Origin of the sequence: Dermabacter sp. HFH0086, assembly GCF_000413375.1 — a bacterium.
GTDB lineage: Bacteria > Actinomycetota > Actinomycetes > Actinomycetales > Dermabacteraceae > Dermabacter > Dermabacter hominis.
The window spans coordinates 174,281-399,338 of record NZ_KE340308.1 but is presented as its reverse complement, the minus strand read 5'-3'; the positions used below and the strand labels follow the sequence as shown (position 1 = coordinate 399,338).

Genomic DNA, 225,058 nt, shown 5'->3' with positions numbered 1-225,058 from the left:
GTAGAAGCCGAGCACCTCGACGTCTGCACCGGCGAGTGAGGCGACGGTACGCTCGAGATCCTCGAGCACCTGTTCGGGGCTCACGATGCCCTCATCGTTCAGCCCGCCGATCTTGCGGTAGACGGAATAGGCGGTGAAACGGATTTCTTCTGTGACGTCCTCGCTCATGAGTGAGTCCTTTCTTAGTTTTGTGCGTTGGTTGTTAGCGCGAGGCGAGCTCGCGTGTGAAACGGGTGATGGCCTCAAGTCCGTTGCCGGCGCGCCACGCGCCGGTCAGCTCGAGGTGGGGGAGGGCGGCGCCCGCTCCCGTATCGCGCTCGAGAGCGTTTGCGAGTGTCTCGAGGGCGGCTGTGTGGCCCGGGCCGGATTGGCGCATCGTGCCGGTCCAGTCGGTGAGGGCCCAGTCAGCAACGGTGAGGTCCGACGCCTGCAGGCCAAAAATCGCGGCCGCATCGTGAATGGCGAGCTCGGGGAACCGTTCGGCCCCTGGCAGGGTGCCGTCGGGGCCCGGGCTGTAGGAGAGCCGCACGACGTTTCGCCCTGGTTTCGAGGCCTCCGAGGCCCGGTGGATGTGCTCCCACTTGGCGCTCGCGTGAGTCAGGGCCTTAGCGCGGATCGAGGTGGCGGCGGGAGCGACGAGGACGCCGTTGCCGCGCGGCTTCGCATTCAATTCTGGGTTATCGAGCACGAGCGTGGCGAGGCGAACCGGGGTTGCAGACGCGAGAGGGATGAGGCTCGCAATGGTGGGTGCGGGTGCACTCAACAGGTGTCGCGCGATTTCGGGTCCCGTGGCGATTACGAGGCTGCGTGCCTTGAACTCGCGCGTGAAAGCTGCCGCTCGGGTCCCGGCAGTCACGGTCCAGGTGCCGTCGGTGCTCGACGCACGCAGTCCAAGCGCGGGGGTCTGGGTGAAGATCTGGCCCCCGTGCTCTTCGATGTCGCGCGCGAGTGCTTTCGGCAGCTCCGCCATCGACGGCGCGAGCGAATGCACCGCAGAACCGGAGCTTGAGCGCACCCCTCGCTTCTCGAGGATCTCCTCGATCGCTTTGCGCGCGCTCCCGAGCGCCTGCACCCTTTCGGGAAGTTTCGGCATGACGGCGCGCAGCTCGAGTTTCTCCGGGTCCGCGGAGTGCACGCCACGAATGATGGGAGCGACGAGGCGCTCGAGGACTTTTCTGCCGTAGCGCGCGGTGACGAATTCTGCGACTGTCACGGACTCTTCCGAGGCGCGAGAGGCGGGAACGAAACGCTCACACCACGCGCGCAGCGCTCCCCAGAACCCGAGGGCCTCACGCACATCCGCGGCGAGTGGGCGGGCGGGCATCCCTAGAACGGCATTGCGCGGGGAGGCGTACGCGTGCGTGTCTCCAACGATGAAGCTCGACCCCGTCGCCGGGGACACGACCTGCTTTTCGAGCCCGAGGTCTTTCACGAGCGAAAGCATGTTCCCGCCGCCGACAGCGAAGGCCTCCGCCCCCGTGTTCGCCTCGATTCCCTCGAGTGTGTGCGACCACACGGCTCCACCAACGTGGTCGCTGGCCTCGAGAAGAACAACAGTGTCGCCGCGCATCGCGCGTTCACGCGCGTAGATAAGCCCAGAAACTCCACCACCGACGACAACGGTGTCAAGCGTGCGCATTGCAGGTACTCCTACTGCTCGTGGATGAAGGCCACGAGATCGGTGAGGACATGCGGGTCCGTTTGAGGGGGTACCCCGTGGCCGAGGTTGACGACGTGCCCGGCAGCGGCGCGGCCCTCGCGCACGATGCGCTCGGCCTCGGTGAAGCGGGCTTTTTCCGAGGAGAACAGGAGGGCCGGGTCGAGGTTTCCCTGCAGGCCCGTGCCCGCCGGGAGGGTTTCAACGGCGGTGGGAATGGGGGTGCGGTGGTCGAGTCCGACGGTTGTCGCACCTGCCTCGAGGATGGCGGTGAGCATGTGCCCCGTGCCAACGCCAAAGTGGGTCCGGGGAACATCGAGGTCCTGGACGTAGGTGAAGGTACGCGTGGAAAAAGGCAGGACGTGGGTGCGGTAGGTGGCTTCGGAGAGAGACCCCGCCCACGAGTCGAAAAGCTGGACAGCGCTCGCACCAGCTTCGATCTGGGCGCGTAGAAACTCGCCCGAGATATCAGCGACCCACTGGGCGAGGCGGCCCCACAATTCGGGCTCGGCGCTCATCAGTGCGCGGGTGCGCAGGTGGTCGCGGCTCGGGCGCCCCTCAACCATGTAGCTCGCGACCGTAAATGGGGCACCGCAGAAACCGATCAGAGGGGTGGAACCGAGTTCCGCGACGGTAAGGCGCACGGCCTCACGAATCGGCTCGAGAGCGGTGCGGTAGACGTCGTCGACCGAGGGGAGCTTGTCAATATCCGCTTTTGAACGCACGGGGTGGGCGAGCACGGGCCCAACACCGGGTTCGATGCTCACGTCGATGCCCGCAAGCTTGAGCGGAACCATGATGTCGGAAAAGAAAATCCCGGCATCGACACCGTGCCTGCGCACCGGTTGAAGTGTGATTTCCGCGGCAAGCTCGGGCATGAGGCAGCTCTCGAGCATGCCGATGCCTTCGCGAACCTTGCGGTATTCGGGTAGGGAGCGCCCCGCCTGGCGCATGAACCACACACTTGGCGGCGCATCAGCAACGGCTGCCCCTCGCCCGGCTAGGCGTTGCACAAGAGCGCTCTCGCGCGGCGAAATCGAAGCTGTCATGGCATCACGTGAACGGTGAGAGAGAAGCAAAGTAGCGTGGTCATCGCCTCTATTGTGCCCGATGTCGATGAGAAAGACGTCCCAGCTGACTTAGGCTAGGTGCATGCTGATTGCCCTGAGAGCGACCCACGACAATCTCGGGCTCGATGGACTCGAGCGCGTCACCCGCGGATCGGTGCAGCTCGATGAACAGCTTGCCGCCCTTAACGAGGGCCACCCCGAACAGCCCCTCACCGGCTGGGTGTGCCTCGCGACGTGCAACAGGCTTGAAATCTACGCGGATGTTGACCTCTTCCACGACGCCATCGATCTCGTCACCCGCGCCGTTCACCACACGAGCGGCCTGCCGCGCGAGGAGGTCGCTCGCATGCTCGTTGTCGATGCCGGCATCATCTCGGCTCGGCACATGTACGAGGTTGCCGCAGGCATGAACTCCCAGGTGCTCGGTGAGGCCGAGATCACCGGCCAAGTACGGGCGAGCTTCACGAACGCCCTCGCTGCCGGGCACACCACCACGCTCCTCAACGACCTGTTTCAGGGGGCGCTGCGCACCGCAAAGCAAGTCACCTCGAAAACCAAGGTTGGAGCCGCCGGGCGAAGCTCCGTCGCGGTCGCCCTCGACTCCGCGCACCTCTTTCGGACCGAGCTCGAGGGGCGCGACGCTCTCCTGATCGGCACCGGTGCCATGGCCCGCGTGGCAAGCGCCGAGCTCCACCTCAGGGGAGTCGGCAGCCTTCACGTGTTTTCCCCCAGCGGCCGCGCCGAACAGTTTGCCGATTCGCACGGTGCCCTGCCGGTAGCGCCCGAGAATCTCGAAGCGACACTCGCAAAGGCCACCGTCGTCATTGCCGCCTCCGGCGGCGGCACGCATTCGATCGACGCTCCCATGCTCGCCCGCGCCCTTGAACAGCGGGCGACGAGCGAAGACCTCGTAATGCTGGACCTCGCGCTTCACAGCGACATCGAGCCCGCAGCGGCAACACTCCCGGGCGTGCGCGTCATCCCGCTCGAATCGATCAGAGCCGGCGAAAGCGGCCACGGCGAGATCACGCGCGCACGCGAACTGATCGACACCGGCGTCGTACGATTCGAAGAACGCCAGCAGATCCGCGCCGTCGACCCCGCCGTGAGCGCCCTGCGCCGAAGCGTCAAGGAGATGATCGTTCTCGAAGTGGACGAGGTGCGCCGAACCTCCGGCGAAGCCGCAGCCGAACAGGTGCAACGCTCGCTGGGGCGCGTCTACAACAAGTTCCTTCATTCCCCGATGGTGCGCGCGCAAGAGCTCGCCAAGACCGGCCAGGCTCATCAGTTCCTCGAAGCCGTCCACACAATTTTCGGGGTGGACGTCTCGGGAACACTAAGCGTCGATGGGACCGGGGCGCCGTCGGAACCGACCGCGCCCACAACAGACGGCCTCGAACGTCCGCCGATGACCGTTGCCACGATGGAGAACATGCGCCGCGAACTGGACGCGACGCAAGCCGCCGAGGCGCGGCAGGCCGCTCAGTCCACGACGCAGGGAGACCAGTATGTTTGACGACCGCGTTGAGATGAGCGAGGGTGCGAGCGAGCGCCTGCGCGCACTCCTGAGCGAGACGGCCGCCGCTTCAAGCGCGAGCGCCTTCGCGTCGCTTCCCGCGCTCCTCGTCCATGGGGACGACACCCCCGAGGTGATCCATGCGCGCATCGACCTGGCGCTCCTGTGTGCCGCCGAGGGGCTGCTCGATAGCGCCCTCTACCAGATCGACGAGCTCACCAAGGACGCCCGCCGCGTGCGGGACCTCTCCGGTGATGAGTCGATAGTCGAGCGCGCGGATGCGGCGCGCGACGCGATCGAAAACGCGGCGTAGCTACCAGGCGAACCCTTCGTTCGACAGCTGGTCATCCACGATGCCGGCCATTGTCGCTGCGTAGGTGGCGGTCACGTGGCGCTCGTCAAGGAACACGTATGTGTTCCCGATGATCGGTTTGCACTGTGCGTCGGGGCAGATGCTCTGGTTCAGGTCGAGAGCGAAAAACCCACCGTTTGCGATAGCTTCTCCGTCAGGCCGGTCCGAGATTATCGAGGGATCGATCTCCTCAACGCAGTTTTCGCTCGGGGCTTCCGCGTGCTCGATTGCGCACGACGAGAGATTGGTCTTGAGTCGCGGAATGTCTCGCGTGGCGATAACCGCGATCCCCGCGTCCCGCAATTTCGCCGCGATGTCGAGAGCGCCCTGATTGACGACTTCATCGCCGTTTTCATCAACGTAAGTCGTTTGAAGGGCAACCGCCGAAGGGTGAAGTGAGAGCAGGTAAGCCGTTGCCTGCGTCGTGAACGGCTCACACCGGTCGTGGTTATTCATTCCAACTGCGCAGCCAGGCGCGGTAAGTTCCATGACGTCCCAGCCGTGTTTGTGTGCAGTGGGGAGAATTGCGGCGGAAGTTTGCTCCATGCGCGAATTTCCCATGACTACGAGCATGTTGTTGCCCGTGATTCGACCTTGACGCGAAGTGTTGCACGAGGCGCCCTTCCATTCTTTGGTATCGGGTGCCCCCTCTTTTTGACAGGGCGGTCCCGCATCAAACCAGTCATTGGGAAGGTCCGCTTCGGTTGGCAAAATCGTGACATTAGGGTCGTTTGTAGGGTCGTAGAGATTTTCGTCGTTGAGTACCTCTGCACCGGGGTTGTTGATCTCGGCGGCAAGTTCAAGCTTCTTTGCCTTTGCGTCGAGAACACTTTGCGCGATGACTACGGGGGTCAGACCAATAGCTACAGTCACCAGCGCGACCGCGACCGACCTGTGGGTCTTGGCGCCAGCCCACTTCCACCGTCGGAATGGGGTGTCCACGAATTTCGTGATGAGCCACGCGAGCGCGAGGCTCGCGATCACGAGGACTACACCTAGCCAGAACGGCGCCTTGGGAATCTCGAGAACTTGTAGCGTCAGCACGAGCAGCGGCCAGTGGGCGAGGTAGAGCCCGTACGAAATGCCCCCAAGCTTCTGGAGGGGCTTTGAGCTGAGGATGGGGTTGTAGCCCATCACCATGATGAATGCTGCTGCCGAGAGTGGCCAGATCGCAAGCCACCCGGGAAATTTCCCGGCGACGTCCACGAGCATTCCCATCGAGACGAGCGCGAGAACGCCCAGCATTGACAAGGCGAACCGCCACGGCCGCCCTTTCGGGCTGTTGGGGTGGAGCGTGTCGGTGCGTTCGGCGATCAGGGGGAGAGCGATTGCCACGAGCCCGCCGAGGCCGAATTCCCAGAAGCGGGCGAACGTGTCAAAGTAGGCGGTTTGCTGGTCCGCGGAAGTTTCAATCACCGACCAAATGAAACTTGCGAGAGTAATGGCGCCGATCGCGATGCCACTTGTGCCCCACACGCGGATGTTGTGCTGGTGCTGGCTCTTTGGCGGGAAACGCCTCTCCCATGCCTTGAGGACAAGTGCCAAAAGAGCGAACAGCAGCGGCCAGGCAAGGAACACCTGCCCCTGGATGGAGAGCGACCAGAAGTGTTGGAACGGGCTAGCGGCAGTGCGGTCGGCAGCGTAATAATCGGTTGCCTGATTGATCAGCCACCAGTTCTCACCCTGAATGAGAGTGAAGAACGCATCCTTGAGCATCGGTACGTACGAACTTGGCGGCAAGAAGATGTAGGTTGCTGCCAAGATTGCGAAGGTCACGACGACCGTTGGTGGAAGTAGCCGCTTAAACGTCCTGCCCCAATACCCAACGGCAGCGATGGGCTTTCCGGTCTCCATACGGCGCACGAATGTTCCGGTGAGGAAGTAAGCGGAGATGAAGAGGAAAACGTCAACTCCGCCGGAAACGCGCCCCACGAAAACGTGGTAGATCACAACGAGGAAGACCGCGAGCCCTCTGAGCCCGTGGACGTCAGTTCGAAAGACTCGCTGTTCCTTCGGGAGGTCAGCTCGATGCGTGGGAGATGACGTTGCGGTATTAGACATGAACACGTTTCGGTAGGGAGTGGGGCTGCCCGCTTGAGATCACGGGGTGAAGAGGACCTCGGGGGAGAGGACCGCCTTTGCGGCCAGGTACAGATCATACGGGTCTGAGACCGCTGTGAGTTCGCGGCACGAGTGCATTGAGAGGATCGGAACACCGACATCGACCGTCGTCATGCCGAGACGTGTCGCGGTGATGGGGCCGATCGTCGAGCCGCACGGCATGGAATTGTTGGATACAAATTCCTGGTATTGGATGCCGGCATGGGCGCATGCACGAGCCCAAAATGCGGCGCCGTGAGCGTCGGTAGCATAGCGCTGGTCGGCGTTGATTTTCAGGATGGGGCCCCGTCCAGCAACGGGCTGGTTGGCCGGGTCGTGACGTTCGGGGTAATTCGGGTGGATCGAATGTCCGACATCTGACGAGACCACGATCGAGCGGTTGAATGCGCGCCTGCGTTCTTCATCATTTGCGCCGAGTGCGGCGTAAAGCCGGGCGAGAACGTCCTCGAGGAACGGGCCGGCAGCTCCGGATCGACTCGCTGAGCCGACCTCCTCGTGATCGTTGGCAACGAAAAGCGCAATCGGCGCGTCGTCGCGGCTTTTATGCTCAGCCATTGCGCGCATGCCGGCGAAGGTCGAAAGGAGATTGTCGAGCCGTGCGCTCGCGAGGAACTCCTTGCGTGCGCCGATGAGTTGCGGCTCCTGGGCATCGACAGTCACGATGTCGTATCCAGCGATGTCCTGTGGGTTTACGCCTGCAGTGGCGGCGAGATCGGCCAGCACGTCGTGCTCAGCGCCCTCCGCAAGCCCCGTGATGGGTTGAAGGTGTTTTTGAGGGTCGAGCTTGAGCCCTTCGCGATTCACCGCCCGATCTAGATGGACGGCAAGTTGCGGAACTCGAAGGTATGGTCCCGTGTGGACGAGGGCTTCTTCACCGTTCGTGAGAACGACGCGGCCGGCCAGTTTGAGGTCGCGATCAAGGAATGAATTGAACAGCGCCCCGCCGTATACCTCGACACCAACTTGAGTGAAACCGTGCGCGGCGATCGAGCTTTTGGGTTTGAGTTTGAGCGCCGGGGAATCGGTGTGGGCGCCAAAAATCCGCAGAGGCGTCGTTTCGGTTGCGCCCGAGGGAATATCGAAAGCGATCACCGAACCGTCGCGACGCACGAGGTATCGGCTACCACGAGCGATGCCGGCCCAATCCTCGCCTTCACTAAGTTCGGTGAACCCCGCGTCAACCAGGGATTCGCTTACGGTTGCCACAGCGTGAAACGAGCTCGGAGACTGGGTCACGAACTGTCCGAGCTCGGTGGCAAAAACAGTTGCGGCTTCAATGTTGTGGGCGGTCAAGGTTGAACTCCTTGGAGGTGGTAGGCGTGCCGGCACGGCCGAGGGTGCACAAGGCACATCGCGTCACGCATGCGGCTCTCCGGTAGACTCGCCGTCGTGCAAAAGAGTCAGCAGAATCCAGCCCCGCGCACCTCTATTATCATGCCAGTTTACGGCACCGAGGCTACGGTGGTGCGTGCGATTGAGTCTGTGCAAGCCCAGACGGATAGCGACTGGGAACTGATCATTGTGAACGACTGCAGTCCGGATAACGCCCGAAGCGTCATCCTTGACTACCTTGGTACGTGCGGTGATGAACGAATCAGGTTTATCGAGAACGAGAAGAACTTGACTCTTCCTGGCGCGCGCAATGTTGGAATTCGTGAGTCTCGTGGAGAATGGCTAGCGTTCCTAGACTCCGATGATGCGTACCGCCCGACCTTCCTTGAGCGCATGCATGAGGCTGCTTCGTCTGACGTTGATATCGTCACTTGCGCGCACACCGTTGTCGGCCTTGATGGGCAGCCAAAGCGAGATCGACTTAAAGGCGACCCGGGAATTTACGCTGGAAAGCAAGCGCAGGATCTGTTGCTCATCGATCGGTTCTCGCAGTATGCGTGGGACAAAATTTTCCGTAGATCTGCGGTTGTTGAGGCAGAGTTTCCGATCATTAACCGTCTCGAGGATGCCGGCTACACTGCGAAGGTTCTCGGATTGGCGCGAAACGTCCGTGTAATCGATGACGCGCTTCATCTCTACACTGTGAACGAGAATTCGATTACCTGGAGTTCGGTGCCGCCAATGGGTGAGTCAGCCAAGTTTCTTGACTATCTGCGGGATGTCCTCAAGAACCAGCGGGGCTCTGGCGACGTTGAGCCTGGTTATTCGACGTGCTGGGTCAATACCTACCTCAATGCAGGACACGCAGCGCTGCGCCTCCTTGAAGGTAGCGAGCAGCAGAGGTACATGAAGGAGCTCAGACAGAGGTTGAACTTCGCAGCGATCGCGAGAACCACAAGAAAACGCCCAACGTTTGCGGTAGCTGCGATGCTCATGAAGGTGAGTCCTCGACTGTATGGTTCGTTATATTCCACTTATGCGCGAAAACAGTATGGTGTTTCTCAAGAATCATGACTCGCAAGAAGGAATGAACTTTCTTTGGTTAAATTCAGACCGTAAAACATTTCTGTAGGTACTAGGGTCTTTTGGGTCCTGGATTTCCAGGTCGAGAAATTGTTCTTCTTGATAACAAGGTGTGGTGACGACGGTGAATAGTCCGCGAACCTCGATAATTATGCCCGTTTACAAAACGGGGCCGAGCGTTCTTCCCGCAATTGCCTCTGTTCAATCCCAGACGGACGAGGATTGGGAGCTAGTAGTAGTGGTTGACGCTTCTCCAGATGATGCACTTGAGAAGATCATGCAACATCTCCATGACATGCCGGATGCTCGTGTGAAGGTCATCGTGTTCGAGGAAAACCGTGGCGTGTCGGCAGCGCGAAATGCGGGGCTGAGTAATGCTGCTGGAGAGTGGGTTGCGTTTCTTGATTCAGATGACACTTATGAGCCTACCTTCCTCGCAGATCTCCACGAACTAGCTCGAGTAGCGAACGCGGATATTGTGTCGTGCGGGCATAAAGTTATTGGTGCTGACGGGGGGCAAAAGCTTCGGGAGCCTGTGGAACTGGGGGGGTGTACGGGTTTGCATGCGGCCACAAAAATGCTTAGTGGTTCGTTCACGCCATTCCTGTGGGACAAGCTGTTTAGCTCTCGCATTATTGAGGGGCTTCGGTTTTCGGAAGAGATTCATCGCGCTGAGGACGCGCTCTTTGTGCTTCAAGCGCTTATGAACGCGCGGCGAGTTAGCGTCATCGAAAACCCGCTTTATCGCTACTCGATTGATGCGGGAGGGCTCACGTGGGGGAGAGTAACCCCGGTTGCCGAAAGTGACCGTCTGATCGCGCTCATGGCGGATGCTACACGCACACGTGTAGATGCTCCGCAGCTACACGATGCGCTGACTGTCTCGAAGGTCCTGACTTACCTCAACAATGCTCAACAGGTACTCGTAGCTGCGCCGGACTCTTCCGGTACCGCACTCAAGGAAATCCGCCAGCGAATCTCCTTTCGCGAAGCGCTGACCTGCCTCAAAGTGCGCCCAGTGTTCGGTGCCGCAGCGCTACTACTCAAAGTTTCGCCGTCTCTCTACAGAATTCTCTACGGGGCCTATATTAAACGCCGCTATGGCGTAAACATGCGTTCGGTCTAACTCGCTGCTAGATCCAAGCTATGGGCGTTGCCGGACGCCCTCTTCATCGCTGCCAGATGCGTCAAAAACCCTGCCGCAGGCCCGCAATACAAGGCGACAAGAACCTTCGGGATAATGCCGACCGGCACCGCAAAAAGTAGGACCGTCGTCACGAGAGCAGCAATGACCCAGCCAGTGAGATAGATCCGGTGAAGATCGAGGGCGAGCACAGCGGTCCCAGACAGTACCAAGAGGGCCATGATCGCAGAACCGAACGTAAGCGCCGCGAGCACAGGACCGTTGGCGACCGAAAGATAAGCGGCTTCTGCCTCTGCTTTCGGTGGATAGATCAGAAGGAAAAGCCAAGGACCCAAAAAGAACGCGGCAAGCGCCCCGGCAGCACCAACACCAAGCAGCGCGCCAGCCGGACGAGCGAACGCCGCAAGCGGGCGGTGGCGCTGGCGCAAAAACGCCGCGATAGCGACACCCTGAAATGCCTGGAGCGGAATCATGATCGGAGACCGGCAAATCGACACGGCTAGGATCAGTGCCCCCATGACGAGGAACGTATGCGAACCCGTAGGTGCATCTTCGCTCGCGTTGAGAATGACCGGGAACCCAGTCATCAAGACAGCCGAAGCCGTGGACGACCCCATAGCGATGAAGACATTTCGCATGAGCCTGCCATAAGGGACATCAGCGCGCGCACGAATGATCTTTCGCGTGCCCGGATGCACCGCTGCCAGCGCGACCCACAACAGAATTGGCGAGATCGCCGCCGCCTCCATCCCAAGCAGCGAAGCAGCGAGGAGAGAGACAGCCGCGAGCGCGGCGAGGCGCCAAAGCGCTTCCCCACCACCAAAAATAGAAAAAAGGAGCCACTTCTGAGAACCCGCAGCCGCCCCACTAAACGCAGCATGAAACGCATACAGTGCGACTCCTAGCGCCAAGAGCGCGACCGATGCGGTGGTGTTTGTTGGCAGTGTGGATTTTCCCCACAACGGGGAAGTAGCTATCGTCGCGATCGCGCATAGACCGCCGACCGTTGCCGCTGCCAAAACGACAGGAGCTCCATCGGTTGATTGTGAAAGGCGCGCGGCTCCTACTGCACGAGTGACTTCCTGCTGAATTCCGGCAACGACACCAAAAATCCCAAACTGCACCGACCAAAACAGGAGGAACTCGGTGACTTCGGCCGGTTCGAGATACCGGTTCGCGAGCCATGTGGCCAGGAGAGCGGAGACTGCTGCGCACGCTGACGCGACCAGAATTGCGGCAGAATCACGCTTCGTGACAGTGGGAGTGTCGCTCTTACTTGACGGCATGCGTGGCGAGGTTCTTGACGCCCTGCCACTTTTTAGCCAAAGCGGCCTTCGGCAAGAGCCTAAGAGCGTGAAGTCGCGACGAAAGGTGTACTCGCGCTGCTCGTGCGGCCTTAGGCCAGCCCTTCGCGGTCATCTCATCAGCCATCTGGTTAAAGAACGCCCGCTCCTCGTCGAAGCGGGTACCTTCGAGGGCGCGCCACGACGAATCCGAACCGCCATGACGGCGATACATGAAAGCAACCGTCGGATCGTAGAACAGGCCACCGTTATGCATAGCGACATCAAGCACGAGAGCTGCATCCTGAACAACGTTCAGGCCCTTACGGAAGCCGATCTTGGTGATCGTACTTGCCTTCCACCCAAGCGAGGGGAAGTAGAGCCAGTTGCCACGCAGAATTGACGTGGCGAGCTCCTCGCCGCGCAGCACCACAGCCGTCGACGGGCGGTAATGGTCTTTTACTCGCTCCACGAGAGTGTTCGAGAGAGCATTGTGCTCATCGATCACCACACAGCCGGGCTGGAAAATTTCGGCGTCGGGGTTCGCAGACGCAGCTTCAACGAGCCAGTCAATATAGTTCGGGAGCATCACGTCGTCGGCACCCATGACCGTCACCAGGTCATTTTCCACGAAGCTCAAGGCCTTTGTGTAGTTCCCGTTCGCACCGAGGTTCTTCTCGTTGCGCATGTAGGTAATGCGGGAATCGTCGAGGGACTCGAACCAGCCGGGGATCGAGTCATCAGGGTAGCCATCGTCAACGACAACCAGTCGCCAGTCGGGGTTGGTCTGCCCAATGATCGAGCGGACTGCCTGCTTCATCAGCGCGACATCACCGTAGAAAGGGAACAGAATGTCAACTGTCATGTTCGACTCCAAAATGTTGTGAAGACAAAAATTCGTAGGGTGTATCAGGCATTGCAGCCGGTCACTTTATAGAGGGATGCGTTGCCGTTCTGAAGAACGAGCTCGAGTTTTTTGGCCTTCTCCAGATGCTGCAGGCCAGGATAGGCGGCGTAGGTGAAGTCAATCTCGGGACCGGAGAAGTACATGACATGAGTGTAACCGCCCGCTTTGAGGGCCTCGCACACGATTGGATCGGTATCGATTTCGTTCAGGTGTTTGACGAGGTACACGTCAGCGCGGGACTCATACGCCAATAAGTGACGCGTGGAAATGTTGACGCCGGAGAACGCGTACGAAAGGGCTTCACCGCGCCATGGATTCGCAAAGATTTTATCGTTCGGCCCCACGACTCCCGGGAGTTGAGTCATAAAAACCAGCTCTTGTCGGTTGACCGAGTTGGTTCTTGCTCCGAGGGTGTAGGTTTTTTCGACTCGATCAATGAACGAGTCCATCATCGGGTTCGCCTGCGAGGTGGTGACGAGAACGGCAGCAACGACCGCCGCGAGGCCGGTGCGTCGTAAGGGAGTGCGAGCGATGACCCGCGAAGTTCTCGCGATCCACTTGCATGCGTATCCCACGCCAATAGCGGCAGCGGGAATGAGGAAGAGCCCCATCTGCGCATACAGGCGAGGAACATCCGAATACCACACTCCAACGAGGGCGCGGCGGCCGGGACCCATAGGCCACGAAGCGGCGACAACCCAGAGGAAGGCCGAAACTGCCCAAAGCATAAGGGGGAGGTAGAACCGAGTCCGGAGCGCGCCAACAATCGCGAGCACTGTCAAGATTAAGGCGATGTGTTGGGGGATTCCGTTGACAGTGTTATGGATAAGGGTTGAACCTACCGCACCGACGGTATCAGTGATGGGGCCCCAGGTTTCGGCGGCCTCACCGGGCGGGCGAATTTTGATCCATGCAATCACGGTGATCGCCCCCAATAGTAGGGCGGTCCCGGAAAGCAATAGGGTTGGCCGCAAGGGACGACGGTTCACGGCAAAACGCACGCCTAAGTAGACGGCTATGAGTGTTGACCCCACGAGCATCATGAGTGCTGCTGTCGGGTGGGCGAACGCAGCCCCGGCAGAACCCAGCGCACCGATGCCAAAGACCTGGATTTTTGACATATTGAGACGCTTCGCCTGCCCTACAAGAGCCAGAAAGGGAACGTAGAGAGAGGGGAGCAGGCAGTAGCCCAGAAGATTCGGGTAGAGAACACCATGCTCCACGAACGTCAGAGGAAATGCCGGAAGAGCGGCGAGCACGACTCCGGTTGGCAAGAGCGTGTAACGCAGCAAGTTTCCAGGGGTGAGAACGTATACGAGGGCCATCATCGAAACTGGCCAAATGACGCACACGGTGGCGATGATCGTGGCATTGGTCAGGAGCGAGACGTGGTGGACGCCGGTGGTGAGGCCGATGAGTGAGGCAATGCCATGCCAGGCCGCAGGATAAAAGTGCGATGCCCAGCTTGCAGATGTCATCGCCTGCGCGTCGAGGCTCGAAGCATTGTGATGCTCCAGAATCCACCGCACTTCATTGAGGTGGAAGACCGCATCGAACGCCTGCGAAAAAGCGTAGGGAGTGCCGAGGATGTTCCTCACGTGGCGGAGCATGAGCGCGAACGATCCCACGATTGTGATGAGCGCGAGGATAGGTGGAGACAGCAGGCGGGTGCGCCAAGAGGCTCGAACCTTACGTCGGCTCGTCACGGGAATTCCCCGTTTCTTCTGCAGGAGAAGACGGAGGCCAAAGCCGCTTAGAGCGCACACGACGGTAAGGAGACCAACGGGGAGGGGGCCCCAGCCTATGCCGGCGAACGGCGCAAGAATTGCGGCGGCAACAATGAGTCCTACGGATGAAAGCGGGCTCAGCAAAAAGGCGGTGATACGGCGGCATCCGAGCGCGATGTTCACGAGAAAACCTGGCATGGTCACCCACAGGCACGCGACGATCGCGGGGAGCAGGAGTGGTTGCCAGGTCATGAGCCGCCTCGGATAGTGAATGTTAACGAACTGCGGGGCAAAGCCCACGCACGAGCGTACATGCTACAGGCAGCATTAATCCGTCAGCTCGAGGGTGACGTGTGTTGCTTGGGCAGAATCTATGGCCTGCTACCGTCGGCCCCTGATCCTCCCGTGTTTGATCCGAGCCGGATTCCGAGTTGCTCGAATCTGGCCGATACCTCCTTCGCGATCCCGCTTGTGAAGACGCGAGTGAGGTGGTTGTCGTCCATGTACACGTAGGCGTTGCCTTGAATGGGGGCGCAGTGCCCGTCCGGGCAGATCAGGTCGCTGATATCCATGCGGAAAACCCTGGCCCCGCCCGCGCCGCTCATGTTGTCGAGCACCTCGCTCGGGTCGGTCGATGCGAGCTTGGTGCTGAGGTCGGCGCCGCATGCTTGATCGGCGAGCTCCGGGGTGCCGCCTGCGTCAATAACGGCTTCGGCGCACGTGTAGAGGCTCGTGGGCCAGCGCGGCGCATCGCGGACGGCGAGAACGTTGACGCCTTTGTCGAGGACAGCCTGGATGCCTTCGCGAGTGCCCGGTGGGACGGTTTCCTCCGTCCCGGTCGGGGTCGCCGCGGTCGATGTCATGAGTACGAGATCGGGGTGGTGTGTATCGATGGCTTTCATGACCTGGTCGAAGTACCCCTTGCAGTATTCGCCGTCACCCAGCATGGAGTCTTCGCGGAATGGGCACGCGTTCTTGGTGAAGTTGATGATCTGCCAGTTCTTGGCCTTCGCTTCGTCGAGGATTGTGGGGATGAACTGGCGTGAGTGAGACGAGCCGACGACGAGTACGGTTGCGCTGGCTTTGGAGCCGAGCGGCCGGAGGGTTTCACACGGAATGTCCTTCGTGGCGACGAGCACTCCCGAGGGGTCATCGCACAGGTGTGGAAGGTTCGGCCACTGGCCGTCCAGCTCGAAGCCCTTCGGGCTAAGGGTATTCGGGTTGAAGGTCGCCGTGAGGGCGTTCGAGTTCTCGGTTGCACCGGCGGTGATGGGGGCCGACGTTTGCTGGCTCGCGAGGTAGCCACGGAGCCCGAGAGCGCCGCCAAGAACGAGCGCGAGGCACGTACCGATCACCGTGAGGGAGCGCCACCAGGGGGCGGTCTTCCACGCGGGCTTGCGGAAGCGTGAATCGACGATCGTCGAGAGGACCCACGCGAGGGCCATGCTCCCGAGGATGACGATGAGGCCGTCGAGGGCGCCTGCGCGCTTTTGCCCGGAGTGGGCGAGCCACAGGATGAGGATCGGCCAATGGACGAGGTAGAGGCTGTAGGAACTCGACGCGAGTGCCCGCGGCAGCTTCATCGTGAGAACGCGGTCGAATCCCCACGAGGTTCCGGAATAGCCGGCGATGATGATGAGGCCCGCGCCTGTGAGCGGCCACAGGGCGATCCAGCCGGGGAAGAGCCCCTGGACGTTGAGCACGATCCCAAGCGACACGAGCAGGGCGAAGCCGGCCCAACCGGCGAGTGCGCGCAGCGTGCGGTGGCGGGGTGCCTCGGGCGATCCGGGGCGGGCGGACCCGAGCAGACGATCGAGGGTGGGAAGGGCGAGCGCGAGCAGTGTTCCGCACGCGACCTCCCACGCGCGCGCGGGCGTGGAGAAGTAGGCTGCCGACTGGTGCGTTGCCGTGTAGTAGATAGAAAAGACGAATGACGCGGCCGCGATCACGGAGAAGAATCCGAAGGCTACGCGGCGCGGATGCGCGCTCTTTCTCGCGGCAAATTTAGCGGCGATGAACAGGAGCGGCCACGTGAGAAACACCTGCCCTTGGAGCGAGAGTGACCAGAAGTGCTGCAGCGGCGAGGCAGTCGAGGCATCAAGCGCGTAGTAGTCAACGCTCGTGATCGACAACCAAATATTTTGGACGTAGGTCGCGGACGCAATCGCGTGCGAGATCACGGTTTGCCACGAGGATTCGGGCAGGATCAGGAAGCTGCCGAGGAGCGTACCGAGGATTGCGATGGTTGCGGGCGGCATGAGCCTCGTGAAGGTCCGCAGCCAGTACCGCACCGGCCCGAAGGGCTTGCGTGCATCGAGACGCCGCGCAAACGAGGAACCGAGGAGAAACGCGGAGATGAAAAGAAAGACGTCGACCCCACCAGAGACGCGCCCGAGCCACACGTGGTAGATCACGATCATGAGCACGCTGACGGCGCGAAGGCCCTCGATTTCGGGGCGGAAGTGCGAGGGCTTGGACGCGTTCGCGGGAGTGGTCTGGGGGCGAGTGTCAGGGGCGGGGGAGTCCGACGCCTGCTCGGCAACCTGGGGTTCCTGGTACCACACGAACGGCTCGCCGGTGTCTTCGGCGGCGCCCCACGCGGCGATGTCTTCGCTTTCGCGCTCTTCGGCCTCCTGCACCCACGAGAAGTCGTCGAGGGGCTCGAGCGCGGATTCTTGCGCGTCTTGAACGAAATCCTCAAGCGAGAAGCTGGGGGCGTCTTCGCCCGGTGAATGGGCACGGTGCCCGCGTGCGTTCGCCATGTGCCCTTCCAGAGGAGTAATTGTGGAACGGTACAGCACTTTACCGGGTGCGGGCGGCGGTGCCACCTCTCGCCGTGTCGACTGCGGGCGCGGGGTCGTGGGAAAATAGCGGAATGAGCACGAGCGAAAAGGAGGGCGCGGGGTTTGATATTGCCGCGCGTCACGGAGAGAAGGCCCGCGCGGGCGTGATCCACACGCCGCATGGCGACATTCACACCCCTGCGTTTATCCCGGTCGGCACGAAGGCGACCGTTAAGTCAGTTCTTCCTGAGTCAATGGCACAGCTGGGCGCGCAGGCGATCCTCGCGAATGCCTACCACCTGTATCTCCAGCCGGGCCACGACCTCATTGATGAGGCAGGTGGGTTCGGCGCATTCATGAACTGGGATGGCCCCACGTACACCGACTCGGGCGGCTTCCAGGTCATGAGCCTCGGTGCCGGTTTTCAAAAGGTGCTCTCCGAATCCTTCGCGGGCAGTGACCGCGCGAGCACGCCCGACGGCACGGACCACGCAACCAAGATCGGCAAGGAGCGCCTCGCCCACGTGGACGACGATGGCGTGAATTTCCGCAGCTTCATCGATGGCTCCGAACACCGGTTCACCCCCGAGTTCTCGATGCAGATCCAGCATTCACTCGGCGCGGACATCATGTTTGCATTTGATGAGCTCACGACCCTCATGAACTCTCGCGGCTATCAGGAGAAGGCGCTTGAGCGCACGAGGCTCTGGGCTGAGCGGTGCATCGCCGAGCACAAGCGGCTTACCGAAGAGCGCGAGGGCAAGCCCTACCAGATGCTGTGGGGCGTCATTCAGGGCGCGCAGTACGAGGATCTTCGACGCAAAGCCGCGCGCGACCTCGGCGCAATGACCGTCGATGAATGGCAGTTCGACGGTTTCGGCATCGGTGGTGCACTCGAGAAAGAGAACCTCTCCACGATCGTCGGCTGGGTCACCGATGAACTCCCCGAGGAGAAGCCCCGCCACCTCCTTGGCCTTTCGGAGATGGACGACCTCTTCGCGGGCATTGCCGCGGGCGCCGACACGTTCGACTGCGTCTCTCCCTCGCGCGTCGCGCGCAACAGCGCCGTGTACACCGCTCGAGGGCGGGTGAACCTCACGGGCGCGAAGTACCGCACTCAATTCGCGCCGATCGACGACAACTGCGATTGCTATACGTGCACCCACTACACGGCCGCCTACATTCACCACCTGTTCAAGGCGAAGGAGATGCTGTCCTCGACCCTGTGCACGATCCACAACGAGCGCTTTGTTGTGCGTCTCGTTGAGGAGATTCGCGCAGCTATTCTCAGCGGCGATTTTGAGGCGCTTCGCGAGGAGCGCACGGGCGCCTACTACGGCGAGTACCGCTAGGCCGTACCCGGCTTCGATAGTGTTGAGGCGTGAGTGTGAGCGATCTTCAAACCTTCGGCGGGCATAGCGCGAACGAGCGCGCCGAGGCTTACGAGCGGCTTCGCCGCATGTCCACGTGGCGGCTCCTATCCGCCACGAAAGCGCCCGCGACCCTCGCGATTTTGCAGACGGTTTTCCCCGCGGGCGACCGTCGGCTCGACCGCTCCGAGCTCGTGGCCCGCGTGGCGAGCCACCTCGACCTCCTGCGCGGCGACGAGGATCTTCAGCGCGGCGCTTCGGAGTACGTCGACTCGTGGGTGCGCGAAGGCTATCTCACGCGACGCGACGACCCCACGACGGTCGAAACGACCTTCGAATTGTCGGTGTCCACCGTGGAAGCGATCAGCTTCATTTCGAGCCTCGAGGAGCATCGACCTACGACGACGGAATCCCGCCTCACGCTCGTCATGCAGCAGTTTGAGCGGCTTGCCGAGGACACCGAGGGCGATCGAGATGTGCGCCTTCGCGGCCTGCAGCTTCGCCGCGCGCAGATCGAAAGAGAGATCCAGGCGCTGAGCGAAGGCGAACTCATGCTCCCGCCGGCCGAGCATTCCGCGGAGCGCCTTCGCGATATCCTCCAGGTCGCCGACGAACTGAGCGGAGACTTCCTTCAGTACCGCGAGGACCTTCGCGCCGTTGACCTGCATCTTCGTGAGCAGATCCTTTCGCCCGAAGGCTCGCGCGGCGAAATCCTCGAGCAGCTCCTCGCGGGCGATGACCTCCTCGGTCAATCCAAGGTGGGCAAGACCTTCACGGCGTTCTTCAGGATGCTCAACGACCCCAAACAAAACGAGCGAGCCCAGGACCTCGTGGATCGCCTCCTTTCGCGCGACTTTACGCGCACTCTTACGCGCCGCGAACGCGACCGCCTCGCGAACGTCTTCAGCGACCTGTACGAGCCCGCGCAAGAGGTCCTCGACGTCAAGACCGAGCTGTATCGCTCACTTGCGCGTTTTGTGCGCAGCCAGGACTTCCGCCAGCACCGCGTCCTTCTCGACCTTCTTCAAGAGGCACAGGGCATCGCACTCGCACAAAAAGACAGTGTGAGCCACCGCAAGACCGAAGAGGTCGATCTGGGGCTTTCGCGCGCGCAGATGAGCTCTGTCGCTCAGCACCTTCTTAAGGATCCGAGCGATCCCGGCGTGCCGCCAGAGGCCGAGGTCCACGATGCCTCGCGTCTCAGCGTCGAGGTTCTGGATGAGCTTGTCCGCACGAACGACATTGACCTCGTGGGGCTCACATCGTCCGTGAACGAGGTCGTTCACGCGAAAGGTCAGGCGAGCATCGGGCAGGTCGTTCGCGAACAGGGAGCACCTCAGGGGCTTGCGAGCGTCATCGGCCTCATGTTTCTCGCAACGGCACACGCGAACGCTCGCGAGGGGGACACGGAGATCGTGCGCTGGCGCGAAGATTCCCTTGAGGCAGGTGGCACGGACTACGCAGCGCGCGTGCCCGCGTTCTTCTTCCTCAGCGAGGTACCGGAGCCATAGTGGGCTCGACTGGAGGCGCGGCGCCTCGTTGCCGCGCTCCCGCGACGGCGATACCCGCGAGCGGCATCACGAGGAATCGCACCGAATCGATCACGAATGGCACGAAAATCAACAGCAGGTTGAACCGGGGAAGTTGGTCGCGAAGCGACTCAGGATCCGGTGAAAAAGCGACAACCACCGGGGCGAGGACCAGGGCCCAGATTGCCGCGCTCACGAGTGCGCCTGCGAGAAAAAGGAGCGCCGCGATCGCCCCGAATCGGGCCGCTCCCTTTGAGGGGCAGCGTTTAAGGGCGCGAACGATGGCGGGGGTGGCCGCGAAGACGAGCACATTCGCCGTCAGCGCCGCCACGACGCACACGAGGACCGAGCGGAAAACGGTATACGTGAGGGTGTTCACGCCTCGGAAGGCCGGCATCGTGTTCGGCGGGTCCTCGATGAAGATGGGAAACGCCAAGAGGGCGAGTGCCACGCCGGGCGCGAGAACGAGAAGGGCGGCCGCGATAGACGTCATCAGAACCCACACGCGAGCGGGAGCGCGATGAGTGTCGCCTGTATACGCGTGAACCGGAGCGATCACGGCGCCTCCTCGAGCGCGGAGGGTTTGACGAGGTACACCCGAATGCTCGCGAAGAAGAGATACACGAACCTGGCGATGTCGAGAAGTGGGGGGATTACGAAAACGGCGACCACGAAAGGCAACGCGACGCTTCGCGCAGCCTCGCTTTTTGACGTGACCGCATCGACCACACTCATCACCGCGACGTCGAGAACGACGAGCGCGATGAAGCTGAGGACCACGATAATAGGGCCCAACACGAAGTATATGAGCGAGTGAATGTTCTTTTGGCGAACTTGACGTGTGCACCGCTTGAGAGCGGTGAGGGCAAAGGGGAACGAGAAAAGAGCGAGAAGGTTCGCACCAACTATCCCGATGATGAGGAGAAAGGCGACCGATTTTAAGTATTCCACGAGATAATCGAACTGCTGCGCGTAGATGGCCACACTTCCGGCGCTCTTGGGTAAGGGCGAGGCGGGATCGTCGAGCGAAAAGCTGACAAGAACAATCGGCAGCAGGGGGATTATCGCCAGTGCGAGACCGCTGAACAGTATCCATAGCGCAGTGGGGCGTCGGTGTGAGGGGGGTGCAGGCACCGTCACGCTACCTCCCTGGGATCATTGAAGGTGACGTACACAACCTTACGGCACGCGCGCGGGGTGGGGGAGGCAGACGGTTACCGCGCTAAAGCAGAGCCGGTGGGGTCAGAGCGTGGATCAGCGGAGTAAACGATGACCCCCGCAAACGACAGGACGGCGAATCGCACAAGATCGATGGCGAGCGGGACAGCGAATGTTCCAAAGACGAGCAAAGCTCTGAGCCCTTCCCACTCGGCCCTCACCGCGCCTGTGGCGGGATTGCTGGAGACCTCGGTCGGGAGGGTCAAGGAGAGGGCGACCATGGCGGCTGCGCTCAGAACGGCGAGGAGCGGCCCGAGGACGAAGACGATAATCGCCGTGAGAGCAAAACCGATGCGCCCCGCACCCTCGCACCGCGTCAGTGCCACGATCGCAAACGGGACCGCAGTAAGCCCGGCGAAGTTCCCTGCGCCGAAGAACACACCGAACACGAAGAGAAACGCGGCGGCGCGCGAGAGGAGTTCGTCGAGCCCCGCCAGTGGACTGCTGTCCCCAGGAGACGAGGGGGCGACAGGCACGAGCCACATCGCGCCAGGGGCGAGGAGCGGCCCCAAAACGACACAGACGAGCGCGATCGTCGCAAGAATGACCCAGATCCTCGCGGGGCTGCGATGGTTGTCGGCTATAAGCGAGGGCAGGGACACGGCGGCTCCTTCGAGTGAGGTGAGCGGACGTAGTCAACCTATGAACTCAAACGCAGGCCAGATAGAGGCGGGTGAAAATTGTGGATAACTCTTGTGCGGCCGGTAGGCTTGAGGGCGTGGAAAACGAGAAGGGTCCGCGCATGCGTGAACACGAGGAAACCGCCACCGACGGTCGCACTGCTCCGGCGGCAACGCCGAGCACTGACCGCGACGAATGGGCGCTCGCAAGCGACGACGAAGACCTCACCTACGCCGGCTCCACAGGGGGAGCGCTCGTCGAGGACTCCCGCCGCGTTCTCGTTGCCCTGCTTCAAGGGCCCTACCTGGACGGTCGACGCGACCCCCAGCGCTACGGCCAGCTCCTTCGCGATCGCGCCTACATCGAGCAGCGCCTCGCCGACATGTTCCTGGAACTTGTTCTCGACGACGACGCGCAGGTCGCATTCGTGCGCCAGAGCGAGGACGACCCCGATGCCCCGAAGCTTCTGCGTCGACTCACGGGCCTCAACCGACTCGACTCCGTCCTCCTCCTCGTGCTGCGTCAGCACCTCCTTACGCAGTCCTCGCGCGGCCAGCGCGCCGTTGTGAGCGAGGCGGAACTCATCGCCAACATCGCCCCGTATCGGCGCACGACCTCGACCGATGAAGCCGGCTTCACGAAGGACATCCGGGCCTCAATCGCAAAAATTCAGCGCGCGGGCCTCCTCGAGGAACAGGGTGACTCGTTCGAGGTTTCCCCCGTTCTCAAACTTATGATCAACCCCGATACGGCGCGCACCTTTATCGACCTCTACGAGCGCGCGGGCGACGACATCACGGGCGCAGCCAATGCGCTCGACAACCCCGGAGCCACGAACGAAGGGCAGGCGAAGTGAGCAACGCGACCGGCGAAGTGCCCCTCAGCGACGTGCACAACACCCTCGACGGCTTGGGCGAAGCAGGCGTCGGAACCGCCCCCGAAAACCCCCGCCGCGAGCCGAGCGACCCCGAGCACCCGCACCCGGGCCAATGGCGCCTCAACCACGTGCAGCTGAGCAACTGGGGAACCTTCCACGGCACCCACGACCTCGAGATTAGTTCGAAGGGCTACTTCCTCACGGGTGGTCCCGGCACCGGCAAGTCCACGTTGCTCGACGCGATCAGCGCGCTCTTGACACCACCTCGTGCGCTCCACTTCAACGCCGCGGCCTCCGACGCCGGGCCGCGCAGCACGAAGTACCGCCGCACCGTCGCGAGCTACGTACGCGGTGCGTGGGCGATGCACTACGACCCCGCAACCGGTGAATTCAGCCAGGAAGTTCTGCGGGAGAACTCGACACTCAGCGTCGTGAGCCTTCGCTTCGGCAATGGACTAGGTGAAACCCTCCAGCTCACACGCATGTTCTTGCTTCAATCCGGGCACAGCGCGGATTCGGACGTCAAGAGTCTTTACGTCATCTCCTCGAAACCCTACGACGTGAGCGAACTGCGCCCGTTCGTGGGCACGAGCATCGAGGGGCGCGAACTCGAAAAAACCCTCGAGGGCACCGAAACCTTCCGTCAGTTCCGCGAGTACCGCGCGCGCTTCAGCCAGATCCTTGGGATCCCCGACGAAAAAGCGCTCGGCTTGCTTCACAAAATCCAATCCGCGAAGGAGCTCGGCGACGTCAACGCGCTCCTTCGCGACTACATGCTCGACGAACCCCGCACGTTCGACCTCGCCGATCAGGCACTCGCAAACTTCCAGAACCTCTCCGAGGTGTACGACGCGCTCGTGACCGCGCGCGAACAACGCGACGTTCTCACGGGCCTCAAAAATGCCGACCAGGTATGGCGGGAGGCTCGCTCTCGCGGAAGTGAACTCGTCGACCGCCGAAACGACATCGATGTGTTCGCTGCCAGCCACCTTGTGCGGCTCCTCGCCGACGAAAAAGACCGGCTGACGCGCGACCAGGACCGCCTCCGTGCGCACCGCAACCGCCTCTCGCAGGACATTTCCGACGCCCGCGGCGACCTTGCTCAACTCAAAGAGCAGCGCAAGAGTGCCGGTGGCGGTGAGATCGATGACTGGAAAAAGCAGATCGCGGGCCTCGAGGTTGAGCGCGACCGCCGCCGCGAACGCGCGACCGAATTCTCGGGACAGCTCGCGCTCGCGGGCCTGCACACTCCCTCGAACGAAGAAACCTTCACGCAAACCCAGCGCGAGGTGGCGAAGCTGCGCGCCGCACTCGAGGAGGACGAAAAGAACGAAGCGCAAACCCAGTGGGAAGCCGAGGCCAAGGTCCGCGAGCACGCGCACGCTCTCGAAACGACCCGCCAGGAACTCGCCTCTCTCACGACGCGCGCCTCGAACCTCCACTCCGATGACGTCGCGCTTCGCGATCTCCTCGCTGAGCGTACGGGCGTCGCGCCAACCGACCTTCCGTTCGCCGCCGAGCTGCTGCAAGTGCGTGCGGGAGAGGAAGAATGGACGGCCGCCGCCGAGCAGGCGCTGCGCGGCCTCGCCCGCTCGATCCTCGTGCCCGAACGGGCCTACCGCGCTTTCGCGCGCGAGATCGACGGTATGAAACTGCGCCGGCGCGTGTCCTATAACCGCATCAACACGAACGTCAAAACCGCCCCCAAGAAACTCGATGCGCGCGCGCTCGGGGCGAAGATTGAGATCCGCGAAGGCGAGTTCCACGAGTGGCTCTCGAACGAAGTTGCCTCGCGCATGGACTACCTGTGTGCCGAAAACCTCGAGGAGTTCACCAAGCATCCTCGAGCGGTATTGCGCTCCGGCCAGATCAAGCACTCCGCGACACGTCACGAGAAGAACGCCGAGCGGCAGATCAACGACCGCTCCAACTGGGTGCTCGGCTTCGATAACCGCGCGAAGCGCGCCGTATTCGAAGCGGAGCGTACACGCGCTGAACAGGCTCTGTTCGAGGCGCAGGCCCGGCGCCGCGATCTCGAAAAGGAAGCCCAGACCCGCCGCGAAAAGCTCTTCGCGCTTCAGGCAATCCAGGCCGTGACGTGGGACGACGTGGATGCCGCGAGTGTCGCTCGCCGCATTGCCAACCTCGAGGACATGGTGCGTGCAGCCGAGGACGGCTCCAGTGCCCTTACAGAAATTGCGCGGCAGATCGATCAGGTCGAAATGTCGATCAGCGAAGGCGATGAGGAGCTTCTCGAGATCGTGGGCCAGCTTGGTCGCGTCAACGAGCAGCTCGATCAGATCAGCGAACGCCACCTCCAGGCCGAAGCCCAGCTCGAAGAGCGCACGCTCTCACCGGAAACGACGGCCGACCTCGAGGAGCGCTTTCGCGCAATCGCACCCACACTGCTCATCTCCAACATCGACCAGGTGACGCGCGATGCCTCCGCGACGCTCGACGCGGAACTGATGGCGCTCACGAAGAAAACCGCACGCGCTGAAGAAGATATGCGCACGGCCATGCGCGAATTCACGCGGCGCTGGCCCGCGGGCGGTGCCGATGTCGACACCTCGCTCGAAGCCGCCCCCGAGTACCTCGCGATCCTTCGCGGGATCGAAGAGGAAAAGCTTCCCGAAGTCGAGGACCGCTTCTTCGAATTCTTCACCTCGAACACCCTCGGTGACGTGCAGGCTCTCGCGACAGCGATCGCGCGCGAGCCCGCCCAAATCCGCAAGCGCCTCGCGAAAATCAACGAGCTGCTCGCGCAGGTTGAGTTCCATGAAGGGCGCTATCTCCAGCTGTCGATGCGACCCGTGCACCTCGCTGCGCTCGACGAGTTCAAGCGCGCGCTCAACGAGGCAACGAGCTCAAGCCTCGAAAACGACCTCACGCTCGACCGAGACAAAGCGGAAGAACGCTTCCTCGCGCTCCAAAACCTCATGGACATCATCACGAAGGCCCGCACGCGCGAAGACCTCGCCTCCCGTGCGATCCTCGACGTCCGCCGCCACGTCCACTTCCACGCCGAAGAGGTCAACGAGGCCGGCGAAGTTGTGCACGCGCACGAATCGGGCGGCCCCCTCTCGGGTGGCCAGAACGAGCGCCTGACGACGTTCTGCCTCGCTGCGGCTTTGCGCTACCAGCTCGCCGGGACCGGCGTGGATGTGCCCAGGTATGCGCCCATCATTATCGACGAGGCGTTCAGCAAGGGTGCGGGCAAGTTCATTACCGCCGCGATGGAATCCTTCCGTCACTTCGGTTTCCAGGTGGTCCTCGCGAATCCTGGAAAGAATCCGCAGGCGCTCGCGCCGTTCATCGGTGGCGTAGGCGTCGTCTCGATCCGCGAGGATCGCTATTCCTCCGTGAGCCCGATCGATTTCATTCCGGCTGCGTAGCGCTTGCGGTGAGCTCCTCGAGGGCACCGAGGGGGATCGCGAGCCACTCCGGTCGGTTTTGCGATTCGTACACGGCCTCGTAGGCGGCCTTGTCGAGCTCGAACACACGCAAGAGAACGCGCAGATCCTCCGGGTCGCCCTCGCCCCCGCGCGCGGAACGCTCGGCGAGATACGCCTCGAGGAAGGCCTCCCGCGCCTCGCGTGCCCACGCGCGTGCATCGATGCCCTCATTCAGTTCAACGTAGGCCGCTGCGTAGTCGATGCTGCGCAGGATCCCCGCGACGTCCCGGCAGGGAGAATCGACCTTCACGCGCTCCGCCATGGGTCGCAGCGGCTCGCCCTCGAAGTCGAGAAACACCCAGCCCTCGCTCGGTGAATTGAGAACTTGCCCGAGATGGAGATCGCCGTGGATTCGTTGGAACGGCGGCCACGAGATCCTCAAGGCCCGCGTGTAGAGAGCGTTTGCGGCGTCGGCGAACTCCTCGAGTGCCGGGAGCGTCTCGGCGTGGTGTGCGAAACGACGCTTCATCGACTCGAGGGTGAGCGCGAGCGTATTGGTGCTCACGCGATCGGTGGGCAGGGCGCGCGCGAGATCCGTGTGGATCTGTGCGAGGGCGGTGCCGAGGCCCGACGCCTGCTCGGAAAAATCGATGCCCTGGGCGGCAGCGATGAGGGCCTCGCGCCAGGCATCTTGCACATTCGGCAGGAACCGGTTGAGCAAGGCGACGTCGGAGCTGCCCAGAGCGTCGGCACCGCGCACGTACCCGAAGAATTGCGGGATCTGCGTATTGCCCTCGGATTGGAGCGCCTCTTGAAGTTCGGCGTCGGGGTTCGTGCCTTCATCGAGGTGGCGGAACAGCTTGAGGATGTACTCGCGGCCGCTTTCGGTATGAATGATGAGGGACGTGTTCGACTGCTCGCCCACGAGCCTCTCGGTTGCCGTGATCGCCTTGAGGTCATCCTGTACGCGCTGCGCGGTTTCAGCGATCAGCATCGGTTCGAGCGAGAGTCCCTCGCCTGAAGCCCCCTCGAAAAGGGCGCGCGCGAGAAGCGCGCGAGCACGATCAATCCCGGTGGCGTCATACACGTTGTGCTGCCCCACGGGAGTGTCGACCTGCGTGATGAGACTGTCGAGCTCACCATCGTCGACCCGACCGTCCTTGTTCCAGGCCACGGGCAAAGCGAAGCGCACGCCATCACCTGCCCCGAGCGCGACAAACGACACCACGAGGTGATCGTCCTCCGCAAGGCGAGTCCAGCCGGCAATCTGAAGCTCGGGAGCGGTGCCGTGCACACCGCCGTACCAGCGCTGTCCCATGATGAAACGCGAGGCATCCTCGAGGAACTTTTCGCGGCGAAAGTGATCGGAAAACACGATGCTGAGCATGGGACTCCCTACGCTGGGATACTTGGGCCCTCTTAGACTAACGCCGCTGGTAGTGTGGCGGGTGAATTCGAGGCATTCGTGGGAAGGAGAATCGTGCGAAAGGAGTCGATTCTCCGCCGCACCCTGGCGCGCGCCGCAACGTGCGCGCTCGTGCTTGCGGCAACCGTCGGACCAGCCCTTGCTCCCGCGCCCCACGCCCCTGGCGCTGCGTCCCTCATTCCCGCGGCGCACGCAGTCGGTGAAGACGGCCCCTTCACGCTCCCCGCGGATCCGTCCGCGCTCAAGCACACCGCAACCCTCGGCAATCCCGGTGACTTTGACCTATTTCTCATGGTGTCCGCGGAGGATCTCGAGACACTCGACACGGACTCGATGAAGCTGCTTTCGAGTACCGAATCCGAGGACGCGAAGCCCACGAACGGCGGCAAGAAACTCTCCCTCAAAGGGGTGGGAGAGTGGAAGATTTCGGACACACGCGTGAGGTTCACTCCCGAAAATCCCAAGGCGGGAGGGTCGCACAGCGTGAAGTTCTCGGTACGTTCGAAGGCCGGCTACGAATCCGCACCCGTCACCCTGACCGTGACCTATCCCGGTATTCCGAGCGTGAGCGCACGCGCCGCGGAAGGCGAAAAAGTTACGATCCCCCTAGCTATCGACGGCACGGGTGTGGACCCCGCCACGCTTGCCTTCACGCTCGAGGGGCTCCCCGCGGGCAGCACGCTCGTCGAAGACGGCACGCGTCTCATTGTCCCCGATGAAGGAACGTGGGTCCTCGCAACCGACGGCCACCCGAGTGTCACCTTTACTCCTCGACGCGAAAGACTCGGAGCCCAACCACGACCCGTGACGCTTGAAGGGCGCGACCAGAAAACGCACCCCGCCGCGAGGGGCACGGTGACGGTGAATACTCCTTCGATCAGGGACATCACGCGCGCTGCAGCCTATGGCCAACCGGTCGTTTTCGAACTCGCGAGCGCCACGTCACACGTGGATCCTTCGACGCTTAAATTAGCCCCCTTCGGCGGTGAAACCTCCTACTACACCTCCGACGACGGCCTTTCGGTGACCGTTGCCGACCAAGGCACGTGGGTTCTGGATCGAGCAGCACAAACGCTCACCTTCACGCCCTTGAGTGACCGGGTGCGAGACGTGACGCCGATGGGAGTGACGGCAGCGGACAGCGAAGGCAACACCTCCTCGGTTGCCCCCATGAACGTGGGCTACCCCCAAGTGGGTGCACGCTACACGGCCGTGAAGTGGGGGCAGGCCGCAATGTTCACTCCGCTCGACGGTTCCCTCAACGTCCAGCCTTCAACATTCGCCTTCAGCGACCACGAGATGCCCGCGGGAACGAGCCTTTCCGGTGATCGGAAGACCATGCGAGTACCGAGCGAGGGAGTGTGGAAATTCGATGCGAACGCGCGCACCGTGACGTTTACTCCCGACAGCTCCCTACGCGACTCGCCCCATGTCGCCACCTTTACGATCGACAGCGCTCTCGCTTCCAACACGACGAGCGGAACTCTCCACTCGCAATACGCGAGCGCGGTTCCCACGGCACGTGACGACGAAGCCCTCTCCAACAGCCGAGTCAACTCAGTGACCATTGACGTCCTCGGGAACGACACCCCCGCGAGCCCCGGCCAAGGGTTCGATTCCGAGACCCTCGTGCTCCACAGCGCGAGCGCGACCAACATCCAAGAACTCGTCGCAGGCTCAGGGCGCCGCCTTGAAATCCCCGAAGAGGGCGTATTCGAGGTGACGAGCGCGGGCGGCGTGCGCTTTACGCCCGCCGCCACATTCGTGGGTCGAACAACACCCATCGAGTACACGGTCGAGGACGCTTCCGGGCTCCGCACGAGCGCTCACATCGTGGTCGACGTTGAACCTCTCGTCCCCGGGTCCAGCTCCGACCGGCGAGAAGCTGGACTCAGCGCGATTTTTGGGCGCCTCATGCCCTCCTCGAGTGCGACCTTTGCTGTCTTCGCGACGAGCACAGCGCTCCTGATCTTTACGGGAATCGTGTCCCTGTGGGTCGGCGCGCAGATGCGCCACGATCGTAAAAGCGACCGCTAGAACCCCTCAGTCGAGGATCTTGCGGGACTCGACGCCCAGGTGTGCAAGCAGAGGCTCGTGCGCGCGAATCCGCTCGCGGAGCTCTTCCACCTCGATAGACGAGCCCCACGCGTGCTGTGCGATCGCCACGAGACGAGGAAAGAGCATGTACTCGAGGTGGCGAGCAGTCGGTATGTACTGGCCGAATGCCGTTGCCTCGATGCCGAGCACGAGTGCTTCGTGCTCCTTCTTCAGTCGCTTGGGGAGGGGCTCCGCTTTGAGGACGTCCTCGAGGCTCAACTCGGGACGCGCGCCCACGGGCTCGTTCCGGCCCTGCACGCGATCAAGGCCCAGAACCGATTCGGGCGCTGCAACCGTCTGAAAGCCGCGGGAAGCCGCAGACTTGGTGCCCTTCGGATCGCCTCCTGCAAGCACAATCGCGTCGTCGGGAATCCGTACGAGCCTCGACGAATCCCATACCGCGAGGCGCTTGCCCTTATCGCGCAGTACCTCGCCCGCGAACGTCATAAAGCGGCCAAGGATCTCGCTTTCGCGCGAATAACCCCACTCCTCGCGGCGCGTGCGCGCCTCGGCAGAGTGCTCCCACTCCGTCAGTGGGGCATCCTCGCCACCGATGTGTACGAACGGGGAATCAAAAATATCGGCGACTTGCTCGAGCACGTCGCGCACAAACTGGAAGGCCGCTTCCGATGTGCCAAGCACGTGGTTGCTCACGCCCCACGTCTCGCGCACGAGCAGCTGGCGTTCAGGGTAGTTCCCGAGAGACGGGTACGCGGCGATCGCCGCTTGGGCGTGACCTGGAAGATTCACGCCCGGCACGACGGTCACGCCGCGCGAACGCGCGTACTGCACAAGCTCACGCAGTTCCTCCTGCGTGTAGAAACCGCCGTGGCGGTCCTCCGCGAACGTATCCTCACCCTCAAACATCGGGGTTCCCTCGACAGTGCGTTCGCGCCATGCGCCAACTTCGGTGAGCCGCGGGTATCCACTCACCTCGAAGCGCCAGCCCTGATCGTCGGTGAGATTCATATGCAGGATGTTGAATCGGTACACGGCCATCACCGTGATGAGCCGCTTGAGATCCTCAACAGGCAGGAAGTGCCGCGCTGGATCAACGAGCAGGCCGCGCCATGCGAACGCAGGAGAATCGCTCAGGGTGAGCGCGGGGATGCGGTAGGTCGCCTCCGACGGTTGCTCGTGACCCACCGTTGCGGCTGCGGCGAGTTGGGACCGCACTGCCGAAAGGTGGACGATCTGCGCGAACGCATTGCGACCATCGGCGAGTGCCGCCTCGCTACCGGCAGTAATCGATGCGCCGTTCTTGTGGATCGCGATCGAGAAATCGGTGCGCGGCAGGTCCTTATTTACGCCGACCGTGACCTCGCCGAACGGGTCCGATGTTCGCCAGTCCTCAGCTGGAGAATCCCCCCAGCGAACCGACACCGGCTCGGGGATGAGGGGGAGGGGAGCGGTATTGAGCTCAGGTTTCGTGGACATGGCACTCCTGGGGTAGATCGGCGGCCCTGCGTGATGATGCACAAAGATACAGTTCAACCCTGTCACGTGGGGATAGGTGCACGCTGGAAAAGGGATGGCCGATGCCTGCCGGGAGGTGTCGGACAGAAAAACGGGCAGCCCCGAGGGGCTGCCCGCATGAACTGACCGGTGTGGCCTCGATCCTCTTCCCACGACGCAGAGCGTCAGGATCGAACCCCTCTCCCGATCAGCGGTAGGTGACGAAGATGACCTTCGACGTCCAGATATCGCGGTGGACGACCTTCTGGCGCGAACGGCTCGCGTCGACAACCTTGCCGTCGCCTGCGTAGATGCCCACGTGACCGTAGTTGTTCTGCGTGAACACGACGAGATCGCCGGGGCGAGCCTCGCTTTCCGAAATGATCGTGCCGGCGAAGGCCTGCTTGCGTGCCGTGCGAGGAATCGAGATGCCGTGTTCGCGGTACACCGTCGAGGTGAGGCCCGAGCAGTCGAGGCCGGAGGGCGACGAGCCGCCCCACACGTACGGGGTGCCGAGGTATTTCTTGGCGCTTTCGACGATCGCCTCGCCCGAGACATCAGACTGGGCCGACGTCTTCGGAGCGGGAGCAGGAGCCGCGGTGCTTGCGGCGCGCGATGTCGAGATCTCGACCTTACCCGAGTTGAGTTTGTCCCAGGTGCGGGGGCCTACGACGCCGTCGACGCCGATGCCGGCCGACGACTGGAAGCTGCGTACGGCGTTGTAGGTGGCGCGGCCGAAGGAGCCGTCGACCTTGATGCCTGCGCCTGCGTTGTTGAGCAGGTTCTGGAGGTCCTTGACGGCGTCGCCGCGGTTTCCTCGGCGGAGTTTCGGCGTGGAGTTGACCGAGGTGGTGCTCTTGGAGGTTGCGGCCGAGCCGGCGCCGGAGTTGAGCTTGTTCCAGGTGCGGGGGCCTACGACGCCGTCGACGCCGATGCCAGCCGATGACTGGAAGCTGCGTACGGCGTTGTAGGTGGCGCGGCCGAAGGAGCCGTCGACCTTGATGCCTGCGCCTGCGTTGTTGAGCAGGTTCTGGAGGTCCTTGACGGCGTCGCCGCGGTTTCCTCGGCGGAGTTTCGGCGTGGAGTTGACCGAGGTGGTGCTCTTGGAGGTTGCGGCCGAGCCGGCGCCGGAGTTGAGCTTGTTCCAGGTGCGGGGGCCTACGACGCCGTCGACGCCGATGCCAGCCGACGACTGGAAGTTACGGACCGCGGTATTCGTGCTACGGCCGAAAACGCCGTCCGCCTTGATGTCCGCGCCCGCGGCCTTGAGCAGGTTCTGGAGGCTCACGACCGCATTGCCGCGAGAACCCGGGCGAAGCTTCGGAGTGCTGTTCACCGCGGTGGGGTTGTTCGCCACGAGAGCTGAGCGGGTGCGGGCACCGACAACGCCGTCCACACCGATGCCAGCCGACGACTGGAACGTGACAACCGCATTGCGGGTCTTGCGGCCAAAGGAACCGTCAACGTTGATGCTTGCACCGTGGTGGTTGAGAAGCGACTGAAGTGCTTGAACATGCTTGCCGCCGCTTCCGGTGCGCAGCGGGCTCGTGCCGAGCGCGGAGATGGACGGAAGCTTGGTGCCTGCCTGTGAAACGGGGCCGCGATGCGTGGAAGGTGCAGCATCGGCGGGAGCGAGCCCGAGGCCGGTGGCGGCGGTTGCTGCAACGGCGGTGAGGGCGGCAGCGCCAACGGCACCCTTGGAGACAGGGGCGAGGAGGCTGCTGTAGTCGATGACGGCGGGGCCTTCGGCACGGTGTGTGCCGCGCTGTGCAGTACGAAGCATAGAGAGCAACTTTCCTACCCTCGCGATTGGTGTCCGCACCAATTCCCGCCACAGGGTGCACATCGAGGAAGCTCCCCCCGAAGTGACGGGAAGCGATCGCGGGGGGCAAGTCACGTGCATGACTCGCGCTCCACATTAGGTGAGGGGTAGGGGGCTCGGGGACTCTCAGGAATCAATCAGAAGCCCAAATTTGCCAAACCTTTACCGATAATTGGCCAAAGTAATGCCGTGGTGGCTTTTCAAAAAAACTCCATCATGGTAGTTACATCGATGTAATTTCGCGGCGTGTATTCGTGCTAAAGGTGCTCGACTAAGGACATGAGGAAACTCGAAATGGGGAAAGAAAAAACCCCCGCCGAAGCGGAGGCTTTTGCTGGTGGTCGGGGTGACAGGATTTGAACCTGCGACCTCTTCGTCCCGAACGAAGCGCGCTACCAAGCTGCGCCACACCCCGAAAATTTCGCGAAAACCGTGAAAGGCTCGCGAACCTCATCAACTATAGCGCCTTCGCGCGTCATGACGCGAATCGATGTGGCGTGATCGCCACCACCGTGCCGAGCTCTAGGTCAGGCGAGGCCTGAGGGTGAGGAGCGTGACCTCCGGCCGGTTTGCAAAACGCATGTTGTAGAAGGGGCTCGCGCCAATACCGCCACTGACGTGCAGCGGAACGCCTCGATGGAAACTGAGTCCTTTTGCCTGTGAACGGTGAAGATCGCAATTCGTCACGATCGCGCCAAAATACGGAAGCGCAAGCTGGCCTCCGTGAGTGTGCCCCGCGAAAATGAGGTCGCACCCATCGTCGACAAACTGGTCAAGCACGCGCTTATAGGGCGCATGGGTGACGCCAATCTTGACGGAAGGCCGAGTGCCCCTGGCAGCACACTCCGGATCTACCGGGGGAAACTCGTCGTGCTCGAGGTGAGGGTCATCGACCCCGACAACCTCCACGTCGCAGCCCGGAAGCTCGATGAGGGCTCGAGCGTTCGAAACATTCGTCCACCCGCCAGCGGTCAATTTCGCCACGAGCCGTTCGACCTCGAGCGGCTCATTTTGAACGCCATCACGGAAGTTCTTTGGCCTGGGATCGCGAAGGAGGTAGCGGAAAACGTTCCGCTTCCCCGCCGCGTATTTGTCGTTGGAGCCGAGGGCCAAAATCCCCGGGCGTTCGAGGAGAGGGGCGATATCGCGTGCGATGGCATCGATAGCACCCTCGCTCGCCACGTTGTCGCCGGTATTGACGACGAGATCGGGCTCAAGCGAAGCGAGGCTTCGCAAAAATTCGCGCTTCTTCGTTTGTTCTGGAAGCAAGTGTGCATCCGACATATGGAGCACGCGGATTGGCTGAGCCCCGGAAGGGAGAACGTGCAGGTCGAGTGCGCGGATTTCGAAAAGGTTAATCTCGATGTGGCGGGCCCACACGTGGGCAGCCGCAGCGGTTCCGACGGCTGCAAGCGTGCCGGCGCCGCCAATGAGAGCGAGTGGCTTCGCGCTAGTCACCGGGGTAGTACTCCTCGTACTCGGTGTAATCGTCATAATCCGGATCGCCAGGGTAGACGTAAATATAGCCGTCGCTATCGGGGACGCGCTCTTTCACCGGCGTCGTTTCCGCACGCGCAGCATTGGTGTCGCTGTTTCCCTGGTTGGTGTCATTCCCGTTTCTCTGGTTGGTGTCATTCCCGTCGGGCTGCGTGGGAGCTGGAGTGTTCGGGGCCTGCGGCCCTTCTGGAGCCTCTTCGCTTGAGCCTACGGAATCCTGCGTTGGCGGGGCGGATTGGACGCCCTGGGGCTTCGGCGGAAACGGAGCTGAGGGAAGTCCCTCGTGGGCTTTGATCATGAATTCTTGCCACGTGGGGAGTGAGACCGTGCTGCCCCACACGTTACGGGGGAGCCGCTGACCATCGACCATCAGCCCGCTCGGACTGCGGTTAGCCGACGGGTTGCCGAACCACACGGCCGTCGAAAGGTTCCGGGTGAATCCCACGTACCACGTGTGGTACTGCTTTCCCGAGGTGCCGGTCTTACCGCCGGCATCGTGGCCAGGGATTGTCTTGCCCTTACCCGTACCCTTCGGGTCTGAAAGCCCCTGCATGAGGGTCCAGGCCACGGCGTTCGCAACCTCGGGCTTGATGGCTTGAGTGCATTCCGAAGTCGTGAACGGAAGTTCCTTGCCGTTACGGTCAATCACCGCTTCAATCGGCTGCGGCTTACAGTACTTACCCTCGGCCGCGAACGCGGCGTATGCAGCGGCCATGCTCACGGCGGGGATGTTAATCTCGCCGATGACCTGCGATGCCGGAGAGAGGTTCGCTCCGAACATATCGTTAACGGACTTTTCCTTGAGCTTCGGGTCCGCGTCGTCCCAGTTACCCGGGACCGCGCCGAGGATACGCGCGGTATCAGCGATGTTGCACAGATCGGTGCGCAGCGCGATGTTGGCGTACGCCGTGTTGATCGAGAACTTGGTGGCGTCGAGAACGCTCATGGAGCCGTGGATGTCTCGACCGGCGTCCTTAAGACGCCACCCCGTGCCCGAGCGCCAGCGACCTTTCTTGAGGCAGTGCGCCGGGAAGTTGTTGAACGTGTTCGAGCCGCGCGGCACGGAGTTCCAGATCGAGCCGCCGTCGCTCAAGAATGTCGTGAGAACGAATGGCTTGAAGGTCGAGCCCACAGGGAAGCCGTTTCCGCCGCCAAGATAGCTGGGGGCCGTGTAGTTGAGTGAAGTCTCGCCGGGCTTAGCGTCCTTGTAGGGGTTGAAGGTGCGGTTTTGTGCCATGACCCGCACCTTGCCCGAGCCTGGCTCGACGCTCACGATCGCGTGACCGAATCCCGACTCGGAATCCGCGGGAACCTTGCGGTTGACGATGTCTTGGGCGATCTTCTGGCGGGCGGGATCGAGGGTCGTTTTGATCGTGAGACCGCCGCCATAGAGGAGCCTGCGGCGTTCCTCTTTAGTCTTGCCGAACTTCGGGTCGCGCATGAGCGTGCGCGTGACGTAATCGCAGAAGAAGCCGTTGCCTCCGGCGGTCGAGCAACCCGCGCGTGCGTCGGTAATCTTGAGCATGTCCTCGATCGGCTGCTCTTTGGAGGTTTCGTATTCCTCCTTGTTGATGTAGCCAAGCTGGTACATGTCGTAGAGCACTTGGTTGCGCCGTTTGAGGGCGTTTTTCGGATGCTTGACCGGGTCGTTTCCGTTCGGGGAGTTGGTGATGCCGGCAAGCAGGGCTGCTTCGCCCGGCGTCAAATCTTCCGCGCTCTTGGAGAAGTAGTGCTGGGCTGCGGTCTCGACCCCATACTGAGAAGGTCCGAACTGCGCTACGTTGAGATAGCCGTTGAGGATTTCGTCCTTGCTCCACTTTTTCTCAAGGGAGATGGCGATCTTGGCCTCGCGGAGTTTCCTAATGAGCGAGGATTCGGTCGCTGCCTTAATCGCCTCGTCATCGCCGCGCTGGAAAGCGTCCATGAGCAGAGCGTTCTTCACGTACTGCTGGGTGAGCGTCGATCCGCCCTGAAGGCTCTTTCCGGAAAGGTTGGAGACGAGGGCGCGGAACGTTCCCTGCGGGTCGAAACCGTTGTGCTGGTAGAAGCGGCGGTCCTCGACCGCCACTACGGCGTGCTGAAGATCTTCGTCGATCTTGTCGAGCGGCACCATGACGCGGTTCTCGGAGTAGAAGGTCGCGAGCAGGCTGCCATCGGCCGCCTCGATGCGTGAGGCCTCGTTGAGGGGCGCGACGTCGAGCTCACTCGGGAGGGAGTTAAAGAGGTTCGCGCCATCTTTCGCGGCGGCCGACATCGCGGTCACGACAGGAAGGAAGAAGGCGGCAAGCAGCACGCCGGCGAGAAGACACACGGCGAGCAAGCCGCCCACGCCCGTGACGGCTTGGGTGAGAGTGGTGGTCGGTTCGTTCGAATTCGACCGAACCATTGGCTCCTGCTGAGACTGAGGCATGTCCACACCCTACTAAGGCGGGCGCCCAAAGGGCAGTATCGCGCGCGTGAAAGTTGTGGGGAGACCTCGAATTGGGGGTCGCGTCACACTTTTATTAGTATGGAGTCACGCCAAAATTCGAAGTGAGTCAATCCGGGAGGTGCGGCAGTGAGCGTGGGCAGCGTTGACACGATTCACGACACGCGGCATTGGGCGGCCCAAGGGGCGTGTGCGAGCCTCAATCCCGAAGAATTTTTCGTGCAGGGTGCCGATCAACACAAGGCCAAAGTGGTGTGCCGTTCATGCCCCGTGCTCAACCAGTGCCTTGCCGACGCGCTCGACAACCGCATTGAATTCGGTGTGTGGGGCGGCATGACGGAACGCGAACGGCGCCGCCTCCTTCGCGAACACCCGGGAGTCACATCGTGGCTGCCCGTGCTCGAGAACCGGAAAGGTTCAAGCGCCCCCCGCTAAGCTGGGTGCATGGCTACGATTCACAAGTGGGAATACCTCACGACACCGCTGCTGATCCACAACACCAAGGCGATCCTGGACAATTTCGGCTCCGATGGTTGGGAGCTTGTCCAAGTCATCCAAGGGCCGCAAGGGCCCGAATCTCTCGTTGCTTATTTCAAGCGACCCATCACCGAAGGAGCCTGATTTTCTATGAGTACCGTCGAACAAAAGCTTAGCGAGCGCGGCCTTTCCCTCCCAGAGGTGGCAAAGCCCGTTGCCGCCTATGTTCCCGCCGTTGTGACCGGGAATTTCGTGCAGACTTCCGGCCAGCTGCCGCTAGTGGGCGGCAAGCTCGAGGTGACCGGCAAAGTGGGTGCCGAGGTTAAGGCTGAGGAAGCGAAGAAGGAAGCTGAGAAGGCCACCCTCAATGCCCTGGCCGCGATCAAGGCTGAGATCGGGGATCTTGACCGCATCACGCGCGTCATCAAGGTGACGGGTTATGTCGCGTCGGCTCCCGACTTCACTGCCCAGCCCGGCGTTATCAATGGCGCGAGCGAGCTGCTCGGTGACGTCCTCGGTGAGGCTGGTTCGCATTCGCGCGCGGCCGTCGGCGTTGCGGCTCTTCCGCTCGATGCATCCGTTGAGGTGGATCTTCTCGTGGAGTTCCGCTAGTCATGCAGCGCGAGCCCGATTCTTCCGGCGTGCACCTTTCGTGGGTGCTCGCTCCGAATGCAGGGCCGCGAACGCTTGATGGCACGCGCACGTACATCTTTACTGCGGGGCGCACCGTGTGGATCGTCGATCCCGGTCCCGCAGCGCGTGCACATGCGCAAGCTGTCGTCGACGCGGTGGTCGCTACCGGCGCCCGCCGCGTCGGCGGCATCATTGTGACGCATCATCACGAAGGGCACACTGGCGCGACGTCGATGGTGCGGCGAGCCCTTAGTTCCGCAACCGGCATCACCGTTCCCCTGTGGGCTGCGGAACCCGCCCTGGTACCCGGCGCGGCGCCGGTTCCGAGCGAGATTTCTCTCGACGGGCGCGTCGTGGCCGATGTTCTCCATCTCCCGGGGCACACCGCCGATTCGATCGGCCTACTCCTCGAAGGCGGAGAATTCCTCACGGGAGACACGCTCCTCGGTGGGGCGCCAAGTGTGGTGGGCGAGGACTGCACGCTCCACGAGTACCTCCAGTGCCTCAACATCATTCGCGTGATGTGCATGGACGGCCGCATTTCGGGCCTCTATCCCGGTCACGGTGACCCGATCGAGGCTCCTCACGAGGCGCTCGTTGCGTCGCAAGAGGCGCTCGCGTACTGGCGCGAACGGCTCGAGCGCGTAAGGCAGGTGCGCGAGCGCGGGGTTCTTACGGTGCGACGCATGTGCAACGAGATCTACGGAGGCGAGCTCGCTGCGTTGAAAGACGATGGCGCGAGCGCGGACGATGTCGCGTTTTACCGCGAAGGCGCTGAGCGCAACATTCGCGCGGCGCTCGAATACATCACGGGCACGGACCGGTAGGAGCGAAAAGACGAACACCGAGCTGCCCAAGGGGCGCGCCAGATAGCACGAAGGGAGCGACCCGCGAGTGGGGCCGCTCCCTTCGTGCTGTCTGTGCCGTGTGGCAGTGAATGCTTAGCGTGCGCGGCGGCGCAGACGCTCGATGTCGAGGAGCAGCACTGCGCGGGCCTCGAGGCGAATCCAGTTGCGGTGTGCGAAGTCGGCAAGCGCCTTGTTCACGGTTTCACGCGAAGCGCCAACGAGCTGCGCGAGCTCTTCCTGCGTAAGGCCGTGGGAGACCATGATGCCCTCGTCGCTCTGGCGGCCGAAGCGCTGAGCGAGGTCGAGCAGGTTCTTGGCGACGCGACCGGGGACGTCCGCGAACACGAGGTCCGCGAGCGAGTCGTTGGTCTTGCGCAGGCGGCGTGCAAGCGAAGCGAGGAGGTGGCGGGCCACCTCGGGGCGCTGCGCGAGAACGCGGTACAGATCCTGCTGGGAGAGGGAGTAGAGGGTCGTCTCGGCGACAGCGGTTGCCGTGGCATTACGCGGGGCCGGATCGAAGAGGGAAAGCTCGCCGAGGGTTTCGCCCGGGCCGAGCACGGCGAGGAGGTTTTCACGGCCATCACCCGAAGCGTGGCCAACCTTGATCTTGCCGCTCGCGATGATGAACAGGCGGTCGCCCTGATCGCCTTCGCGGAACACGACGGAGCCTCGGTGGAAATCCTCCTGAGTCATCGAGTCAAGGACAGCCTGCTTGCCGTCGTCATCGAGCGCGGCAAAAAGCGGTGCTGAACGAACGATGTTCTCGTCCACGGTTCCTCCTGGGGTTGCGCTGGTGTAGCGGAAAATTGTGGGGTGTGCGACGTGCACACGCGTGCTCCTTAACAGTAATACCTGATCTGTGACGGGGCCCAGGGAATTCCCGAAACTGCCCGTGCTATTTCTGCTTGGCTGGACACACGTGCACAATGGCAGCATGAATTCGGGACTCAAGGACCACGCTGTGCCCGCGGTAAAGCGCGTTGATGAGGAACTCGCAAAGCTCTACCCCGACGCGCGTTGCGAGCTCAATTTTTCGAGTGCCTTCGAACTGCTAGTCGCGACGGTTCTCTCGGCACAGACCACCGATGCGCGAGTGAATTCTGTGACTGCGGAATTGTTCAAGCGCTGGCCGAGTCCAGAGGTCATGGCGTGCGCCCCCGAAGCAGAGGTTGAGGCCGTTGTGCGTCCGCTCGGAATGGCTGGAAGGCGCACCGCCCACGTGCGGGAGCTTTCTGCACGCCTAGCTGCGAACTTCGGAGGCGAAGTCCCCGATGACCAAAAGGCGCTCGAATCCCTTGCGGGCGTTGGTCGCAAAACCGCCCATGTGGTGCGCGGAACGTGGTTCGGCCACTCGCTACTCACGGTCGATACCCACGTGGGCCGGCTCGCGCGCAGGCTCGGCTGGAGCGAGAGTTCCGCTCCGCGGACGGTGGAGGAAGACGTGGTGGCGCGCGCTGGGGCCGACGGTTGCCAGGTTCCCGTCGACCTCACGATGCTGTCGCACCGGCTGATCTTTCACGGGCGGAATCTATGTACGGCACGAAAACCCGCGTGTGGCGAGTGCCCACTCGCGGCCCTCGAGGTTCCGTGCCCGAGCGCCTTTCGGGACTAGCCGGAAGGAGCAACAAAAAGCCAAGAGACGGCGGGGTGAAGCCGACGTCGGACACCGCGCCGCGGGTGCCCGCGTGAGCCGAGCGGGGAGGGTGACCCAGGCCGCGGATCTTTCGTCCAGCGAAGGGCGCACGATAGAATGGAGCCTGTTTCATGCGCGTGAGCGCTCGAGAGTAAAGGCAGGAATCACTGTGCCGAACGGCAAGGTCAAATTCTTTGACGCTGAAAAGGGCTTTGGCTTCCTCGTAAGCGAGGATGGCCAGAGCGTGTACGTGCACGCGTCGACCCTCCCCGAGGGGGTTCAGCAGCTCCGTAAAGGCCAGCGCGTCGAGTTCGACATGGTCGACGGCAGCCGCGGCCCCCAGGCGCTGACGGTACGCCTCCTTGATCCTGCACCCAGCATCGCCCGTGCGCGTCGGGTCAAGCCGGAAGACATGGCCGTTATGGTCGAGGACCTCATCCAGCTTCTCGACGGCGCCTCGAACGGGCTCCGCCACGGTCGTTATCCCGATAGGGGCCACGCGCAGAAGGTTGCGGCCGTCTTGCGCGCCGTCGCCGACAACTTTGAGGCGTAGTCGATGACTTCTACCGCTCCCGCGAAGGCGCGCACGCGCGCCCCGAAACTCGATGCCGTTTGTGCGGCGGCGATCGAACAGGCTGCCGCCGCCGTGATCGAGGTTGCCGAGCCCGATCAGGTCGGCGCGCACGTACGCGCCGAAGCGAGCGGCGAGCGCCTTGTCACGCACTTTTTTGAGGCCACGATGCCCGGTTACGCGGGGTGGACCTGGATCGCGGTGCTTGCGCGCGCCCCGCGCGCGAAGGTCGCGACCGTCTGCGAGACCGCGCTCATTCCGGGCGAGGATTCCCTTCTCGCACCCGAGTGGGAGCCGTGGGCGGAGCGTCTTCGCCCCGGTGATGTCGGGGAAAACGACGTCCTGCCCTACAGCGCCGACGACTCTCGCCTGGAGCACGGTTACGAACAGACCGACGACGAAGAAGCCGATCGAGTGGCCATGTGGGAGCTCGGCCTCGGTCGCAAGCGAGTGCTGTCGCGCGAGGGCCGCGAAGACGCCGCAAAACGCTGGATGAGTGGCAATTTCGGCCCGCGCGAGGTCAGCAAGCGCGGCCGCAAAGGCACCGTGAAGGCCCAGTGCCGCTCGTGTGGCTTCCTCTCCCTGCTCAACGGTTCGCTGCGCCAGGAATTCGGTATTTGCACGAATGAGTGGTCGCCTGCCGATGGGCGCGTAGTGTCGCTACAGTACGGCTGCGGCGCGCATTCCGAGACCGACGCCGAGAAGCAGAACATCGCGGGGGACCTGCCCGAGAAGGTTCTCGACGAAGAAGCCGTCGACTACGAAGATCGCTTCGAGGAAAAGTCGATCATCGACGAGGCTCTTTTGAAGAAGGAGCAGGAGAAACTCGCGGCGAAAAAGGCCAGCGAAGAGAAGTAGCGTCTCCTAGCGGGCGGCGACGACCGAGGCGAGCAGCGCCTCAAGTGCGAGCTGTGGTGGCACGTTCATGCCCACCCGTTTGCGGGCCGTCCCCACGGCATCGAGTAGAGCGAGCGTGGTCTGCGCCGAGTGCACGCGCGTGCGCTCGGTCAGCTCCCGCTCGATGCCGGGATTGACGAGCGTCGCACCCGTGTCGAGTTGGAGTGCGAGAACGTCCCTGAACACCGAGTGAATGTCGAGCAGAAAGCGGTCGATGACGTCGCGCACGAGGCGGGTCGCGCGTCGCTTCGCCTCGTCGTCGAGGGCCTTGACCTGGGCGCGTAGTGCCGGAGGGATACGCCCGCCGGGTTCGATGCCTGCACCGCGCATGAATGCTTCGCGCTCGCGGGCGCTCGTCTCGTCCGCTTCGGCGTGCGCCTCGGTTTCGGCGCGTTCGATGAGAGCCTTCGCGAAGGCGATCGCGTGCCCAACACTCGTGAGGGCGAGAAGCCTTCGCGCAGACTCTTCGCGTTCCTCGAGGGTTTCGGGGTGCAGGCCGTAGCGGCGGGCGATCCCGATATGCCCCTGCGCGCTCGCCGCGGCTCGATGCGCGAGTTCGGGTGCAATGCCATCGCGGTTGATGAGGAGCGTCGCGACAGCGTCCGCTGGTGGCACCTGGAGGTTCACCACTCTGCAGCGTGAGCGAATCGTCTGTGCGAGATCCTGTGGCGAGGGAACGCACAGCAGCCACACGGTTCGCGGCGGCGGTTCCTCGATGGCTTTAAGGAGCACGTTGAACGTGCCCGGGCTCATGCGGTCGGCATCCTCGATGATGAGAACGCGGTGGCGCCCTGATGCCGGTGCGCGCTGCGCAGTCGCCACGAGCTCACGAACGTCGTCCTTCGAGATCGTGAGCGTCTCGGTTCGCACGGCGGTCACGTCCGCGTGGGTTCCCGCGAGAACGGTGCGGCACGGCTGGCACTGTCCGCAGCCAACACCCTCACGCGGGGCGTCACACAGGAGACTCGCCGCGAACGCACGCGCGATGCTTGAGCGACCCGATCCCGGCGGGCCGGCGATGAGCCACGCCTGGGCGAGAGAGCCGCCCGGTGAGGCAGCGCGCGAGAGCTGTGTGACCGCGGCCGATTGGCCAACGACCGTGTCGTAGACGTTCACAGGAGCGAATCCGGGGTCGTTGTGCCCTCGACCGGGTGTTCAGCGGCGCCGGTGAGGGTGTGGGCATTGACGCGAACCCAGTCGGCGAAACGCTGGGTGATTTCCGCGTGGACGTCCTCGACCGACTGCGAGGCGTCGATCACGATCCACCGTTCGGGCTCGCGGCGCGCAAGGTCGAGGAATGCCGCGCGCACGGCCTCGTGGAACTCGCGCCCTTCCCTTTCGAGGCGGTCCAGGGAAGCGGCTTCGCGTCGCTGTGCGAGGGTCTCGGGCGAGACGTCGAGGAGAATAGTGAGGTGGGGAAGCAGCCCTTCGGTGGCCCACATCGACAGCTCGTACACGTCGTTTGGGTTCAGTGCGCGGCCTGCGCCCTGGTAGGCGACGGAGGAGTCGAGGTATCGATCGGCGATCACGATCCCGCCTGAGGCGAGCGCCGGACGTACGACGCTCTCGACGTGGTGGGCGCGATCAGCGGCGTAGAGCAGTGCTTCGGCACGATCGGAAACGTGATCCGAATGGAGGATCAGCTCCCTGATCTGGGCACCGAGCGGGCTCCCGCCCGGCTCTTTCGTCACGGTGACGTCAGCACCCGCAAACGGGGAGCCCTCGCCACGAAGCCACTTTTCGAGCAGCGGGATCTGCGTGCTTTTGCCGCCGCCGTCGCCGCCCTCGAACGTGACGAAAAGGCCCGTTTCCGACGGTGAGGCTGAGGCGGTCGTCAGAGGCGTACGCGGTGCAGTGGAATCGATGCTCGACATGACGCCATTGTCTCAGGTGAGGATGAATGCGCCCCTATTTTGCCTCGCTCGGGTAGCGCACACCGACAATCTCACGTACACGATCCATGACCTCGAGGACCGCGAGCGTGTCGCGCGCACCCCATCGAGGTGATTCGAGAAGGCCGGCGCGAATGTTGCGCGCCGCCTCCGCGATTTCGAAGGCCATACCGTAGTTGCCGCCGTCGGGATGAGCAGGCAGGGAGTAGGGTAGCGAGTCCTCGTACGTGAACCGCTCGGTCACGTCCTTGCCGTTGTCTCCCGCTTCGAACTGGGTCACGGTAAAGGAATTCGGAACGAAGAACCACGAGTCCACGTCGATTTTGCCGCGCGTGCCGAGTACGTGCGCCTCGACTGAACTGCGCGCACCAAGCCCCGTCTGCACTGCGTATACGGTGCGGCCCGAGAGGCCCGAGATCGAGACCATCTCGTCGACCCCCGTTGCGGTGAGGGTTCCCGTCGCGTGCACCTGCGTGGGCGATCCCGCGGCCCAGTGCGCAAACGCGAGCGGGTATACGCCGAGGTCAAGGAGTGCCCCGCCGCCAAGTTCCGGGGCATACAGCCGGTGCTCGGGGTCGAAGGGGAAATACTGGCAGTGATCGGCGATCACCGCGGTGACCTCGCCAATCACGCCGGATTCGATGACCTGGCGGATGACGTCGTAGTGCGGCATGAAGCACGACCACATCGCTTCCTGCACGTATGCGCCCGTGCGTCGAGCAGTCTCGAAAAGCTCGCGCGCCTCGGCGGCGTTGAGCGTCATCGGTTTTTCGATCACGACGGGAATGCCAGCCTCGACGACCTTTGTCGCAAGCGCGAAATGCTGAGCGTGAGGCGAAGCGACATACACGGCCTCAAGGCCTTCGTGGGCGAGGAAATCGTCAACACTCGCATAGGCGTGGGCGAGGCCGGCGTCGGATTCGAAATCCTCCGCGAAAGCCTGCGCGCGCTCGAGCGAACGCGAGCACACGGCGGTGAGGCGGGAAGTGGTCGCCGCGTGCATCGTGCCGATGAAGTTCCTGGCAATCCCGCCGGGGGCGATCACACCCCAGCGGAGGCCCGGCGCCTTGGCGGGATCGGGAACGGACGTCGTGGGCAGCGTCAACGGTGCAGTCATGACACCACCGTACGCGAGCCGCCGCTACTTTTTCGTGGACTTCGCTCGCGAGCTGGACTTTCGCGTCGTTTTCCGCTTTGCAGGGCCCTTCGCGCGCTTCTCCGCAAGACGCTCGACGGCGCGCTCGTGAGTCATCGTCTCGGGCGACTCATCCTTGCGAAGCGTGACGTTCGTCGTGCCGTCGGTGATGTACATGCCGAAACGACCGTCTTTGATCACGATCGGTTTCTCGCTCGTAGGATCCACGCCAAGTTCCGCGATCGGGGGTTTTGCCGCCGCGCGCCCGCGCCGCTTGGGCTGGGCGTAAAGTGCGAGGGCCTCTTCCTCGGTGATCGTGAACAGCTGTGCTTCGGTTTCGAGCGAGCGCGAATCCGTGCCCTTCTTGAGGTACGGGCCATAGCGGCCATTCTGCGCGGTGATCTCGACGCCCTCCGCGTCCTTGCCGACGACACGGGGGAGCGAGAGGAGTTTGAGGGCGTCCTCGAGGGTCACGGTCGCAAGGTCCATGTCCTTGAACAGCGAAGCCGTGCGGGGTTTCGGCTGTTTCGTTTTCGGGAGCGCCTTAGTGGCCTCATCAAGCTCAAGGTTTTCCGTGACGTAGGGGCCGTAGCGACCGTCCTTTGCGAGGATTTCAAAGCCCGAATCGGGGTCGCGGCCAAGCACGCGACCGTCGTCCTTTGCGCGTGCCATGAGCTCTTCGGCCTTCTCGAGCGTGAGCTCATCCGGTGCGAGATCGGCGGGAACATTCGCTCGCTGAGGCGTATCGGAACCCTCGACCGCCCTTTCGATGTAGGGGCCGTACTGGCCCATGCGAAGGTCGATGCCGTTGCCGATCGGGACGGTGTTGATCGCGCGCGCGTCGATATCGCCGAGGTTGTCGAGGGTCGCCTTGAGACCGTCCTCGGCGGGGGTGTCGAACGAACCGGACTTGCCGTAGTAGAAGTCGCTCAGCCAGTGCACGCGGTCCGTGTTACCTGCGGCGATTCGGTCGAGCCCCGCTTCCATATCGGCCGTGAACTCGTAATCGACGAGCGTCCCGAAGTGCTCCTCGAGAAGCTTCACGACGCTGAACGCGAGCCAGCTCGGCACGAGGGCCGAGCCCTTCTTTTCGACGTAGCCGCGATCCTGGATCACGGAGATCGTCGCCGCGTAGGTCGAGGGGCGGCCGATCCCGCGCTCCTCGAGTGCGCGCACGAGTGACGCCTCTGTGTAGCGCGGCGGTGGCGTTGTTTCGTGACCGTTCGGCGTGTACTGAGCGGCCGTGAGCTGCTGCCCCTCCTTCATTTGGGGCAGGCGCTTGTCCTTGTCATCGTGTTCCGCATACCGCGACTGGTCGCGGCCTTCCTCGTAGGCCGCGAGGAAACCGCGGAACGTAATGATCGTGCCCGAGGCGCCGAACTGGGCGGTGCGCCCCTTGCCTTCAACATCGAGCGTGACCGACGTGGTCGTTCCCTTGGCGTCGGCCATTTGAGACGCCACGGTGCGCTTCCAGATCAGTTCGTACAGGCGGAACTCGTCGCCACTGAGCTGGCGAGATACCTGCGCGGGTGTGCGGAAGTTCGAACCCGCCGGGCGAATTGCCTCGTGGGCTTCCTGCGCACCCTGCGACTTGTTCGTGTACACGCGAGGGCGATCCGGAACGTACTCCGCACCGTACATTTCCTGGATCTGTGCGCGGCTCGCGCGAATCGCCTCACCGGACAGCACCACGGAGTCGGTACGCATGTAGGTGATGTAGCCGTTTTCGTAGAGCCGCTGCGCGGTCGACATCGTGTGGCGGGCACCCATGCGCAGTTTTCGGCTCGCCTCCTGCTGGAGGGAGCTCGTCGTGAAGGGAGCGGCGGGCCGCCGCGTGTAGGGCTTGGACTCGAGGTTTCCGACGGTGGCCTTCGCGCCGTCGAGCGCCTCGATGAGCAGTCGTGCACTCTCCTCGGTGAGAACCGTGACGTTTGCCCGGAGGCTCTTTTTGAGCTCACCCGCGTCGGTGAAGTCACGCCCCGTGGCGACCCGCTGGCCGTCGAGGGTTCGTAGCTGAGCGGTGAAGGCGGGGGTGTCGACGCTTCGATCCTCCAGCTCAGAGGTGATGAACTCGCCCGTCACATCCCAGTACGAAGCGGCCTTGAACGCCATGCGCTCGCGCTCGCGGTCGACGACGAGGCGTGTCGCCACCGACTGGACGCGGCCTGCGCTCGTGCCGCGGCGAACCTTGCGCCACAGCACGGGGGAGAGCTCGTAGCCGACGAGTCGGTCGAGAATACGGCGGGTTTCCTGGGCATCGACGAGCGGCATGTCGAGCTCGCGCGTCTCGGTGAGCGCCTTTTGGATGGCTTCCTTCGTGATCTCGTGGAACACCATCCGGTAAACGGGAAGCGACTTCTTGGGTTTCAGTGCCTCGAGGAGGTGCCAGGCAATCGCTTCACCCTCGCGGTCCTCATCGGTTGCGAGGTAGAGAGCATCGGCCTCTTTGAGGAGCTTCTTGAGCTCGGAGACAGTCTTTTTCTTGTCGGGATTGACGACGTAGTAGGGCTCGAAGCCTTCTTCGACGTTGACGGCGAAGCGGCCGTAGGGGCCCTTCTTCATGTCGGCGGGCAGCTCTTTGGGCAGGGGAAGGTCACGAATGTGTCCCACTGACGCGGCGACCGTGAAGTCGTCCCCGAGGTATTTCCCGATGGTCTTTGCCTTCGCGGGGGACTCGACGATCACGAGGTTGCGAGCGCTCACTCGATGTACTTCCTTACTGCGGTGTGTGCGTGGCGGGGGTGTGTCCCCGCGTGGTTTACCCTGCCCCGTACGGTAGCACTAGGCGGGGTTTGGCTGCTCAACGATGTGGAGAAACCCCCATTTGACGAGGACGCGGAGTGTGCGGTTGATGCTCGCGCGTGCACTCGCGATTTCAGCGCCTTGATCGGCGGCTTCGAGGAGTGAGGCGTAGGCCGTGAGGAAAATATCGAGCGGGTATTCACCGGTGAGGGGGCCGACGATGGCCGCGGTGTGGGTGTCGATCTGGATGGTGCGGCCGAAGCCGCCGCCCTGAACGAGGTCGATCACCATGGGATCGTCGTCGCCGGGTGTGTAGTGGCGCCGCTCGATGACGTCATCGGCGCGTGCGAGTGTGAGCGAGGCGAAAGCCTCGTCGTCGAGCTGCGCGAGGCGCGTGCGCGCGCGAAGCATTTCGGCATAGCGGGGGCCGAGAGGGCCCGCTCCCGTCGTTTCGACGTGGGTGAAGTCGGCGAAGCGCTTTTCTCCCTCGCGCGGTTGCGCGAGGAGCACGTGGCCGAAACCGATGCCGCGGACATCGCGCGAGGCGAAGTCGTCGAGCCATGCGTGGGTCATCGGTTCCCAACGCTCGTCGCGGTCGGTGACGCCTCCGTCGCGAAGCCAGGTCGAGGCGTAGGAGGCCGGGTCCTCGATGTCGCGCTGGACGACGAGTGCGCTCGCACTCGAGTTCGCGAGCCACGTGCGTGGGCGCGCATCCCATTCGGAGCCGCGGGTGATCTCCCAGTTCGCCAGCATGGCGGCGACGCCGCCGGGGGCGAGGTAGGCATCGATCTCGGCGAGGAGGTTCGCGACGAGTGCGTCGCCTTCTGCTCCGCCGTCGCGATACGTCCAGGTCTCCGCATCCTTCACGCGGGGTGTGATGACGAACGGAGGGTTGGAGACGATGAGATCGAAGGTCTCGCCCGCGACAGGTTCGAGCATTGAACCCTGGCGCGTTTCGATCGTGTGTCCTTCGGGCAGTGTTTCGCGATTGAGGGCGACGTTGAACTCGGTGATCGCGAGAGCGCGTTCGGAGATATCGGTCGCGACAACGTGCTGGGCGTGACGCGCAGCGTGGAGCGCCTGAATGCCGCACCCCGTGCCGAGGTCGAGCGCGCGGGCGACCTCGTCGCGAGGCGTGATCGAGATGAGCGTTGAAGTCGCCCCGCCGATGCCAAGCACGTGTTCACCGTCGAGCGCGCGGCCAGTCGCGAGTTCCCCGAGATCGGAAACGATCCACCAGAGGATCTCGCCGAAATCATCGGTGGCCTGATATGGGCGAAGATCGACGGTCGCGGCGAAGGCGGAGGTGGCGTCGGAACCCGTCCCTTCTGCTGGCGCCACGAGGCCGAGGGCGAGAAGCCCGTCCGTACCGAGGTTAGGGAGGGCGCGGTCGAGTTCGGCGCGCGTGGCGGTGCGGCCGAGCGTGAAGAGGCGCATGAGAGTCGCGGCCGCATTGCCCTGATCGGCTAGCGGATCAAGTTCGCGACGTGCGGGCAGCGGATTTTCGCGTTCGAGAGCTGTGCGAGCGGGAGCGCTCAGGAGATCCTCGATTCCATCCGCCGTGTATTGCGCGTGAGCGAGATCCGCGCGCAGAACCGCGAGAAGATTGGTATCGGGCGTGGGCGTCGGGAAAAGCTCGGTGGTGTGGCCTTGCGTGCTCATGCCTACCATTGTTGCGCTACGACGCGAACAGATCGAACATGAGTGGAGGCGGCACGTGAGGAGCGAGGCTTTCGATGCCGAACGGGCGCTCGCGCGCCTCACTACGCCCCCGCATCGCACTGACTCCCTCCGGCATATCGAGCGCCGGCCCGCTCGCGAGGCACGCTTCGCTGAGTGGCCGAGATGGACAAACCCCTCACTACGCGCCTACCTCGAAGACAGCGGGATCGAACGCCCGTGGTGGCACCAGGTTGAGGCCGCCGAGTTTGCGCACGCGGGTCGCGACACGGTCATCGCTACCTCTACCGCTTCGGGAAAATCGCTCGGTTATCTCTTGCCCGCGCTGACCGATATTCAGGCACGCCGAGAGGATCCGTCGGCCCGGCGCGCGAGCGCCCTCTACATCGCCCCCACAAAAGCGCTTGCCTACGACCAGTACACGTCGATCTGCCGGCTTGTGGACGGGGCCGGCCTCGGGGACGTACGCGCCGCCGTATTCGACGGCGACACCCCGACCGAACAGCGTCGCTGGGTGCGCCGCCACGCAAATTTTGTGCTCACAAACCCTGACATGCTGCATTACGGGATCCTTCCCGGTCACGAGCACTGGATTCCGTTCTTTCGAACGCTGCGATACATCATCATCGACGAATGCCACGTCTACCGTGGCGTGTTTGGGGCACACGTTTCCATGCTGATGCGACGCCTCGCCCGCATCGCCGAGTACTACCGCGCACGGCCCACCTTCGTGCTCGCGTCGGCAACCTCGGCGAGCCCGGAGGTGAGCGCTTCCCGGCTCGTGGGTAGGAACGTCACGGCTGTCACCGAGGACGGTTCGCCGAAAAACCCCCTCACGATTGCGCTGTGGGAGCCGGGAATCGCCGATCTCGACGAGGGCGAGGACGCGCGCGAGGCCGCGCGCAGGGCGAAAGAGGAGCGCGAGCAGGCGGAAAAGGCCGGGGTGAAAGCCCACGTGGAGGTCCGACGGCGGCCTGCCCCCACCGAGGCCGGCGCTCTACTCGGTGACCTCGTATGCGAGGGGGCGCAGTCGCTCGTCTTTACTCGCTCGCGGCGTTCGAGCGAGCTCGTCGCGAAGGGGGCACAGCGCGCCGTCAACGCTGCCGCGGAAGCGACCGGATCCGCCATGCTTGCCGATCGGGCCACGCGCATCGCCGCCTATCGCGGCGGCTATCTTCCCGAGGAGCGCCGCGCACTCGAGGCAGCGCTTCGTTCGGGACAGCTTCTCGGCCTCGCCTCGACCAACGCCCTCGAGCTTGGCATCGACATCTCCGGTCTCGATGCCGTGCTCGTGACGGGGTGGCCGGGGACGCGCGCGTCCCTGTGGCAACAGTTCGGGCGCGCGGGCCGGGCCCACGGAACTCAGTCGCGCGAGGCGCTTGCAATGTTTATTGCGCGCGAGGATCCCCTCGACACGTACGTTGTGCGTCACCCCGAGATGATCCTCGAAGCCGACGTCGAGGCCGCCGTGTTTGATCCCTCCAACCCCTATGTCATGACGCCCCACCTGTGCTCTGCCGCTGCGGAGATTCCCATTCGCGACGGCGAGGAGGAGCTTTTCGGGCCCACGAGCCGGGAGCTTCTCGAGAACCTAGCAGGAAGGGGAATCCTCAGGCGTCGCCCTCACGGGTGGTACTGGACCCTTGACGAGCGCCCCCACGACCTCACCGATTTACGTGGAAGTGGAGGTGAGAGCGTGCGGATCGTCGATCAGGCGAGCGGGCAGCTGATCGGCACGGTCGATGCCGCGACCGCCCACCAGTACGTCCACGACGGCGCCGTCTATCTCCACCAGGGAGTCTCGTACGTCGTGAACCACCTCGATGTCGAGAACGCCGTCGCGATGGTGCGTCGGGAGAGCCCGCAGCACACAACCCAGCCGCAAGAGACCTCGTCGATCAGCGTGCGCCAGGTCGAGCGCAGCGAACAGTGGGGTGACATCGACGTGTGCTTCGGGCAGGTCGAGGTCACCGACCAGGTCACCGGTTACCAGGCGCGCGACATCTACACCTCCGCCGTGCTCGGCGAACACCCGCTCGATCTGCCCGCGCGCACCCTCGTTACCAAGGCCGTGTGGTTCGAGATCCCCGCAGACCTCCTCCACGCATGGAGCCTCGAGGAAGCCGATTTCCCTGGCGCCCTCCATGCGGCCGAACACGCACAGATCGCGATGCTTCCCCTCCTTGCCACGTGCGACCGCTGGGACATTGGCGGCGTGTCTACCGCCCTGCACGCCGATACCGAAAAGCCCACGGTCTTCGTGTACGACGGCGCTCAGGGCGGCGCCGGCTTCGCGGAGCGCGCCTACGAGAGCGCCCCTGCATGGATCCGCGCGACCGCCGACATGATCGAGACATGCGGATGCGAGGCGGGCTGCCCCGCATGCGTCGTCTCTCCGAAGTGCGGCAACGGCAACGAGCCCCTCAACAAGAAGGGCGCGCTCACGGTTCTGCGGGAGCTGGGCCGGCACGCGCCGCCTCGGTAAGGGGCTGGCTGCCGAGCAGCGGCACGTGCACTCTCACGGTGACTGTCACGTGTGCCTCAAGACCGCTCACGTCGCAGCTCTGGAGAAGGGCGCCGTGCCGTTCAGCGACCTCCAAAGCGATCTCGCATGCCCCGCTCGAGGCGCCGCCGGCCAGTGCATCCGCAGCCGAGAGTGCGGAGAGTTCAGCGGCTGAGGCGGCAAGGGAGCGACCGTGGTGGACGATCCCGAGCCCCACGAGGACCGTGAGGATCGCCGAGATGATTGCGATCGCCCCGAGAGCGGTGGCCGTCGCGTTACCGCGCTCCTCGCAAAACCCCGCCCTCACGGCCCGTTCCTTACGAGGTGTGGTTCGAGGCGTGTGTGGGCACTCGCCTCGAGCGGAATTGTGGCCCCGAGGATCGGCCCGCCGACGTGCCACGTTGCGTGTGCTTCCACGGTGACCCATTCGCCGCTCGTGCTTATGGTGAACGTGGCCTCCTTGCCGCTTACGACTTCCGCTTTTGCGATCGCAGCATGGGGATCGGCCGAGATCATCATTTCGCGTGCGGCGGTACGTGCCCCCTCCGCGAGACGCGCGTGGCTGATGAACAGGCCACCCAGTGACATGACCAGTGCGAGGAGGGCGAAGACGGCGATGAGGACCACCGCCGTCTCCGCCGTGGCCGCACCGGAATCCGCACGAAGCGCCCGCCTCAAGGTGCGCGCACGTGTCTCGGCTTCCGGTGTCATGCTCAGCCCGCCGAGTGGAGGGCGCCCTGAATGAGGCTCGTAAGGATGCCCTGCATCTCGCCGCTCGTGAGCACGGCGAACAACAGCGCGGCAAAGGCGCACGCGGCGACGATCGTCACCGCATATTCCGCGGTTGTCGCGCCAGTATCATCCGCGAGAATGTCGCGGGTCCGTAGTTCCGTCTTTTCTGTCGTGTGGTTGTCGATCATTGATGTATCCCCTTCAAGGATGTGTGTGGTGCTGCACGCGGCGGATGCCGCGCGCCTACGGCCACAGTTGGCCGAAGTGTGTGGTGACGAGATCCGTGATGATCGGGACGATACCGAGTAGCACGAAGGCCGGCAGAATCGTGAGGCCGGTGGGGAGCACGAGACGCACCGAGAGCCGCGCGGCGGCTTCATCGACCTCGCGCAACCGCGCACGGCGACGGTCGCGAGTGACGGCCGCCAGGATCGGCGCGAGGCGTGCACCCGTCACATGAGAGAGGCTCGCCGCGCTTGTGAGAGCCGAAAGGTCCCCCTCGAGCCTCGATAGCGCCTCGGCGGGGGCCATGCCCCGAGCGAGCGCACGGCCGGCCTCGAGGAGCGCAGGCCCCGGCTCCGTGTCGTCAAGGGCCTCGCCCACGCGCGTGCACGCCGCTGCGAGTGGGATCCCAGAGTGCACAACACTCGCGATCAAATCGATCACGATCAACGGGTCGATGTCCGCGCCCTCTCCGCGCGCTGCAGCGAGCATGCGGTTCATCCACGCGAAACCGGCCGCGGTGAGGACGATTCCGGCCGCGAGCATGAGAAATCCATGCGGCGACGCCAGGAGCACGCGCAAAGGATTCGCCCCCATTGCATACCCGAGAGCGATAGCGAAAAGCGGCAGCGCCATGAGCACTCGGGCCGTCGTCTTTGCGCCCGCGAAGGCTGCTGTGCGTGCCCTGGTGGCGTCGGAAGAATCGCGAAGTCCACCGGAGAGTGAGGTGAGTAGACCGGAAAGCGGAGCCCCCGTGCTCTCGCACATGACGTGGCACAAAACGACCGCGCGCACCGCCTCGCGAGGCGCGTTGAGGACCCCGTTCATGCGCTGCACCAGTGCGGGAGGAATGCGCGCCATAGTTTCGGCAAAATGCTTTTCCCGAGGCGTGGATGTGGCATCTGCGACGGCGGCCCACGCCTGCGGTGCCGTCACCCCCGCGCCGAGAGCCATCGCCACGTGGTCGAGAAGGCCGGCGAGCGCATCGTCCGATAGTCGAGCGTGGCCTTTCACCTCGCACCCCCGTGCCCGAGGCGTGCCTCGAGCGCATCGAAGGCGGGAAAGCGCCGCTCACGGGTCCCAAAACTGACTGCGGGCACGCATTCGAGCCGCCCATCCTTCCCGCGCTGTAGGAGGGAAATGGTTGAGAGGGCACGTCCCTCGCGCGAACGGTGCATGTGGAGAACGACCGTGATTGCCGAGAGTGCTTGCGATGCAAGCGCAAGTGGATCGAGGCCGGCGAGCGCACCGAGGGCCTCAAGCCTCGCGGGGACATCCGCCGCCGTATTCGCGTGGAGCGTTCCGCACCCGCCCTCGTGCCCCGTATTGAGTGCCTGGAGGAGCTCGCGGATGTCTGCGCCTCGGCATTCGCCGACGATGATCCGATCGGGCCGCATGCGCAGGCACTGCCTGATGAGGGTCGCGAGGCTGATCTCTCCCATGCCCTCCGCATTAGCGTGGCGCGCCTGAAGGTGCACGACGTGGGGATGAGCGGGCCGAAGCTCGGTGGAGTCTTCGACGATAATGATGCGCTCGCGGGGATCGACGGCGCCGAGCATCGCGCCGAGCAGGGTCGTCTTTCCGCTTCCGGTTCCGCCACTCACGAGGAAGGATAGGCGCGCGCGAATGATTGCATCGACGAGAGCGCGGCCCGTGGCCGTCAGAGTTCCTGAGTTCTCAAGATCATCGAGGCAGTAGGGGAGGGTGGCGGCGCGCCTAAGGCTGATGCTCGCTCCGCCCACGGATAGTGGCGGCAGCATTCCGTGGAAGCGAAGGTTCCCGGGCAGCTGCGCGTCAGCCCACGGCATCGCGTCATCGAGCCGGCGGTTGCCGAGTGAGGCGAGCCTGGTCGCGAGGGCCCGCGCATCGTGCGCGGAAAGAGTAAGGCTCGTACGCTCGAGACCGTTGAGTGAATCGATCCACACGCTGCCGTCGGGGTTGACGAGGATGTCACTGACACCGTCGGTCGCGAGATCATGGAGCGGGCCGAGACCCTCGAGATGATGCCGCACCTGATCAGTGAGATCGAGGAGGCTCGCGCGGTCGAGGATGAGCCCGTGCGAGTGAGCGACGCGCGCGATGCGGCGCGCATCGATTTCCCCCGGTTCTTCGCGAAGCGATTCATGAATTCCGGTGAGGAGCTCGTCGCTGAGAATCATGCGCTACCCCCGCCCATTCCGGAATCGGCGAGCTTTGCGAGAAAACGTTTGCAGGCGGCTTTGATGCCCATGCGGTCTCGATCAAGGCCGGGAACGAAGCCCTCGCGGGCACTTCGGTACTCGAGCACGATGGGCGCGCCGAGCTGCTCGGCCACGTCGCGCGCCCGATAGCTCTCGCCGCGCCGGCGCGTGCGCAGAGCGATGCCGATGCGGGTGCGCGGATGCACCCCGCGAAGTACATCGAGGGTTCGTGCCGTCGCGGCGAGTGCGTGTTCGCTCGGATGGACTGAGACGAGAGTGATGTCGGGACTCACGTGCGGTTCGATCCCCGTTCCGAGCGGCGCGTCGAGAACAAGAGTGCCGGGTGCATTCGCAAGACTTGCGATGACCTGGGGATTCACGGATTCCTCTCGCGCTCCCGAAAAGGTGAGCAGGCGGTAGCCGTCGATGAGAGGAAGAGCGTCGAGGAGCACCTCGGCTTCCGTTGTGCCACTTGCCGCTCCCAGATCACTCCACCGCGCGCCCGCCACGTGCCGGGCCTGCACGAGCGTGTCGATTCCGCCGCCGAGGGGATCGGCATCGACGAGTGTCGCGGGCATGTTTCGGCTTGATGATGCGAGGGCGAGAGCGATCGCGAGAGACGTCGACCCTGCGCCTCCATGTCCCGAAAGGCACGCGAGCACACGGCTTCGGCCGCTGCTCGTGGCGAGAGAGGAAAGGTCGCTAATAAGCTCCGAGGATTCCTCCGGAAGAAAACGAAGTGAGCGCGCTCCGTGGGCAAGCGCTTGCTGGTAATCACGCTGTTCGGGCTCGTTCTCGCACGCGGCGAAGAGGGGGAGTGCTGGGTATGCCTCCGCTGCGCTAGCGAGGAGCGACGCCTCGCACACGACTGCACGCACGTGCCCGCGAGGCGTTTTCGCCGTGGCGACGTCGAAGCCAGCCGCTTGAACGCGGTCGCGCACGAGGGTTTCAAGCTCGCCGCTATTGCCGAGCCACGCGATCGTGGCGCTCGCATGTTCGTGCGGGGAGGGCGGAGCGTCAAGCGGAATGCGGCCCACGAAGGTCGAGGGATCGCGGCGTCCGTGCTCAACCCGAGGAAATACGTGTGTCATGGCTCCATGTTTTGCCGCTCCCTGGGCTCATTCCAGTGCCTGGTCATTCTTGGGGGTAGAGGCGGATTGTGGGGTCAGACCGGAGGCGAAAAACACGAAGCGAAATGGGGGTTGCGTGGCTCACATCGAGTGTGTAAAGTGGGGGACATCACAAGCAAGGGAATGATTCGAAACCCACGTGCGAGTGGTCCTCGTTCGGACCGGTGCGGATTCGTCGAAAGCGGATACCACACCACCAGGTGCACGCTTGATCCCGGATCGGCCCCGGGGAGGCGCTCGAAAGGGCGCCTCCTTTTTGGCCCGGATCCCATCCCCCGCACACGCCTCTTCTTTGCTGATCATCGCCGCGCCCATTAATGAAGGAGGAACGCGCCTATGCTCGAAACAACGCTCAAGCGCCCATCACCACCCTCCGTTCCCGGCGCCGAAGCGGGCTGGCACATTGACCCCACGACCCTGCGCCCCGTGATCGATGACGTCGAGGCGTTCGATCGGGAATTCGCCCAGGACGACGCGCGCGACATTATTCGAGCGCTCTGGAGCGGCGATCCCGTGACGGCGCTCGAGAGGTGTGAGGGCAGGCTCGCTAAGGAACCTTCATCGGTGCGCTTACGCGCGATTTCGGCTGATTGCCACCGGGATCTTGGCGAAACCGATCGAGCGATCGCTGAGTACCGTGTGCTGCTCGAAGAGTGCCGCGGCACCTCGTGGGAGGCCGTTCTTCACCAGCACCTCGGGAAGGCGCTATTCGCGGCTGGCCACTACGACCTTGCCCTGAATGCCTTCGCGCAGGCATACGAGGCGCGCGTGTTTACGGGGGCTGATCCGAGCCTCATTGATTCGAGTATGGCGGCGATGTCACGCACGCAGCACATGCTCGAGATCCAGCACCGCGCGCGGCGCCGCCGCTAGACCCAGCCGTCTGGCTATTTCCGACGCCTGCTGGCGCCCAGGCGATCCCTAGAGCTCAACGTCGACGATCACGGGTGCGTGATCGCTCGTGGATTTCTGCGCCCGTTCGGCAAGGTCGATCATCGCCCCGGTTGTTGCCGTGCGCACTGCGGGCGAGCCAAACATGAAGTCGATGCGCATACCCTGCTTCTTCGCGAACTTGAGACCCTTGTAGTCCCAGTACGTGTAGGTCCCGGGGGCGTCGAGCCAGTCGCGTGTGAGGTCGGCGTAGCCCGCGTTCTCGAGCGCCGCGATGGCGTCACGTTCGGGCCCGCTCACGTGGGTTTTCCCCTCGAAGGCCGACATGTCCCAAACGTCGGCGTCGGTGGGAGCGACGTTGAAGTCGCCCGCGAAGAGCGTCGCCGAGTTCTCGCCGGGCGCCTCGCCCGGCCCGCCGGCATCGAGGCGCGAGGCCGCGTAATTGCGCACGGCCTCGAGCCACGCGAGTTTGTACGGATAGTGCGGATTGTCGAGTTCTCGCCCGTTCGGGACGTAGAGGCTCCACAGCTCAAGAGGTGCGCAGTCGCTCGAGGCGTCTCCCACGACGGCCCCAATGGCGCGGGCCTCCACGACCCCATCATCCCCTTCGCCCCAGGCGGGAATCGAGGGGATCTCGCGGCGCACCTCGCGAAGGCCCACGCGCGAGGCGATCGCGACGCCGTTCCACTGGTTAAAGCCGTGGGCGGCGACTTCGAATCCGCGCTCGGTGAGCTCGCTGAGGTCGAGCTGCTCGGGTTTGGCTTTGATCTCCTGAAGTGCAATGACGTCGATATTGCGGGTATCGATCACCTCGAGGAGGCGGGGCATCCGTGCGCGAAGGGAATTGATGTTCCAGGTGGCAATTCGCATGCGTCCATCCTATGGGTGCATGAAGGTTCGCGTGGATACGCTTAAGGCATGACTCTCGCGCTCATCACCGGCTCAACCTCCGGCCTCGGCCTCGAATTTGCGTGGCAGCTCGCAGGCAGCGGTCACGACCTCGTGCTCGTGGCGCGAAACGAGGATCGCCTCGCGGCAGTGGCCGCGCAGATTGAGGCGGTGTCTGGCACTCGCGTCAGCATTCTCCCGGCGGATATTTCGGTCCAGGCCGATGTGGAGCGCGTGGCCCGCCGCCTGCTCGACCCCGTTGATCCCATTGGTTTGCTCGTCAATAACACCGGGCATTCGGTGCGCGCCTCGTTTCTTGAAGGAGAGATCGAGGAGTTTCTCGAAGAAGTCGATTTCGACGTGCGCGCGACCCTGATCCTTGCACACGCAGCGGCGACGGCGATGACACGTAAGGGCGCCGGGGCGATCCTCAACGTCTCGTCGATGGCGGGATTCACCGCGACAAACCTCTCGGCGGCGGCGAAGAGCTGGGTCGTTATTTTTACGGAGTACCTCGCGCAGGAACTCGAAGGAACGGGCGTGAGCGCGACCGTGCTGATCCCGGGTTTCGTGCACACCGAGAGCCACCACAACGCCGCCGTCAACATGGAGGGCGCGCCGCGCGTGACGTGGCTAAAGGCCCCGTTCGTCGTGCAGCATGCCCTCAAAGACGTGGCGGCGGGAGAGGTCGTCTCGGTGCCATCGCTGGCCTACAACCCCGAAGCGCTCGGGCGGGCGACGCCCGGGGCGCTCAGGCGTGCACTCCAAAGTGAGGCGATTGCGCATGCGATGAGTAAGGCGCGCATGCGTAAGGTCGAGCGGGCCGCGGCGCGCAGATCGATGTTCGATCGATTGCTGCGCAAACGTCGGGACTGAACCCACGCCTGAAGGCGGAGAAAACGCCCCGACGGCGCCGGGATTGTTACGGCTGCTCAACCGCGAACGTGTCGCACGCCTTGTAGGTGCCCTCGTTGTAGCCCTTCACGAACCAGTTGCGACGTTGCGCTGAGGAGCCGTGCGTCCACGTGTCAGGCATGACCTGCCCGCCCGTCACTTCGCCCTGAATGTGGTCGTCGCCCACGGCGCTCGCGGCGCTGAGCGCATCGTCGACGTCCTTGTCGGTGAGGGGTTCGAGCATCGTCGTGCCGTTATCGTCGACCGTTGTCGCGGCGTGGTGAGCCCACATGCCGGCGTAGCAGTCCGCCTGAAGCTCAAGTCGCACCTGATCCGAGTCGGGGCCCGTTCCCGAACGATCGATTGCATTCATGGTGCCGTCGAGGCGTTGAATGTGATGACCGTATTCGTGCGCGACAACGTAGGCCTTCGCGAGCTGACCGCTGCTCGCCCCGAAGCGCGAGCTGAGCTGCTGGTAGAACGAGGTGTCGACGTAGATCGTGGAGTCGGCGGGGCAATAGAACGGGCCCGTCGCAGAGGTGGCGGGCCCGCAGCCCGTGTTAACCGAGTCGGTGAACACAACCGCCTGTGGTTCCTGAAACTTGAAACCGGCATTCTTAGCCTGGCCTTCCCACAGGGAGTCGGCGGACTCGACGGTGGCCTGCACGAGGCAGTCGTCGTTGTCGTTTGCGTCGGCGCCGGTTTGGCATTCCTCGAGAACGGTGCCCTGCTGAGGCTGCTGTGCACTTGGGGCGGGGCCGGCGCCGCCACCAAGCAGCATCGACGGATCGACTCCGAGGAAGAGCAAGACGATCACGAGGACGAGCGTGCCGAGGCCACCGCCACCGAGGGCGATTGCGCCTCCGCGGCGCATGCCGCCCCCGCCGCCGGAGCTGCGGCGGGTGTTGTCGGAGCGGATCTCGGAATTGGGGTTGAAGGTCATGCCGCCAATCTACCGTTTCATGCCGGATTTTCCCCGGGGTTTGCGACCCGGAGGCGACGTGGCGATGTGATTCAGCGTCTAACCTTTAGACTGGTTACGGTTCCGTAGCCTGCGGTTCCGTATCCGACGCGAAAGTACCTGTTTATGCCCACCTCTTTGCGCGAATACACGAGCCCGCTGCTTGTCGAGTCGAACGATAGTGAGCGCCTCACCGACCTCTTCGTGAAACGGGATGGCGAGACCCCCGAGCACATCGCCTTCCAGGTCCCTGCCGGCACCGATGCTGCGGGAGCGACCGTGTGGAGCGACGTGACCACGCGGGAGTTCTTCGATTCCGCTCGCGCCCTGGCGCGTCATTTCATCGCTGCAGGCGTGAGGCCGGGTGACGCGATTTCGATCATGGGGCCCACGCGCTACGAATGGGTACTCGCCGACGTCGCTGCGCTGTGGGCGGGTGCGGTCGTCGTGCCGATCTACGATACGAGCGCCCCGGCCCAGGTGGAGGCGATCGTCGAAGACGCGGGGGTTACGCGCGCCATTGCCGGCACCGCGCAGCAAGCCGAGTCGCTCACGCATGCCCTTGGCGGGGCGGATCGCGTGTGGACGATGGAAGAAGTGAGCGGCTACGAATGCGTGAGCGCGCTCGCGGCACGCGACCCCGAAACACCGGTGAGCGAGGCTGATCTGGAGCGTGCACGCACCTCCCGCACTCTCGAGGACGTCGCCACGATCGTCTACACGTCGGGAACGACGAGCGACCCGAAGGGCGTGCAGCTCACGCACGGCAATTTCGTGGCGCAGTTGCAAAATATCGGCGTCTCCCACGGGGAGGTGCTCAACGAGCGCGGGTCGACGATCCTTTTTCTCCCGCTTTCGCACGTGCTCGCGCGCGGCGTGCAACTCATTTGCCTCGCGCTCGGGATGCGCGTCGCCCACCTCTCCGATACGTCACGCGTCATCCCCACCTTCGCGGAGATCCGCCCGACGTTTGTCATGGTCGTTCCGCGCGTGCTCGAAAAAATCCTTAACGCGGTCGCCGCGCAGGCCGATAAAAAGCATGTGGGGCGCCTGTGGAAGGACGCGCGTGAAACAGCCGTGCGGATCGGCATGATTGGGGAAGGTTTTCACGAGAAGGAACGGCCGAAGCTTCCGTTCCACCTCGCGGTGAAGCGTGCGCTTTACGAGCGCGTCTTCTATCGAACCATTCGCACGCTCTTGGGTGGGAACATTCAGTACATCCTGTGCGGCGGCGCGAAACTTCACCCCTCGCTCGCGCTCGCTTTTCGCGGCTTCGGTATCCCGATCATCGAGGGCTATGGCCTCACGGAGACGACCGCCCCGATCGCCGCGAACCGCCCGGGCGACCTCACGGCGGGCAGCGTGGGTGTCCCCGTTCCCGGCACGACGATCCGTATCAGCGAGGAAGGTGAGGTGCTTGCGAAGGGGCCCGGGGTCTCGCCTGGTTACCGCAATCCCGAGCACACGGCGGCGGCATATTCCGACGGTTTCTTGCGCACCGGTGATTTGGGAAGTCTCGATAGTTCCGGCCGCCTCACGTTGAGCGGTCGCTCGAAGGATGTCATCGTGACCTCCGGCGGTAAGACGATCGAGCCCGCCGGCTGGGAGGGCGCCGTCGAACAGCATCCGAGCGTGGCGTACGCGGTCGCCGTTGGCGATGATCGTCCCTACCTCACGGCGCTTCTCATCGAGCACACGGAGGACGGCGAGGTCTCGGGTGACGACATCGAGATCATTGAAAATCCCAAGCTCATCGCGGAAATCCTGCCCTATCTCGAGAACGCGAACCTCGACGTGTCGCGAACGGAGCGCATCAAGAAGTTTGCGCTCGTGAGGGCGAATCTCGCGGACCCGAACCTAGTGACGCCTTCGCTCAAGCTGCGTCGCGCGGCCTTCCTCGAGAAGGCGAAAGCGGCGATCGAGGAGCTTTATGAGAAAGCGCCGAAGGCGTCGATTCACGAAATCGTGAAGCGTGAGATCGTCGAAAAGGCCTCGGAGATCAAGGCGAAAAGGGCAGACAAGCCGGAAAAGAGTGAGTCCTCTGGCGAGTAGTGCCAGCTAAAGGGGTACGTACACTTGTACGGCCGAACATGCGCTTCGGCCCGCGCACGAAAAGAAGGGTTTTTCCGTGAACGTTGTTGAATGGGCGATCAGCATCATGAGCTCGATGGGGGGCTTCGGCGTGATGCTCCTGCTGCTGCTCGAATGCGTGTTTCCGCCGATCCCCTCGGAAGTGATCCTTCCGCTTGCGGGCGTAACCGCGGGAACGGGCGAACACTCGTTCTGGGTGTTGCTGATCTGGTCGGTGATCGGCTCGACGCTGGGCGCCTACATCCTTTACGGACTCGGGCGAATTCTCGGTCCCGAGCGCACGCGCGCCCTGTTCATCAAGCTCCCGCTTATCAACGTCGAGGATTACGAAAAGACGAACACCTGGGTCGACAAGCACGGGATGCAGGGCGTTTTCTTCGGGCGTTTCATTCCGGGCATCCGCTCGCTCATCTCGATTCCCGCGGGCATGTTTGCGATGAAACTCCCCATGTTCACACTGCTGACGGCCCTGGGAAGCGCGATATGGAACTCGATCTTCCTCGCGTTCGGCTACTTCCTTGGCACGCAATGGCACGTGATCGAGCCTTACACGGACATCTTCTCGAAGGTCTGCTACGTGCTCGTCATCCTCGTGGTGCTCTACTTCTTCGTGAAGCTCGTTCGCCGTGAGCGCCGCCGCAAGAGCCTCGGCCTTCCCGACCCAGACGACGCCGTCAAATAATGTCTGGCGAGCGCGAAGTCGGCGTGGGGCCCTGGCAGGGGGACTGGCCGAAGGAACCTCACTACGATCCGGCACTGCTTGAAGCAGGCGACCGTCGGAACGTTCCCGACCGATACCGGTACTGGCGCCGCGAAGCGATTATCGCGGACCTCGACGCCCACTACCGCAACGGCCTGCACGTCGCGATCGAGAACATCGACCACGACTTCAATATCGGCTCGATCGTGCGCACCGCGAACGCGTTCGGGGTCGCAGCCTTCCACATCGTTGGAAAGAAGCGGTGGAATCGACGCGGAGCGATGGTCACGGATCGATACCAGCACGAGTTTCACCACGCGAGGCCCGAAGACTTCCTTCAGTGGGCTCGCGACAACGATCGCGCGGTCGTCGCGGTCGATATCGTCCCCGGCGCCGTCCCTCTCGAACACACGCGCTTGCCGAAAAACGCCGTGCTCGTGTTCGGCGAAGAAGGCGGGGGAGTGTCGAAGCCGCTTATCGATGCGGCTGCGCTCACGGTCGCGATTTCTCAGTTCGGCAGCACGCGCTCGATCAACGTCGGGCACGCCGCCGCGATCGTCATGCACACGTGGGTGAGTCAGCACGTCGAGATTCCGCGCGACCTAACGCTGTAGCTGCCAGAGCCGCGAGGGTCGTCAGAAAGGTCTCTGACCTGCGCAGTAGGCTAAAAAGGCAACGCTATGAGTTGCTGACAATCCGAACCATGGTTAGGAGCACACCATGAGCATCACCGTCAAGGCCCTCCAGAAAACCGGCCCGGATCAGCCCTTCAAGGTCGTCGCCATCGAACGCCGTGAGCCACAGGGGACCGACGTCCTCATCGACATTAAGGCCGCCGGCGTGTGCCACAGCGATATCCACACGATTCGCAATGAGTGGGGCCCCGCGAAGTTCCCACTCGCCGTGGGCCACGAGATTGCGGGAGTGGTCGAGGCCGTCGGCCCCGACGTCACGAAGTACAAGGTCGGCGACCGCGTTGGCGTCGGCTGCCTCGTCGGTTCGTGTGGCGAGTGCGAGCAGTGCAACAAGGGTTTCGAGAACAATTGCCTGAACGGCGCGATCAGCACCTACAACGCGATCGATGAGGACGGCACCGTCACTCAGGGCGGCTACTCGCAAAAGGTCACCGTGCGCGAGCGTTTCGTGTGCCGCATTCCCGACTCACTCGACTTTGATGTGGCCGCACCGCTTCTGTGCGCAGGTATCACGACGTACTCACCACTCGCGACGTGGGAGGTTGGCGAAGGCCAGAAAGTCGCGGTCGCGGGTCTCGGCGGGCTCGGCCACATGGGCGTGCAGATCGCCACGGCGAAGGGCGCCGAGGTGAGCGTCATTTCTCGCTCGCGTAAGAAGGAAGAGGACGCACTCTCGCTCGGGGCGAAGGAACTCCTCGCCACCGGTGAGGACGAGAACTTCTTCGAGACCCACAAAGGCAAGTTCGATTTCATTCTCAACACGATCAGTGCTGAGTTCGACCTCCCGGGCTTCATGGATCTGCTCAAGCCGGGCGGAAAGATGGTGCTCGTCGGCCTTCCTCCCGAGGGTATGCCGATCCCCACCCGTGCCCTCACGGGCGGTCGCAAGGTTCTCGCAGGCTCGAATATTGGTGGGCTCCCCGAGACCCAGGAGATGCTTGACTTCTGTGGAGAACACAACATCGGCGCGAAGATCGAGGTCATCGGCGTGAACGACGTCGACGCGGCCTACGATCGCGTCGTCAAGGGGGATGTGCACTTCCGATTCGTCATCGATACCTCGACGTTCGACGACGCAGAGGTTGAGGAGGTCTGAGCCCCGCTCAGTCTTCGCCGATTTCCACGAGTCCTGACTCGTAGGCCGCCACGACAATCTGCGTGCGGTCGCGAAGGCATAGTTTTTGCAGGATGTGGGACACGTGGGTTTTCACGGTGGGCTCCGCGAGAAACATCGTGGAGCCCACTTCGGCATTAGAGAACCCTTTCGCGATGAGTTTCGCGACCTCGCGCTCGCGGTCCGTGAGGGCAGCGATGGCCTTGGTGAGGGCGGGATCGGTCCGACGCTGGCTGCGCGAAAGCGCCCCAAAATCTTCAATGACTTTCCGCGTGATGGAGGGGGAGAGGAGGGCCCCACCGCGATAGACCTTCCGCACGGCATCGACGAGTTCCTCGACTTCGGCGTCCTTGAGCAGGAAGCCGCTCGCGCCTCCCTTGAGAGCCGTGAACACGTAGTCGTCGGCGTCGAATGTAGTGAGGATGATGATGCGCGGCGCGGGATCGAGGCCAGCGCGGAAGATTTCCTCCATCGCGGCGAGCCCGTCGAGGTTCGGCATACGGATGTCCATGAGGATGATGTCGGGTCGATTCTTGAGCGCGGCGTCGATAGCTTCGCGGCCGTCGGCGGCAGTGGCCACGACGTCGATGTCTGCTTGCGCTGCGAGGAGTGCCTCGAAGCCGGCGCGCACCATGGGCTGGTCGTCAGCGATGATGACGCGGATGGGGGAGTTCTGGCTCATGTCTTAAGCCTAGGTCACAGGGCGCGCCCTCACGCGAATAACGGCTCATCCATAAGTATTGCCGTGATCAAGACCGGGGAGTGATGCCGAGTTCTGTCGGGGCCTCTACGGTTAACCCATGGCAGAAGTGGGAGAGAAGGCACCCGGCGCACACACGGTCGCGCCGTGGTCGAAAGCGCCGCTGAGAGCGCACGCCAAGCAACTGGGACGCGACTTCCTCTACGTCTTCCCAAGTCTCGTGCTCGGCCTTCTCGTGGGTGGCGCGCTCTTTATACTCGGCTTTCTCACCGTCTTTTCGCTTGCCTTTCTCCTCATTGGTCTTCTGTTCTTACCGGGCATCCTGCTCGCGGGCGGTTTCGCTGCTGACCTCACGAGAATTCGCTCCAACGTGTGGAGCGGTGAAAAGGTGCTTCGCCCTCGCACGAAAGTTCCCGAGTTTCACTCGTTCGCCGACTACTTCCGTCTCCTCGGAAACCTGCGACTGTGGCTCGACTTCATCAGCGAAGCCCTCGTTCTCAACACCGTGCGCGTGAGCGCTGCGTTGGTCCTGGGCACCCAGGCTGTTTTCACGCTTCTTTGCGGTCTGTTCTTCCCGTTCGTCACGCTCATTGATTTCTCGTACGAGTCGGGAATGGCGAGTTTTGTTATTCGAAGGTTCAACCCAAACGTGGGTCTCGAGCCATACGCGCGAACGCTCGCCTTAGTTGACTCGGCGCTCTATGTCGGCCTTGGCCTCGTGCTCCTCGCCCTGTTTCCCTTCACCCTGCACATTGCCGCGCGTCTTGAGAACGGCCTCGTGCGCGAGATTCTCGAAGGGGACTCCTTCGCGACGATCAGCTTCAAGGGATGGGCGACCGCGGTCATCGCGGTCATCGCGCCGATTCGCATCACTTTTTCGGGTGACGGTGCCCTGTGGGAGCACATCGCGCCGCGGTACCTTCCCTTCGGCCTGTTCACGATTCCGGTCGCGGGGCTGTCCTTTTCTTTGCTCGCGCTCACCTGGACGCTCGCCTTCATCTTCCTCGTGCGGCGGCCAAAGCTCGGCTCCGTGCTCGCCTGCGTCGCGTTTGTGGTGTCCTACGGCGGGATCATCACGCTCACCATCGTGAAGTTCAATGGCCAGGTGTTCATGCCCGGCACGGAGGTTCCGGTTCTACTCGCCGGACTCGCCCTCTTCACCCTGAGCCTTCACCGGAACGTCAAACACAGCACCGGGGTATTTGGTGCCTTCGGTGTGATCGCGCTGATGGGAACGATTGCGAGGTGCGTGGTGACGCACGGGCGCGCCTCCACTTCCGTGGACTTCATCCAGTGGAGCTTCCTCATTCTGGGCGTCATGCTTGTCATGTGGATCGTCGCGGCGGCCTTCGGATACGGGCTTCGCTGGCTCGCCGATTCGGCTCGCGACGTTTCGCGTGAACGGGCGGCACGCCGCGAAGCCGAAGAGCGCCAAGAGCGTGCCTTCGCCGAGAGCGCCGAGCTCAGCGAGAGAGCCCGTATTGCGCGCGAAATGCACGACGTGGTCGCCCACTCGATGTCGGTCATCAGCGTCCAAGCACAGACCGCTCCCTACCGCCTCGCAGAATCACAACTCGACGAAGCGACACGCGCCGAATTCGCCTCAATCGCCGCGACCTCGCGCAACGCCCTTCAAGAAATGCGTGCTCTTCTCACGATGCTGCGCGGAACCGGTAGCGAAGAAGACGTCGCGAGGGCCCCGCAGCCCGAGCTCAAGGATCTCCCCGAACTCGTGCAGCGCTCGCGCGATGCCGGCGCCCACGTGAGCCTCACCGTGCCAGAGGCGGGCATCCCCACAGTCCCCGCAACCGTCGGACTCGCCCTCTACCGCGCCGCCCAGGAGGGACTCGCCAACGCGCTCAGGCACGCACCCGGAAGCGACATTCACATCACGCTCATGACGAGTGAACATGTCACCGGCATCGACGTCGTCAATACCGCACCGCCCGAGGACTTCGAGCCTGCGCCCGGCTCCGGAATGGGGCTGCGCGGCGTTCGCGAGAGGGCCAACGCGCTCGGCGGCACCGTGAATGCGGGGGCGCATGCCGACGGTTCCTACAGCCTCATCGTGCGAATTCCGCACGCCGGAACGTGGGCAGCCGTCGGATAGCCCACGCCCCAGTGACCACTCGTGTGGCTCAGCTCTCACGTTTCGTGCTGGGAGTGGCCCGTCCCTGAGCGTCCCGAACGACGTGTGGAAGAATGAAAGGGCAAACGCAACGTGGATCTGCGAGGTACACGGGTGCCCGCGATCCCCACTCGAAGGAGCACACATGCCTGTTGCAACCCCGGAACAGTTCAACGAAATGATCGACCGCGCGAAGGAAGGCAAGTTCGCCTACCCCGCGATCAACGTGTCGAGCTCGCAGACCGCGATCGCCGCACTCCAGGGCTTCGTCGAAGCTGAGTCTGACGGCATCATTCAGGTGTCCGTTGGCGGCGCCGAGTACCTCTCCGGTTCGACCGTGAAGAACCGCGTTCGCGGCTCGATCGCTCTTGCGAAGTTCATCCACGAGGTTGCCGAGGACTACAACATCACGGTTGGCGTTCACACCGACCACTGCGCGAAGGAAAACCTTCCTACCTGGGTTGAGCCCCTCATCGAATGGGACCTCAACGAGCGCGTCAACAAGGGCCTGAACCCGCTGTTCACCTCCCACATGTGGGACGGCTCGGCCGTTCCGGTCGACGAGAACCTTGAGATCGCGAAGCGCCTCCTCGAGAAGACCGTGGAAGCGAAGAAGATCCTCGAGATCGAAGTTGGCGTCGTCGGCGGCGAGGAAGACGGCTACTCGGCGGACGTCGACGAGTCGAAGCTCTTCTCGACCCCTGAAGACGGTCTCAAGACCGCCGAAGCCCTTGGCCTCGGCGAAAACGGCCGCTATATCACCGCCCTCACCTTCGGTAACGTGCACGGCGTGTACAAGCCGGGCAACGTTCGCCTCACCCCGTCGATTCTCCTCGACATCCAGAAGGCCGTTGGCGAGAAGTACGGCAAGGACATGCCGTTCGACCTCGTGATGCACGGTGGCTCGGGTTCGACTCTCGAAGAGATCCAGGAAGCTGTCGACAACGGCGTCATCAAGATGAACGTTGACACCGACACCCAGTACGCCTTCTCGCGTCCCGTTGCGGGCCACATGCTCGAGAACTACGAAGGCGTTCTCAAGATTGATGGCGAGGTCGGCAACAAGAAGATGTACGACCCGCGTTCGTGGGGCAAGAAGGCCGAGGCTGGCATGGCAAAGCGCGTCGTCGAGGCGTGCGAGAACCTCCGCTCGGCTGGCCACAAGATGTGATCCTCGCCTGAGGTAGCGAAAGCGCCCCTCCCCGAATATGAACTGCTCCCCATTAGTTGGACTGAGAAATCAGTTACCGACTAGTGGGGAGTAGTTTTCGTTGAGAGCACAAAGTTCGCTGAGTGAGCATCAGCGCGAGCAGTTGGTTGAACTTTTTGAGCAAGGCATGGGCTATAGAGCTGCTGCTAATGCTCTTGGTGTCTCTAGATACGCCGTCCGTACGCTCTGTCGTCGGTTTAAGTTGCATGGCAGGCTATGTCTTGTGGAGAAACCGACTAAGCAGCAGTATTCGTTCGAAATCAAGAAGAAAGTTGCCGAGCGCCACCGTGCTGGTGAGACAGCGATGGATCTTGCGCGCGAATTTGGCCTGTCGTCGCAGCAGCTAGTCAGAGCGTGGTCGTGGAAATGGCGTAAAGGTGGCGATGAGGCACTAAAACCGAAGCCGAAGGGCAGACCCAAAGGCGCTGTCGCACCGAAGCCTCTCTCGCAGGAAGAGAAGCTGCGACGCCAGATCGCACGGTTGGAAGCGGAAAACGCCTATCTAAAAAAATTGCGGGACTTGAGGAATCAGGGACGCGCCTGAAAGTCCAGGCGATTGTCATCCTCAAGTCACAGCATCGCCTGCAATACCTTTTGGATGCGGCAGGCATGCCGAGATCGACGTTCTTCTACCACCAGAAACGACTCAGCGAGCCGGATAAGCACGCTGCGCTCAAAGACGCGATCCGGGAAAGCTTCGAGCGTAACAAGCATCGCTACGGCTACCGACGAGTGCTACTTGACCTGTGCAACCAGGGGTGGGTGGTCAACCACAAGCTCGTCTACAAACTCATGCGCGAGATGGGGCTTCGAGCCAAAGTCCGCCAGCGCAGGCCATGTGTTTCCTACAGCAGGACGATCAGCCACATTGCCGACAACACCCTTGACCGCAAGTTCACCCCAGATAAGCCAAATACCGTCTTTGCCAGCGACGTCACCGAGTTCAGGGTCCAAGGCCGCAAGGTCTACCTGTCACCGGTGATGGACCTGTTCGACCGTTCAATCGTTGCCCACACCGTGGCTACATCGCCGTCGACAACGTTTACCGCTGATTCTTTAACTCAAACGATTAAAACGTGTGCACCTGAACCCGGGTGGATGATCCACACCGATCAAGGCTTCCAGTACCAGCATTCGTCCTGGCGCAACCTCATTCATGACAACGGTGGTGTTCAGTCGATGTCCCGTAAAGGCAACTGTTACGACAACGCGGTCATGGAGAATTTCTTCGGGCACTTGAAAACCGAGATGTACCACGGAGAAATCTTCGACACCGTCGCCGAGTTCAACCAGGCGATCGACGAGTACGTCCAGTGGTACAACACTGAATGCATCCAACAACGGCTCAAGGGCCTGACCCCGATGCAATATCGAGATCAGGCCCTTGAAGCCCTAACCGCCTAGAATTAAACCGGTCCAACTTTCGGGGGCCAGTTCAAGTAGCGGGAGGGGCGCTTTCGTATCGCCAGGTGTTTAAAGGCGGGCGCTCAGATCACGCGTGAGTCGCCGGTCGTGACGATCTCCTTGCCGAAGGGGAAGCAGGTGATGGGGATGAGCTTGAGGTTCGCCCACGCAAGCGGAAGGCCGATGATGGTGACGGCCTGTGCGAGTGCGGTCGCGACGTGGCCTGCCGCAAGCCACAGGCCCGCGATGAGGAACCATACGACGTTGCCGAGAGTCCCGACCGCCCCGAGCGGCCGCACCTGTACAGCTTCGCGACCGAACGGGAAGATCACGTAGTTCGCGATGCGGAAGCTCGCGACACCGAACGGGATCGTGACAATAAAAATGCACGCGAGAATGCCCGCGAGGATGTAGCCGAGCCACAGCCAAAGCCCGGCGGTAAGAACCCAAATGATGTTGAGAATGACGTTGATGATGGTGCGCATACCACCAACGTACTCCCCGAAACGAAAGAGTGCGAGGGCCGTCGGGGCCAGCGCGCTACGGCATTAGCGAGCGCCGTCCGTGGCATCGAGCGCAACCCACGGATCCGGCTCGTGAGTGAAGCGATTGCGAAGGTCGCGGCGCACGATTTCAATACTCCACATCCAGATGATGTGGCCGAAGAACTCGCTCACGTGCTCCTGCCACGGCTGATCCCACGGCGCGGGCACCGTGCCGAGCGCAGGCATGAGCAGAACGTGGAAAACGACGTGGATGACGATGCCGAACGCTGCCCCCTGCCACAGAGTGATCCTGGGGAAACGCTCGGCAACAACGCAATAGAGAACCGCGAAGACAACCGCAAAGCTGAAGTGGACGATGAAGCTCATGATTGGCAGGCCGTTGCCATTGAAATGAATGAGCGTGTGAGTGAAGTCCTCGCCGAATCCCAGTTGCTGTAGGAGCTGCTGCGGCGGGTTGGTGGCGTTGCGCTCGGGTGTGCGCGGTGGGAACGGCACCTCCCAGCCAAACTTCACGATTGCGGAGAACAAGCCGCCGATGAGGCCCACGAGGAGGGCGGTCGCGTAGCGGCGGCGAGAAGGATCGGTGGTCGAAGGAAGTGCCATGATTGCCTTTCGAATGTGGCCCGACGGTTGCCAGGCCACCGTCGGACTCAAAAGCGCACCCTGGGCGCGCGCCTTTCACCCTAGCCACCCATGCACCCGGTAGGGAGGTCGAAAGTCCGCACGCCGTGAACCTCCGCGGATCAGTCACGGAAGCGGTCTCACAATGTGGGGGGAAGCGCCCTTTATCCCTGCATCGGGGGCCCGCGCGACTAGACTAGATCCGTTTTCAACGATCCGGAGGGCGAGGAAGGCGGAGCACGCGTGTCACAGTCGCAGGGCCTCTTGAGGGGAACGCCGTGGAAAGCGATCGTGCTCTTCTCGGTGCCGCTTTTGATCGGCAACGTCGTGCAGCAGCTCTACCAGTTCGTCGATGCGATGGTCGTGGGCCGCCACCTCGGTGTCCTCGCTCTTGCCTCGGTGGGGGCGAGCATGAGTCTTCTGTTCCTCATCACGGGTTTTGCGTGGGGCATGACGAGTGGTTTCGCGATCCCCGTCGCGCAAGCGTTCGGCGCGAACGACATCAAGGGGCTCAGGCGTTCGGTTGCGGCCGGAGCGATTCTCTCAGGCGCCACGAGCCTCCTCATGACACTCGTCGGCACTATATTCATTCGTCCGTTGCTCCAGCTCATGAAAACCCCGCCGGAACTCATCGACGACGCCGCGACGTTCGGGTTCTGGAGCTTTCTGTTCATGTTTACGCTCGTGTTCTTCAACTTCCTCGCGGCGATTATCCGCGCGGTGGGGGACTCGCGCACACCTCTCGTGTTTCTCGCGATTGCGTGCCTTCTCAATGTCGCCCTCGTGATCGTCTTTGTGGCGGTGCTCGACTGGGGTATCGCCGGCGCGGCGTTCGCCACGGCGGTCTCGCAGCTCACATCGGTGCTTCTCTGCGTCACCTGGGTGCGGTGGCGCATCCCCGTGCTGCACATGGGCCTCGACGACTGGAAAGTGACGATGCCTGAGCTGCGAGAGCATTTGAACCTGGGCCTTCCGCTCGGCTTCCAGACCTCGGTGATTGCGATCGGCACGATCGCCGTCCAGGTGCGCCTCAACGACCTCGGTCCCAACGCGGTCGCTGCTTTCACCGCGGCAGGAAGGGTCGATGGCATCGCCGTCACCTTCCTCGCGTCCCTCGGGCTCGCAACCTCGACCTTCGTCGCGCAGAACTACGGTGCGCGCCAGATCGATCGCGTCAAGCACGGTGTGCGGCAATCGCTCGTCGTGAGCATCATCGTGTCGATCGCGATCGGCCTTGCCCTGTTCCTCCTCGGCGCAGTGTTCGTCGAGCTCTTCATCGGGAATGAACAGCCGGTGGTGCTCAACCTTGCCCATGACGCCCTCAAGATCTACTCCGTGGCCTATTGGACCCTTGGAGTGCTGTTCGTGGTGCGCGGCGCGCTTCAGGGACTCGGTCATATGAAGCCTCCGTTCTACTCGGGCATCGCCGAGCTCGTCATGCGCGTCTTCACCGCCGTTGTGCTCGGCGCTCTTTTTGGCTTCATCGGTGTTGCGTGGGGCGCGCCGCTCGCATGGATCGGGTCGATCGCGCTGCTCATTCCCTCCTACATCGTCATTAGCCGGAAGCTTGATGAACGCACCTACCGCTCGGGGCCGCGCACCGAAGAGATTGAGGTTCTCTCCGCGCCGTTGCTCGCCGAGAAAGGCGTCGTGGCTGACCCGACGATCCTTCAGGGCGAAAGCTTCGAGGACGTGCGCACGGGCCCGATCCCGATCGTCCGTGACCGCGGTGAAACCGGTCAGTTCCCCGCTCTTGACGAGACCTATGTCCTCATGGATGACCAATCCACATCCGAGAATCCGGAGGATGAACAGCGGTAGAACCACGAGTGACGCAAGAGTGAGTTTCTGCCAGGTTTGATGGTGCATACTTGCCTGTGCCCCGCGCGGGAAGAGTGCCCGCTGCCGAGCAGGAAGGTTCACCGTGTCCGCACAAGGCCGCACATTGACACCGCTCGTCGAGATCATCGACGAGATGCTGCTTATTTCGCGCCGAATCCAGGCTCTCGACGTTGACATTCCTGGCATGCGAGGGCTCTCAACGGTCGAAGCGATGATCCTTCGACATATCGGCCGGACCCCGGGTATTACGCCGGGAAAGGTGGCCGAAGACATCATCCTGCGGCCATCAAACGCGAGCGCCGCGATCCGCGACCTCGAGAGCAACGGGCTCGTCGGCCGCGTGCCAGACATGGTTGATCGCCGCTCCAACCACCTGTTCATCACCGAAAAGGGCGAGCGGGCCGTCGCAGCTATGCACGAGGCATGGGAACAGTACTACTCGGGAACGCTCGCTGCCGATGACGTTGAGGACGCCCGCGCCCTCGTGCGTGCGATGGGTGAGCGGGTGCGCGCCACGATGACGGGCGAGGACGCCGAAGAGGAAGGGGCCTAGCGCGAGCCTCGCCCCTGCGCGTTACCCATGACCTGGCGCAACGCGGGAAGAACATCGGCAAGGAATACGCCTGCCATGACGAAACCGATGATCTGAAGCATGATCGTGAAAGGCCCCACGCCGCGCCCGAATCCTGTGACAACACCGATCACGAGCGCACCAGCGGTCATAAGCGCCCAAAACGTCTTCGTCCGCTTAAAGGCTGCGTCGTAAGCCCTCGCTGGGAAACGCAGGGCATTCACGAGTGCCCACGCCTCGATCGCCACAAAAACGATGGCGAGGGCGAGCGACAGGTAGTACGCGATGGTGTAGGTAATCACGGATTCATTCTACGGTCGGGATCGGTGCGGTCGGTGATGAGAAGCTCGAGCGCTTCGGTCGAGGCGGGAGGCTCAACCGCCTTCATTTCGCGCGTAATGGGGCGCGGGCCCACGATATCCGCGTCGGCGACGACGATGAGGGACGGCAGGAAGCGGCGCGCGTCAGAGCTCGGAAGGCCGGTCGCCTCGAGGAGATCGACCGCGAGGGCACGCAGCTGAATGACGAGGGAGATCCCCTCAAAATGGCCGAGGCGCCCGACGGTCCCCTCCGCCGTAGCGAGCAGAGTTTCGGGAGTGAGATGAGCGCAAAAGAGGCGAAGCTTGCGCCGAGCCTTCGTGAAGTCCGCCTCCGTGTCGACACCGGCCTGGATCTCGTCGATGGCGTCGACTGCCGCGGTGAAGGCCTCGGCCAGATTTGGAAACGTGTGGGGCTGCGTGACACGCAAGAATTCGGCCTCTCGTCGCGCGATCACTCGAGCGTTGCGCATGGCGCGGTCGCTTCCCACAAGCAGGTGCTGCACGCGGTTGACGTGTTCGTGATGGCGGTGGAGGGTCGGCGAGTAGCTCGTGAGCTCATTAGCTGTGTCGTTCGCGAGGGCCCAGGCATCGGTATGAAGCTGCGATGTGTTCCTCAGGTGCGTGAGCGCCTTCGTCGCGAGCCGCATGTCGCCTACGCGCGCCGCCTCAGCAAGCTGCGTGAGAGTGTCCTTGAGCTCGGTAAAGAAACTATCGGCAGCCTTTCGCTGCTCCCGGCGAGGGTCGCGTGAGAAAGCGATGTGGACGATAAGCCCGAGCAAGATGCCCGTAATCGCATCGAGTGCTCGCCCCTGCGGTGTCATGGTCGGGGTTTGCGGCAAAAGCAGCACGATCATCGACTGGATGCCCACCTGGATCGAGAAGATGACGCTTGCCTTGATGAAGCGCGAGAACATCAGCGACACGAGGAGTGTGACGAAGAGTTGCCATGTGCCCGATCCAATGACGAGGCGGGCGATTTCGCCGAGGATGATCCCCGTGAATACGCCCGTGCTCATGTCGATGCTCTTGCGGATTTTCGTTTCGAGCGTGAGCCCGATGATGAGGAAAGCGGTGATGCCGGCGTAGAACGGCGCGACGTGGCCCCACAGATGCTGCGAGAGCCAAAAGGCGGCCGAGGCAGTGAATGCCGCAAGCAGAATCTGCCAGGCGCCGTCGCGGGCGCGGTTAGCACCGGAGCGCGCCCATTTTCGATACCGGGACTCCTTCACTCCTTCACCCTCCTCGCGGGGGCGACGGGTTCGCGAAGGCGCAGCTCAAGAAGCTTATCGATCTCGAACCACTCCCCGTCGCGGCCGCCGCGGCCCACGATGAGAGGAGCGCTCTTTGGCTCGAGCGTCGCCCCCTTGAGGCGCGTGAGGAGGTCGCCCGGGGCTGAAAGGATGTAGTAGTTGCCGTCGGTATCGATCCCGACCGTGCGATCCGACTTCAGGTACCAACCGACGTGAGTGGTTTTCACGGGACGCGAGCCCTTGTAGGGGAGTGCTCGCAGGGGGTGCGGTTCGATTCCGGCTTCGCGCAGGCGTGCAATCCCGTCGCGGATGATCGCCGTGGCCTTCTCGTGCTCCTCGCGCTCGGCTCGGCGCAAGTTACGTTCCTGGACCTCGAAGATCTCCGCTTTGCGGGACTTCCACTCCTCGTCCACGTGGGACTCCTTTTGACTATCGGCGAAGCTGCGCCGTTTTCGGGCGTTGGCCGTGGTCGCGTTCGGCAACGATCGTGACTTGCGAGGCGTCGAGCCGCACGGTTGCCTCACCGACCTCGAAGGCAACGATGAGGGCGGCATCGTGGGGGACCGCGCGCTTGAGAACAGCCAGTGCAACCGGCCCTTCGTCGGCATGGAGCGCACTCGAGGTGAGCTCTCCCACCTTCTTGGATCCGAAGAAGACGTCCGCTCCAACGGGGGCGGGCATGTCCTGAGAGCCGTCAAGGTGGAGGCGCACGAGCCTCCGGGGTGGCTGACCAAGATTGAGAACCTTCGCGACCGTTTCTTGGCCACGATAGCAGCCCTTAGCCGTGTGAACGGCGGTGCGCAAAAGATCGAGCTCATGCGGGATCGTTTTTTCATCGACCTCCCGCACGAGACGAGGGCGATGATTCACGATGCGCAGCGCCTCCGCTGCCCACAGTCCCGCGAAGAGTTCGGGTTTTCTCAGTGGCGCGTCCGGCTTGCGAAGCTCGGCGTCGCTCACGAGCGACAGCCGCCAAGGCTCGGGAAACTCCGGATCGGGACCATAGGCCACACCGCCGACAGCGACCTTAGGCCAGTGCTGGATCCACACGGCTGCGGGGGCGGGCGCCTCGCCGCAGACGTCCGCAAGCGGAGCGCACGATCCGAGCACGTGGAGGTCGTCGCGGTCGACGAGGTCGATACGGTTGGCGAACGTCATGAGCTCGAGATACGCGCGAAGACGCTCGCGCGTGCCCGGATCGGTGATGAGGAAGAATGAGTCGCCGCCAGTTGCCACCTGCATGAATGCTTCCACTCGCCCCTGTGGGCTGAGCACGCATGCCTCGAATGAGTCGCCCTCGGCGCGATCGGTAAATACCTGGGAGGTCACGGTCGTGAGCCACGGGGCGCGATCTTCACCTCGCACTTCGAGAACCTCGAAGTGGCCAAGATCGACGATGGCCCTGCCCGCTACAAGCCGCCGCTGCTCACGCAGGGGAGCACCGTAGTGCGCGGGGACCGCGGCATCGGGCCCGGTCTCCTCGTGGATCGCGCGAAAACTGATGAGGGGAGCGGGGCTCACGCCTCTGCCTTACCTTCATCGGCGGCACGGTCGAGCTCGACCGAAAGATACGGGCGCAGCGACGCGGGGGAGGAGCCGACCTCTTGAAGCCACATGAGGCGCCCGCCCACGAGCCCAAACATGCGCGCACCGTGAGAATCGGCGCCGTTTGCCCCACCGAGGTCTTGGGTCGCGAGCTGGATACGCGGGCCGCGCACCTCTCCCGCCCAGTGTTCTGCGGGCGTGAGGCCAAATGCGCCTCGGCGCTGCATGGTCAGGCTCACGCCGTGAGACAGATAGCTTTCGGGGCTTCCGGGCTTCGCGTTTTGCGCGGCCTCTTCGTCCTGGCCGGGAAGCACTCCCGTCGTGCGCCACGTGCCCTTTTCCTCAAGGAGAAGCTCGCGCACAAGCTCGGTCGCGTTCGTTGATTGGGAGGCGTCGGGCCCTTCCTCACCCTTCTCGTAGAACGCCGTTGTTGGCGGTTCGGGAGCAGGCGAGTCGAGAACCCACGTGCGCATCGACCATGCGAGCCCACCGGAGGAATCCGGGGCCACGGTGAGACGCTGCTCGATCGCGCGACCGACCTCGTCGCCGTTTTCTCCCCTGAGCTGTACGGCGCCGGTGCCCTCCCAGGCGCCCACGAGCCACGCGAGCGGGTAGAGCGACGGGTCGAGATTCTCATCGATGACGATGGGCACAAGAACTCCCTACTGACTAGTGGTGAAAGAACACGTCATTAACGTTTCGCGCGGTGGGCGTATTCCCCGGTACGCACATCCCTACGCGGTGGGGATGACGGTGAGTCCGAGGTCGGCGGGGACGTAACTGAGGGCGACCTCGAGGAACAGTAGCGCGAGGATGCCCGTAAGGGCGATCGGCGCGATGGCAACGGCGAGGGACCGGCGCGGATCGGACGCTCCGATCACGCGCGAGAGGAGGAAGAACACGAAGAGTGCAGCGGTGCACAGGACCGCCCCTGCGAGTGTCGACATCGCGATGATCGACGGGGGGTAGTGGAGAGCCCACCCGAGGAACCCGGAGGTGAGTGCACCGAGCGTGATCGCGCCGCTGACACGCGCCGGGGCGGGAAGCGGAAGCGCGAGGAACAGGGTGCCGAGCGCGAGTCCCATCGTCATAGCAAGGAGGAATCCGACGGTTGCGGGCCCGTTCGTCGAGGCGAGGGACCAGCATTTCAGCCAGATGACGGTGAGGGTCGCGATGAGGGCGCCGCTTGCCGTTCCCGAAATGGACAGCGTGAGGCGTGAGCGCTCGCGGCGAAGCATTTCGTGGGCAAAACTCAGAAAGAGTGAAACGGCGATGACGATTACGAGCTTCGATGTGAGGCCCGTCGTGCCGAAGATGAGTGCGAGGGCGAGCGAGCCCAGGCCTGCGAGGGCCATGATGATCGCGCTGCCCGTTCGACTCGGAAGTTCGAGCAGGCGCGGCCAACTCACGCACATGAGCACAACGAAAAGAGCGAGGATGCCGGCGAGGGTCTCGCCGCTGTAGACGGGAAGGGCCATGGCGGCGGCGAGTGCGAGTGCACACGCGCCCGTGAGGGGTGCTCGCTCACTCGGTGTCATGCTTCAACCAATCATTTCTATGGATTACGCCTCATGGAAGTCTACGGTCCCGCGTGTGCCAAACGCACGTGGGAGGGGCGTACTACACTTGGGGAGGCCCTGAGCTGTCGTTTCGAGGAGAGTTAATCCCGTGGCACGCGAACAATCCCCGATCCTCGCGGCAGGAGCGCTCGTTTGGCGTGAAAAGCGCGGTAAGCTGCAGGTTCTTCTCGTGCATCGGCCGAAGTACGCAGACTGGTCGATTCCGAAGGGGAAGCTTGAGGCGGGTGAGTCCTTCGTCGCGGCGGCGATTCGCGAAGTGGAGGAGGAGACCGGGTACCGGATCCGTCTTGACCGCCCTCTTCCGACGGTTGACTACCGCACGAACGGCCGACCGAAAACGGTGCGGTACTGGGTAGCGCGGGTTCGCGCCCAGGCGGGCCCGGGCCCTAAGAATCCCAAGGAGATCGATAAGGTCGAGTGGGTCGAGGCATCAAAAGCTCTGGAAATTCTCACGCGCAAATCCGATCGGGATCTCCTCACCCGCCTTCTTGATTTCGCGAAGGAGGGTGAGCTCGATACGACGCCGGTGATCGTCCAGCGTCACGCCGCCGCGCAGTCGCGTGCGAAGTGGCGCAAGGGGGATGAGAGAACGAGGCCGCTCAGGCGCAAGGGACGCAAGCAGGCGGCGGCGCTGCCCCCACTACTTGGCGCGTACGCCCCGAAGACCGTCGTGACCTCGCCTTGGCGTCGCTGCCTCGAAACGATCGAGCCGTTTGCGCACGAGGGTGGGATTGACATCGTTGAGAAACCCGAGCTCACCGAACACGCGCATGAGAAGCGGCCGGCGCGTGCTGCCGCGGTCATGGAGCGAGCGATTGCCGAAGCGGCACGTACCGTCGTCTGTACTCACAGACCCGTGCTGCCGACCATTATTGCGGCTGCGAAGCACGCGTGCACGAAGGAGGCGCGGGGGAAGCTCCCTCGCGAGAACCCGTACCTCGCGCCGGGGGAGATGCTCGTGTTGCACACGAGTGAACGCGGTCGCATCGTTGATGTGGAAAGGCACCTTCCCAACATCGGTTAGAGCCCATGACAGCGGTGATGTGCCCCACGTTGAACGGGCGCAATTAGTGGCAAAGGATGCCTCTGAGCAGGGAAAAGTCTGTTATACGAGACGCCTGGCTGAAAATTCTCGCATGAGTTCACCGTTTGTTTACCTGGGAATACTCGCGGCGTCACTTGGGGCTTCTACGTTCGTTGTGTCCACCTACGACCCGTATCCCAGGCTTTAGCAGCCTCGAAAGGACACTCGTGAACCTCAAGAAGAAGTTCGTTTCCGCAACCGCCCTCGGCCTCGCAGGCGCCTTCGCTCTCGCAGCGTGCGGTGGCGACTCCTCCGACAAAGGCAAGAGCGAAGGCACCAAGGGCTCGTCGAGCGCATCCGGTGACGTCTCGGGCACCCTCGCAGGCGCCGGCGCTTCCTCGATGGAAGACGCACAGGGCGCGTTCATCGGTGGCTTCATGGCTCAGAACTCGGGCGCCACGGTGACCTACGACGCTGTTGGCTCGGGTAAGGGCCGCGAGCAGTTCCTCGCTTCCGCCACCAACTTCGCCGGCTCGGATGCCTACCTCAAGGATGAAGAGGTTGCCAAGTCGAAGGATCGTTGCTTCGGCGGCGAGGCTTTCGACATCCCCGTCTACATCTCCCCGATCGCGGTTGTGTACAAGCTCGACGGCGTGAAGGATCTCCAGCTCTCGCCCGACACCCTCGCGAAGATCTTCGCTGGCGACATCAAGAAGTGGAACGACGAGGCCATCAAGGCTGACAACCCCAACGTTGAGCTCCCTGACCTCGACATCGTTCCGGTGCACCGCTCGGACAAGTCGGGCACCACCGAGAACTTCACCGAGTACCTCGCTGCCGCCGCCCCCGATTCGTGGAAGCACGGCGCTATCGAGACTTGGTTCGAGGATGGCGGCCAGTCGGGTGAGAAGACCTCGGGCCTTATCAACACCGTTCAGGGCGGCAACGGCACCATCGGTTACGCCGACGCCTCGAAGGCTGGCGACCTCGGCACCGCCAAGATCAAGGTCGGCGACGAGTACGTCGGCTACAGCGCTGATGCTGCTGCCAAGGCCGTTGAGGTTTCGCCGAAGGTTGAGGGCCGTAGCGAGAACGACATCGCCCTCGAACTCGCTCGCGACACCAAGGAAGCCGGCTCGTACCCGATCGTCCTCGTGTCCTACATGGTCATGTGCGACACCTACGAGAAGAAGGAAGATGCCGATCTCGTCAAGGCTTACGCTTCTTACGTGATCTCGGAGCAGGGCCAGAACGACGCTGCTCAGGCTGCCGGCTCGGCCCCCCTCTCGGCTAAGCTCCGCGAGGACGCCCAGAAGTCGATCGACGCCATCAAGGCTAAGTGATCCGCAGCTGACGCCTAAGGCGTAACGGTGCGCCGCCGAGCCCACCAGGGTCGGCGGCGCACCTGTCGTTCAGTCCATTCTTTCCATCCCCTACCGTCAGGAGCGTGCGCGTGAGCACAGCGGCTGCCGAAAACAGCACACCCGCCAAGGGCGCCCCCGAACCTCCGGGCAACGAGAAGAAGGCGAGCTTCAAGAGCTCGGGTGCGCGTCCAGGCGACGCAATTTTCTCGTCGTTGAGTGTCGGGTCCGGCCTCATCATTTTTGCCGTGCTCGCGGCAATCTTCATCTTCCTTCTTATTCAGTCGCTCCCGGCGATTGAGAACTGGAATGCGATCCCCACCAACTCGGGCAAGCAGAACCTCCTTGAGTTCGTCGGCCCACTGGTGTTCGGCACGGTGCTCGCCTCACTTCTGGCGCTGATTATTGCCGCTCCGATCGCTATCGGGATTGCGCTCTTCATCTCTCACTACGCGCCACGCAAGCTCGCGATGCCGATCGGATACGTGATCGATCTCCTTGCCGCGGTGCCGTCGGTTGTCTTCGGTCTGTGGGGTGGCGTGTGGCTCGTGCCGCTCATGCAGCCGCTCTACACGTTCCTCAATACCAGCCCGCTCACGAGCTGGATCCCGTTCTTCCAGGGCAACCCGCACGCCCCCATGCGTAACGTGATGACCGCCTCGATCGTCCTCGCCGTCATGATCCTCCCGATCATCACCGCCGTGAGCCGCGAGGTCTTCCTCCAGACCCCAGGTCTCCAGGAAGAGGCCGCGATTGGACTTGGCGCCACGAAGTGGGAAATGGTGCGCATGGTCGTCCTTCCCTTCGGCCGCAACGGCGTTGTTTCGGCGTGCATGCTCGGCCTCGGCCGCGCACTCGGTGAAACCATGGCTGTGCTCATGGTGCTCAGCCCCGGCTACACCTATTCGCTCCACCTCCTTGAGGTCGGTAGGCACATGACGATCGCCTCGTTCATCGCCTCGCAAAATGCCGAATCCACCGGCATTGACATGGCAAAGCTCATTTTCGCGGGTCTCGTCCTGTTCCTCATCACGTTCGTCATCAACGCGCTCGCCCGCTGGATCGTGGCCGCTAGCGCACGTAAGAAGTAGGGGGCTCAGAAATGAGTGAAGCAACCGCAACCCTCAATGCCTCCAACCCCGGCCCGAAGGGCAAGAGAAGCTCGAGCTTCCTGAACGCCGGCGAGCGTCGCCTGCCCTGGTGGCACATGGTGCTCACGGGCGTCGTCGCCCTCGTACTCGTCTCGATCCTCCTGCTTGTCACGAACTCCTTCACCCTTCCGGCCGTCATCGTCCTGGGCTTCTTCGCCCACCTCGTGATTGGCTACATCTACTCGCGAGTGCGCGAAGGTGAGCGATGGGCGAAGGATCGCCTCATGACGCTCATTCTCATCGGCGCCTTTGCGACCGCGATGATTCCGCTCGTGTCCCTCCTGCTCGAGGTGCTCTCGAAAGGCGGGCCGCGCCTGCTCACGCCGGGCTTCCTCACGGGAGACATGCAGGGCTTCAATGGCGGCGCTGACGGCGGTGGCATTCTCCACGCCATCGTGGGAACGCTCATCATTACTCTCGGGGCTTCGATCATCTCGATCCCCATCGGTCTTTTGACCGCCATCTTCCTCGTGGAGTACGCCCAGACCGGGTGGCGTAAGACCCTCGGCAAAGGCATTACCTTCCTCGTTGACGTTATGACGGGTGTCCCGTCGATCGTCGCGGGTCTGTTCACGCTTGCGCTTTTCACGACGCTCACGGGCGAGGCCGGCCTGCGTATGGGTGCCATGGGCTCCGTTGCCCTGTCGGTTCTCATGATCCCGACCGTCGTTCGATCGAGCGAAGAGATGATTCGCCTCGTTCCCCTCGAACTGCGCGAAGCCGCCTACGCCCTCGGCGTGCCGAAGTGGCTTACGATCGTTCGCGTCGTGCTCCGTACCGCGATCGCCGGTCTCGCCACTGGCGTTACCCTCGCTATCGCTCGTGTCATCGGCGAAACAGCGCCGCTCATGTTCACGATCGGCGTGGTCCAGATGCTGAACCCCAACCCGTTCAAGGACCGCATGATGGCGCTGCCCACCTACATCAACCAGCAGTACAGCTTCGGCCATGCTGTGTGCGGCAAGTCTGGCGAGAAGGTCCTCAACTACTTCACGCGTGAAGAATTCGCGTGTAATCCCGATATCAACTATCAGAGGGCGTGGGCGGCTGCACTGACGCTCATCATTATCGTGATGGTGCTGAATATTTTCGCCCGCCTCGTTTCCCACTACTTCTCGCCGAAGACCGGCCGCTAAGCCCTCACAGGCTGATCTTTGAAAGGATCTCAGATGTCACAGAGCATTGACGTGAAGAACCTCAACGTCTATTACGGCGACTTCCTGGCCGTCGAGGACGTCAACGTCAAGATTGATTCCCGTAGCGTCACCGCCCTCATCGGCCCCTCCGGCTGCGGCAAGTCCACCTTCCTGCGCACCCTCAACCGCATGCACGAGGTCATTCCCGGTGCATACGCCGAGGGCGAGGTCAACATCGGTGGCGAGAACATTTACGGCCCCGGTATCGACCCCGTGAATGTCCGTCGCCGCGTCGGCATGGTCTTCCAGAAGGCGAACCCGTTCCCGACGATGTCGATCGCCGAGAACGTTCTCGCGGGCGCCAAGCTCAACAACAAGCGCCTCTCGAAGAGCGAGGCCGATCAGCTCGTCGAAGAGTCACTTCGCGGCGCGAACCTTTGGGAAGAGGTCAAGAACCGCCTCAACAAGCCCGGCGGCGGCCTCTCCGGTGGCCAGCAGCAGCGCCTGTGCATTGCCCGCACGATCGCCGTGAAGCCTGACATTGTTCTTATGGACGAGCCGTGCTCGGCGCTCGACCCGATCTCGACTCTCGCGGTCGAGGATCTCATTCATCAGCTCAAGTCTGAGTACACGATCGTCATCGTGACTCACAACATGCAGCAGGCCTCGCGTGTGTCCGACAAGACCGGCTTCTTTAACATTGCCGGCACGGGTACCCCGGGCAAGCTCATCGAGTTCGATGAAACGACCAAGATCTTCAACAACCCAGCGATGGAAGAAACCGAGCGTTACATCTCCGGTAAGTTCGGCTGATCGGCACGCCCCACATGGGGCGCCACTCGCAACGCAAGGCGCGGTGACGGGATAACCCCGGGCCGCGCCTTTCGCCTACCCGGCGTATCGCGCCGAAAGTATGAGGGCTGATCCGTCTGGGGGTGGAATCGACGCGACGCATCCTCGCAAAAACATCCGCCCCGCGTCAGGTGCGAACGGTCCCGGGGATCGATGCGTGAGCGACCGCCTCCACGAGAGCGTAGAGGCATGACAACACCACACAAGTTTCCACCTTCCTCTGTTGCCCAGCCAGCCGTCGGAACCGTTCCCGGCGCCTGCCCGATCGTCCTTTCGGCGCGCAATCTCTCGCTTGCCTATGACGCACATACACACGCCCTGAGAGGCGTGGATCTTGATATCTACTCTGGTCAAAGCCTCGCCATTATGGGGCCGTCGGGTTGCGGCAAGTCGACCCTGCTGCACTGCCTCGCGGGAATCCTCGCGCCGACTGGCGGCCGGGTTCTTTACGGCGAACGCGATCTGCGCGACATGCGCGATGCTGCGCGAACGAAGTTGCGCCGCACCGATTTCGGTTTTGTTTTCCAGGATGGCCAGCTGCTCCCTGAACTGAGTGCCCTCGAGAACGTGATGCTCCCGCGGATGCTTGCGGGTGTCTCGCGGCGGAAGGCAAAGGGAATGGCGAAGCATTGGCTCGCTGCGCTTGGGCTTTCGGGGCTCGAGGAGCGCCGGTCCGGTCAGCTCTCGGGCGGCCAGGCGCAGCGTGTCGCTATCGCCCGTGCCCTTGCGGGGGAGCCGTCGGTTGTGTATGCCGATGAGCCCACCGGGGCGCTCGATCAGAAGACCGGCCAGGAGGTTCTCCATCTGCTCCTGCAGGCGACCGCTGATGCCGGTAGCGCGCTCGTGATGGTGACACACGACGAGGGCGTTGCGGCTGCGTGTGCGCGCACGATCGTGATGCGCGACGGCCAGATCGAACGGGAGCTTGTGCGATGAGCGCCCTGCTCATGCTTGTGCGGGGGAGACGATCTCTCGCGAACGCTCTCCCGGTGATCGCGTTCGCGGCGGCGACGGCGATCGTGTGCACGGTTCTTGCGGGCACGGGCGCTTTCTATGGGCGGCTGGGTCCGAGCGGTTTTGAAGCGACAGATCCATCGGCGTCGCCCGAAGCACAGATCACACCGCTGCTGGTGATCTGTGCGGTCTTCGCGTGCGTGCTGCTCGTCCCGAACGCGATCGCCCTCGGTGGGGCGGCGGCTCGACTGTCCCTCGCGCGCCGCGAAAAAGACTTGGCTGCGGTTCGGCTCGTTGGGGGCACGCGCGCGCAGGTGGCGGGGGTCGCGGTGTCCGACGTCGCCTGGCAATCAGTCGTGGGCGCGGTGATCGGCGTTGCCTGTCACGTTGCACTCGCGTGGCCGCTTTCGCATCTCGATTTCGGGATCCGGAAATTTACGGCTGCGGAGCTCATCTTGCCGTGGTGGGCTCTCGCCCTTACGCCTTGTGCTCTTGCGCTGTTTGCCTCGGTCTCCGCGTCGATCACCCTCACGGGGGTTGCCTTGAGTCCCCTCGGAATTGCCCGAGGTGCGCACAAGGTGCGCATGTCGGTCATGCGCCTTCTCGTATGGGTGTTGAGCATCATTGTGTTCTTCGCGGTGGCGCAATTCCTTCCCCGCATCCAGGGCGTGTCGCTCGGCGCTGTGATTGTGGCGGTGGTGTTGACCGTGGGAATAATGGTCTTCTCCGTGAATCTCGCTGGTCCGTTTATCGTGTGGGTCATCGCGCGCATCGTTGCGTCCCTCGCGCCGACACCGAGTCTCCTCGTGGGGGCGCGGCGTCTGTGCGCCGATCCGCGCGCGGGCTGGAGGGCGGTCTCGGGCGTGACGATTGCGCTTGTCGTTTCCGGTTTTGCCTCGATTGTGACGTCGCTGCCGAGCGTGGATGAGTCCTCGCGGCTCATGAACCAGGCGCTCTTGACGGGTGCTGTGCTGACGGTGGGGATCGCGACGGTGCTCGCGGCTGTGAGTACCGGTGTCACCCACACCGCGCGAGTGATCGATCAGGCGTCGAGGTACCGCTCCCAGCACGTTGCTGGCGCGAGTATCAGCCAGCTGCACCGTGCACGGATCGCGGAGATCGCGATTCCCGTCGCGATCTCCCTCGCGGTCTCCGTGTTCATGGCGGCGCTCGTTCTTTTCTCGCTCATGGGCTCGGCAGCATCGGATCCTCTTGTCGCAGTGGGGTTCGTCGTGAGCGTCGTGGCCGCACTCGGGCTCGTGTCGGCGTCGGCCCTCGTGAGTTCCCCGCTCGTGGCCCGGGCGGCGCGCGCCCGCGTGCGCGCAGCCGGCTGAAACCTGCCGTGGGCGAACATGAGCACCGGCGCCTCGGAACTTCCCGGAGTGCCGGTGCTTGTGGCCAACACGGAGCGAATCCCTCTAGGCTGAACGCATGGATTTCGAAACCGTTGACCCGCTGAGTGTCCCCGAGGGCGCCCTCCTTTTCGACATACGTGAGCAGGATGAGTGGGACGCGGGGCACGCGCCAAGCGCTCGCCATCTCCCCGCGAGCAGCCTCGCCGCACATCTCGATGAGCTCTTTGTGGAGGATGACGAGGGCCGCGAGCGGGACATTTACCTCGTGTGCCGCTCGGGTGGGCGCTCCTCGCAGGTCGCTCAGTGGCTCGCCATGCAGGGAATCGAAGCGATCAACGTTGGTGGCGGTATGGGCGCGTGGCTCATGCAGGGTCTCCCCGTTGTCACCGATGAAGGGAAACCCGGGCGCGTGCTTTAGCCCCGAGTGTTCCGGGCAGGCTTCCTCGAGGCGAACGTGACACAGTGGGGTTATGACGAATTCGAAGCCTCGCATCCTGATCACGGGCGCGACCCGCGGCATCGGCCGTGCGACCGCCTTTGCGCTCAAAGACTTCGCCCACCTCGTGCTCGTGGGCCGCGACGAAAAGGCGCTTGAAGCGCTCGTCGCTGAGCTACCGTCGGCTGAGTATGTCCTTGCGGACCTTTCCGACTCGCAGAAGATTATCGACGGCATGCGCGAGGCCCGCGAGAGCGGCGCCCTCGGAACAGGCAGCGGCGGGCTTGACGGCGCCGTGCTGAGCGCGGGCGTTCTCGCCGGCGACACGGTCGAGAACACCAAGCCGGGCGACTGGGAGTTCGCTCTCCACATGAACGTGACAGCGCAGGCCGTTCTCACCGCCCAGATCCTCCCGGAGCTTCGCGAGGCGCGCGGCACGATCGTGTTCGTGAACTCTGGCTCGGGTTTCACGTCGAAGCCCGGCAACGCCGTGTACTCCGCGACGAAGTTCGCCCTTCGCGCTCTTTCCGATGCGCTGCGCGAGGAAGAACGCGAGCGGGGCGTGCGCGTCGTATCGCTCCACCCGGGGCGCGTCGCGACAGACATGCAACGCGAATTGCGCGCCTACGAGGGTGGCGAATATGTGGAGAGCGACTACATGAAGCCCGAAACGATCGGCGAGGCCGTGCGCTACGCGCTCACGGCCCCGCCCGAGGCGAACGTCGACGTGCTCTCCATCCGCCCGCGCTAGTGGCTCATCTCGAAGTCATCCACGCTGAGTGTCGCGCGCCCCGCCTCGAGGCGCGCGACGGGCACGCGGAACGGTGAGCACGAGACGTAGTCGAGCCCGAGCCAGTTGAAGAAGTGAACCGAGCTCGGGTCTCCACCGTGCTCGCCGCACACGCCGACGTGGAGGTCCGGGTTGACGGCACGGCCGCGTTCGGTGCCGATGCGTACGAGTTCACCGACGCCGAATTGGTCGATCGACTCGAACGGGCTCGTGAGGAGGATGCCGTGCTCCTTGTAGGTGAAGAAGAAGCCGGCCTCGACGTCGTCGCGTGAAAAGCCCCACGTGGTTTGCGTGAGATCGTTCGTGCCGAAACTGAAGAATTCGGCTTCTTCGGCGATCTCGTCGGCACGAAGGGCAGCGCGCGGCAGCTCGATCATCGAACCGATCACGGTGGTGAGCTTGAGGCCCGTTTCCTGCGTGACCGCGTCGCGAACGGCGAAAATTTCCTTCTTGATCTCACGCAGCTCACGCACGGAGCTTACGAGCGGGATCATGATCTCGACCTGCGGATTCAGTCCCTCGGCGCGGGCCTGTGCCTCGGCCTCGAGGATCGCGCGGGTCTGCATGCCGAAGAGGCCGGGGATGGAAAGCCCGAGCCGCACACCGCGAAGGCCGAGCATCGGGTTCTGCTCGTGCAGGCGCTTCACGGCCTCGAGCACTTTGATCTCGTGATCGTTGTGCTCGCCGCGCTCTTCAGCCTTCGCGATCCGCACCGAGAGTTCGGTGAGGTCGGGGAGGAACTCGTGCAGCGGCGGATCGAGGAGGCGCACGGTCATGGGCAGGCCGTCCATCTCGCGGATCATCTCGAGGAAGTCTCCGCGCTGGAGGGGCAGGAGCGCGGCGAGCGCTTCCTCGCGTTCCTCGGGGCTTGCGGCGAGGATGAGGTTCTCGACGAGCGTGCGGCGGTCGCCGAGGAACATGTGTTCGGTGCGCGTAAGCCCGATGCCCTGGGCCCCCATGCGGCGTGCCCGTGCGGCGTCCTCGGGGGTGTCGGCGTTGGCACGGACGAGGAGAGCGCGTTCGCGATCGGCGATGCGCATGAGCCGGTCAACGCTTGTGACGAGCTCTGCCTCTGCTGTATCGAGCCCCTCGAGGCTCGTGGCATCACCGTCGTCGAGGCTTGCACCCGACTCGAAATAGGCGGCGACGGCACTCGGCTGCACGGGGACCTCTCCGAGGAATACTTCACCGCTCGTGCCATCAATCGACACGAGATCCCCGTCGCGCAGCACCACTTCACCATCGACGCGTACTTCGCGGGCGGCCTCATCGACGGTGAACGCCTCGACACCGCACACGCACGTGCGGCCGAGGCCGCGGGCAACGACGGCCGCGTGGGAGGTCTTCCCGCCGCGTGCCGTGAGCACGCCTTCGGCGGTGATCATGCCCGCGAGGTCGTCGGGGTTGGTCTCGCGGCGCACGAGGATCGACCGCGTGCCCTCTTTAGCGCGCGCGAGCACGTCCGCGGTGGTAAAGGCGACGTGACCGGTAGCGGCCCCCGGGGAGGCGTTCATGCCGCGGGCGAGGAGTACGCGCTCGGCATGAGAATCGAAGGCGGGGAACATGAGGCGCGAGAGTTGGTCACCGGTCACGCGCATGAGCGCCTCGTTCTCGGTGATCGCTCCCTCGTCGAGGAGGGCGGTGGCGATGCGGAACGCGGCAGCGGCGGTGCGCTTACCCACGCGGGTTTGAAGCATCCATAGCTTGCCCGATTCGACCGTGAACTCGATATCGCACAGGTCGCGATAGTGTCGCTCGAGCTTTTCCATGATGCCCACGAGCTCGCGATAGTTCTCGGGAAGCAGGTTCTCCATATCGGGAAGGCTCAGCGTGTTGCGAATGCCCGCAACGACGTCTTCGCCCTGAGCGTTGAGGAGGAAGTCGCCATACACGCCGCGAGCGCCCGTCGCGGGGTCGCGCGTGAAGGCGACACCGGTCGCGCTCTGGTCATCGAGGTTCCCGAAAACCATCGAACACACGTTGACGGCGGTGCCGAGGTCGTGGGGGATGCGCTCGGTGTTGCGGTACACGATCGCGCGCGGCGAATTCCACGAGTCGAACACCGCGTGGATACTCATGGTGAGCTGCGTGAACGGGTCCTGAGGGAAGGGCGAGCCGGATTCTTGCTCGATGATCTCTTTAAAACTCGCGACGACCCGCTCGAGGTCGCCTTCCGAAAGCTCGACATCGCTCGCGGCTCCCGCAGCCGACTTAGCGTCGTCGAGAACCGCCTCGAACAGTTCGGCATCGATATCGAGCACGGTACGCCCGAACATCTGCAGAAGGCGTCGGTACGAGTCGAGCGCGAATCGCCGTGAATGCGAGAGCTCCGCGAGCCCCTCGAGCGTCTCGTCGTTGAGGCCGACGTTCAGAACCGTCTCCATCATGCCGGGCATCGAGACCTTCGCGCCCGAGCGCACGCTCACGAGCAGGGGGTTCTTCGGATCGCCGAACGTGCGCCCGAGTTCCTTCTCGACACTCGCGAGTTCGCGTTTGACCTGGTCGGCAAGCACGCTCGGCTCATGGCCGTAGCGCATGTAGTACCGGCAGGCGTCGGTCGTGATCGTAAAGCCTGGTGGTACGGGAAGCCCAAGCTGGGTCATTTCGGCGAGATTCGCGCCTTTACCACCGAGCAGGTCGACCTGCTCGCGCGAGCCGGCGCTGAAAGGGTATACGTACTGATCACTCATAGCGGACCGTCCTCAAACACATCATTGTGGGGCTGGGGTGGCACCATTGTGCGCCCGGGTGAGCCAGAGCGCGAGGACTTTAGGGCGCGCGGAATCCGGTGGGCCGGAATTTTGGGTCCGACGGTTACCGGCAACCGTCGGGCCCTTTACATCAGGCGTTTGACGGCCGTGAGCACCTCGGTGAGTTTGGCGTCGATGACGGCGGGGGAGCCGTCGGCGGCCGCATCGCGCACGCAGTGGCGTACGTGGTCCTCGACGAGCTCGAGCGAAACCGACTCAAGGGCGCGCTTGACGGCACTGACTTGCGTGAGGACGTCGATGCAGTACGTGTCGTCCTCAAGCATGCGCTGGAGTCCCCGCACCTGCCCCTCGATGCGCCTCAGGCGGCGTACGTAGGCGTCCTTGTCGGCGTGATAGCCAGGCGTGGTCCCGTGCGGGGTCGAGCAGCAGTCGTTCATGCGCAGATCAGCCCTCGAGGTAGTCGACAAGCGAGGAGGCGAGCCCCACGTAGGTCGCGGGGGTAAGAGCGAGGAGTCGCTCGCGCTCCTTCTCGGGCAGGCCGAGCGACGTGATGAACTCTCGCATCGCGTCGCCGTCGACGCGCTTGCCGCGCGTGAGTTCCTTGAGGCGTTCATACGGTGAATCCATACCCTCGACCCCCTGAATGCCGAGGGTACGCATGACGGATTGGACGGCTTCCCCGAGGACCTCCCAGTTGGCGTCAAGATCGCGTGCCATCTGCTCGGCGTCGGTATCGAGGCCGGCGAGCCCGCGCTTGAGGTTAGAGATCGCAAGGAGCGAGTGCCCGAAGGCGGGCGCGATGTTGCGCTGCGTTGTCGAATCAGTGAGGTCGCGCTGAAGGCGCGAGGTCACGAGGGTCTGGGCGAGGACGTCGAAGAGCGCCCCCGAGATCTCGAGATTGGCTTCGGCGTTTTCGAAACGGATCGGGTTCACCTTGTGCGGCATGGTGGAGCTTCCCGTGCCGCCCTGGGCGCTCAGGCGCTGGCGGAAGTAGCCGAGCGAGATGTAAGTCCACATGTCGGTCGCGAGGTTGTGCAGGATCCGGCCCGCACGCGCGACATCAGAATAGATCTCTGCTTGCCAGTCGTGGCTCTCGATTTGGGTCGTGAGCGGGTTCCACGTGAGGCCGAGGTGCTCCACGAAGCTCTTCGCGATCGCGGGCCAGTCGGTGTCGGGTACGGAGATGACGTGGGCGGCCCACGTGCCGGTCGCACCGTTGATCTTTCCGAGGATCTCGTCGCCCCTCAGACGCGCGATCTGGCGCTCGAGGCGGTAGGCAAACACGGCGAGTTCCTTGCCGAGGGTCGTGGGGGTCGCCGCTTGGCCGTGGGTGCGGCTCAGCATGGGGATGTCGGCGCATTCGCGTGCAAGCTGTGCGATGTCGGCCGTCAGGTCCGTGAGCGCGGGCAGCCACACGTCGTGAAGGGCGCCCTTGACCATGAGGGCGTAGGAGAGGTTGTTGATGTCTTCGCTCGTGCAGTAAATGTGCACGATTTCGGCGAGGGGCTCGAGGCTCGTGCCCGCGAGGCGGCGTTTGATGTAGTACTCGACGGCCTTGACGTCGTGCACGGTTTCACGTTCGATCTCGGCGTGCTCGGCGATGCCCTCGGCGCCGAAGTCCTCGGGAATTCGGCGAAGGAGCGCGCGCTCGTCGTCCGTGAGCGCGCGAAGGCCGGGAATCGCACCCTGGTCGAGGAGGTGGATCATCCATTCGGTCTCAACGACGATGCGGGTCCGGTTGAGGGCTGCTTCGCTGAGGTGGTCCACGAGCGGGGCGACCTGGGCGCGGTAGCGTCCATCGAGTGGGGTGAGCGGGAGGGCGGGGTCAATGTCACTAAGGCGCATGCTGCCATTTTGGCACGGACCGCGCGTGAGTGCCCCCGGCACGTACCATTCGTGCATGGCCGAAAACATTCACGTGCGCGCAACCCTCGAGTCAATTCCCTCGTACGTTCCGGGCAAACCGGCGCCGGCGGACGCCTTTAAGGTGAGCTCAAACGAATCGCCTTTCGCGCCTCTCGCGCAGATCCGCGAGGCGCTCGAGAGGGAGCTCGCCGGTCTCAACCGCTATCCCGATATGTCCGCGACCCGGCTTCGCGAGGCCCTCGCTGCCCTCCACGGTGTCGTGCCGGCCCAGATCCACGTCTCAACGGGTGCCTCGGCCGTCCTCGGCGACCTCGTGCGAGCGCTCGCCGACCAGGGGGATGAGGTGGTCTTCCCGTGGCGTAGCTTCGAGGCCTACCCGATCCTCGTCCAATCTCATGGCGCGAAAGCCGTCCCGGTCCCTCTCAACGCGCGCTACGAGCACGATCTTGAGGCGATGGCCTCGTGCGTCACCTCGCGCACGCGCCTGATCCTGTTGTGCTCGCCGAATAATCCGACGGGAACGGTGCTCGGAACTGCCGAGCTCGAGGCGTTTCTCGAGTCCGTACCCGATACCGTCACGGTCGCGCTCGATGAGGCCTACATCGAGTTCGCGGATCCTGACGTGCGCGCGGACTCGGCGAGCCTTTTCGAGCGCTTCGCAAACCTCGTGCGCGTGCGCACGTTTTCGAAGGTTCACGGCATCGCGGGACTCAGGCTCGGCTACGCGATCGCCCACCCGCGGCTCGCGGGTGCGCTGAATAAGGTCGCGATTCCATTCGGCGCCTCGAGCCTCGCGCAGGTAGCGGCGTGTGCGGCACTCGAGGAGCCCGCGTGCAGCGAACTCGAGCGGCGAGTCTCGTGGATCCGTGCGGAGCGCGCGCGAGTCGAGAGTGCGCTCGCGGGCCTCGAGCGTGGCTGCGCGTACGTGCCTTCGCACGGCAACTTCGTGTACCTCCCGCTTGGACAGCGCACGGGCGAGTTCGTGGAGTTTGCGCTTGAGCGCGGCCTCGTGGTGCGTGGCTATGGGTCCGACGGTTGCCGGATCACAATTGCGGAGGAAGCCGCGAACTCGCGCCTAATCGATGTCGTGAAGGAGTGGGGGACCAGACAGGCTGAAACCTACGCCACCGTAGGTTAGGCTTGGGACCGTGAGTGTTTTCCAGACAGCGATACCGACCCCCGCCTCGAGTGAACCGACGCTCCAGCTTCTTTCGCCCGATGGCACGCGCACGCCACACGATGAGCTCGATGCCGCGCTCGCGCACCTCGACTTCGACGACCTGCGCGGTTTTTACCGTGACATGGTGATCGTTCGCGCCGCTGACCACGAGGCAACCTCCCTCCAGCGCCAGGGGCAGCTCGGCCTGTGGGCGAGCGCCGTGGGCCAGGAGGCCGCGCAAATCGGTGCTGGGCACGCGGCCCGTGCGCACGACTACCTCGTCCCGACCTATCGCGAACACGGCGTCGCGTGGGCACGCGGGATCGAGCCGTGGAAGCTTCTCGAGGTATGGCGCGGAATCAACCATTGCGGCTGGGACCCGCGCGAGCTCATGACCCACCCGTACATGATTGTGCTCGGCGCTCAAGCCCCCCAGGCTGTTGGCTATGCCATGGGCATCACCCGGGATGGTGCGTGCGCAACGGGCGACCCCGAAACCGACACGGCCGTTCTCGCACTCTTCGGTGACGGTGCGAGCTCCGAGGGCGAGGTTTCCGAAGCATTCACGTGGGCTGCGAGCTTTGAAGCGCCGATCGTGTTTTTCACCCAGAACAATCAGTGGGCGATCTCGACCGCAACGAGCGTACAAACGCGCGTACCGCTCGCGCAGCGCAGCCGCGGCTGGGGCATTCCCTCGGTTCGCGTGGATGGCAACGACGTGCTCGCGAGCTACGCCGTGAGCCGCCTTGCGCTCGATGCCGCGCGTGGAGGGCAGGGGCCACACTTCATCGAAGCTCTCACTTACCGTATGAACGCGCACACGACGAGCGATGAGCCGCGCATCTACCGCGGCGAAGACGAGGAGAAGCAGTGGGCTGCGCTCGATCCGATCGCGCGGTTTGAGGCGTACTTGCGGCGCGAGGACCAGCTCGACGACGCATTCGTGTCGCGCTGCGAGGAAGAGGGGCACGATCTGTCGATGAGCCTTCATCACCACATCCACGCGCTCGAGGATCCGGATCCGGTCCAGATTTTCGATCACGTGTACGTTGACGAGCATCCTCTCGTGGCAGAAGAGCGCGCCGAGTACATTCGCTATATCGAACAGTTCGAAGAGGAGGGCGAGGGCAAGTGAGCGTCGAAAAGCTTCCGATCGCCCGAGCGATCAACCTGGGGATCCGCGATGCGATGCGTGCGGACGACAAGGTCATGCTCATGGGCGAGGACGTTGCTCGTCTCGGCGGCGTGTTCCGCGTGACGCAGGGGCTGCTCGACGAATTCGGTGCACTGCGTGTCGTGGACACGCCGCTCGGCGAGGCCGGAATCGTCGGCACTGCGGTCGGACTCGCCTATCGCGGCTACCGGCCAATCTGCGAGATCCAGTTCGACGGTTTCGTCTTTCCCGCCTACAACCAGATCACAACTCAGCTTGCGAAGACTCACTACCGCACCGAGGGGCGCGTGCGCATGCCCGTCGTTGTCCGCATTCCCTACGGAGGGGGCATCGGCGCGGTTGAGCACCATTCGGAGAGCCCCGAGGCGCTCTTTGCTCACACCGCTGGCCTGCGAATCCTTACCCCGTCGAACGCGAATGACGCCTACTGGCTGACGCGCCAGGCGATCGAATCCGACGATCCCGTCATCATGTTCGAACCCAAGCGCCGCTACTGGGTCAAGGGCGAGGTCGACACCGACAACCGCCCCGCCCTCAAGCACTACGAGGCGAACGTTGTGCGCGAGGGTGCGGATCTTACGCTCGTGTCGTGGGGTCCGACGGTTCCCGTGGCTCTCGAGGCTGCCCAGGCGGCAGAAGAGGACGGCCTGTCACTCGAAGTGATCGACCTGCGAAGCCTCAACCCGATTGATTTTGACTGTATTCAGGGCTCCGTGACGAAGACGGGCCGGCTCGTCATCGTGCACGAAGCGCCCGTGTTTGGCGGCCTCGGCGGTGAAATCGCGGCGCGCATCACCGAGCGTTGCTTCTATAGCCTGGAGGCACCCGTCATGCGCGTGGGTGGCTACCACACGCCGTACCCGCCGGCGCGCATGGAGCACGCCTACCTTCCCGACCTCGAGCGCGTGCTCGACGCCGTTGACCGTTGCCTCGATTACTGATTCACCGAGCACTGACTCACCCCGAAAGGTTCCCTCATGAGCAGCATCACCCAGATTTGCCTCACCGACCCCGGCGAGGGCCTCACCGAGGCGGAGATCATCGAGATCAAGGTCAAGGAGGGAGACCGGGTCGAGATCAACGACCCGGTCGTGACGGTCGAAACGGCCAAGAGTGCCGTCGAGCTTCCCTCGCACGTCGCAGGCATCGTCGCCAAGGTGCACGTGAAGGAAGGCGACGAGCTCAACGTGGGCGAGCCCATGTTTGATATTGAGACCGATCCGGAGGCTGGGCAGGCGTCGGAACCCGACGCTTCCGAAAAGGCCGATGCTTCCGAAAAGCCCGAGGAGACCGAGCCGAAAACCCTGGTGGGCTACGGCGCGCGCGAGACGCCCACACCGCGTCGCAAGAAGCGCGCGATCGCGCAGAGCGGTGCGGAACCGCAGGTCCCGATCGATCGCATCCTCGCGAAGCCGCCCGTGCGTAAGCTCGCGAAGGATCTTGGCGTTGCCCTCCACGACGTGCTCGCGACTGGGCGCGGCGGAGTTGTGACTCGCCAGGACGTGATCGCGGCGTCCCAGCGCTCGCTCGACGGCGCCCCCGAGCAGGCGGGCAGCTACTTCCCGAGCGAGGAGAAGCAGGCGCCCGACAACCTCGCCGGCCACATGAAGACCCCGAAGAGCCAACCGTTCCCCGGCGTGACGAGCGACGAGGAGACGACGCGCGTCCCGATCCGCAGCGTGCGAAAGCGCACCGCGGAGGCGATGGTGAGCTCGGCGTTCACGGCCCCCCATGTCACGGTGTTCAACGAGGTCGATATGACCGAGACCCTCGCGCTTCTCGACACGCTCAAGAAGAGCCGCGAGTGGAAAGACGTCAAGATCTCCCCGCTCGTCGTGCTGGCAAAGGCGCTACTCGTGGCGATCCGCCGCAATCCCGAGGTGAACGCGTCGTGGGACGAGGACAACCAAGAGATTGTCTATAAGCACTTCGTCAACCTCGGTATCGCCGCGGCAACCCCGCGCGGCCTCATCGTGCCGAACATCAAGGATGCGCACCTGCTCACGCTGCGCGAACTAGCGGTGAGCATCAACGATCTCGCCCATACGGCACGCGCGGGCCAGACGCCGCTTTCGGCAACTCGCAACGGCACGATTACGATCACGAACTTCGGCGTGTTTGGTATTGATTCGGGCACCCCGATTCTCAATCCCGGCGAATCCGTCATCCTCGGTTTCGGTGCGATCAAAGACAAGCCGTGGGTTGTCGATGGCGAAATCGTCCCGCGCAAGGTGTGTTCGCTTGCCTTGAGCTTTGACCATCGTCTGATCGATGGCGCGCTCGGCTCCGAGCTTCTTCGCGACGTCTCTGCGGTTCTCGAAAACCCGAGCCTCGGGCTCGTTTGGGGCTGACGTACGCTAGAGCGGTGATGGACGACCAAGAAAGGCGCGAACGCCTCCGCCGCGAAGATCCGCTCTTGCGCACGGCCGAGTTTTCGGCCGTCACGAGCACTGAGACGACCGCGATTCGCACCGTGCGCGTGCCGCCCAAAGCCCTTCCTTTCCGCAGGGGATTTTGGTGGGTGGCGCTCGGGGGCGCTATCGGCGCGGTTGTGCGCTACGCCCTCGCCGTCATCCTCCCCACGACGACGACGCTCACACTCGTTGATCTCCCGTGGGGAACCCTCGCTGCAAACATCCTCGGCTGCCTGATCCTCGGGGCGCTCACTGGGTACTGGGATGAGAACCCTCCGAAATACGCGCAGCTCCAGCTCGTGCTCGGCACGGGCTTTTGCGGTGGGTTCACGACGATGAGTACGTTCACGGGGGAGATTGCCGCGATTATTGGCGCGGGTTTTCCCCTCGAGGCCTTCAAGTACGTGACCGCGAGCGTCCTCGTGTGTGTGCTTGCGGTCGTGGGTGGGTTGCTTGCCGGCGCTCGCGTGGGCGCGATGAGTGCACGCGAGCATGTCGAAAGGGGTGAGGAGTCATGATGACTGCGTTGATCGTCGCGTTCGGTGCCGCCGTCGGCTCCGTCGTGCGGTACGGCCTCACGTTCATCCCGGCCCTCACGCGCCCCTCGGGTCCCGATCAGGAACCTTCGCCCATCCCGTGGCCGACGTTCGTCGCGAACGTCATCGCCTCATTTCTTCTCGCGATTGTGTTGCGCCGCCTCGGTGGCAGCACCGACTTCGTGTCCGCGAGCTTTGCGGCGCTCTTCGGCACGGGCTTTTGCGGGGCACTCTCGACCATGTCGACCTTCATGCTCGAAGTTGTGAAGCTCGTGCGGTCGCGTGCGACGGTGACCGCCCTCGGCTACTACGCGCTCAGCCTCGGATCGGCACTCGCGGCGTTCTGGCTCGGCATTGTGGTGACCGCGTGAGCCGTGCGCACTCGCGCGCGGTGTTCGCCGCGCTCCTTATCGCGCTCGTCGCCCTCGCGGGCGGCGCAGCTATAGCGCTGGCCGGTGCCCGCTACGCGGCGGGAGACGCAGAGATTCTCCTCGTCAACGCCGGCCGCGCGACCGAGGCCCTGCTTCCCGTAAGCGCAGCTCTTGCCGCGGCCGCGGGTGCGCTCACGCTCGGCGGGTCGATTCTTGCTGGCTGGCTGCTTGATGCTTCGCCGGAGAGCGGGGCGTGGTCGGCGCGCGCACGAGCGCGCGCCATGACGATCGCGTTCACGAGCGCTATCGTGTGGACGCTCCTGCTCGTTGTGCAGTTCATTCTCGCGTACTCGCTCTCGTCTGGACAGCCGCTCTTTTCCGCACATTTCGGCTCCGACATCGGCGTGTTTGCCGCGAGCGACCTCGGAGTCTGGAGCTTGACCGCGATCGTCGCTGCGGCCCTCGCAAGCGCGGTCGGGGTCTCGGGGACAAGCGCGCGCACGGCCCGCGCAACGACGCTCACGGCCCTCGGGGCGATCGTCGCCAAGGGGATGACGGGGCACGCCGCGGGAAGTGTGAGCCACGAGAGCGCGACGAGTTCCATGTTCTTCCACCTTTTGGCGTTCTCGGCCTGGGTGGGGCCGCTACTCGTGCTCCAGTTTCTTCCCGCTCTTGAGCCGGGAGACGAGCCTGCAATGCGCCGCACGATCGGGCGCTTCTCCTCGCTCGCCCTCGTCGCGTGGATCGCCCTCGCGGTCTCTGGACTCCTCGCGATCCTCGCACGCCTGAGCGCCATCAGTGAACTCTTCACCCATCCATACGGCCAGCTGGGCCTTGCCAAGGCGCTGTTGCTGCTCGCGCTCGGTGCGTGCGGTTATGCGCAGCGCCGCGTCCTCGCCCGGCGCGCCACGCTCGGCCGCTCCGGTTTTCGCGAACTGGCGCTCTTTGAAATTCTCCTCATGGGTGCGGCGATTGGGTTGGCCGCGGCGATGTCGAGCGCGCCACCACCCGCACAGAACATTCCGCCGCCCGCCACCCCCGCGGGGATCCTCACGACCTATGCGCTCCCGCCCGATCCGCGCAGCCTTGCCGCGCTTGGGCAGATAAGGCCCGATATTTTCGCGATTGGTGCCTCGATCCTCGCGCTCACGTGGCTTCTCATGCGCGGCATCGCTCGGGGCGTAAGCGCCACTGAGCGTCGCTGGCTCATCCTTGCGCTCGTGCTCTACCCGCTTCTTGCCTCGAGCGCGCTTGCGGTCTATTCCCGCGTGCTTTTCAGCGCGCACCTCGCGCTAGCGCTCGCGCTTGCGATACTGCCCGGAAGCGCCCTCGGAATGGGGGTGAGCGACGCCGCGCTCGCGAAGATTCGGGGTGTGCTCAGCAAGCGTCGGACCCTCGCGTTTGCCCTTTCGCTGGTGCCAGCGCTCACCCTCGCGTGCGCCTATCTCATCCCGGCGCTCATGCGGCGACTTCTCGAATCCCACCCGGCGAACCTCGGGCTTGATCTGGCGATGATCGCGTGCGGCGCCCTGCTCGTCGTACTTGTACGCGCAGGGCAGAAGTGGGCCTTCGAGACCGGACTCGCGGGGACTGTCCTTGTTCTCGCCGTCATGGCACTTACGCCGTACGCGATTGCGCCAAGCTGGTTTGGCGCGACCGGCCGCACGTGGCTCGCCGATACGCTCCGTGACCAGCATTGCGGCGCGAGCGTCGCCGGAGCCATCATCGTGCTCTACGGCGCAGCGGTATTCGCGGCTTCAGCCCTTACTTCTCGAAAATCGCGCGCGCGGTCGACAGGCGCGCCAGCAGACGTTCGCGGTCGGTGAGCGGGAGACGAATCGGCTGATCCTCGGGCAGCGAGTCGAGCGCGTTCTGCTCGGCCCACGGCGAAAGCTCCGCGATGCGCGTCGAACGGGTGGCGGTGCGCACGCGCGAGGCAACCCCTGAAAATGCGCCGCGAAGCCCCTTTTCGCTCGAGTGGGGAGCGGTGCGGCGCACGTCGGCGTCGGCGCGAGACTTGAGCTTTTCAAAGCGTGCGAGAGCGGGGGAGGTGGTGCCGGTCTCGATTTCCTCGAGGAATTCCTTCGTGGCATATGCCGCGATGTCCGCCTGTTGCGTGAGGATCGGCGTGACGCCGCCGAGCACGCGCACCTGGCCAAGGACGGCGAGGTCGCGGCGCGAACGCGGGAAGGCACCGAGGAAAAGATCGCTCGTGTATTCGGGATCGAGGTAGTCGGCTCCAGGCTCGTAACCGGTCGCGAACACGATCAGCTCGAAGCGCTCGAACGGCAGGTGAGCCGAGTCTTGAAGGATTTCGATACGGCGGTCGTTGACGAGCGTGAGGAACGAATCCGACACGATCGGTTCGTCCTCCATGACCGAGACCTCGGGCTTGGGTAGCCCCACGTTCTCCGGGCGGCCGATCGCGCGCTCAATGAGCTTCTCGGCGACCGTATCGTTGAAGGCTCGACCGAGGAAGGTCGGCTCGAGGCGGGCAAGGGAATCGCCCGCGAACGGACCCCATGTGCGCGGAACGACCCAGTGCGCTTCGGTGGGGTGAAGGGCCACGCGACGGTTCGCCTTCGCGAGCTCGACGGCGATATCGGCCGCCTCCTGGCCGCCACCGATCACGAGCACGTCCTTTTCAGCGGTGTCGTCGCCGCCCAGGAAGTTCTTCGAGTGGATAGTGCGAACGCCAGATTCGCGAGCCTCGTGCCACAGCGGCGGCAGGAAGGGACGCTGCGAGACCCCGTGCGCCGCGATGATGGCCGTGTACGGGCGTACTTCGCCGGAGGAGAAATCTACTTCCCACTCGCCCTCGCCGAACGAGCGAACGCTGCGCACCGCTTTGTTGGGTTCAAACCGTTCCGTGAGGCCGTGATGCGAGGCGTAGGCCCGAAGGTAAGTCGCGTATTCGTCGGTCGAGGGGAACGAGGGGAAGCTGACGGGCATGCGAAGGTCCTCGAACTGCGTATGCGACTTCGAGGTGGCAAGCTTCATGTTCGGCCAGGTCGGGGCGTCCTCGTTAGCGATGTTCCACACGCCACCCACGTGGTTTTGCGCATCCACAAGGTCGAAATCCACCCCGAGGGAGGAGAGAGCGGCGGCGGCCGCGAGACCCGAGGGGCCGGCTCCGATCACGAGAACGGATCCGCGTGTGAGTGCAGTCATGGCGGGGGTTTGCCTTCCAAGGACGACGCAAGATTAACGTTCCACATGTTAGGGCGCTCGCGTGCACAAAAGCTGTGATGGAAACGGGCTCCTTTCAGGGCCGCTGCGTATGGTGGGGGCACTATGAGCGACTATCAAGAGCCTCTCTCGCCCGGTCTCGCACCCTTCCGTGAAACCTTCGGTGCGTTCACACCCGAAGCGATCGTTTTTGACTGCGATGGCGTTCTTCTCAACACGCAAAGCCTGTGGGAAGAAACCCAGGTCGAATACCTCGAGGCCCGGTCCCTCGCGATGGAAGAGGCGCGCCGCCGTTGGCTGGTGGGCCGCGACGTGATCGACGTCGTCGTCGCGATCGCGGAGCTCACGGGGGAGAAGCCCGAAGACGTTGGCGAAAGCCTCAAGCGGAGCTACTTTGCAAAGCTTGCCGAGGACATCCCCGTGCTTCCGGGCGCGGCGGAACTGCTCAAGGCCGCGAGCTCGAGGATCCCCGTTGCCGTGGCATCCAACAGCAACCGTGCCCCGCTCCTGAGCGAACTTGCCGACGTGGGTCTCCTGCCGTATGTCGATCACGTCGTCTCCCTCGACGACGTTGCAAACCCCAAGCCCGCCCCCGACATCTACGTGCGCGCGTGCGAACTGCTCGGCGTCGCCCCCGAGCGAGCCCTCGCGATTGAGGATTCGGAAACGGGCGCGCAGGCCGCCGCAGCCGCCGGATGCCGGCTCATCGTCGCCCCTACGATTCCCGGGCAGCGACCCGAAGGCGAGCTTGAGATCGCTGCGATCGGCGACCCGGGGCTGCGCGAATGGGTAGCGACGTGGCCCGACCGCCGCGGCGGTTATTCGCCCGTGTACAACGCGCTCGGTCTCGTGCGCCACGAGATTCCCGACGCGATCGTGACCGACTGCGACGGCCTCCTCCTCGACACCGAGGCGCTATGGACGGAGACGCAGCTCAAGGTTCTGTACGATGCGGGCGTGACGCCAACCGAAGAGGATCTCGGCGCGCTCATGGGCACGACCCTTGAACAGACCGCCGAAATTCTCGGCGGCATGACGGGCCAGGAACCGGCTCGCGTCGAGCAGATCGTTACCGACGACTTCCAGTCGCGACTCGGAGCCAATGTGCCGACCATGCCGGGCGCGCGCGAATTCCTCGAACTTGCCGCGACCAAGGTGCCGATCGCGGTCGCCTCGAACTCGTGGCACGAGATTCTCGAGAAGAAACTCACGGCCGCTGGGCTCCTCGGGTATTTTGAGAGCCTTCAAAGCTCGAGTACCGTCGGAAGCCCCAAGCCCGCCCCGGACATGTACGAGGCTGGCGCGAAAGCCCTCGGGTGCGAGCCCTCGCGGTGCCTCGCCTTCGAGGATTCCCCCCTTGGGGCGCGCGCGGCGAAAGCGGCGGGTATGACCCTCATCGGGATTCCCTCGACGGGGCAACCGATCGACGTGGCCGATTTAACGCTCTCCTCGCTGAGCGATCCCGACCTCCTCGCGTGGGTGAAGAGCTGGCCGAACCGAAAGCAGGACTGACATGACGAGCGAGAACTTTCGCGAAAATGCACGCCCCCACGCGTCCGAGTTGCTCGGCCGCGGGTGGCTCAACACCGGCGGGGTCGACCTGAGCCTCGAGGATCTTCACGGCAAGATCGTGGTCCTCGATTTTTGGACGTTCTGTTGCGTGAACTGCCTGCACGTGCTCGACGAGCTGCGACCGCTTGAGCAGAAGTGGTCGCAAGAGGTTGTCGTGATCGGTGTGCACTCGCCGAAATTCTCGTTCGAGCGCGACCACGACGCACTCGTCGCCAACATCGAACGCTACGGCGTCGAACATCCCGTTCTCGACGACCCCGACCTACGCACGTGGAGCGAGTACGGCGCGAAGGCCTGGCCGACCCTCATGGTCCTCGACACGCACGGGCGCATCGCCGCGTCGATGTCCGGCGAGGGCCACGCGGCGAATCTCGACTCGACCATCGCGAGGCTCGTGAGCGAGGGGGAGTCCGACGGCACCCTCGTGCGCGGTGATGCCCCTACTGTTCTCGAGCAATCCGAACTCCACACACTGCGTTTCCCCTCGAAAGGCGGGCTTTTGCCCGACGGTCGCATCGTTGTGAGCGACGCGGGGCAAAACCGTATCGTCGTGTTCGAAGCCGACGGCGTGAGCGTCGACGAGGCAATCGGCACGGGCGTGCGCGGCTGGGCCGACGGTGATGCAGGCGAGGCGCAGTTCTCGCAGCCGAACGGCATCGCCGTCCTTCCACCCGAAGTTGCCGACCAAGTGGGCTACGACCTCGTGATTGCGGATACCGGCAATCACCGCCTGCGCGGTGTGCAGCTCGGCAGGCGTCGGCTCCTGCGCTCCCGGATCGAAAGCCACGTGTTCACCCTCGCCGGGAACGGCGAGCAGTGGATGCAGGGGCAGAGCCTTCCCACGGGGGTGGGCACTCCGATCCAGTTCGCCCTCTCGACACCGTGGGATGTCGAATGGGACGACGTATCCGGGCAGATCATCATCGCGATGGCGGGAATCCACCAGATGTGGACCTACCGGCCGGCGGCGCTCAACGACGACGGCGAGTTCGTTGACGAAGGCGCGCTCGCGGTTCTCGCGGGAACGACCCAGGAGGGCCTCGTAGACGGCGCTCTCGTGCGCTCGTGGTGGGCACAGCCCTCGGGCGTCACGGTCGACGCCAACGGGACCGTGTTCGTTGCCGACGCCGAAACGAGTGCGGTGCGCGTGATTGCCGCGGATCGCAGCGAGGTCACGACTCTCGTGGGAGAGGGCCTCTTCGATTTTGGTCACGTCGACGGTCCTCTCGACAAGGCCCGCCTGCAGCACCCCCTCGGCATTACGGTCCTCGCCGATGGCCGCCTCGCGGTCGCCGACACCTATAACGGCGCGGTGCGGATCATCGACCCGATTCACGACTCGGTCGTCACCGTTGCGACCGGACTTTCGGAGCCGAGCGACCTCATCGTTGTCGACCCAATCGATGGGCTCGCGCAGCTCATCGTCGTTGAATCCGGCGCGCACAAGCTCACGTGGGTGTCCATTTCGCCCGCTGCCGAGCAGATAATCGACGAGGGCCCGCAGCAGACCGAACGCCCCGCGACAGCGGTCTCGAACGCCGGCCCACTCACGGTCACCGTCGCGTTTACGCCGCCCGAGGGCCACAAGCTCGACGACTCCTTCGGCCCGGCAGTCCAGGTGAGCGTCTCGACGACACCGCCGGCGATGCTCGTGAGCGGAGGAGGGACCTCGAGCGAACTCGAGCGCGAGATTGAGCTCGACCCGAACTACAGCGAAGGCGTCATTCACGTCAGTGCGCGCGCTGCCTCGTGCGACGCCGACCCGAGCGTAGAGTTCCCCGCGTGCCACATGCACCAGCAAGACTGGGGCGTGCCGATCACGCTGACCGAGGAGGGCACGCGCGCGCTCGTCCTCTCGCTTCTCGCATGAGCGCCTTCGCCTTGGGGGCCGACACCGCCTGGATGCTTGTTGCGGCCGGGGTCCTCTCGCTCGTAGCCCTCGCCCACCCGTGGTTCTGGATCGCGCGCGGTAGAGCCGGCGTCGATGATCGCGCGCCGCGGATCGGCACGCTCGTGACGGCAGCCTCGCATTCGGCTCTGTGGGGCGGGATCGGCGCGGGAATCCTCGTGGCCCTTGCCCCCGGCGATGCCGGTGATCGGGTGTTGCGCGGCGGTTCCGTTTTCTTTGGCAGCATCCTCGCGGTCGCCGTGGCGGCCCTCGGTGCGCTGCTCGTCGCGCGTGCGAATGTCGATGGCCTCGATCCGGACGCCACTGATGAACCGCGAAAGCCACGTCTTTCTGCGGCGAGAGCCCTGCCCGGGAGCGTGCGAGGAATCGGCGTGGGCGCCGCAACGCTCATGCTCATTGCCCTCATCGTGGTGAAGCATGCCGATGCGGGGCCGCTCCTTCTCCTCGTCGCGCTCGGCCTCGCGATCGGTGGGGCGTCGCTGCGCTCGGGCGTGGCACTCTCCTCACTGGGGGAGACCGGTGCACGGATTGACGTTGGCACGCTTGAGCAGTCTCGAGACCGGGACGATCTCTCGCTCGAGCGCCTGTCACCGCCGCTCGCGCGAGGTCCGCTGCGCGCGGTCGATTCGGCTGCGCTCGCGGCTCTCCTCGCGGGCGCCATCATGACGCTCGGTGCGCCCATCGTGGGGCTCGCCGGTCTCGTTTCCGCCATTGTGCTCGCGTGCGGTGCGCTCGTCGCCCTGATTGGCTCTGCTTTTGTGCCCGCTGGATCGACGCGCTCCTCGCGCTTCGTGAGCGCCGGGCTCACGGGGGTCATTCCGCTCGCTCTCGTCGGCTCTGTTCTCTCCCTGTGGCTGCCCACTCGCTACGCGAATCTGCGCATGGCCGAAGTGGGGCTCGGGAACTTTAACGACCCGTTGCTTGTGTCGCTTTTCGTTAACTCGGATACCCAGCAGGCACCCGCGTCTGTCGCGCGCGACGAGGTCGAACCGCTGCTTGAGAAAATCGCTGCGCAGTTCTCCGGCTTCTACGCGAACGTGGGCGACGCCCCCGAAGCGCAAAGCGTTGCCGACACGATCATGCTGCACGCGATCAATCCCTCGTTCGTGACGGGCCTCGCGCTCGTCATTGGAGGCGCACTCGCCCTCCTTGCGGGCCTTGCGATCGTGTGGCCGCACGTGCGAACCGAGACCGCCATGGCAGCAGGCCCCTCCCGCGGGATGGTCGCCGCTCGCTTCGGGCGTATCAGTCCGTCGTCGGTGGGTCTCGGCTCCAGTCGCGCACTCGCGCTGCTCGCCATCGCCGCTCTGCTCGGTATCGCAGCGGCGTGGGGTCTTGCGACTGCCGCCGCCGGCATCGCCTACCTCGGCTACTACCTTCTCGCGCTCGCTGCGGCGGGAGCCGCGGCCGTGTGGGGCGGCTTCTCGGCGATCGCGGGCGCTGGGTATTCTCGCGACGCCGCCGTTGAGGTGCGCGACGGTGACGCTGCGGAGCAGTCCTCTCACGAGGCGCTCGCGGGCGCTGTTCTCGCGCTGCTCTCGAGTGTTGCTGCCCTCCCGCTCGTGGCACCGATTGCGGGAGCGATGCGCGCGGCGCCGCAGCAGGGTGCGCTGTGGGCCGACAGGCAGCTGCGCGCATTGAGCATTGATTCGCCAACGGTCGTTCTTGGTTTCGCGTTCGGTGTTGTGGCCGTTCTGGCCGTGGTGGCGTTCATCGCGACGCCGACGCGCGCCGTTCTTGCCAATGCCGTGACTGAGGCGCGCATTGCGCTTGCCGAACAATCGAGCGCTCGAGGTTCATCCGACGGCTCCGATGATTGTGGCGACGAGGTGCTCTTTGAGGGGCTCGAGAGCGCGCTTCGGCGCACGTCAGCGATCGTGGTGATGTGTGCGCTGCTCGCTCCGGCCGTATGTGGCTTCGGGATCGGAGCGGCATCGCTGCCCGCCTTTGCCGTCGGGGTTCTCGTCGCGTCGGGCTGCGTAGCATCTGTCGCGCACGCGCGCGTCGCCTCGAGCGAGGCGGCCCTCGCGCGGGTTGAGTCAGGGGTGGCCGGCGGCACCGCGTCGCTTGCCTACTCGTCTGTGCTCACCGAAGTATCGGAGGCCCGGGCTCGGGTGGCGCTCACGTCTTCACTTGCCGGCGCGTCTGGCTTCGGTGCCATCGCGGTGCTCATGACACTCGCTGCCGCGCCCGCAGTCGTGTCCCTCACGGGAGATGAGGGGACGCATCCTCTCGTGCGGGTCATCATCGTGGTCGCGGCCCTCATGGTGCTCGTCGTCCCGATCGTGCTGTCGCGGGGCCTCGAGCAGGTTGATCTCGCCGACAATCTGAGAGAAGCGAACGATAGCGCTGATCGAGAGTCCCGCGCCTCGAACACGGCGCGCGAGAAGGCTTCGACTGCGACGGAAGTCGACGACCTTGGCGATACCATTTTTGATGCGCCCGAGGCCCCGAAGAAGAAACGCGGGCGTCAACGGAAGTAGAGCCGAGTTGCGCAGGTGCGAGCTTCCCGCGTCGAGAAAAGACCGGTGCTGGACGTTCTCATACCTTTCGTCTCAAACGCACAGCACCGGTTGTGCTCCCCTCGGTGAGCTCAGTGATGGGGCACGGGTCTACTGCCATTCGGCCGTATCGGGATCGACTCCGTGTTCTCGAGCGTTCGCGTCGATCGCGTCCTTGAGCCATTCCGCCATACCCGCTTGACGCGACTCGAACCGGTCGCGAAAGCGTGAGTCCTCCACATACCCTCTCGCGATCAGAACATGTTTGGCGGGTGTGACGTCGTACCAGGTCAGTGCCCTGCGGTACTCATCGGCGAGGGCAATGGCTTCGGCGCTTCGCGGATCCACATCGCGCTGAATAGCTGAGACGATTTTCTCTTCAACAGCATCGATTCGAGCCTTGTCACTCTCGAGGTCTTCAGCGGTTTGGGATTCTTGGTATTGCCGAGAAGCTGCCCAATCGTCGGTGTGCCCCCACTTGTTCCTAGCCTCGTTGTCCCACTCGGGATTCCAATCCTTCCCCAGAATTTCTGCGCGTTGCTCGGGGGTAAGTTTCTCTCCCATGTCAATCCTTTCGATCAGTGAATCCACTGCCCGCAGCATGCGGTGCAGGTGATCGACTTTGCCCAGCAGTACCTCGCGCTGCTGTACTAGCCGTTCCCGCTCCGAGGGAACCTCACAAGCCGTTGCAGCATCTGCATGAGTCGCTGCCCGCCTTGAATCGTGCGAGACGAGAAGTTCGCGAACCTCCGCGAGTGACATCCCGGTTTCCCGGTAGATGAGTACTTCGTGGAGTCGTTCGAGATCTCGCTCGCTGTAGAGGCGATACCCCGCCCGGGACCGTCCGCTTGGGGTCACCACAGCGATTTCGTCCCAGTAGTGAAGAGTTCGCACACTCACCCCAATGAGTGCGGCGGTTTCGCCGACAGTGAGGTCTCGATGCGAGCGTGGGTTTGGGTCGAAAGCGTTGGCCATGTCGTTCACGCTACCGATGCTGGTGCCTCACGCCACGTCAGGGTCAAGTCGATTTCGCGAAGACTTCGTGAACTGGGTGGACGTGGGTGGCGTCAGCCGTGTGCGAGACCGACAGCGTTGTTTGACTCGAGGCAGTGCCGGTCCGATCGCACGGTCACGGGGGAGTGGCGGAGGGCGAGGCTAGTCGAGCAGTCCCTCTTCGCGTGCCCGCGCGAGCGCCGCCGTTCTGCTCGACACCCCGAGCTTTCCGTAAAGCCGCGCGAGGTGAGTCTTGATGGTGGTGGGGGAGAGGAACAGTTCCTCGCTAATCTCGCGATTGCTCAAACCGCGATCGAGCGCATTGAGCACGTCCCTTTCCCGGCCCGTGAGCGTGATGCGGTCCTTGCGCATCTCGCGCAGGAGCTTGCCCGCAACGACGGGTGCGAGCACCACCTCGCCGCTTGCGGCACGCTGAACGGCGCTCGTGAGGTCGGCTGGCGCGGAGTCTTTCAAGAGGTACCCCTGGGCGCCGGCCTCGACGGCGGCGAGAATCTCGGAATCGTCGTCGTAATTGGTGAGAACGAGAATCCGCGGGTGATCCCCCCGGGCGCGAATAGCGCGAATCGCCTCCACGCCGCTCATACCGCCGTCGGCGAATCGAAGATCCATGGTCACGAGGTCCACGTCGCCCTCGCTGGCTCTTTTGACTGCCTCTTCAGCGCTGGGGGCTTCGGCGACGACGGTGAAGTCCTCGTGGCTTTCAAACACGGCGCGCAGCCCCGCACGCACCACGGGGTGGTCGTCGGCGATGAGGATGGAAATCATGCGTGCGCTCCTTGAAGGGTTGGAGAGGTGGAGTGTGTAGCGTTCTGGAACTCGGGGGCGGGTGTCACGAGGCTGGAGCGGACTCGGTCAGGGCCGACGGTGCCTGGGACACGGGGATCGTCACGCTTATGAGCGTGCCCTCCCCGGGCGAGGCGATGATCGCGGCATTCCCGCCGAGTTCACGCGAGCGTTGCACAACGAAACCCAGCCCGTAGCCGCCACTATCGCCACTCCGGCCGAGCAGCGCCTCGTCCACGTCGAAGCCGCGGCCGTCGTCTTCGATATCGACATGCAGCTCGCCACCGTCAGCGTAGGCGCGAACCTCGATGCGTGAGGCGCGCGCGTGGTCGAGGGCGTTGGCGAGCGACGATTGGACAATACGCACAAGACTCGTCGCTGTCGTCATGTCGAGCTCCGGCAAGTCCTGAGAGACATGGCATTCGATGACCGGGACTGCTTCACCGGGAACGGCGACCACTCTGGACCGAGCGGTGTCAACAACACGGGTGAGAGCCGTCTCGAGGCGCGCGGGTCCCGATTCGTGTGGCGTGAGGTGGGAGATCGCGCTGCGAAGCTCGCTCAGGGCTTCCGAGGTGGCGTCGGAAGCGGAACGTACGTGATCGAGCGCAAGCGACGCCTCACCCGAACCGAGTGCCTCGTCCGCGAGCCCGAGTCGCAAGATGACGCTCGAGAGTGACTGGGCCGTGGTGTCGTGGAGGTCGCGACCAAGCCGCTCGCGCTCGGTTATACGTGCTTTTGCGCGTTCGGACTCGACGAGCTGGTCTTGGGCGCTTCGGAGTTGTGCGATGACGGTATTTTTCTGAAGTGCCTCGAAGCGCATCGCGCGGTACATGTGCATGAACGCGAGCATAAGCACGGCGATGAGGAGCGGCCCCACGACAGTGCCCGTCGAGGCGCCATGGTGGAAAACCTGTCCCGCGATCGTAAAAGCAGTAAGGCCGAGCGTTACGAAAGCTCCGATGTGCTCAGGCAGAAGCCACTGGGCGATGCCGATAAGTGCAAAGAGGAAGTAGGTCGCGTGGGGTGTTTCTGCAATGACCATCGCCCATGCCGAGGCGAGCACTGCCACGTACACGAGGGGACGCCACGAAAAAACTGATGATGGCTCCGCACTAATGTCGCCAACGCGCACGAGCCACGCGCCGCCTCCGAGCATCACAAAGAGCGTCACGAGGCTGAAGATCACGACGCTCGTGGTGTGTGGCGCCGCAGTGAGAGTGCTTTCGAAGACGGGGATCGCAAGGAGAACACATGCGAGTGCGGCTGCCCCCACGACGTGTGAGGTGCGGGCTGAAGTGGGCATGTCTTCGATCCTAATTCCCGCACCCGAAGAGCTGTTCCTCCAAAAGGATGAACGAAGAAGGTACCGCCGGGAGGTACCGGGGGAGAGGCCCGGATCGGCACAGTGGAGACATCATCAATCGTGCATAAGGAGTTCGCCTCATGTTTCTTGCCATCCGCGACCTACGCTTCGCGAAGGGCCGTTTCTCCCTCATCGTCGCCGTCGTGTCCCTCATGACGTTCCTCGTGACATTCCTGGCCGGCCTCACCGGCGGCCTCGCGATGCAGAACATCTCGGCGATTCTCTCGTTGAATCCCGACAAGGTCGTCCTGTCGGTCGACGAGGGTGAGAAGGAAGAGTTCGCGAACTCGACCATCACCGAGGAGCAGTACACGGCCTGGGCTGACAAGGCCGGAAAGGACGCCGTCACCCCGCTCGGCATCTCGAGCGCACTGCTCGATACAGGCGAGAAGACCGAGTCGGTCGTCCTCATGGCCGAGCCGTTCGGCAAGGACTCCCGCGTCCCCGAGGCCGGCAAGCTCGTGCTTAGCGAGACCACTGCCGAATCCCTCGGAGTGAAAGCCGGCGACACCCTCGACGTTTCGGGTGAGACCCTCACCGTCTCACGCGTGCTCAAGGATGAGTTCCATTCACACCGCCCGGTCGCCTTCGCTGACCTGACCACGTGGCACGACTACCTCGAGCGCACCCATCAGCCGCAGGATTACGCGACCGCACTTCTCGTGGGGGAGGGAGGGTCCGACGCTTCCTCGGCTCTCACTGATTCCGAGGTCAAGACCCTCGATAGCGATCAGTCCACGACCACGAAGTCGCTTCTCCCGTCGCTTCTCGCGATTGGCTCGTTCCGCTCAGAAATCGGCTCGCTCGCGATGATGATCGCTCTCCTCGTCGTGATCTCGACGCTCGTGATCGGCGTGTTCTTCCTCGTGTGGTCGATGCAGCGTCAGCGCGATATCGCCGTGCTCAAGGCGATCGGCGCGCGCACGAGCTGGCTCGCGAGCGACTCGCTGTGGCAGGCGCTCATCGTGCTCGGCATCGGTTCGCTCATCGGCGTTGGTCTCACCGCTGGTCTGGGCGTTCTCGTCGCCAACGCGATGCCGTTTGTCATGAACGTTGCGACGCTCGTGGGCGTCCCCATCCTCATGCTTCTCGCGGGTCTCGTGGGCTCGCTCGTGTCGGTCCGCACGATCACGAAGGTGGATCCGACGAAGGCCCTGCAAGCGTCGGCGGCCTAGCCACTCCGGAAGACTCCGCGCCCCTCACACTTTGATGAAAAGGACACAGCCATGCTGAACCTCAACGACATCACCCTCACCTACCCCGATGGCGGCTCGAACGTCACCGCAATCAACCACGCGAACCTCACCGTGAACCCCGGTGAGTTCGCCGCCGTGACCGGCCCCTCCGGTTCGGGCAAGTCGAGCCTGCTGTCGGTCGCCGCGACCCTCACGAGCCCCGATTCGGGAAGCGTGGCAATCGCCGGTATCGAAACAACAACGCTTAACCAAAAGCACAAAAGCGAGGTGCGCCGCGACCACATCGGCATCGTGTTTCAGTCGCCGAACCTCATCCCGTCGCTCACCGTTGCCGAGCAGCTCGAAATCGTCGCACGTCTCGGTGCGGGTACCTTGAAGCGCGTCTCGAAGAAGGAACGCCAAGAGCGCATCGAGGCGGCGCTCGATGCCGTGGGCATGCTCGACCGCGCGCATCACCGCCCGGGCGCCCTCTCCGGTGGTCAGCGCCAGAGGGTCAACATTGCCCGCGCGATCATCCACCAGCCCGAGGTTCTGCTCGTGGATGAGCCGACGAGTGCCCTTGACCAGGAGCGCTCCAAAGCGATCATCGAACTGCTCGCGGAGACCACCCGCAAGCGCGAGCTCGCGACGGTCGTCGTGACCCACGCGCAAGAGCAGCTCGAAGAGTTCGACTCCGTTTATCGCATGGTGGACGGCGTTCTTTCGCGCGAGCGAACCTGAATTCCCGAGGGTTTGTGGGGGTTATTCCGGTCGTGAAGGCTGAGATAACCCCCGCAACGTCTATGCAATTCGGTGAAAGTGGAGCGGGTGACGGGAATCGAACCCGCGCTGTCAGCTTGGGAAGCTGAAGTTCTACCATTGAACTACACCCGCGAATGTGCCTCCCCAGTGTAGCCGCCGCGCGGCGCACCTCCAAACCGGCGTGAGGGAAGCGACCACGCGTTAAGATAGAGGCGTGCTTCTCAGTGATCGTGATATTCGCGCGGAAATCGAGGCGGGCCGCATCGGCATCGCCCCCTTTGGTGACGAGTTTATTCAGCCCGCGTCAGTGGACGTGCGGATCGATCGATTCTTTCGACTCTTCGACAACCACAAGTACGCGATGATCGACCCTGCGAAGGAGCAGGCAGAGCTCACGCGGCTCGTGGAAGTTGATCCCGACCAGCCCTACATGCTGCATCCGGGCGAATTCGTTCTCGCCTCGACGTACGAGACGGTGAGCCTTCCAAACGATATTGCGGCGCGCCTCGAGGGGAAGTCGAGCCTCGGCCGCCTCGGGCTGCTCACGCACTCCACGGCGGGCTTTATCGATCCGGGGTTCGAGGGGCACATCACCCTCGAACTGTCGAATATGGCAACCCTCCCGGTTGCGCTGTGGCCGGGCATGAAGATCGGCCAGCTGTGTTTCTTCCGGCTTAGTAGCGAGGCAGAGAGCCCGTACGGCTCGGAGGGGAACCTCAACAGGTACAGGGGTCAAAGGGGTCCGACGGCTTCCCGCTCCTACATGAACTTTCACCGCACGCAGATCCCCGCAACCCCCTTGGAGGAGACCCCGTGACGCACACCCTTGTTCTCGACCGGAGCTACGGGCTCGATGATCTCTTCGCGCTCACGCTCAACCGTTACCCGCTCGCGCGGAAGAAGAAGAAAACGATCCGGGTCAGTGACACGACTTCGCTTGTGTGGAACCCTTCGGCGAACGAAGCAACGATCGAGGTTCCCATGCATCGCGATGGCGGACCTTCGGAGATTCCCGATGGATTCGGCTTCGATACGGCCTTCCCGAACGGCGTTCCCGCCGGTGAGGAGCGCGAGATTCTCGAGTTCGCGCTCAACGCGGTGCGTCGCCTCGGCGGGAAAGTCGTGACCGACACTGGCCACGAGCTCGCCCCGCATCAGTTCATGCAGCCGAGCCTCCACGTGATTGCCGCGTATGAGCTCGCGCCGAAGGACCTGCTCGAGATCGTGCAGAAAATCGTGAAGGAGTCGGAGCTTGTGGGAGAGACCGAGGGCTTCCCGTACATGATCTCGGCCCCGATTTTCGCGCACGCCGACCTCGTGGTCGAAGCGACGACGCTCGAGGAAGATATCCCCGCGATTGAGCACGTCGAATGGGTCAAGGAAGGCGCGGCGCTGTACACGGTGGCCTATCGCCCCGACGATCCCTCGAGCCTCGTTGCCGAAAACCCGGAGAAGCCGCAAATTCGTGAATGGCGTGAGGCTTACCTCGGGTGCAGCGCCGTGGCGCGCGCAATTTGGGACGAGACCGGCGGGTTCGTGCTCGACTACGAGAATTTCCTCGTGAACCCGAACGAGCTCTTCTAACAGCCTTCGCCAAGCACTTCACGCGAGCGAGGGTCTGGTTGACGCTGGAGGCGTGCATCCCGTGACGTGGGATGAACGTATGGCGAGCCCTGCTCGGTTGATAGAATTAAGCGTCCCCGCACCGTAGTCACGAGGACGGAACTACCTGCATGATTATCGCCATCGCCGCGCATTTCGCGATGGCACTTGCGGCGCCCTTTTTCGTGAAGTGGTGGAAACAAAAAGCGTTCCTACCGATCGCTCTCGTTCCCGCGGGAACCGCCGCGTACCTGCTCGCGCACTCACCTGCCGCCCTCGCCGAGGCGCCCCTCGTCGAGTCTCACCCGTGGATTCCCCAGTTCAGCATCACTCTGAGCTTCGCACTCGATCCGCTCGCGTGGCTGTTCGTCCTCATCGTTTCGGGTATCGGAACGGTCATCATGCTGTACTGCTCGCGGTACTTCAAGGAAACGGAGCCGTCGCTCGCCCGTTTCGCGGGCGTGTTCACGGCGTTCTCCGGGGCGATGCTCGGGCTTGTGCTCGCCGACGACGCGATGATGCTGTTCGTGTTTTGGGAGCTCACGACCGTGTTCTCCTACCTGCTCATCGGCCATTACGTCACGAAGCAGGCCTCGCGTCGCGCGGCGATCAACGCGCTCATTTCTACGACCGCGGGCGGCCTCGCCCTCATGATCGGACTCCTCATGCTCGGTGTCGAAGCCGGCAGCATGCGAATCTCCGAGATCCTCACGTCGCCCGCGTTCGCCGCAGTCTCCCCGTACCTCGTTGTGGCCCTCGTGCTCGTGCTAATCGGTGCGGCTACGAAATCGGCACTTGCTCCCGGGCACTTCTGGCTCCCCGGTGCAATGGCCGCCCCCACGCCAGTGTCGGCGTATCTTCACGCCGCGGCGATGGTGAAGGGGGGAATCTATGTTCTCTTGAGGTTCGCCCCGCTCCTGGCAACCGTCGGACCCCTCACGATTACAGTTTCCGCGCTCGGTGCCGCGACCATGCTGCTCGGTGGGTGGCGCGCCCTTAGGCAAACCGATATCAAGCTGCTGCTCGCGTACGGCACCGTGTCCCAGCTTGGATTCATGGCGTCGATCGCGGCCGTCGCAACGCGCGAGGCGGTGTTTGCCGCAGCCATGCTCACCCTCGCACACGCGCTCTTCAAGGCGCCGCTGTTCATGAGCGTCGGCGTCGTGGACAAGTGCTACGGCACTCGCGACCTGCGCGAACTTAGCGGAGTGTTCAAGGACCTGCCGATTATCGGGATCGTCGCCTTCGTGAGCGCGGCCTCTATGGCGGCGATGCCGCCGCTGTTTGGATTCGTCGCAAAGGAAGCGGTGTTCTACACCTTCGCCGAGGGTGAGCCGTGGGCTCGTGCGATCCTCGCGGCGACCGTCGCGGGATCCGTGCTGACAGTCGCGTATTCCTGCCGCTTTTTCTTCCACATGTTTCCCGGTAAGGGCGGGGCTCCGCACAAGCAACCCACGCTGCGATTCCAGCTCATCCCAGCGATCGTCGCGGCCGCGAGCCTTTCCGCTCTCGCGCTCACTCCTCAGCTTGAGGCGCTCGCGACGCTCATCGCGGGCGGCCCCGGCGCCGCCGTGGGGGAGGTCGGTCACCTCGCCGTCGTTCCCGATTACGTGTCGCTCCCGCTCATCTGCTCGCTCCTCGCACTTACCCTCGGTGCCGCCCTCGCGGTTTGGCACGCACCGTTTGAGCGCTTCCAGAAGGCCGTGAGCCCTCAGCGCACAGCGCTTGGGCGATGGTGCGATGCGGAGCGCCTGTTCCGCGCTTCCATGCGCCAGGTGGACTCGCTCGCCGTGCGCACCACCGCCTTCTTCCAGCGCGGCTCGCTTCCGGTGCACCTCGGCGCGATCTTCCTCGTGTTCGTCGTGATGCTCGGTGGCGCACTCGGCTTTACCGGCAAGCACCCGGACACGGTCGTCCTGTTCGTGCATCCCGCAGAGTTTGCCGTGGTCGGCTTCGCGGCGTTCGCAGCGCTCGGCGCGGCGCGCGCCCGTCGCCGGCTGAGGGCCGCGCTGCTGATTTCCGGAACGGGCTTCGGCGTCGCGCTCCTGTTCATGATGTACGGCGCCCCCGATGTCGCCGCGACCCAGCTCTTCGTTGAGACGATGATGACCGTCGTGCTCATCCTCGTGCTGCGACGCCTGCCGGCGCACTTCTCGATTCGCCCGCGCCGCTTCGACCAAGTCGCGCGCTGGTCGATCGCGATCTGCACGGCCATCGTGATCGTCACCGTTTTCGCGTATGCGGCGGGTGCACGCCTCACCGCCCCGGTTGGCCCTGAGCTCATCGAGGCCGGCTACGAGATCGGCAAGGGACACAACGCGGTCAACGTCACTCTCGTCGACGCGCGCGTGTGGGACACCATGGGTGAGATCGCCGTCGTCCTCGTCGTTGCCTCAGGAATCGCCTCCCTCATCTTCGTGCAAAAGCGTGAGCAGCAAATCGTGCGCGTAGGGGACCTCGAGGGAGAGCTCTCGATCTGGCGACGAGCGTCCGACGCCTCCATCCCCGAAAACACGCTTCGGTTCCACAACGAGAGCGGGGACCTCGAGGGCAATCGCGGCTCCACGTGGCTGCTGGCGAGCCGCACCCTGGCCCCCGAACGCCGCATGGTCGTCCTCGAAGTCATCACGCGCCTCACGTTCCCGATGCTCATGGTGTTGAGCATCTACCTGCTGTGTGCGGGCCATAACTTCCCCGGTGGCGGATTCGCCGGTGGGCTGGTTGCGGGCCTCGCGATTACGCTTCGCTATCTCGCCGGCGGCCGCTACGAACTCAACGAGGCTGCGCCCGTGCAGGCCGGGGCGCTCCTTGGCATTGGCATGGTGCTCGCTCTCTTCACGGGCATCTCACCGCTCCTCTTCGGCGGCACGGTGTTCCAAAGCTACGTGTGGATCGGGCACCTCCCCGTTCTCGGCGAGATCGAACTCGCGAGCGCACTCATCTTCGATATCGGCGTGTACTTGATCGTCGTGGGCCTCGCCCTCGACGTCTTGCGCACGCTTGGCGAGCAGATCGACCGGCATCAGGAGGCGGAACTCGATGCACGTTAGCCTCCTCATTCTCGTTCTCGCGGCAGTCCTGATCGCGAGCGGAATCTACATGCTGCTCGAACGCACCCTCTCGCGCATCATCATGGGCGCGGTCCTCGCGGGCAACGGCATCAACCTGCTGTTTCTCCTCGCGATCGGGACCCCCGGAACGCCGCCATTCGATGGCTCGGGCGCACTCGAGGCCATGAGCGACCCGCTGCCCATGGCGATGGTGCTCACCGCGATCGTCATCTCTCTCGCCCTCACGGGCTTCGGCATGGCGCTCTCCTACCGCTCGTGGCAGCTATTCGGCCACGACGAGGTTCCCGACGACGTCGAGGACCTCCGCGTCGCCGACCGCTCGCGCAGGCTCGTCGAACGTCACCGCCACGAGGTCATCGAGAAGGTCGGCTTCGAAGCCGACGAGCGACGCAAGGAACGCGAACACGCCCGCTTGGAGGAAGAGGCCGAAAAGGCACGCGCGAACGCGCGCGAGGATGCGGACGACGATATTTCCGACGACTTTACGTCCGACGAAGAAGTCGAACAGAGCCCTACAGAAAGCGACAGCGACGAGGAGGAGACGCCATGAGCCCCGAGATTCTCCTCGCCGCGCCCGTGATGCTCCCGCTCCTCGGCGCCGCCGTCGCTCTCCTCACGCGTCACCGCGCTGGACTCCAACTCATCGTCACGATCGGCACCCTCAGCGTCAACCTCGTGATCGCGGCGCTCCTCATGTACTGGATCAACGAGAACAGCATCCTCGTGCTCCAGATTGGCAAATGGACGCCCACGCTCGGCATCGTGCTCGTTGCCGACAGACTCACGGGCCTCATGCTTTTAGTCTCGTCCTTCGTGACCCTCGCCGTGCTCATTTACGCGAGCGCTCAAACGATCTCCGAGCACATCGAATCCACCCCCATTGCGATCTTCCACCCCTCCTACCTCCTGCTCGTCGCGGGAGTCTCGAACGCGTTCCTCGCGGGCGACCTCTTCAACATGTACGTGGGCTTCGAGATCCTGCTCGCCGCGTCATTCGTGCTGCTGACGCTCGGGGGATCCGCAAGCAGGGTTCGAGCCGCGACGACATACGTGATCGTGTCGATGGTGAGCTCCATGCTGTTTCTCGTGGGAATCGCCAGTTGCTATGCAGCCGTCGGAACCGTGAACCTCGCGGAGATTGCCGCGCGCATGGACCACGTGGACCACCATGTGCGCCTGCTCATCGAGTTCGTGCTGCTGATCGCGTTCGGGCTCAAGGCGGCGATCTTCCCGCTGTCGGCCTGGCTGCCCGACTCCTACCCGACGGCGCCCGCCCCCGTGACGGCTGTGTTCGCGGGACTGCTGACCAAGGTGGGGATCTACGCGATCATTCGCCTTGAAACCCTCATGTTCCCCGAGTCGGAGATCTCGACGGTCCTCCTGGTCGCGGCCGGTTTTAGCCTTGTGATCGGCATCCTCGGGGCAATCGCCCAAACTGACCTCAAGCGTGTGCTGTCGTTTACGCTCGTCAGCCATATGGGCTACATGATGTTTGGCATCGGGATTTCCTCGCAGATCTCCATGACGGCAACCGTGTTCTACGTTGCCCACCACATCACCGTGCAGTCCACGCTGTTCCTCGCGGCTGGACTCATCGAGCACGTGGGAGGAACAACGAATCTCGCGAAGCTCGGTGGGCTCGCGAAGGCCGCGCCGTGGCTCGCGATCCTCTTCTTCGTGCCGGCCATGAACCTCGCGGGTGTGCCGCCTCTTAGCGGGTTCATCGGGAAAGTTGGCCTCATCATTGGCGGCATCCACCGCGGGAGCGCACTCGCGTGGATCCTCGTTGCGCTGAGTGTGATCACCTCGCTTCTGACCATGTACGCGATCGCGAAGGTGTGGAACCGCGCGTTCTGGCAGGAAACTCCCGAGCAGATCGTGGTGGAGAAGCCCGTCACGCCGCTGCTCATGAGCGGTTCGACCGCGGCGCTCGTCGCGTTCTCACTCGCCCTCACCGTGTTCGCCGGCCCCCTCATTGCGTACAGCGAAACGGCCGCGTCCTCGCTGCTTGAGCGAGCCCCCTACGTGAGTGCAGTGCTCGGTGACGACGCTGCCGATCGCCTCGTGTACAACATCGACGACGCCGGTGGAGGGCAGGTGGCGCCCGAATGACCCGCTTCACCGGTCGAATCCGCGACCTTCCATCGCACACGCTCGGCATCCTCGGAGGTGCCCTCGCGTGGTGCCTCCTGTGGGGAGAATTCAGTGTCCTGAGTGTCCTCGGCGGACTCCTCCTCGGCGCCCTCATCTACGTTATTTTCCCCGCGCCACCGCTGAGCCGCGAAGTCACCCTACGCCCCGTAAGCGCGCTCGTGTTTATCGCCGTTTTCGCGAAAGACCTCGTCGAGGGCAGCATCCAGGTGGCGCGCTTCGCGCTGCGCCCCTCCGGTAGCCCGGGCTCGAGCGTGATCGCCGTGCAGCTACGGTCACGAAGCGACCTGTTCCTGTCGTTCACGGGTATTCTCGCGACACTCATTCCCGGCTCGGTTGTCGTTGAGGCGCAGCGGGCCACGGGAACCCTGTTCTTCCACGCGATCGGCGTGACCACGAAAGAGCAGATCAAGGCGCAGCACGAGAGCATTCTTTGCCAAGAGGAACGCCTGCTGCGGGCCTTCGCCGCGCGCGACATCCTCGAAAGCGCCGGCTACGGGACGAGAAGGAGGCACGGCTGATGTTCGAGACGATTCTCCTGAGCGCCGCGATCGCGCTCGGCCTGATCTCGATCCCGATCGTCTACCGGATGATCGTGGGCCCCACCGTTCTCGACCGCGCCGTCGCGCTCGACATGCTCGTTGTGCAAGTCATCATGGGGCTCGCGCTCTACTCGGCATGGACCGCAACGACCTTCGCGATTATCCCCGCCCTCGCCCTCTCTGCGACGGCCTTCATTGGCACGCTCGCGCTCGCCCGCTTCGTGGCCCGCGCTGACGCCCCGGAGCGAAAGGACGCCGAGCAGTGAGCATCCCGGAGATTGTCGGCTCGATTCTCATCGTGATCGGCGTGCTCGTCGCCGCGATCGCGATGGTTGGTCTCATTCGCTTCAACGACGTTCTCTCGCGCATGCACGCGGCGTCCAAACCGCAAACCCTCGGCCTTGTGCTCGTGCTTGCGGGGGCCGCGATTGCCTCGCAGTCGTTGGCAATTGCGGGCATGCTGGCCCTCGTGCTCGCCGCTCAATTCCTGACCATGACAGCCTCGAGCGCGATGCTGGGTCGAGCCGCATTCCGCCGCGGCTTCCTCCTTGGAAGCGACTACGCCTTCGACGAACTCACGCCGCGACTGTCGATCGGTGGCGAAGGCGACGACGATGACGACGGCTTCATCGATCCTGAGGCGGATGCCCACCCCGATACCGAGACCGAGAACGCCCTTCCCTCGAACGTTCTCACGCACACGATGGGCCTTGAACTCGCCGGCCTCAAGGAATACTTCGACGAGGAAGAGATCAGCGAAGGCGACGAGGGCGACGCCGGTGCACACCCCCGCACGGGAGAGTACGGCGGAAAACAGTAGCGCCAGTAGGGCGGTGAAAGTTCCGACGGCTGCCGGGTTAACGAGGGAGCGGGGGGCGGCCCGGTGGCCACCCCCCGCTCCCTTACGCGTGGGAGTCGATAGTCCCTTAGAAGAGACCGATCGCGTTGCCGTCCTCATCGACGCCCATGCGCAGAGCCGCGGGCTCCTTCGGCAGGCCGGGCATGGTCATGACCGAACCGGTGAGGGCAACGACGAACCCAGCGCCGAGGCGGGGGATGAGGTCACGAACGTGGAGCACGTGGCCCTCGGGGGCGCCGAGCTTGGCCGGGTCGTCGCTGAACGAGTACTGGGTCTTCGCCATGCAGACGGGAAGCTTGTCCCAGCCGTTCTTCTTGAGGCGGCGAAGCGCAGCGGGGGCACCGTCGACGTACTGAACTTCGGAAGCACCGTAGACCTCTTTGGCGATGGTCTCGATGGCGTTTTCGACGCCGTCTTCGGTCTCGTAGAGGTGGTGGAAGTCGCCGGCCTCTTCGATCGCGGCGAGCACCTGGTCGGCGAGGTCGAGAGCGCCTTCGCCGCCCTTGGCCCACACCTCGGAGAGGGCTGCCTTGTAACCGTTCTCCTTGGCCCAGTCGAGAACGGCGTTGAGCTCGGTCTCGGTGTCCGACGGGAAGCGGTTGAGGGCGATCACGGGTTCGAGGCCGAACTTGCGGATGTTCTCGAGGTGCTTGCGGAGGTTCGAGGTGCCCTCGAGGGCCGCGTCGACGTTTTCGGTTTCGAGCTCGTCCTTCTTGACGCCGCCGTGCATCTTGAGTGCGCGCACGGTTGCGACGAGCACGACCGCGTCGGGCGAGAATCCGCCGAAGCGCGACTTGATGTCGAGGAACTTCTCGCCGCCGAGGTCCGAGCCGAAGCCGGCCTCGGTCACGGCGATTTCACCGAGCTCGCGGGCGAGGTTCGTCGCGATGATCGAGTTGCAGCCGTGCGCGATGTTGGCGAACGGGCCGCCGTGCACGAGGGCGGGCGTTCCGCCGAGGGTCTGCACGAGGTTCGGGTTGAGGGCGTCCTTGAGGAGCATCGTGATGGCGCCTTCGACCTTGAGGTCGGCGACGGTCACGGGCTTGCGATCGAACGTGTAGCCAACGACGATGCGCGAGATGCGCTCCTGGAGGTCCGCGAGGTCCGTCGCGAGGCAGAGGATCGCCATGATCTCCGAGGCAACGACGATGTCGAAGCCGTCTTCGCGGGGCATGCCCTGGGCGGGGCCGCCGAGGCCGACGACGATCGAGCGAAGTTCGCGGTCGTTGACGTCGAGGACGCGCTTCCACTGGATGCGGCGAGGATCAATGTTGAGGGGGTTGCCCTGGTGAATCGAGTTGTCGATGAGGGCCGCGAGGGTGTTGTTGGCGATCTGGATCGCGTGGAAGTCGCCCGTGAAGTGGAGGTTGATGTCTTCCATGGGGACGACCTGGGCGTAGCCGCCACCGGTCGCGCCGCCCTTGACGCCCATGACCGGGCCGAGGGACGGCTCACGCAGGGCCACGACGGTCTTCTTGCCCTTGAGGGAGAAGGCGTCGGAAAGGCCGACGGTCGTTGTCGACTTGCCTTCGCCGGCGGGGGTGGGCGAGAGGGCCGAGACGAGCACGAGCTTCGCCTTCGGCTTGTCGCTGCTGCGGTCGATCTTCTTCATGTCGACCTTGGCCTTGGTCCAGCCGTAGGGGATGAGGGCGTCGCTCGGAATACCGGCGGCCTCGGCGATCTCGGTGATCGGCTTGAGGGTATGTGCCTGGGCGATCTTGAGATCGGGGTTTTCGCTTGCCATGGGGCAAATCTCCTTTGATTCTTCTCGGTTCCTGCGGGGGCGTTCGTCCCTCACTGTGACCTAGCAAACGGGAAATTCCCTGAGCATGCCAACGTTTAATCGCCTCGCGCGGCATCCCGGTGCGCTCCCGTGACCGAAATTCCGGAAATATGGTGCGGTCGAGGGGGCATACAAAAATCCCCCGCCCGGTACGACCCGACGGGGGATTGCTGTGGCTCCGACGGGCGTCGATCCCGTGACCTCTCGATTTTCAGTCGAACGCTCTACCAACTGAGCTACAGAGCCGTATGTTCCAGAAGGAACAGCGAACAGCCTACCAGTGCACGCGAGCGCGTGCGAAATCGACGGGGGAGGGGGAGAGGTAAGACACGTTCGTTCGGGTGTGGGCGCAAACGGTGTGGGGCATGGGAAAACCCCCTCGATTCTTCGAGGGGGTTCGTCGCTTTTTGCGACCCTGACCGGGCTTGAACCGGCGACCTCCGCCGTGACAGGGCGGCACTCTAACCAACTGAGCTACAGGGCCTTTTTTGTCGTGCTCTCGCTTCGACTCGAATTACTTTACACACCCCGTGCACCAAATGCCACCTGAGAGCGGAGAGGCTCGTCACATTCGTGATTCCGCTGGTCGTCGCACGCTTGGCACAATGGATGGGGTGAGGAGCAGAGCACAGTCCGACGGTTCACCAGCCGCCTTCGATCTCGAGGCAATCGGCGCGAATCTCGCCTTCGCGAGTGTCGCTGCCGACCTCGCCGAGGCGATCGCGTCGCCCGGTGCGAGCGCGGTCGTCCAGGCGCCTCCGGGATCGGGCAAGACGACGCTCGTGCCGCCCATCGTTGCGAACGCTCTCGTGGGCGAGCAAGGCGCGGGTCGCGTGATAGTCACGCAGCCGCGGCGCGTCGCCGCGCGTGCCGGCGCATCCAGGCTTCGTGCCCTCGCCTCACAGACCACCCCGGCGCTCGCCGACCGCGTCGCCTATACGGTGCGCGGTGACTCTACGCTCACGCGCGACTCCCTCGTGGAGTTCGTGACACCGGGTGTCCTCGTGCGCCGTCTTCTCGCCGATCCCGAGCTCGCGGATGTGTCGGCGATTGTGCTCGACGAGGTGCATGAGCGCTCCCTTGAGTCAGATCTCGCGCTTGCCTTCGCGCTCGACGTGCGCGACCTGCGCGGAGATCTGAGGATTCTCGCGCTGTCGGCGACCCTCGATGCCGAGCGCTTCGCGGGCCTCATGGGGGAGGGCGTGCCAGGACCGGTGCCGGTGATCGACTCGCCAACGGCGCTATTTCCCGTCGCGACGCGACGAGAGCCCTTCGCCTCGCGCATGAACGAGCGCGGGGTCTCAAGGGAGTTCCTCGCACATGCCGCGCGGGTGGCGGTTGAGGCACTTGAGGAGCCGGGCGAGCTCGCGGATAGCGACGTTCTCGTGTTCCTGCCGGGGACATGGGAGGTCGAAAACGCGGCATCGGCGGCGCGGGATCTGCTCGCGCGTCGTGGCGCGCGGGTCGACGTCTGCGAGCTTCACGGCCGCATCGATGCGCGTGAACAGGATCGGATCGTGCGGGGCCGCGGAGCCGGCGAGCCGCGCAGGATCATCTTCTCCACGAACCTCGCCGAGTCGTCGCTCACCGTTCCGGGCGTGCGCATCGTCGTGGATTCGGGGCTGAGCCGCGAAGTGCGCCGCGATGCCGCGCGAAAGATGAGCGGCCTCGTGACCGTGACCGCCTCACGCGCGAGCATGGCGCAGCGCGCCGGTCGCGCGGGCCGACTCGGCCCCGGCCTTGCGATTCGCCTCTTCGACGACCTCGCCTACGCCGGCGCGCGAGACTTCACCCTCCCCGAGATTGCGAGCGCCGACCTCACCGATACGGCACTGCTCATGGCGGCATGGGGGACGCCCGGCGGTTCGGGTCTTCGCCTTCCCGATCCGCCCCCGGCGGACGCGCTCGGCGACGCCCACGAGACACTCCACGCCCTCGGAGCCCTCGACGCCAATGGTGCGCTCACGCCCCTCGGCCGCACGCTCGCCTCCATCCCCACCGACCCGCGGCTTGCCCGGGCGCTGCTCGCCTCAACACCGGTCGTAGGGTCCGACGCCGCCTCGCGCACGGTCGCAGCCCTGTCCCTTGAGGCGCCACTCCCGCTCGAGGGCCGCAGCATCGACGGCCCGCGCGCGAGCCGCGAGCGTCTCGCGAAAGAAACCGAGCGTTTCGCCCGCATCGCTCGCCGCCATGCAGGCGATGCACACCTCGACACGAATGGCGGACTGGAGGCGCTCGAAGCGCCGCACGATCCTGCGCACGCCGCCGGAATCGTCGTGGGCCTCGCCTACCCGGAGCGCCTCGCGCGGCGCGTCGACCCGGGAATCTACGAGTGCGCCGGCGGGACCCGCGCCGGTACGGACGAGACGAGTCTCGGCGACTGGATCGCGATTGCCGAGATGCAGCGATCGAACGCGAAGGCCGCCCGCGGCACGGGCGCGATCATCCGCTCGGCCGCACCCCTCACCGAAGAGGAAGCCCTCGCGTGTGCGGGACCGCTCGTGTCCGAGAGAAGCGAGATCGACTTCGGCGAGAACGGCACGAAAGCGCGCCGCGTGAAAGTGCTCGGCAGCATCGTTCTCTCCTCGACCCCCACGAAAGTCGAGGGGGCAGGTGCGCGAGAGGCTGTTCTCGCGGGCATTCAACGCGCCGGACTCGGCATGTTCACGTGGAGCCCGAGCGCCGCAAACCTGCGCTCCCGCCTCGCGCTTCTTCACCGCGAGCTCGGCGAGCCCTGGACGGACGTGAGCGATGCGGCGCTACTGTCACGCCTCGAAGAACTCGCGGGTCCCGAAATCGACGCGCTCGCCGGCATCGGCAGAAAAAACCCGCTTCCCCCCTCAAAAATCGACATGCGCCCCATCCTCGAGCGCGCCCTACCGTGGCCCGAAGCCGCGCGACTCGAAGAACTCGTTCCCGAGAGGATCCAGGTGCCGTCGGACTCCAAAATTCGCCTTGACTACCCGAGCGCCGACCAGATTGTGCACGCCAATGAGAGCGGTGCGGATGAGGCGCCCGTGAGACTCAAGGTCAAGCTCCAGGAAATGTTCGGGCTCGAAGAGACACCGCGCATCGTCGAGGGCAGGGTGAGCGTGCTCATCGAGCTGCTCTCGCCCGGCGGGAAACCCCTCGCGATCACCAAGGACCTGCGCTCATTTTGGGCGGGGCCGTACGCCGAGGTCCGCAAAGAAATGCGCGGCCGCTACCCGAAACACCCCTGGCCCGAGGACCCGATGGCGTTCGAAGCGACCGCGAAAACGAACCGCGCACTCAGGCGCGGCCCGCACTAGGGGCGGGGACTACTTCTCGAGTGCCCGCACTCCCTTCCAGGCAAGAGGAATCAGCCCAGCGGCGATCGCGGCCTTCACGATTCCACCCGGAATGAACGGGATGAGACCCGCGTTCATGACGCCCGCGAAGTCGAGGCCGAGGCCCATGATCGAGTTGAGCACCCACGCCATGTACGGCACGCCCACGACGAACGGCAACGCGCTCGCGGCAATAAAACCAAGAAGCGCGAGAATAAACTTGCGATCCCACGCGCGCTCCGCCATCCAGCCCGCCACAAAGGCCGAGGGAATAAAGCCGATGATGAAGCCGAAGCTCGGCTCGAGAACCATGCCCGGGCCGCCGCCAAAGTCCGCGAAAATCGGGGCGCCCGCAAGACCCGCCACGAGGTAGGTGGCGAGCGATGCCGCGCCGCGCTTCGAACCGAGCGCCGCACCCACGAGAATCACGCCGAGAGTCTGGCCCGTGATCGGCACATACGGAAGCGGGATCGTGACCTGCGCGAGCAGGCCAACGACCACCACGCCCGCGACGATGAGCGACAGATCGGTGAGCAGCGTGCGGTGTTTAACGAGCGAATCGGCGAGCACGGGGCGAGTGCCGGCAACGGAGGCGGTGGTCATGGATCTCCTTCATCTCACGAATAGGGCCGCACTAATACTAGGCCCCGCTCCCGTTCAGGGTGGAGAAAAGCGCGGTCGCCTACACCTGAATTTGGGCGAATGTGGCGCTCTATAGGGTGAGATCATGCCACCACGATCCTTCGCCCCCAGTACTCGCACCGAGCGCGCCCGCCTCATATATGCGCGCCTGAGTGCACAAGGACTCGCCCTGCCGAGGCATCGCAACGCCGGGAATCTCGTGCACGCGATGGGCGCGATGCAGGGGCAGGATCTGCCCGGCCTGCTCTCCTCGATCGCCCTTCGGCTCGATGCGGAAAAGGTCGGTGAAGCACCAGGCCAGGATCAGGTTCCGACGGTGGCTCCCCAAGCGTCGGATTCTGAAGCTTTCCCGAGCGACGCGCGCATGCGGGAAGTACTGCGCGCGTTTGACGCAGGCGAGATCGTGCGCGGCTACCCGATGCGGGGAACCGTTTTCGCCATGGCCGCGAGCGATGCGCGGTGGATGACCGAGCTGTGTGCGAAAAAGGGAGAGTGGGAGGCGAGGCGCCGCCGCTCGCGCAATCTTTCCGACGCCCAGGTCGAGCACGCGCTGAACCTCACCCTCGAATTCCTCGTGGGGAAAGTGCGAGGTGTGACACGGGCGGAACTCCTCGAGGCGTGGAAAAGCGGCGGCATCGAGACGGACGGCGGTCGCGGCTACCACCTCATCACCTACTTCATGGCATCCGGCCACCTGATCTACGGGCCGATCGACGGTGCGGAACAGCGAATCGCCGACGCCGCGACGTGGCTCCCCAAGGGGGCTGGACTCGAGGAGCGTTTCGGGGGAGACAAAGTGGCGGCAACCGCGGCACTGCTCGAGCGCTACCTCGCAAGTCATGGGCCCGCAACGCTGCGCGATTTCGCGTGGTGGACCAAACTCCCGCTTCGCCAGATCCGCGCGGCTGCCCTCCAGATCGGCGACGGAATCGAGGAATGGGGCAGTGACGCCGCAGGCGAGACGCTATTCTGCCGCGCGGGGCTTGCCGATGAGGTCAGCTCTGCCGCCGCACGCGTTCGGGGCACCTTCCTGCTGCCCGGTTTCGACGAACTCGTGCTCGGATACCCCGACCGCCTCGCCCTCATGACCGAACAAGAACACGCGCTGCTCGTGCCCGGAAACAACGGGGTGTTCCGGCGGGGAATCGTGCGCGGCGGGCGCATGGTTGCCCTGTGGCGCACCGTCAAGCGCAAGAGGGGTCGGGCGCTCGCGGTCGATGCCTTTGGTGAACTCTCCGCTGCGGCCTCGCGCGACATCGACAATGCCTTCGCGTTATTTCCGCATCACGACCAGTAGGTGGCGCCCGCGCTCGGCGTAGGGGTGTCGGAGATCACCGCGCGGAGTGTGCGGCACGTGTACTAAGGTCCCGTGACAAGGGGAGTGTGCGCAGGTAATTAATTATCTAGCGTCCAACGCCGTTGGCGGAGCCCCCACTGATCACACCCGGAGAGAAGCCCCATGGGAAAACTCGCGAAAAAATCGCAATGGAATGAAAAAACGCGGCATTGCCGCAGGCTCGTGCTGTGGCGGCACGGGACTCGGAGTTGTGGGCCTGCTCATTCTCGGCCTTATAGGGTCGCTCGCGGCCCCAACTGAGCAATCGTCGACTCCGGTCGCTTCCTCTTCCGCTGCCTCCTTCGCAGCGCCTGTATCTTCTTTGGTGGAAGATGCACACGAAGCTGATTCGGTGCCGGTAACACCGGATGCATCGTCCGCACTCAACACAGACGTCAATGCCGCCTTCGTGCCCGGTGAGGACAATGCCGCCTTCGTGCCCGGTGAGGACAGTGCCACCGTCGCCCCTGCCGTCCAGCAGGAGGCCCCCACCGGTACCGCTCTCGCCCGGCTCCGCACGCTCGAGGTGAAAGGGAGGGCCCCGCAAACGGGGTACGACCGTGAATCCTTCGGTTGGCGCGACGACGTCGACCGCAACGGCTGCGATACGCGCAACGACATTCTTCGACGCGACCTGAAAAACATCACCACGAAAGCGGGCACCCGAGGCTGCGTGGTGCTCTCGGGCCGCATCGACTCGCCATATAGCGGTTCACGCTACGATTTCGTGCACAATCCCAGTAACACGGACATCGACCACGTCGTTGCCCTCTCCGATGCGTGGCAAAGTGGCGCCTCTAGTTGGGATGCACAAAAGAAGATCGCCTTCGCGAATGATCCTCTCAATCTTCTTGCCGTCGAGTCGACGCTGAACCGGCAAAAAGGCGACGGCGATGCCGCGACGTGGCTACCGCCGCACAAAGCCTATCGCTGCGAGTATGTGGCACGCCAAGTAGCGGTGAAAGCGAAGTATGGACTCTGGGTGAAACCGGCTGAGGCCGAGGCCATCGAGAGCGTATTGGCTGCGTGCCCCAACATGAAGGCGTTTGACCGAAGCGTCGAGCCGCCTGCCACCGACTCCACCACGGAAGCAAAACCGGTGCCAACCGAAAAGCCTCGGCAGGCTGGCAAGCCCGCGGCCCTCGTCAGGGTAGTCGAGACGAAGGCGCCGAAGACGGCCCCCGCTAAGAAGAGTGCCCCTAAGCCCGCTCAGAAGAGCGCCCCTAAGCCTGCTCAGAAGAGTGCGCCTAAGCCTGCTCAGAAGAGTGCGCCTAAGCCTGCTAAGAAGAGTGCCTCTAAGTCCAGCAAGAAGAGTGCTTCTAAGCCTGCTAAGAAGCCTGCTAAGAAGCCTGTTAAGAAGCCTGCTAAGAAGCCTGCTAAGAAGCCCGCTAAGAAGCCTGCTAAGACGCCCGCTAAGAAGCCTGCTCCGAAGAAGAAATCTTCCGGTGGCGGTGGCTTCCGCAACTGCGCGGAGGCTTGGAAGAAGGGTGCGGCACCGCTCCATCGAGGCAAGCCAGGCTACACGCCGAAACTTGATAGGGATGGCGACGGCGTCGCGTGTGAATGGAAGCCTCGTCGGTAGTCCGTCCGGCCGTCTGTCAGGCGTGAAGACAGTGGTGTGAGCTGGTAGTGGGGTCCTTTCCCGGACCCCACTACTCCTTCCCTTCCCTTCGTTCCATCTTTCTCACCTTCCCTTCCCCTTTCTCACCCTCCGTTCCTCCTTTCTTACCCTCCGCTCCGCCTTCCCTGTCACGGAAGTGGTGAAAAATGGCCGCTGCGCGCCGGAATCCCCGGTCTGGTGGCGATTTTTCACCACTTTCGAAGCAACGGACTGCTGGGGTGTGCTGGCCGCACACTGTGATGATGAATGACCGCTCAATCCCAGCAGTCCTGGCGTTACGTCGGTGACAATCGTGGCTCCTGAGCGGCTAAACTAATGCAGTGCATCGTTTGAACTAGTCGCGTTGGAGGATAAAGAGGGAGGGGGCTCCGCGGCCCAAGACTGATTGCGGGCATCCCTGCCCCGCCCTCCATGAAGCACCATGAAAACAGCCAGCTGGTACATCATCACGGCCGCCGCTATCACCATCTTGGCCGCAGTCTTCCACGCACCCGCCTATTTGACAATGACCGCCGCAGCCCTAACCGCTGGGGCGACAGTAGTTGCACTCGTTGCAGAAATGAGAAAGCGCGCATGAAGATCTAGCCTTCACGCAGCGAAGTTGCGGAACGGATCGGCGTCAAAGTCCCCACTTTGGCCCGCTATAGCCTCCCAGAACCTGATGCGCTTATCGGTTCGACTGGTCGCGGGACAAAAGGCTGGATCCCCGAAACAATCGACCGATGGAACGCGGAGCGACCCGGCTCAGGTAACTGGATGCGAGGCGGGTCGAAGGCATGAAAAAGGGTCCCACCCGGCTCGAAAAGTGAAGGGCGCGGACCAGTCGAAAGGGGCTAGGCGACCTGCGCGAGGACTCGCCTCACGGCTAGTTCGGCGGTGGTGTCGATGTCGGCGGTGGTTTTCGCGTCTAGCTGGATCTACCAGTTCGGATATTAGACGACGTGGGTGCGTAGTTGTCGTTTGGAGAATTGCAGTCCTTCGCGGGAGGCGGCATCCCTAACGAAGGCCATAGCGGCGCTGACCGGTATTTGAGGCTCCTTAGGTGTACGGACCGGAGACGTTGATCGAGTGGACGTTCACGGCTGCTAGGTGAAGAGTGCTGCCACAGTCTGACGGACTTCGTCGACCGGGGACTGGTGCGGGTCCACGGGGATGGTGAGGGCATCCAACACCACGCCCATCACCAGGTGGTGCGTGACCAGCACCGCAGGGCGGCCCCCCGGGAGGCCTTGGCCGTCGTGGAAGTCCACGTCGTCTGTGAATCCCTGGCGAAGGAACGGCTCCAGGGCTTGGCGAACTTCCGGTTGGCGTGCCGCTTCCAGTCGCAGCTCGATCAGCGCGAGTGCGAGCGTGCTGTCGGCCAGGAGCCGTTCGGTTGCGTAGGCGGCGTACTCCACCGTTGCTCGCTCTGGGGGGAGGTGGGCCAGCTGCGTGACCCGATCGGGTTCAGGCGACAAGCGGTCGAAGATCCTGTGGGCCATGGCCAGGAGGAGCCCTGCTCTGGAGGGGCAGTAGTTCGCTGTGGTGCCTGTGGGCACATCGGCGGCTCGGTCGACTGCCCGATGCGTCAGCCCGCGCGAGCCGTTCGCGCCCAGGACTTCCAGGGCGGCATCGGTGATCTGCGCTCGTCGTTCGGGATTGGCCACCACAGATCAACCCTATGGCATCAGCACAGCTGTTGTGGTTCACTTAACTACAACAGCCGTTGTGATTGGAGAAGGAATGCGCAAGCTCGTCTACTACGTCGCCGCGAGCCTGGACGGATTCATTGCCGGCCAAGACGGCGACACCTCCAGGTTCCCGATCGAGCCTGAAACGCTGAACGAACTCTTCGCCCGCTACCCAGAGACATGCCCCTGTCACCTGCGAGAGGTCTTGGGCGTGAAGGGGGAACCGCGACGATTCGACACTGTCCTGATGGGCGCCCGGACCCATGAACCTGCACTCGACGCGGGCCTGACCAGCGCCTACCCGCATCTCCGACAGATCGTCGTCACTCATCGCGAGCTGCCCGTGGATCCCACCGTCGAAAGGTGGGAGGGCAACGTTGTCGAACGTGTCGCCAACCTCAAGAGGGAACCGGGCAAGGACATCTGGCTCTGCGGGGGCGGCTCGCTGGCCGGCCAGCTCTTGGATCAGATCGACGAGCTGCAGCTCAAGATCAATCCCGTGACATTAGGAGACGGAGTTCCGCTGTTCACAGGTAGCGCCTCCCGTGGTTGGACTCCGACAAGCATCGAGACGCTTCCCGGCGGGATCGTGCTGGCGAGCTACTCCCGAGCAAAGCGATGAGTCACGCAAACGCGGCATTGACGCCCCGCCATCGTTTGATGGTGGGGCGTCTCGTTGTTGATGAGGGTTGGCCGATCAGTGAGGTCGCTGCCCGCTTCCAGGTGTCTTGGCCGACCGTGAAGCGCTGGGCTGATCGCTACCGCGCCGGTCAGTCGATGCAGGACCGCTCCTCGCGCCCGCACCATTCACCCAGTAGGACCAGTCCGCAGGTCACCCGGCGCTGCATCCAGATGCGCCTCCGTCTCCGAGAAGGACCAGTGCAGTTGGCCTGCCGCCTGGGCATTGCGCCGTCGACCGTCCATCGGATCCTGACCGATGCTCGCTTGAACCGGCTGTCCCATGTCGACCGGGCCACCGGCGAACCCGTCCGTCGCTACGAGCATGACCATCCTGGCGCGATGCTGCACGTCGATGTGAAGAAGCTCGGCAACATCCCCGACGGCGGAGGCTGGCGCTACGTCGGGCGGCGCCAAGGCGAGAAGAACCGCGCCGCGACCCCCGGCAAGCCCAGGAACAAGCACTACGACCCGTTGATGGGCAAGGCGTTCGTCCATACCGTCATCGATGATCACTCCCGCGTCGCCTACGCCGAGATCCACGACGACGAAACCGCCATCACCGCCACCGCGGTCCTGGTCCGGGCTGTCGAGTGGTTCAACGCCCGCGGAGTCACCGTCGAAAGGGTCCTGTCCGACAACGGCGGCGCCTACCGCTCGCACCTGTGGCGGCACACTTGCGCCGAGCTCGGAATCAAGCACAAGCGCACTCGGCCCTATCGTCCGCAGACCAACGGGAAGATCGAACGCTTCCACCGCACCTTGGCTGATGGTTGGGCCTATGCCCGCTGCTACACCTCGGAGGCCGAGCGTCGCGGTGAGCTGGACGGTTGGCTGCACTACTACAACCAACACCGGCCCCACACGGCCTGCGGGAACCAGCCGCCTTTCTCACGATTGATCAACGTGTCCGGTCAGTACACTTAGGGGGAGTGCTTTGGGAGGCCACAGGCTTTAATGAACAGAGATGTTTATCGAAGGCCACGGGAATGGAAGGGAAGCCAATGTTGGAAGCAGAGCTCAGAATCAGAGACTTCAAGATTCACGTTGAGGGTGAAGGTCCCGTGAGATCGGTGGCGTCACTTTTTGAGGGCTTCGACGAGGCGTTCGGCGTAAGTGGCCGGGTCAAGACTCGAGTTCTCTATCGTCGCGGCGACCGTCAACGGGTTGCATACACCCTTTTCGCTACACCCCAGGACCTGTCGCTGACTGTCACTGGTGAGGGTGCCGACGCCATCGAGGGCTTCCAGAACGTGACGGAGGGCTTCATTGAGCGTTTCCGTGTGACCGGGCTGGCCTTGGTGCCGGATTTCGAGGACATTAGTTTGGGGATTGAAGTTGATCGAGATCATGACTGAGATCCCTGTTCGGGGGGGTTAGGCGACGACTGTCAGGTGGGGTGTGGGGTTGAGGATTTCCCATACGGCGTCCATGAGGGGGCGGTCTGCTTCGGTGTAGGCGTTGACGTGTTTCACCTGGCTGTTGGTGAGGTTCATGGGGCGTTTTTCTGGTTCGATGCCGTGTTTTTCGATGTAGGCGGCTTTGAGACGTTTGCCGAAGGTGGGGGAAATTGACCGCAGGTTTTTGGTGGAGAGTCCTTTTTCTTTGAGGTAGTCCTTTGTGTAGAGGGGTGCGCGGTTGGGGTCGAGGGTGGCGTGTTCGCCGAGTCCGCGGGCGAGGATGATGCGGGCTTTGGCTTCGAGGTGGTCGGGGTGGATGAGGCCTTTGGCGGCTTGGCAGAGTTCCATTTGTGCTTGGGTTTGGAACATGAGGGCGCGCATTTGGTGTTCGGTGGCGTTGGGGTTGATTGCGCCGCCGTTGTGGAAGTAGTTGTCGAGGGCGTCGGCTGCTTCGCGTTGGAATGTTTCGACGAGGTTGCGGGCGCGGTCTGATTTGAGGCGGGTGGTGTCGATGGTGGCGAGCCACATGGTGAAGGTGCGACGGTCGATGGTGACCATTTCGTAGGTTTTCCTGTCTGCGCCAGTCATGTCCATCATGGACATGGTTGCCCACGGGGTACGCCCGAGCCGCTTGTATTGGGCCTCGAGCTGGATGCCCATCGCGTCGCACGCCGGGCGAAGAGCGACACGGATCGTGTCACCATCTTGCGCGGCGCTGATCGTGGTGCCGTGGAACGGGATAGCTTGAAGCTGCATGATGAAACCTTTCAAGAAGAGGTGCCGTAGAAAGCCACGGACTTACAGGGATCAAAAAGAGGGGATGCCTAGGCGGCGTAGAGGACCGGGTCGAGGTCGAAAAGGTCGCTCGTTTTCACGTTCAGCGCTTTAGCGATCTTGGCGGCTGTTTCGGGGTTTGTGGTTGTACGTGCACCGGAGGCCAGATTTCCGACGGTGGACTTCGATACCCCGGCTGCTCTGGCGAGGTCTGCGTAGGACCAGCGCTGGTAGGTGAGCGCCATTTTTAGTGCCCGCGCGGAGCATGTGGCGGTGAAGTTGCGTCGAGTGTCGTTGTAGTTCACTGCTACCTCCTTCCAATGTTTCGGTGTTGTCTGGAGACTCCACAATAACCACATTGGACGCTGTTGTCCACCAGAAAACCCCAAAAAATCGCGTTTAGCTGCGTGACCAGGAATTACACAGGTGAGATTCTTGGACGGCGCGTCCACACGTAGCCTTGTGGAGACAACGAAACTCCACCAAGGTGTGTGCCATGAGCGAGCTAAGCAACTACCTCAGCAGCCTGAACAAGGATGGCTGGTCGCTCCGTCGTATCGCAGCAGAGGCGAAAAAGCATGGGCACGCAATCGACCACACAACGGTGCGTAAGTACATCAATGGAGAGCACGGCGTACCGAGCGCTAAAGTTCTGGCAGCCCTGGCCGACGCTTTCTCCGTTGATGTGAATACCCTGCGCGAGCTCTCCAACCTCGGCCCAACCGGTGAGCCGTTTGAGCTAGGCCCCGAAGCCGCCGCACTCACCGGCCCCCAACGCGACGCTATCCGCCACCTCGTCCGCGTCTTCCTCGACACCAACCAACACCACCACACCACCACCGAAACACCCCGGCCCCAACAAGCCGACTATGACCTCGCCGCCCACGAAGCACCGAACCAGGGCGCGAAGATGCGCGATGCGCTCGATGCTGAGCAAGAGACACCTGAAAAGTTCTACGACGGAGACGAACCAGCGTGAGCGGACGCCAGAAAACCGTTTGGCGAGACAAATGGCTGCTCAAGCCTGTAGTTCAGTTCGGTCTCGGCTTTGCTTATTGGTTTAGCGCGATCCTCTCCCCGCTAGTTATCTCCTTTGATTCGTGGCTGACTGCCAACTTTCGTCTGTTGGGGTCAAACGGCGGACGGCGGCTGGGAGTGTTCCTAGGTGTTCTCGCACTCGTTTCAAAGGCCATCCTAGACGAAGTGGACAAAGCCAAGATTCGCAGAGTAGAAGTTGAGCGAAAGGCGGCTGTGGACGAATTTGCCGTCGGCTTGGCTAACTTGTCGACGACCCTAGCTAGGGCTGAAGAGCAATTTTCCCACGACCGTGAAGTGCATTGCGTGGAAGCAGGAGCAAATTTCTTGGTCCAGCACCTCTCGAAGGAGATTGAGAAGGTCCGTGTTTGCGTATATCGGCTCGATTATGCTGAGAAAATAGGCGGTACCTTAGACACGCAGACCCCAGTCCTTTCCTTGGTTGGGGAGCCCCGTGGGCGCGCAACCAATCTAGCCCGGGAGGTGTTTAGCTCGGAGGACTGGGACTACGATGGGGAAAGAACTCTCGAGTGCATCCTTAGGGATCGGGTGCTAGAGGGTAAGCCGGAAGAAGCGTCGATTTCAGCACGGTCGTACAGGCACTTCCTATCCGTCCCGATGGTTCGCAGGAAGGAAGTCGTAGGGATGATCTGCGCTGACTCACCAGTTAGCCCGATTTCTCCTGAAGACTATGAATCTGTCCTCCGCTCTGTCGGACTCTTAGTTGCGATGGGGCTGGACCCTATGCCCGGAGGACGTTACGGACGGAGATCGCTTACGACGTCGGGAGACGTGAACCTAGATAAGATTCGTGGCTACTATGAGAGTAAGAACCGGAGGAGGTGACGAGATGATGTCTGAGCACCTTGCTAGCGGCACCCGTGCGAATGTCCGTGACGTAGCGCAGTACATTCTAGACAAGTATGACCACCCCCTTCCGACCATGAAGCTGCAGAAACTTGTCTACTACTCCCAAGCCCTTCATTGCGCTGCACTTGGTGAGCCACTGTTCGACGAGGTGATCGAAGCGTGGAGAAATGGTCCAGTAGTTCGGGATCTCTACTCGACGCACCGTGGCCGCGCTACCGTCACCACCATCCCCCAGGGAGACTCCGGAGCGCTTACAGAAAGCCAAAAAGGGGCTATTGATGCGGTTATCGATTCGTTTGGCGGTCTGACCGGATGGCAGCTGAGCCAGATGACGCATAACGAAGCCCCTTGGATTCAAGCGTTTGATGGAGATGACGAGTATCCGCAGACCCCAATTGAAACGGACGTTATGGCGTCGTACTACCGGGAAAAGTGGGGCCTGGCAGTTGGCCAGTGATAATAGCGTCGCTTAAATGTCTCACCCTCCCGCGATTGTGGGAGGGTGAGTTTCTATAACCCTTGGGACCATCTACACGTCGCTTTCCCTGACGTGCGTGTTGAGTTCACGCGGCTTGAGGGGCGGTGTGGTGAGACGAACGGCCGTGACTTGATTCGGTTGGATAAGCGTTTGCTTCAGGTGGAGCGGCGTTGCACTCTCGCGCATGAGCTCGTGCATCTCGAGGCGGGTGAAGGGCGGGCCTGTACGGCGTCCCGCGAGCGCGAGGTGAACCGCGTAGCGGCGGCGCGGCTGATCTCGTTGGAGGCGCTCGTGGCGGCCTCTCGGTGGGCGCGTGACCCAGCAGAGCTTGCGGAAGAGCTGTGGGTCACTCGGTCGATGCTTGAAGCGCGTTGCGAGACGCTCACGGCGGCGGAACTGTTCGCGGTGGCGGGGGCTGGAAAATGAATAGGTTGGTGGTGGGGGGGTTTGGCGAATGGCTAACCGAATGGCTAACTGGCGAAAAATCGGAGGCATATAAAAACGACCCCCACCGGGTGTTTGTCCTGGTGGGGGCCGCTTTCTTGTGGAGCCTCCTGCCGGAATCGAACCGGCGACCTATTCATTACGAGTGAAAATCTCTAGGGTTTTCTGAGCGTCCAAAAATCGCCCTGACCTGCGGGAATAGACCGCGGGGTGTCCCTGGCTTATGCTTGAGAAGGGTTACAAGAAGGGTTACAAGATTTAGGGGCCAAAGTGGCAAATAGGCGAAGGCGGCAATGGGGAACCGGGTCAGTCACGCAGCGACCGGATGGACGCTGGTTTGGGCGTATCGACGCGGGCTTCAATGCCAAGGGCGAGCGAGTTCGTAAGGGGGTCGTTCGCAAAACCGAAGCGGAATGCAAACGCGCTCTTACCGACCTCGCCCGCAAGATCGATCGCGGCATGGATATTTCGCAAAACTCGCGCGTCTCGGTGAAGTCGTGGGCTGAACAGTGGCTCACCCTTCGCGAGGATCGCGTACGCCCCTCGTCATTCAATGCTGACCGTTCAGCGGTCACGAAATGGATTATCCCGACCTTGGGCCGTAAGACTCTCGCGGGGCTAACCCCGGCGGATGTGCGCCGCGTCCACAAGGCGATGCAGAGCGCGGGTCGTGCCGATTCGAGTGTGACGAGGGCACACGCGACGATGATGACGATGCTCAAGGATGCTTACCTCGAAGGTCACGAGGTTTCGCGCCGCGTGCTCGATGCTCCACCGCCGGGCATGGGGGAGTCGGAGCGTGTCGATATCCCGGTCGAGGATGCCGTGAAGCTGATTCACGCGGCGGCGGATTCACCCATGCGGTCTAGGTGGGTCGCGGCGCTCATGCAAGGGATGAGGCAAGCGGAATGCTTAGGCCTCACGTGGGACGCGGTCGACCTCGACGCGGGCACAATGGAAGTATCTACCCAATTGAAGGCGATTCCGTACCGTCACGGGTGTGGCGGAACGTGTGGGCGGCGTTTCGGGGGCGATTGCCCGGAGCGTGAGTTTCGCGTGCCTCGCGGCTACAAGATGACGCAGGTTCAAGATCGGTGGCACCTGGTGCCGCCTAAGACTCGCGCCGGTGTTCGCGTTATCCCGATGACCCCGTGGATGCACGCGGCGTTGAAAGAGCGTGAGCTGACCGCACCGGATTCGATCTTGGTGTGGGCGAACGATGACGGCTCCGTGAGGGATGAGAAGCAGGATGCGGCGGAGTGGAAGGAGCTTCAGGACGCGGCGGGCGTGCGTAAGCCGGGCGGGGAGTATTACACGCTTCACGAGTGCCGACACACGGCTGCAACGATTCTGTTAGTGCTCGGCGTGGATCCGCTCGTGGTGATTCGCATTCTGGGTCATTCGTCGATTCTCTCGACGCAGCGCTATCAGCATGTCGATATGGAGTTGATGCGCAAGGCGCTCGAGGGGGTTGCGGGCGCGTTGCGGCTTGATGCCTAGCTGGTGGCGCGCGGCATGTGGACGCTATTCGCCGGTTGAACCCTGAGTTTTTGGGCATGAAAAGAGACCCCACCCGGCCCGCGAGGGCTAGGTGGGGTTCTGCTGGCAACGTACCGGTGACCGGGCCGTTGTGGCACGAAACCCCCGCGCGGTGGCGGGGGTCAAGGCGGGCGGGAACCCGTAGGCTCCTGCGTGCTCAGTGTATCGTAGAATGACATCAACATGACCGGTTCCGCTACCCGTGAGGGAGTCCAGGGCCGGTCCTTGTTTTATTCGTCGGCGCGGTGCGTGTTCGTACTAGGGCCCGCGGTGAAATCGGCGTTCACGATGGACGTGAGCACCGACAGGAGCGTCGCGGTTGCGGCAACCGAGAGGAGGCCCGGCCAATCCAGTTGAGTGATGCCCACGGCCTCCGTACCGATCAACGCGATAAGCGTCTGCGCCATCGTCTTTAGAGCGCGTTCGAGCGCACCGAGTGCCCATGCTTTAGTTCCGATCATTCTCAAGTTCCTTTCCTTCGATCATGACGAGTGAGGCGAGCATCCACGCGTGGAATGGCGTCGCGAGTAGCACGCGAGCGCCGCCGGGGATGTCCGAGACAATCGCTTCGATAGCGCCGAACCCGAGAATTAGTGAGCACCCGAGGCCGGCGAGAGTGAAAAACCGGTCATGGACGGGCCGCGCCGCGAAACTCGCGCGAACCTTCCACGCGTAGACGAGGGTGGATAACGTGAGTGCCGCGTTCAACATGCGCACGTAGTCAATTGGGTCGAACAACGTTCTTTCCCTTCCATTCGAACGGCTCCCAGGCTGGGGCACTAGGCGGGGGTGGCGGATCTCCTCGCCAAATATGCGCTTCCAGCGCGTCGATGTGTTGCCGCTGTCGGTATATCTGTCTTTCCACGTGCGCCTCGTAGGCCTCTTGCCGCGCCTGCATGTCCTCGATCCGTGCCGCAAGTTTTGCGACGTATTCGGGGCCAGCATCAATAGCCGCTACTCGTGCATCTGAGCTGCTCTTCATTTTCGTGGCAAGGACCGTGCCCATGACTCCGAGGGAGGCTGCGCCGATGCCGGGGCCGATGAGTTGTGTCCAGTCCATTACGCCCCCACATCGACGCTTTGTATCTCTTTCAGTCTCATCGTCGCGAGAACCACGCCACCGAACGTCAAATACGTCCCGGTGCTAATCCAGTCCGTGGGGGAGCCTTGCACGAGGGGAGTCAGCCACGCGACGGCATACCCGAACCCCCAAATCACGAGAGCCGACCCGATAAGCGCGGTCCCTATGACCCACCTAGCGAGTGCCACAGATGCGATACCGACCAGACCGAGAATGAGCCACGTGATCCCGGCGAGCCACGGCCATGCGCCCGTCCACGCCTCAACCGCGCCGCCGTTTACTGAGGGGGCGGCATCGAGGTGGGCGGGAAGCATATAGGCGACGCCACGCCAGCATGAGCCGATAGAAAGAATCGCGAGAATCGCGCGGCGCGTGAACGTCGCGTTACCAGGCTCAATCATTGCCCACCTCACTTCACGGGAAGCGACCAGGCCGCGTCCCACGTGGCCTTGTCGACGTGGCCAGTAACCTTCAGGCCTTTGTTCTTCTGGAACTGGCGCACGACCCGCTCGGTGTCGCGCCCGTAGCGGCCGTCCGCGCCGTCTTCGCCGATTCCCCACCCACGAGCTTGCATCCTGGCCTGGTACACCGCGAGGCCTTTCGACCTCCACCTGCCGTTCACCAGGATCACGTCATTAGGCACGCGGCTGTTCCTCGTACGACCCGAAACAGACTGCCGGGGGCCGCTAGGCGGGCCGTAGTAGTAGCCGTTCGGGAGGGGGAATGCGGGGGCCTTCAAGCACGCCGCGCCACTCACAGGCTTCGAGGTGCCCTTCGACGCCGCTGCTGCGGGCGCTGCCTTCCAGTTCGGCCTAATGACGTACCGCACCTGCGAGGGGCGACGGACACGCCGCGCGACCCGGCCACCGTTCGACTGCGACCCCTTCGAGCCCGTGGACGTGTTTCCTTCAATGCATTGGAAGTTCCCGGACGTGAGTACCTTTTCGAGGATGCCGACGTGGTTCGCGCGCTTCGTGCTCATGTCCCAGTCGAATACGAGGACGTCGCCCGGCTGCGCCTGCGACTTCGGGACGTGGCCGCCATGCGAGGCGCGGTAATTCACGTTGTACGACTGCTTACCGGGGAGGATGTTGAGGCATCCGGCTTTCCAAAAGACCCAGGTCACGAAAATGTCGCAAAAAGCCACTCCTGACGCGAGTAGCCATTTATCGTTGGGCCACAGCGCGGGCTGCGTCTCTCGCGCGTACTTCGTGCCGCGTTGCGGGTCATTCCAGCGGGAGTAACCGATCTCACCGGCGGCGATAGCGAGAACCTTACGTGCGCTCATGCCTCCACCTCCACATCGCTGTAGTCCACGGGCTCGGGCGCTTCAACGTCCGGTGTCTCCGAACCGACCGAGTCAGACACCTCTACCCCTTCAGGGATCTGTAGTTCTTCGTCGCACATGTTTACCTCCTCTTTTCGGGCATGAAAAAAGCCCCACGTGGGGGCCAGGGTTGGTTTAGGGGTTATGCGGTAACTTCGCGAGCCTTCTCGAGCTTCGTCCACGCGTCGCCCACGATCCACTCGATCGTGCTATCGGGAATGTTAGAGCCGCCACCACACTCCGAGCATGCTTGTTTCACGGCTTCAGTGTTCGCCGCTAGTTCCAACATGAACGGCTGCACGATCACTTCAGGATCGGTGAGCCCGAGCCGCGCGAACTCGCCTTCCTTGCCGATAGCGATCTTGCGGATAGCGCCGCACACGCGGCGACGTAGTGTCTCGTTACCGAGCATCACTTCACTCGTAATAAGCGACATTTCGTTCCTCACTTCCAATAATCGATTTCCAGAGTCGCGTCAGGGTTGCCGCGAATGTACTCGTTCCGGCCGGTGCTGTTCGTCGAAATACCGAAACCCTTGTAGGTGCCGTTCGCGAACCCTGCGCAGATCGACGGGTCGGTGATATCGAACGTCACCCAAGAGTTTCGTTTCACGTTCTTCGACCCCACGTACCGCGAGAGTCCCGCCGTGGAACCGAAGCTCGACCTGCCGTGCAAATGAAAGTGCGCGGTGCCGCCCGTCGAGTTGTAGGTGTGCGCAACCCAGAACCCGAGCCGCACCCGCTCGACCTTCGAGCCGGACAACTCGCCGGGCATGTTTCCGAACAGCCAGATGCCCTCACGGTTGCCAACGCGCGAATAGTAGCCCTGGGTAGCGTCATTCTTCCCCGACTGGCGAGACCCGCCACGGTAATACGTCGCGCACGCTGTCGCCTTGCGGGAGGCGTGCCGCTTCGTCTTCACCGGCGGGGGCGGGGGTGGTGGCGGTGTTGGTGTCGAGGTCTTCTCTTCCGGGTCATTCCACGCCTGGCCCGATTCTTCAATATCGGGGCCGATGTCTTCGATCACGAGATCGGCGCGTAAACCATTAAGCACCGCGCGGTGGTAGGCCGACGGCGATTCGGTTCGAACGAGAAAACTGTAGTCTTTCGGCTCAGTGAGGTTGAGGCCGCTCGGCCCGGTCGCGAACGTCGCGTACATGCCCGGCACCACGTGCTCCCACGTGGAAGTTGTGGCCGGGAAGGTGTTGAGCCTGTAAATCTTGTCGTCGCTCGTGTATGGCACCTCGAAATATTCCAGACGCGCCCAGACCGGCTGCGTGGGGTTCGAGTTCACGTCCACGCGAAACGGTGACGTAGTAATCCTGTACAACCTGCCCGGTTGTAGTGTCGTCCACACCTCGAGAATGCGAGTCAGGCTCTTGCGGAAGTTCGTGTTAGTGGACCTCCTGCCCCACGCGACTACACCGCGCGGGCCGTCAGCAACAACATCTGACAGTTCGCGGCCAGCAACCCAGAGTTTCTCGAACCTGCCTTCGAGGCCCGTCACACCCCCGTCCGCATCCATCGACGCTTTGCCAGTGTCGATCGTGGCGGTGCCATCGCGCGCGATCTTCACGAGCTCCATGTCGTTGCCCTCGTCATCCACGCCGTAGGACGTGAACCCGTTCGAGTCGATCTCGATCCGCTGCCCCTCCTTCGCAGTGCGGAACAGCCCAGAGGTAATAATGTTCGCAGCAAGATCGCCAATAACAGCCTCATCAATCGCCGCGCCGTTCGTGCGAAGGTTCTGAATGAACGCCTGCTGAATGTCAGCCGTGCGGGCGGCGAGAGCCTGAATCACCGCATCGTTGATCTGAGCGGAATCCGTGACCCTGAGCTGCGAAGCGTCCAGCGTGATGAAGCGTGCGACTTCGCCCGCGAGTTCCACGACGTTGATCTGGTTAGCGCCGATCTTCCCGGCGGTAATCCTCGAGGCTTCAAGCTCGATCACTTTTGCGATACGCGCCGCGAGGTTGCCAATGACCGCAGTGCTCATGTACGCCGTGTCGGTGACGGTCATGTTGCGAAACACGCCGTCGATACGCTCACCGAGGGTGCCGTCCGCCTGCTCGCGGTCAGTGCGCTCAGCCTCGACCGCTTCACGCCACGCCTGTTCCGTGGCCGCGATCTGTGCCTCGGCCGCAGCTATCTTCGCGTCGAACTCGCTGAAGTCGATGTTGCCCGGATCAACCTTCGCTAGCTCCTCCTTCAGAGCTGGTAGCTCCTTCTCGCGAAGGTTCGCGAGGGCCTCACGCGCGCTCTCCAGTTCTGTTTCGGAGTCCGCGAGGCGCTTCTCTAGGGCCGCCGCCCGCTCCACTGTGGAATCAAGCTCGACCGCGAACCGGCGAACACTATGGCCCGTGACCTCCCCGGTATCCGGGTTGGTCGTATTCCATATGACATCGCCGTTTTCGCCCAGGTCTTTGATCCCAGCCGGGCGCGTATCGACCTGCTGCGCCTTCGCCGCGAGCTTCGCCGTCAAATCAGCGAGCGCCCGTTCCGGGCTGGGCTTCAAGTTTGTACGCTTTACCACGCGAGTTCAGCCCCCAACCTATCTTGCTGCAATTCAACATCCACCTTGTTCGAGTCGAGGTCATACTTCGCCGCGATAACCCTCAAAAGATGCGCCCCGTCCGGCACTTCAAGCCACCCCCGCGTCACGACCTCCACCAAGTCACCGACGTGCCACGACCCGATGGGTGCGGTCTCATCCGAGAAAATCGACAGCGAAATCTGGTCGAGTGCCTGCGTCGCGACGCCCGCCTCTGCTTTCTGCTTCAACAGGTCGTGGTTCTCCGAATCGCTATCCGTGATCACGTTCTCCAGTAGCGGGAACCATTCAGGGATCGTCCCAGCTTCTGCCATGCGCACTGCTGTTCCAGCGCCCTCACCCGCGCCCGTGCAATAGACGCGGTTTGCGAGGGCTTCAGCGGAAGATGTCACCGAGATAGCCGCGACCGGTGAGCGGGCCGCCGTCGCGTCCCACACCGGGGTGACCTTCTGCGCGATACTCGGTTGCGCCTCCGTGCCGGTCACAAGTCGCCACTGGAACTGTGTCTTCTCCTCGTTCGCCCACTCCGCGCGAAACGCCACATCCGGGCCGCCGATAACTTCGGTAATCTCCTTGATGCGCTTCCACGCACCGTTATTAGCGAGGTTCCAGCCCTCATACGTGCGTTGCCGCTTCGCTTTTTCTTCCGGGCCGATAACGATGGGGAGGAACCCGTTACGCTTGCGGATCGCCTTCTCAACGACCCGCCCCACGATCGAACCCAGCGACACCCCGTCCCACGCGATAGTAGAGTGGCGAAGTTTATCCTCGTCTCCCGGCCGGAAGTCTCGATCCAGCACTACACGCTTATCCAGTAGTGCTTCCACGCCGGCGCACTCGAACGTGACCGTGCCTGCCTTGCGGTCCTGCTTCACCGGGGCTGTGATCGGGCACGCCGCAATAAGTGTCTCAGGTTGATACCAATCCTCAAACGAGACCAGCACACACCCGGACCACACCGACCACCACTCACGCGAGACACCATCGAGTGACGCTTCAGTCGCGACCACGGTCGCCTTCTTCACGTCATTCAACACATCATCGAGGGACCCGCCGACCGCATCCAACTGCGGGCCAACCTGCCCCGTCATGGTCTTACCGAGATACGCCCGCCAGGTCACTGTGCGAGTCCCACATCAGACAGCTCGAACCCGTTGCCCGGCCAGTTTGCGGATGAACCAATGTAGTGGAGGCACTTCACGTTCGGGTCGCGCTGCTGGCGGCGCACCACGCTCACCGTGTGCTCGCCCCTAAGCATCCACCTCGTGACGGAAACGAACTTCGTTTCCGCAATCTCGCCCACTTCAAGCTCGAACGACTTGAACACCGAGCCGTCCACGATGATCTCCCACACGAACGAACCCTTATAGTTCGATGGTTTCTCCAGCGCCATCGACTGCCTGAGATCGAACCTGAGGAGTCGGTCAGTGGCGAGCGTGAACGTCTTCGCGAACACCGTCTGCTTCCACGACGGCACAACCGTGCGATAACCGAGTGTGTCCGTCCACTGCCCGAGCCGCCCCATAGAGCCACCGAGAAGCATCGCGAAGCCATGATTCTCGATACCGGGGGCCGAAGTGGTTGCAGTGACACCGGCGGGGACGCGTCGACGGTCAAGGCCCACCGTTCCGGCCGGGAGAGACCCTGCCGCGACCTTGATCGCGCCCGTCTGGTCAACGTAGACCCATTCTTCGCGTGCGCCGCTCGACGGGGCCGGTTCCGTCGAGACCGTCGCCCCGTCAACGGGGACGAGCATTCCACGGGCTTCACCGGACGGGATGTACACGACTCCCGGCGCGACCTTGTATTCCATTTTGGAGGTGCCCTTGACCTCACAGCCGCGCACGATAAGGGGCGCGTCACCGACATAGAGGCCCCAAAGTACTCGCTGCATGTCTACCGGCGTGTGGCCCGTGCCGTCCTCTTGCGGTGCTTTACCAAGCGGGTAACCCATAATCTGCTCCTAAATGTAAGTGTCTCGGTGGTGCACCTCGCACCAACCCTCGCCGCCCTGCAATGCACTGAACTCAGGCGCAATAACCCCACCCGGGGGAATACTCACCCAATCCCGGCGAGACGCGCGGTGAGTCATGTTTGAACCGGCCTCGAAAATCGAGCCATCCATCCGAACCTCGACCGGGCGCGCCTTCGTTGTAGGCCACGGCCACGTAATCGTCCGCCCACCAACCGTGATCTCGAAACCGCCCGGGAAATCACCCACGACGAGGAACACCGGCCACGCCTCCGCATTCCCCGCGTTACGGATAGGGTCATCCGCCGCTACGCCCGTGCCGAACGTGAGCACGCCGCCACGATGAAACAACGGATACTCCAGGCCGATACCCGTGCCCACCGGGTGAAGAAACGTCACCTGCTCCGGCGCGTAAAGAAACGGGTCATCAGCGATAAGCGGCACCTGGAACCTGAGCGCCGTCGTCCCCATCTTCACAATCTGCGGGGCCGCATCCAGGCGCACGTTCGACGCGAGAACCGCGTCCCCGTCATCACACGAGAGTTCACCGAAAAGTCCATCCCACAGGACACCTGAGAGGCGGCGCTCTTCGTGATCGCGAACGTCCGAGTTGCGGCAAAGCACCATTCCGTGGATCGTCATCGCGCGAGAGTCGCGCCAGGCGCGCGCGACGTGCGAACCGTGCTGCAATCGGTCCACTTTCTCGCCGCGCACGCCTGAGCCGCCGTACCAACCCGCAACGTCCTCCACGATCCAATCCGCGTCGTTCCCGCGCCTCCCGTCCGAGAGGTCGAGAACGGGCGCGCCCTCCCGATCTGTGAGAACCGCTGTTCGAACGTGAACCATTGAATCCTCCTAGATCGAGAGAAGCGCGCCGCGAAGATTGAGCGTGTCGCCGATGCGCTGCGCCCACGTGCCCGGGTCATCAACCGGCGGGGGAGTAACGTTGATCGTCATGCCGCTACTGGTCGCGTGATTGAGCGACCGTTCGACCGTCTCCCACTGCCTAGCAGTGAGCACCGCTTCCGGTTTCTGCGTCTGATTGATCGAGAGCTTGCCCGGCATGTGCCAGCCGCCGTTATCGTGCAGATAGGGCTTGAACCCGCCGACAATCGACGCGGGGATAATGCCACCCTGCGCGAAGCCAACGTGCACGTGGTTGTAGTGCATGCGCTTAGTAACACCCGAGGTGTCGGCCATGCGGCCAGAGCGCCGCCACTGCCTCGACCCTGCCGGGGAGTAGAGCAGCTCCGTCGGGCGAAGGGGGTGCATCGCGTTGAAGAACGCCATCATTTGCGGCGTAGGGCCTGAACTGTTCGAGAAGTCCATGGCGCGCCCCAGTGCGTGAAGCGACACCGAGCCGGAGCCCGCCGTACGAGCCCCACCACGCCTAAACGACGTCATCGTGAGACCGAAACGCCGCGCCACCGCCTGCGCATACCCCAGCGAACGCGACGCCCCAGGCGGCACACTCACGGGAGCTGCATCCGGGTTACCAGCCGGACTAAACACCGACTGCACCTTGTTCACGACGCCGTCGAGAATCTTCCGGCCCACACCGAGGGCGAGGTCCTTGAAGAATCCCGCGCCGGGGATCTTCCCAATAAGACCACCGACTAGGCCCTTGAACGCGCCCACAGGGTCGGAGACGAAATCCCACGCACCCTTCAGCAGCTTCTTGCCACCATCGAGCACGTCACCAGCGATACTCCCCGCCTTATCGAGGATGCCGCCACCGGCGAACCCGATAGTGTCAGCGAAACCCTGGCCGCGACGGCCAGCGCTATTCACAGCGAGGAACGCCGCCTTGTCGCGCGCCGTCCTGAGCGCCTCAGACACGAGGACGCCCTCACCGCGCCGCATTGGCACGAGCTGGTCATCCCCGTCCCGCATACGCGAGAACCCGGGGAGGATGCCGCCACGAGCGAAGCCCGCGAACGACGGGAGTTTCTTCAGGCCGAACGTGCCCGCGATCTTGTCGAAGTTCCCCTTGATGCCCTTGTTATAAACAGTGTCGATAACAAAGTTGATGGGCTTCTTCGCGGCTTCCTCGATGCCGTTCCAAGCTTTACCGACCGCGTCCTTCATCGTGTTGAAGGCTTTTTTGATGTTGTCGGTGACGCCCGAGATCTTCGGCCACACCGTGCTCGAGAACCAATCCGCGACCGGGCGTACGACGCTCTTCACGCCGTTCCACGCGGCACCGACCGCGCTTTTCATCACGTTGAACGCGTTCTTGATCGACCCGATCACGCGCGAGATAATCGGCCACGCCGTCCCCTGGAACCACTGCACGACCGCAGAAATCGCAGACTTGATCCCGCTCCACACCGGGATAATCACGTTCCGCCACAGCCAGTTGAAGGCGTTCTGCAACTGACTAATGACACGCGAGACCATTGGCCACGCAGTGTTCTGGAACCATGACACGACAGCCTGAATCGCGCTCTTGATGCCGTTCCACACGGGGATGATGACCGACTGCCACAGCCACGTGAACGCCGTCTTCAGAGCATTAATCACGACCGAGATTACCGGCCAAGCCGTGTTCTGGAACCACGACACAACAGCACCAATAGCGCCCTTGATACCAGCCCATACCGGCTCAATCACGCTATGCCAAAGCCACTCGAACACCGGCGCGACGACATTCTTGAAAACCCACACCCACGCGTCAATCTCAGTCATAATGACCGCGACAGCGAGCGCGATAGCGAACTTGATACCAGTCCACACCGGTTCGATGACGCTTTTCCACAGCCACTGGGCTCCCGCCGCGATACCGTCCCAGACGGCTTGCAGCATCGGCCAGGCGGTATTGACCACCCAATCGACGACAGCGCCGATAGCGCCCTTGATGCCGTTCCAGGCTGCTTCGACAATCCCGCGCCCGGTTTCCGTTTTCGTGAAGAATGCCCAAAGCGCAGCCGCTGCCGCACCGACACCAATCACAATCCAACCGATAGGGCCGATAAGCGCCGTGACCGCAGTAATAAGACCGCCGATCACTGAAGCGACCGAGGTAATAGCGCCAATGGCCGAGCTAACCCAACCAACCAAGGTGCTAATGAACCCGATAACCGGCCCGATAACCGCGCCCAAGGTCACGAACACACCTGCCACGACCGCGATAACCGGAGCGAGCGGCGTAAGCCACTCCACGACCGCTCCGAGCGCCTCACCTAGCCACGAAATGACAGGGCCGAGAATATCGGCCACAGTCGCGAGAACCGGGGCGATAGAGTCGATAGCGCCCTTGATAATAGGGGTAAGGCCGTCAATTGCAGCCTGAAGGAACGGTCCAACCTTCTCCCACAGCGACACGAACGTATCCACAACCGTGCCCGCGAAATCGAGCACGACCGGAATAACATTGCTTGCAGCTTCGCCGATGGCCGGACCGACGTTCGAGAAGATCCCGAACACCATCGGCGCGAGGCCGGTGAAAACCGACCCGAGAGCGCCCAGCGCCTTGCCTCCGAAGGCTTTCACGGACTCCCAGACCCTGCTGAAGTCGATGGCGCTGAAAGCGCCTACGACCTTCTGGCCCACCTCTATGGCCGCGTCGCGGAGATCGAACAGGAACCCGATAACTTCCGAGTCCTCCTCGATACCGAAGAATGAACCCTTGAAGTCGCCCTCGAAGAGGATGCCCCAAAGGTTCTGAGCCGCCCAACCCAGCTCATCGAAGAACGGAATGCCATTGTCGAGAATCCAGCTGCCCACGGCGGTGAATGCGGGGAGGAGCTTCTCGCCAATCGACGCGGCGAAATCCTCGTACCAGGCTTTCGCGCGCTGGATCACGTTCGAGGCCGTGTGAAGCTCGCGATTGAACGCGCCCTGAGCGTCTTTCGATTGATCGTTGATGAGTGCAAGCGTTGCCGCCGCCTGCGCCTGCTGGTCGTAGGAGCCGCCGACTTTCTTGTAACCGAGCTCGGCCGCCTTCGCGTCAATAGCCGATTGCCTGAGCGAGATGCCGTACTTCTCGATAGGGTCGCGCTCGCCCTTCAGTGCCGAGGAAATCGCCTCCACGGCCTCCGTCGCGGTGCCGCCGAACATTGCCGAAAAGTCAGCGCCCAGGCCGATGAGGTCGTTCGTCTGCTCCGCGAAATCCTTCATGCCCGCGTTGCGTAGCTGCGTGCCGAGAATCGTCGCGAGCTCGTTATACGAGTTCTCACTCATGCCCAGGGCTTGATCGGCGTCCTGAGCGTACTTGAGCATCTTGCTCGAGTGCTGCTTGAAGACTGTCTCGACCGCGCCCGTCGACTGCTCCAGATCAGCCGCCGACATGAAGGACTCAACACCGAAGTCTTTCACCTTGTCGACAGCGAAAAGCCCACCAGCGGCGAAGGCGAGCTTTTTGAACCCGGCTGAGAATCCTGAACCGGAGTCCTCGCCCGCTTTCTTGAAGCCGCGCTCGAGATCATTGGCCGCGTCACTGCCGTCTTTCTTGACGCGAGCGAATGCCTTACCGAAATTGCCTTGAGTGGCCGCCTTAATGCGTTCGCCCATTGACTTGAACTTGGCTGCGACCGGGTTAGTTGCCGCGCCCGCATCATTGACGGCCTTCTTCGCGTCCTTCAGCTCTTTTTCGAGCTTGTCGACCGACGAAGCGGTCTCAAGATTCACGCGCTCTTGATTCTGCCTCGCGCGGATAAGACGATCTTCCGCCGCGAGGTCAGCGGAGGTGGGCTTCACGTTGTCGCGAGCGTCCGCGAGGCGCTTTTCCGCCGCCGCGATCTTATCCGCGTCACCAGACTCACGGGCACGCTCGAGAGCCTTCTCAGCGTCGCGCACCGCCGCCGATTGACGGATGCTCTTCTCGCGCACCTCCTGCACGCGAGCCTCGGCGACCTCGACCTTACGAGCCGCAGCCTCACGCTCGCGCGCGCCACGCTCGACCGCCGCCGTGTGGCGACGCTCGGCGTTCTCAAGCTCCTTAGTGAGCTTCTCAGTGTCGACCGGTTTTTCTTTATTGAACGCCGATTTGAGGGCGCGGCCCATCGAAGTGCCGGTTGAGGCGGCGGCGCGGTCAGCGTTACTGAACGCCTTGCCGATGGACTTAGAAATCTCCGACGTTTCCGCCGTCAGCGTCACATAAGCTGTTGCGAGCTCTACACCACGCGCCATGACCGGCACCTCTCATTCACTTTTCTCTACGAAATCGCCCGCGAGCCACGCATCCAGCTCCGCGAGCGGCATAGCCGTCGAGCCGATAGTCTTCGACTGCTTCGACGAATCTCCAGGCCGCTTCACCTTCAAGAAATCGCGGCGCGAAGCCTTCGTTTGATTTGGCTGCTTCGCTTCAATCGCCGAAACACGTTCCGCGATAAACGCGACGTACTGAAACGCTGGGTCGTACCAGAACCAAAACTCCGGGTCCGTGACCCGGCGAAGCGGCGCATCGTAAGGAAGTGACTCCAGCACCGCCGTAATATCCGCCCACGCCTCCACGCGCCTACGCGGCGAAGACGATTCGACCGAGCGCCATCGAAGCCCCGCCCCAATTAGCGAAGCCTCGACAGCGCTCGGATACTCGTCGTGAAGACGGATTACTTCTTGGATTTTCCCGGCTTCACCTTCGACGCCGCCCCCCACGCCTCAAACAGCTGCGTGGCTTCCTCGCCTTGGAGATCGCGCAGGGATTCGATTGTCTCAGCGTCCACGCCCGCCTCCGCAAGGAGCTTGAACATGGGACTGGCCAATCCGTTCTCCATCCCCTCCTGCGTGCGCAGATCGAACGAACCCAGGTCAGGGACCACGAAAACCGCGTCCCCATAGACCTTCGGGAGCGTGAACTGCACCATCGGGAAACGCTTCTTCGATACGCGCTTGAACTTCTTCGCCATAATGTGTCAACCCTTCTAGAGAAATGAAAGTGTCAGCCCTAGAAAAAGACTCAAGGGAGCCAGGCCGAGGGGCCGGGCCGACACATGGAAAAACCCCTCGACCTGACAATCAGGAGGGGACGAGAATCAGGACTCCGCGCCCGCATCACCCGAAGGGCCGGCAGTCGAGCCGGTGCCCTTCGCGACACCCATGCGCGAACGAGCCTTCACGCCGTTTTCGTCCGGGAAAGCCTCAATCGTGACCTCGTAGCGGATAATGTCCGAGTGCACGAACTGCACGTCACCAGAAAGCGAAATCTGGCCGTCCGGGACTTCTTCGCGTACCTTCGCGTCACCGTCGCGCATATCGAACGCAAACGAACGGCGAGGCACCATCTCCGACTTGAGATCAACCGTGACCTCGTCAGCGGTCACATGCACGTTGCCTTCGCCGAAGAGAATCTTCAGCGTCTCCGCGTTACGCGACTCAAGGAACTGGAAAGTGTAGGAAACGGAATGCTCGGAACGGAGAATGCGAACAATGTCGCCGCCCCACGCCTTGATCTTGTCGTCGCTTGCGTCAATAGTGCGGGTTACGCCGTCCTCGCCGACGTACCCGCCCTTAATCCATCCCTTAGAGAAAGCCTCGGAAATCTTGGCCGGGAAAGCCGTCCCGACGGGGGCGTGCATGACGCCGCCGGTTGCCGTGACAGGTGCACCAATAAGAATGTCGTTGAGCGCCATGGCTCTAGTCCTTTCGACAGGTTGTGTCGGCCCGTGAAAGGAAAAGCCACCAACCAATTCGGTTAGTGGCCTAAATAAAAATCCGCTACTAGCTACCCAGCAGCGACCTCAATCCCTCGAACTCTTATCGTGTGCGTCATCATGTACGCGGGCACACGCATATCAGGATCGGGGGAGTAGTAGGGGCGAGTGACCGTGTCGAGCCACAGCCCCTCGCCGGTATGGAATGAACGAACAATCTGGTCGATGCGCCGAATAGTTCGTGACGCTTCAACCGAATCAGGGTGAGACACTTCAACGCTTACGCGAGTGTCCTCGAAGGCGTGCTGCCAGTCGCCGGGACCGCCCGCGTCACGGACGTGTACGTAAAGCCCCTTGAAATCATCCGGTCGCGGATCGACCGAAATCGACGCGTCCGCAAACTCAGAATCCGAGACGATCTCCGCAATAATGAGCTCGAGGGGGTCAGGGAAGATTAGCGCCTCGGCCACTACTTCCCCTTCTCGATGTTCCGCAGTAGCGAGAGGTTCTTTCGGTCGTGGTAGCGCGCGTGGCCCGTAGCCATTACCGAAACAGCCGCACGAGGATCCTCGGCCCGCAGCTCGGTAACGATGTAGCCGGACACCTCGCCGTTATTCGACGCCGCTGCTGCGATCTTCTCTGCGCGCGTCTTCAAGTCGGCCTGGACTTTCTCCTCATGGCGCAAATCCTCGAACGCGCGCTTATTGAACTTCAGTTTGATTTTCTTACTCAATGAGTTACCCGCCTTACCGTTACTTCAGTGCGAAACATTGATCCAGTGAAAAAGTTAGGGAGAGGCTCCCCAGCCTGCTCAACTTCGCACTCGTGTCCGCGCACGGTTACCCGGTCGCGCGCACCAATAGTCATGCCTGGCGGAAAGAAAAGCCGGTAGTCGAAGCGAACGTTCGCGGTCGTACCGTCGCGCGGCTCGGACACATCGGGAATATCAACACCGACGCCGCTCACCGTTTCGGGTGGGGCATAGGACGCGACACTTTGACCGTGAGCATTGCGCGTCGCACCCGCGAACCGCTGCACCGTCACCGTCTCACCAATCATGCCGAGCATCACGGCCCCCACGTCAGTTTGTATGGCGCGAGAAGCTCGCGTTCAGTAGACAAGAGACCGCCGCCACCGCCGCCACCGAAAGCGCCGGAACGGAAAGAAACGGACTGTGTGCCTGCGCGCTGCGAAGCGATAACCCCGGTCGGATCAGCGTTCATGCGCGCGACTATCGCACGCGCCACATCAGCGAGCACGCCCGCATAATCGAAGCCATGTTCGAGCGTTACCCGGATTGAACGATACGAATCCGGCCACACGCCACCGACACGCTTCAACACCCCATCCTGCGACCACTCAAACTCGCTTGCCGCGAGAGCCTCACCGTGAACCTGAACCTCGAACACGTTGAGCACGCGCCGCGACGGCAACAGGATGCGGCCCTCGCCGTTCCCGTCAAGAATGATCGACTCTTCAAGAACGGGGGCGACATGCCACCCGCAATAATCCCGAATCAGCTGCGCCGCAACCTCATCGGGATCATCAACTTCAAACAACATGTCGCCCCCGTCAATTAGAGAGTTACTTATGAGAAACGCGCTTCGCCTTATTGGTAGGCGTGCGCTCCTTTTTGCCGACAGGCTCAAGCCCGAGGCGCTTCGCTTCCTCATCGGAAAGCTGCATCTCGAGATCAACCCCGCCGCGATTCACGAGGTAGGTCTGCATCACGCCGCAGCACCAGCCCCGGACGCGAGCGACACCTTCACGAACGCCGAAGGCTGACGCACGGCGAGCGTGAGGCGCTCTTCAGCAAGAACCGTGAAACGGTTGTGCGTGAAGTCCTCACCGTCAATGTTCGACGCCTCGACACGGATACCGCCCTTGCGGTAGACCGTCGCAGCCTGCTTGCCAGCGCCCACAAGTGCGGTGCCTTCAGGAATCGCAGTCGTGACGATCGGAGTCTGACCCCAGACCGGAGGCTGAAGCGTCACGCCGCCGTTGCCGTACTGACCGAGGAATGGCCCACCCGCGAGGTACTGGCCGTTGCCGTCCTTCGCGAGGCGCAGCTTCTGGTAATCGAGCGGGTGCATCACGACGCCGTCAGCCGAAAGGCCGGTGGCGAGCTGAACCTTCGTGAGTGCGCGGTAAAGCGCGTCGAGGTTGTCCGCCTCGCTCGCGGCCTTCTCGACCTGCACGCCGGAGCGGCCAAGGATGCCCGCAATCGAGCCGCCGCCAGGGCCGTTGAGAAGCTCCGCTTCTTCCATCATGACGAGCTGATAGAGGAGGCGGTTGTTGATCTCGGACACGAGGAACGGAGTATCTTCCGCCATCTCGTCAGAGATCTTGATCCAGCCCGCGATCTTCTTCAGCGACTCGGTCACCGGCGTGTAGGGCGGGAACGTGAGGCCCGGCTTCTTCGCATTCTCAGCGACATACTCGAACTTGCCGTGAGTCGAAGCGTCATAAGCCTGCTCAACGAAATACGTGATGGCAGTCGCGGTCAGCTGACCAGAACCAAGCCACGACGCGACCGTGGGACGCTCAACGTTGAGGCTAACGATGTTCTTATCGATCTCGGGCTGAAGGACACCCTCGCCGGTCGTGGTGACCGTGTGAGTGTCGCCAGCGGCCTTCACGCGCGGGTATTCAGCCGCATCGCCGGCAACCTTGCGGCGACCCTTGATGTGCGCGAGCGTATCGCTAAGGGACTTCGTCGCGTAGTCGCCGAACGAGCTACCGAAATCAATACCGGCGCTCTTCTGCTCGACCGACTCGGGCGCACCAAGCGACGCGAGAAGATCCTTCGCGGTCTTAGCGGCCTTGATTCGCTCGTTCAGCTCGCGAACCTCGGCGGCCTTAGCCTGAACCTCGGCGGCCTCTTCCTTAGTGAAGTCGCGAGATTCCTCATCGGCCTTTGCCTGAATAGTGTTGACGGCGGCGAGAATCTCGTCGCGCTTTTCCATGAGTGTGGGCATGGGATAGTTCCCCTTCCTGAGGGAGTCGATGTTGATGGAAGCAATAAGGGACCGGAGATCCGGCCCCTTTTCCCCGACGCCCTCGGCGCTCGGGGTATCCGGCTCGCCGCCGGAGTCAAGTGCCCCGCCATCCTTAGGCGGGGGAGTGTCGACCTTCTCTTCGCCACCCTCGACACCGTCGAGGTCAGCAAGAACCTCATCCACGAGGCGGTTCACCTCGCGAAGCTTTTCTTCATTCTTTGCGGAAATCGCACGACCAGCCTTGAACCGACTGAGGCGGTTCTTCACGTCAAGAAGCTCGGTCTCTTGATTCGCGCCAACCTGAACGACCGAAACCTCGTGAAGTTTCAGCCGGCGAAGCTCGAGAAACTCGCCCTTTTCGTCATCGTGCGCGAAGGCGTAGTCCTCAATGTCGTACGCGAACGACATCTGATTCACGCGACCAGCCTTGATGAGCCGGTACACCTGAGCACCCTTCACAGTGTCGAGATCGAGCTGAACCTTCACGAAAAGACCGTGGTCATCCTCGCGCGCCTCGACCGTTTCACCGATGCACATTTCCGGGTCGCTCATCTGGTGCGACCAGTAGCAAGCAATTCCCGCGCCGTTCTCGCGATACGTGCCAAGCGACTCTTCGAAAGCGCCCTTCACAATCACGTCACCGTAAGAATCCTTGTTGCCAAAAACGGCGGCGTACCCGGTGAATTGCCCCTCGGTGAGGCCGTCACCCGCCGCCTTGATCGGTACCGTCAAGTGCTTTGTGCGCGCCACATTCTCGGTGGTCATGCATCCTCCTTCGGGGGTCTACCGTCCCCGCCGTCCTGCGGTGACGCTTGCCCGCCCTCAATCACATTGAGAGGGGTAATAAGCTCATCGCCGCCATCGACCGGCGGCATATCCTGCAAGGCTCGCGCCTCATTGCGGGTCATCCACGGGGAACCCACCGAAGTCGATAGAACCGACGCCTGCTCCTCAAACGAGCCGCGAAGCATCGACTCGACATTCAACTTCACGAACTGCGAAGACGGCGCGCCGAGCTTTGGGAGCACGAAAGCCGTCAAACGATCCTCAATCGACCGAATATCCGGCCCGAGTGAGGTGCGGTACAGCGCGCGATTAAACTCGCGCATATTTGAATAGTTCGCAGCATCCAGCACTCCGACCATCGTCGGATTGATCTGGTACACCTGGGCGACCGTCTCGAGCGAAAGCTTCACCGATTCAGCCCACTGCTCATCTGCTGAAGAGAACGAGACCCGCTTCAAGTCCATGCCGTCTTCAAGGATTGGCATACCGCCCGCGCGCTCTCCGTGATCACCGGTGAATGCGTGAAGCATCTCCGTAAACCTGCGCCGGGCAGTGTTATCCCACGAGGGAGCATCTTTCGGGCGCGTCACATACGCACCGACGCGGCCATTCCGACGCCACAATTGCAGCCGGTGCCTACGGCTCGAATATTGCTCCTCAAGCACCATGCGAAGCGTCTCGACAGGAGACTGCGCCGTAAGCGACGCCGTCGGTGTCCACCCGCGAAACTCCACCACCTGCGCCTCGGGCAAATCTAGATAAGCGTCCGACTCGGTTGGTTGAATCCGATAGACGCGCGGCCCGAAATAAGCCTCGGCGTGTGGCGTCACCCACGACGGTGGGAACGGGTGAATCTCCTTACCGTTCTCACCGTCCATTACGACCCAATAGGCGCGGTCGTAGAGGCTCTTCGTTGCCGCGAGATCGTACAGAAGCTCATACCCGGTCATGTAGTTGTTAGGCCGCTTCAAGACCCACGCCACATCACCATCGCGAACCCGTGAGCGGGCTGCGCCATCCGCTTCAAACAGTTGCATACCAAGCTGCGCGATATTTCGCGCGCGAAAATCAATCACGGTACGAAGATGCGGCTGAGTAGCCCACAAATCTTCGATGCTCATATGCGCCGGGTCTAAGGCGCGCCGCGTGTCATGCTGAAAATACGTGACCTCGCGGCCCATGAAATCCGTCGTGAACGACGTCGGATGCCACAGTGCTTGAGCGGCGGCTGCCATCCGGCCGAAAATCTCACCGAAAAAGCTCACGCCCACCACCGCCAACCCTCTTCATCCTCAGCGCCATCGCGCTCATCGCTACCTTCGCTATCGGTGGCACTCTCGTACCACTCGCCGTAATCGTCCCCGTACGCCGTGACGCGCTGCTCTTCCGCGTCAAGATTCATGAGGCCCCACCGCGCGAGCATCACAGCAGCGAGCGGCGAGGCATCGACCGGCGATTCGCCACGATCTAAAAGCGTGACTTCGCCCGCGCGGCGGCGAACCGTGTCACGCATGGCCAGCAAGAGCGCATCCTGCGGCCTGAACCGAACCGTCCCCTCCGCGAGCGCATCATCCAACTGCGAAAGAGCGTTCGTGAGCTCACTACCCTCGCAGCGCTGCGCGTTCACGCCATCTTGGCGAAGCCACGTGATAAGGCTCGACGCTGGAGCACCGCGTCCCTGAATCACGACCGGGCCTGGCGTCGCGAGATTGTTCAAAAAGTCCCGAATCCAATGCGTGCCCGCGCGCTTCGCAATCACCTCAAGATGAACACGCTCATCGTCACGCCAACCCGCGACACCAACCCAACCGGTTTTCCTATCGGCCGAAACGTCGACCGCATACACAAGCTCGCTATCCGCGACAATGCTCGATGCCTTATCCGTGCAAGCCTCGACCTGCTCAGGTGGGAACGTCGGTTCAGCCGAAACGGTCACGAACTGACACATCACTTCGGTGCGGAACTTATGCTCCGGGATGCCGTCCTCGTCGTTCGTGCCCACTTTCGCAGCCTTCGCGAGAAGAGCTTCAGAAGTCACGAGAATGCGGCCATTAGCCTCGCGATTCATTGCAGGATTCGCTTGAGCGAGCGCTTCGACATCATCAATCGGCGCACCCTCTGGTGCTGACCACTCGAAAATGCCGAGCGACGTATCTCCGCCCCAGCCCTCAGCTGAGCCGTGCTCGCTAATCCAGTCGCGAAGAGAATCGGCCGCCGCGATAGCCTTTGACCGCATCCCCTTCAGTACGACCGACTTCGCCTCACCCGCGTTCGACACGCCCCACACCTGAGACGAATAAATCGAGTTCGTTGTGTTCTCCGCCGCCGTCCACGCATCCCAATCGCGCTGCTGACGAAGCTCATCGAAAAACAGATCAGTGACCGACTCGGAACGGCCCGCGTCATCGTTCGCAGCCTGGGTAAGCCACTTCGAGCCATTCGCGAGGCGCACGAACTTGTTGCCGTTCGTGTTCGACCGCTGAGCAATCAACGGGCGCGTATGCTCACACGCCCTCAGAACGCCAATACCCTTCTCGAGAATCTCCTCCGCTGGTTGCAGCTTGTGAGCGAGACCCAAAATCACAGGTCCCTCACCGGGGCGCTGCCCCGGCCCCTCCCACATCAACATCCGCCACAACGCACGCGCCGTAAGCGTGTAAGTCTTGCCGTTTTGCCGCGCCATGAGCACGAGCACGTTCGAGAAGCGCAACTTCGGAAACTCATCCCGCGTCGAACTACCCGGCGCAAGCTCAAGCGACCGGATAAACAACTCTTCCTGATGCGGCATGAGCTCCATGCCAAACGCCGAGCGCCACATCTCGACCGCTTCAAAACCAAGCGACGTTTCCGGCGTCAACTCCCGAAGCTCAGGCGTGAAAACACGCGGCAACCTAGAACCGAGAATCACCAACGACCCCCAATCCCAGGAAAACTACTTCGCGACCTTCTTCGCCGCCGCAGCCTCAGCGCGCGCACGCCGCTTCTTCAACTCGTCGAACGGGTTAGCGGCCTCAGGAGAATCAGACGTCAACGCCTTACGCTCCTGAGGCGCGCCGCCAAGCGCCCTTAGCGTGTTCAACATGTGCGGCCCTAAATAGAGCACCTTGTTCAAGTCGGTAGATTCAATCTCGCCCTCATCGAACGCCCGCAAAGCCTCATCAATCCGGCCCGCGTACGTGCGAGCCAGTTCAACCGAAGCCAAATCGGAATCTTCAAGCCAATCCATTGCCTTCACAGACGCATCCACGGCTGCAACTAGCCCACGAGGCTTTTTCTGAGCCATAGACACCTCCTAAAACAATTGAAAAGACAAATAGAAACGCGTGATGGGGTCACGGGTCATCGGGGGGAGAGGACAGGTGCGGCCCGGGATCTGGCCCTTCCGACCGGCGCTCGTGATTGAAACGCCCCTACCCCTTGAGCCATTGCCGTGATGGCGTTCCGAGATCGGCGCTCACCATTTTGTTGCCGCGCGCCCGGTTACATTTCACGTGCGACGGCCTAAGGTTCGCCGGGTCGTAGGTGAGATGCGGATGCGTGGAGCGCGGGTGATAGTGGTCGACTTCGAACGCTTCAGGTATCGGCTTTTGGCCTTGCTTCCATCGAAGCGTGTAGTCGATGGGCTGCTGGCATATCCAGCAGGGCCGGTCATCGCTCGCACATGCTGAACGGTAAGACTCTTTGAGTTTCTTCCACGCACGCGAGGTGAGGGCACTGTCACGGGTTGCCATCGACCCTCCTCGCGCATGTAAAAAGCCACCTCGCTGGGTGGCTCTCAGGTGCACGGCACCTATCTAAGCAAAACTTATCATGCGTCATGTCAAGCATGTAACTCCTTGCTGCGTGTCGCCGCATGCTTTTTGAGCGCCTCAACACTGACCGCTCCGCGCCTCCCGCCGCTCCCAGGTAACACTCCATCGAGCTTGCCCGCTTGTATCGCTCTCGTGATCGTTGATTGCGAGACACCGAGGGCGCGGGCGGCGTCGCTGATACTGAGGGTGGCCCCGCTCGCGAGATGATCGGCGGGAGTGGTCTCGTGTCCAGCTCGGCACTTCACGTAGGGGCGGTCGGTCTGGTAGGCCCACTGCCTTTCGCCGCAAGAGCACTCCCCGGCGGGGATTCGTTTAACGCTGGCCCCGGCCATGGCTTCACCTTTGGCGGCGCTCGCATTGAGCTCGTCCACCATGTCAAGCGCCCACTCTTGAGCGGCGGCGAACGTGGCGTGACGGCGAAGATAGACCTCCACCTCATCGTCAATGAACTCACCCGTCTCCTCCTCGATGAGCCGCGCCCATCCGGCGAGTTGCTGCGTAATCAGATTGATCTGATCGAGCTTGCCAATATCGAGCGGAGCGGGGGGTGCCGCGTTTTGCGCTCGCGGGCCGCCGGTGCGTGAGCCAGGGAGGTAGGTTTCTCGTAGGTAGTCGCGGGCGGTATCGGCGCGGTTGATGGCGCGGATAACGCTTTGCGCATCGATCATGCCTGCTCCTCATCGTCGGTCTCTGTTTCGATTAGTTCGCTCATTCGGTTGAGGGCGTATTGTTTGCCGTTTCGGTGGCCGCGACGGTACTCGTCGATGGCGTGTTTTTTGAGCCGTTCGATTTCCTGTCCGAGCGTGCTTGCGAGTTCACCGATGGTGCGTTCGGTGCTGTTTCCGGTGAGGGTACGTGTTGTGGTGGCGGTGATGGTGATGTGGTTTTTGACCCGTAGCTGCCCTGTCCACGTTTCGAAGGTTTCGGTTTCCATGTCGATTCCGAACCGGTCTTCGATTTGGAGTATGACGAGGTCGCCGGTTGCGGGGTCGGTGTAGATGATGACGGGATATGCACGCATTGCCTTCTCCTTTTGGGCATAAGAAAAGCCCCGACCGTTTAGGCCGGGGCTTCATTTCGGGTGGGTTTAGTTGTGGGCTTACGGTTCAGGGTGGAACACGTTTAGGATTACAGCCCGTTTAGCTAGGTTGTCGATGAGGATTTCGCCGTCTTGGTCGTAGCAAAACGTCTGAACGTAGATTCCTGTAACGCGACCCTCAGCGCGGTCCCAGCATGGTTTTATTGCTGCGTCTGTTGGTATGCGGGTGAGGTCCACGCCGTACGCTTGCAATGTTTCACTGATGAGGGTTTCGTTCATTCTTCGTCTCCTTCGATGGTGACGGGCTTGGGGTTGCGTTTCATAAGGTCTTCGCGGCTGTAGCTGTCTACGTCGCCCCCGCGTACCCAGTAGGTAGCGTTATCGTTTTGTAGGCGCTTGTAGATGACTCCGTTTGCGTAGCAGAAACGGGTGAGTTCCCACGGTTCCGGTTCCGGGTCAGGTTCGGGCGAGTCGAGGAGTCGGTGTTCGGCGTTGGCGTTGCTTCCTTCGCATTCATGCACGTAACCGTAAGTGTTTACGGTGTAGAGGAAGGAAAGCGGGCCCCGTCGAATATATGCCTGTCCGCTTGGGACTTTGTCTCCTTTGACTTCGTGGGCGAGTTCCCATGCGGCGTCGAGTGCTTCGCGCGCGGTGGTGACGACAATGCATGGAGTGAACTGGTATCCCAACTTGTTGGCTTCGATAGCTGCCTCACGGGTCACGCTGCGGTGGGTGAGGTCGTCGACGTGTTCGACGATTCTGGATACTTCGCCGTACTTGCCGACAGCGTGTTTCGCGGTTTTGAATGTGAGGGTCATTCCTGCTCCTTGTATGGGTTGTCGGGGATTTGCACGGTGCCTTGCATCTCGATCTTGGCGGCGCATTCTTCCCACGCTTCGGCCTTCGCCTTGCGCACCTCTTCAGCGATGATGGGAAGAACGGCGGCGGCGATCTCGGCTGCCTCGTCAGTTCTAACGAAGGTCGAGTAGTAGCCGTATCCGCTGTAGGTGCCTGTCACCTCGTCCCGGATTTTCTTGGCCAGTTTGTAAGTGTCATGCATGCTGCTCATTTCTGCTCCTCCGGGTAGTGCTCCGTGATGAAGTTGCGGACGTCCCTAGCGATGAGTGTGGGACCCATTGGGCCTATCCACTCCGAGCCTTCGCCTTCGAACTCGCTCGCGTACTGGGTGAGGGCTTCGCGTGCTGCTTCGGCTTTTACCTGGTTGAGCCAGCGGTCGAACTCGTCTCCGTAGTGCTTCTGCTCCGACGCGAGGGTGCGGCCAACTTGGTAGGAGTCGAAGTTGCGTGTGTTGGCCAGCACGAAGTCTGCGCGGACCTCGCGCTCGCCCGGCACATACTCACTGTCGGTCATCGGGGACCTCCTTCACGTTGGTCACGTCGCGGTCGGTCAGAACGCCGCTCTCGTTTATGAGGCTTGAGCCGAGAAGCCCGACCGTCATGCCGAGCCGCCAGATCATGCCGATGCTCCGGTTTGGATCGATGAGCGTTGGGGACTCGCCGGAGTAGTCGGCCTTCCCCTTGATGAGCGCGGCGATCTGGCCGATGTTCTCTTCGGTGATTGTGGCGACGGTGACGGTTCGGACGGTCGTCACCTCGTAGGTCTTGAACGGGCTGTCAGTCATCTCGCTTCTCCTCGTCTCGTCGGGTGGTACGGGCCGCGGGCAGGGCGCGACGCATACCGGCGCGGTAGCGGTCGGCGAGGACCGGATCGACCCGTGCGAGCTTCGTCCAGTCGGTTAGGCCGTTCGGGTCGTTGTAGAACCCTGCGCAGGCGGCTTCGACCTCGGCGTCGGTCGGCTCCTGCGCGGCAAGGTGAGCGTGCGCCACGGTGGCGATCCTTGCCGCGATAGGGTCGACCACGAGTCGGCAGTCCTCGCACTCGTCGTATTCCCCAGGTTCGTGGACGCCCTCGAAAGTCCAGCCCTCCTCGTTTAGGATGCGCCCGATGCACTCGGCCAGTGTGTCGGTGGTGGTCATTCTTGCTCCTTGTAGATGTTGGACAACTCAACTACAGCACTGGACACTTCGCGGAGTAGTGCTTCCTCTAACTTTTGTAGGCTCGTCTCTAGGCGTTCGACGTGCCTATAAAGCGCGCCGTGCTCGCTAGTTTCGTTCATGATGTCGTTCTTTCTCTTACTTCACGGGTTCGTTGTGGGCGGGGCCGTCTGCATAAATTGTTATTTCAAACGGGCACGTGTGGATGGTTGCCACGTATTTTGTTGGGCACCCCTGGACTTGTCGCCAGTTCAACAACGGGGCCTGGCTAACGTCCCAGTCCGCGAAAACATTGAGGAAAACCGAGCCGTCTTCCATTACTGGAAGGTTGAAGTGTTCGCTGATTTTTGCAGTGATTTCGTTGCGGTAGTCGCTGAAGTTTTCCATGGTTTCGTCTTTCGATTTTGGTGCGGGGATGTAGGTCATTTCTGCTCCTTGAGGAGGTCTGCGAGTTTGTCTGCGAGTTCGGCCGCGATTGACGTGTCGAGGTGTGGTTCGAGTTCGGTGCGGATTGTTTTGGTGGTGTTGCACGTGTCGCAGAGTTCGCGAGGCGTGTCGGTTCCGCATTTGAGGCAGGTGGTCATTCGCGTGTCTCGCTTTCGGGGATTTCTGGGGCGGCTCGGCGGATTATTTCCGCGAGAACTTCTCCGAACTTCTCGTGGTACTGCGTATGGATGTTTACGGTGGATCGTTCACGGTCGGTTTCTTCGTCTCGTGTGCGCTCGGAGAGAACATCGAGCTCGTGCTGCGCTTTGCGCGCTTCCGTGCGCCAAAACTCGACGATTTTCTTCATTCCCTTCACTGTTTCCCGCTCGATGTCTCGCTCTCGGTGCCAGAGCATGGCGGTGGCGGTCATGATCGCGGTTGAGAGCCATGGGAGGAATTGATTCGGTATCGCGATGGCGCACGCGATGAAAAGCACGATCATGACCCCGTAGATCACGTGCCAGTGGCATTTCATGCTTCGTCGCTTTCTGTGTATCGGTCGTCTTCGGCGGCTTGTGCGTGCCAGTCGTCGCGAAGGTCTTGGAGTTCGGCGCGTTCACGTTGACGGGCGAGGTGTTCGAGGTGGGCGATGCGGTCAACGTGGTGGGTCATTTCGGGGCCTTTCGGTTGGTGCGGGCATAACGAAACGCCCCTACGAGGCCCGTAGGAGCGTCAGAAGTAAAGAAGTGGGTGCGAAGTAGCGCCTAAGGGGCGCTAACACGTCCTGAAGGCTATAGCGGCCCGCCTGTATGACTTTCCGGGTTGAGGAGCCATGCGAGATCGGCGAGGGTCATCGTTACCCACTGTTCGCCGGGCTTACCGTTCCCGTGGCGCTTATGCACCACAACACCGATGGCGGCGTTATCGTTCACGGCTTCGGCGCGGGCTTCGCTCGCCCAGCCCGCGAGGTTGATGCGGGTGGTGTTTTTGCATTCGATAACGATTCGCTCGCCATGGACGCGTACCCCGGCGATGTCGCCTCGGTCGCGTGCGCCGGTCTTCACTCGCCGATCAATTCGGTCGTCGACGCGGGCGGCGAGATAATCAGCGATTTCACGCTCGAACCGTGACCCGGCTGCTTTCGCGCTCGCTCTGCTGCGTGCCATTCGTGGTGTTCCTTTCGGTGATGCGCTCAGTGATGAGCTGGTGGAGGATGGTGGAGGCTGATACGGCTCCACTGGTTTCAGTAGCGACGTGGATGTCGCTTCCAGGGGTGAGGGCTTCGAGGACGCGGATTGTTTTCGCGAGCGTGTCGTGAATGCGCTCGTCGAGCGTCCCGGTCGCGACGAGCGTGACGAGCTCGACGGACGCGGTTTGAGAGATGCGGTGGATGCGGTCTTCAGCCTGCACGACAAGCGCCGGCGTCCAGTCGGTTTCAACGAACAGTGCCGTGGATGCTCTTGTGAGGGTGAGGCCTACGCCGGCGGCGGCGATTTGCGCGACAAGCACGTTGATGCCGCCGGCTTGAAACCGCTCGACGATGTCGTCTCGGGCGGGGCCGGTGACGGTGCCGTCGATCAGTTCCACGGACGTGTAGGGGCTTTCTTTGCGTAGCTGGCTGATGAGTGCTTCGGACACGTCGCGGTGCTGTATCCACACGATGAGAGGCTTGCTTGGTTCGGCGTTGAGGCGCGTGGTGACCCAGTCGGTTGCGGCATCCACTTTCGCGAGGCCGGTCGCCTTTCTGAGCTGCGCGACGAAGGGGAGGCAGTCACCGACGAAGCCCGAGATGTCATCGTTATTGGGGGTGCGGTCGAGGCTGTCGAGCCAGGTGTCGATCTTTTCGGCGAGTTCACGGTTTGCTTTGTCGAGGGTGTCTGTGTCGGGGGTGACCCAGTGAACGCTTCGACGCTTCGGTGGGAGTTCGGTGAGGACTTGGTTTTTGGTGCGGCGTGTCCAGACGTGCTTGTCGAGGATGGCGTGGAGTTCGGCGAGGGTTTTGGGGTTGGCGACGCGGGCCCCGAAGTGGTTTTCGTAGGTGTAGCGGTTGATGTATTCCCATGGTGTTTTGGCGAAGTGGTGGAGGTGGCCGGTCATGGTGAGGAGGGGGAGGAGGTCGAGGGGTGTGGAGATGATGGGGGTGCCGGTGAGGCAAAGGGTCTGCTTGGCGTACTGGGAAATGTGCAAGACCGCTTTGGTGCGTTTCGCACCGGGTGTCTTGTAGCGGTGGGCTTCGTCGAGGATGAGGAGATCGGGCTCCCACATCGCTAGTGGGTAGTCCAGTCCCCTCGCGACGATGAGGCTGTCGGGAACGATGACGGTGCCGGCGTTCGGGAGCTGGTCGAGTGCTTTCTTTTGGGTTGTTTTGTTTTTCCCGCTAATGGGGTTCTGTGGAGTGATTTTTATTAGCTCGCCGTTGATGTGTTCGTTGTTGTGGGTGCGGCGTGTTTCTTTTTCCCAATTGGTGGTGAGGATTGGGGGGCAGATGATGAGGGTGCGTTTTGCTTTGGTGATTCGTTGGACGGCGAGGGCTTGGAGGGTTTTGCCGAGGCCTGGCTCGTCGGCGATGAGTGTGTGTCCGGCGTGGGCTGCTTGGAGAGCCCCTTCGAGTTGGTAGGGGTAGGGGGTTGGTTGGAAAGTGTGCATGGTTGACTACTTCCTGGGGTGGTTAGGGGTGAGGGGTCTCCGAGCCCTGTCGCTCACCCCTTCCCTCCGGCCCCCTTAAAAGGGGGGCCGGGAAGGGGTGGTGGGCGACCCCTTCCCGGAAGGGGTGGGAAGGGGTGGGAAGGGGTCGTGTTTTAGTGGGTCCTGAACGAGTCGAGATCGCCCGCATATTCGGGCGATTCCGGGTCATTCACCGAGAGGTAAACACCGAGCGATCGGTACAGCCGGGCACTTCGTGGGCCAGGCTCGCTTGCCGCAAAACCACGCCGCACCAACTCGTTAAGACCTTCATCGGCTCGCCCCCATCTCCCGCCATAACCGAGACTTCTAAGGGTTTCAGCTACGCGAGTTTTAGAGAGTGGCTCGTCTGCCTCGGAAAGAACTTCGGAGATTTTTTCAAGGAATCGCAGATGGAAGATTTGCTGCTTTTCCTCGTCCGATAATTCGTTTTTCTGTGGCGGTTCAACAGTGATGCGTGTACCGTCGCCGCTGGAGTCAATGCGCACCCGCGCCGCCTCTTGCGTGCGGTCGGTTTTACGCCAACCGCCAGCGTGCGAGCGAACAACGCCAGGCCGGTCTTTCGTGACGCGCACCGTGAGATGCCCGTCGAGGCCAGGCCCGATTGCAGCGATCGGCTCGACGAGGAACGCGGCCCCGTCGATGGCGGCCATTTTGGCTTGGCCACCGATAGGGAAGCGGCCACGGTTCTCGGTACTTTTTACGACGTGGTCGACGAGAACGACGGCCGCTCCTGTTTCGCGCGAGAAGCGGCGAGGGACGGCGCGCATCCACTGGGTGATCTCGTCATTGTCGAGACTTGATTTTCCGTGAAGGTTGAGCGCCTCAGTCACGCCATCAAGGACCACGTAATCCCACGTTTGCGCCAGGAGACTAGCGAACGCTTCTTGCTCACGGAATGCGAGTGGCGAGGCGTCTGGCCGTACGTAGGCGAAGCGTGGGGCGCGTAGGTGGTCCTTGGCGGCTCCGATGGTTTGGAGCCTGTCGAACACGTCGAGGGCGTCGGACTCGAAGTCGATGTAGAGGACGCGCCCGCCGTTGATGAGCGTTTCGACTGCGACGTACTGCGCGACCCAGCTCTTACCGGATTCGGATTCACCAAAGACGGTGTGCGTCTTCCCTGGGTAAAGGAGTGCTGGTCCGTCTGTGCGGGCGAGGAGGCGCGGGGTGGGGCGCTTTAGTGTGCCGTCGAGGATTTCGTCAGCGTCGATTGGCTCCCATGACGCCTGATCTTCGTCTTCCGTGTTCGGGTCAAGCAGCGCGTCGAGCGAGCTGCTGTCAGCCTCCTCCACAGGTTGCGGGGTGGTGCTGGTGGGTGTTTCGGGTTGCTGGTCAAGGATTTCTCCTGTGGTCGTGTCGACGCGCCCGCTAGGGCCGGTCGCGTACTGGTCGAGGTTGATGGTGGGGGCGTGTTGTTCGGCGCGCTCACGGGCCGCCTGGGGGTCTGCTGCGCGTGCCTGGGCAACAGCCCATGCGAGGATGCCGCGCCACTCGTTGAGGGCCGCGTGTGGCGTGCGTGCCTTGCCCTGCTTCTCGCTCACGCCGTCGCTGGTGACGGCGGTGAGGAATGCGTCGCGTAGTTGCTGTTCGGCGTGGGCGGCTGGGTAGTAGCCTGCGGCTGCCTCTTTCAGTGCTCCGGTGAGGATGCTGGTGGCGCGCTGGTGGCGCGAGTCGCCTTCGCGCACGTATCGGTTGAAGGTTGCGACCCACGCGTCGATTTGTGCGTGGTTGTCGCCGTTTGTGTGTTCGGTGATGAATGCGCGGATGGTGGCGTCGCTGGCAACGTCTGCGGTGTCTGTCGTGTCGGTGAGTGCTTCGGCGATGGTGGCGGGGAGTTCGGGGACTTCGCCGACTCTCCCCCATGCGTAGTGTCCTTCTGGGTCGGGGTGGGTGGAGGGGGCGACGATGATGACGCCGTTGACGCCGCGAATGTCGCCCCAGCCGGCGGGGAGGTTTCCGAGGCCGTTTCCGAAGCGTCGGCCGGTGGGTTGTGTGTAGACGTAGTGGCGGCGTGCGAGGTCGTTGCGGCGTGTGTATTGGAAGGGTGCGGGGGTTTCGGTGAGTGCTTCGGTGAGGATGTCGGGGAGGTTGATGGGGGTGTCGACGTCGAGGACGATGCCGCCTGAGCGGCCGACGTGGAGGAACACGCCGGCGTCGGGGTGGTCCATCCAGGTGTCGGCGATGATTTGGGGGTCGCGGGTGGTTTTGGATTGCCAGCCGCGTCCGAGGATGGAGCCGGGGTGTTTGGTGCCGGGTTTGACGGGGCCGACGTACCATCCGGCGCGGGCGTAGGCGCACGCGGCGTTGAGGGCGTCGAGGCCGTCGATGGCGGGGATGGTGAGGGTGTGGTGTTGTGTTGCGGGGTGTGGCATGGTCACTCTCGGCTCCATAACAGTGAGGGTGTGTGGGCGTGTTTTTCGTGGTGCCCCGGCTTGGTCGTGAACCGTCGCCACACCACCCACCCCCAATGCGGGAGGGTTCTGGAGGTGGGGTGTGGTGCCGGGGCGTTTTTTTTGATGGCGCGAGAGCGTGTTTTATTCGATGTGCTCGCGCATGTACGCGACAACGGACTGGTCGAGCCCGAGCGCTTCAGCGATCTGCTCATCCGTGAGGCCGAGCATGATCATCGACTTCACCTTCTGCGACTGGTCACCCTGCTGCGTGGGCTGCTGCGCACCAGGCTGCGAGGCCGGTGCCTGCGCCTGTGCCGGCGCTGCCTGCTGTGCCTGCGGGGCGGTTTGCGCACCGTCGTTCAGCATGGCGCTCAAACCGGGCGTACCCGGCTCAATGTCGTACTGGTACAGCTTCGGAGCGTTGAAGCGAGGATTCTTCTTTTCGCCGTCAGCAACGTAGGTCGCGGTGATGCGGTCGCCCACTTGGGGGTTGCGTCCGAGGCGGCGAGCAGCGTCACGGAACGCGCGCAACTGGTCACCCCACCCCTTGATGTAAAGGTTGCGGTGACCGTCATCGTCAGGCCCTTCCTGCTTGCCGGTGTCGAACGTGACAACGATCTGCTGCTTTGGTCGCCCGTCCTGCCAGAACTCTGGCGTGCCGGTTTCGTAGTCGTTGACTTGGCGGGTGTCGATGGAGACGATCTCGCCTGCGTGGGTTTCGCCTACCGTCTCGAACTTTGCGGTTTTGCCGCCGCCGGCGAGGAGCTGGTCGATGCTTGCAAGAGTAGTGTTCATGATGTTTTCTGTGCTTTCTGTGGTTGGTTGGTGTTAAACAGTTCGAGCCCGCTTAGTGCGGGCTCGAAGTCTGGGTAGCGGGCGCAACTGAAACAGTCGGGATCTCGGTCGAGTCCGCTAATGAAGTTGTTGAGTTTCTCTGTGCCGAGTGTTTTGACAACTTCGATGCTGGTCGCGAGCTGGTTGACGCGTTCGAGAGCTTGGAGGGCTATCTGTTCGTCGTAGGGCTCGGACCAGAACACTGCTTGCGATAGTGATGTCGCGTTCCTTGGCAGGTGCGCTATCGCAACGGTGGTGACGTGGTGGCCTTTGTTTTGCCAGCCGCGCCCGTATAGGTGGGCCTGGATGCGGTAGACGGGTTTAGCGCCTTCGCGGCGTGCGGCGTTCAGTGTGGTGGTGCCGACGATCTTGTGGTCGATCACGGTGCCGCTCGGGACATGGAACAGGTCGCATGTGCCACTGATTGGCGTGTTGTTGATGTCGCCGACGGTGACGCGGGTTTCTGTTTCCCATGCGGGCCCGGCTTTCGTGAAGATCTCTTCTAGCTGGGCATGGACGGCGGTGCCGATGAAGGGTAGCCACGCGGTTTCTTCCACCTGCTGCCAGCCGGCGAGTTTCGCGGCGAGGCAGTGGGTGCATGGGTTTCCGATTTCGCTGGGCCCGATTCGGCGTTGAAGCGTTCGGGGTTGGTGTTTGATCGCGTCGTCGATGGTGCGCCGGTAGAGTCCCCACACGGTGTTGGGGTTGCTCATTTGATGCGCACCTGCGTGCCCTTATCCAGGTAGTAAGCGTCGAGGTCTGCTTCAGCGATGTGTTTCTTCACGGCGGTGGTGGAGATTTCCGCCGCATAGATTTCTGGATGCTTCGTGATGGGGTAGTCGGTGGCGAGGCGTTTCTTGTCGAGCTGCCGATAGTTGGCGACCGTGAGGGTGTGCTCGCCTACGGGGAGGCTGCCGTGGGTGTGGCCGAGCTCGGTGGCGAGGGCGAGGATTTTCGCGTCGTAGTCCTTGCGGACTTGTTCAAGGTTTTTTGCTTCGGTCGCGATTTTTTGTCGGTGCTGGATGAGCTGGTCGAGCTGGTCGAGTTGTTCGGGGGTGGGTGCGGTGTTCACGGGTTGATTCCTTTCTGGCGGGCTGTTGCTTCTGCGATTTCGACGCGGCGTTCCCATGCGTTGGCGAGGCGGTGGAGGGCGAGGGCGGTTGCGTATTCGGCCCATTCGTCTTTGAGGTAGCGGAGACTACTGTGCGCGTCTACGGCGCTGATGTCGGCGGCGATTTCGTCGAGGAGCGTGCACTCGGCTGTTTTGTAGTTGTTATCCATTACGCGGCCTTCACGATCTCGATGGGGGCGCTTGCGCGTGCTACTTCGTCGAGGCTGAACTCGAGTGCGAGCCGGCCAGTTTTCTTCGCGGGATGGTAGGTGGTTTTCGCGGGTGCGAATCCGAGTTCGCGGAGGATAGCGGTGACGGCCGCGCGGCCCGTCCTACCCGAGAGGACATACGCGGCCGGGTCCTCAGGCGACGAGGCGTGCACCTGCATACGGTTTGTTTCGCGGTCGTAGGCGAGGTAGACGGCGGCCGGGTCACCGATAGTTTTTCTCGCGGCCTGGTTGAGGAAGAGGTAGGTGGCGCTTTGTTTCGCGTTGGTTGAGATGGTGACTTGCGGGGCTGCGGTCGCGGCGGAGCGCTTGAGCTTGGGGAGTTTCATGAACGCCATTTCGGGGTGTCCTTTCGGGGTTTTTTCTTTGTGGTTTTGCGTTGCTTGTCGACGGCTCCGGGGATGAACTTTGCGGGGTCGCCGTACATGTAGCGGTCGAGCGGCTCGGCCATGGGTGTTGGTGGTTTGGGTGGCTTGATGCCGTTTGCTTGCGCCCATAGCCGGGCGATTTCTTCATCAATGTCGGTCAAGATTCACCGTTTCTTCGCGCCAAAGCTCGTACTGTTCGACGCCGAGGGCGATACCGAAACGAACAGCGAATACGAGTAGCGCGAGGATGGCGACGCGCGCGAAATATGTCGCGGTAAGGGAGATGAACAGCAGCATTAGCGCCTCACCCTCTTCTTGGCCGCGAAGGTTGCGCGGATGAGCTCGTGGCCGTAGGAGCGGTAGTGGGTGGCGCGGTGGGTGTTGGTTTTCATTCGTCTTCTTCTTTCTCGCACCACGCGACGAGGTCGGTGTGCATGATCGTGATTCGCCTGGCGCGCATGGCGGCTTTGAGGATGTTGCCTTCAGTTCGGCGGGTGGCCTTGCGCAGGTAGCTGGTGCTGAATGGCACGACTTGCGCTGCTTGTTCGAGGTCGTAGGCGATGCGGCTCACGCGAGCCTCCATTCGTGCGTGCGCCTACCTGAAGGTGTTTTCCCGTAGGTGGGGATTCCGTCGGGGTTGCGGTTGTAGGTGACGATGTGTTCGCGTTCGAGTTCGGCACGGGCGGTGCGTAACCGTTGCCCGCTGTACACGTGCGTTTTCGCGTTCACGAATGCTTCGATCTCGTGGTCAGCGGCGACGCCGAGCTCGCGGAGGGCTTCTTCTACCGCGACGTGGGCGTTCGAGTAGAGCGCGGTGGTCGCGGCTTCGTGGCTCGTGGCTGGGTCGGTGGTTCGGGCGTATTTGGTGGTCATTCGTCTTCTCCGTATTGGATGTATTCAGCGACGTCGATCAGCGCCCCTGAGTGTTGGATGAAGGGGACGAGGGCGGCGATGATGTCCCAGCGGCGTTGCGCGTCCCGGTTGTCGAATCGGACTAGCTCGGGCCGCGCGTGAGGGAGCGGGCGGGGCGGTTGAGGAACTGGCATGGTGGCTCCTTTGGGGCATAAGAAAGGCCCCCACCCGGTGAAGGGTGAGGGCCGGTCGAAGTGAGGGTTAGGCAGCCAAATCGATGTCGGCTGCGGCTGCCACCGGGGCGTTTTCTTTTACCGGAAGCGCCCACCTGCTCCACCCGTAGGCTGTGAATGCACGTAAACAGCGAAGGGAGGTGAGGCAGATGGGCAAGATCAGTGATGAACTCAAGCGGAAACTTGAGGCCGACCCGAACGACGTGGACGCGATCGTTCAGGCGATTGCGCAGCTGGAAGATCAGCGCGATTCAGGACTAGCGGCAGCTAGGCGAGTGGTTGGGCTCTAGTCCCAAGTGTCCAGTACCCGCATTCCCCTCTCTTCCTGTGTTTGGTAGGGAGAGAGGGGGATGCCTGCACGCTCGAGCTCTTCGCGGGCAACGATGTACGCGATATTGGCGACGCTGGAAGCGTAGGTGGCTGCGATTTCTTCACTGGATGCGAACGCTTCGCCTAGGTTCTTGCGGGCTTCAAGTTCACGAGGGTTAGTCATTTCATTTGCTCCTTACTTAGGTGTGGGTAGTCGGTCGGTTTGCGTGACGCTCGCTCGTCGCGTAGGAGATCGACGAGCGTGAGGATTGAGAAGACGGCTCCCGCGACGGCGATGGCGGCGCAGATGACGGTAAAAAGGGTCACGCTCTCACCGCCTGTGCGAGGACTCGCTTCACGGCTTGTTCGCCGGTGGGGTCGATGTGGGCGGTGGTTTTTGCGTTGAGACCGTTCCACCAGTCGAGGTAGTGAACGGCGTGGGTGCGTAGTTGACGTTTGGAGAATCGCAGTCCTTCGCTGGCCGCGATCTCCCTGACGTAGCGCATGGCGTCGCTTAGCGACATAAGAAGCCTCCTAAGGGGAGTGCTGTGGGAAGCCACAGGCTTTAATGAACAAAGACGTTTATTGAAGGCCACGGGAGTGGGAGGAAAACCAATGTTGGAAGCTGAACTTAGGGTCAGAGACTTCAAGATCCACGTTGAGGGTGAAGGGCCCGTGAGATCGGTGGTGTCACTCTTTGAGGGCTTTGACGAGGCGTTCGGCGTAAGTGGCCGGGTCAAGACTCGAGTCCTTTATCGTCTCGGTGACCGTCGACGGGTTGCATACAATCTTTTCGTCACACCCGAGGACCTGTCCCTGACTCTCACCGGCGAGGGTGCCGACACCATCGAGGGCTTCCAGAACGTGACGGAGAGCTTCGTTGAGCGTTTCCGTGTGACTGGGGTCGCCTTGATGCCGGATTTCGAGGACATTAGTTTGGGGATTGAAGTTGATCGAGATCATGACTGACTCCTTTGGGTGTTAGGCGACGACGGCCAGGTGAGGTGTGGGGTTCATGCCTGCCCACACTGTTTCCATGAGGTCGCGGTCTTGGTTGGTGTATGCGAGGACGTCGCGGACTTGGCCGTTGGAGAGGTTCATGGGGCGTTTCTCGGGGGCGACACCGTGCTTGTCGATGTAGGCGGCTTTGAGGCGTTTTCCGAACGTGGGGGCCTTGGAGCGGAGCTGTTTTGCTGAAAGGCCCTTCTCCTTTAAGAAGTCCTGGGTGTAGAGGGGGCGGCGAGACTCGTCTAGTTCGGCGTGCTCACCCATGCCGCGCGCGAGAATGATCCGCGCTTTCGCTTCGAGATGATCCGGGTGGATGAGTCCCTTCGCGGCCTGACACAGTTCCATTTGTGCCTGGGCTTGGAACATGAGCGCGCGCATTTGGTGTTCGGTGGCGCGGGGGTTGATTGCGCCGCCGTTGTGGAAGTAGTTGTCGAGGGCGTCGGCTGCTTCGCGTTGGAATGTTTCGACGAGGTTGCGGGCGCGGTCTGATTTGAGGCGTGTGGTGTCGATGGTGGCGAGCCACATGGTGAAGGTGCGGCGGTCGACGGTGACCATTTCGTAGGTCTTACCGTCCGCGCCGGTCATTGCCATCATGGCAACAACTGCCCACGAGGTCCGTTCAAGGCGGCGATACTGGGCGGTGTAATCAATTCCCATCGCCTCGCATACCGGGCGGAGGGCAACACGGATCGTCTCGCCGTCTTTCGCGGCGGCGATACTCGTTCCGTGAAACGGGATGGACTGAAGAAACATGAGAAAACCTTTCGTGGGGGTGCCGTGGGGGCCACGGACTTGGAGGGGGATCAAATAAGGGGGGTTAGGCGGCTTCCTCGCGGTAGTAGTCCGCCGCGTCACTGCCTAACTCGAGGGCGATCTTCTTGGTCTGAGATGCCGTGAAATCGCCGTCCTTGAGTCTTCGTAGGAGGGTGGTTTTTGCAATGCCCGTAGCGTCGGCCACGGCTGAAATCGAGAGCCCTTTGCTCTTGATATCCGCCATGACTCGGCGGGCGATGTGGTCTGTGCTTGCGGTCATGGCTAAACGGTAACGGTCCAAATGGACCGGATGCAAGCCGAACTACACGGGTGTAATGCATGTCACGATAGTCACACTTTCCCGCCAATACGGACCGGAACCGTGCTATGCGGCTACCGTTGGACTTATGGACGCAGAGAAATACATGCGCGCGCTCGGCGTGGAAATTGCCGCCCAGATGTCTATCGCTGGCGTGACGCAAAAAGCGCTAGTGGAGCGCACGGGCATCAGCGAATCGACGCTGCGGCGCTACATCAAAGGCACTCGCGATGTTCCTGCATCGTCACTCTTGGCAATTGCGCGTGAGATAGGTGCACCTGCTCACGAGCTCGTGGAGCGGGCCGAGCTTCGCTACGACCGCCAATCAACCCCCACCCAATCCGACTACGGCCTAGCCGCTCACACCGCACCTAACCGTGGCAAAGCTTTGCGCGACCGCATGAACGCGGAGCAAGAAACACCCGAGCCGTTCTATGACGGCGATGAACCCGCATAACAAGAAAAGAGAGACCCTCATGAAGAAAGCCCTTATCCCGATTGCATGCCTCGTTCTAGCGCTCGCAGGCTGCTCAAGTGGCAGCGACAATGACGCCGCACCATCAAAAGAAACGACCGCCGCAGCAGCAAGCAGTGAAGCAGGCACCAAAGAGGCTGCGAGCGAAGAGAGCGCCAACGATGAAGCCCCCGCTCCTACAGACCCGTTCAAGCCAGGGGATACTTTGTCGGTCACTGACGATAATGGCACTGTGGTAACCGTCCATCTGACCGATGTTGGCATTCCAAGCGATTTCAAGGAAGTGCATGATTCACTCCCTGCATTCAAGGATGATCCCATCGAGGGTGTGACACTAACGATGGACGTAGATAACCGTAAGAGCGATCAAGAGTTCTACCTAGAAACGGTGTATCTCTACGATGCCGAAGGGAACGAGTACGAGTTTTATTCAGTAGGGCAGCTTCTCGACGTAATCGAGTTCAATATTGATGAAGCAACGAATAACGCTGAAAACTGGAGTGATTATTACGATCAAGTTTCTGCGGTGAGCGAGAACTACCCAACTAGCGTGCGCCCTTCTGCGAAGAAGGAAGGCATTGTCTATGTAGGTAAGGAAGTCCCCGATGAGATTATGGATGTCCAAGTAGATGGTACGTATGTAACTGGCGACACGTGGGAGCGCCAGTAGCATCCCGTCTTTAAATGTCTCACCCTCCCGCAACATTGGGAGGGTGAGTTTCTATAACCCTTGGGACCATTTGCACGCCACGTTTCCTAGCGTGCGCGTCGAGTTCGCGCGCCTTGACGGGCGGTGTGGCGAGACGAACGGCCGCGACCTAATCCGGTTGGATAAGCGCCTGCTTCAAGTAGAGCGGCGTTGCACTCTCGCCCATGAGCTCGTACACCTCGAGGCGGGCGAGGGGCGGCCCTGTAGCGCTTCCCGCGAGCGCGAGGTGAACCAGATAGCGGCGGCGCGCCTCGTGCCGTTTGAGGCGCTCGTGAAGGCCGCTAGGTGGGCGCGTAGCCCTCTCGAGCTTGCTGAGGAGCTGTGGGTGACGCCGCTCATGCTTGAGGCGCGCTGCGAGACTCTCACTGCGTCGGAACTGTTTGCGGTTGCAGGGGTCGAAAATGAATAGGTCAATGTCTGGTCTGTTCAAAGAAGGGTTACAAGAAGGGTTACAACCCGCCACTTCAGTTTGCGTAAAGAGAACCCCCACCGGGTGTTTGTCCTGGTGGGGGCCGCTTTTTTGTGGAGCCTCCTGCCGGAATCGAACCGGCGACCTATTCATTACGAGTGAATCGCTCTACCGACTGAGCTAAGGAGGCGTGTGCTTCGCTCACGCGTCGCGCACGAACCACAACTTTACGGGAGAAACGGCCCGGGTGCCAAACTGTGTCGGTGATGGACCGGTCACATCTCGTGCGGGGTGACGTGCATGCCGCCCCGCTGACCCGGGCTCAGTTTCTACTCACATTTCGCGCCGTCGTCCGGGACCTTGTCCTCGAGAAGGTACGCGTCGACCATCTCCTCGATGCAGCCACCCGAGCGACTGTAGGCGGTGTGGCCGAAGCCCTCCCAGGTGAGGAGAACCGAGTTGTCGAGCTGTTTGTTGAGGGATTCGGCCCACGCGTACGGGGTTGCGGGGTCGTGGGTTGTGCCGATCACGACGATGGTGCTCGACCCCTTCGCATGGATTTCCTTGGGGTAGCGCACGGGCTTCGCGGGCCAGTTCGCGCAGCCGTCCTCTTCGGTGCCGAGCGACGGACCAAACGTCGGGTATTTCTTTGCGAGGCGTTCGCTTTCGGCCTTGAGCCACTTTTCGTCGGTTACCCCGACGTGGTCGAGGCAGTTCACGGCGGCGTTGGCGAACGTGCTGTTCGACTTGAATGAGCCGTCTTCTTCGCGTTCGTTGGCGAGGTCGGCGAGCATGAGGAGGACGTCGGCGGAGTTGTTGGCCTTGGCGCTTTCGATCCCGAGGGCGACGTATTCCCAGGTCTCGTTGCTGTAGAGGGCGGTGAGGATCGCTGTTGAGGCGAGGGTCTCGTTGAGCTTGCGGCCGCTCGCCGTGGGAATGGGGTTCTTTCCGGCGTTCGTCATGAAGTCGCGAAGCTGCTGAATGCCGTCGTCGACGCTGCCCGTGAGGGGGCAGCTGCCGCGTTCGTTCTGGCACCAGGTCACGAAGTCTTTAATCGCCTGCTCGAAACCGGCGGCCTGCCCGGCGACAATCTCGTTTGTCGTGAGCGCTGGGTCCATTGCGCCGTCGAGGATGAGGTGGCCGGTGCGCTCCGGGTACATTTCGGCGTAGGTGGCGCCGAGGTACGTGCCGTACGAGAAGCCGAGGTAGTCGAGCTTTTCGGATTCAACAGCCGCGCGGATCACGTCCATGTCGCGCGCTGCGGAGTACGTGTCGACGTACTGAATGCGGTCACTGGACTTCGCTTTGCAGGCTTTCGCGAGCTTGTCGGACCACTCCTTCGCTTTCTTCTTGCCTTCCTCGGTGTCGGGAAGGTCTGTTGACAGCATCTCGTCAGTCTCGGCATCGTCGAGGCACTGGACACCGTCGGAATCCTTCACCCCTCGCGGGTCGAAGCCGATCAGATCGTACTGTTTGCGCACGGTGGAGCTGATCGTCATGGAGCCGTAGGCGGCGACGTGTTCCGCACCCGAGCCGCCGGGGCCGCCGGGGTTGATGAGAAGTGAGCCCTTCTTGTCGTCGCCCGTTGCGGGAACGCGCGTGAGCAGGAGTGAGAGGGTGGCACCTTCGGGGTCGTTCCACTTGAGTGGGACCTCGATCGTGGCGCATTCGGCACCTTGATATTCCGCGCGTTCGCATTTTCCCCAGTCGGCGCGCTGGTCGTAGAACTTCTTCCAGCGCTCGTCCTTTGCGGGATCGGCGCCGAGATCGTAGGCGGCGGATTCGACGACGGGAGCGATCGATTTAAGGGGCGCCATGCCTTCCGTGCCGTAAGCCTCGGAGGTCGAATTCTCGAGCTCCTTGATGGCTTTTTCGGCATCTTTCTCGAAGTTGCCGCTGCCTGCGGCTGCCGAGTTACTTGGCGTGGCCTTGTGCCCCGCTTGGATGAGTGCTCCGCATCCACTGAGTGAGAGCGCGGCAAGCGTGAGGGCGCTGAGGGCGGCGGCAGCACGTGCGCGCACGCCGAAGCGGGAGGGGTGAGTGGGTGTCACGAAGAAACCTCGCGGATCGTTGGGAAGGCGAATTAGCTGCCATTATTCAATCACGCGGTGCCGTGTGTCACCGTCAGACTCTCCCAGTTGGCGTTCTGGCATCGGCATGGGTAGAGTATTTCCGCCCGCCCCGTTCGTCTAGCGGCCTAGGACACCTGCCTTTCACGCCGGCAACACGGGTTCGAATCCCGTACGGGGTACAGCATGAAATCGCCCACCAGAATTGGTGGGCGGTTTCGTTTTAACGACACGTGCGCGGGGTCCGACGTCTGCTCGCCTTCATCGCGCGAACTTTGTGAGTGTGCTCAAGGAGTGCCAGCTAGGGTGGAGGTACGCGGTCCCTCCTCGATGACGCCGAGGCGATTGATCGCCCCTACTCCTACCCCACGAGATAAGGACAGGACGAATGAGCACTTTTGATCCGAACCTTCCGAGCACGAACGAAGCCGGTGCCGTGCGCGAATCCGATGCTCACTCGCTGAGCGTTGGCGCGAATGGACCCCTCCTTCTTCACGACGTGAACCTTGTGGAGAAGCTCGCCCGCTTTGACCGCGAGCGCATCCCTGAGCGCAGCCCCCACGCGAAGGGCTCGGGCGCTTTCGGCGAGCTCCGCGTGACCGAGGATGTTTCCCAGTACACGAAGGCGAAGCTTTTCCAGAAGGGTCAGAAGACTCCGATGCTCGCCCGCTTCTCGACCGTTGCCGGTGAGCTCGGCTCGCCCGACACGTGGCGTGACGTGCGCGGGTTTGCGCTCAAGTTCTACACGGAAGAGGGCAACTACGACATCGTTGGCAACAACACCCCCGTCTTCTTCCTCCGCGACCCCATGAAGTTCCCCGACTTCATTCACTCGCAGAAGCGCCTTCCCGATTCGGGTCTGCGCGATGGCACCATGCAGTGGGACTTCTGGACCCTCTCGCCTGAGAGCGCTCACCAGGTCGCATACCTCATGGGTCCGCGTGGTCTTCCGAAGACGTGGCGCCACATGAACGGCTACAGCTCGCACACCTACATGTGGGTCAACGAGGCTGGCGAGAAGTCGTGGGTCAAGTATCACTTCCACACCCAGCAGGGCGTCGAGTACCTGTCGAACGAGGAGGCGACCCGCATTGCGGGCGAGGATGCCGATGCGCACCGCAAGGACCTCTTCGAGGCGATCAAGAACGGCGATTTCCCGAAGTGGGATGTGTCGGTGCAGATCATGCCTTATGAGGACGCGAAGACCTACCGCTTCAACCCGTTCGACCTCACGAAGACCTGGTCGAAGAAGGACTACCCGCTCATCAAGGTGGGCGAGTTTGAGCTCAACCAGAACCCCGTGAACCACTTCGCGCAGATCGAGCAGGCGGCCTTCAGCCCCTCGAACCTTGTTCCGGGCATCGGTTTCTCGCCCGACAAGATGCTTCTCGGCCGCGTGTTCTCCTACCCGGATGCACAGCGTAACCGCCTTGGCACGAACTACAACCAGCTGCCCGTGAACCGCCCGGTGAACGACGTCAACACCTACTCGAAGGAAGGGGCGATGGAGTTCTTCCACTCGGGCGATGCTCCCGTGTATGCCCCGAACTCCTTCGGTCGCGCTTACCAGGATGAGCAGGGCCCGGTAGACAACGGCTGGGAGTCCGACGGCGAAATGGTGCGCGCCGCGTACACCCTCCACGCCGAGGACGACGACTTCGGCCAGGCCGGCACCCTCGTGCGCGAGGTGTTTAGCGACGAGGAGCGCGAGGAGTTCGTGAACACCGTCGCGGGCGCCCTCGACGGCGTGATCGAGCCCGTGCTCTCGCGCGCATTCGAATACTGGAAGAACGTTGATCAGGAGATCGGCGAGCGCATCGAGAAGGCCGTTAAGGCCAACGCGGGCGACGCCGAGGTTCCCGGTAGCGTCCAGTAACGCACGACTCAGAAGTTCGGCCCCGTTCCTGCCACGTTCGGTGGGGGCGGGGCCGACGCTTGCCTCCACCAAGGCGTTTTGGAATTCTTGTGGCATGGACGCCATGAGCCGTGCAGAATTCGAGGCTGCGGTTGACGACGCCCTCGATTCGCTGACGCTCGATGTCGTCACCCAGATTGCCGATTCGAACACGGTGATCCTCGTAGAGGAGGAACCCGAGGGCGATGAGGAGCTGCTCGGAGTGTTTGACGGTGTGCCGCTCACGGAGCGCGGTCATTTCGACGGTCTCATGGAGCCGGGCCGCATCATCGTGTTTCGCGGCCCGCTCACGCGCATGGCTTCAAGTCGCGAGGAGCTCGAGGAGCAAATCCGCGTGACCGTGCTCCACGAGGTCGGTCACCTCTTCGGAATCGAGGAGGAGCACCTGCACGCGCTCGGCTGGGGCTAAACGATCAGGACGTCGGCGGGGGAGTCCGCGATCACCGTTTGAATGGTGTTGCCGAGGTAGCGAGGGTCGTCCGTTCCCCCAAAGCGGGCCCCGAGCACGAGGGTGTCCGCGCCAGTTTTCTCAATCTCGGTGATGATTGCGTGGGCGACCTCGTCGCCGTCGTCGATGTGCCTGGTGCGAGAGTCGACATCGCGCACGCCCGCGCGGCGCGCCGTCCGCACCGCGAACGCGAGCTGCTCCGCGCTCGCATGTCGAGGATCCGATTCGACAGAGTCGCGCACGACGTTCACGAGATGCAGGGAGGTGCCGAACTGCACGGCGCGCTCAATTGCGGCGTCGAGTGCTGCCTCGCCCTTGGGGGTGGGGATATAGGCCACGAGGATGCTCACCGTCGATCTCCTTCAGTGTTCCGTCTTCGGCTGTGGGGTGTCGCGTTCTTGCCCGCTGAGTTTTTGAATCTCGTCCATCACTCTGTCCGTGATCGCGCGGCGCCTGCGGTTTTCAGGCAGGGAACGATCGATGTCGCTGAGGTCGATGGGGGTGCCGATGCGCACCTCGAGTTTCGCGCGCCGCGGGCGGGGGAGGGTTTTTCCGGGCACGAAGAGCTTCTCGGTTCCCACGAGCCCCACGGGGATGATGGGCGCCCCCGTGTGTTCTTCGAGCCACGCGACACCCGTGCGGCCGCGGCCGAGCCTGCCCGTTTTTGAGCGTGTGCCCTCGGGGTAAATCGCGAAGACTTCCCCTTCATCGAGTACTTCGCGGGCTTTTTCGAGCGAACCTTGCGCCGACTTCAGCGTTCCACGTTCGACGGGAATCGAGCCCACTGTCTCGAAAAAGCGCTGTTTGATGCGGGCCGTGAGCCCGCTCTTGTGCCAAAAATCGGCTTTGATGATGTAGCGCACCTTGCGGTTGAACACGACCGGCACGAGGAATGAATCCACATTCGCGAGGTGGTTCGCGGCAATGATCACGGGGCCGGTCTCGGGCACGTTCTCGAGTCCCGTGACCTTCGGCCGCCACCACGCCTTAATCATTGGGGCGACGAACGTGTGGGCGGTTTCGTAAAACACCGGCCTGCTCCTTCGGCTCGCTCTCTCGCACATGCGCCTCGCGCATGTTTCTCAGCGTAATCGCTCGGAGGTGCAGTTCCTAATGCGGGCCCGCGTGTTTAATGGATGGGGGTCCGACGGTTGCCCGGCAGGCGTCGGAACCCTTTTCGAAAGGTGCCCCCGCCACGACCGGAAGGATTTCGCTCATGCCCTCGAAGATTAACGTTGCCGTTGTGGGGCTCGGGACGAGCGCGCAAGCGGTGCACCTGCCGATGCTTCAGCGCCGCCACGATCGCTTCCAGCTCACCGCGGTCGTGGATATCTCGCCGCGCCGACTGCGCGAGGCCGCCGAAAAGTGGGGCATTGACGAGGAGCGCCGCTACGGCAGTGTGAAGGACCTGATGGCGGCTGCGCGCAGCAAGGACGTTGAGCTGGATGCGGTTGTGTTCAGCGCCGACGGCGTGAAGGGGGAGGATATCCTCCAGATCATCAAGCGCGGCATCCCTGTTCTCGTCGAGCCGCCCGTCGCGTATGGAACCGAGGAACTTCAGGCGATCGCCGAGTTTGAGCAGATGGCCGGGCGTCCCCTCGTGATGCTCGCCTACGGCGCTGTGTACGACTCCTCTGTGAAGTTGCTCGTGGAGGAAAATCAGGCGCGCGACCTGCGCACCCTCGAGTTTGAGACGCTCATGCCGGCGAGCTCCGTGATGCACGGTAAGCACCACGTGACGTCGGCCGCCTACGATTTGCCGTCGGAGCAGCGCATTGAGCGCCGCGAAAACCTCAAGGACGCCGTCGAGAAGGGGGCGGGGCCCGGCGCGAATCAGCGCGACCGCGATATTTACGTGAAGGGGTTGCTCACGGGCGTTCTCGCACAGCTCGCCCTGATGCGCGCAACCTACGGTCCGTTGACCGAGCTGCACGGGGTGCGCCACTGGCCCGAGCAGGTGATTCCCGGCTCGATCGAGGTGCTCGGCGCGCTCGAGAAGGGCGTGCACGTTCGCCTCGTGTGGCACTACCTGCCGTTTGCGCCCGAGTTCCACGATGCGATTCGTGTCGTGACGAACCGCAGGCAGGGCCGGGTCGAGATCCCCGCTGTGGCAGATCTCGATACGCGCGGCTCGTTCACGTTCACCCAGAAATCCGACGGCGCGATTGTGAAGAGCGAGCGCCTCTCCGAGCACTCGCCTGCCTACGGCCTTCACGAGGCGTTCTACGCCTTTGTCGCGAAGGGAAAGGCACCCGCCTACGGTCTTTCCGAGGCACTCGAGGATCTCGAGATTTCACGAACGATCCTTGCCGAGCTCGCGCTCGTGGACGGCCGCGACATCAACGAGGCTCCCGAGGCCGAAGGCGAGGCTGACGACAACGAAGGCCGCGGTCACGGGGCTGAGGCGCGCGAGGGGAGCACCGTCGTCGCCGAGAACCCGCTCACGGAGACGCCTATCGCAACCGCGCCGGAACCGGCCGAGGACGAGTTCGCGGCCGTGAGCTCGAAAGGTGCCGAGCAGGGCGAGGTCGAGATTTCCGAGCAAAGCGCACCCGTGCAAGCGGAGTCCAGCGAGGCGGAGGGTGCAGGCGGGAACGAGCCCAGCGGGGCGTAGCCCACACGCCGCGGCGCGACACGCCGAAGGGCGGGAATCACACAAGAATTTTTGGGGACGTCGATGCGGATCGGCGTCCCCAATTCGTCGTGGAAAACCCCGGAAATTCACCAACGAACACAGGTTGTCCACAACTCCATCCACCGTCGAGCGCGCCTGCGACGTGCATGGTTCGTGGATAACACCATCGCTGTTCACCGCGCGTTCACATGAGGCCACAGCGTGTCCACACACCATCCACATCACATTCGTGTAATTCAGTACATCTTGTGGTGTTCCCATCGATCTGCCACTAGGTGTAGTGTTGGGGACGTTGGTTCGCGCAGCCCCACAGTTGGGCTTCACGTCCCCCGTGAACACGAAGAACACCCCGCATTTCGAAAGGCCTCTCATGGAGATCACCGTCTACACCAAGCCCATGTGCGTCCAGTGCGACGCCACCAAGCGCGCCCTCAACAAGGCTGGCCTCGAGTACACGCTCGTGGACATCACCGAGGATGCCGCGGCCCTCTCGCACGTCAAGTCGCTGGGCTTCATGCAGGCGCCCGTCGTGACCACCGTGAACGATGCCTGGTCGGGTTTCCGCCCCGACAAAATCAAGGCGCTCACCGCGCAGGCGAGCGAGACTCGCCAGGCTGCAGGCTTCTAAGCATTTAAGCGTCGTGACCTTTCGCCATGAGTAAGCTCGTCTACTTTTCGTCTGTTTCGGAAAACACCAAGCGATTCATCGAGAAGCTTGAGCTGCCCGAAGGGAGCGTCGCGCGCATCCCGCTGCGGCGCACTGAAGAGCCGCTCGTCGTTGACGAAGACTTCGTGCTCATGGTGCCCACCTACGGTGGGGGCAATACAGGGGGAGCGGTCCCCAAGCAGGTTATTCACTTCCTCAACGACAAGCGCAACCGCGCACACATCAAAGGCGTGATCTCGGGAGGGAACACGAACTTTGGCGAGGCATACTGCATTGCCGGCGACATCATCGCTCGCAAATGCAACGTGCCGCACCTCTACAAGTTTGAGCTCCTTGGGACGTCAAGGGACGTCACCACAGTCAAAGAAGGGTTGGAACGGTTTTGGCAGAGCTAACCGAGATGCCGGGCTACGAGCACAACAAGGCGATGGACTACCACGCGCTCAACGCCATGTTGAACCTGTACGACGCGGACGGCAAGATCCAGTTCGACAAGGACCGCGAGGCGGCCCGCGAATACTTCCTCCAGCACGTCAACCAGAACACGGTCTTCTTCCACTCGCTCAAGGAAAAGCTCGACTACCTCGTCGAGAAGGAGTACTACGAGAAGCACGTTCTCGACCAGTACACGTTCGAGTTCGTCAAGTCGCTGTACAAGCGCGCGTACGCGAAGAAGTTCCGCTTCCCCACCTTCCTTGGTGCATTTAAGTACTACACGTCGTACACCCTCAAGACGTTCGACGGCAAGCGCTACCTCGAGCGATTCGAGGATCGCGTGTGCATGGTCGCCCTGACTCTCGCCGCCGGCGATCAGACGCTCGCGGAGCGCATCGTCGACGAGGTTCTCGACGGGCGTTTCCAGCCCGCGACCCCGACCTTCCTCAACGCCGGCAAGGCGCAGCGCGGCGAGCTCGTGTCGTGCTTCCTTCTGCGCATCGAAGACAACATGGAGTCGATCGGCCGTTCGATCAACTCCGCCCTTCAGCTCTCCAAGCGTGGCGGCGGCGTGGCCCTCTTGCTCTCGAACCTCCGCGAGCACGGCGCACCCATCAAGCAGATCGAGAACCAGTCTTCGGGCGTCATCCCCGTCATGAAGCTCCTGGAGGATTCGTTCAGCTACGCGAACCAGCTCGGTGCACGACAGGGCGCCGGTGCCGTGTACCTCCACGCGCACCACCCCGACATCCTCCGCTTCCTCGACACGAAGCGCGAGAACGCCGACGAGAAAATCCGCATCAAGACCCTCTCCCTTGGCGTGGTGATCCCCGACATCACCTTCGAGCTCGCGAAGAACAACGAGCCGATGTACCTGTTCTCGCCGTACGACGTCGAGCGGGTCTACGGCAAGCCGTTCGCGGACATCAACGTGACGGAAAAGTATCGCGAAATGGTGGACGACCACCGCATTGCGAAGAAGAAGATCCGCGCACGCGACTTCTTCCAGGTGCTCGCCGAGATCCAGTTCGAATCGGGCTACCCGTACATCATGTTCGAAGACACGGTGAACCGCGCCAACCCCATCGGCGGCGCGAAGGTCACCCACTCGAACCTGTGCTCGGAAATCCTCCAGATCTCGACCCCGTCCACGATGAACGCCGACCTCTCCTACGAGACGCTCGGCCGCGACATTTCGTGCAACCTCGGCTCGCTCAACATTGCGAAGGCCGTGGACTCGCCCGACTTCGAAAAGACGATCGAGACGGCGATCCGTGCCCTTACGGCAGTCTCGGATTCCTCCGACATCTCCTCGGTGCCGACCATCGCGAACGGCAACAAGGCCTCCCACGCGATCGGTCTCGGTCAGATGAACCTCCACGGGTTCCTTGCGCGCGAGTCGATCCACTACGGAAGCGAGGAAGGCCTCGACTTCACGAACATGTACTTCTACTCGGTCGCGTATCACTGCATTAAGGCTTCGACCAAGATCGCTCAGGAGCGCGGCGAAACCTTCATGGGCTTCGAGGATTCGAAGTACGCGAGCGGCGAGTACTTCGAGAAGTACATCAACGAGGTGTGGGAGCCGAGGACTCAGCGTGTCCGCGAGATCTTCGAGAACTCGAGCATCCACCTGCCTACGCAGGACGACTGGAAGGCTCTCGCTGCCGAGGTCAAGGAACACGGCATGTACAACGCGTACCTGCAGGCCGTCCCGCCTACCGGTTCGATCTCCTACATCAACCACTCGACGAGCTCGATCCACCCAATCGTGTCCAAGATCGAGATCCGCAAGGAAGGCAAGATCGGCCGCGTCTACTACCCGGCGCCGTACATGACGAACGACAACCTCGAGTTCTACGAGGATGCGTACGAGATCGGCTACGAGAAGATCATTGACACGTACGCCGAGGCGACCAAGCACGTTGACCAGGGCCTCTCGCTCACGCTGTTCTTCCCGGACACTGCGACGACCCGCGACGTGAACAAGGCTCAGATCTACGCGTGGCGTAAGGGCATCAAGACCCTCTACTACATCCGCTTGCGTCAGATGGCGCTCCAGGGCACGGAAGTTGAGGGCTGCGTGAGCTGCATGCTCTAACAGGGCAGTCCCGGAAGGCGCCCCGCTCACCGTCATGGTGGGCGGGGCGCCTTGCTGCTTACACCTCGAACGCGAGCGACCAGGAACCCGAGCGCGGCCGCAGCTGGTACTCGGGCCTCACGTCCGGGCCGCACGAGCGCGACCCCAGGCCGTGCTGCGCCACATCGAAAATGAGATGCGTGCGCTCCGCCTCGCCCAACTCATGCGAGTGGCGAGCCTTCGTGATCTGCTCGATCGAATGCTCACGCACCTGGAAGCCAGGCCGTTCGCGGTGGGGTCCGACGGCATCCGCGCGCACGGTGAGCCCAAGACCCGACAGCTGAAGCTCGCGCAACCCCGGGCGGTAGCCCGACTCCTGCGGAACCGCATACTCGACATTCAGGTCCGAGACAGGCATCGAGAAACGGCCGATACGCGCGGCGCGGCACGAATCGACGTAGTTCTCGAGCGGGCCCGAGCCGAACCACGAGGCGTCGCCGGCACCGAGCGGCGCCGTGAACTCGAGGCCGAGGCGCCCCCATACGTACTCCCAGTTCGCGGAAGGTGCGGCGTCGGCATACAACCGAAGAACGCGCGAGGCGCCACCGTTCTCCTCACCGGCAGCGTCCTCGAGGCGCCACGTGATGTCGAGATCGACGTAAGCGCGGCCGGCAGGCGTGCTGTAGCGGTGCACGGCGCGGACCTCATGCTCGTCGAGCCACACGCCAATGACGCGGCGCTCGAGCTTATCGATGCCGATCTCACGCCACAGCGCCGCGGTAGGCGGGGCCTGGGTTCCCGAGCCGGTCGTCTCGGCCGGGTCGGCGAGGATGTACGAGCCGAAGTCGCCAAGCGAGTCGTTCTCGGTGGGGGCGCGGAACAGGCGAAGCTGAGGACCGGCGAGATCGAGGTCGCCCAGCTTCACGAGGTCGCCCGTGCGCGGATCGAAGTGGGCATCGCCGAGGGCGAAGGAAGCGTCGGAATCCTGCACCTGATCGACCTGCGAACCGGTCTCGCCGCTTGCCGTAGCGCACACCGCAGCCGGACGCGACGGCGCCACAATCCTGGTCGTATCCTCAACCGGGACCTGCGTGAACGCCACTTCGTGGCCGGCGTCGGCCCAAGCGGTGCTCTCGCGCATAACTGCGCGGATCGTGCGGAACTTTTCGCCCGAAAGTTCACCCTCGTGGCCCTCGGCGAAGGGCGGAAGATTCAGCTCTCCGGCGTAGCTGTTCCAGCCGTTTACGGAAACCTTTTCAACGGGGCATTCGCGGCGCAGCACCTCGTGGCCGTCGACCTCATCGATGACCTCGAACACGAAGTCTTCGAGATCGCCGGCGTGGCGGAGATCCTGGACGTATGCCGCGGTGATGTTGACAGCGTCGAAATCGGCATCGAGGGCCCGGTCCGTATCGCCTTCCATAGCGAGGTCGAACTCGAGCTTGATCGGGCTCACGATTGCGCCGAACTCCACGAGCCCCGGAGTTGCCTCACCCGAGGAAAGCACAAGGCCATCGCACACGAACGACGAGTCGTGAACCTGCTCGCCGAAGTCGCCGCCGTAGCCGTAGAACTCGGTTCCGTCATCGGTGCGCGCCGCGATGCCGTGATCGCGCCACTCCCACACGAAGCCGCCGTGCCACTGCGGGACCGTCTCGAAGATGTGCTCGTACTCGGCCATGGCGCCCGGGCCGTTGCCCATCGCGTGCACGTACTCGCACAGGATCATGGGGCGCTTCGCAAGCTCCGCGTTGCGGCCGGGCATGGTGCCGCCGAACTTCCCGCGGCCGGCAGCCATGTCGAGCATCGCTTCGATCGGCGGGTACATGCGCGAGACGAGTTCGGTGTACTGGCCGTCGTAGTCCTGCTCGTAATGCACGGGGCGCTCCGGGTCGCGGCGGCGCAGCCAGTTCGCCATCTGCGCCATGTTCGCGCCGGTGTGGCCCTCGTTGCCGAGCGACCACGACACGATCGACGGGTGGTTCTTGTCGCGCTCGAAGAACCGCTCGACGCGGTCAAGAAGCGCGTCCCGCCAGCGCGGATTGTTCGCGGGGACATCCCGCCAGTTTTCGCCAAGGAAGCCATGCGCTTCGTAATCGCACTCGTCCATGACCCAAAAGCCCAGCTCATCGGCAAGGTCGAAGAGTTCGGGGTGCGGCGGGTAGTGGGAGGTGCGGATCGCGTTCACGTTGTGGCGCTTCATGAGCAGGAGCCCCTCGCGGGCCTTCTCGCGGTCCCACACGCGGCCGAGTTTCGGATCGTACTCGTGGCGATTCACGCCGCGGATACGCAGCTTCTTGCCGTTGACGCGCCACTCGTGCCCCACGATCTCGACGCGCCTGAAGCCGGTGCGGATCGTGAGCGTCTCGGCGGCGTTCGAGATGGTCGCGGTGTAGAGGCGGGGCACGTCCGCACTCCACGGCTCCACTTCGGGAACGGGGATGGGTCCGACGGCTGCCGGGCTCTCGAACGTTTCGGAGATTCCAAGCTCGTCGATCGCGACCGTGACGGGGAAGGCGGCTTCCTCCGCGCGGATTTCCGGAATGAGCGTGCCGGGGCCGGGTGCAGAAGGGCCGTTCGTCGGATCAAAATCTGCGCGCAGCCACGCGTCCTCGATGCCGGCGGCCGGGCGGAACAGGAGCTCAACGTCGCGGTAGATGCCGGGCAGCCACCACTGGTCCTGGTCCTCGAGATACGTGTTCGAGGACCACTGATGCACGCGCACGTGCAGCACGTTCTCGCCCTCTGTCACGAAGTCGGTGACGTCGAGTTCCTGCGTGAGGCGCGAGCCGCGCACGACGCCCGCTCGCTCACCGTTGAGGCTGATGATCGCGAGGGATTCGATGCCGAGGGTACGCAGGTACACGCGCGTGCCCTTCTCGAGCTCCTCGAACTTCTCGGCGCTCAGCGTGAAACGCGTGCGGTAGTCGCCCGTCGGGTTGTCGTCGGGAACGTTCGGGGCGTCGACGGGGAACGGGAACTGCACGTTCTGGTAGGCGGGGGCGCCGTACTTACCGAAGTCACCGTAGTTGCCGCCGCCCGTGAGGACCCAGTGCGAGGGCACGGTGATGTCGTCCCAGTTCGAGTCGTCGAAGTCCACCGTCGGAGCTGATTCTCCCGCGCCCTCCGCGCTACGCGAGTACGCGAACTTCCACGTGCCCGCGAGGCTCATGGCCTCAGCGGTAGTCGTGAGGTGGCTGCGCGGCGAGATTCGCGCGCCTTCGCCGGGGGAGTAGGAGGTGATGTCGTTGAGGGTGCTCATGAGGTCATCCTTGTCCGAGTGAGAGGTGGGCTAGCCCTTGGTCGAGCCCATCGTGAGGCCTGAAACGAACTGACGCTGCAGCACGAAGAACAGGATCAGGATGGGGAGGGCCGCGATGATCGAGCCCGCCGAGAGCAGGTTGTAGTCGGTGAAGAACGAGCCCTTGAGGTTATTCAGGGAGCTCGTGACGGGGAACTTGTCGCCCTTCTGCAGCAACACCGTAGCCCAGAAGAATTCGTTGTAAATCCATGCGGTCTGCAGGGTCGCGAGGGCGGCAAGCAGGGCGAGCGTACTCACGCCGGTTCCCGCGCCAAGGGCGGCGCGACGGCTGGCGGTAGCCTCGCGAATGGCAAGGACAGACGCGGGGACTTGGTTAATTCAGCTGTCATTCATGGTTTTCTCCTTTGAATCTTTCGAGCGTGGAAGTTTTAGGTCGTTTCGCGCACCACGAGGGTCGTGGGAAGCGTGAGAGATTCGATGGGCTTGGCATCGCCGAGGGCCTTGAGCAGGCGCGCCCCGCTCGCGCCCACCTCGAAAATGGGCTGCGCGATGGTCGTCAGCGTCGGGGTCGTTTCCGCGGCGAAGGCATGGTCGTCGAATCCCACGACCTTGACATCTGCGGGGATGCTTCGGCCGGCTTCGCGGAGCACGGCGAGAACGCCGAGGGCCTGACGGTCGGAGCCGCACAGAATCCCGTCGAGGTCGGGGTGCCGCGCGAGGAGCTCTCGCATGGCTAAGGCGCCTCCGCCGGTGGAGTAGGGCGCGTGGATAACCTCGAGCGGTGCGCCGCCCAGAGCAGATATTTGACCGTCGACACGGTTGTGGGCGCCCTGTGCCGTGTCGGGTCCGCCGATGATCGCGACGCGTGTAGCCCCGCGCTCGTTGAGGTGCGCCGCGCCGAGCTCGCCGCCGTGGCGGTCGTCGATCGTCACGGTCCACGTGTTCTCGCGTCCTTCGATGAGAGGACCGAGCACGATCGTGGGGATGTCGGTGCTCATGGCGTCGAGGAGCGGATCGTCGATGTGGGGGGAGAGGAGGAGGGCGCCGTCGACGCGGTTCGGGGCGAGCTGGCGCAGCGTTCGCTCCCGCTCTTCGTCGGTCGTGGCAAACAGGAGATTGAGGGCGATGTCGCTGCCGACGAGCGCGGAGTTGATGCCCTGGAGCATCCGCCCGAAGGTCGGGTCGTCGAATAGTTCGCCGTAGGGCTCGGTGAGGATCGCCGCGTACACGTTGCTTTTGCCCGAGGCGAGCGAGCGCGCGTGGGCGTTGGCGCGATAGCCGGTTTCGGCGATCGCCTTTTCAACCTTGGCGCGGGCTGCGGGGGAGGAGATCTGGCCGTTGAGCACACGTGAAACCGTGCTGCGGGAAACGCCCGCGGCGCGTGCGACGTCGTTAATCGTGGCCACGCCTCATCCTCCTCATCATCGAGTGAGGCTCCCGAATCTATGGGTGTGGGTCGTGGGCGCTCGGCTTGCATCCGAGCGGGTCACGACTACTGGGAGCGCTCCCAGTAAATGTAGCGCACGACACCGGAGCGCTGTCAAGCGAGGTTCACGACACCCGAGCACTGTCAAGCGAAATTATTGACCGACGCAGAAAGACCACTGCACGCCCCACGGCGTGCAGACGAACGATCGCCAACGGGCAAGGCTCCACCAGGGGCACACGCCAGTAGAGGCGGCGACACTACGGACGCGCGCGCCACGGACCGACGTGGTGCGCGCTCTAACTTGGCCCCGCGGTCTGAAGATAAAAGCCAAACATGGCGATCGCCCCCATGACGATGATGGCGCCGCCAACCCTCATGATTGCCAGGCCTGCCGGGCTGGGTTCGTTCGCCTCGCGATCCTTATAGGCCCACGCCATGGTGATCTCCCACGTTTGGAAGGGGAAAGTAGCCATCGCCGCACCGTAAACAATGAGCAGAACAAACGCGAGAACGATAAACGGCATAAGAGCTCCTGACGGTCGAGGGCGTGATCTGCGGCTCACGTTAGAGGGCTCCCCTGAAAGGAGCCGCAGCGATCCCACCCGATTCGCGGGCTCCTCTGGCTAGGATGGTCGAGTATGCCGCGTGGGCAAGCGTCGGAACCCCCGAGCTTACGCTGGCAGGGATGGGGCAGCCGGCTGAGCCGGCCTGGAGTCCGACGTCTGCTGGGACCATCGTTGCGAAAGGACGAGCGTGAACACCGACCACATCAAACACAGCGTGCAGGCCATCAACTGGAACCGCATCCAAGACCCCAAAGACCAGGAAGTGTGGGACCGCCTCACCGGTAACTTCTGGCTTCCCGAAAAGGTGCCGCTCTCGAACGACATCCAGAGCTGGTCGAAACTCAATGAGCAGGAGCAAGAGCTCGTGATGCGCGTCTTCACCGGGCTGACGCTGCTCGATACCGTGCAGGGAACCGTCGGCGCCATTTCGCTGATCCCCGACGCCGTGACCCCCCACGAAGAAGCCGTGTACACCAACATCGCGTTCATGGAATCTGTGCACGCGAAGAGCTACTCGCAGATCTTCTCGACGCTCTCCAACACCAAGCAGATCGACGAAGCATTCCGCTGGAGCGAGCACAACGAAGCCCTCCAGAAGAAGGCGAAGATCGTCCTCGAGTACTACACCGGTGACGACCCCGAAAAGCGCAAGGTCGCCTCGACCCTCCTCGAGAGCTTCCTGTTCTACTCGGGCTTCTACCTGCCCATGTACTACTCGAGCCGTGGCGAACTCACGAACACCGCCGACATCATTCGCCTGATCATCCGCGACGAGGCCGTTCACGGCTACTACATCGGCTACAAGTACCAAAAGGCCGTGGAGAAGCAGTCGCCCGAGCGCCAGGCAGAGCTCAAGGACTACACGATGAGCCTGCTCATGGACCTCTATGACAACGAAGAGGAATACACCGAAGACCTCTACGACCCGGTCGGCTGGACCGAGGACGTCAAGATGTTCCTCCGCTACAACGCCAACAAGGCCCTCATGAACCTCGGCTATGAGGCACTGTTCCCACAGGAATCGACCGAGGTCAACCCCGCGATCCTCGCCTCGCTCTCGCCGAACGCCGACGAGAACCACGACTTCTTCTCCGGCTCCGGCTCGAGCTACGTCATGGGCAAGGCCGTCGAGACCGAGGACGACGACTGGGACTTCTAATCTGAGCGGTTTTTCGCAACCGTTAACGCAGTGGGCGGCACGTTTGACGACGTGCCGCCCACTTTTCGCGATGCCGGCCCTTCGTCAGTGGCGTGGCGGAAGCGTTCCAGCAAAGATGTACTGTGTGTCCGGTAAAGAAGCATGAAATTTCAGGTGACGTGCAGCTTTGCTTAGTTTATTCCCAGGTAGGATTGAGGTTGGTTGACGATCTTTCAACCACCCGGGCACCGTTAGCAACCCAGGTTCGCCAACACCGCCCGGGACACCTGTGGACCTGGTTCACTTCAACAGAAAGTAGTCATTCCATGTCTCTTATTTGGGGAATCATTTCCTGGATCATCATTGGCGGCCTCATCGGTCTTATTGCTCGCGCAGTCATGCCGGGCAAGCAGTCGATGGGCATGGGGATGACCATCATCCTTGGTGTCATCGGCGCAATCGTCGGTGGCCTCATCGGTGGTCTCTTCGGCGAGGGTGGCTGGAGCTCGCTCCTGGACAACCCGTGGTCGCTGTGGACGATCCTGCTTTCAGTGGTCGGTGCGCTCGTGGTCATGTTCGTCTACGGACTGCTCACGAAGTCCGACAACTGATCGTGACGCATCAATAGGTACACGCGCATAGCGCAAGCGCCCACCTCCGGATCTCCGGGGGTGGGCGATTTTCATAGGCAAAGCAGTCCGGCCTCCCGTTGCAGCCCGGCTTCCCCGTTTCAGCCCTGACCTCCCCGTCGCGGATTATGAAGAATTTGGGCTCGGGGCGGTGCGTGGGGCTTGGGGCGCGGCAGTTTCTTTATGAAGTGCCGCGGCTTTGAGGGGTGGGGAGGTTTGGTTGCTCCTGCGCGAGGTTTGATTGTTCTTGCGCGAGGTTTGGTTGTACTTGTTGCAGTTTTTGGTTGGTCGCGGTGCGGTTTCGGGCTGGCCACGTCGCGGTTTATGAAGATTCTGGGCTCGGGGCGGTGTGCGGGGCCTGGAGTGCGGCAGTTTCTTTATGAAGTAACGCTGCTTTGAGGGGTGGGGGAGGTTTGGTTGCTCCTGCCCCCGGGGGCTTGGTTGTACTTGTTGCAGTTTTTGGTTGGTCGCGGTGCGGTTCTGGGCTGGCTCTGTCGCGGTTTATGAAGATTCTGGGCTCGGGGTGAGGTGTGGGGCTTGAAGTGTGGCCTTTTCTTCATGAAGTGGCACGGTTGGATGGCTGGGCTTAACGCGAGACGGGGACGCGGAACTGCCCGGCCCGAAGGGCCGGGCAGCCAGTGCCTACTCCTCGTAGGCTGCCTTCGCGGTTTGCACGGCTCGCAGTCGCGCGAGATCGAGCTTCGAGCCGCGATCAAAATCGACGACGCCGTTCTTTTCCTGGAACACGTCGGTGAGCTGCGTGTAGCAGTAGCCGAACATGAGCGGGTTGGTCAGAAGAACGTTCGTGAGGGCCTCGAAACGTTCGTACAACTCTTCTTCGCTGCGCACCCGGTTGCCGTACCCCCACGACTCGGCTTGGTCTTGACCGGTAAATTCGGCGGCGCGTGCCTCTTGCTCGTTCCACCAGATGCCGCCGTATTCGGACACGAAGAACGGCTGGCCCTCGTAGGGGACGGAGAAATGACCGTCAGCGAACGGCATCTCGTTCGGGGCGAGCTCACGCCTGTTGACTTGCGGCTTTCCTTCGGCGAGTGGTGCCTGTTCGCGCGCGAAAGCTTCCGGGTCCTGCTCGTAGGAGTGCGAGTCGTAAATATCGGCGCCGCGCACGCGGTGGCTGTAGCCCGAAGCGTCGATGACTGGGCGCGAGGGATCTGCGAGTTTCGTGGCGTTGTACATCGCGTGGGTGACGTCGTCGAGCACGGTGATGCGGTCGTGCAGCACCTGGTGCGTTTCGTTGAGGGGGCACCAGCCGACGATGCTCGGGTGGGAGAAGTCGCGTTCGAGTGCCTCGATCCACTGCGCCACAAAGCTCGACGTGGGCTCCTGGTTGTAGCCGAGGGGGCCTCGCCCGGATACGCCCCAATCACCGAATTCGCCCCACACGAGGTAGCCATAGAGGTCGGAGAAGAACAGCATGCGTTCCTCAAACACCTTCTGATGTAAGCGAGCGCCGTTGAAGCCGGCAGCGAGGGCGATCTGGATGTCGGCGAGCATCGCCTCGTCGGAGGGCGCGGTCATGAGGGTTTTTGCCCAGTACCCCTGGTCGAGCACGAGGCGCTGGAACACGCGCTCGCCGTTGATGCGGAATTCGGTGCCCTCGAGGGCGGTTGAGCGCAGGCCAGCGTAGGAGTGTACTTCGTCGATCAGGCCTCCGTCGGAATCGAGTAGCCGCGCCTTCACGCTGTACAGTTCCGGCTCGCCAGTCGCCCAGATCCGCACGTGCTCCTCGGGAATGGCGACGCGCACGCGTGGCGCGAGGTCAAGGTCGGCACGGGCGCTTGCGGTGGCCAGGGGGGCGCCTTCGGGGGTTCCGACGGTGACTTCGACTCGCGTGCCCTTCGTGTTGTGGGTGAGTGGCAGCGTGATGTCGAGGGAGTGGTCGGCAAGCGATGGCGTGGTGCGAACGGCCCTGATGGCGTGCGCGGGCACGCCCTCGAGCCATACCGTTTGCCAGATGCCGGTTGTGCGCGTGTATTGGCAGTGCGTGGAGTCGTGCCACGTGGCCTGTTTGCCTCGGGCCTGGGCATCCCAACGGGAGTCGCGAGCACGCACGACGATCGTTGCCGTGTCACCGGGTTGTGCGACGCCGCGGAGGCTTGCGGAAAAGGGGGTGAAGCCGCCGCGGTGGCGAGCAACTTCAACGCCATTGACCCACACCGTCGCATCGTGGTCGACGGCACCGAAGTGGAGGACGGGAACGAGAGGTTCGCCGGCGGGACCGTCGGCCCACTCGGCTGGGATTTCTACCTCGCGGCGGTACCAAACGGCTTCCATGAAGTCGGTGTGCTCGACGCCGGAGGTTTCCGATTCGGGGGCGAATGGGACGAGGATAGACCCTTCAAGGGGGCGGTCGAGAAGACCGCGCTCGCGGCCCGTATCGCCGGCGTCGATCTCGAATTCCCACGTGCCGTTGAGGTTGAGCCACGTGGGGCGGTGGCACTGGGGACGCGGATGTTCGGGCTTAGGGACGTCGGTCGCGGCGGAGAGGGGAGCGTCGAGGAGGCTCGCGAGGTGCTCTGCTCGTTCAGCGAGTGCCTTCAGCTCGGGGACCGCGGCGAATTCGGGAAGGAGTGGCATTCTGGGTTCCTCACGTCGTCGTGTGCGCTGGATGAGGCCCAGTCAATCACGGCAACACTCAAAACTGCAACGTGAGAAAAAATGCCAAATCAGCCGCCGAGGGTCGAGGCACGGGTCACGAGCGTGTGTGGCACGAGGAATGTCGAGCCCGACCCAAGCGCGGTCACCTCGGCAGCTTCCGCGCCTTTCGCGAAGCAATCATCACCGAGGGCCGCGAACAGCGCCGCCGATACGAGGCACTCGAGATCTGGTGCGACCGAGGTGAGCGGGGGAGTGGCGTGTGCCGATTCCGGAATGTCGTCCCAACCGGTCACGAGAACATCGGCGCCAATCGAGAAGCCGGCCTCTCGAAGAGCCTCGCATGCGCCGAGGGTAAGCAGATCGTTCCCGCCTACGATGGCGTCGAACGGAAGGGTCTTCGCGCTGTGTGAGCCAGCAATCAGGGTCTTCACCTGCGCATATCCTTCATGTCGCGTCCATTCGGTGGTGTGGATCAAAAGCTGATCGGCGGGGGAGATGCCCGCGAATCGGCAAGCTGCGCGAAAGCCCGTGAGGCGCTCTGTTCCCGTCGAAGCGGCGCCCTCCTGGGCGCCGAGAAACAAGGGGCGGGTGGCGCCGCGCTCGGTTATGTGCCGCACGATGTCGACCGCGCTCGCGGTGTTGTCGATGCTCACGTGGTGAATACTGCCGTGGTCGGCAACCGCTTCTCCCAGGACAACCGTGGGAAGCGGCGAATGCTCGGCGAGTTCGCGAACCGTCTCGGGAAGAAGCGGCGCCATGATGAGCGCGCCAAAAGAGCGCTTAGCGAGGCCGCGTGCGTAACGGCGCTCAATGTCGGCGTGCTCGCCCGTGAGCTCTATGCTCACGCTGTAGCCAGCGCGTGCAGCGACGTTGTGGAACGTTTCCGCGAGGCGCGCAAAATACGGATTGAGCAGGTGGGGGATCACGAGTGCCACCGTGCGGGTGGCCTTGCCGCGGATTTCTCGCGCCGACTCGTTTGGCACGTAGCCAAGTTCGTTGATCGCCGCGAGAACCTTGTCGCGTGTGGCGGGCTTCACGACGGGACGTTCGTTGACGACGTTGGAAACGGTCTTCCATGACACCCCGGCGCGAGCAGCGACGTCCTTGATGCTTGCGCGTTTGTGCGGTTCAAGCTCGTTCATGGTGCCCCTTTCCTGACGTGAGAAGTGATTTCAGTGTAGGGCCAACAGGTGTCGGACTGCGTGTGCGCCCCTCCTGCGCAGTGCGAGCTGCGCGCGTTTAGGGGTTGACGGGAACTCGACCACGGTGGCAGAATCTCACGTGAGAATCAAAGGTGAGTTACACCGCACGCCTGTCAACGATGACGAGGAAGGTGAAGCGCCATGCCAAACGCGCACAACAATCACACCCCGCCGGGGCTCAGTCGCCGGTCGCTCCTTGCGGGTTTTGGCGCCGGCGCACTCGGGCTTGGGCTTGCCGGATGCGGGGCCGCGCAAGCGGACCCGTCGAAGGTTGCCGTGTGGGATCTCTTCAGCGGCGCCGACGGTGAAAAAACCCGCGGCATGATCGCCGAGGTCGTCGAGGAAAACCCGGGCCTGAATGTCGAGCCCACGACCCTCAGCTGGGGAAACCCCTACTACACGAAGCTCGCGATGGCCGCCGCATCGAGTGCGCCGCCGAGCACAGCAATCATGCACGTGAGTCGCGTCGCCGGCTTCGCGCCGGGCGGTCTCATCGAACCGTGGGACATGAGCCTGTTCGAAGAATTCGACGTCTCGACCGACACGTTCACCAAGGCCCTTTTGGAGGCGTGCCAGTACGACGGCAAACAGTACGCAGTGCCGCTCGACACGCACCCCTTCATCAGCTTCTTTGATCGGGACGTTGCGGAAAAAGCCGGGGTACTCGAGTCCGACGGTACTCTCGCGATCGACTCGCCCGAAGCGCTCCAGGAAGTCGGCACCAAGCTCGGCGAAGTGACTGGTGGGCCCGGAATCGCGTTCGGCTATCAGCTCGACACCGCACAAGCGTGGCGGCTCTTTTGGGGCCTGTTCCACCAGGCCGGTGGTGAGTACAGTTTCGAGCCGGGCGAGAAGGCCGACATGGACATCGATGCCGCCGCGCGCGTGGTCGCCGCGGTCAACTCGTGGATGGACGACAAGTGCATGGCGTCCTCGCAGGACTACCCGGGCGCGCTTTCCGCCTTCAACGGTGGGCGCAACGCCATGATCTTCTCCGGCGTGTGGGAGCTCAACGGGTTCAAGGAAAACGTCAAGTCGCTTGTGGGCGCACCGATGCCGACGATGTTCGGCACCCCCGCGAACTACGCCGACTCCCACACCTACGTGTTCCCAAAGAACCGTCGCATGACCGACGAACTCAGGCGTAACACTTACCTTTTCGTGTCGTCGATGCTCAAGAAAGGTGACCAGTGGGGCGCCGCCGGGCACATTCCCGGTTACCTCCCGTCGCAGGAGGAGCCCGCTTACCGCGAGCTCGAGATTCAAAACCAGTACAAGGATGCTGCCGAGACGGTCGTCGTGGATCCGAAAGTGTGGTTCGCGGGTGCTGGTTCCGATTTCCAAAACCGCGTGTGCCAGCGACTTATCGAGGGCTTTCGCGGAAGCGTCGAACCGCAGCGGGCGATCGAGGGAATGCTCGACGTCATCAGCGGTATCGCGATGCAACCCAACCCCACCGAATAAGGAGGTCACGCCATGAATGAACGCGCACGCTTCACCTCCCGCGGTGCGGGATGGTTCGCCCTTCCCTACATGATCCTTTTCATCCTCTTCCTCATCGTCCCCATCGTGTGGGGCCTGTGGATGAGTTTCACCGACCAGTCGCTTGCGTCGACGAAAAGTGGCTTCGTGGGGATCGATAACTACCTCGAGGCTTTCACGAGCGCCGACATGTATTCGAGCCTCTTGAACACTCTGTTCTTTACGCTCATTTCCTCAGTCCCGCTCGTCATCCTCTCGTTTGTGCTCGCCTACCTCGTTGTCACGGGTCTCCCAGGCCAGTGGCTATGGCGCCTCACGTTCTTCGCGCCGTACCTTCTTCCCGTGTCCGTGGTGACCGCGATGTGGGGAATGATGTTCGCCAATGACTTCGGATTCATCAACGGCATCCTCGTGCATTTTGGAATTGACCAGATTGGCTGGCTCAGCGAAAAGCAGGTTGCGATGTGGTCGATCGCGCTCACGACCGTGTGGTGGACGATTGGCTTCAACTTCCTGCTGTACCTCTCGGCCCTCCAGAACATCCCCGACACGGTGTACGAAGCCGCGCAGGTCGATGGTGCAGACGCGTGGCGCAGGCTTCGGTCAGTGACGCTGCCGATGATGCGCCCCACGACGGTGCTCATCGTCCTGCTGCAGATCCTCGCCTCGCTCAAGGTCTTCGACCAGATCTTCCTCATGACGGCGGGCGGCCCTGATGGCGCCACTCGCTCAATCATTCAGTACATCTACGACCAGGGTTTCTCCGGCTACCGCGTCGGATACGCCTCGGCCGTGTCCTACATCTTCTTCGCGATGATCGTTGTCGTCTCACTCATCCAGGTAGCGATCACGAACCGTAACGCAAAGGAGCGTTAGACATGAGTACCGCAGCTACCACCCTCGAAACCCCGGCAGGGAACAGGCGTAGCCTGAAGACGCGTGTAAGCCAGAAGCGTGAAGAGAACGCGCGCCAGCGCTCCCTAACCCTAGGCTCCTCAAAAGCGTCACGCGTGATCGCGTTCGTTGCGCTCGCGTTCCTTGCTCTGTGTTGGGCGATCCCCATCCTGTTCGCCCTTCAGCTCTCCCTGAAAACTGAAAGCGATGCCTCGGCTGCACCGCTCACGTTCTGGCCGTCGCAAGGATGGACCTTCGACAACTACGCGAACGTCATCGCCGCGGGAGACATCCCGCTGTGGATCTGGAACTCGATTCTCGTTTCTGCGATCGTCACGCTCATCACCCTCGTGACCTCCGTGCCCGCCGCCTACGTGTTCTCGCGCTACAACTTCCGTTTCAAGAAGCTGTGTTTCGCGCTCACGATCGCCGCGATCATGGTGCCGCCGCAGATTCTCATCGTGCCGCTGTTTGAGCAGATGAAGTTCATGCAGCTTTCGGACACTCTCGCGGGCGTCGTGCTCCCGCAGGTCGTCGCACCACTCATGGTGATCGTGCTCAAGAACTTCTTTGACCAGCTCCCGATCGAACTCGAAGAAGCTGCGAAGCTCGATGGCGCATCGATGCTGCGCACCCTCACGTCGGTGATTCTCCCGCTTTCGCGCTCGATCATTGTTGCCGTGGGCATCTTCGTGTTCATCGGTTCATGGAACAACTTCCTGTGGCCGTTCATCATCACGAACTCGCCCGAGCTCATGACGATCCCCGTTGGCCTCGGTACCGTGAAAAATGCCTATGGCGTGCAGTACGCGCAGGGCATGGCGAGCGCCGTCATCGGCGCATTGCCGCTGCTCATCGTGTTCGTGCTCTTCCAGCGCCACATCGTGCGCGGTTTCGCCACGACGGGAATGGGCGGTCAGTAGAACGGTCAGTAGACTGGGATGACGGTGAGGCGTTGGGGCCGCTCGGCGCTTCGAATCGAGCATCAACGAGGAGCACCATGAGTCACGAAACGATGTCCCAGCATTCGACCGCCGCCGATGGTTTGGCGGATCGCCGTCTCGATCCGCGGCTTGCGGCAAAGGCGCGTGAACTCGCTGCGCAGGGCACGGTGCTTCTTCGCAATGATGGCGTGCTGCCGCTTGCGCTCGAGAGCCGCGTCGCTCTCTTTGGTCGCACGGCGAAGGACTGGCTGGCCGTCGGCTATGGCTCGGGCGGCGATGTGAACCCGCCGTACATCTCGAACCTCACGGATGCACTTCGCGAGTCGGGCGCTGTGAAGGTCGATGAGGAGCTCGCCGCGGCCTACGATCGCTTTAGCGAGGAGCACCCGGCGGATCCGGGCACGGTGTGGGGCAAGTGGCCCACGCACTACCCCGAGCTTGACCTCGACGATGAGCAGATCAACGCCGCCGCGGGGCGCAACGATGTGGCCATTGTGGTGATCGGCCGCGCGGCGGGGGAGGACCGCGACGCGGAGCTCGCGCCCGGCTCGTACTTCCTCACTGAGCAGGAAGAATCCCTGATCGCACGGGTCAGTGCCGCGTTTGAGCGCACGGTCGCCGTGATCGATGCCGGCAACGTCATGGACCTGTCGTGGGCGGAGCGCTACCCGCTTTCGGCGCTTGTGATCGCGTGGGCGGGCGGCATGGAATCGGGACACGCGCTCGCGGATGTCCTGACCGGCGTCACGGAGCCTGGTGGTCGCCTCACCGCGTCGATCGCGCGCCGCTACGAGGACGCCCCGAGCGCGCAGAACTTCGGCGACCCGGACGTTACGAACTACGTCGAGGATGTGTTCGTGGGCTACCGCTACTACGAAACGTTCGCGCCAGGCGCCGCCCAATTCCACTTCGGGGAGGGCCTCGGCTACACGTCGTTCTCGCTCGGCCTCGGGAATCTTGGGTCCGACGCCACCCGTGCCCACCTCGATGTCACTGCGAAGAACACGGGCGAACGTGGAGGCAGCACGGTTGTGCAGGCCTACCTTGAAACCCCTGATGGGAAGCTCTCCCAGCCCGCGCGCCGCCTCGCGGCTGTCACCCGCACCGGCAGCGTTGTCGCTGGCCAAAGCGCCACGGTGAGCCTCGACGTTGATCTTCGCGACTTCGCCTCCTACGACGATTCGGGAGCAACGGGGCACAGGAGCGCCTACGTGCTCGAGCCCGGCACGTATCGCCTGCACGTGGGTCAAAGTGTGAAGGACACCGAGCTTGCCGGCGAGATCGAGATCGAGAACCTGATCGTTGTGCAGCAGCTCGAAGAAGCCTCCTCGATCCAGAAGGGCTGCGGGTTTGACCGCATGATCCTCACGCGGGGCGACGATGGCGAGGCCACCGTCGGATACGAACCCGCCCCCGAGGAGCAGCGTGACCTTGCCCGCCGCATCCTTGAGCACTTGCCCAAGGAGCTGGCGGCCCCCGCCGAAGGCGCTGCCGCGCCCTCATTTGAGGAGGTGCGCGCCGGGAAGGTGAGCCTCGAGGAATTCGTGGCAACCGTCGGAACTGAGGATCTCATTGCCCTCGCCTACGGTGACACGACCATGGACAGCCCCCTTGGCGTGCGCGGCAATGCCGGTGCGCTTGGCGGCGTGACCGAGTCCCTGCGCGAGCGGGGTGTGGCGCCCGCGATCACGACGGATGGCCCCTCTGGCCTGCGTGTTTCCGCGTTTGCGTCGCTTCTGCCGTGCGGCACCGCGCTCGCTTCCACGTGGAACCCCGAGGGGGTGCGCGAGCTTGCCGAGCTTCACGCCGAGGAGATGCTCGCCAAGGGCTCCGACATTCTGCTCAGCCCCGGCATGAATATTCAACGCGATCCGCTGTGTGGCCGAAACTTCGAGTATTTTTCGGAAGATCCGCTGCTCACGGGCCTCATGGGTGCCGCGATCGTCAACGGCGTGCAGTCCAAGGGCGTCGCGGCGTGCCCGAAGCACTACGCGGCCAATAACCAGGAGCACAACCGCATCTTCTCCGATTCGCGCGTCAGTGAGCGTGCACTGCGCGAAATCTACCTGCGCGGTTTCCAGATCATGGTGAAGGAATCGCAGCCGCAGACCATCATGACCTCGTACAACAAGATCAACGGGGTGTGGGGCCACTACAGCTACGACCTCGTGACCACGATCCTGCGCGGAGAGTTCGGCTTCGACGGCCTCGTGATGACCGACTGGTGGATGCGCATGGTGGAGGACCCGAACTTCCCGGCCCTGCGCTACAGCGCCTACCGCGTGCGCGGCGGCATCGACGTGCTCATGCCCGGCAGCAAGGAGCACGGCGGCGATACGTGCGATACGGGCGTGAAGGATTCGCTTGGTTCCGACGGCGGCCTCACCCTCGGCGAGCTTCAGCGCACGGCGCTGCACGTGCTTCGGTTTGTGCTCGAGGCCAACCCGCAGGGGCACGCGACGAGCGCCGAAAAGGGCCGCCGCAACGCGATGTAGGCGCCGGGGCGTCACTCTCTATGAAAATTCTGGGGCTGCAGCGCCTTTTCGGGCCTGCACGCTCTAGTTTTTTTCATGGACTGGCACGGAATAGGCGCAAGTCCCACGCGGCAGCGGTACAAACCCGGCACTACTTTGGCTCCAACCCAGCATTTCACCGGCGTTTTGGCCTGTTTTGTCGCCGTCACGTCGAAGTTGGCAGTGCATCCCAGATTGGGATTCACCTTGGTAGGCTGAAGGCATGACGGTGCAAATATCCTTGCGTCTTTCCGACGACCTCGTGGAGTTCCTTGACCGGAGCGTGTCGACAGGGATCGCCGGAAGCCGAGCCGATCTCGTGAGCCTCGCTCTCGAAAGGGAGAAGAGGCGGCAAGCGGCGCTTGCGGACGCTGCAATCGTGAATGCGGAAGGCCCGCAGGATGATCTCGACTCCCTCGTGGAGTGGACCGCGCACCACGCCTCATTCGAGGACTGACGTGCGTGAAATCTGCCTTGCGAAGCTCGACAAGACCCGACCGGTTCTTGTGCTGACGCGAGAGGTCGCTCGAAGTGCGATGACCAAGGTGACGGTCGCGCCCATCACCTCGACGGTCAAAGGGCTCTCGAGCGAAGTTGAGCTAGGGGAGCGTAACGGCCTCGACCACCGCTCTGCCGCCTCTCTCGACAACACGGTCACGATCCCTTCGTCGCTCCTCGGTCGAACGATTGGCTTCCTTCAGCCCGATCAGGAGCGTGCGCTAGCGATGGCCGCGATCATGGCTTTCGACCTCGACGCGAGGCCGCTCGAGAGCTAAGCAGAGGCGCCGGTGGCACACTCCTTGCGCCACTCTCAATGAAAATTCCAGGGCTGCGGCCCCCTCTTAAGGGCTGCACGCTCTGGTTTTTTCATAAAGTCGCACGGTATTGGCCCAGATCACGCACGTAGGCTGAGGGGGTGAGTCCATGCGGGGCTCGCGCGAGATGAGGAGACTTCATGCCTGATATTGCCCTTCCCGCTGAACTCGTTGGCGAGCACTTTCGGATCACGCCGGTCACGCCGCGCGTGGTGCGCCTCGAGTATTCGCCGAGTGGCGCGTTCGAGGATCGCCCGTCGACCTTCGCGATCAATCGTGACGTGGTGCTGGAGCCTTCCGAGTACTCGATTGGCGAGTACCAGGGCCGCCTCACGGTCGAGACGGAGAATTTTTACCTCGAATACGATCGCGGCCCGTTTACGGCGAACGGCCTCAAGGTTGAGGTCAAGGGTGGGGTTTCGGCGTATCACTCGGTGTGGCGGTACGGGCAGGATCTGTCGCTTCCCGCGGATCGTCAGCTTGCGCTGAACGGGGAGACCCAGCGCGCGCTTGACGGGAACCTCGGTGGCGCGGCCCGTACGCTCGATGTTGCCGACGGCAAGATTCCGCTTGAGCCGGGCGTGAACTCTACGGTGGGGTATGCGGAGATCGATGATTCGAGCTCGATGGTGTTTGATTCCGACGGCCGCCTGCGCGCCCGCGCTGCCGAGGACGGCAGCATTGATCTTTTCGTGTTCGCTGCGGGTCGCGATCACGTGGCCGCGGTGAGGGATTATTTCGCGATCAGTGGCCCTCAGCCGATCGTGCCGAAGTTCGCGCTTGGCAACTGGTGGTCGCGCTATCACCGCTATAGCGAGGAGAGCTACCTCGAGCTCATGGATGCGTTCCGCGCGGAGGATATTCCGTTCTCGGTATCGGTGATCGATATGGATTGGCACCTTACCGATGTGGACCCGAAGTACGGTTCGGGATGGACGGGGTACACGTGGAATCGTGACCTTTTCCCTGATCCGGAGCGTTTCCTCGAGGAGCTGCACAAGCGCGGCCTTCGCGTGACCCTCAACATTCACCCGGCCGATGGTGTGCGCGCATTCGAGGAAGCGTATGAGGCGATGTGCGAGGCGCTCGGCAAGCCCGCCGACGGCACCGCCATCCCGTTCGACGTGAACAACGATGAGTTCATGGACGCCTATTTCGATGTGCTCCACAAGCGCCTCGAGGATGAGGGCACGGATTTTTGGTGGATCGACTGGCAGTCGGGCCCGTATTCGAGCGTCGAGGGCGTGGACCCGCTGTGGGTGCTCAACCACGAGCATTTCACCCGCAGCGAGAGGTCGATCGAGCGCCCGCTCACGTTCTCGCGTTTCGCGGGCCCCGGCTCGCACCGTTACCCCGTGGGCTTCTCGGGCGATGCGATCGTGACGTGGGAGTCGCTCGCGTTCCAGCCTGCCTTCACGGCAGCCGCGGCGAACATCGGCTACGGCTGGTGGAGCCACGACATCGGCGGGCACATGGAGGGCTTTCGCGATAACGAGCTCGCGACCCGCTGGGTGCAGTTCGGCGTGTTCTCGCCGATCAACCGCCTGCATTCGTCGAATTCTCCGTTCGCCGTGAAGGAGCCGTGGAACTTCCCGGCCCCGCACGGCGAGATCCAGGCGGCGCATTTGCGCCTTCGTCACCGCCTCGTGCCGTACCTGCACTCGATGAATTACCGCGCCCACCACGAGGGTCGCTCGATCGTCGAGCCCGTGTATTTCGAGGCGCCGCAATACCCCACGTATCGCAACGATCAGGGGTATCTGTTCGGCTCCGAGCTTCTCGTCGCGCCGATTACGCGCCCCGCCGCGAAGGATGTGGGCCGCGGCAGCGTCGAGCCGATCCTGCCCGGCGGCATGTGGTTCGACCTGTTCACCGAGCAGCGTTACGGCACACCCGATTCTGGCGCGTTTACGCAGGAGATGTTCCGCCCACTCGGCTCGATCCCCGTTCTCGTGCGCGCCGGCGGCATCCTCCCGCTCACGCCGGCGGGTGCGGTTCCCGAGAAAATTGAGGACAACCCCGAGGTGCTCGAGTTGATCGTTGCCGCGGGTGGCGATGGCGAGTTCACGCTCCACGAAGAGTGGAAGGCAAGCGACGATCTCGTGTGGAGCCACGTGCGCGTGGCCGTGCAGGCGTCGGAAAACTCCCTCAGCATCACGATCCCCGCCGACACCCCCGAGGTGGCGCGCGAGGCGCTCGAGCGGCGTGAGTGGCGCGTGCGGCTGCTCGGGCATGACCCGGCTGGGTTTGGGGATCTGGAGGCGCAAAGCTCCGACGCTACCTTCGCCCCCGGCGCTGAAAAACTTGCCGATGAGCTCAGCGTTCGCAAGCTCAGCCCGGCTGATCGGCCCGCGCCGCACGCGTCGACGATCACCGTCACCGGCCTCAAGGTTGGCGAGGAAGCAACGCTCACGAGCACCGGATTCGGCACCGTTCTCGACGACACCGAGAAGGGGCGCGACGTGCGCTACGCGCGCCTTCGTGCTCTCGTGAACGACGCCGAAATTGGCTTCACGCTCAAGCAGGCGATCGCCGGTGTGGCCGCGAAGCGCCCCGATTCGCTCATGCGTGAAATTTCGGCGTTCGGCAAGGCGCCGTCGGGCCACCTGCCGAAGACGTTCGACTACGAGCAGGCGAGCCCCGAACTCATTGCGGCCGTCGCGGAGATCTGGGGGTAGCCCCACCGGGTCGCCCCGCTCCGGGAACATATCGAGCCCTCCCTTCCGCGTCGCCACGAGGTGGCGCGGGGAGGGCTCTTATGTGCCGTGAAACGAGTTTCGGCGAACCTGGTTACAGAGAACTCTGAAGGCCGTGGGCGCCATAAAGCTCGAGCAGCTTGGGGAGCACCACCGCGGGATCCGGGTCGGGACCCACGAGGCGGGAGCCTTCGGGGGTGAGCTTCGCGCGGAACCTCACCCTCGACGTGCCCCATCTGTAGTAAACGGGAACCCTGAGGCTCTCACCTTCGGACGTGTGCGCGATGAGGGTGCGAACGCGTGTGCCGATGAGCTGGCCCGGCTCCAAAGAGGTGATCTCGCTCCACGGGAGGAACTTTCCCGTGCCCGGTAACGAGCGCATGAGAATGCCTTCTCGCGTGGCCCACACCCCCTGCGTGGTGAAAAGCAGAAATCCGAAAACGAGAAACAGGATGAGGCCGCTAAAGACGACCGCTTGAACGGCGCGCTCTGCACCAGAAGTGTCGTGGGGGAAGAGGTTGGTCATCACGAGTGCGACCGCGATGAGCACGGCGAAAAACGCGCACGTTCCGCCGTAGATCCAGCGGTAGATAGCGCCGGGGCCGGACGAGAGGAGAACATCGCCGCGCTCTTTGGCAGGTGGGATGGGCCAGCGTGATGCCATGGGCGCGCTCCTTCGTGGTGGGAGGATTTGACTCAAGTATGGCAGGCGACCGGTGCGACGAGACGCTGTTGTAGGGGATCGGTGCACGAGCCCGGCTATGCCCCGAGCTGCCCCTGGCGATGCAGGTCAAGCAGTTGGGGCAGCACGACCGCGGGGTTCACGTCGGAGCCCACGTAGCGGGCGCCGTCGGGCGTGATTGTCGAGGAGAGAAAATCTCGTTGCCCGTCCGTTCGATAGAAAATGGGCACCATGTGGCTCGTGCCATCGACCATGCGTGCAGTCAGGGATCGCAGCTCCACTCCATCGTGCATGCCGGGTTCGAAAGCGGCGATGGCAGCCCACGGGAGGAATTTCCTTCGGCCCGGAATGTAGCGCACGAGCACACCGCGCTGCGTAGCCCACACTCCAAAGCGCCTGCACCACACGAACCCCGCGAAAATAAGAAGCCAAGGCCCGCCAGAAGGATCGTCCCGATGACGAGCTCCGCTTGCGTGGCTTTCCCCGGATCGAGAACGAGAAACGTGGCACCCCCCCCCAAAGAGAACCGCGGAAATCGCGGAGGGAAAGCTGTAAATGCAATGGAAAACTCTGCTCGGACCACTCGCAAGCAAAACCTCGCCGCGCTCGCGCGCAGGCGGGGCGGGCCAGCGACGTGCCATGGGCGTTCTCCTTCGCGGCGTGCGTGTCGAGGTCAAGTATGCACGAAACCGACGCTTGTGGTTGTTCTGACATGCGGCGAGGGCCGGGCCCGGAGTGAGTGGTGGGCGCGTGCCAATAGTCTTCAACGAATGTCTTGCCTCGAGGCACGTGGCTCGCGCCTAGTCCCCAAGCACGAAGCGGTGGCCGAGGCCCGGTTCGGTGAGGAAGTAGCGCGGGGCGGAGGAATCCTCCTCGAGTTTCTGGCGGATCTGCGACATGTAGACGCGCACGTAGCCGGCCTCGTTCGTGTATTCGGGGCCCCACACGTTCTCGAGAAGTTCGTCCTTGCGCACGAGCTGATTGGGGTGGCTCACGAGGTAGCTCACGATGCCCCACTCGTGCGGGGTCAGGCGCGCCGGCGTGCCGTTGACGGTCGCGGTTTTTGCGGCGAGGTCGATCGTGAGGCGCCCGTCGGCGGTGGTCACGACGGGGGAGGGGGAGCCCGACGTTCGCCGCCTGAGGTTGGCGCGCAAACGCGCAAGGAGCTCCCCGAGCGCGAAGGGTTTGGTCACGTAGTCGTCGGCGCCGCGATCGAGCGCCTCGATTTTCGTGTGGGTTTCGTGGCGGGCGGTCACGACGATGATCGGGACGTCTGACCAGCCGCGGATTCCGTCGATGACGTCGAGGCCGCTCATGTGCGGCAGGCCGAGGTCGAGGAGGACGGCCTCGATCGGGTTGTCGGCGGCCATCACGAGCGCCTGCTCCCCGGTCGTTGCCGTGAGCACCTGGTATTTGCGGGCCGTGAGGTTCACGGTCATGGCCCTCGCCAGTGCCGGGTCGTCCTCGACGATGAGAATCATGACGCGCTCCCAACAGTGTTGTGTGCGGGGGTAGGTGCACTGTCGGCGGTGGCTGGGGTGATCGTGAGCGGCAGTGACAGCACCATTGTGAGCCCACCTCCTGGAGTGTCGTCGGCGGTGAGGGTGCCGCCCACGCCTTCCGCGAGCCCGCGTGCGACCGCGGCGCCGAGGCCCAGCCCGTGGCTGTTCGTCGTGTCACCGAACCGTGTGAAGGGCGTGAACAGGCGTGCCTTGCTCTCCTCGGTGAGGCCGGGTCCGTAATCGATCACGCGAATGAGGATACGCTCGCCGTCCTGTGTCGCGTCGATCGTGACCCCCGAGTCGGTGTGTTTGGCGGCGTTGCTGATGAGGTTCTCGAGCACGCGCTCCATGAGCGCCGCATCCGTCGTGATTGCCGGCAGTTCGCGCGGAACGCGCACCTCGAGCGAAGGCGGCACGAGGGAGGGGTCCATGTGGTGGAGGGTTTGGGCAACCAGCTCGGCGGGTCCGACGGTGACTGCCTTAACCTCGAGCTTATTCGTGTGGATGCGCGACATATCCAGGAGGTCCGCGACGATCCGATCTAGCCTGTCCGAGGACGATTCGATCGTGCGCAGAAGCTCCACCTGTGCGTCGCGGGGAAGATCAACGTCGTCGAGGAGGAGACCGGAGACGGCCGTTTTAATCGTCGCGAGCGGGGTGCGCAGGTCGTGCGAGACGGCCGTCAGAAGCGCCGTGCGCACGGCGTTCGCGGCCTCGAGCTGCCGGGCCTGCGTGCGGGCCCGGTTGAGCTGCGCCTGGGTCATGAGGCTCACGAGCCGGCCCGAATAGGCCTCGAGGAGCTGCTGCTCGCTCGACGTGAGCGGGCGGCCAACGAGGGCGAGAACGTGCTGGTCGTCGAGCGAAAAGGCTTCGTCGGCGAGCGTGACCGATTCGATCGGGATGCCTACTTTGTACTCGGGCACGAGCGCCGTGCCCTCGACGGTGGCGAGGGCGACGCCATCCTGGCCGAACGTCGTGGCGATCTGTTCAAGGATCTCCTGGATCCCGATGCCGTCGCGGATCACGGAGCGGGCAAGCTCTGTCATGAGCTGCGCGTGCCGGCGCGCCTCCTGGGACTCGCGCTGGCGGCGCACAGCGCCGTCGACAACCTGGGCGACGAGCACCGCGACGAGCACGAACACGATGAGCAGGAAGATGTTCTTCGGTTCAGTGATGGACAGCGTGTGCGTGGGCGCGGTGAAAAACCAGTTGAGCAAGAGCGCGCCACCGATGGCGGTCGCGAGGGCCGGCCACAGGCCACCCACGAGGGCGACGACGACGGAGGCGAGCACGAAACTCATGATCGCCGTGGACAGGTGTGCCGTGGGATCGCCGAGCGAGAGGTTCGCGAGGGTGACGACGATCGTCAGGATGGTCGCGAGTACCCAGCCCGTCGCGAGCCGCGCGGGGGAGAGGCTCGTGGGCGGCGCGGGAGCCGACCAGTGCGTGGCGGGCGGGTCCACGGCGACGATGTGCACGTCGATGTCGCCGGCACCGTCGATGATCGCGGCGCTCGTGGACCGCATGAGCAGCCGCTGCGCGAAGCCCTGACGCGACGCGCCCACGACGAGTTGGCTCGCATTCACGGTCGTGGCGAAATCGAGGAGCGTGCGCGGGACGTCATCGCCCGAAAGCACGTGCCACGAGCCGCCGAGAGATTCGGTAAGGGAGCGCGCCTCGCTCATCTGCTCGGGCGACATGCGCGGTGGGCCATCCGCCGCGAGGACGTGAACGACGAGGAGCTCGCGGCCGGCGATGCGCCCGGCGATGCGGCGGCCACGGCGAATGAGCGCGGCAGTCTTCGGGCCGCCGCCCACGGCCACGAGGATCCTCTCGCGCGCCGCCCACGGCTCCTTGATGCCCTCCTCGCTGCGGTACTTCTCGAGACCATCGTCGACCTGATCGGCGAGCCACAAAAGCGCGAGCTCGCGAAGCGCAGTGAGGTTCCCCTTGCGGAAGAACTTGCTGAGCGCCGCATCCACGGTCGCGGGCCCGTACACCTGCCCCTGCCGCAGCCGCACGCGCAGCGCATCGGGGCTCAGGTCGATCAGCTCGACCTCCTCCGCTTCGCGCAGGACCGGATCGGGAATCGTCTCGTTTTGCACGTGGCCCGTAATGTTCGTGACCACGTCGTTGAGGGACTCAAGGTGCTGAATGTTCACGGTCGAGATGACATTGATGCCCGCATCGAGCAAACGGTGAACATCCTGCCAGCGCTTCGCCGTCGTATCCTCGCCGTGCACGGTATGAGCGAGCTCGTCCACGAGAACGACGTCGGGCTTGCGCTCGATGATCGCCGGAACATTAAGTTCGTCATACGTCGAACCGCGATAGCTCACCCGCCGAGGCGGAATCACCGGCAGCCCCTCAAGCCTCGCGGCGGTCCCCGAACGCCCGTGGGTTTCAACGACGCCCACGACGACGTCCTCCCCGCCCTTCAGGCGGTCATGGGCCTCCTCGAGCATCGCGCAGGTTTTACCTACGCCGGGGGCAGCCCCCAGATACACCTTGAGTACACCGCGCACCGTGTTCATGTCAGTCCTTCGCCGCAAGCAGGTCGAGGTTCAGGTCATTGACGTTGACGACCTCTTCGCCTGCAAAGCCGAGGGTTCGCCCCTGGGTGTGCTTCTTGACGAGCTGTGCAACAGCTGACCGCGAAAGCCCCGAGTTCTTCGCCACTCGTTCGATCTGGATGCGAGCATACTCCGGGCTGATGTGTGGATCGAGACCGGAACTGCTCGCGGTCACCGCATCCGCGGGGACAACGGCCTCATCCACGCCGTTCTCGCGGGCGATAAGGGCGCGCTGCTCAGCGACCTGCGCGGTGATCTCCTCACCGACGGGGCTCAAGTTCGAGCCGCCCGAAGCCAAACCGTCGTAGTTGCCCGCCGACATCCGGGGGTGGAACAGAGCGGGGTCCTTCGACGTGTCCTGAGCGATCAGGGACGATCCAACGGTGCGGCCATCGAGGCTCATCATGGAACCGTCGGCATTGTGAGCGAACGCCCGGCCCGCGACCCACACGGCCGCCGGATAAAACAGGCCAAGCACAACGAGAAGGGCAAGAAGAACGCGCGTGGAGCGCCACACGGCGGAGACGAGTCCCGAGAGTGTCGAGTTCATGAGTTTTCCAATCGAGAGAAAAACGACAGTGGTGGTGGGGCCGAGCCGGAGAGGTCACGAGAAGCGGCGCCCTCGCGGCTCGGCCCTCATGGTTAGAGCCCGGGAATGATGCTCACGACAAGGTCGATGAGCTTGATCCCGATGAACGGAACGATGAATCCGCCAAGGCCATAGATGAGCAGGTTGCGGCCGAGGAGCTGGTTCGCAGAACCCGGCCGATACTTCACGCCCTTGAGTGCGAGAGGAATGAGCGCAACGATGATGAGCGCGTTGAAGATCACGGCCGAAAGGATCGCCGACTCGGGTGAACTCAGGCGCATGACGTTGAGCGCGTCGAGACCCGGGAAAACACTCACGAACATCGCGGGGACGATCGCGAAGTACTTCGCCACGTCGTTCGCAATCGAGAAGGTCGTGAGAGCACCGCGCGTAATGAGCAGTTGCTTGCCGATCTCCACAATCTCGATGAGCTTCGTCGGATCCGAATCGAGGTCCACCATGTTGCTGGCTTCCTTCGCGGCCTGCGTGCCGGTATTCATGGCCACGCCGACGTCGGCCTGCGCAAGCGCAGGGGCATCGTTCGTGCCATCACCCGTCATCGCGACCATGTTCCCACCGCGCTGCTCACTGCGAATGAGCGCGAGCTTGTCCTCGGGCTTCGCCCCCGCGAGATAGTCATCAACCCCGGCTTCCTTCGCGATCGCGCGAGCGGTCAGCTCGTTGTCACCGGTGATCATGACGGTGCGAATGCCCATCTTGCGAAGGTGCGCGAAGCGCTCCGTCATGCCTTCCTTGATGACGTCCTTGAGGTGCAGGCTCCCCAGAACGCGGCGCTCGCCGGCCTTTTCTTCGGCGACGACGAGGGCGGTGCCACCGTCGGAAGAAATCGCCCGTACGGCCTCATTGACATCCTCCGTGACGGCCCCGCCCTTCGCAGCGACCCACTTGAGAATCTCGGAGGCCGCACCCTTCACGATGGTGTGCTCCGGGGTGCGCTTCACACCGCTCATGCGGGTCTCCGCGCTGAACGGGATGAATTCAGCGTCCAGGTACTCGCTCTCGGGAATGGGGCCAACACCCATGGTCGTCGTTGCGAACTCCACGATTGAGCGGCCCTCAGGAGTCTCGTCCGCAAGTGAAGACAGGAGCGCGCCGTACGCGATTTCGTCATCGCTCACGCCGCTCGCGGGAATGAACGCGCTCGCCTGGCGATCACCCACCGTGATCGTGCCGGTCTTGTCCAACAGCAGAGTCGTCACGTCGCCAGCGGCCTCGACCGCGCGGCCCGACGTCGCCATGATGTTGCGGCGCATGAGCCTATCCATGCCGGCGATACCGATCGCCGAAAGGAGCGCGCCGATCGTCGTGGGGATAAGACACACGAGCAGGGCGATGAGAATCTCGATCGGCTGCTTCGCGCCCGCGTAATCGGCCATGGGGACGAGCGTCGCGACGACGAACAAGAAGATGAGCGTGAGCACCGAAAGGAACGCCGAAAGAGCGATCTCATTCGGGGTCTTCTGCCGCTGCGCACCCTCGACGAGGTCGATCATGCGGTCCACGAACGTGTTGCCCGGCTCCGAAGTGATGCGCACCTCGATCTCGTCCGAAAGGACGCGCGTGCCGCCCGTGACCGACGAACGGTCACCGCCGCTTTCGCGGATCACGGGAGCGGATTCGCCCGTAATCGCAGACTCATCGACCGTCGCGGCACCCTTGACGACGTCGCCATCGCCCGGGATCGTCTCGCCGGCACACACCACGACGATGTCGCCGGGGCGAAGATCCGCAGCGGGCACCTCCTCGATGCTTCCATCCTCGCGGCGCACGCGGCCCACGGCCGCTGTCTTCGCGGAACGGAGCGCATCGGCCTGCGCCTTACCTCGACCCTCGGCCACAGCCTCGGCGAGGTTCGCGAACACGACCGTGAGGAACAGCCAGATCGCGAGCGAGAACACGAACACGCTCGGCTTGAAAAAGCCCACGATGATCGTGATGAGCGCGCCCATCTCGACGATAAACATGACGGGCGTGCGCACCATGTGCGCGGGGTTCAACTTGCGCAGCGCCTGCGGGAGCGCCTTGGCAAGTGCGCGCGGCGTGAAGCCTGATCCGGAATTCGCGGTCTTCTCCTCGTGAGGCTGCGAAGACACGCGGTCGGTCACCTGTACCTGAGTCATTTCATGAGTCCTTCAGCAAGTGGTCCAAGAGCGAGCGTCGGAAGGAAGGACAGGCCGGTCACGATGAGCGCGATGCCGGCCATGACGCCTGCAAAGAGAGGTGTGTGAGTGCGCAGGGTGCCGCGGTTAGTCGCGACAACCTCCTTGGCGGCGAGCTTGCCCGCGAGCGCCACCACGAACAGCATCGGCAGGAAGCGGCCAAGCAGCATGGCGAGACCGAGCGCCACGTTGAAGAACGGCGTGTTCGCATTGAGACCCGCGAAGGCGGAACCGTTGTTGTTGGACGCCGACGTGAACGCGTACAGCACCTCGCTGAAGCCGTGGGGGCCGCCGTTGGCGAGCGACGCCGCCGTCGACGGCAGGGCGATGGCGACCGCCGAGCCCACGAGCACGAGCACGGGCACGACGAGGATGTACAGGCTCAGAAGCTTGACCTCGGTCGGGCCGATGCGTTTGCCCATGTAGACGGGCGTGCGGCCCACCATGAGCCCGCTGATGAACACGCTCATGATCGCGATGACGAGCATGCCGTACAGGCCGGAACCGACGCCGCCCGGCGCAATTTCACCGAGAAGCATGTTGAAGATCAACAAACTGCCGGAGATCGGTTCGTAAGACGAATGCATCGAGTCCACGGCGCCCGTTGAGGTGAGCGTCGTCGCGGTCGCAAACAAGCTCGAACCGACGATCCCGAAGCGCGCCTCCTTGCCTTCCATCGCGGCGAGGTGATCGCCCGCGAAGTGAAGCTGGAGGGCGGTCGTGGCGGCCAGCGAACCGATCGCGAGAACAGCCATCGCGCCGAGAACAGCCCAGCCCTGACGCTTGTCGCCCACCATGATTCCGTAGGTGCGGGGGAGGGCGAACGGGATAAGCAGGATCAGGAAGATCTCGATGAGGTTCGTGAGACCGTTCGGATTCTCGAACGGGTGCGCGGAGTTCGCGTTGAAGAAACCGCCACCGTTCGTGCCGAGCTCCTTGATCGCTTCCTGGCTCGCGACGGGCCCGCCGGGAATGATCTGTGTTCCACCGGTGAGAGTGTGCACGTGCTGGGCCGCGTTGAAGTTCTGGATGGCGCCGCCGGCGATCAGGAGGATCGCGCCGATGAACGCGATCGGCAGAAGGATGCGGAAGTTACAGCGCACGAGGTCAACCCAGAAGTTGCCGAGCTTATCCGTGTCATGGCGGGCAATACCGCGAATGATCACGATAGCCACGCAGATTCCGACGGCGGCCGAAATGAAGTTCTGGAACGACATGCCCAACATCTGCGTGAGATGGGACATCGTCGTTTCACCGCCGTACGACTGCCAGTTCGTGTTGGTCACGAACGAGGTTGCCGTGTTCCACGCCTGCGTCTCTTCGACAGGGCCGAGGCCGTGTGCCATGGGCAGCCACTGCTGAACACGCTGCAGGATGTAGAGGCCGAGCACACTCAGGAGGGAGACGGCGAGAATGTTGCGAAGGTAAATTCGCCACGAGTGCTCGCGGTCTGTTCGGATCCCCGCGAAGCGGTACACGAGCCGCTCCGGCCACAGGTGGCGCTCAGAGGTAAAGGTGCGCGCCATGTACGCGCCGAGCGGTCGATGCACCGCGACGAGTGCCGCGATGAGAACGAGGATTTGAACGAACGCCATGACTACCCGAACCTTTCCGGTCGAATGAGTGCATAGGTCACGTACACGATTGCGGCTGCGCAGATGAGCAGCCAGGCGATATCGAGGATGGTCACAGCAGGCTCACCGCCGATGCGAGGCCCAGGCATCCTCCGAAGAACACGGTCGTCAATACGACAAACACAATGTCGAGCACGGTATGGCTCCTGAATGGTGCTGCCGGAAACCCTCCGGCGTGGCGGATCCGCAACCGGGGTACCCGGTGTGCGAAGTCGCTCGGTTGAGCGGCACTGCTATCGAACGTCGAGGTCGCCCAGGCCCGAATGAAAACTGACGCGTTCTTGACGCGGCGCCGATTTTTCCTGACACATTCTTGACACCGCCTGGTCAGGGCTCACATTTTTGACCTGTTTCTCGCCGTGCGCATGCGTGAGGTGCGCCCCGCGAACTTGGAGGCGGGGCGCGGGCCCGCTATGCTGTTGTAGTTCGAGTAACAGGGGCCTTTAGCTCAGTTGGCAGAGCATCGGACTTTTAATCCGCGGGTCGCGGGTTCGATCCCCGCAGGGCCCACTCGACATGTGAACGGGCGGCTTGGTCATCATGACCGGGCCGCCCGTTTTCTGTGCCCGCCAGGTCGTGGTCGCCCGTTTTGAGCCGTCGTCCGCGCCCCGCTCTTCCTGTCTCTGTTTATGAAGAATCTGTCTCATCCCGGCCCTGCCGCTGCTTGGGTTGGCTGGTTTCTTCATAAAGAGCAACCGGGCCTGGGCTGCTGTAGTTCTTCTTGCCCCTCGCTGCGCAAGCTCAAGCCGGTGTACCTTTATCACTGCAGCCAGCAACAATGTCGCCTGCAACGCCCCGCCCACCTGCCCGCGCGATCACTGTGAAGGAGCCCTGCCGTGCCACTCGTTGATTCCTTCCTCGTGCGAGACGGCCGCGCGGTAGCCCCGAGCGCACACCGGGAGCGTATGTGCGAGTCGGCGCACGAGTTATGGGGCGCCGAGGTGGCCCCGGGCGCGATCGACGACGCCGTCACGGCGCTCTACGAACAAGCCGCGCACGCACTCGGGGGAGAGTCAGACCTGTTCTTCCCAAAACTCACCCTCGAGCATGTTGGCGGCGAGCTCAGCTACACCTTTGATCCGCGTTCCATCGCGGAGGAGCGCCTGGAGACCAACGCGCACCTGATCGCCTATCCCGGCAGCGATGAGCGCACCCACCCGCGCCTCAAGGGCCCCGATTTCGCCTGGCAGGAACGGGTGCGCGCGTGGGCCGTGAACAACGGCGCGAGCGACGCCCTTCTGCGCACACGCTCAGCGGAGGTGAGCAGCGCCGGAAAGCCCGACGGCACCTCGCACCCCCTCGCCCCTCAAATCCACTACAGCGAAACCGCATACGGGAGCGTCGTCCTGTGGACGAACGGCGTGCTCGTCACGAGCATCGATACCGACCGCCTGCCGAGCGTCACCGAACGCCTGATCGTGAAGATCGCGTGCGAGCGCGGCCACGAAACCCTCGCGGCGCCCCTCACCAAGCAGCGCCTTCTCGAGGCCGACGCCGTATGGCTGCTCAGTTCTCTGCACGGGGTGCGCGAGGCAACCGTCGGACTCACGGACCTGCCCGCCCCGCACATTGCCGACACCTACGCCCCTCCCCGCGGCCCCTTCGCTCCCGCTGCGCGGGACTTCCAGGCCGCGCTGTGGGAGCGCGCCGAACCGATCGGGGAGCTTGCCGCATGAGCGTGCTGATCATCGACAACCACGACTCGTTCACGTTCAACATCGCGCACCTCGTCGCCGAAGCCTCGGGCGAGATGCCGCAGGTGGTGCTCGCGAGCGGGCCACGCCCGAGCCTCGATGGCATTAGCCACGTGATCATCGGCCCGGGCCCCGGAACACCGCACAACCCCGGTGACCTCGGTTGCTCCCCGGACGTTTATCGAGAAGCACTCGAACGGGGCATCCCCGTGCTCGGTATTTGCCTTGGCCTGCAGCTCATGGCCGTCGCCCACGGCGGGCGCGTGGACCGTGCGCCCACCCCCATGCACGGTCTCGAGGATGAGGTGCATTTCGCCGACACAGTGGCAAACGATCCGGTGTTCGCGCGCCTGCCGAAAGTGCTGCGGGTCGTGCGCTACCACTCTCTCGCGATCGACGATTGCCCGCCTGAACTGGAAGTTCTTGGTACTACCGCCGACGGCGTCATCCAAGCAGCACGCTTGCGCGGGCGCAACGCGTGGGGCGTGCAATTCCACCCTGAGTCGATTCGCACCGAAGGCGGATTCGACCTCATGCGCGCCTTTCTCGCCGTCGGCGGCGGGGCCGCACCATGTCCTCGCCCCACGACCGCGCAGTGTGAAAACAGTGCAGGGGCGGGCTCGGCCCGGCCCTCGGCGGTGGGCTCCGACGTTGGCGCGGCGAGCGTCGGCCCAGAGTTTTCAGCGCCGACGCTCGCCTCCGCACCCGATTCAGCGCCCGCGACCCACACGTTGCTGCTCGGCAGCGAGGTGACGTTGACGAATGTTTTCACAGAGGCTGAAGCGCTTTACCGCAACCTTTTTTCAGCGCACGAACGGGCGGTGTGGCTCGACTCGGCAAGCGAGGATCACCGTTCGCGCTTCTCGATCATGGGCGCGTGCGATGGCCCAGGGGCGCACCTTTTCGAGTATCGAGTTCCGGAGGACGAACGCGTCGAGGGCGTTCCCGCAAAGGACGGGTTCTTCAGCGCGATGCGGATGAGGCTGAACGCGGTGCGGCTCGATGAAGAGGGGCGGCGCGCGTCGCAGGCCCTTGGCGGCTTCGCCCTCGGATACGTGGGCTACCTCGGCTACGGGCTCGGTGCCGAAACCCTCGGGCTCGAGCGAGAGTCTCGCGAGGACATGGAACCCGATGCTCACCTGGTGTTTCTCACGCGCGCACTCGTGATCGACCATGATCGCGGCACGGCGAGGGCCGTGGCGCTCGCGGAGCTCGACGCCGATGCGGATCATCCCGGAACGATGGGGGAACAGCATTCGTGGATCGTTGAAACGACTCGGAATCTGGTCAGCGTGCTCACGGGGGCGGGAGAAGCGCACGGGGAAGATCAGGGCGGTGAGGCGGAAGCTGGCGTCGGACCCTCACCCGCGTCCACCTACCGGCACACCGTGGCGGAATACGCGAAATTGATTGACCGCTGCCAGGAACTCATTAACGAAGGCGAAAGCTACGAGCTGTGCCTCACGAACGAGGCGCAGGTGCCGGGGAAGTACGACCCCCTCGACGTGTACGCGCAGCTGCGCCGCGTGGCGCGCGTTCCCTACGGAGCGTTTCTTCAGTGTGGAAAGTGGAGCGTCGCGAGCGCGTCGCCCGAGAGGTTTCTCGAGGTGAGCGCCGCAGGTGAGGTTGAATCGCGCCCGATCAAGGGAACGGCACCGCGCTCCGCAGATCCGGAGGAGGATGCGAGACTGCGCGCCGAGCTCGCCGCAAGCCGCAAAGACCGAGCCGAAAACCTCATGATCGTCGACCTCGTGCGGCACGACCTCTCGCGCGTGTGCGAGGCTGGCAGCGTGAAGGTGCCGCACATCTACCAGGTGGAGTCCTTCCCAACGGTGCACCAGATGATCTCCACCATTACCGGCAGGCTCGCGCCCGGCCGCACCGCCCTCGACGCCATCGAGGCGGCCTTCCCCGGCGGCTCGATGACAGGTGCGCCGAAACTTCGCACGGTGCAGCTTCTTCGCGACTTGGAGGGAGGGCCGCGTGGCGTCTACTCCGGCGCGATCGGGTGGATCTCGCCGAACGGGGCGGCATCGCTCAGCATTGTGATCCGCACGGCGGTGCTCGATGAGGCCGGCGCTCGCTTCGGCGTTGGCGGTGCGATCACGCGCCTGAGCGATGCCGGCGCCGAGATCGAGGAAACATTCACGAAGGCCCGCACGGTGAGGGCTGCCCTCGGCTGAGCGCTGCGACCTATCGGCTGAGCGCTGCGACCTAGGAGACGTGGCTTCGGGCGCGCCGGCTGAGGTGTTGCGGGTGGGGGCTGCGCCGCGGTCCAAGGCTGAGCCGTCGCGATCTAAGGCTGTGCCGGTGTCTCGCGTCGCGATCTGAAGCTTTTCCGTCGCGGATGGTGAAGAAAGTGCGGGGTTGCTGGCTTGGGTGGGGGTGTGGAGGCCAGTTTCTTTATGGAGAGCGACGGCAATGGGGCTAGCTACGGGAATCTGGGGTGGGCCCGAGGCGAAGGAAAGGCGCGGCCGAAGCCACGCCTTTCCAATTGCTCACTGCAGTGGTGCTGTGCGGTGCAGCGATGCTGCTATGTTCAGCGGTGATGCAGTGTGCAGCGCTTAGGCCGCAGCAGGTCCCTCAGCAGTGGTCGGCGAAGCAGCGTTCTCGGCGGTGGCGACTTCCTCGTCGTCATCGTCGCTGACCTTGCCGCCCGAGAGGCGATCCACGATCGCCGCGATCGCACCGTCGCCCGTGACGTTCGTGGCGGTGCCGAACGAGTCGAGCGCCACGTAGAGGGCCACCATGAGGCCCACCTGCGATTCATTGAACGCGAGCTGCTCCGCGAGAAGCGCCGAAGCCGTCACGATCGCGCCGCCGGGCACGCCGGGAGCAGCGATCATCGACACGCCGAGCATTGCCACGAAGCCGAGTAGGCTCGCGAAACTGTAGTCGCCGTGGGTGGTCCACAGGATCGCGAAGGCGAACAGGGTGATCTTCACGGTCGAGCCGGCGAGGTGGATCGTGGCGCACAGCGGAATCACGAAGTTGGCTACGGGCTTCGACACGCCGGCATCCTCAGCGCAGCGAGTCGTCACGGGAATCGTCGCGGCACTCGAGCTTGTGCCAAGCGCGGTGGCGTAGGCGGGAAGCATCTTGCCGAGCATGACCAACGGGTTCCTGCCCTTGGCAACACCGGCCGCAGTGAATTGAAGAACGAGCATGATCGCCGTGAGCACGAAGGCGAGCACCACGATCGGGAGCATCTTCATGATGATGTCCCACACTTCTTTCTTCGCCGTCATGTTTTCGAAAATGGCGAAAATGTAGAGCGGCAGAAGCGGCACGATGATCTTCGAAATCGTGGTGTTCACGATCTTGCGCAGCTCGAGGAAACCCTCGTGAATGGTGGCGGCGCGCACAGCCACGATGCCAAGGCCGATCACGAAGCTCGTAATGAGTGCCGTCATCACGCCAAAGATGGGATCCATGGCGATCTCGAAGAATGGCTCGAAGCTCGTTTCTGGCTCGCTTACCCCGCCGAGTTTCGTGCTCTCCCCGAGGAGCGTGGGGAAGGTGAGGTAGCCGGCGGCGATTGCGTAGGTGCCAGCGACGAGCGTCGAGGCGTACGCGAGCGCAGCAGTCACCCCGAGCCACTTGCCAGCGCCTTTACCGAATTCGGAAATGGCGGGCGTAATCAGGCCGATGATGATGAGCGGAATGATGAAGCTCAGGAAGTTGCCGAAAAGCTTCGAAAACGTTGCCGTCCCCCGCGACAGCCAGTCCGGCGCAACAAGCCCCACGAGAATGCCAAGCACAATCGCGATGACGATCTTCGTCAGCAGTGAATTCAGGATCTTTTTCATCAAGACTCCATTGTCAGCGTTAGGCGCGCGGTTCCGCGGCCTCCAAGCACTATAGGCCTCTGCGGGACTTTTCGCACACTCGCGGTGTTTCGCGGGGGTTAAAATCCGGCGGGCACATCGGCGTAGGTATATCCGACGGTTGCCGCGTTCACAGCGCCGCTCGATAGTTCCGCCGTAGCCCGCTCCAGGTCAGGAGCAGCGTCCACGCGGTGGATGAGGCGCAGGGTGAGCCCGTGCGCGGTGTAATCGGCTCCGCCGATGCTCACGCCTTCGGCGCTGTCTGCCCATGCGCGGATCGATGCCTCGAATGTCCCCGCGAGGTCGTAGCCGACGCTCAGGTCCGTGACCTGGCGAACGACGCGCTCGCGCACGAGCTTCTTTGCGCTTGCGGCATCGAGGGCGTCGGTCACGGCGCTGCCGTAGGCACGTACGAGGCCGCCTGCGCCGAGCTTGATCCCGCCGAAATAGCGCGTGACAACGGCGAGGATGTTCGTCATGTGCCGCCCTCTAAGGGCCTGCGCCATGGGCATCCCGGCCGTGGAGCTTGGCTCGCCGTCGTCGTTGGAGCGCTGTAGGTGTACCGGTGTGCCGAGCGTGAGGGCCGTGCAGTGGTGACGCGCGTTCGGGTGGAGCGCGCGGCGTTCGCGGATCAGATGGTCGGCTTCCTCGACGGTTTCGACGGGCGCGAGGTAGGCGAGGAATCGGGATTTCGTGATCACGAGTTCATTCTCGATAGGGGCCGTGAGCAGCAGCATTCGCTCGCTGGCTTCTGGCATAGTGTCGAGAATTTCGCGCATGGTGGACATTGTTTCACGGTCTCGAAGCTCGCGGCGGGCGGCCCGTATCCTTGAGACCATGAGCGCCCCAGAACATTTCGATATCGCCCTCATCGGCTCCGGTTCAGGCAACTCCTTCCCGGGCCCCGAATTCGCCGACAAATCCATCGTCTATATCGATCGTGGCGTGGGACCCGCGCACATCTTCGGCGGGACCTGCCTCAACGTCGGGTGCATTCCCACGAAGATGTTCGTCCACACGGCCACCGTCGCTGAAAACGCGAAAGAGGAGCACGCGGAGAAGTTCGGGGTCGACTCGAGGCTGGGCGGCGTCGGATTCCCGGCGGTGCGCGAGCGGATTTTCAACCGGATTGACCCGATCTCCCACGGGGGTGAGGAGTACCGCGCCTCCCACCCGGACAACGCTAACCTCACGCTCATTCGCGGTACGGCGCGGTTTACGGGCCCTAAACGCCTCGCGGTCGAGACCGACGGCGGAACGCGCGACATTACCGCCGATACTGTCCTTCTTGCCGCCGGCTCGCGTCCCGCGATTCCCGGTATTCCCGGGCTCAAAGAGGCGAAACCGCTCACGAGCGACACGATCATGCGGCTTGAGGAGCTTCCCGAGTCAATCGCGATCCTCGGCTCGGGCGTGATCGCCCTCGAGTTTGCGCACATTCTCGACGCTTTCGGCGTGGACGTGCACCTCATCGCTCGTTCCGGAACTCTTCTTCGCGCCTTCGATGAGGACATCGCGCACCGCATCACCGAGGTCGCTTCCGCGCGTTATCACGTGCACCTCAATGCCTCGACCACTCGGGTGCGGCGCACAGCAAACGGGGTCGAGATTGACCTGGAACCGTCGGACCCCACAGGCGAGGTGGCCCGAACCCTCACCGTCGCCGACATTCTCGTGGCGACCGGCCGCACGCCCAACAGTGACCTCCTGGAAGCCGCGGCCGGGGGCATCGGCGTCGATGATGGCGGCCGTGTCATGGTCGATGCCTACCAGCGAGCCCTCGACCCGAGCGGCCAGGTGCTCGACGGGGTCTACTCGATCGGCGACCTCAGTTCGCCGGCGCAACTCAAGCACGTCGCGAACTACGAGCTGAAGGTTGCGCGCCACAACATCCTCCACCCGCACGATTTGCGCCGAAGCGACGACATGCCGATCCCCGCCGCTGTCTTTACCGACCCGCACATTGCGCAGGTGGGCATGACCGAGCGCGAGGCGCGCGAGTGGGCAGAAACGACCGGGCGGGAGATCCGGGTGGCACGCCAGGAATTTGCCGACGTCGCCTACGGGTGGGCGATGGAGCTCGAGGCACCGGGTGACTTCGTGAAGATCGTCGCCGAGGCTGAGACCGGGAGGATCCTCGGTGCGCACATCATCGGCCCCGAGGCTGCGACGCTCATTCAAGTGCCTATCCAGGCGATGAGCTTCGGCCTGAACGCGCGCGACGTCGCGACCAAGCAGTACTGGATTCACCCCGCCATGCCCGAAGTTATCGAAAACGCCCTGCTGCAGCTCGCCTAAGCGAGCCGCACCAGGGCGCTATTCGCGGTGAGGGGTTAGCCCATCGGGTCTTCGTTGCCCGGCATGCACGGTGCGAGCGGGTCCTGATTGACCGTCGGGGTCTTGGTCTCGCCCGAGTCTGTCGAGTCACCGTCGTTCGAGTCGCCATCGGTGGTCGGCTCAAGCGGAAGAACGATCCGGATCCGCTGCGGCGCCGAATTGCGAGCACCAGCACCCGAGGGCGTGCCACCCGCGGCGCCGCTTGAGGGCTTGCCGCTCACGGGCACCTCGCCGTAGCCGACCATCGAATCGGCAATCGACGCCTGCACCCACTTCTTGATGTACGGGTAGTCGGGGTTGCCCGAATGCGTCACGGTCGGGTTGATCGGGTACGACTTGAAGCCACCCTTTTGGATGCGCTGCGCAAGGTCCGCAAACGCCTCGACCTGGCTGCGCGGGATGTCCGTCTCGATATTGCGTTCGGTCGCACCGATCAGCTTCGGGATATTGAGCGCGAGCGAGGACACGTTCGCTTCTTCCGCGACGGTACGCACGATGCGCTGCTGGCGGCAGTTGCGGTCGAAGTCGCTCGAGCCGTGGCGCGAGCGGGCGTACCACAGGGCGTGGAAGCCATCGAGGTGCTGCCAGCCCTTCTTGACGTAACCCTCGACCTTCGACGCGCCGCCGCCGATCGGGATGTCACGCTCCACTTCGATATCGACGCCGCCGATCGCATCGACGAGGTCGGCGAAGCCCTGGAGGTTCACCATCGCGTAGTAGTCGACCTTGAGGCCAAGCGTTTCCTCGACGGCCATTGTGGTCGCAGTCAGACCCGGGTTGTTGTCGCCCGGGAATAGATCGGGCCGCACGCCCTCGGCCCACGACCAGACCGCGTTAATGAGGTTCTGGTCCTTGCCGAAATACGTGAAGCCGTCCGGGAACTCTTCCGCAGGAGCCGAACCCTTCGGGAAGCGCACGTACTGAAGGTTGCGAGGGATCGAGAAGAGCGCCGTGCGGCCCGTCTTCGTGTCGATCGAGGCGACCATGATGGTGTCGGGGCGAGTGCCCGTGCGGTCGGGACCGGCATCCTGGCCGAGCAGCATGATGTTGACGCGTTCGCGGTTCGCCCACGGATCGACGCCGGGGGCGAGCTTGTGTTTGTCCGAGCCCGCAAAAACCTTCGAGTTACCAAGCAGCGCTTGGGTGGCGTAGAGGCTATGGGCGGTGTACACACCCGGAATTGCTACGACGAGTGCAAGCATGTAGGCGAGGGACCGCGACGCAGTGCGGGCGGGCCCGCGCAGCTTCTCGCGCACGTTGTGTAGCTGGTTCGTGAAGAAAATCGTCGAGACCCACGCGAGAGTGCCCACGATCACGGCGATGAGTGCGGCGATCACAACGGGGCGGCGCGTGCCGTAGTGGAACACGAGGGTGGCTGGATCACCAAACGCAAGGAGCGCGGCGCCGGCCCCCACGATGAGCACGGCGAGCACCATGAGCGCGATACCGAGCTTGCGCCACATTGTGGGAATGAGGCCGAATCCGGGGAACACGCTGCCGCTTGTCGTCCACACCGACGCTCGCGCGAGCGAGCCTTCCTCAAGACTCGTTCGACGGCCAATGCCGATGCTCGTGGGTGCGCCCGTGGGAATCGAATCGTCATCGTCGCGCGCAGCAGCGCCCTCGTGGCCGCGTGGGCGCACGTTCGGAAGCGGCTCGGTGCGCATCACGCCCTCGGGAAGTGGAGTCACGGCCGCGCCCTCGGCGAGGCGGGCAACAGTCCCAGGCTTCTCCGTTTCGGTGGCGGTTCCGACGGCTGCCTCAGCCCTCGTGCTGCCGGGCTTCGGGAATTGAGAAGCTTGCCTGCGGGAGAGGTCGAAACCATGCTCCCGCTGCGCCGCCTCATGGCGTTCCCGGGCGTTTTTTTGTGCGATCGAATCGGCCTTGGTGGGCCTCACGTATCGATGTCGACCCGCGCTGCGCTTGGGCAGTGTGGGTTCGGACGATTCTGGCACGGTCATGCCCGTCAGTTTACGGCGCGAAATATCTATTTCGTGGTTGCGGCGTGTGATTTGCGTGGAGATTCCGGGGAGGTTCCAGAGGGTGGGGCGTTTAGACTGAGGCCATGACAACTTTGGTTATTGGTGGTGCAGGTTACATTGGCGCACACGTTGTGCAGCTTCTTCTCGAGCGCGGCGAGTCCGTCGCCGTTGTCGATGATCTCTCGACTGGCTTTCGCAACCGCATCGGCGATGCTCCGCTCATTGAGCAGGACGTCACCGCCGATGGCGCCGTTGAGGTTCTCGAGCGCGAGATGCGCGAGCGCGGGGTGAAGGCCGTGATCCATTTCGCTGCCCACAAGCAGGTGGGCGAATCCGTCGAAAAGCCCGAAATGTACTGGCACGACAACATCGGCGGCCTCGCCAACGTGCTCGAAGCAGCGGCGCGTGCAGGCGTCCGCGACTTCGTTTTTAGCTCCTCCGCGGCCGTGTACGGCACGCCCGATGTTGACCTCGTCGATGAGGAACTCGAGTGCCGACCCATCAACCCCTACGGCGCGACCAAGTACGTGGGCGAATGGATGCTTGCCGACGCCGAGCGCGCTCACGGCATGCGCACCGTCGCCCTGCGCTACTTCAACGTAGCCGGCGCCGGTTCCCCAGAGCTCGCTGACAGTCTCGTCATGAACCTCGTGCCGATCGTGCTCGACACCCTCGAATGCGGGAAGAACCCGAAGGTTTTTGGTAACGATTACGACACCCCCGACGGCACCTGCATCCGCGACTACGTCCACGTCGAGGATCTCGCCGACGCGCACGTCGCCGCCCTCGGCTACCTCGAAAACGACGAGCGCGAATACCGCGTATTCAACGTCGGCACCGGAAAGGGCTCGAGCGTTCTCGAAGTAATTGACGCTATCGGCCGCGCCAAGGGCATCGAGATCACGCCCGAGATTGCCCCGCGCCGCGCTGGCGACCCGGCCCGACTCGTGTGTTCGACCGAGCGCATCGAGAAGGCACTTGGCTGGAAGAGCTCGAAGGACCTCGACGACATTGTGCGTTCGGCGGTCGAGGCGACGACCTGCCACTGAGCCGGCTGATTGCTGATTGTTGAGGGCGG

General features: G+C 63.1%; 218 protein-coding genes, 7 tRNA genes and 1 pseudogene (1 of these 226 only partly in view). 94 read left to right on the top strand and 132 right to left on the bottom strand.

Features of this window, described 5'->3' with window-relative positions; genetic code table 11:
* The 3 genes in view from hemQ to hemE are tightly spaced (at most 34 nt apart) and all read right to left on the bottom strand, a layout consistent with a single transcriptional unit that may run on beyond the window.
* Positions 1 to 168 carry the start of a hydrogen peroxide-dependent heme synthase gene (gene hemQ / locus HMPREF1484_RS01895; protein ID WP_016663327.1) on the bottom strand. Its footprint begins 528 nt before the window's first position, so 168 of the gene's 696 nt are visible here — the first part of the coding sequence; the start codon lies at positions 166 to 168; its stop codon lies off the left edge, out of view.
* A gap of 34 nt (positions 169 to 202) precedes the next feature.
* Positions 203 to 1,639: a protoporphyrinogen oxidase gene (gene hemG / locus HMPREF1484_RS01890; protein ID WP_016663326.1), complete on the bottom strand. Its 1,437-nt coding sequence runs from the start codon at positions 1,637 to 1,639 to the stop codon at positions 203 to 205.
* 11 nt (positions 1,640 to 1,650) lie between these two features.
* Entirely contained in the window at positions 1,651 to 2,706 is a 1,056-nt protein-coding gene (hemE, locus tag HMPREF1484_RS01885) for a uroporphyrinogen decarboxylase (protein WP_016663325.1), read from the bottom strand.
* Positions 2,707 to 2,809: 103 nt separating this feature from the next.
* Between hemE and HMPREF1484_RS01880 the strand changes: the two genes are divergently transcribed.
* Complete coding sequence (locus HMPREF1484_RS01880) at positions 2,810 to 4,243, top strand: glutamyl-tRNA reductase (RefSeq protein WP_016663324.1); 1,434 nt, start codon at positions 2,810 to 2,812, stop codon at positions 4,241 to 4,243.
* Complete coding sequence (locus HMPREF1484_RS01875) at positions 4,236 to 4,556, top strand: hypothetical protein (protein ID WP_016663323.1); 321 nt, start codon at positions 4,236 to 4,238, stop codon at positions 4,554 to 4,556. Before HMPREF1484_RS01880 ends, HMPREF1484_RS01875 begins: the two co-directional genes overlap by 8 nt.
* Here HMPREF1484_RS01875 and HMPREF1484_RS01870 read toward each other — a convergent pair whose 3' ends face one another.
* Positions 4,557 to 6,656: an acyltransferase family protein gene (locus tag HMPREF1484_RS01870; RefSeq protein ID WP_016663322.1), complete on the bottom strand. Its 2,100-nt coding sequence runs from the start codon at positions 6,654 to 6,656 to the stop codon at positions 4,557 to 4,559. It abuts the gene before it with no gap.
* Positions 6,657 to 6,695: 39 nt separating this feature from the next.
* The gene (locus HMPREF1484_RS01865) at positions 6,696 to 8,009 is read right to left on the bottom strand and encodes a M18 family aminopeptidase (protein ID WP_016663321.1); all 1,314 of its coding nucleotides are present in this window, start codon (positions 8,007 to 8,009) and stop codon (positions 6,696 to 6,698) included.
* Between the two features lie 96 nt (positions 8,010 to 8,105).
* Between HMPREF1484_RS01865 and HMPREF1484_RS01860 the strand changes: the two genes are divergently transcribed.
* Together HMPREF1484_RS01860 and HMPREF1484_RS01855 are read left to right on the top strand one after the other, a co-directional pair.
* Positions 8,106 to 9,122: a glycosyltransferase family 2 protein gene (locus HMPREF1484_RS01860; protein ID WP_168161666.1), complete on the top strand. Its 1,017-nt coding sequence runs from the start codon at positions 8,106 to 8,108 to the stop codon at positions 9,120 to 9,122.
* 121 nt (positions 9,123 to 9,243) lie between these two features.
* A complete protein-coding gene (locus HMPREF1484_RS01855) occupies positions 9,244 to 10,257 on the top strand; it encodes a glycosyltransferase family 2 protein (protein ID WP_332067295.1) in 1,014 nt (337 codons plus the stop codon).
* Here HMPREF1484_RS01855 and HMPREF1484_RS01850 read toward each other — a convergent pair.
* The 4 genes from HMPREF1484_RS01850 to HMPREF1484_RS01835 all read right to left on the bottom strand — a co-directional run bounded on the left by HMPREF1484_RS01850 (position 10,254) and on the right by HMPREF1484_RS01835 (position 16,954).
* Positions 10,254 to 11,561 (bottom strand): hypothetical protein, encoded by a 1,308-nt coding sequence (locus tag HMPREF1484_RS01850; RefSeq protein WP_016663318.1) that lies wholly within the window; start codon positions 11,559 to 11,561, stop codon positions 10,254 to 10,256. The genes HMPREF1484_RS01855 and HMPREF1484_RS01850 overlap by 4 nt on opposite strands.
* On the bottom strand, positions 11,548 to 12,423 hold the full coding sequence (locus tag HMPREF1484_RS01845; RefSeq protein ID WP_016663317.1) for a glycosyltransferase family 2 protein: 876 nt from the start codon (positions 12,421 to 12,423) through the stop codon (positions 11,548 to 11,550). The genes HMPREF1484_RS01850 and HMPREF1484_RS01845 overlap by 14 nt, the downstream gene beginning before the upstream one ends.
* A gap of 44 nt (positions 12,424 to 12,467) precedes the next feature.
* Positions 12,468 to 14,444, bottom strand: a complete 1,977-nt coding sequence (locus tag HMPREF1484_RS01840) for a DUF6541 family protein (RefSeq protein ID WP_016663316.1) — start codon at positions 14,442 to 14,444, stop codon at positions 12,468 to 12,470.
* Positions 14,445 to 14,563: 119 nt separating this feature from the next.
* On the bottom strand, positions 14,564 to 16,954 hold the full coding sequence (locus HMPREF1484_RS01835) for an acyltransferase family protein (RefSeq protein ID WP_016663315.1): 2,391 nt from the start codon (positions 16,952 to 16,954) through the stop codon (positions 14,564 to 14,566).
* 113 nt (positions 16,955 to 17,067) lie between these two features.
* Between HMPREF1484_RS01835 and tgt the strand changes: the two genes are divergently transcribed.
* Together tgt and HMPREF1484_RS01825 are read left to right on the top strand one after the other, a co-directional pair.
* Positions 17,068 to 18,327: a tRNA guanosine(34) transglycosylase Tgt gene (gene tgt / locus HMPREF1484_RS01830; RefSeq protein ID WP_141740562.1), complete on the top strand. Its 1,260-nt coding sequence runs from the start codon at positions 17,068 to 17,070 to the stop codon at positions 18,325 to 18,327.
* A gap of 35 nt (positions 18,328 to 18,362) precedes the next feature.
* Complete coding sequence (locus tag HMPREF1484_RS01825) at positions 18,363 to 19,856, top strand: DUF3375 domain-containing protein (RefSeq protein ID WP_016663313.1); 1,494 nt, start codon at positions 18,363 to 18,365, stop codon at positions 19,854 to 19,856.
* On the opposite strand, the gene HMPREF1484_RS01820 is transcribed toward HMPREF1484_RS01825, so the two are convergent.
* The 3 genes from HMPREF1484_RS01820 to HMPREF1484_RS01810 form a co-directional block, all read right to left on the bottom strand.
* Positions 19,834 to 20,433: a hypothetical protein gene (locus HMPREF1484_RS01820; RefSeq protein WP_016663312.1), complete on the bottom strand. Its 600-nt coding sequence runs from the start codon at positions 20,431 to 20,433 to the stop codon at positions 19,834 to 19,836. The two genes, HMPREF1484_RS01825 and HMPREF1484_RS01820, sit on opposite strands and share 23 nt — an antisense overlap.
* The gene (locus HMPREF1484_RS01815) at positions 20,430 to 21,008 is read right to left on the bottom strand and encodes a hypothetical protein (RefSeq protein ID WP_141740561.1); all 579 of its coding nucleotides are present in this window, start codon (positions 21,006 to 21,008) and stop codon (positions 20,430 to 20,432) included. The genes HMPREF1484_RS01820 and HMPREF1484_RS01815 overlap by 4 nt, the downstream gene beginning before the upstream one ends.
* Before the next feature lie 80 nt (positions 21,009 to 21,088).
* Positions 21,089 to 21,694, bottom strand: a complete 606-nt coding sequence (locus HMPREF1484_RS01810; RefSeq protein WP_016663310.1) for a hypothetical protein — start codon at positions 21,692 to 21,694, stop codon at positions 21,089 to 21,091.
* Positions 21,695 to 21,810: 116 nt separating this feature from the next.
* On the opposite strand from HMPREF1484_RS01810, the gene HMPREF1484_RS01805 reads away from it, so the two are divergent.
* Both HMPREF1484_RS01805 and HMPREF1484_RS01800 read left to right on the top strand, forming a co-directional pair.
* A complete protein-coding gene (locus HMPREF1484_RS01805) occupies positions 21,811 to 22,569 on the top strand; it encodes a DUF4194 domain-containing protein (protein ID WP_232049678.1) in 759 nt (252 codons plus the stop codon).
* On the top strand, positions 22,566 to 25,985 hold the full coding sequence (locus HMPREF1484_RS01800; protein ID WP_016663308.1) for an ATP-binding protein: 3,420 nt from the start codon (positions 22,566 to 22,568) through the stop codon (positions 25,983 to 25,985). The genes HMPREF1484_RS01805 and HMPREF1484_RS01800 overlap by 4 nt, the downstream gene beginning before the upstream one ends.
* On the opposite strand, the gene HMPREF1484_RS01795 is transcribed toward HMPREF1484_RS01800, so the two are convergent.
* Complete coding sequence (locus tag HMPREF1484_RS01795; RefSeq protein ID WP_016663307.1) at positions 25,969 to 27,372, bottom strand: phosphotransferase; 1,404 nt, start codon at positions 27,370 to 27,372, stop codon at positions 25,969 to 25,971. The genes HMPREF1484_RS01800 and HMPREF1484_RS01795 overlap by 17 nt on opposite strands.
* Positions 27,373 to 27,465: 93 nt before the next feature.
* Here HMPREF1484_RS01795 and HMPREF1484_RS01790 point away from each other — a divergent pair, with 93 nt between their 5' ends.
* A complete protein-coding gene (locus tag HMPREF1484_RS01790; protein WP_016663306.1) occupies positions 27,466 to 29,448 on the top strand; it encodes a hypothetical protein in 1,983 nt (660 codons plus the stop codon).
* Positions 29,449 to 29,454: 6 nt separating this feature from the next.
* On the opposite strand, the gene HMPREF1484_RS01785 is transcribed toward HMPREF1484_RS01790, so the two are convergent.
* The 5 genes from HMPREF1484_RS01785 to HMPREF1484_RS01760 all read right to left on the bottom strand — a co-directional run bounded on the left by HMPREF1484_RS01785 (position 29,455) and on the right by HMPREF1484_RS01760 (position 36,692).
* Positions 29,455 to 30,945 carry a beta-N-acetylhexosaminidase gene (locus HMPREF1484_RS01785; protein ID WP_016663305.1) on the bottom strand — a complete coding sequence of 497 codons (1,491 nt, stop codon included), beginning with the start codon at positions 30,943 to 30,945 and terminating at the stop codon, positions 29,455 to 29,457.
* A 226-nt stretch (positions 30,946 to 31,171) separates the two neighbouring features.
* Entirely contained in the window at positions 31,172 to 32,746 is a 1,575-nt protein-coding gene (locus HMPREF1484_RS10770) for a peptidoglycan-binding protein (RefSeq protein WP_051120596.1), read from the bottom strand.
* 377 nt (positions 32,747 to 33,123) lie between these two features.
* A tRNA-Pro gene (locus HMPREF1484_RS01770) sits at positions 33,124 to 33,200 on the bottom strand.
* A gap of 107 nt (positions 33,201 to 33,307) precedes the next feature.
* Positions 33,308 to 34,243 (bottom strand): metallophosphoesterase, encoded by a 936-nt coding sequence (locus HMPREF1484_RS01765; RefSeq protein ID WP_016663303.1) that lies wholly within the window; start codon positions 34,241 to 34,243, stop codon positions 33,308 to 33,310.
* Entirely contained in the window at positions 34,236 to 36,692 is a 2,457-nt protein-coding gene (locus tag HMPREF1484_RS01760; RefSeq protein ID WP_016663302.1) for a transglycosylase domain-containing protein, read from the bottom strand. Before HMPREF1484_RS01760 ends, HMPREF1484_RS01765 begins: the two co-directional genes overlap by 8 nt.
* A 147-nt stretch (positions 36,693 to 36,839) precedes the next feature.
* On the opposite strand from HMPREF1484_RS01760, the gene HMPREF1484_RS01755 reads away from it, so the two are divergent.
* From HMPREF1484_RS01755 to HMPREF1484_RS01745, 4 genes are read left to right on the top strand one after another with little or no spacing between them, the layout of a single operon-like run.
* Positions 36,840 to 37,145 (top strand): WhiB family transcriptional regulator, encoded by a 306-nt coding sequence (locus HMPREF1484_RS01755; protein WP_016663301.1) that lies wholly within the window; start codon positions 36,840 to 36,842, stop codon positions 37,143 to 37,145.
* 9 nt (positions 37,146 to 37,154) lie between these two features.
* Entirely contained in the window at positions 37,155 to 37,331 is a 177-nt protein-coding gene (locus HMPREF1484_RS11440) for a DUF4177 domain-containing protein (RefSeq protein WP_016663300.1), read from the top strand.
* 6 nt (positions 37,332 to 37,337) lie between these two features.
* On the top strand, positions 37,338 to 37,799 hold the full coding sequence (locus HMPREF1484_RS01750) for a RidA family protein (protein ID WP_016663299.1): 462 nt from the start codon (positions 37,338 to 37,340) through the stop codon (positions 37,797 to 37,799).
* Between the two features lie 2 nt (positions 37,800 to 37,801).
* Positions 37,802 to 38,647, top strand: a complete 846-nt coding sequence (locus HMPREF1484_RS01745) for an MBL fold metallo-hydrolase (protein ID WP_016663298.1) — start codon at positions 37,802 to 37,804, stop codon at positions 38,645 to 38,647.
* Between the two features lie 114 nt (positions 38,648 to 38,761).
* On the opposite strand, the gene HMPREF1484_RS01740 is transcribed toward HMPREF1484_RS01745, so the two are convergent.
* Positions 38,762 to 39,439, bottom strand: coding sequence for a Crp/Fnr family transcriptional regulator (locus tag HMPREF1484_RS01740; RefSeq protein ID WP_016663297.1), 678 nt, complete (start codon positions 39,437 to 39,439; stop codon positions 38,762 to 38,764).
* 163 nt (positions 39,440 to 39,602) lie between these two features.
* Between HMPREF1484_RS01740 and nth the strand changes: the two genes are divergently transcribed.
* From nth to HMPREF1484_RS01725, 3 genes are all read left to right on the top strand, one after another.
* Positions 39,603 to 40,280, top strand: a complete 678-nt coding sequence (gene nth, locus HMPREF1484_RS01735; RefSeq protein WP_051120595.1) for an endonuclease III — start codon at positions 39,603 to 39,605, stop codon at positions 40,278 to 40,280.
* 190 nt (positions 40,281 to 40,470) lie between these two features.
* Positions 40,471 to 40,854, top strand: coding sequence for a cold-shock protein (locus HMPREF1484_RS11925; RefSeq protein ID WP_016663295.1), 384 nt, complete (start codon positions 40,471 to 40,473; stop codon positions 40,852 to 40,854).
* A 3-nt stretch (positions 40,855 to 40,857) separates the two neighbouring features.
* The gene (locus HMPREF1484_RS01725; protein ID WP_016663294.1) at positions 40,858 to 41,730 is read left to right on the top strand and encodes a DUF3027 domain-containing protein; all 873 of its coding nucleotides are present in this window, start codon (positions 40,858 to 40,860) and stop codon (positions 41,728 to 41,730) included.
* 6 nt (positions 41,731 to 41,736) lie between these two features.
* On the opposite strand, the gene HMPREF1484_RS01720 is transcribed toward HMPREF1484_RS01725, so the two are convergent.
* The 5 genes from HMPREF1484_RS01720 to HMPREF1484_RS01700 form a co-directional block, all read right to left on the bottom strand.
* Positions 41,737 to 42,885, bottom strand: a complete 1,149-nt coding sequence (locus HMPREF1484_RS01720) for a DNA polymerase III subunit delta' (protein WP_016663293.1) — start codon at positions 42,883 to 42,885, stop codon at positions 41,737 to 41,739.
* Complete coding sequence (gene tmk, locus HMPREF1484_RS01715; RefSeq protein WP_016663292.1) at positions 42,882 to 43,643, bottom strand: dTMP kinase; 762 nt, start codon at positions 43,641 to 43,643, stop codon at positions 42,882 to 42,884. Before tmk ends, HMPREF1484_RS01720 begins: the two co-directional genes overlap by 4 nt.
* Positions 43,644 to 43,677: 34 nt before the next feature.
* Positions 43,678 to 44,778: a Gfo/Idh/MocA family protein gene (locus tag HMPREF1484_RS01710; protein WP_016663291.1), complete on the bottom strand. Its 1,101-nt coding sequence runs from the start codon at positions 44,776 to 44,778 to the stop codon at positions 43,678 to 43,680.
* Positions 44,779 to 44,802: 24 nt separating this feature from the next.
* Positions 44,803 to 47,499, bottom strand: a complete 2,697-nt coding sequence (gene topA, locus HMPREF1484_RS01705) for a type I DNA topoisomerase (RefSeq protein WP_016663290.1) — start codon at positions 47,497 to 47,499, stop codon at positions 44,803 to 44,805.
* 78 nt (positions 47,500 to 47,577) lie between these two features.
* Positions 47,578 to 49,200, bottom strand: coding sequence for a methyltransferase (locus tag HMPREF1484_RS01700; protein WP_051120594.1), 1,623 nt, complete (start codon positions 49,198 to 49,200; stop codon positions 47,578 to 47,580).
* A 55-nt stretch (positions 49,201 to 49,255) separates the two neighbouring features.
* On the opposite strand from HMPREF1484_RS01700, the gene HMPREF1484_RS01695 reads away from it, so the two are divergent.
* Positions 49,256 to 51,703 (top strand): DEAD/DEAH box helicase, encoded by a 2,448-nt coding sequence (locus tag HMPREF1484_RS01695; protein ID WP_016663288.1) that lies wholly within the window; start codon positions 49,256 to 49,258, stop codon positions 51,701 to 51,703.
* Here the strand turns inward: HMPREF1484_RS01695 and HMPREF1484_RS01690 are convergent.
* The 6 genes from HMPREF1484_RS01690 to HMPREF1484_RS10765 are packed head-to-tail and all read right to left on the bottom strand — an operon-like array spanning position 51,660 to position 55,946.
* Positions 51,660 to 52,028 (bottom strand): Rv3654c family TadE-like protein, encoded by a 369-nt coding sequence (locus HMPREF1484_RS01690; protein ID WP_016663287.1) that lies wholly within the window; start codon positions 52,026 to 52,028, stop codon positions 51,660 to 51,662. The genes HMPREF1484_RS01695 and HMPREF1484_RS01690 overlap by 44 nt on opposite strands.
* Positions 52,025 to 52,432, bottom strand: a complete 408-nt coding sequence (locus HMPREF1484_RS11635; protein WP_016663286.1) for a TadE/TadG family type IV pilus assembly protein — start codon at positions 52,430 to 52,432, stop codon at positions 52,025 to 52,027. Before HMPREF1484_RS11635 ends, HMPREF1484_RS01690 begins: the two co-directional genes overlap by 4 nt.
* Positions 52,433 to 52,434: 2 nt before the next feature.
* Positions 52,435 to 52,641: a DUF4244 domain-containing protein gene (locus tag HMPREF1484_RS01680; RefSeq protein ID WP_016663285.1), complete on the bottom strand. Its 207-nt coding sequence runs from the start codon at positions 52,639 to 52,641 to the stop codon at positions 52,435 to 52,437.
* Positions 52,642 to 52,696: 55 nt separating this feature from the next.
* Positions 52,697 to 53,689, bottom strand: a complete 993-nt coding sequence (locus HMPREF1484_RS01675) for a type II secretion system F family protein (RefSeq protein ID WP_016663284.1) — start codon at positions 53,687 to 53,689, stop codon at positions 52,697 to 52,699.
* A complete protein-coding gene (locus tag HMPREF1484_RS01670) occupies positions 53,686 to 54,834 on the bottom strand; it encodes a TadA family conjugal transfer-associated ATPase (protein ID WP_016663283.1) in 1,149 nt (382 codons plus the stop codon). Before HMPREF1484_RS01670 ends, HMPREF1484_RS01675 begins: the two co-directional genes overlap by 4 nt.
* Entirely contained in the window at positions 54,831 to 55,946 is a 1,116-nt protein-coding gene (locus HMPREF1484_RS10765) for a hypothetical protein (RefSeq protein WP_016663282.1), read from the bottom strand. Before HMPREF1484_RS10765 ends, HMPREF1484_RS01670 begins: the two co-directional genes overlap by 4 nt.
* A 375-nt stretch (positions 55,947 to 56,321) precedes the next feature.
* Between HMPREF1484_RS10765 and HMPREF1484_RS01660 the strand changes: the two genes are divergently transcribed.
* Positions 56,322 to 56,858, top strand: coding sequence for a tetratricopeptide repeat protein (locus tag HMPREF1484_RS01660; RefSeq protein WP_016663281.1), 537 nt, complete (start codon positions 56,322 to 56,324; stop codon positions 56,856 to 56,858).
* A 48-nt stretch (positions 56,859 to 56,906) separates the two neighbouring features.
* On the opposite strand, the gene HMPREF1484_RS01655 is transcribed toward HMPREF1484_RS01660, so the two are convergent.
* Entirely contained in the window at positions 56,907 to 57,746 is an 840-nt protein-coding gene (locus tag HMPREF1484_RS01655; protein WP_016663280.1) for an exodeoxyribonuclease III, read from the bottom strand.
* Positions 57,747 to 57,794: 48 nt separating this feature from the next.
* Between HMPREF1484_RS01655 and HMPREF1484_RS01650 the strand changes: the two genes are divergently transcribed.
* Positions 57,795 to 58,640, top strand: a complete 846-nt coding sequence (locus HMPREF1484_RS01650) for an SDR family oxidoreductase (protein ID WP_016663279.1) — start codon at positions 57,795 to 57,797, stop codon at positions 58,638 to 58,640.
* A 46-nt stretch (positions 58,641 to 58,686) separates the two neighbouring features.
* Here HMPREF1484_RS01650 and HMPREF1484_RS01645 read toward each other — a convergent pair whose 3' ends face one another.
* Positions 58,687 to 59,601, bottom strand: coding sequence for a neutral zinc metallopeptidase (locus HMPREF1484_RS01645; protein ID WP_016663278.1), 915 nt, complete (start codon positions 59,599 to 59,601; stop codon positions 58,687 to 58,689).
* 144 nt (positions 59,602 to 59,745) lie between these two features.
* Here HMPREF1484_RS01645 and HMPREF1484_RS01640 point away from each other — a divergent pair, with 144 nt between their 5' ends.
* From HMPREF1484_RS01640 to HMPREF1484_RS01625, 4 genes are all read left to right on the top strand, one after another.
* A complete protein-coding gene (locus tag HMPREF1484_RS01640) occupies positions 59,746 to 61,671 on the top strand; it encodes a long-chain fatty acid--CoA ligase (RefSeq protein WP_016663277.1) in 1,926 nt (641 codons plus the stop codon).
* Between the two features lie 76 nt (positions 61,672 to 61,747).
* Positions 61,748 to 62,392 carry a DedA family protein gene (locus HMPREF1484_RS01635; RefSeq protein WP_016663276.1) on the top strand — a complete coding sequence of 215 codons (645 nt, stop codon included), beginning with the start codon at positions 61,748 to 61,750 and terminating at the stop codon, positions 62,390 to 62,392.
* Positions 62,392 to 63,024 (top strand): TrmH family RNA methyltransferase, encoded by a 633-nt coding sequence (locus HMPREF1484_RS01630; protein WP_016663275.1) that lies wholly within the window; start codon positions 62,392 to 62,394, stop codon positions 63,022 to 63,024. The genes HMPREF1484_RS01635 and HMPREF1484_RS01630 overlap by 1 nt, the downstream gene beginning before the upstream one ends.
* A gap of 106 nt (positions 63,025 to 63,130) precedes the next feature.
* The gene (locus HMPREF1484_RS01625; RefSeq protein WP_016663274.1) at positions 63,131 to 64,201 is read left to right on the top strand and encodes an NAD(P)-dependent alcohol dehydrogenase; all 1,071 of its coding nucleotides are present in this window, start codon (positions 63,131 to 63,133) and stop codon (positions 64,199 to 64,201) included.
* Positions 64,202 to 64,208: 7 nt separating this feature from the next.
* Here the strand turns inward: HMPREF1484_RS01625 and HMPREF1484_RS01620 are convergent, their stop codons facing one another.
* Entirely contained in the window at positions 64,209 to 64,901 is a 693-nt protein-coding gene (locus HMPREF1484_RS01620; RefSeq protein WP_016663273.1) for a response regulator transcription factor, read from the bottom strand.
* Between the two features lie 118 nt (positions 64,902 to 65,019).
* Here HMPREF1484_RS01620 and HMPREF1484_RS10760 point away from each other — a divergent pair, with 118 nt between their 5' ends.
* From HMPREF1484_RS10760 to HMPREF1484_RS11115, 3 genes and pseudogenes are all read left to right on the top strand, one after another.
* Positions 65,020 to 67,029 carry a sensor histidine kinase gene (locus HMPREF1484_RS10760; protein ID WP_016663272.1) on the top strand — a complete coding sequence of 670 codons (2,010 nt, stop codon included), beginning with the start codon at positions 65,020 to 65,022 and terminating at the stop codon, positions 67,027 to 67,029.
* A 163-nt stretch (positions 67,030 to 67,192) separates the two neighbouring features.
* A complete protein-coding gene (gene fbaA, locus HMPREF1484_RS01610) occupies positions 67,193 to 68,218 on the top strand; it encodes a class II fructose-bisphosphate aldolase (protein WP_016663271.1) in 1,026 nt (341 codons plus the stop codon).
* 253 nt (positions 68,219 to 68,471) lie between these two features.
* Positions 68,472 to 69,661: pseudogene (locus HMPREF1484_RS11115) on the top strand (IS3 family transposase); the annotation flags it as partial.
* A gap of 83 nt (positions 69,662 to 69,744) precedes the next feature.
* Here the strand turns inward: HMPREF1484_RS11115 and HMPREF1484_RS01595 are convergent.
* Positions 69,745 to 70,146 carry a YccF domain-containing protein gene (locus HMPREF1484_RS01595; protein ID WP_016663268.1) on the bottom strand — a complete coding sequence of 134 codons (402 nt, stop codon included), beginning with the start codon at positions 70,144 to 70,146 and terminating at the stop codon, positions 69,745 to 69,747.
* A 63-nt stretch (positions 70,147 to 70,209) separates the two neighbouring features.
* Complete coding sequence (locus HMPREF1484_RS01590; protein WP_016663267.1) at positions 70,210 to 70,770, bottom strand: YagU family protein; 561 nt, start codon at positions 70,768 to 70,770, stop codon at positions 70,210 to 70,212.
* Between the two features lie 261 nt (positions 70,771 to 71,031).
* Here HMPREF1484_RS01590 and HMPREF1484_RS01585 point away from each other — a divergent pair, with 261 nt between their 5' ends.
* A complete protein-coding gene (locus HMPREF1484_RS01585) occupies positions 71,032 to 72,609 on the top strand; it encodes an MATE family efflux transporter (RefSeq protein ID WP_016663266.1) in 1,578 nt (525 codons plus the stop codon).
* Positions 72,610 to 72,712: 103 nt separating this feature from the next.
* Positions 72,713 to 73,183 carry a MarR family winged helix-turn-helix transcriptional regulator gene (locus HMPREF1484_RS10755; RefSeq protein ID WP_016663265.1) on the top strand — a complete coding sequence of 157 codons (471 nt, stop codon included), beginning with the start codon at positions 72,713 to 72,715 and terminating at the stop codon, positions 73,181 to 73,183.
* Here HMPREF1484_RS10755 and HMPREF1484_RS01575 read toward each other — a convergent pair.
* The 6 genes from HMPREF1484_RS01575 to HMPREF1484_RS01550 form a co-directional block, all read right to left on the bottom strand.
* On the bottom strand, positions 73,180 to 73,503 hold the full coding sequence (locus tag HMPREF1484_RS01575) for a DUF2516 family protein (RefSeq protein WP_016663264.1): 324 nt from the start codon (positions 73,501 to 73,503) through the stop codon (positions 73,180 to 73,182). The genes HMPREF1484_RS10755 and HMPREF1484_RS01575 overlap by 4 nt on opposite strands.
* Positions 73,500 to 74,750, bottom strand: a complete 1,251-nt coding sequence (locus HMPREF1484_RS01570) for an aromatic acid exporter family protein (RefSeq protein WP_016663263.1) — start codon at positions 74,748 to 74,750, stop codon at positions 73,500 to 73,502. Before HMPREF1484_RS01570 ends, HMPREF1484_RS01575 begins: the two co-directional genes overlap by 4 nt.
* Positions 74,747 to 75,184: a hypothetical protein gene (locus HMPREF1484_RS01565; RefSeq protein WP_016663262.1), complete on the bottom strand. Its 438-nt coding sequence runs from the start codon at positions 75,182 to 75,184 to the stop codon at positions 74,747 to 74,749. The genes HMPREF1484_RS01570 and HMPREF1484_RS01565 overlap by 4 nt, the downstream gene beginning before the upstream one ends.
* Before the next feature lie 16 nt (positions 75,185 to 75,200).
* Positions 75,201 to 76,292, bottom strand: a complete 1,092-nt coding sequence (locus HMPREF1484_RS01560; protein WP_016663261.1) for a folate-binding protein YgfZ — start codon at positions 76,290 to 76,292, stop codon at positions 75,201 to 75,203.
* Positions 76,289 to 76,969 (bottom strand): heme-binding beta-barrel domain-containing protein, encoded by a 681-nt coding sequence (locus HMPREF1484_RS01555; protein ID WP_016663260.1) that lies wholly within the window; start codon positions 76,967 to 76,969, stop codon positions 76,289 to 76,291. The genes HMPREF1484_RS01560 and HMPREF1484_RS01555 overlap by 4 nt, the downstream gene beginning before the upstream one ends.
* Positions 76,970 to 77,050: 81 nt before the next feature.
* The gene (locus tag HMPREF1484_RS01550) at positions 77,051 to 77,854 is read right to left on the bottom strand and encodes a hypothetical protein (RefSeq protein WP_016663259.1); all 804 of its coding nucleotides are present in this window, start codon (positions 77,852 to 77,854) and stop codon (positions 77,051 to 77,053) included.
* A 130-nt stretch (positions 77,855 to 77,984) separates the two neighbouring features.
* Here HMPREF1484_RS01550 and HMPREF1484_RS01545 point away from each other — a divergent pair, with 130 nt between their 5' ends.
* The 9 genes from HMPREF1484_RS01545 to HMPREF1484_RS01505 all read left to right on the top strand — a co-directional run bounded on the left by HMPREF1484_RS01545 (position 77,985) and on the right by HMPREF1484_RS01505 (position 86,916).
* On the top strand, positions 77,985 to 78,920 hold the full coding sequence (locus tag HMPREF1484_RS01545; RefSeq protein ID WP_016663258.1) for an NUDIX hydrolase: 936 nt from the start codon (positions 77,985 to 77,987) through the stop codon (positions 78,918 to 78,920).
* Positions 78,921 to 79,147: 227 nt separating this feature from the next.
* The gene (gene pstS, locus HMPREF1484_RS01540; protein ID WP_016663257.1) at positions 79,148 to 80,263 is read left to right on the top strand and encodes a phosphate ABC transporter substrate-binding protein PstS; all 1,116 of its coding nucleotides are present in this window, start codon (positions 79,148 to 79,150) and stop codon (positions 80,261 to 80,263) included.
* Positions 80,264 to 80,373: 110 nt separating this feature from the next.
* Positions 80,374 to 81,372, top strand: coding sequence for a phosphate ABC transporter permease subunit PstC (gene pstC / locus HMPREF1484_RS01535; protein ID WP_016663256.1), 999 nt, complete (start codon positions 80,374 to 80,376; stop codon positions 81,370 to 81,372).
* 11 nt (positions 81,373 to 81,383) lie between these two features.
* Positions 81,384 to 82,568: a phosphate ABC transporter permease PstA gene (pstA, locus tag HMPREF1484_RS01530; protein WP_016663255.1), complete on the top strand. Its 1,185-nt coding sequence runs from the start codon at positions 81,384 to 81,386 to the stop codon at positions 82,566 to 82,568.
* Positions 82,569 to 82,601: 33 nt separating this feature from the next.
* The gene (gene pstB / locus HMPREF1484_RS01525) at positions 82,602 to 83,381 is read left to right on the top strand and encodes a phosphate ABC transporter ATP-binding protein PstB (RefSeq protein ID WP_016663254.1); all 780 of its coding nucleotides are present in this window, start codon (positions 82,602 to 82,604) and stop codon (positions 83,379 to 83,381) included.
* Between the two features lie 228 nt (positions 83,382 to 83,609).
* A complete protein-coding gene (locus tag HMPREF1484_RS01520; RefSeq protein WP_016663253.1) occupies positions 83,610 to 84,356 on the top strand; it encodes an ABC transporter ATP-binding protein in 747 nt (248 codons plus the stop codon).
* Entirely contained in the window at positions 84,353 to 85,708 is a 1,356-nt protein-coding gene (locus HMPREF1484_RS01515; RefSeq protein ID WP_016663252.1) for an FtsX-like permease family protein, read from the top strand. Before HMPREF1484_RS01520 ends, HMPREF1484_RS01515 begins: the two co-directional genes overlap by 4 nt.
* 97 nt (positions 85,709 to 85,805) lie before the next feature.
* The gene (locus HMPREF1484_RS01510) at positions 85,806 to 86,147 is read left to right on the top strand and encodes a rhodanese-like domain-containing protein (protein ID WP_016663251.1); all 342 of its coding nucleotides are present in this window, start codon (positions 85,806 to 85,808) and stop codon (positions 86,145 to 86,147) included.
* 52 nt (positions 86,148 to 86,199) lie between these two features.
* Entirely contained in the window at positions 86,200 to 86,916 is a 717-nt protein-coding gene (locus HMPREF1484_RS01505; RefSeq protein ID WP_016663250.1) for an SDR family oxidoreductase, read from the top strand.
* Here the strand turns inward: HMPREF1484_RS01505 and ppdK are convergent.
* The 3 genes from ppdK to purB form a co-directional block, all read right to left on the bottom strand.
* Positions 86,913 to 89,645, bottom strand: coding sequence for a pyruvate, phosphate dikinase (ppdK, locus tag HMPREF1484_RS01500; RefSeq protein ID WP_016663249.1), 2,733 nt, complete (start codon positions 89,643 to 89,645; stop codon positions 86,913 to 86,915). The two genes, HMPREF1484_RS01505 and ppdK, sit on opposite strands and share 4 nt — an antisense overlap.
* Positions 89,646 to 89,791: 146 nt before the next feature.
* Positions 89,792 to 90,133 (bottom strand): metal-sensitive transcriptional regulator, encoded by a 342-nt coding sequence (locus tag HMPREF1484_RS01495; protein WP_246816547.1) that lies wholly within the window; start codon positions 90,131 to 90,133, stop codon positions 89,792 to 89,794.
* Entirely contained in the window at positions 90,111 to 91,511 is a 1,401-nt protein-coding gene (purB, locus tag HMPREF1484_RS01490) for an adenylosuccinate lyase (RefSeq protein ID WP_016663247.1), read from the bottom strand. Before purB ends, HMPREF1484_RS01495 begins: the two co-directional genes overlap by 23 nt.
* A gap of 55 nt (positions 91,512 to 91,566) precedes the next feature.
* Here purB and HMPREF1484_RS01485 point away from each other — a divergent pair, with 55 nt between their 5' ends.
* The 7 genes from HMPREF1484_RS01485 to HMPREF1484_RS01455 are packed head-to-tail and all read left to right on the top strand — an operon-like array spanning position 91,567 to position 99,012.
* On the top strand, positions 91,567 to 92,670 hold the full coding sequence (locus HMPREF1484_RS01485; RefSeq protein WP_040386364.1) for a histidinol-phosphate transaminase: 1,104 nt from the start codon (positions 91,567 to 91,569) through the stop codon (positions 92,668 to 92,670).
* A gap of 10 nt (positions 92,671 to 92,680) precedes the next feature.
* Positions 92,681 to 93,826 carry a thiamine pyrophosphate-dependent enzyme gene (locus HMPREF1484_RS01480; RefSeq protein WP_016663245.1) on the top strand — a complete coding sequence of 382 codons (1,146 nt, stop codon included), beginning with the start codon at positions 92,681 to 92,683 and terminating at the stop codon, positions 93,824 to 93,826.
* Positions 93,823 to 94,806: an alpha-ketoacid dehydrogenase subunit beta gene (locus HMPREF1484_RS01475; protein WP_016663244.1), complete on the top strand. Its 984-nt coding sequence runs from the start codon at positions 93,823 to 93,825 to the stop codon at positions 94,804 to 94,806. The genes HMPREF1484_RS01480 and HMPREF1484_RS01475 overlap by 4 nt, the downstream gene beginning before the upstream one ends.
* 36 nt (positions 94,807 to 94,842) lie before the next feature.
* Positions 94,843 to 96,216: a dihydrolipoamide acetyltransferase family protein gene (locus HMPREF1484_RS01470; protein WP_016663243.1), complete on the top strand. Its 1,374-nt coding sequence runs from the start codon at positions 94,843 to 94,845 to the stop codon at positions 96,214 to 96,216.
* Positions 96,217 to 96,233: 17 nt separating this feature from the next.
* Positions 96,234 to 96,797 carry a fluoride efflux transporter CrcB gene (crcB, locus tag HMPREF1484_RS01465; protein WP_016663242.1) on the top strand — a complete coding sequence of 188 codons (564 nt, stop codon included), beginning with the start codon at positions 96,234 to 96,236 and terminating at the stop codon, positions 96,795 to 96,797.
* Positions 96,794 to 97,186 (top strand): CrcB family protein, encoded by a 393-nt coding sequence (locus HMPREF1484_RS01460; RefSeq protein ID WP_081976377.1) that lies wholly within the window; start codon positions 96,794 to 96,796, stop codon positions 97,184 to 97,186. Before crcB ends, HMPREF1484_RS01460 begins: the two co-directional genes overlap by 4 nt.
* Entirely contained in the window at positions 97,183 to 99,012 is a 1,830-nt protein-coding gene (locus HMPREF1484_RS01455) for a copper resistance D family protein (protein ID WP_016663240.1), read from the top strand. Before HMPREF1484_RS01460 ends, HMPREF1484_RS01455 begins: the two co-directional genes overlap by 4 nt.
* Here the strand turns inward: HMPREF1484_RS01455 and HMPREF1484_RS01450 are convergent.
* Positions 98,951 to 100,357, bottom strand: a complete 1,407-nt coding sequence (locus tag HMPREF1484_RS01450) for an NAD(P)-binding domain-containing protein (protein ID WP_016663239.1) — start codon at positions 100,355 to 100,357, stop codon at positions 98,951 to 98,953. The two genes, HMPREF1484_RS01455 and HMPREF1484_RS01450, sit on opposite strands and share 62 nt — an antisense overlap.
* Before the next feature lie 123 nt (positions 100,358 to 100,480).
* On the opposite strand from HMPREF1484_RS01450, the gene HMPREF1484_RS10750 reads away from it, so the two are divergent.
* The 3 genes from HMPREF1484_RS10750 to HMPREF1484_RS01435 are packed head-to-tail and all read left to right on the top strand — an operon-like array spanning position 100,481 to position 106,339.
* On the top strand, positions 100,481 to 101,887 hold the full coding sequence (locus tag HMPREF1484_RS10750; protein WP_016663238.1) for an HAD family phosphatase: 1,407 nt from the start codon (positions 100,481 to 100,483) through the stop codon (positions 101,885 to 101,887).
* Between the two features lies 1 nt (position 101,888).
* Entirely contained in the window at positions 101,889 to 103,817 is a 1,929-nt protein-coding gene (locus HMPREF1484_RS01440) for a thioredoxin-like domain-containing protein (protein WP_016663237.1), read from the top strand.
* Positions 103,814 to 106,339, top strand: a complete 2,526-nt coding sequence (locus HMPREF1484_RS01435; RefSeq protein ID WP_016663236.1) for a hypothetical protein — start codon at positions 103,814 to 103,816, stop codon at positions 106,337 to 106,339. Before HMPREF1484_RS01440 ends, HMPREF1484_RS01435 begins: the two co-directional genes overlap by 4 nt.
* 129 nt (positions 106,340 to 106,468) lie before the next feature.
* Here HMPREF1484_RS01435 and HMPREF1484_RS01430 read toward each other — a convergent pair whose 3' ends face one another.
* The 3 genes from HMPREF1484_RS01430 to HMPREF1484_RS01420 all read right to left on the bottom strand — a co-directional run bounded on the left by HMPREF1484_RS01430 (position 106,469) and on the right by HMPREF1484_RS01420 (position 109,460).
* Positions 106,469 to 107,332, bottom strand: a complete 864-nt coding sequence (locus HMPREF1484_RS01430; protein WP_016663235.1) for a MerR family transcriptional regulator — start codon at positions 107,330 to 107,332, stop codon at positions 106,469 to 106,471.
* Positions 107,333 to 107,512: 180 nt separating this feature from the next.
* Positions 107,513 to 108,136: a response regulator transcription factor gene (locus tag HMPREF1484_RS01425; protein ID WP_016663234.1), complete on the bottom strand. Its 624-nt coding sequence runs from the start codon at positions 108,134 to 108,136 to the stop codon at positions 107,513 to 107,515.
* Positions 108,137 to 108,200: 64 nt separating this feature from the next.
* Positions 108,201 to 109,460, bottom strand: coding sequence for a sensor histidine kinase (locus HMPREF1484_RS01420; RefSeq protein ID WP_016663233.1), 1,260 nt, complete (start codon positions 109,458 to 109,460; stop codon positions 108,201 to 108,203).
* A 140-nt stretch (positions 109,461 to 109,600) separates the two neighbouring features.
* Here HMPREF1484_RS01420 and HMPREF1484_RS01415 point away from each other — a divergent pair, with 140 nt between their 5' ends.
* Together HMPREF1484_RS01415 and HMPREF1484_RS01410 are read left to right on the top strand one after the other, a co-directional pair.
* Positions 109,601 to 110,695: an ABC transporter permease gene (locus HMPREF1484_RS01415; protein ID WP_016663232.1), complete on the top strand. Its 1,095-nt coding sequence runs from the start codon at positions 109,601 to 109,603 to the stop codon at positions 110,693 to 110,695.
* A gap of 51 nt (positions 110,696 to 110,746) precedes the next feature.
* Positions 110,747 to 111,436, top strand: coding sequence for an ABC transporter ATP-binding protein (locus HMPREF1484_RS01410; protein WP_016663231.1), 690 nt, complete (start codon positions 110,747 to 110,749; stop codon positions 111,434 to 111,436).
* Positions 111,437 to 111,515: 79 nt separating this feature from the next.
* Here the strand turns inward: HMPREF1484_RS01410 and HMPREF1484_RS01405 are convergent.
* Positions 111,516 to 111,589: transfer RNA gene (locus HMPREF1484_RS01405), tRNA-Gly, on the bottom strand.
* A gap of 82 nt (positions 111,590 to 111,671) precedes the next feature.
* Between HMPREF1484_RS01405 and dcd the strand changes: the two genes are divergently transcribed.
* The 8 genes from dcd to HMPREF1484_RS01365 all read left to right on the top strand — a co-directional run bounded on the left by dcd (position 111,672) and on the right by HMPREF1484_RS01365 (position 119,643).
* Positions 111,672 to 112,274, top strand: a complete 603-nt coding sequence (dcd, locus tag HMPREF1484_RS01400; RefSeq protein WP_016663230.1) for a dCTP deaminase — start codon at positions 111,672 to 111,674, stop codon at positions 112,272 to 112,274.
* Positions 112,271 to 113,041 (top strand): hypothetical protein, encoded by a 771-nt coding sequence (locus HMPREF1484_RS01395; RefSeq protein ID WP_016663229.1) that lies wholly within the window; start codon positions 112,271 to 112,273, stop codon positions 113,039 to 113,041. The genes dcd and HMPREF1484_RS01395 overlap by 4 nt, the downstream gene beginning before the upstream one ends.
* Positions 113,042 to 113,190: 149 nt before the next feature.
* Positions 113,191 to 116,109, top strand: a complete 2,919-nt coding sequence (locus tag HMPREF1484_RS01390) for a Na+/H+ antiporter subunit A (RefSeq protein WP_016663228.1) — start codon at positions 113,191 to 113,193, stop codon at positions 116,107 to 116,109.
* A complete protein-coding gene (locus HMPREF1484_RS01385) occupies positions 116,099 to 116,680 on the top strand; it encodes a Na(+)/H(+) antiporter subunit C (RefSeq protein ID WP_016663227.1) in 582 nt (193 codons plus the stop codon). Before HMPREF1484_RS01390 ends, HMPREF1484_RS01385 begins: the two co-directional genes overlap by 11 nt.
* Positions 116,677 to 118,242, top strand: a complete 1,566-nt coding sequence (locus tag HMPREF1484_RS01380) for a Na+/H+ antiporter subunit D (protein ID WP_016663226.1) — start codon at positions 116,677 to 116,679, stop codon at positions 118,240 to 118,242. The genes HMPREF1484_RS01385 and HMPREF1484_RS01380 overlap by 4 nt, the downstream gene beginning before the upstream one ends.
* Positions 118,239 to 118,802 (top strand): Na+/H+ antiporter subunit E, encoded by a 564-nt coding sequence (locus HMPREF1484_RS01375; RefSeq protein ID WP_016663225.1) that lies wholly within the window; start codon positions 118,239 to 118,241, stop codon positions 118,800 to 118,802. The genes HMPREF1484_RS01380 and HMPREF1484_RS01375 overlap by 4 nt, the downstream gene beginning before the upstream one ends.
* Positions 118,802 to 119,089: a monovalent cation/H+ antiporter complex subunit F gene (locus HMPREF1484_RS01370; RefSeq protein WP_016663224.1), complete on the top strand. Its 288-nt coding sequence runs from the start codon at positions 118,802 to 118,804 to the stop codon at positions 119,087 to 119,089. The genes HMPREF1484_RS01375 and HMPREF1484_RS01370 overlap by 1 nt, the downstream gene beginning before the upstream one ends.
* On the top strand, positions 119,086 to 119,643 hold the full coding sequence (locus HMPREF1484_RS01365; protein ID WP_016663223.1) for a monovalent cation/H(+) antiporter subunit G: 558 nt from the start codon (positions 119,086 to 119,088) through the stop codon (positions 119,641 to 119,643). The genes HMPREF1484_RS01370 and HMPREF1484_RS01365 overlap by 4 nt, the downstream gene beginning before the upstream one ends.
* Before the next feature lie 106 nt (positions 119,644 to 119,749).
* On the opposite strand, the gene HMPREF1484_RS01360 is transcribed toward HMPREF1484_RS01365, so the two are convergent.
* The 3 genes from HMPREF1484_RS01360 to HMPREF1484_RS01350 all read right to left on the bottom strand — a co-directional run bounded on the left by HMPREF1484_RS01360 (position 119,750) and on the right by HMPREF1484_RS01350 (position 121,949).
* Complete coding sequence (locus HMPREF1484_RS01360; RefSeq protein ID WP_016663222.1) at positions 119,750 to 121,426, bottom strand: formate--tetrahydrofolate ligase; 1,677 nt, start codon at positions 121,424 to 121,426, stop codon at positions 119,750 to 119,752.
* Between the two features lie 212 nt (positions 121,427 to 121,638).
* Positions 121,639 to 121,711 (bottom strand) — tRNA-Phe (locus tag HMPREF1484_RS01355).
* Between the two features lie 164 nt (positions 121,712 to 121,875).
* Positions 121,876 to 121,949, bottom strand: a tRNA-Asp gene (locus HMPREF1484_RS01350).
* Between the two features lie 121 nt (positions 121,950 to 122,070).
* On the opposite strand from HMPREF1484_RS01350, the gene hrpB reads away from it, so the two are divergent.
* Complete coding sequence (gene hrpB / locus HMPREF1484_RS01345) at positions 122,071 to 124,755, top strand: ATP-dependent helicase HrpB (protein WP_016663221.1); 2,685 nt, start codon at positions 122,071 to 122,073, stop codon at positions 124,753 to 124,755.
* A 9-nt stretch (positions 124,756 to 124,764) separates the two neighbouring features.
* On the opposite strand, the gene HMPREF1484_RS01340 is transcribed toward hrpB, so the two are convergent.
* The gene (locus tag HMPREF1484_RS01340; RefSeq protein WP_016663220.1) at positions 124,765 to 125,376 is read right to left on the bottom strand and encodes a biotin transporter BioY; all 612 of its coding nucleotides are present in this window, start codon (positions 125,374 to 125,376) and stop codon (positions 124,765 to 124,767) included.
* Positions 125,377 to 125,500: 124 nt separating this feature from the next.
* Between HMPREF1484_RS01340 and HMPREF1484_RS01335 the strand changes: the two genes are divergently transcribed.
* Both HMPREF1484_RS01335 and HMPREF1484_RS11745 read left to right on the top strand, forming a co-directional pair.
* Entirely contained in the window at positions 125,501 to 126,712 is a 1,212-nt protein-coding gene (locus HMPREF1484_RS01335) for a winged helix DNA-binding domain-containing protein (RefSeq protein WP_016663219.1), read from the top strand.
* Positions 126,713 to 126,905: 193 nt separating this feature from the next.
* Complete coding sequence (locus tag HMPREF1484_RS11745) at positions 126,906 to 128,333, top strand: DUF1524 domain-containing protein (RefSeq protein ID WP_016663218.1); 1,428 nt, start codon at positions 126,906 to 126,908, stop codon at positions 128,331 to 128,333.
* A 1,124-nt stretch (positions 128,334 to 129,457) separates the two neighbouring features.
* Here the strand turns inward: HMPREF1484_RS11745 and HMPREF1484_RS01325 are convergent.
* Positions 129,458 to 130,021: a TetR/AcrR family transcriptional regulator gene (locus HMPREF1484_RS01325; RefSeq protein WP_016663217.1), complete on the bottom strand. Its 564-nt coding sequence runs from the start codon at positions 130,019 to 130,021 to the stop codon at positions 129,458 to 129,460.
* 73 nt (positions 130,022 to 130,094) lie between these two features.
* On the opposite strand from HMPREF1484_RS01325, the gene HMPREF1484_RS01320 reads away from it, so the two are divergent.
* The 3 genes from HMPREF1484_RS01320 (at position 130,095) to HMPREF1484_RS11425 (ending at position 132,078) form a co-directional block, all read left to right on the top strand.
* The gene (locus HMPREF1484_RS01320; protein ID WP_016663216.1) at positions 130,095 to 130,664 is read left to right on the top strand and encodes a dihydrofolate reductase family protein; all 570 of its coding nucleotides are present in this window, start codon (positions 130,095 to 130,097) and stop codon (positions 130,662 to 130,664) included.
* Positions 130,661 to 131,647: an IS481 family transposase gene (locus HMPREF1484_RS01315; protein WP_016663215.1), complete on the top strand. Its 987-nt coding sequence runs from the start codon at positions 130,661 to 130,663 to the stop codon at positions 131,645 to 131,647. Before HMPREF1484_RS01320 ends, HMPREF1484_RS01315 begins: the two co-directional genes overlap by 4 nt.
* A gap of 77 nt (positions 131,648 to 131,724) precedes the next feature.
* Positions 131,725 to 132,078: a hypothetical protein gene (locus HMPREF1484_RS11425; protein WP_040386358.1), complete on the top strand. Its 354-nt coding sequence runs from the start codon at positions 131,725 to 131,727 to the stop codon at positions 132,076 to 132,078.
* Between the two features lie 18 nt (positions 132,079 to 132,096).
* Here HMPREF1484_RS11425 and HMPREF1484_RS01305 read toward each other — a convergent pair whose 3' ends face one another.
* Together HMPREF1484_RS01305 and HMPREF1484_RS11420 are read right to left on the bottom strand one after the other, a co-directional pair.
* Complete coding sequence (locus HMPREF1484_RS01305) at positions 132,097 to 132,876, bottom strand: phage antirepressor N-terminal domain-containing protein (protein WP_016663213.1); 780 nt, start codon at positions 132,874 to 132,876, stop codon at positions 132,097 to 132,099.
* A gap of 68 nt (positions 132,877 to 132,944) precedes the next feature.
* The gene (locus HMPREF1484_RS11420) at positions 132,945 to 133,199 is read right to left on the bottom strand and encodes a helix-turn-helix transcriptional regulator (protein ID WP_016663212.1); all 255 of its coding nucleotides are present in this window, start codon (positions 133,197 to 133,199) and stop codon (positions 132,945 to 132,947) included.
* Positions 133,200 to 133,390: 191 nt separating this feature from the next.
* On the opposite strand from HMPREF1484_RS11420, the gene HMPREF1484_RS01295 reads away from it, so the two are divergent.
* From HMPREF1484_RS01295 to HMPREF1484_RS01275, 5 genes are all read left to right on the top strand, one after another.
* Positions 133,391 to 133,873 carry a helix-turn-helix domain-containing protein gene (locus tag HMPREF1484_RS01295; RefSeq protein ID WP_016663211.1) on the top strand — a complete coding sequence of 161 codons (483 nt, stop codon included), beginning with the start codon at positions 133,391 to 133,393 and terminating at the stop codon, positions 133,871 to 133,873.
* On the top strand, positions 133,870 to 134,775 hold the full coding sequence (locus HMPREF1484_RS01290) for a GAF domain-containing protein (protein WP_016663210.1): 906 nt from the start codon (positions 133,870 to 133,872) through the stop codon (positions 134,773 to 134,775). The genes HMPREF1484_RS01295 and HMPREF1484_RS01290 overlap by 4 nt, the downstream gene beginning before the upstream one ends.
* Positions 134,776 to 134,779: 4 nt before the next feature.
* Entirely contained in the window at positions 134,780 to 135,256 is a 477-nt protein-coding gene (locus tag HMPREF1484_RS01285) for a Panacea domain-containing protein (RefSeq protein WP_051120593.1), read from the top strand.
* Positions 135,257 to 135,301: 45 nt separating this feature from the next.
* Entirely contained in the window at positions 135,302 to 135,703 is a 402-nt protein-coding gene (locus HMPREF1484_RS01280) for an ImmA/IrrE family metallo-endopeptidase (RefSeq protein ID WP_040386356.1), read from the top strand.
* 288 nt (positions 135,704 to 135,991) lie between these two features.
* Positions 135,992 to 137,221 carry a site-specific integrase gene (locus HMPREF1484_RS01275; protein ID WP_016663207.1) on the top strand — a complete coding sequence of 410 codons (1,230 nt, stop codon included), beginning with the start codon at positions 135,992 to 135,994 and terminating at the stop codon, positions 137,219 to 137,221.
* A gap of 269 nt (positions 137,222 to 137,490) precedes the next feature.
* Here the strand turns inward: HMPREF1484_RS01275 and HMPREF1484_RS01270 are convergent, their stop codons facing one another.
* The 19 genes from HMPREF1484_RS01270 to HMPREF1484_RS10735 all read right to left on the bottom strand — a co-directional run bounded on the left by HMPREF1484_RS01270 (position 137,491) and on the right by HMPREF1484_RS10735 (position 152,345).
* Positions 137,491 to 137,721, bottom strand: a complete 231-nt coding sequence (locus tag HMPREF1484_RS01270; RefSeq protein ID WP_016663206.1) for a holin — start codon at positions 137,719 to 137,721, stop codon at positions 137,491 to 137,493.
* A complete protein-coding gene (locus HMPREF1484_RS01265; protein ID WP_147594865.1) occupies positions 137,708 to 137,971 on the bottom strand; it encodes a hypothetical protein in 264 nt (87 codons plus the stop codon). Before HMPREF1484_RS01265 ends, HMPREF1484_RS01270 begins: the two co-directional genes overlap by 14 nt.
* Before the next feature lie 10 nt (positions 137,972 to 137,981).
* Positions 137,982 to 138,320 carry a hypothetical protein gene (locus HMPREF1484_RS01260; protein WP_016663204.1) on the bottom strand — a complete coding sequence of 113 codons (339 nt, stop codon included), beginning with the start codon at positions 138,318 to 138,320 and terminating at the stop codon, positions 137,982 to 137,984.
* The gene (locus tag HMPREF1484_RS01255; RefSeq protein WP_016663203.1) at positions 138,320 to 138,742 is read right to left on the bottom strand and encodes a hypothetical protein; all 423 of its coding nucleotides are present in this window, start codon (positions 138,740 to 138,742) and stop codon (positions 138,320 to 138,322) included. Before HMPREF1484_RS01255 ends, HMPREF1484_RS01260 begins: the two co-directional genes overlap by 1 nt.
* Before the next feature lie 8 nt (positions 138,743 to 138,750).
* A complete protein-coding gene (locus HMPREF1484_RS10745; protein ID WP_016663202.1) occupies positions 138,751 to 139,629 on the bottom strand; it encodes a peptidoglycan-binding protein in 879 nt (292 codons plus the stop codon).
* Positions 139,626 to 139,748 (bottom strand): hypothetical protein, encoded by a 123-nt coding sequence (locus HMPREF1484_RS11870; RefSeq protein ID WP_016663201.1) that lies wholly within the window; start codon positions 139,746 to 139,748, stop codon positions 139,626 to 139,628. Before HMPREF1484_RS11870 ends, HMPREF1484_RS10745 begins: the two co-directional genes overlap by 4 nt.
* 62 nt (positions 139,749 to 139,810) lie before the next feature.
* Entirely contained in the window at positions 139,811 to 140,116 is a 306-nt protein-coding gene (locus tag HMPREF1484_RS01240; RefSeq protein ID WP_232049677.1) for a hypothetical protein, read from the bottom strand.
* Complete coding sequence (locus HMPREF1484_RS01235) at positions 140,113 to 142,182, bottom strand: hypothetical protein (RefSeq protein ID WP_040386350.1); 2,070 nt, start codon at positions 142,180 to 142,182, stop codon at positions 140,113 to 140,115. Before HMPREF1484_RS01235 ends, HMPREF1484_RS01240 begins: the two co-directional genes overlap by 4 nt.
* 11 nt (positions 142,183 to 142,193) lie before the next feature.
* Entirely contained in the window at positions 142,194 to 143,339 is a 1,146-nt protein-coding gene (locus tag HMPREF1484_RS01230) for a hypothetical protein (protein ID WP_016663198.1), read from the bottom strand.
* The gene (locus tag HMPREF1484_RS01225; RefSeq protein WP_016663197.1) at positions 143,336 to 144,172 is read right to left on the bottom strand and encodes a hypothetical protein; all 837 of its coding nucleotides are present in this window, start codon (positions 144,170 to 144,172) and stop codon (positions 143,336 to 143,338) included. The genes HMPREF1484_RS01230 and HMPREF1484_RS01225 overlap by 4 nt, the downstream gene beginning before the upstream one ends.
* Before the next feature lie 9 nt (positions 144,173 to 144,181).
* Positions 144,182 to 145,036 (bottom strand): hypothetical protein, encoded by an 855-nt coding sequence (locus HMPREF1484_RS01220; RefSeq protein ID WP_016663196.1) that lies wholly within the window; start codon positions 145,034 to 145,036, stop codon positions 144,182 to 144,184.
* Between the two features lie 9 nt (positions 145,037 to 145,045).
* Complete coding sequence (locus HMPREF1484_RS10740) at positions 145,046 to 149,320, bottom strand: hypothetical protein (protein ID WP_016663195.1); 4,275 nt, start codon at positions 149,318 to 149,320, stop codon at positions 145,046 to 145,048.
* Between the two features lie 12 nt (positions 149,321 to 149,332).
* Entirely contained in the window at positions 149,333 to 149,617 is a 285-nt protein-coding gene (locus tag HMPREF1484_RS01210; protein ID WP_147594864.1) for a hypothetical protein, read from the bottom strand.
* Between the two features lie 125 nt (positions 149,618 to 149,742).
* On the bottom strand, positions 149,743 to 150,039 hold the full coding sequence (locus HMPREF1484_RS01205) for a hypothetical protein (RefSeq protein ID WP_016663193.1): 297 nt from the start codon (positions 150,037 to 150,039) through the stop codon (positions 149,743 to 149,745).
* 126 nt (positions 150,040 to 150,165) lie between these two features.
* Entirely contained in the window at positions 150,166 to 150,762 is a 597-nt protein-coding gene (locus tag HMPREF1484_RS01200; protein WP_016663192.1) for a hypothetical protein, read from the bottom strand.
* A gap of 92 nt (positions 150,763 to 150,854) precedes the next feature.
* Positions 150,855 to 151,253, bottom strand: coding sequence for a hypothetical protein (locus tag HMPREF1484_RS01195; RefSeq protein WP_016663191.1), 399 nt, complete (start codon positions 151,251 to 151,253; stop codon positions 150,855 to 150,857).
* The gene (locus HMPREF1484_RS01190; protein ID WP_016663190.1) at positions 151,253 to 151,516 is read right to left on the bottom strand and encodes a hypothetical protein; all 264 of its coding nucleotides are present in this window, start codon (positions 151,514 to 151,516) and stop codon (positions 151,253 to 151,255) included. Before HMPREF1484_RS01190 ends, HMPREF1484_RS01195 begins: the two co-directional genes overlap by 1 nt.
* Positions 151,513 to 151,851: a hypothetical protein gene (locus HMPREF1484_RS01185; protein WP_016663189.1), complete on the bottom strand. Its 339-nt coding sequence runs from the start codon at positions 151,849 to 151,851 to the stop codon at positions 151,513 to 151,515. The genes HMPREF1484_RS01190 and HMPREF1484_RS01185 overlap by 4 nt, the downstream gene beginning before the upstream one ends.
* Positions 151,851 to 152,345, bottom strand: a complete 495-nt coding sequence (locus HMPREF1484_RS10735) for a hypothetical protein (protein WP_016663188.1) — start codon at positions 152,343 to 152,345, stop codon at positions 151,851 to 151,853. Before HMPREF1484_RS10735 ends, HMPREF1484_RS01185 begins: the two co-directional genes overlap by 1 nt.
* A 28-nt stretch (positions 152,346 to 152,373) precedes the next feature.
* On the opposite strand from HMPREF1484_RS10735, the gene HMPREF1484_RS11415 reads away from it, so the two are divergent.
* Positions 152,374 to 152,568: a hypothetical protein gene (locus HMPREF1484_RS11415; protein WP_147594863.1), complete on the top strand. Its 195-nt coding sequence runs from the start codon at positions 152,374 to 152,376 to the stop codon at positions 152,566 to 152,568.
* Here the strand turns inward: HMPREF1484_RS11415 and HMPREF1484_RS10730 are convergent.
* From HMPREF1484_RS10730 to HMPREF1484_RS11400, 30 genes are all read right to left on the bottom strand, one after another.
* Positions 152,511 to 154,547 (bottom strand): HK97 family phage prohead protease, encoded by a 2,037-nt coding sequence (locus HMPREF1484_RS10730; protein WP_016663186.1) that lies wholly within the window; start codon positions 154,545 to 154,547, stop codon positions 152,511 to 152,513. The genes HMPREF1484_RS11415 and HMPREF1484_RS10730 overlap by 58 nt on opposite strands.
* Positions 154,544 to 155,833 (bottom strand): phage portal protein, encoded by a 1,290-nt coding sequence (locus HMPREF1484_RS01165; RefSeq protein ID WP_147594862.1) that lies wholly within the window; start codon positions 155,831 to 155,833, stop codon positions 154,544 to 154,546. The genes HMPREF1484_RS10730 and HMPREF1484_RS01165 overlap by 4 nt, the downstream gene beginning before the upstream one ends.
* Entirely contained in the window at positions 155,830 to 157,425 is a 1,596-nt protein-coding gene (locus HMPREF1484_RS01160) for a hypothetical protein (RefSeq protein WP_040386347.1), read from the bottom strand. Before HMPREF1484_RS01160 ends, HMPREF1484_RS01165 begins: the two co-directional genes overlap by 4 nt.
* A 75-nt stretch (positions 157,426 to 157,500) precedes the next feature.
* The gene (locus tag HMPREF1484_RS01155) at positions 157,501 to 157,851 is read right to left on the bottom strand and encodes a hypothetical protein (RefSeq protein ID WP_016663183.1); all 351 of its coding nucleotides are present in this window, start codon (positions 157,849 to 157,851) and stop codon (positions 157,501 to 157,503) included.
* Positions 157,852 to 157,978: 127 nt separating this feature from the next.
* Positions 157,979 to 158,299 carry an HNH endonuclease gene (locus HMPREF1484_RS01150; RefSeq protein ID WP_016663182.1) on the bottom strand — a complete coding sequence of 107 codons (321 nt, stop codon included), beginning with the start codon at positions 158,297 to 158,299 and terminating at the stop codon, positions 157,979 to 157,981.
* Between the two features lie 89 nt (positions 158,300 to 158,388).
* Positions 158,389 to 159,048, bottom strand: a complete 660-nt coding sequence (locus HMPREF1484_RS01145) for an excisionase family DNA-binding domain-containing protein (protein WP_016663181.1) — start codon at positions 159,046 to 159,048, stop codon at positions 158,389 to 158,391.
* Positions 159,045 to 159,401 (bottom strand): hypothetical protein, encoded by a 357-nt coding sequence (locus tag HMPREF1484_RS01140; RefSeq protein WP_016663180.1) that lies wholly within the window; start codon positions 159,399 to 159,401, stop codon positions 159,045 to 159,047. Before HMPREF1484_RS01140 ends, HMPREF1484_RS01145 begins: the two co-directional genes overlap by 4 nt.
* Positions 159,402 to 159,479: 78 nt before the next feature.
* Complete coding sequence (locus HMPREF1484_RS01135) at positions 159,480 to 159,698, bottom strand: hypothetical protein (protein ID WP_016663179.1); 219 nt, start codon at positions 159,696 to 159,698, stop codon at positions 159,480 to 159,482.
* A complete protein-coding gene (locus tag HMPREF1484_RS01130; protein WP_016663178.1) occupies positions 159,695 to 160,237 on the bottom strand; it encodes a hypothetical protein in 543 nt (180 codons plus the stop codon). Before HMPREF1484_RS01130 ends, HMPREF1484_RS01135 begins: the two co-directional genes overlap by 4 nt.
* A complete protein-coding gene (locus HMPREF1484_RS01125; RefSeq protein WP_016663177.1) occupies positions 160,234 to 160,488 on the bottom strand; it encodes a hypothetical protein in 255 nt (84 codons plus the stop codon). The genes HMPREF1484_RS01130 and HMPREF1484_RS01125 overlap by 4 nt, the downstream gene beginning before the upstream one ends.
* On the bottom strand, positions 160,485 to 160,790 hold the full coding sequence (locus HMPREF1484_RS01120) for a hypothetical protein (protein WP_016663176.1): 306 nt from the start codon (positions 160,788 to 160,790) through the stop codon (positions 160,485 to 160,487). Before HMPREF1484_RS01120 ends, HMPREF1484_RS01125 begins: the two co-directional genes overlap by 4 nt.
* Complete coding sequence (locus HMPREF1484_RS01115; protein ID WP_016663175.1) at positions 160,777 to 161,061, bottom strand: hypothetical protein; 285 nt, start codon at positions 161,059 to 161,061, stop codon at positions 160,777 to 160,779. Before HMPREF1484_RS01115 ends, HMPREF1484_RS01120 begins: the two co-directional genes overlap by 14 nt.
* Positions 161,054 to 161,416: a hypothetical protein gene (locus HMPREF1484_RS01110; protein ID WP_016663174.1), complete on the bottom strand. Its 363-nt coding sequence runs from the start codon at positions 161,414 to 161,416 to the stop codon at positions 161,054 to 161,056. The genes HMPREF1484_RS01115 and HMPREF1484_RS01110 overlap by 8 nt, the downstream gene beginning before the upstream one ends.
* Before the next feature lie 156 nt (positions 161,417 to 161,572).
* Positions 161,573 to 161,860: a hypothetical protein gene (locus tag HMPREF1484_RS01105; RefSeq protein ID WP_016663173.1), complete on the bottom strand. Its 288-nt coding sequence runs from the start codon at positions 161,858 to 161,860 to the stop codon at positions 161,573 to 161,575.
* Positions 161,857 to 162,018, bottom strand: coding sequence for a hypothetical protein (locus tag HMPREF1484_RS11620; RefSeq protein ID WP_016663172.1), 162 nt, complete (start codon positions 162,016 to 162,018; stop codon positions 161,857 to 161,859). The genes HMPREF1484_RS01105 and HMPREF1484_RS11620 overlap by 4 nt, the downstream gene beginning before the upstream one ends.
* A complete protein-coding gene (locus HMPREF1484_RS01100) occupies positions 162,015 to 162,395 on the bottom strand; it encodes a hypothetical protein (RefSeq protein ID WP_016663171.1) in 381 nt (126 codons plus the stop codon). The genes HMPREF1484_RS11620 and HMPREF1484_RS01100 overlap by 4 nt, the downstream gene beginning before the upstream one ends.
* Complete coding sequence (locus HMPREF1484_RS11615; protein ID WP_016663170.1) at positions 162,392 to 162,532, bottom strand: hypothetical protein; 141 nt, start codon at positions 162,530 to 162,532, stop codon at positions 162,392 to 162,394. The genes HMPREF1484_RS01100 and HMPREF1484_RS11615 overlap by 4 nt, the downstream gene beginning before the upstream one ends.
* 119 nt (positions 162,533 to 162,651) lie before the next feature.
* Positions 162,652 to 163,026: a hypothetical protein gene (locus HMPREF1484_RS11105; RefSeq protein WP_016663169.1), complete on the bottom strand. Its 375-nt coding sequence runs from the start codon at positions 163,024 to 163,026 to the stop codon at positions 162,652 to 162,654.
* A complete protein-coding gene (locus HMPREF1484_RS01090; protein WP_016663168.1) occupies positions 162,974 to 164,506 on the bottom strand; it encodes a DEAD/DEAH box helicase in 1,533 nt (510 codons plus the stop codon). Before HMPREF1484_RS01090 ends, HMPREF1484_RS11105 begins: the two co-directional genes overlap by 53 nt.
* 152 nt (positions 164,507 to 164,658) lie before the next feature.
* The gene (locus HMPREF1484_RS10720; RefSeq protein ID WP_016663167.1) at positions 164,659 to 166,914 is read right to left on the bottom strand and encodes a bifunctional DNA primase/polymerase; all 2,256 of its coding nucleotides are present in this window, start codon (positions 166,912 to 166,914) and stop codon (positions 164,659 to 164,661) included.
* A gap of 162 nt (positions 166,915 to 167,076) precedes the next feature.
* Entirely contained in the window at positions 167,077 to 167,730 is a 654-nt protein-coding gene (locus tag HMPREF1484_RS10715; RefSeq protein WP_016663166.1) for a hypothetical protein, read from the bottom strand.
* Positions 167,727 to 168,482: a hypothetical protein gene (locus HMPREF1484_RS01075; protein WP_016663165.1), complete on the bottom strand. Its 756-nt coding sequence runs from the start codon at positions 168,480 to 168,482 to the stop codon at positions 167,727 to 167,729. The genes HMPREF1484_RS10715 and HMPREF1484_RS01075 overlap by 4 nt, the downstream gene beginning before the upstream one ends.
* The gene (locus HMPREF1484_RS01070) at positions 168,479 to 168,841 is read right to left on the bottom strand and encodes a hypothetical protein (protein WP_016663164.1); all 363 of its coding nucleotides are present in this window, start codon (positions 168,839 to 168,841) and stop codon (positions 168,479 to 168,481) included. The genes HMPREF1484_RS01075 and HMPREF1484_RS01070 overlap by 4 nt, the downstream gene beginning before the upstream one ends.
* Positions 168,838 to 169,050, bottom strand: a complete 213-nt coding sequence (locus HMPREF1484_RS01065) for a hypothetical protein (protein WP_016663163.1) — start codon at positions 169,048 to 169,050, stop codon at positions 168,838 to 168,840. Before HMPREF1484_RS01065 ends, HMPREF1484_RS01070 begins: the two co-directional genes overlap by 4 nt.
* Positions 169,050 to 169,445, bottom strand: a complete 396-nt coding sequence (locus HMPREF1484_RS01060) for a hypothetical protein (protein ID WP_016663162.1) — start codon at positions 169,443 to 169,445, stop codon at positions 169,050 to 169,052. Before HMPREF1484_RS01060 ends, HMPREF1484_RS01065 begins: the two co-directional genes overlap by 1 nt.
* Complete coding sequence (locus tag HMPREF1484_RS11410; protein WP_147594861.1) at positions 169,433 to 169,636, bottom strand: hypothetical protein; 204 nt, start codon at positions 169,634 to 169,636, stop codon at positions 169,433 to 169,435. The genes HMPREF1484_RS01060 and HMPREF1484_RS11410 overlap by 13 nt, the downstream gene beginning before the upstream one ends.
* Entirely contained in the window at positions 169,623 to 169,772 is a 150-nt protein-coding gene (locus HMPREF1484_RS11405; RefSeq protein WP_016663161.1) for a hypothetical protein, read from the bottom strand. Before HMPREF1484_RS11405 ends, HMPREF1484_RS11410 begins: the two co-directional genes overlap by 14 nt.
* Before the next feature lie 91 nt (positions 169,773 to 169,863).
* On the bottom strand, positions 169,864 to 170,046 hold the full coding sequence (locus HMPREF1484_RS01055; protein WP_016663159.1) for a hypothetical protein: 183 nt from the start codon (positions 170,044 to 170,046) through the stop codon (positions 169,864 to 169,866).
* On the bottom strand, positions 170,043 to 170,348 hold the full coding sequence (locus tag HMPREF1484_RS01050; protein ID WP_016663158.1) for a hypothetical protein: 306 nt from the start codon (positions 170,346 to 170,348) through the stop codon (positions 170,043 to 170,045). Before HMPREF1484_RS01050 ends, HMPREF1484_RS01055 begins: the two co-directional genes overlap by 4 nt.
* Positions 170,345 to 170,521 (bottom strand): hypothetical protein, encoded by a 177-nt coding sequence (locus tag HMPREF1484_RS11400; RefSeq protein ID WP_016663157.1) that lies wholly within the window; start codon positions 170,519 to 170,521, stop codon positions 170,345 to 170,347. Before HMPREF1484_RS11400 ends, HMPREF1484_RS01050 begins: the two co-directional genes overlap by 4 nt.
* 188 nt (positions 170,522 to 170,709) lie before the next feature.
* On the opposite strand from HMPREF1484_RS11400, the gene HMPREF1484_RS11395 reads away from it, so the two are divergent.
* Positions 170,710 to 170,850 (top strand): hypothetical protein, encoded by a 141-nt coding sequence (locus HMPREF1484_RS11395; RefSeq protein ID WP_016663156.1) that lies wholly within the window; start codon positions 170,710 to 170,712, stop codon positions 170,848 to 170,850.
* Here the strand turns inward: HMPREF1484_RS11395 and HMPREF1484_RS01045 are convergent.
* From HMPREF1484_RS01045 to HMPREF1484_RS01025, 6 genes are all read right to left on the bottom strand, one after another.
* Positions 170,847 to 171,053, bottom strand: a complete 207-nt coding sequence (locus HMPREF1484_RS01045; protein ID WP_016663155.1) for a hypothetical protein — start codon at positions 171,051 to 171,053, stop codon at positions 170,847 to 170,849. The two genes, HMPREF1484_RS11395 and HMPREF1484_RS01045, sit on opposite strands and share 4 nt — an antisense overlap.
* Positions 171,050 to 171,196, bottom strand: coding sequence for a hypothetical protein (locus HMPREF1484_RS11390; RefSeq protein WP_016663154.1), 147 nt, complete (start codon positions 171,194 to 171,196; stop codon positions 171,050 to 171,052). The genes HMPREF1484_RS01045 and HMPREF1484_RS11390 overlap by 4 nt, the downstream gene beginning before the upstream one ends.
* Positions 171,193 to 171,393 (bottom strand): hypothetical protein, encoded by a 201-nt coding sequence (locus HMPREF1484_RS01040; RefSeq protein WP_016663153.1) that lies wholly within the window; start codon positions 171,391 to 171,393, stop codon positions 171,193 to 171,195. Before HMPREF1484_RS01040 ends, HMPREF1484_RS11390 begins: the two co-directional genes overlap by 4 nt.
* Before the next feature lie 166 nt (positions 171,394 to 171,559).
* Positions 171,560 to 171,832, bottom strand: coding sequence for a hypothetical protein (locus tag HMPREF1484_RS01035; RefSeq protein WP_016663152.1), 273 nt, complete (start codon positions 171,830 to 171,832; stop codon positions 171,560 to 171,562).
* A gap of 18 nt (positions 171,833 to 171,850) precedes the next feature.
* Entirely contained in the window at positions 171,851 to 172,630 is a 780-nt protein-coding gene (locus tag HMPREF1484_RS01030; RefSeq protein WP_016663151.1) for a phage antirepressor N-terminal domain-containing protein, read from the bottom strand.
* 64 nt (positions 172,631 to 172,694) lie between these two features.
* Positions 172,695 to 172,910: a hypothetical protein gene (locus HMPREF1484_RS01025; protein WP_016663150.1), complete on the bottom strand. Its 216-nt coding sequence runs from the start codon at positions 172,908 to 172,910 to the stop codon at positions 172,695 to 172,697.
* A 127-nt stretch (positions 172,911 to 173,037) separates the two neighbouring features.
* Here HMPREF1484_RS01025 and HMPREF1484_RS01020 point away from each other — a divergent pair, with 127 nt between their 5' ends.
* The 3 genes from HMPREF1484_RS01020 (at position 173,038) to HMPREF1484_RS01010 (ending at position 174,542) form a co-directional block, all read left to right on the top strand.
* The gene (locus HMPREF1484_RS01020; protein ID WP_040386346.1) at positions 173,038 to 173,406 is read left to right on the top strand and encodes a helix-turn-helix domain-containing protein; all 369 of its coding nucleotides are present in this window, start codon (positions 173,038 to 173,040) and stop codon (positions 173,404 to 173,406) included.
* 19 nt (positions 173,407 to 173,425) lie between these two features.
* Positions 173,426 to 174,094 (top strand): hypothetical protein, encoded by a 669-nt coding sequence (locus HMPREF1484_RS01015; protein ID WP_040386345.1) that lies wholly within the window; start codon positions 173,426 to 173,428, stop codon positions 174,092 to 174,094.
* A 91-nt stretch (positions 174,095 to 174,185) separates the two neighbouring features.
* Positions 174,186 to 174,542 (top strand): ImmA/IrrE family metallo-endopeptidase, encoded by a 357-nt coding sequence (locus HMPREF1484_RS01010; RefSeq protein ID WP_051120590.1) that lies wholly within the window; start codon positions 174,186 to 174,188, stop codon positions 174,540 to 174,542.
* Positions 174,543 to 174,656: 114 nt separating this feature from the next.
* Here the strand turns inward: HMPREF1484_RS01010 and HMPREF1484_RS01005 are convergent.
* A tRNA-Thr gene (locus tag HMPREF1484_RS01005) sits at positions 174,657 to 174,732 on the bottom strand.
* A gap of 139 nt (positions 174,733 to 174,871) precedes the next feature.
* Positions 174,872 to 176,593 carry an alpha/beta hydrolase gene (locus HMPREF1484_RS01000; protein WP_016663146.1) on the bottom strand — a complete coding sequence of 574 codons (1,722 nt, stop codon included), beginning with the start codon at positions 176,591 to 176,593 and terminating at the stop codon, positions 174,872 to 174,874.
* Positions 176,594 to 176,720: 127 nt separating this feature from the next.
* On the opposite strand from HMPREF1484_RS01000, the gene HMPREF1484_RS00995 reads away from it, so the two are divergent.
* The 3 genes from HMPREF1484_RS00995 to HMPREF1484_RS00985 all read left to right on the top strand — a co-directional run bounded on the left by HMPREF1484_RS00995 (position 176,721) and on the right by HMPREF1484_RS00985 (position 178,935).
* Positions 176,721 to 176,793: transfer RNA gene (locus HMPREF1484_RS00995), tRNA-Glu, on the top strand.
* A 206-nt stretch (positions 176,794 to 176,999) separates the two neighbouring features.
* Positions 177,000 to 178,487 carry a catalase gene (locus HMPREF1484_RS00990; RefSeq protein ID WP_016663145.1) on the top strand — a complete coding sequence of 496 codons (1,488 nt, stop codon included), beginning with the start codon at positions 177,000 to 177,002 and terminating at the stop codon, positions 178,485 to 178,487.
* A gap of 94 nt (positions 178,488 to 178,581) precedes the next feature.
* The gene (locus HMPREF1484_RS00985) at positions 178,582 to 178,935 is read left to right on the top strand and encodes a metallopeptidase family protein (protein WP_016663144.1); all 354 of its coding nucleotides are present in this window, start codon (positions 178,582 to 178,584) and stop codon (positions 178,933 to 178,935) included.
* Here HMPREF1484_RS00985 and HMPREF1484_RS10710 read toward each other — a convergent pair.
* Both HMPREF1484_RS10710 and HMPREF1484_RS00975 read right to left on the bottom strand, forming a co-directional pair.
* Positions 178,932 to 179,324, bottom strand: coding sequence for a universal stress protein (locus tag HMPREF1484_RS10710; protein WP_016663143.1), 393 nt, complete (start codon positions 179,322 to 179,324; stop codon positions 178,932 to 178,934). The two genes, HMPREF1484_RS00985 and HMPREF1484_RS10710, sit on opposite strands and share 4 nt — an antisense overlap.
* Positions 179,325 to 179,336: 12 nt before the next feature.
* Positions 179,337 to 180,005, bottom strand: a complete 669-nt coding sequence (locus HMPREF1484_RS00975) for a 1-acyl-sn-glycerol-3-phosphate acyltransferase (protein WP_016663142.1) — start codon at positions 180,003 to 180,005, stop codon at positions 179,337 to 179,339.
* A 185-nt stretch (positions 180,006 to 180,190) separates the two neighbouring features.
* Here HMPREF1484_RS00975 and HMPREF1484_RS00970 point away from each other — a divergent pair, with 185 nt between their 5' ends.
* The 4 genes from HMPREF1484_RS00970 to nrdE all read left to right on the top strand — a co-directional run bounded on the left by HMPREF1484_RS00970 (position 180,191) and on the right by nrdE (position 184,812).
* Positions 180,191 to 181,588: a Gfo/Idh/MocA family protein gene (locus HMPREF1484_RS00970; RefSeq protein ID WP_016663141.1), complete on the top strand. Its 1,398-nt coding sequence runs from the start codon at positions 180,191 to 180,193 to the stop codon at positions 181,586 to 181,588.
* Positions 181,589 to 181,979: 391 nt separating this feature from the next.
* Positions 181,980 to 182,237 (top strand): glutaredoxin-like protein NrdH, encoded by a 258-nt coding sequence (nrdH, locus tag HMPREF1484_RS00965; protein ID WP_016663140.1) that lies wholly within the window; start codon positions 181,980 to 181,982, stop codon positions 182,235 to 182,237.
* 26 nt (positions 182,238 to 182,263) lie between these two features.
* Positions 182,264 to 182,671: a class Ib ribonucleoside-diphosphate reductase assembly flavoprotein NrdI gene (nrdI, locus tag HMPREF1484_RS00960; RefSeq protein ID WP_016663139.1), complete on the top strand. Its 408-nt coding sequence runs from the start codon at positions 182,264 to 182,266 to the stop codon at positions 182,669 to 182,671.
* A gap of 5 nt (positions 182,672 to 182,676) precedes the next feature.
* Positions 182,677 to 184,812: a class 1b ribonucleoside-diphosphate reductase subunit alpha gene (gene nrdE / locus HMPREF1484_RS00955; RefSeq protein ID WP_016663138.1), complete on the top strand. Its 2,136-nt coding sequence runs from the start codon at positions 182,677 to 182,679 to the stop codon at positions 184,810 to 184,812.
* A 58-nt stretch (positions 184,813 to 184,870) separates the two neighbouring features.
* On the opposite strand, the gene HMPREF1484_RS00950 is transcribed toward nrdE, so the two are convergent.
* The 4 genes from HMPREF1484_RS00950 to HMPREF1484_RS00935 form a co-directional block, all read right to left on the bottom strand.
* Positions 184,871 to 188,053, bottom strand: a complete 3,183-nt coding sequence (locus tag HMPREF1484_RS00950) for a glycoside hydrolase family 2 TIM barrel-domain containing protein (RefSeq protein ID WP_016663137.1) — start codon at positions 188,051 to 188,053, stop codon at positions 184,871 to 184,873.
* A 30-nt stretch (positions 188,054 to 188,083) separates the two neighbouring features.
* Positions 188,084 to 188,350: a carbohydrate ABC transporter permease gene (locus HMPREF1484_RS11920; RefSeq protein ID WP_016663136.1), complete on the bottom strand. Its 267-nt coding sequence runs from the start codon at positions 188,348 to 188,350 to the stop codon at positions 188,084 to 188,086.
* Positions 188,351 to 188,481: 131 nt separating this feature from the next.
* A complete protein-coding gene (locus HMPREF1484_RS00940; protein WP_016663135.1) occupies positions 188,482 to 189,459 on the bottom strand; it encodes a LacI family DNA-binding transcriptional regulator in 978 nt (325 codons plus the stop codon).
* A 319-nt stretch (positions 189,460 to 189,778) separates the two neighbouring features.
* Positions 189,779 to 190,006, bottom strand: a complete 228-nt coding sequence (locus HMPREF1484_RS00935; RefSeq protein ID WP_016663134.1) for a DUF6199 family natural product biosynthesis protein — start codon at positions 190,004 to 190,006, stop codon at positions 189,779 to 189,781.
* Positions 190,007 to 190,235: 229 nt separating this feature from the next.
* On the opposite strand from HMPREF1484_RS00935, the gene nrdF reads away from it, so the two are divergent.
* Together nrdF and HMPREF1484_RS00925 are read left to right on the top strand one after the other, a co-directional pair.
* Complete coding sequence (nrdF, locus tag HMPREF1484_RS00930) at positions 190,236 to 191,207, top strand: class 1b ribonucleoside-diphosphate reductase subunit beta (protein ID WP_016663133.1); 972 nt, start codon at positions 190,236 to 190,238, stop codon at positions 191,205 to 191,207.
* Between the two features lie 305 nt (positions 191,208 to 191,512).
* A complete protein-coding gene (locus HMPREF1484_RS00925; protein WP_016663132.1) occupies positions 191,513 to 191,797 on the top strand; it encodes a GlsB/YeaQ/YmgE family stress response membrane protein in 285 nt (94 codons plus the stop codon).
* Positions 191,798 to 192,457: 660 nt separating this feature from the next.
* On the opposite strand, the gene HMPREF1484_RS00920 is transcribed toward HMPREF1484_RS00925, so the two are convergent.
* Both HMPREF1484_RS00920 and HMPREF1484_RS00915 read right to left on the bottom strand, forming a co-directional pair.
* On the bottom strand, positions 192,458 to 194,413 hold the full coding sequence (locus tag HMPREF1484_RS00920) for a glycoside hydrolase family 2 protein (protein WP_016663131.1): 1,956 nt from the start codon (positions 194,411 to 194,413) through the stop codon (positions 192,458 to 192,460).
* An 89-nt stretch (positions 194,414 to 194,502) separates the two neighbouring features.
* Positions 194,503 to 195,576, bottom strand: a complete 1,074-nt coding sequence (locus tag HMPREF1484_RS00915; protein ID WP_016663130.1) for a LacI family DNA-binding transcriptional regulator — start codon at positions 195,574 to 195,576, stop codon at positions 194,503 to 194,505.
* A gap of 201 nt (positions 195,577 to 195,777) precedes the next feature.
* Between HMPREF1484_RS00915 and HMPREF1484_RS00910 the strand changes: the two genes are divergently transcribed.
* The 7 genes from HMPREF1484_RS00910 to HMPREF1484_RS00880 all read left to right on the top strand — a co-directional run bounded on the left by HMPREF1484_RS00910 (position 195,778) and on the right by HMPREF1484_RS00880 (position 204,962).
* Positions 195,778 to 197,100: an extracellular solute-binding protein gene (locus HMPREF1484_RS00910; RefSeq protein ID WP_016663129.1), complete on the top strand. Its 1,323-nt coding sequence runs from the start codon at positions 195,778 to 195,780 to the stop codon at positions 197,098 to 197,100.
* A 12-nt stretch (positions 197,101 to 197,112) separates the two neighbouring features.
* Positions 197,113 to 197,994 carry a carbohydrate ABC transporter permease gene (locus HMPREF1484_RS00905; RefSeq protein WP_016663128.1) on the top strand — a complete coding sequence of 294 codons (882 nt, stop codon included), beginning with the start codon at positions 197,113 to 197,115 and terminating at the stop codon, positions 197,992 to 197,994.
* A 2-nt stretch (positions 197,995 to 197,996) separates the two neighbouring features.
* The gene (locus HMPREF1484_RS00900; protein WP_016663127.1) at positions 197,997 to 198,935 is read left to right on the top strand and encodes a carbohydrate ABC transporter permease; all 939 of its coding nucleotides are present in this window, start codon (positions 197,997 to 197,999) and stop codon (positions 198,933 to 198,935) included.
* A 77-nt stretch (positions 198,936 to 199,012) separates the two neighbouring features.
* Positions 199,013 to 201,451, top strand: coding sequence for a glycoside hydrolase family 3 C-terminal domain-containing protein (locus tag HMPREF1484_RS00895; protein WP_016663126.1), 2,439 nt, complete (start codon positions 199,013 to 199,015; stop codon positions 201,449 to 201,451).
* Positions 201,452 to 201,692: 241 nt separating this feature from the next.
* On the top strand, positions 201,693 to 201,926 hold the full coding sequence (locus HMPREF1484_RS00890; RefSeq protein WP_016663125.1) for a hypothetical protein: 234 nt from the start codon (positions 201,693 to 201,695) through the stop codon (positions 201,924 to 201,926).
* A gap of 1 nt (position 201,927) precedes the next feature.
* Positions 201,928 to 202,245, top strand: a complete 318-nt coding sequence (locus HMPREF1484_RS00885) for a type II toxin-antitoxin system PemK/MazF family toxin (protein ID WP_016663124.1) — start codon at positions 201,928 to 201,930, stop codon at positions 202,243 to 202,245.
* Positions 202,246 to 202,424: 179 nt separating this feature from the next.
* On the top strand, positions 202,425 to 204,962 hold the full coding sequence (locus HMPREF1484_RS00880) for a glycoside hydrolase family 31 protein (RefSeq protein ID WP_016663123.1): 2,538 nt from the start codon (positions 202,425 to 202,427) through the stop codon (positions 204,960 to 204,962).
* 112 nt (positions 204,963 to 205,074) lie between these two features.
* On the opposite strand, the gene HMPREF1484_RS00875 is transcribed toward HMPREF1484_RS00880, so the two are convergent.
* The 8 genes from HMPREF1484_RS00875 to HMPREF1484_RS11100 all read right to left on the bottom strand — a co-directional run bounded on the left by HMPREF1484_RS00875 (position 205,075) and on the right by HMPREF1484_RS11100 (position 214,229).
* Positions 205,075 to 205,644: a hypothetical protein gene (locus HMPREF1484_RS00875; RefSeq protein WP_016663122.1), complete on the bottom strand. Its 570-nt coding sequence runs from the start codon at positions 205,642 to 205,644 to the stop codon at positions 205,075 to 205,077.
* A 95-nt stretch (positions 205,645 to 205,739) separates the two neighbouring features.
* Positions 205,740 to 206,048 (bottom strand): hypothetical protein, encoded by a 309-nt coding sequence (locus HMPREF1484_RS00870; protein WP_040386340.1) that lies wholly within the window; start codon positions 206,046 to 206,048, stop codon positions 205,740 to 205,742.
* 414 nt (positions 206,049 to 206,462) lie between these two features.
* A complete protein-coding gene (locus tag HMPREF1484_RS00865; protein WP_016663120.1) occupies positions 206,463 to 207,143 on the bottom strand; it encodes a response regulator in 681 nt (226 codons plus the stop codon).
* The gene (locus tag HMPREF1484_RS00860) at positions 207,140 to 209,698 is read right to left on the bottom strand and encodes a DUF4118 domain-containing protein (protein ID WP_016663119.1); all 2,559 of its coding nucleotides are present in this window, start codon (positions 209,696 to 209,698) and stop codon (positions 207,140 to 207,142) included. Before HMPREF1484_RS00860 ends, HMPREF1484_RS00865 begins: the two co-directional genes overlap by 4 nt.
* Position 209,699: 1 nt before the next feature.
* Positions 209,700 to 210,287 carry a potassium-transporting ATPase subunit C gene (locus tag HMPREF1484_RS00855; protein ID WP_016663118.1) on the bottom strand — a complete coding sequence of 196 codons (588 nt, stop codon included), beginning with the start codon at positions 210,285 to 210,287 and terminating at the stop codon, positions 209,700 to 209,702.
* Between the two features lie 92 nt (positions 210,288 to 210,379).
* Positions 210,380 to 212,467: a potassium-transporting ATPase subunit KdpB gene (gene kdpB / locus HMPREF1484_RS00850; protein WP_016663117.1), complete on the bottom strand. Its 2,088-nt coding sequence runs from the start codon at positions 212,465 to 212,467 to the stop codon at positions 210,380 to 210,382.
* On the bottom strand, positions 212,464 to 214,101 hold the full coding sequence (gene kdpA, locus HMPREF1484_RS00845; RefSeq protein ID WP_016663116.1) for a potassium-transporting ATPase subunit KdpA: 1,638 nt from the start codon (positions 214,099 to 214,101) through the stop codon (positions 212,464 to 212,466). The genes kdpB and kdpA overlap by 4 nt, the downstream gene beginning before the upstream one ends.
* Positions 214,102 to 214,103: 2 nt before the next feature.
* Positions 214,104 to 214,229, bottom strand: a complete 126-nt coding sequence (locus HMPREF1484_RS11100; RefSeq protein WP_082628504.1) for a potassium-transporting ATPase subunit F — start codon at positions 214,227 to 214,229, stop codon at positions 214,104 to 214,106.
* A gap of 348 nt (positions 214,230 to 214,577) precedes the next feature.
* On the opposite strand from HMPREF1484_RS11100, the gene HMPREF1484_RS00840 reads away from it, so the two are divergent.
* The 3 genes from HMPREF1484_RS00840 to pabB all read left to right on the top strand — a co-directional run bounded on the left by HMPREF1484_RS00840 (position 214,578) and on the right by pabB (position 218,017).
* A tRNA-Lys gene (locus HMPREF1484_RS00840) sits at positions 214,578 to 214,650 on the top strand.
* A 326-nt stretch (positions 214,651 to 214,976) separates the two neighbouring features.
* Positions 214,977 to 215,816 carry an aminotransferase class IV gene (locus HMPREF1484_RS10705; RefSeq protein WP_016663115.1) on the top strand — a complete coding sequence of 280 codons (840 nt, stop codon included), beginning with the start codon at positions 214,977 to 214,979 and terminating at the stop codon, positions 215,814 to 215,816.
* On the top strand, positions 215,813 to 218,017 hold the full coding sequence (gene pabB / locus HMPREF1484_RS00830; RefSeq protein WP_016663114.1) for an aminodeoxychorismate synthase component I: 2,205 nt from the start codon (positions 215,813 to 215,815) through the stop codon (positions 218,015 to 218,017). The genes HMPREF1484_RS10705 and pabB overlap by 4 nt, the downstream gene beginning before the upstream one ends.
* A 381-nt stretch (positions 218,018 to 218,398) precedes the next feature.
* On the opposite strand, the gene HMPREF1484_RS00825 is transcribed toward pabB, so the two are convergent.
* Both HMPREF1484_RS00825 and HMPREF1484_RS00820 read right to left on the bottom strand, forming a co-directional pair.
* On the bottom strand, positions 218,399 to 219,643 hold the full coding sequence (locus tag HMPREF1484_RS00825) for a dicarboxylate/amino acid:cation symporter (protein ID WP_016663113.1): 1,245 nt from the start codon (positions 219,641 to 219,643) through the stop codon (positions 218,399 to 218,401).
* A gap of 98 nt (positions 219,644 to 219,741) precedes the next feature.
* Positions 219,742 to 220,449, bottom strand: a complete 708-nt coding sequence (locus HMPREF1484_RS00820; RefSeq protein ID WP_016663112.1) for a YigZ family protein — start codon at positions 220,447 to 220,449, stop codon at positions 219,742 to 219,744.
* Positions 220,450 to 220,498: 49 nt separating this feature from the next.
* Here HMPREF1484_RS00820 and HMPREF1484_RS00815 point away from each other — a divergent pair, with 49 nt between their 5' ends.
* A complete protein-coding gene (locus HMPREF1484_RS00815) occupies positions 220,499 to 221,959 on the top strand; it encodes a mycothione reductase (RefSeq protein ID WP_016663111.1) in 1,461 nt (486 codons plus the stop codon).
* Positions 221,960 to 221,994: 35 nt separating this feature from the next.
* On the opposite strand, the gene HMPREF1484_RS00810 is transcribed toward HMPREF1484_RS00815, so the two are convergent.
* Positions 221,995 to 223,959, bottom strand: a complete 1,965-nt coding sequence (locus HMPREF1484_RS00810) for an LCP family protein (RefSeq protein ID WP_051120589.1) — start codon at positions 223,957 to 223,959, stop codon at positions 221,995 to 221,997.
* A gap of 104 nt (positions 223,960 to 224,063) precedes the next feature.
* On the opposite strand from HMPREF1484_RS00810, the gene galE reads away from it, so the two are divergent.
* The gene (galE, locus tag HMPREF1484_RS00805) at positions 224,064 to 225,029 is read left to right on the top strand and encodes a UDP-glucose 4-epimerase GalE (RefSeq protein WP_016663109.1); all 966 of its coding nucleotides are present in this window, start codon (positions 224,064 to 224,066) and stop codon (positions 225,027 to 225,029) included.
* Positions 225,030 to 225,058 lie beyond the last annotated feature (29 nt).

Coding starts and splice junctions, on each gene's coding strand:
- hemG (WP_016663326.1), bottom strand. CDS start 1,639: ATGCGCACGCTTGACACCGTTGTCGTCGGTGGTGGAGTTTCTGGGCTT.
- hemE (WP_016663325.1), bottom strand. CDS start 2,706: ATGACAGCTTCGATTTCGCCGCGCGAGAGCGCTCTTGTGCAACGCCTA.
- HMPREF1484_RS01880 (WP_016663324.1), top strand. CDS start 2,810: ATGCTGATTGCCCTGAGAGCGACCCACGACAATCTCGGGCTCGATGGA.
- HMPREF1484_RS01875 (WP_016663323.1), top strand. CDS start 4,236: ATGTTTGACGACCGCGTTGAGATGAGCGAGGGTGCGAGCGAGCGCCTG.
- HMPREF1484_RS01870 (WP_016663322.1), bottom strand. CDS start 6,656: ATGTCTAATACCGCAACGTCATCTCCCACGCATCGAGCTGACCTCCCG.
- HMPREF1484_RS01850 (WP_016663318.1), bottom strand. CDS start 11,561: ATGCCGTCAAGTAAGAGCGACACTCCCACTGTCACGAAGCGTGATTCT.
- HMPREF1484_RS01845 (WP_016663317.1), bottom strand. CDS start 12,423: ATGACAGTTGACATTCTGTTCCCTTTCTACGGTGATGTCGCGCTGATG.
- HMPREF1484_RS01840 (WP_016663316.1), bottom strand. CDS start 14,444: ATGACCTGGCAACCACTCCTGCTCCCCGCGATCGTCGCGTGCCTGTGG.
- HMPREF1484_RS01835 (WP_016663315.1), bottom strand. CDS start 16,954: ATGGCGAACGCACGCGGGCACCGTGCCCATTCACCGGGCGAAGACGCC.
- tgt (WP_141740562.1), top strand. CDS start 17,068: ATGAGCACGAGCGAAAAGGAGGGCGCGGGGTTTGATATTGCCGCGCGT.
- HMPREF1484_RS01795 (WP_016663307.1), bottom strand. CDS start 27,372: ATGCTCAGCATCGTGTTTTCCGATCACTTTCGCCGCGAAAAGTTCCTC.
- HMPREF1484_RS01785 (WP_016663305.1), bottom strand. CDS start 30,945: ATGTCCACGAAACCTGAGCTCAATACCGCTCCCCTCCCCCTCATCCCC.
- HMPREF1484_RS10770 (WP_051120596.1), bottom strand. CDS start 32,746: ATGCTTCGTACTGCACAGCGCGGCACACACCGTGCCGAAGGCCCCGCC.
- HMPREF1484_RS01760 (WP_016663302.1), bottom strand. CDS start 36,692: ATGCCTCAGTCTCAGCAGGAGCCAATGGTTCGGTCGAATTCGAACGAA.
- HMPREF1484_RS11440 (WP_016663300.1), top strand. CDS start 37,155: ATGGCTACGATTCACAAGTGGGAATACCTCACGACACCGCTGCTGATC.
- HMPREF1484_RS01750 (WP_016663299.1), top strand. CDS start 37,338: ATGAGTACCGTCGAACAAAAGCTTAGCGAGCGCGGCCTTTCCCTCCCA.
- HMPREF1484_RS01745 (WP_016663298.1), top strand. CDS start 37,802: ATGCAGCGCGAGCCCGATTCTTCCGGCGTGCACCTTTCGTGGGTGCTC.
- nth (WP_051120595.1), top strand. CDS start 39,603: ATGAATTCGGGACTCAAGGACCACGCTGTGCCCGCGGTAAAGCGCGTT.
- HMPREF1484_RS01725 (WP_016663294.1), top strand. CDS start 40,858: ATGACTTCTACCGCTCCCGCGAAGGCGCGCACGCGCGCCCCGAAACTC.
- tmk (WP_016663292.1), bottom strand. CDS start 43,643: ATGTCGAGCATCGATTCCACTGCACCGCGTACGCCTCTGACGACCGCC.
- HMPREF1484_RS01710 (WP_016663291.1), bottom strand. CDS start 44,778: ATGACTGCACCGTTGACGCTGCCCACGACGTCCGTTCCCGATCCCGCC.
- HMPREF1484_RS01700 (WP_051120594.1), bottom strand. CDS start 49,200: ATGAGCACGCAAGGCCACACCACCGAGCTTTTCCCGACGCCCACGCCC.
- HMPREF1484_RS11635 (WP_016663286.1), bottom strand. CDS start 52,432: ATGACACCGGAAGCCGAGACACGTGCGCGCACCTTGAGGCGGGCGCTT.
- HMPREF1484_RS01680 (WP_016663285.1), bottom strand. CDS start 52,641: ATGATCGACAACCACACGACAGAAAAGACGGAACTACGGACCCGCGAC.
- HMPREF1484_RS01670 (WP_016663283.1), bottom strand. CDS start 54,834: ATGATTCTCAGCGACGAGCTCCTCACCGGAATTCATGAATCGCTTCGC.
- HMPREF1484_RS10765 (WP_016663282.1), bottom strand. CDS start 55,946: ATGACACACGTATTTCCTCGGGTTGAGCACGGACGCCGCGATCCCTCG.
- HMPREF1484_RS01660 (WP_016663281.1), top strand. CDS start 56,322: ATGCTCGAAACAACGCTCAAGCGCCCATCACCACCCTCCGTTCCCGGC.
- HMPREF1484_RS01655 (WP_016663280.1), bottom strand. CDS start 57,746: ATGCGAATTGCCACCTGGAACATCAATTCCCTTCGCGCACGGATGCCC.
- HMPREF1484_RS01650 (WP_016663279.1), top strand. CDS start 57,795: ATGACTCTCGCGCTCATCACCGGCTCAACCTCCGGCCTCGGCCTCGAA.
- HMPREF1484_RS01645 (WP_016663278.1), bottom strand. CDS start 59,601: ATGACCTTCAACCCCAATTCCGAGATCCGCTCCGACAACACCCGCCGC.
- HMPREF1484_RS01640 (WP_016663277.1), top strand. CDS start 59,746: ATGCCCACCTCTTTGCGCGAATACACGAGCCCGCTGCTTGTCGAGTCG.
- HMPREF1484_RS01630 (WP_016663275.1), top strand. CDS start 62,392: ATGTCTGGCGAGCGCGAAGTCGGCGTGGGGCCCTGGCAGGGGGACTGG.
- HMPREF1484_RS01625 (WP_016663274.1), top strand. CDS start 63,131: ATGAGCATCACCGTCAAGGCCCTCCAGAAAACCGGCCCGGATCAGCCC.
- HMPREF1484_RS01620 (WP_016663273.1), bottom strand. CDS start 64,901: ATGAGCCAGAACTCCCCCATCCGCGTCATCATCGCTGACGACCAGCCC.
- HMPREF1484_RS10760 (WP_016663272.1), top strand. CDS start 65,020: ATGGCAGAAGTGGGAGAGAAGGCACCCGGCGCACACACGGTCGCGCCG.
- fbaA (WP_016663271.1), top strand. CDS start 67,193: ATGCCTGTTGCAACCCCGGAACAGTTCAACGAAATGATCGACCGCGCG.
- HMPREF1484_RS01595 (WP_016663268.1), bottom strand. CDS start 70,146: ATGCGCACCATCATCAACGTCATTCTCAACATCATTTGGGTTCTTACC.
- HMPREF1484_RS01590 (WP_016663267.1), bottom strand. CDS start 70,770: ATGGCACTTCCTTCGACCACCGATCCTTCTCGCCGCCGCTACGCGACC.
- HMPREF1484_RS01550 (WP_016663259.1), bottom strand. CDS start 77,854: ATGACACCGAGTGAGCGAGCACCCCTCACGGGCGCGTGTGCACTCGCA.
- pstA (WP_016663255.1), top strand. CDS start 81,384: ATGAGTGAAGCAACCGCAACCCTCAATGCCTCCAACCCCGGCCCGAAG.
- pstB (WP_016663254.1), top strand. CDS start 82,602: ATGTCACAGAGCATTGACGTGAAGAACCTCAACGTCTATTACGGCGAC.
- HMPREF1484_RS01520 (WP_016663253.1), top strand. CDS start 83,610: ATGACAACACCACACAAGTTTCCACCTTCCTCTGTTGCCCAGCCAGCC.
- HMPREF1484_RS01515 (WP_016663252.1), top strand. CDS start 84,353: ATGAGCGCCCTGCTCATGCTTGTGCGGGGGAGACGATCTCTCGCGAAC.
- HMPREF1484_RS01510 (WP_016663251.1), top strand. CDS start 85,806: ATGGATTTCGAAACCGTTGACCCGCTGAGTGTCCCCGAGGGCGCCCTC.
- HMPREF1484_RS01505 (WP_016663250.1), top strand. CDS start 86,200: ATGACGAATTCGAAGCCTCGCATCCTGATCACGGGCGCGACCCGCGGC.
- ppdK (WP_016663249.1), bottom strand. CDS start 89,645: ATGAGTGATCAGTACGTATACCCTTTCAGCGCCGGCTCGCGCGAGCAG.
- purB (WP_016663247.1), bottom strand. CDS start 91,511: ATGCGCCTTAGTGACATTGACCCCGCCCTCCCGCTCACCCCACTCGAT.
- HMPREF1484_RS01485 (WP_040386364.1), top strand. CDS start 91,567: ATGGCCGAAAACATTCACGTGCGCGCAACCCTCGAGTCAATTCCCTCG.
- HMPREF1484_RS01470 (WP_016663243.1), top strand. CDS start 94,843: ATGAGCAGCATCACCCAGATTTGCCTCACCGACCCCGGCGAGGGCCTC.
- crcB (WP_016663242.1), top strand. CDS start 96,234: ATGGACGACCAAGAAAGGCGCGAACGCCTCCGCCGCGAAGATCCGCTC.
- HMPREF1484_RS01460 (WP_081976377.1), top strand. CDS start 96,794: ATGATGACTGCGTTGATCGTCGCGTTCGGTGCCGCCGTCGGCTCCGTC.
- HMPREF1484_RS01450 (WP_016663239.1), bottom strand. CDS start 100,357: ATGACTGCACTCACACGCGGATCCGTTCTCGTGATCGGAGCCGGCCCC.
- HMPREF1484_RS10750 (WP_016663238.1), top strand. CDS start 100,481: ATGAGCGACTATCAAGAGCCTCTCTCGCCCGGTCTCGCACCCTTCCGT.
- HMPREF1484_RS01440 (WP_016663237.1), top strand. CDS start 101,889: ATGACGAGCGAGAACTTTCGCGAAAATGCACGCCCCCACGCGTCCGAG.
- HMPREF1484_RS01435 (WP_016663236.1), top strand. CDS start 103,814: ATGAGCGCCTTCGCCTTGGGGGCCGACACCGCCTGGATGCTTGTTGCG.
- HMPREF1484_RS01430 (WP_016663235.1), bottom strand. CDS start 107,332: ATGGCCAACGCTTTCGACCCAAACCCACGCTCGCATCGAGACCTCACT.
- HMPREF1484_RS01425 (WP_016663234.1), bottom strand. CDS start 108,136: ATGATTTCCATCCTCATCGCCGACGACCACCCCGTGGTGCGTGCGGGG.
- HMPREF1484_RS01420 (WP_016663233.1), bottom strand. CDS start 109,460: ATGCCCACTTCAGCCCGCACCTCACACGTCGTGGGGGCAGCCGCACTC.
- HMPREF1484_RS01415 (WP_016663232.1), top strand. CDS start 109,601: ATGTTTCTTGCCATCCGCGACCTACGCTTCGCGAAGGGCCGTTTCTCC.
- HMPREF1484_RS01410 (WP_016663231.1), top strand. CDS start 110,747: ATGCTGAACCTCAACGACATCACCCTCACCTACCCCGATGGCGGCTCG.
- HMPREF1484_RS01390 (WP_016663228.1), top strand. CDS start 113,191: ATGATTATCGCCATCGCCGCGCATTTCGCGATGGCACTTGCGGCGCCC.
- HMPREF1484_RS01385 (WP_016663227.1), top strand. CDS start 116,099: ATGCACGTTAGCCTCCTCATTCTCGTTCTCGCGGCAGTCCTGATCGCG.
- HMPREF1484_RS01380 (WP_016663226.1), top strand. CDS start 116,677: ATGAGCCCCGAGATTCTCCTCGCCGCGCCCGTGATGCTCCCGCTCCTC.
- HMPREF1484_RS01375 (WP_016663225.1), top strand. CDS start 118,239: ATGACCCGCTTCACCGGTCGAATCCGCGACCTTCCATCGCACACGCTC.
- HMPREF1484_RS01370 (WP_016663224.1), top strand. CDS start 118,802: ATGTTCGAGACGATTCTCCTGAGCGCCGCGATCGCGCTCGGCCTGATC.
- HMPREF1484_RS01360 (WP_016663222.1), bottom strand. CDS start 121,426: ATGGCAAGCGAAAACCCCGATCTCAAGATCGCCCAGGCACATACCCTC.
- hrpB (WP_016663221.1), top strand. CDS start 122,071: ATGGATGGGGTGAGGAGCAGAGCACAGTCCGACGGTTCACCAGCCGCC.
- HMPREF1484_RS01340 (WP_016663220.1), bottom strand. CDS start 125,376: ATGACCACCGCCTCCGTTGCCGGCACTCGCCCCGTGCTCGCCGATTCG.
- HMPREF1484_RS01335 (WP_016663219.1), top strand. CDS start 125,501: ATGCCACCACGATCCTTCGCCCCCAGTACTCGCACCGAGCGCGCCCGC.
- HMPREF1484_RS11745 (WP_016663218.1), top strand. CDS start 126,906: ATGAAAAAACGCGGCATTGCCGCAGGCTCGTGCTGTGGCGGCACGGGA.
- HMPREF1484_RS01320 (WP_016663216.1), top strand. CDS start 130,095: ATGCGCAAGCTCGTCTACTACGTCGCCGCGAGCCTGGACGGATTCATT.
- HMPREF1484_RS01315 (WP_016663215.1), top strand. CDS start 130,661: ATGAGTCACGCAAACGCGGCATTGACGCCCCGCCATCGTTTGATGGTG.
- HMPREF1484_RS11425 (WP_040386358.1), top strand. CDS start 131,725: ATGTTGGAAGCAGAGCTCAGAATCAGAGACTTCAAGATTCACGTTGAG.
- HMPREF1484_RS01305 (WP_016663213.1), bottom strand. CDS start 132,876: ATGCAGCTTCAAGCTATCCCGTTCCACGGCACCACGATCAGCGCCGCG.
- HMPREF1484_RS01295 (WP_016663211.1), top strand. CDS start 133,391: ATGAGCGAGCTAAGCAACTACCTCAGCAGCCTGAACAAGGATGGCTGG.
- HMPREF1484_RS01285 (WP_051120593.1), top strand. CDS start 134,780: ATGATGTCTGAGCACCTTGCTAGCGGCACCCGTGCGAATGTCCGTGAC.
- HMPREF1484_RS01270 (WP_016663206.1), bottom strand. CDS start 137,721: ATGATCGGAACTAAAGCATGGGCACTCGGTGCGCTCGAACGCGCTCTA.
- HMPREF1484_RS01265 (WP_147594865.1), bottom strand. CDS start 137,971: ATGTTGAACGCGGCACTCACGTTATCCACCCTCGTCTACGCGTGGAAG.
- HMPREF1484_RS01260 (WP_016663204.1), bottom strand. CDS start 138,320: ATGGACTGGACACAACTCATCGGCCCCGGCATCGGCGCAGCCTCCCTC.
- HMPREF1484_RS01255 (WP_016663203.1), bottom strand. CDS start 138,742: ATGATTGAGCCTGGTAACGCGACGTTCACGCGCCGCGCGATTCTCGCG.
- HMPREF1484_RS10745 (WP_016663202.1), bottom strand. CDS start 139,629: ATGAGCGCACGTAAGGTTCTCGCTATCGCCGCCGGTGAGATCGGTTAC.
- HMPREF1484_RS11870 (WP_016663201.1), bottom strand. CDS start 139,748: ATGTGCGACGAAGAACTACAGATCCCTGAAGGGGTAGAGGTGTCTGAC.
- HMPREF1484_RS01225 (WP_016663197.1), bottom strand. CDS start 144,172: ATGGGTTACCCGCTTGGTAAAGCACCGCAAGAGGACGGCACGGGCCAC.
- HMPREF1484_RS01220 (WP_016663196.1), bottom strand. CDS start 145,036: ATGGTTCACGTTCGAACAGCGGTTCTCACAGATCGGGAGGGCGCGCCC.
- HMPREF1484_RS10740 (WP_016663195.1), bottom strand. CDS start 149,320: ATGGCGCGTGGTGTAGAGCTCGCAACAGCTTATGTGACGCTGACGGCG.
- HMPREF1484_RS01205 (WP_016663193.1), bottom strand. CDS start 150,039: ATGGCGAAGAAGTTCAAGCGCGTATCGAAGAAGCGTTTCCCGATGGTG.
- HMPREF1484_RS01200 (WP_016663192.1), bottom strand. CDS start 150,762: ATGGCGCTCAACGACATTCTTATTGGTGCACCTGTCACGGCAACCGGC.
- HMPREF1484_RS01185 (WP_016663189.1), bottom strand. CDS start 151,851: ATGCTCGGCATGATTGGTGAGACGGTGACGGTGCAGCGGTTCGCGGGT.
- HMPREF1484_RS10735 (WP_016663188.1), bottom strand. CDS start 152,345: ATGTTGTTTGAAGTTGATGATCCCGATGAGGTTGCGGCGCAGCTGATT.
- HMPREF1484_RS11415 (WP_147594863.1), top strand. CDS start 152,374: ATGAGAAACGCGCTTCGCCTTATTGGTAGGCGTGCGCTCCTTTTTGCC.
- HMPREF1484_RS10730 (WP_016663186.1), bottom strand. CDS start 154,547: ATGACCACCGAGAATGTGGCGCGCACAAAGCACTTGACGGTACCGATC.
- HMPREF1484_RS01155 (WP_016663183.1), bottom strand. CDS start 157,851: ATGGCTCAGAAAAAGCCTCGTGGGCTAGTTGCAGCCGTGGATGCGTCT.
- HMPREF1484_RS01150 (WP_016663182.1), bottom strand. CDS start 158,299: ATGGCAACCCGTGACAGTGCCCTCACCTCGCGTGCGTGGAAGAAACTC.
- HMPREF1484_RS01145 (WP_016663181.1), bottom strand. CDS start 159,048: ATGATCGATGCGCAAAGCGTTATCCGCGCCATCAACCGCGCCGATACC.
- HMPREF1484_RS01140 (WP_016663180.1), bottom strand. CDS start 159,401: ATGCGTGCATATCCCGTCATCATCTACACCGACCCCGCAACCGGCGAC.
- HMPREF1484_RS01135 (WP_016663179.1), bottom strand. CDS start 159,698: ATGAACGAAACCCTCATCAGTGAAACATTGCAAGCGTACGGCGTGGAC.
- HMPREF1484_RS01130 (WP_016663178.1), bottom strand. CDS start 160,237: ATGACCCTCACATTCAAAACCGCGAAACACGCTGTCGGCAAGTACGGC.
- HMPREF1484_RS01125 (WP_016663177.1), bottom strand. CDS start 160,488: ATGAGCAGCATGCATGACACTTACAAACTGGCCAAGAAAATCCGGGAC.
- HMPREF1484_RS01120 (WP_016663176.1), bottom strand. CDS start 160,790: ATGACCGACAGTGAGTATGTGCCGGGCGAGCGCGAGGTCCGCGCAGAC.
- HMPREF1484_RS01115 (WP_016663175.1), bottom strand. CDS start 161,061: ATGACTGACAGCCCGTTCAAGACCTACGAGGTGACGACCGTCCGAACC.
- HMPREF1484_RS01110 (WP_016663174.1), bottom strand. CDS start 161,416: ATGACCACCACCGACACACTGGCCGAGTGCATCGGGCGCATCCTAAAC.
- HMPREF1484_RS01105 (WP_016663173.1), bottom strand. CDS start 161,860: ATGACCTACATCCCCGCACCAAAATCGAAAGACGAAACCATGGAAAAC.
- HMPREF1484_RS11620 (WP_016663172.1), bottom strand. CDS start 162,018: ATGACCACCTGCCTCAAATGCGGAACCGACACGCCTCGCGAACTCTGC.
- HMPREF1484_RS01100 (WP_016663171.1), bottom strand. CDS start 162,395: ATGAAATGCCACTGGCACGTGATCTACGGGGTCATGATCGTGCTTTTC.
- HMPREF1484_RS11615 (WP_016663170.1), bottom strand. CDS start 162,532: ATGACCCACCACGTTGACCGCATCGCCCACCTCGAACACCTCGCCCGT.
- HMPREF1484_RS11105 (WP_016663169.1), bottom strand. CDS start 163,026: ATGGCACGCAGCAGAGCGAGCGCGAAAGCAGCCGGGTCACGGTTCGAG.
- HMPREF1484_RS01090 (WP_016663168.1), bottom strand. CDS start 164,506: ATGCACACTTTCCAACCAACCCCCTACCCCTACCAACTCGAAGGGGCT.
- HMPREF1484_RS10720 (WP_016663167.1), bottom strand. CDS start 166,914: ATGCCACACCCCGCAACACAACACCACACCCTCACCATCCCCGCCATC.
- HMPREF1484_RS10715 (WP_016663166.1), bottom strand. CDS start 167,730: ATGAACACTACTCTTGCAAGCATCGACCAGCTCCTCGCCGGCGGCGGC.
- HMPREF1484_RS01075 (WP_016663165.1), bottom strand. CDS start 168,482: ATGAGCAACCCCAACACCGTGTGGGGACTCTACCGGCGCACCATCGAC.
- HMPREF1484_RS01065 (WP_016663163.1), bottom strand. CDS start 169,050: ATGGATAACAACTACAAAACAGCCGAGTGCACGCTCCTCGACGAAATC.
- HMPREF1484_RS01060 (WP_016663162.1), bottom strand. CDS start 169,445: ATGGCGTTCATGAAACTCCCCAAGCTCAAGCGCTCCGCCGCGACCGCA.
- HMPREF1484_RS11405 (WP_016663161.1), bottom strand. CDS start 169,772: ATGCTGCTGTTCATCTCCCTTACCGCGACATATTTCGCGCGCGTCGCC.
- HMPREF1484_RS01050 (WP_016663158.1), bottom strand. CDS start 170,348: ATGACCACCAAATACGCCCGAACCACCGACCCAGCCACGAGCCACGAA.
- HMPREF1484_RS11400 (WP_016663157.1), bottom strand. CDS start 170,521: ATGCCAGTTCCTCAACCGCCCCGCCCGCTCCCTCACGCGCGGCCCGAG.
- HMPREF1484_RS11395 (WP_016663156.1), top strand. CDS start 170,710: ATGGGCAAGATCAGTGATGAACTCAAGCGGAAACTTGAGGCCGACCCG.
- HMPREF1484_RS01045 (WP_016663155.1), bottom strand. CDS start 171,053: ATGACTAACCCTCGTGAACTTGAAGCCCGCAAGAACCTAGGCGAAGCG.
- HMPREF1484_RS01040 (WP_016663153.1), bottom strand. CDS start 171,393: ATGTCGCTAAGCGACGCCATGCGCTACGTCAGGGAGATCGCGGCCAGC.
- HMPREF1484_RS01035 (WP_016663152.1), bottom strand. CDS start 171,832: ATGATCTCGATCAACTTCAATCCCCAAACTAATGTCCTCGAAATCCGG.
- HMPREF1484_RS01030 (WP_016663151.1), bottom strand. CDS start 172,630: ATGTTTCTTCAGTCCATCCCGTTTCACGGAACGAGTATCGCCGCCGCG.
- HMPREF1484_RS01025 (WP_016663150.1), bottom strand. CDS start 172,910: ATGACCGCAAGCACAGACCACATCGCCCGCCGAGTCATGGCGGATATC.
- HMPREF1484_RS01020 (WP_040386346.1), top strand. CDS start 173,038: ATGGACGCAGAGAAATACATGCGCGCGCTCGGCGTGGAAATTGCCGCC.
- HMPREF1484_RS01015 (WP_040386345.1), top strand. CDS start 173,426: ATGAAGAAAGCCCTTATCCCGATTGCATGCCTCGTTCTAGCGCTCGCA.
- HMPREF1484_RS00990 (WP_016663145.1), top strand. CDS start 177,000: ATGAGCACTTTTGATCCGAACCTTCCGAGCACGAACGAAGCCGGTGCC.
- HMPREF1484_RS00985 (WP_016663144.1), top strand. CDS start 178,582: ATGGACGCCATGAGCCGTGCAGAATTCGAGGCTGCGGTTGACGACGCC.
- HMPREF1484_RS00970 (WP_016663141.1), top strand. CDS start 180,191: ATGCCCTCGAAGATTAACGTTGCCGTTGTGGGGCTCGGGACGAGCGCG.
- nrdH (WP_016663140.1), top strand. CDS start 181,980: ATGGAGATCACCGTCTACACCAAGCCCATGTGCGTCCAGTGCGACGCC.
- nrdI (WP_016663139.1), top strand. CDS start 182,264: ATGAGTAAGCTCGTCTACTTTTCGTCTGTTTCGGAAAACACCAAGCGA.
- nrdE (WP_016663138.1), top strand. CDS start 182,677: ATGCCGGGCTACGAGCACAACAAGGCGATGGACTACCACGCGCTCAAC.
- HMPREF1484_RS00950 (WP_016663137.1), bottom strand. CDS start 188,053: ATGAGCACCCTCAACGACATCACCTCCTACTCCCCCGGCGAAGGCGCG.
- HMPREF1484_RS00935 (WP_016663134.1), bottom strand. CDS start 190,006: ATGCCGTTTATCGTTCTCGCGTTTGTTCTGCTCATTGTTTACGGTGCG.
- HMPREF1484_RS00925 (WP_016663132.1), top strand. CDS start 191,513: ATGTCTCTTATTTGGGGAATCATTTCCTGGATCATCATTGGCGGCCTC.
- HMPREF1484_RS00920 (WP_016663131.1), bottom strand. CDS start 194,413: ATGCCACTCCTTCCCGAATTCGCCGCGGTCCCCGAGCTGAAGGCACTC.
- HMPREF1484_RS00915 (WP_016663130.1), bottom strand. CDS start 195,576: ATGAACGAGCTTGAACCGCACAAACGCGCAAGCATCAAGGACGTCGCT.
- HMPREF1484_RS00910 (WP_016663129.1), top strand. CDS start 195,778: ATGCCAAACGCGCACAACAATCACACCCCGCCGGGGCTCAGTCGCCGG.
- HMPREF1484_RS00905 (WP_016663128.1), top strand. CDS start 197,113: ATGAATGAACGCGCACGCTTCACCTCCCGCGGTGCGGGATGGTTCGCC.
- HMPREF1484_RS00900 (WP_016663127.1), top strand. CDS start 197,997: ATGAGTACCGCAGCTACCACCCTCGAAACCCCGGCAGGGAACAGGCGT.
- HMPREF1484_RS00895 (WP_016663126.1), top strand. CDS start 199,013: ATGAGTCACGAAACGATGTCCCAGCATTCGACCGCCGCCGATGGTTTG.
- HMPREF1484_RS00890 (WP_016663125.1), top strand. CDS start 201,693: ATGACGGTGCAAATATCCTTGCGTCTTTCCGACGACCTCGTGGAGTTC.
- HMPREF1484_RS00880 (WP_016663123.1), top strand. CDS start 202,425: ATGCCTGATATTGCCCTTCCCGCTGAACTCGTTGGCGAGCACTTTCGG.
- HMPREF1484_RS00875 (WP_016663122.1), bottom strand. CDS start 205,644: ATGGCATCACGCTGGCCCATCCCACCTGCCAAAGAGCGCGGCGATGTT.
- HMPREF1484_RS00865 (WP_016663120.1), bottom strand. CDS start 207,143: ATGATTCTCATCGTCGAGGACGACCCGGCACTGGCGAGGGCCATGACC.
- HMPREF1484_RS00860 (WP_016663119.1), bottom strand. CDS start 209,698: ATGAACACGGTGCGCGGTGTACTCAAGGTGTATCTGGGGGCTGCCCCC.
- HMPREF1484_RS00855 (WP_016663118.1), bottom strand. CDS start 210,287: ATGAACTCGACACTCTCGGGACTCGTCTCCGCCGTGTGGCGCTCCACG.
- kdpB (WP_016663117.1), bottom strand. CDS start 212,467: ATGACTCAGGTACAGGTGACCGACCGCGTGTCTTCGCAGCCTCACGAG.
- kdpA (WP_016663116.1), bottom strand. CDS start 214,101: ATGGCGTTCGTTCAAATCCTCGTTCTCATCGCGGCACTCGTCGCGGTG.
- HMPREF1484_RS11100 (WP_082628504.1), bottom strand. CDS start 214,229: ATGCCTGGGCCTCGCATCGGCGGTGAGCCTGCTGTGACCATCCTCGAT.
- pabB (WP_016663114.1), top strand. CDS start 215,813: ATGAGCGTGCTGATCATCGACAACCACGACTCGTTCACGTTCAACATC.
- HMPREF1484_RS00825 (WP_016663113.1), bottom strand. CDS start 219,643: ATGAAAAAGATCCTGAATTCACTGCTGACGAAGATCGTCATCGCGATT.
- HMPREF1484_RS00820 (WP_016663112.1), bottom strand. CDS start 220,449: ATGTCCACCATGCGCGAAATTCTCGACACTATGCCAGAAGCCAGCGAG.
- HMPREF1484_RS00815 (WP_016663111.1), top strand. CDS start 220,499: ATGAGCGCCCCAGAACATTTCGATATCGCCCTCATCGGCTCCGGTTCA.
- HMPREF1484_RS00810 (WP_051120589.1), bottom strand. CDS start 223,959: ATGACCGTGCCAGAATCGTCCGAACCCACACTGCCCAAGCGCAGCGCG.
- galE (WP_016663109.1), top strand. CDS start 224,064: ATGACAACTTTGGTTATTGGTGGTGCAGGTTACATTGGCGCACACGTT.